This window comes from Micromonospora sp. CB01531 (genome assembly GCF_001905095.1).
Taxonomy (GTDB): domain Bacteria; phylum Actinomycetota; class Actinomycetes; order Mycobacteriales; family Micromonosporaceae; genus Micromonospora.
Genome location: NZ_LWLS01000116.1, coordinates 97,100 through 261,184, shown reverse-complemented (window position 1 = coordinate 261,184; position 164,085 = coordinate 97,100). Strand labels below are relative to the sequence as shown.

Sequence of the window (164,085 nt, the reverse complement as noted above, 5' to 3'; positions counted from 1 at the left end):
GTACAGGTAGGTGTTGTACATCCGCAGCTCGGCGCCGACGACCTTGGCGTCGGTGGGGATGCCGGTCAGGGTGGGGAACTTGACCAGGCCGCGGGTGTCGCCGTAGTAGGACGAGTTGTTGCCTGGGCTGACGTAGGGGTCACCGTCGTAGACGTTGACGTTCTCCGTCGGCCGCCCGGCGGCGAGGGTGGTGTCGATGACCCCGTTCGAGCCCGTCGCGTCGGTCGCCGCGGTGCGGTAGATCCGGGTGATCTGGCCCGCCTTTGGCAGCATCGCCGGCTGCGTCGGGCCGGCGATGAGCTGCCCGTCGCGGGTTTTCACCGCGACCATGTAGTAGTAGAACTTGCGGTCCATCGGGTTGGTGTTGTCCGCCGCCGTCGGTACCGCCGTGGTGTCCTGGTAGCTGCGGGTCGCCGTGGACACCGGCGCGATCAGCGTCGTCGCCGACGGGGTGAAGTTCTGGAAGATGCTGCGGTGGACCTGGTATTCGACGATGTCCGAGCCCGAGTACGCCGGCCAGTCGAGCACGGCACCGGTGGAGGTGATCGTGGTCGGCGGGTTCACCGCCACACCCGGCCGGCCGTAGGTGACGACCAGCTTCGGCAGGTTGAAGTCGCGGCGGTCGTTGTTGTACGCGTACTCGGACGCCTCGTAGATCGGGCCGCCCCGGCTCCTGGTCGCCTCGTCCAGGGCCTTGACCATGAGTCCGTGGTTCGGGTAGGTGCGGTTCACCCAGTCCTGCACCAGATTGCGCACCGGGAACGAGTTCCACACGCTCGACTTGGCGTACTTCTTCACCGCACCGGCCTTGGTGAACCGGACCGCGTCGGCGATCGCCGTCGTGCCCGGCACACCGTTGAGGACGACCTTGCCGGTGGTGCCCGCCGCGAACGGATGCGTTCCCAACGTCACCCACGCACCCGCGGCCGTCGGGGTGGTCTGGTTGACGGGGTAGGTCTTCGACCCGCCGTTGTAGTAGACGGTGTACGGGGCGTTGGTGGGCCGGTCCGACTCGCCCACGTAGTGCACCTCGACCTGGTAGTCACCCGCCTCGGTGATCGTCGGCACCCAGGTGTGGGTGTCCGAAGCGCTGGCACTGCCGTGGTAGCGGTAGTCCGCGTTGATCGCCTTCGGCGTCAACGTCGCGTTCCCCGAATACGGCCAGGACCCGACCACCGACGTCCCGGAGTCCCCGTCGTCCTTGGTCACCACGTTGCCCGCCGGCGCGCCGGCGATCTTGCCGCTGATGGTGCCCCACGTCGCCGTGTCCTCGTCCCAGGCCTCCAGGACCCGACGCACCTCCATCGGCACGTCGTACTCCCAGGCGGTGTGCGTCTGTGAGTAGTACAGCTGCAACTGAGCGTCGTCGATCGGCGTGTTCTGCGGGATCGAGTTCAGGTTGAACTTCAGCAACGACCGCCACGCGCCGCTCGACGTGGTGCCCACGTGCAACGGCCACCTGACCTGGTCCTGCCCATAGGCGTGGTTCGGATCGGCCGAGTAGATCTGCGTGTCCTGCGCGTCGTCAGGCACCGGCTGGATCTTGATGGTCGGGTCGATGACCACCGGGTACACCCGCGCCGGATCCGTCAGCCACGCCGCGTCCGCCGACACGGTGACGGTGGTCTGCCCGTACACCTGCTGCACCCGCTGGGTGACCTTGTCCGACCACACCTTGCCCAGTGGCGAGGCCTTGTCGTCCTTCGAGTCGAACATGAACGGCGCCGGCATCACGAACACCGGCTCGCCGCCGCTCGCACGGACGAACGCGATCGACCCGTCCGCGCGCTGCTGCGCGGTCAGACCGGCGGTGTCCAGGGTGAACGTGTACGACACCGGCCCAGCCGGCCGCTTCCGCAGGACGATCTCTTCCTTCAGCGCGGTGCTGGTCACGTCGTACACCACGTCCGCGCCACCAGCGATGCCCGGATAGGTCACCGTCGAACCGGACACCTTCGGCGTCACGCTCTTCGCCGCGCCCGCCAAACCCAGCTCGAGACTCCTGCCCTCGGCCTCGAACCGGACCAGATCCTTCGAGCTGTCACCGAACAGGCTGCTGAAGGTGTTCGTGCGATTGCCCTGCACGTACCCCTTCTCGGAGGTGGGCCGGACCGTGGTGTCAATGGCCTGCCACCGGCCCTGCGCGTCCCGGTAATGCACCGGCACCGCCGAAATCTCCGCCTGCGTCCGACCATCCGACAACTGATACGTCTTGGTGTTCGCCGTCCGCTCACCCGGCAACTCCCGCACCCGCTTCTGCGGCGGCCACTCCCTACCCGCCACAGGCTTCTCGGCCTGGAACAGCCCGGCACTGACCACCTCCGGCCGCACCCGGCCCGAGCCACCGTCGACCAGCCCACGCGCGGCGTCGCCGAGCCGCGACAGCAGCCCGCCCTCGTCGTCCTTGCCACTGCCCGCAGCCTGGTCAACACGGTCGGAATCACGGCCCGGTAAGGCCTCCATCCCGCCCAACGTGGCCACCAGGGCCACCACCAGCCCCCCGATCAGGAAGCCCCGTGATCGTCTCTTCACCATCACCCTCCGGTCCCTCAGAGACACGACGAGTGAAGGCTAAAGATGATCGATATACCCACCGATATAGATGGACGACATTCCCCGCTTGACCTGCGCTTGCGCCTGAGGGACCGGCCGAAAGATGGTCACAGCACGGCGTTGACCGGCACCATCGCGACAAAGGAGGCAATCCCCTGCCAACCGAGGTCCCGCCAGGCGGACCGTGGCCGGGTCGATTCGCCGGCGCGCAGGACATGCGCCGGCGCGAGCGACACGGCGGCCAGCTCGGCGAGGTATTCACGAACCAGCGCCGGCAGGTGGTAGCCAGCGGGGCCGTCCGGGTGGAGCAGGTGGGCGTCGACGAGGCTGTCCAAGGCCCGTAGGATTCGCTGGGTGCTGACCCCGAGCTGGGCGGCAGCCCGATCCGCCAGTTCTGGCGCATCGGAGTGGGCACCGAGCAGTTCCAGGAGCTGCCCGGCCACCTCGTCCTCGGCACGGACAGCGGCGACGATGCTGGCCAGGCTGGCCCGCACCGACAGGTCCCCGTCAGCGAGCAGGTCCAGCCGGTGGCGGTCGTCTCCGAGTTGGGCGGCCAGAGTGGCCACCGGCATGGTGGGCCAGCGCGCCAGGCGGGCGCCAGCGATCCGCAACGCCAGCACCGAGCCAGCGCACAGTCGGACCAGTTCCGCCGTGGCCGCTCCATCGGCCGCCAACCGTTGCCGCCCCACAATGCCGGCCAGCAGGTCCCGTGCCTGCCCAGCACCCAGCGGCCGCAGCGCTACCCGCCGGATGCCGTCCAGGTTGCCGAGCTGCCGCGAACTGACGGCGATCAGGGCGGGCCCCGGACCGGCGGGAATCAACGGTCGCACCTGGGCCGCCCTCGTGACGCCGTCAACGACCATCAGCAGCCGGCGCCCGGCGACCAGGGAACGGAACCAGCCAGCCCGCTCGTCGCCGTCCTCGGGCACGTCGGCGGGGGCGACTCCCAACGCCCGCAGCACCCGGGCCAGTACCTCACCCGGAGTCACTGCGCTGCGGTGGCCGAGGTCGACGAAGACCTGCCCGTCCGGGAAGTTGGCGGCCACCTGGTGCGCGGCGCGGATCGCCAGCGTGGTCTTGCCGCTGCCCGCCGCACCGGTGACGATCACCGCGGTCGGTGTCGGACCGCGCAGCGCCGCGACCACGTCGGCGGCCTCCCGGACCCGGGCGACGACGGTGACCAGGTCCGCCGGGAGCTCCCGCGGCACTGCCCAGCCGGCAGCGGACCGCGTCTCGACGGCCGGCATGACCAGGGGCCCAGAGGGTGTCGCCGGCGACAGCTCGGGTGCCCGATCGAGCATCGCTCGATGCAGGCTCGTCAGCGCCTCACCGGGCTCGATACCGAGCTGTTCGTTGAGGACGGCCCGCGCATCCCGATAGACAACGAGCGCCGCCGGCACCTCGCCACAACGGTAGAGGGCGAGCATGAGCTGCCCCCAGGCCCGCTCCCGCAGCGGGTGCGCGGCGAGGTGACGACGCAGTTCGGCAAGCAGTAGCGCATGCTGACCGGCGGCAAGTCGGGCCTCCGCCAGCTCCTCGAACACCTGCAACCGCTGCTCATCGAGGCTGGCCCAGCGGTTGTCCAACGCGGTGCCACGCGGCACCCCGTCACCGGAGGCGCCACGCCATTGCGCCAGTGCGCTGGCCAGCATCCTGATGGCGCCGAGCGGGTCGGGCGTAGCCAGCATGCTGCATCCCTCCCCCGCCAGGCGCTGGAACTCGGTCACATCCAGCTCATGCGCCGCCAGCCGCAGCTCATACGCATTTCGGTGCGCGACGAGGCGGGCACCCAACATGCCCCGCAACACGGCGACGTGCGACCGCAGGTTAGCCACGGCGGAAGCCGGCGGGGCGTCGGACCAGACCATGCCGGCCAGCCGATTGAGCGCGACGGGCCGGTTCGCCTCAAGGGCCAGCCCGGCCAGAACCGCCCGCCGATTGGCCCCGCTAGGGGTGACCTCCTCGCCGTTTATGAGAACTTCCACCGGACCTAGAAGCCGAATCCGTAGTTCCATGCCGCGCTCCCCCGTTAAACCCATGAGCGCGCTCAGGCTAGGGAAGCGATTCATCGGTCGGCAAGGCGCAAACCGGACGGCCTGTCGTGACAAACGTCAATATCTTCCAGCGGCGTGTCCGCGTAATACAAATGCCGATGAAAACGCTCAGTCCTTGACCCGTCACGAAGAGCCACCGGGATCGGGCTCGACCGAACGTGCCGCCGGCACCCTACACCGTGCCTGCCCCAACCGATCTGGCAGCGCCGCCCATCAGCTGACAGCACGAAGGCAATCGCTGAGGCGAATCACCAGCCGCCGAGACTCCCTCGTCTGTCGCTCGCATGACGGTCGCCATGGCCGCTTGCTGCGCTCGGAATCAGGGGTGTTCACTCAGGACGGCGCAGTCGTGGTCGGCGGCGGCAAGCAGCGCGCTCGCTGTGTCGAGCTGGCCGGTCCTGCGACAGATGACGGCGAATGCCCTCCATTTGAGCGGATCAACGGTGAGCACCGCCGCAGCTGGATGGTTTACCAGGAGGTCCAGCCGGATGGGGTCAGCCCCTGATCTCGATGCCTCAGCCAGGCACATCACAGGTAGCCCGAAGAGGCCACCCTCATCGGCAACCGCCGCGATCGCTTCGCCCACGGCGATCGAGCCCTTGGCGAACGCGATTATCGCGGATGTGTCGAGGATGATCCGGATGGAAAGGTCGTTCAGCGGGTGGGTGCGGGCGGGCTGGTCCGGGCGCCTGGTTCGGGTGGATGAGTGGTGGCCGGGCCGCCGCTGTCCCGGGTAGCGCCACATGGGATAGGCGATGGTGCCGTCGGGCAGGCTGAATGGCTCGTGGGGAACGTAGCCGTGCCGGGCGTACAGGTCTCGCTCGGCGGTGGTTGTCGCCTCGGCGTATGTGGGGAGCAGGCCTTGGCCCATGCGGGCGTTGCTGGTGGCGAGCAGGGTGGCGGCGCGCCGGTTGCGGTGGGGAACGGGTGCCACGCTGAAGAACGCCAGGTGGTTGTGGGGATCGACAGGTCGGTGGGCGCGCAGGACGTCGTCGAGGTGAAGGAAGCGGTCCAGGTAGTCGCCGCAGGCGACCGCGAGCCGCTCCCCATAGTCATTCGGCGGTGGGACGGGACCGTACCGGTGCAGCCACACAGCGGCGGCGGAATGATCCTTCAGGAGGTAGGCCTCGCCGAAGAGCAGAGCGTGTTCGGCCCAGACCCGGATGACGGCGGCGAGCACGTCACGCCGGCGGTGCCCTTCGGGTACGAGCCATGCGCCGACGGCGCTCTCGGCGAAGGGGCCGGCGACAAGATCGACGATCTCGGGGATGTCTCCCCATCGGGCACGGCAAACGGGCGGGGTGTTGCTCACGGACCTCTCCTGTTGGTGGGTGTGACTGGTCGGCGGACGACGGCCGGGGCGGGAGGGACGGCGCCGGCCAGAATCAGGCGTGGAGCAGCGCATTCGGCCAGGTCACCGCGTCGCCATGCGGGCGGGTGTCGGGCTCAGGCGGCAGCGGCGGTGGCGGCTCCTGCCAGCGGCGTGAGTCATCGCGGCGCTCCTGCACGCGATGGGGACACCGCCGCCGGACCTGCCGGGGCAGGCCGCATCGTTCACACCAGCCGTGGCTGTTCCGGCTCTCGCCCAGGCGGCCGGGGCTCTCAGGCGGGTCTGGTGTCCGGTTGGCTCGACCGGTACGCCAGCTTGCCGCACCGGTAGAGGCGGCAGCCGACAAGTTGTAGGTCCGACGACCAGCAACGAGGTGACGCGTCGGCGAGGATGCCCGTCCCGGCGGTGGCGGAGCCGGTCCCGGCCGTGCTGACGGGGGCGGCAGGCGTCACTCCGGGGGTTCCCTCCGGATCGCCCGGCCAGGACACCTGAACCATCTCGCCATCGCCCGCTGGCACCTCATCCCGACTTGTCGGCTTGGCCGGAACCTCCGGTGGCGGAACTTCCGGGTGAGTCGCAACGACCGGCAGCACAGGGCGGGCGATCGTGGCGCGGGCGCCAGCGGTCGACGCGTGCCGGGCCGGTGTCGGCGCCCCCTCGGCCGGAGCGCCGGAAGAAGGCGGAGGCACGGCGGGTGCACCGATGATCGGCTGGGTCAGCCCGAGCACCGGGGCCAGGGCGGGAGGCAGAACGTCAACGATCGGCTCGGCTACCGGCCTGACGGCATCCCGGACCGGCTCCAGCAGCCGGGTGTCGGAGACCCCCGCGACCACCGGCGACGCCAGGTCCACGACCGGACGCGTCACCCCGATGACCGCCTCGACGCCCCTCTCCATGCCCGGCACTGCCGTAGCACCCTCCGCTCGGTCGGGTTTGCCCGCAGGTACTCGTGCCGGTGTCACCACGGCTGTCAGCGGCTGGCCCAGGTTCGCAACTGTCACATCAGCGCCGGCGCGGACTGGCTGACCAGGCATGGCCGAACCAGCGGGCGAGGAGCCGACGGAGCCGCCGAGAATCGCTCCGCCGGCACCAAGCAGGTGACCATGCGGGCAAGCCTGGGCGGACTCGACAGCATGAGCCACGTCATCCGCGATCGCATCGTGAACAGCCCACACGCCGAGCGCACCACCGACCAGGAGTGCCCCGCGCAGCGTCCACCGAGCCAGTCGGCCGCGACACCACAACAACGGACACCTCCGAACGGAACGCCTCATCCTTGTGCCAAGGCCCCCAATTCTGCTCTTCATTGCCACACCGCCACCCACCGACACACCGGGCAAATCGACGTCCATTGAAGTATGCGAAGGGAATTCGGCGCCGCTCGACAAGCCGCTGCCAACGGTGGCTCATTGCCCCGCCCGCACCCACCTGACTCGGCGCTCGGTCATCAACCAGCGCAGCGGGCTGGTCAACCTGGGCGGCTCCCTGGCATCCCGGGTCGACGCGCAGGTCGCTAGACTGAGCGCTCGCGCCCTCGTAGCTCAGGGGATAGAGCAACGGTTTCCTAAACCGTGTGTCGCAGGTTCGAATCCTGCCGGGGGCACCAGCATCGCCTTGGTCAACGATCGCCTTCTCCGCCGTCCGGCACGTCCGGGACCGATCCAGGTTGTCCGGCCGGGGCGGCACCTCCGTCTCGCGTCGGTGGCCTGAAGAGGCCGCAGACTGAGCTCGACATCAATTCCAGTCTCACCGATGGCCCCACCAATGTCGGATCCACACCGGCTCCGGCGATCGGATCGCGCAGGCCGACGAAAGGCATCGGAGGGCGCTCCGTCCCTGGGCTAGGCGAACACACCGGGTGGCGGCGAGACCCGCAACACTGGCTCGTGGCTTGTGGCAATCTCCCTGCAATTGCCAACTATTTGCAACAACTCCGCCACAGCTCTGGACAACCCGCCGCGCCGGTAACTAGCGTCGGCACTATGAGTCCTTACGAGTTTGACCCGCGCGCCTGGCAGGAAAGCTGGGACCGGCAGCAGGAGGCGTACCTGCCGGACCGGGAACACCGGATCACCGCGATGCTCGACGCGGTCGACGCCGTGGTGGACGGTGACCGCCCACGGCTGCTCGACCTGGCCGGCGGCACCGGCTCGATCAGCCTGCGGGCGCTGGCCCGCTTCCCCCGGGCCGAGGTCACCCTCGTCGACCTCGACCCCGTGCTGCTGGCCATCGCCGAGGCGTCCCTGGCCGGGCGGGCCACGGTCGTCACGGCCGACCTCAACACCCCCGACTGGGTAGCGGCCCTGCCGCACCGCGAGTTCGACGCGGTCCTCACGGCCACCGCCCTGCACTGGCTCGACGCCCCGCGCCTGGCCACCCTGTACGGCGAGCTCCACGGGCTGCTCCGGCCCGGCGGCGTGTTCGTCAACGCCGACCACATGCCCGACGACGCCCTGCCCGCGCTCAGCACCCGCCTGACCGCACGCGCCCACGCCCACCGCGAGGCGCGGCACGCGGCCGGGGCGGCCCTCTCCTGGTCGGCCTGGTGGGACCAGGTCGGTGCCGACCCCGGTCTCGCCCCGCTCGCCGAGAAGCGCCGGCAGATCTACCCGACCGGCCACAGTCCCGAGTGGACACCGCCGGCCGCCTGGCACCTCGACGCCCTCCGGGCGGCGGGGTTCACCGAGGCCGGCGTGCACTGGCGCAACGGCGGCGACGCCGCCGTCGCGGCCCTCCGGTGAGCGGCGGCGACGGACCGCAAGGAGAGCCGGATCAGGGGCGGTAGCGGTAGCCCATGCCCGGCTCTGTGATCAGGTGCCGGGGCCGAGCCGGGTCGTCCTCCAGCTTGCGGCGCAGCTGTGCCATGAACTGCCGCAGGTAGTTGGTCTCATGGTGGTACTCCGGGCCCCAGACGTCGTGCAGCAGCTGCCGCTGGCTGATCAGCTTGCCCGGGTTGCGGAGCAGCTTCTCCAGCATGGCCCACTGGGTGGGGGTGAGCTTGACCTCGACGCCATCGTCCCGGGTGACCGTCCGGTCGGCCAGGTCGACGGTGTGCTGGCCGATCCGGAGAGCGGGGGCGGCCGGGGTGGCGCCGCCGAGCCGACGGGTGACGGCCCGGATGCGGGCGAGCAACTCGTCCACGCCGAACGGCTTGGTGACGTAGTCGTCCGCGCCGGCGTCGAGGGCGGAGACCTTGTCCTCGCTGCCGGCCCGGCCGGAGAGCACGATGATCGGCACGGCGGTCCAGCCGCGCAGACCGCGGATCACGTCGACGCCGTCCAGATCGGGCAACCCGAGATCGAGCACCACCAGGTCCGGCGGGTGGCTGGCGGCGGCCTTGAGCGCGGCGGCACCGGTCTCGGCGACCTGGACGTCGTAGCCGCGGGCGCGCAGGTTGATCCGCAGGGCGCGCAGGATCTGCGGTTCGTCGTCCACGACCAGGATGCGGGTCACCGGACCCCCCTCTCCTCGGCGGCGGGCAGCCGCAGCACCATGGTCAGCCCCCCACCCGGGGTGGTCTCGGGGGTGATGCTGCCACCCATCGCCTCGGCGAGTCCGCGGGACAGTGCGAGCCCGAGGCCCACCCCGGTCTGGTTGTCCCGGTCGCCGAGGCGCTGGAACGGCAGGAAGACGTGCTCCCACTGGTCCTCGGGGATGCCCGGGCCGGTGTCGATGACCCGCAGCTCCACCTGCCCGGCGTGGACGCTGGCGGTGATGGTGGGCGGCTGCCCGGGCGGGCTGTGCCGCAGGGCGTTGGCCACGATGTTGACCAGCACCCGTTCCAGCAGGCCCGGGTCGGCGGTGGCCGCCGGCAGGTCGGCGGGGATGTCGGTGGTGACGTCGGCAGCCGCCGGTCCGAGTTCGTCCAGGGCCCGGGGTACGACGTCCTCCAGCCCGACCGCGGTGGCGGTCACGCCGAGTACGCCGGCCTGGAGCCGGCTCATGTCGAGCAGGTTCGCCACCAACCGGCCGAGCCGGTCCAGGGACTCGTCGGCGGTGGCCACCAGCTCCTCCCGGTCGTCCGCGCCGAACTCCACGTCGTGACTGCGCAGGCTGCTCACCGCCGCCTTCGCCGAGGCCAGCGGCGTACGCAGGTCGTGGCTGACCGCGGCGAGCAGCGCGGTGCGCATCCGGTCGGCTTCGGCGAGCGGCCGGGCGGTGGCGGCCTCCTCGGCGAGGCGTTCCTGGCGCAGCGCGACGGCGGCCTGGGCGGCGAACGCCTCGACCACCCGCCGGTCGGCGGCCTCGAGCCGCCGTCCGGCGAGGACCACGGTGAGCCGCTCGTCCACCGGCACGGCGGTCTCCCCGGCGCCCGGGCTGCCCGGCGGCCGGTCGCCGACGGCGGCCACCACCCGCCAGGCCGCCTCCTCCTGGGCCCGGCCGGGGCGTCCCTCGGCCTCGGCCACCAGTTCCAGCACGCTCACCGCGCGCAGCGCGAAGGTTTCCCGCAGCCGGTCCAGGAGCGCCCGCAGCGGCCGCTCGCCGCGCAGCACCCCGCCGGCGACGGTGGCCAGGGTCTGCGCGTCGGCGGAGGCCCGCGCCGCCTCCCGGGTACGCCGGGCGGCCACGTCGACCACCCAGCTCACCGCGACCGCGACGCCGACGAAGACGCCGAGCGCGAGGAGGTTGTCCGCCTCGGCGATCGTCAGCGTGTAGTAGGGCGGGGTGAAGAACCAGTTCAGCAGCAGGGAACCACCCAGCGCGGCGACCAGCGCCGGCCACAGTCCACCCACCAGCGCGACGCCGACCACGCCGGCGAGGAATAGCAGGATGTCGTTGGTCAGCATGAGGTCGGGCAGCACCCACAGCAGCCCGGTCAGGGCGGGCATGCCGAGCACGGCGAGCGCGAACCCCAGCAGCCGGCGCCGCCGGGACAGCGCGGCGGGCACCGCGGCACCGCGCCGCCCCCGCCCGACCTCGGCGTGCGTGACCAGGTGCACGTCGATCGCCCCGGACAGCGCGGTGGTGGTGACGCCGACCCCCCGGGACAGCAGCTGGGCGAAGCGTCCCCGCCGGCTGGCGCCGAGCACGAGCTGGGTGGCGTTGACCCCGCGAGCGAAGTCCAGCAGCGCCGCCGGGACGTCGGTGCCGAGCACCTGGTGGTACGTCCCGCCCAGGCTCTCCACCAGCACCCGCTGCCGGGCCAGCTGGGCCGGGTCCGCGCCGGCCAGGCCGTCGCTGCGGGCCACATGCACGGCGAGCAGGTCGGCGCCCTTGCTGCGGGCGGCGATCCGGGCCGCGCGGCGGATCAGCGTGTCCCCCTCCGGGCCGCCGGTGAGCGCCACCACCACCCGCTCCCGGGCCTCCCAGGTGGCCGAGATGCCCTGCTGGGCGCGGTACGCGTCGAGCTGCTCGTCGACCTTGTCGGCGAGCCAGAGCAGCGCCAGTTCGCGCAGCGCGGTCAGGTTGCCGACCCGGAAGTAGTTGCCCAGCGCAGCGTCGATCTTGTCGGGGCGGTAGATGTTGCCGTGGGCCATCCGGCGACGCAGCGCCTCCGGGGTCATGTCGACCAGCTCGACCTGCTCGGCGGCCCGCACCACCTGGTCCGGCAGCGTCTCCCGCTGGGTGACACCGGTGATCTGCGCGACCACGTCGTTGAGCGACTCGAGGTGCTGGATGTTGACGGTCGACAGCACGCTGATCCCGGCGTCGAGCAGCTCCTGGACGTCCTGCCAGCGCTTCTCGTGCCGGGAGCCGGGCACGTTGGTGTGCGCCAGCTCGTCGACCACGGCGACCTCGGGCCGGCGGGCCAGCACCGCGTCGAGGTCCATCTCGGTGAACTCGACGCCCCGGTGGGTCACCGTGTGTCGGGGCACCACCTCGAGGTCCCCGATCATCGCTGCGGTGTGCGGCCGGCCGTGGGTCTCGACCAGGCCGATCACCACGTCGGTGCCCCGCTCGGCCCGCCGCTGGGCCTCCTCCAGCATCGCGTACGTCTTGCCGACGCCGGGGGCGGCCCCGAGGTAGATGCGGAGCTCTCCCCTTGCCACGGAAACGATCCTCCCTGATTGCTGGAAGGCGGTGCCCCTCCTTAGCGCCCGGCGCGGTGAAGGGGATCCTTCTCTACCTGTCAGCGGGTGGGGAACTCTCGGTCGAGCGCGAGGTTGAGCTCGAGCACGTTGACCGCGGGTTCGCCCATGAAGCCGAGCGCCCGGCCGGTGGTGTGCGCAGACACCAGGCGGCGGACGGCGGCCGGGTCCGCGTCCCGCTCGCGCGCCACGCGGGCCACCTGGATCTCCGCGTACGCCGGGCTGATGTGCGGGTCGAGGCCACTGGCGCTGGCGGTGACCGCGTCGGCCGGCACCGCCGGCTCGGCGGGAGCGTCACCCCGGATCGGGGTGACCACCCCGCCCTCGGCGACGTAGTCGTGGCCGGGCTGGGCCAGCTCCACCGGCACCCCCTGGTAGCTACCGAGGAAAGGGGTGGCCGGGGCGACCTGGTTGACGCTGACCACTCGGGTGATCCGGCCGGTCAGCCCGTCGGTGCGGAACACGGCCAGCACCGCGCCCACTCCGTCCGTGGTGCAGTAGGGCCGCCGCCCGTCGACGCCGTCGAACTCACCGATGGCCCTGCTCCGGGCGCAGACCTGGGTGAGCAGGCTCTGCTTCGAGTCGTCGGGTGTGCTGGCGATGGTGTCGACCACGCTCTCCGGGCCCAGGTTGCTGGCAGCGGTGGCGGTGGGATCGTAGCCGGCCGCCGACGGCCGGGACTGGAAGTACCGCGGGACAGGGTTGCCGTCCCCGTCGGTGAACGACTGCCCGATGAGCGAGCTGCCGACGTTCCGGCCGGCAACGCTCACCAGCGAGCCGTCGGCCTTGCCGTCGAGTCCGGGGATCCGGCCGACGGCGACCATGGCCAGCGGGTACGCGAGGCCGAGCAGGACGGTGAACACGAGCAGCGCGCGCAGCGCGGCCAGGTGTTGAGCGAGCCAGGTAGGGAGGCGCATCACGAGATCCCCGGTACGAACTGGATGAGCAGGTCGATGAGCTTGATGCCAAAGAACGGCACGAGGATGCCGCCCAGGCCGTACACCAGCAGGTTGCGGCTCAGTAGCTTCGACGCGCTGGCCGGCCGGTAGCGCACGCCGCGCAGGGCCAGCGGGATCAGCGCGACGATGACGATCGCGTTGAAGATGACCGCGGACAGGATCGCCGACTCCGGGCTGGCCAGCCGCATGATGTTCAGCGCGGCCAGGCTCGGGTAGATGCCGGCGAAGATGGCCGGGATGATCGCGAAGTACTTCGCCACGTCGTTGGCGAGGCTGAAGGTGGTCAGTGACCCTCGGGTGATCAGCAACTGCTTGCCGATCTCCACGATCTCGATCAGCTTGGTCGGGTCGGAGTCAAGGTCGACCATGTTGCCGGCCTCCTTGGCGGCCGACGTGCCGGTGTTCATGGCCACTCCGACGTCGGCCTGGGCGAGGGCGGGCGCGTCGTTGGTGCCGTCGCCGGTCATCGCGACCAGCCGGCCGCCCTCCTGCTCCTTCTTGATCAGGGCCAGCTTGTCCTCCGGGGTGGCCTCCGCGAGAAAGTCGTCCACCCCGGCCTCGTCCGCGATGGCCTTGGCGGTACGCGGGTTGTCGCCGGTGATCATGACGGTGCGGATGCCCATCCGGCGCATCTCGTCGAAGCGCTCGCGCATCCCCGTCTTGACGATGTCCTTCAGGTGGATGACGCCGAGCGCCCGGGCCGGTTCGCCCTCGACGTGCTCGGCGACGACGAGCGGCGTGCCACCGATCCCGCTGATCTCGTCGACGAGCTGCCCCACCTGCTCGGTGGGGTGGCCGCCGTTCTCCCGGACCCACTTCATCACGGCTGCGGCGGCGCCCTTGCGGATCCGCCGGGCCGGCGCGCTGGCACCGCCGACGGCGGTGCTGTCGGGGGTAAGGTCGACGCCGCTCATCCGGGTCTGCGCCGTGAACGGCACGAAGGTGGCGTGCGGCATCAGGCCCGGCTCACGCTCACGCAGCCCGAACTCGTTCTTCGCGAGCACCACGATCGAGCGGCCCTCCGGCGTCTCGTCGGCGAGGCTGGACAGCTGCGCCGCGTCGGCCACCTCGCCCACGGTCACGCCCGTGACCGGGAGGAACTCGTCCGCCTGCCGGTTGCCGAGGGTGATGGTGCCGGTCTTGTCGAGCAGCAGGGTGTTCACGTCGCCGGCCGCCTCGACGGCCCGGCCGCTCATGGCCAGGACGTTGCGCTGGACTAGGCGGTCCATGCCGGCGATGCCGATGGCCGAGAGCAGCGCCCCGATGGTGGTCGGGATCAGGCAGACCAGCAGGGACACCAGGACCACCCCGGTGACACCGGCGTCGGTGATCGCACCGGTGTCGGGGGCGGCCGCCTGGAAGCCCTTGGCGAAGATCGCCAGCGGCTGGAGGGTCACCACGGCCAGCAGGAAGATGATCGTGAGCGCGGCGAGCAGGATGTTCAGCGCGATCTCGTTCGGGGTCTTCTGCCGGCTGGCACCCTCGACCAGGGCGATCATCCGGTCGATGAAGCTCTCGCCCGGCTTTTGGGTGATCTTGACGATGATCCGGTCGGAGAGCACCCGGGTGCCGCCGGTGACCGCGCTGCGGTCGCCGCCGGACTCGCGGATGACGGGCGCCGACTCGCCGGTGATGGCGGACTCGTCGACGCTGGCGATGCCCTCGACCACGTCGCCGTCGCCCGGGATGATCTGGCCCGCCTCGACCAGGACGATGTCGCCCTGCTTCAACTCCGGCGCGGGCACCGCCTCGTCCCGGTACCGGTTGGCCGGGGCGCCCGGGGTCCAGCCGATCAGCCGGGTGGCCATGGTGTCCTTCTTCGCCTGCCGCAGCGTCGCGGCCTGGGCCTTACCGCGGCCCTCGGCCACCGCCTCGGCCAGGTTGGCGAAGATCACGGTGAGCCACAGCCAGGCCGTGATGGCCCAGGCGAACACCGATGGGTCGGCGACGGCCAGCACGGTGGTGAAGACCGCGCCGATCTCGACGATCAGCATCACCGGGTTGCGCCACAGGGTGCGCGGGTCCAGCTTGCGCAGCGCGTCCGGCAGGGACCGGATCAGCTGCTTCGGGTCCAGCAGGCCCCCGCCGGCCCGGTTGCCCTGGGCGGCCGGGGTGCCGGCGACCGGCTGCTCGCCGGCGCCGTGTGTCACGGGTGTGACGGACATGTCCTCGTTCCTCATGATGGTCACAGCCCCTCTGCGAGGGGGCCGAGCGCGAGCGCGGGCAGAAAGGTCAGCGCCACGAGGATCACCGTGACGCCGACGACCATCCCGACGAAGAGCGGTCGGTGGGTCGGCAGGGTGCCCTCGGAGGCGGGGGCGGGTTTCTGGCGCGCCAGCGAACCGGCCAGCGCGAGCACGAAGATGATCGGCAGGAACCGGCCGAGCAGCATGCACAGCCCGAGCGCGGTGTTCCACCAGGGCGTGTTCACCGTGATGCCGGCGAACGCGGAGCCGTTGTTGTTGCTCGCCGAGGTGAACGCGTAGAGCACCTCGGAGAGGCCGTGCGGGCCGACGTTCAACGCGGTCGAGTTGTTGCCGGTGGCGAAGGCGGCCGCGGTACCGATCAGCACCAGGGCCGGAGTGATCAGGAAGTACAGCGAGGCGAGCTTGATCTCGCGGGAGCCGATCTTCTTGCCCAGGTACTCCGGGGTGCGGCCCACCATCAGTCCGGCCACGAACACGGTGACCACGGCGAGGATCAGCAGGCCGTAGAGGCCCGAGCCGACCCCGCCCGGGGCCACCTCGCCGAGCATCATGTTGATCATCGGCATCATCCCGCCGAGGGCGGTGTACGAGTCGTGGAACGAGTTCACCGCGCCGGTCGAGGTGAGCGTGGTGGCGGCGGCGAAGGTCGCCGAGTCCGACACGCCGAACCGGACGTCTTTGCCCTCCATGGCGGCGGCGACCGCCTGCGGCACGGTGCCGTGCCCGGCCAACTCGAAGACGTTGGTCAGGGTGACGCTGGCCAGCGCCAGGATCGCCATGACCGCGGCGATCGCGTAGCCCTGGCGGTGCTGCCCGACCATCCGGCCGAAGACCCGGGGCAGGCTGAACGGGATGACCAGGATCAGGAAGATCTCCAGCCAGTTCGTCCAGGTCGTCGGGTTCTCGAACGGGTGGGCACTGTTCGTGTTGTAATAGCCGCCACCGTTGGTGCCCAGCTGCTTGATCACTTCCTGGCTGGCCACCGGCCCGCCGGTGATCGTCTGGCTGCCGCCGGTCAGCGTGGTGACGTCGGTGCCGCCGGACAGGTTCTGCACCACCCCGCCGATCATCAGCGCCAGCGCGCCGAACACGGCGATCGGCAGCAGGATCCGCAGCGTGATCCGGGTCAGGTCGACCCAGAAGTTGCCCAGTTCGCCGGCCCGGCTGCGGGCGAACCCGCGGACCAGGGCGACCGCCACGGCGATGCCGACCGAGGCGGAGACGAAGTTCTGCACGGCCAGGCCGGCCATCTGCACCAGGTGGCCCATGGTCGACTCACCCGAGTACCACTGCCAGTTCGTGTTGGTCACGAACGAGACCGCGGTGTTCCAGGCGCCGTGCGGGACCACCGGATCGAAGCCCAGCGAGAGCCACAGGTGGTTCTGCAGGCGCTGGAACCCGTACAGGAACAGGATCGACACGGCCGAGAAGGCCAGCACGCTGCGGGCGTACACGGCCCAGGTCTGCTCGGCGGCGGGGTTCACCCCGACCAGGCGGTAGACCACCCGCTCGACACGCGACTGCCGTGTGCCGGAGACCACCCGGTACAGGTAGTCGCCGAACGGCTTGTGGACCGCGACGAGCGCCGCCACCAGGGACAGCAGGAAGACGATGCCGGCTGTTGTCATGGTCATCAGAAGCGTTCCGGGAACAGCAGGGCGACGACCATGAACACGCCCAGGCCGATCGCCAGCACTAGACCGACGGCGTTCACCGCGCTCACAGCTTCTCCACCCCTCGTACGACGAGGGCGAGCGCTGCGAACAGCCCCACCGTGATCAGCACGAACACCAGGTCAGACACGGCTGACTCCTCTTACGGACGTCCCCCGCGGCCGACTCCCGGCCGCGCCGGGCAATCACAACGCCCCTGCCCGCAGACGGACAGGGACCATAACGGGACCGTGACGGCGACCCGCGGTTTCTTGACGCGCTTTTCACGGCGCCCGTCCCTGAGGTGAACTCGGTCACTCGGCCATGCCGGGCAGCACGAACATCCGCAGCGGCGGGGATCAGCGCGGTTTCACGCCCCGGGCGCGGCCCGGAAACCGGCCGGCGCGCCGCCAGCGGACGGTCGCCACCACGGCGGCGACCGCGAGCAGGACCAGCGCGCCGAGTGGCGAGGTACGCAGGACGACCAGGTTGGTGACCACCGCACCGGCCAGCAGGACGACAAGACCGAGCACGGCGTACCGGGCGAGCCGGGGGACGAGCAGACCGAGCGCGCCGGCCACCTCGAGCCCGCCGACCACCGGGCGGAACCACTGCCCCGCGCCGATGTCGTCGAACATCCGCACCATCGCCGGCTCGGCGGCCAACTTCGCCGCGCCGGCGCCGAACATCGCCAGCGCCAGCGCCACCTGCGGCAGCCACCACAGGTGGCGGAGGCGGTGGGTGGTACGGGTGGACGGGTTGACGGTCATCGGACTTCCCCTTCGCCGAGGTTGGCACTTTCCCGGAACGTCGGAGCCGGGGCGGGGATCCGGACCGTGAATCCGTCAGCCGTCGAGGCGGCGGACCATGTTCATGATCGTTTCGACCTGGTAGCCGCCCTTGATCGGGTAGTTGGTGGCACCGAGGTAGCCCCACCAGTCCCAGCAGCCGTTCGGATTGGCTCCGGTCGCGATGGCCTGCGGGTAGAGCACGATCAGCCGGTTGGTGTCGGCGTACTGGTTGAGGTTCGCCCGGTCGACGAAGGCGGTGCCGATCTTGGCGTACCCCTGGGCACAGCCGTGCAGGGCGACCAGCAGCCGGCAGGTCTGGCCGGCGGCGCAGGCGCTCGGCACGTACGCGAAGCCGTTGGCGTCCATGCTCAGCCCGTTGGCCCAGCCGTTGGTCGCGAAGGTGTCCTGGCCGAACCGGATGAGCGTGCCGCCCAGCGGCCCGGTGTTCGGGGCGGACACCGAGCCGAGCAGCTTGCCGAGGAAGCTGCCCTCCGGGTCGGTGCCGCAGTCGTTGAGGAACGGCGAGGCGGTCGCCGTGCAGCCGACCGTGCCGTACGGGGTGACCCAGGCGTGGCCCGCGGCGCTGCCGCTGTCGTAGCGGACGCTGGCGCCGAAGTCCTGGTAGTAGCGAACCAGGTCGTCGGTGACGGACTTCTTCACGGTGTTGTCGTTGCCGCCGTGGTAGACGTACACCGGCTGGCCGGAGAGGTTGCCGGTCCCGTCGATCCAGCCGTACGACGCCCAGGTGCGTGTGTAGCCCTCCAGGGTCGACACGTACGTCGGGTAGATGTTGTCGCCGCAGCCGTAGAGCGCCTGGGCCACGTTGTTCTGGGCGCAGTAGTACGGGCCGGCGGCGAAGACGGCCGCGCCCCGGATCCGCGCCGAGTACGCGACCTGGAGCTGGGTGGCCAGGTACCCGCCGGAGGAGACCCCGGCGACGTACACGGCGGAGACCGGATAGCTGCGGAGCGAGCCGGCGACCGGGGTCTTGGTGTACGGGGTGCCCGCGGCCCGGGCGGCGGTGCCCCCGGGCAGGATCAGGAGCAGGGCCGCGGCGAGGGTGGTGACGACTTTCCACGGTGTCTTCATGGCGTTCTCCCGTCGGAGCGCCGGCGGGACGGCCGGCGTGCCGGAACGCTAACGTGACATTGACCACAGCAGATATCCGTGTGGTCGACACCTCGGCAAGGCAGCCGGTGTGGGTCGTCCACCAGGGGCGGAAATCCGATCCCCGGCAGGCGACCCCCGCATCAGCGGGCGGGCAACAGGCTCGTGGGGCGGTGCTGCCTCGGCACTGCGCAGGTCACGTGGGTCAGACACGGCCGACATCATGCCCGCCGGCGAGCCGGACGGAAGCCCGGACTCGTCCCGCTGCGCGGAGCCGGGGACTCGACCTACCGTGGTCGAATGCGCCACGCCCTGCCTGCCGCCAGCCTGGCGCTCGTCCTCGCCGCCGCCGTTCTCGGCGGTTGCGGCGGCGCGGAGTACGTGCCTCTGAACCATCCGTTCCGGGACGCGTCGCTGCTGGTGGACGCCGATAGCCCGGCCGCGCACTGGCGCACCGACCGCCATGCCGCCTGGCTCGACCCGATCGCCGACACCCCGCAGGCCCGCTGGGTGACCGAGCCGGCCGACCTAGCCGACCTGGACTCGTATCTGGACGCCGCCCGGGACCGACGGGCCCTGCCCGTCATCGTCGTCTACCACGTGCCGAACCAGGACTGCGGAGGTCCCGCCGCGGGCGGCGCCGCCGACGCCGGAGCGTACGCCCAGTTCATCGACAGGACCGTCGCTGCGCTCAGCGACAGCCGGGCAGCCGTGATCCTTGAGCCGGACGCGGTGGCCGACGAGTGCTTCGACGACACCCGGGCCGTGCTGCTCGCCGGCGCCACCCGTCGGCTCGGCGAGGCCGGGCAGCACGTCTACCTCGACGCGGGGAATTCGCGGTGGCGTACGCCGGAGGAGATGGCCGAGCGGCTGCGTCGGGCTGGCATCGCCCGGGCGGAGGGGTTCGCGGTGAACGTGGCCAACCGGCAGTCGACCACCGACAGCCACCGCTGGCGGCTGCGCCTGTCGCATCTGGGCGGCGACCGGGAGATGGTCATCGACACCTCCCGCAACGGCCTGGCCGCCCCGCCCGACGACCAGTGGTGCAACGCCGCCCCGCAGGCCCTCGGCCAGCCACCGACCACGGAGCCGAAGCTGGACCGGGTGGCCGCGCTGCTCAGGATCAAGAACCCGGGTGAATCGGACGGGCCGTGCGGTCGAGGTGAACCCGCGCCAGGGGTGTTCTCGCCCGCTCAGGCCCGCACCCTCATTGTCGCCGCGCCCTGGCTGCCGGCCACCGCCCGACGCGCGGCAGCCGACGCCGATGCACCGGTCAACTGACCGACTGCGGCTGCGCCGCCGCGACCTCACCGGTACGCCGGATCTTCTGCCACTTGAGGCGGCACCGCTCAACGCGGTGATCACGGAGTGGACCAGCACCAGGTACATGACCTGCCGGTAGACGAACTGCTGCAACGGCAGCGTCCACAGGGGGCGCGGGCGCTCCCGGTCCAGCCGGAAGGCCAGGATCGCGGTGAGGGTCTGGCACCACCAGGACGGCCAGCCAGGCGAGAACGGTCTCGTAGCGGTCGAGGAATAACAGTCCGTACGCGGCGAAGATGTCCACCATCGGGGCGAGCAGCGGGAGCAGGACCGAGAAGAGGGCGATGAACGGGAGCCCCGTCGACCGAACCGACCGGACGGGCCATCTTCGACCAGGGCACGGCGATGCCGCCACAGCGCCTGGATGGTGCCGTAGCTCCAGCGGTAGCGCTGCCGCCACAGCCCGGGCAGGGTGCTCGGCGCCTCGGTACGGGCGACCGCCCGCTCCTCGTACACCACCTGCCAGCCGGCGCGGTGGACGCCCATGGTGACGTCGGTGTCCTCGGCCAGGGTGGCCCGGCTGAGCCCGCCGGCCGCGAGAACCGCCTCCTGGCGGAACGCGCCGAGCGCGCCGGGAATGGTGGGGCCCCGCGCAGCCGGCGGCCCCGCCGTCCCGAACCGTCCACAAAGATCGCCCCGGTGACGTCCGGCGGCTGCAACATCTCCGTGGCCGGGTCCACCGATGCCTCGTGCGCCACGGGTGGACCCGGGCTGCTCGGGTCGCGCGAGCCGTCCACCGCCAGGGTCCGGCGACCCACCTGAGCCCGCGCCACGACACGGCCCATGACGGACCCGGACGACAACGAGACCCGGCCGACGTAGCGATCGCTCACCTCACCCACGCAGGGCCTGTACCCAGATACGACCCGTGGCGCACCTCCGGTCGCACCATCAGCCACACCACACCTCCCGGGCAACGGGCGCACCGGCCCGTCGGGGTATCTCGGTTGAGGACGGCTGGACCGTCCTCTAGCCTCGCCAGGTCACTCCGAGGATGCGAAGAGGGTGTTTTGGTGCCGGTGCCGAGCGTGCTGATCCGAGCCGACAAGCGTGACCTCATCCCAACATCCGCACCCGATCCCTGGAGTGACCGCATTGGATCTGCCACGTAGTTTCGTCATCCGGGAGGGTGACCTCCGGATTCTCAACCCGTTCGACGCCGGCAAACTCGCCACCCTGGGTCGGGCGATCAAGCTCGCGCCCGGCACGTCGATCCTGGATCTGTGCAGCGGCAAGGGCGAGCTGCTCTGCACCTGGGCCCGCGACCACGCGGTGACCGGCACCGGCGTGGACATCAGCACCGCCTTCACCGCAGCCGCCCGGGAGCGCGCCGTCGAGCTGGGCGTCGCCGACCGGGTTCGGTTCTTGCACGGCGATGCCGCGACCTTCGTCCCCGAGGCGCCCGTCGACGTGGCCGCCTGTGTCGGCGCCACCTGGATCGGCGGGGGTGTCCCCGGCACCCTGGAGATCCTCCGGCGCAGCCTGCGCCCCGGCGGGATGGCGCTGGTCGGGGAGCCGTACTGGCGACGCGACCCGCCCGACGCGGAGACCGTGGCGGGGTGCCACGCCCGGTCGCGGGACGAGTTCCGGGATCTGCCCGGGCTGGTCCGGCTCTTCGGGGAGTGCGGCTGGGACCTGGTGGAGATGGTCCTCGCCGACCAGGACAGCTGGGACCGGTACGCGGCGGCGCACTGGCTCAACCTGCGCCGCTGGCTGGACGCCCACCCGGACGACGAGCTGGCCGGGCAGCTGCGCCAGGAGCTGACCGAGGACCCGCTCCGGCACGTCCGCTACCAGCGGGAGTACCTGGGTTGGGGCGTCTTCGCCCTGCTCCTGCGGTGATCGCGCCCGGGTCGGTTCCCCCGCGGGGAGCCGGCCCGGGACGACGTTCCGCCGCCGTTCGGCGGATGGACCGGCTCGGGCGGCTTAGCGGACGGCCACCAGGGTAAGGCAGGATCATGGGACAGCTGCGCACGTCTCCGCCGCCGCCACGGGCCATCGAACTGGAGCGGTGGAGCCTTGGCACCCCGACCGAGCTGCGCGACCTGCGGGCCTCGCTGCGCGACGCGCTGACCCGGCACGGCCTCACCCAGGGTGAGGATCTCGACGAGATCCCGCACCTCGTGGTGCTGGTCGCCACCGAGCTGGCAACCAACGCTCTGCGGCACGGCATACCGCCGACGATCGTCACCCTGCTCGCCGCCGACGACTGCTTCATCCTCGACGTGGCCGACCACGACCTCAGCACGAGCCCCGACCTGAGCGACACCAGCCCGCTCGACTCGGGCGGTCGCGGGCTGTTGCTGGCCCAGTCGGTCTCCCTCGCCGTCGGGTGGTACGCGACCGGGGACACCAAGAACATCTGGGCCTCGTTTCCCCGCTGAGCACCCGCGTCGACCTCCGTCCGTCGCATCGCTCCGGTCGGGCGGGACCACGGACGCCGGGGCCGGACGGTTCACGGCCCGAGGTGAGCGCACTCACGGGCGGCGACACCGGGTCCGCCGGTACCGTTCCTCCTCGGGCGCGCGACCCGCCGCACCGCGCCACCGGCGAGTTGCGGCATGCCGTGCTGTCCCAGCTGCGGTGACGGCCCGAACTGCCGCACTGCGAGTGGATCACGGCGCGCCCGCCGGACGACCCCGAGAAGAGGAGGGCCCAGCGTGCCGGACGCCGAGCAGCTGCTCGCCGACGCCCTCGCGGCGGCGCGCGGCACCGACGTACGAGCGGCCGAACGCGCCCTCGACCGGCTGGTGGTCGGCGACGGCCCGGCGGTGGACGCGGTGCTGCTCGCCCGGCTGGCCCGGGGCGTCGGGCGGCTCTGGCCGCGGGGCTGGCAGCCGGTCGACCTGGACCGCATCGCGGCCCGGCGGCTGGCACCCCGGGGCGCGGAACTACTCCGGGGCGTGCTGGCCGCCCAACGGCGGGAGCAGCCAGGCCCGGTCCCGCAGTGGTTCGACGACCAGCTCGCCGAGCTGGACGCGGGCTGGGACGGCGACGCGGGCTGGCTGGACCGCCGGGCCGGCGGCGACCGGATCACCGCGCTGCGGGACGCGGTCGACGCGGTCGGGCTGGTCGAGGCGCTGCCGCCGGTCGCGGTGCTCCGCCCGCCACCGGGCGGTCCGGCCGCCACCTCGCGGACCGCCACACCGGCCACCGGCTCGCGGATGCTGGACCGGGTGCGCGCCCTGCTGGCCAAGGCCGAGTCGACCACCTTCCCGGCCGAGGCGGAAGCGCTCACCGGGAAGGCGCAGGAGCTGATGGCCCGGCACAGCATCGACGCCGCCCTGCTCGACGCGACCGCCGAGCGGCCGGACCAGCCCAGCGGCGTCCGGCTCGGCACCGACGCCCCGTACGCGGCGGCGAAGGCGCTGCTGATCCAGGAGGTGGCGGCGGCGAACCGGTGCGAGTCGGTGTGGTCCGACGACCTCGGCTTCGCCACCGTGCTCGGCTTCCCGGCCGACCTGGCGGCGGTCGAGCTGCTGCACACCTCGCTGCTGGTGCAGGCCACTGCGGCGATGCTGCGCGGCCGGGGCGAGCGCCGCGCGGGCCGCGGCCGGCGCACCAAGGGCTACGACGAGTCCTTCCTCAACGCGTTCGCGCTGCGGATCGGGGAGCGGCTGCGGGCGGTCACCGCGGCGGCGGGCCGGGAGGCGGCCGCGGAGCGCGGCGGTGACCGGCTGCTCCCGGTGCTCGCCGCCCGCTCGGACGCCGTCCGGGAGCGCGTCGACCAGCTCTTTCCCGGCGTCACCCGGCACCGGCTCCAGGTACGCGACGCCGAGGGCTGGACCTCGGGCACCTCGGCCGCCGACCGGGCCTCGCTGGAGGTCGGCACCCCGGCACGCCGGCCGGTACGGCGGGGCCGCTGATTTTTCGGGGAAGATGTCGGATCGGACGTCCCGGCTCCGACCCGTCTGCGAGAGGCGCCACCGCCGGTGGCCCGTACCCGAGGAGTGGACCGTGAAGTACATGCTGCTGATCTGGAACCGGCCCGGCTTCGTCGAGGAGCTGTCCGAGGCGGATCGGAACGCGATCTTCGGCGAGGTCGACGACATCATGAAGCGGCTGACCGAGTCCGGTGAGCTGGTCGGCGGGGAGGCCCTGGCCCACCCGTCGCAGACCCGTACGGCCCGGACCGGCGCCGCCGGCGTCGAGATCACCGACGGGCCGTTCGTGGAGAGCAAGGAACAGTTCGCCGGTTACCTGATGGTCGACTGCGAGACCCCGGAGCGGGCCGCCGAGATCGCCGCGAACTGGCCGGACGTGCGGCGCGGATTCGGGGTGCTGGAGGTACGCCCGGTGATGGACCAGGCCGGGACGGAGATGTGACGTCCCCTGTCGTCGAGGACCTGCTGCGCACCCTCGCGCCGCAGGTCCTCGGCGTGCTCGTGCGCCGGCACGGCCAGTTCTACGCCTGCGAGGACGCCGTGCAGGAGGCGCTGCTCGCCGCCGCCACGCAGTGGCCGGAGCAGGGCGTGCCGGACCACCCCCGCTCATGGCTGGTCACCGTGGCGACCCGTCGGCTCACCGACGAGTGGCGCAGCGAGCGGGCCCGCCGGGACCGCGAGGTCGCGGTGGCGGTCCGCGAGCCGGCGTACGCGGCGGTCGCGCCGGCCGCCGACGAGGAGCCGCCGAGTGCGGACGACACGCTGAAGCTGCTCTTCCTCTGCTGCCATCCGGCGCTCACCGGCTCCGCCCAGGTGGCACTCACGCTACGTGCGGTGGGCGGGCTGAGCACGGCCGAGATCGCCCGGGCGTACCTGATGCCGGAGGCCACGATGAGCCAACGGATCCGCCGGGCCAAACAGCGGATCGAGGCGGCCGGCGCCCGCTTCGCGCTGCCCTCGGCCGCCGACCGCGACGAGCGGCTGCGGGCCGTACTGCACGTGCTCTACCTGGTCTTCAACGAGGGGTACACCGCCTCCAGCGGCGGCGAACTGCACCGGACGGAGCTGACCGGCGAGGCGATCCGGCTGGCCCGGGAACTGCACCGGCTGCTCCCGGACGACGGCGAGGTCACCGGGCTGCTCGCGCTGATGCTGCTCACCGACGCACACCGGGCCGCCCGGACCGGCCCGGGCGGGGAACTGGTGCGGCTGGCCGAGCAGGACCGCACCCGCTGGGACCGGAGCGAGATCGAGGAGGGCATCGCCCTGGTGACCGAGGCGCTGACCTGGTCGCCACCGGGCCCGTACCAGGTGCAGGCGGCGATCGCGGCGGTGCACGCCGAGGCGCCGTCGGCGACGGAGACGGACTGGCCGCAGATCGTCGCGCTCTACCGGGTACTCGCCCGGATCGCGCCGAACCCGATGGTCACCCTCAACCAGGCCGCCGCGGTGGCCATGGTGGACGGTCCCCGGGCCGGCCTCGCCCTGCTGGCCCCGCTGGCCTCGGACGACCGCACGGCCGGGCACCACCGGCTCGCCGCGGTCCGCGCCCACCTGCTAGAAATCGCCGGCGACCGGGACGAGGCGCGGGAGGCGTACCTGGCCGCCGCGCGCGCGACGACCAGCCTGCCCGAGCAGCGCTACCTGGAGGTACGCGCCGCGCGCCTGGCCGCCGAGCGCTGATTCGGAACAGCCGCCCCCGGCCCAGCGCACCGGTCAGGCTCGGCATTCCCGGGCCAGCCGCTGCGGGATCTCGACGAAGCTGGCGCTCAGCCATGTGACCGGCGCAGACGACTTCGCCCCGACGTCGATCCGCCGCGCGGCGTCGGTCACGAGCGCCTTGATCTCCGGGTCCTGCGCCCGGACGGCCTGCCGGCGTACGTCGTCTGCCAGGTCGGCGAGATTCGCCTTGACCTGGTCGTTGATCTGTTCCGCGGTGAGGTCCCGGCGGGTGGCCGCGGCGGAGTCGGCGGTGATCTGCTTGCTCTTGCCGATGATGAGCTTGTCGACCTCAGCGCAGACCGCGGCGGTGTTCGCCGCGGTCACCGGCGACGGCGAGGCGGTGGGGGTGGGTGCGGCGGAGACGGTCGGGGCGGCGGTCGGCGCGGCACTCCAGTTGCCGCCCGGCGCGGCGGTGTCCCTCCCGGCGGATTGGCAGGCCGCGACGAGCGCGGTCATCGTCACCAGGGCGGCGGCACGGATCGCGGTGGTACCGGACATCGTTCTCCCCGTACGGTCGGCGGCCGTCCGTGACGACTCGTGGTCATTCTGTGCTCCGGTCGTGGCACCGCCGCCCGGGCCGGATCGGGCGGCGCCCGATCCAGTCTGGCAACTGCACCGGCACGACGGCGGACACGCGGTCCACCCACAGCACGCCGGGCCGGCGAGGTGCCGGCCCGGCGGGACGCACGACGTACGTCAGCTCTTGAAGGCGTCCTTGATCTTCTCACCGGCCTGCTTGAGCTTGGCGCCGGCCTGCTCGTTGCGGCCCTCGGCCTCGAGGCGTTCGTCGTCGGTGGCCCGGCCGACTCCCTCCTTGACCTTGCCGGCGGTGTTCTCGGCCGCATTGTCGATCTTGTCGTCGATGCCCATGGGAACCTCCACTCAGCAGTTTCCGTGACACCGCCGAGGTACCCCGCCCTCCGATCCCTCAACCCTCCGACCAGCAGGGACGCTCACCCGCGGTGAGCGAGACGCCGGCCGCCGGCCCCGGGCGGACCGGGACCGGCGGCGGGTGCGGAGGTCAGCCGACCGGCCGGAAGCGCCGCAGCCGGAGGCTGTTCGCCACCACGAAGACCGACGAGAACGCCATCGCGGCACCGGCGATCATCGGGTTGAGCAGGCCGGCGGCGGCCAGCGGCAGAGCCGCCACGTTGTAGGCGAAGGCCCAGAACAGGTTGCCCTTGATGATGCCGAGGGTCCGCCGGGAGAGCCGGATGGCGTCCACGGCCGCCATCAGGTCACCCCGGACCAGGGTCAGGTCGGACGCCTCGATCGCCACGTCGGTGCCGGTGCCCATGGCCAGCCCGAGGTCGGCCTGGGCCAGGGCGGCGGCATCGTTGATGCCGTCCCCCACCATCGCGACCGTCCGCCCCTCGGCCTGGAGGCGCTGCACCACCTCGACCTTGTCGGCCGGCAGCACCTCGGCGATCACCTGGTCGATGCCGACCTCGGCGGCCACCGCCTTCGCGACGGTGGTGTTGTCGCCGGTGAGCAGCACCGGGGTGAGCCCGAGTTCGCGCAGCCGGGCGATGGCCGCCGCGCTGGTCGGCTTCACCACGTCGGCCACCGCCAGCACGCCACGGGCCCGGCCCTCCCAGCCGGCCAGGACCGCCGTCCGGCCGGCGGCCTCCGCGCCGGTCGCCGCCCGCACGACCTCCTCGGGTACGTCCAGACCCCGCTCCCGCAGCAGCCGGAGCCGCCCGACGACCACGTCCCGGCCGTCGACCGAGCCGGCAACGCCGAGCCCTTCCGCGTTGGCGAAGCCGGTGACCGGGGGCACCGGGCCGGCCCCCGCGGCACCGTCGGCGATCGCCCGGGCGATCGGGTGCTCGGAGGCGGCCTCCAGCGCGCCGGCCCACCGGAGCAGCTCGTCGGCGTCCTGACCGGCGGCCGGGAGCACGTCGACCAGGGTCATCCTGCCGGTGGTTACCGTGCCGGTCTTGTCCAGGACCACCGTGTCGACCTGGCGGGTCGACTCCAGCACCTCGGGGCCCTTGATCAGGATGCCGAGCTGGGCACCCCGCCCGGTGCCGACCAGCAGCGCGGTCGGGGTGGCCAGGCCGAGGGCGCACGGGCAGGCGATGATCAGGACGGCCACCGCGGCGGTGAACGCCGCCGTCGTCCCCGCCCCGGTGCCGAACCACCAGCCCAGCGTGCCGGCGGCCAGGGCGATCACGATCGGCACGAAGACCCCGGAGATCCGGTCGGCGAGCCGCTGCACGGCCGCCTTGCCGGTCTGCGCCGCCTCGACCAGCTTGGCCATCTGGGCGAGCTGGGTGTCTCCACCGATCCTGGTGGCCCGCACGACCAGCCGGCCGCCGGCGTTGACGGTGGCGCCGACGACGGTGGCGCCGGGCCCGACCTCGACCGGGACCGACTCGCCGGTGAGCATGCTGGCGTCGACGGCCGAGGTGCCCTCCTCGACCACGCCGTCGGTGGCGATCTTCTCGCCGGGCCGGACCACGAACCGGTCCCCGACCACGAGCTGGTCCACCGGGATCCGGGTCTCCCGGTCGCCGCGAAGCACCGCGACGTCCTTGGCGCCCAGCTCGAGCAGGGCGCGCAGGGCCGCGCCGGCGGTCCGCTTGGACCGGGCCTCGAAGTAACGGCCGGCGAGGATGAAGGCGGTGACCCCGGCCGCCGCCTCCAGGTAGATGTTGCCGGCGCCGTCGCCGCGGGTGATGTCGAAGCGGAACGGGTGCACCATCCCGGGCATCCCGGCGTCACCCAGGAAGAGCGCCCAGAGCGACCAGCCGAACGCGGCGAGGGTGCCGAGCGACACCAGGGTGTCCATGGTCGCCGCGCCGTGCCGCAGGTTGATCCAGGCGGCCCGGTGGAACGGCAGCCCGCCATAGACCACGACCGGGGCGGCCAGGGTCAACGACAGCCACTGCCAGTAGGTGAACTGCCAGGCGGGCACCATGGCGAGCAGGATCACCGGCACGGCCAGCGCGACCGAGACCCGCAGCCGGGTACGCAGCCCACGCAGCTCGTCCACCGGCTCGGCGGTCGCCTCGGCCCGGGCCTGGGCCGGCGGGGGCGGTACGGCTGCTGTGTAGCCGGTCTTCTCCACCGTGGCGATCAGGTCGTCCGGCGTCACGTCGTCGGCGTACCGGACGGTGGCCTTCTCCGTGGCGTAGTTGACCGTGGCCTCGACGCCGTCCATCCGGTTGAGCTTCTTCTCGATACGGGCTGCGCAGGAGGCGCAGGTCATGCCACCGATCGCGAGTTCGATCTGGTTCGGCGCGACCGGCAGGGACGAAGAGCCCGCGCTCTTGGCGGTCGATGTCATCGCGGCACCTCCGGTCAATTGTGCCCGTGACCCGGGGTGCCGTGGTCGGCCTCCGGGGTCGGTGTGGTGGTCGGGGCCGGCGCGCCCGTCGCCGGCGTGCCCGGGTCGCCGGCCACGACGGTGAACTCCGCGGTGTGCACCGCGTCGTCGTGCCGGAAGTCCAGGTAGAGGCGGTACGTCCCGGCCGAGGGAACCTCGGCGGAGAAGGTGACCGCCGGCCCGGCCGCGGTCCGCCCGTCACCGGGCGCGCCCTCCGGGTGCACGTGCAGGTAGGCCAGGTCGCCCTGCCGCAGCGCCACCAGGTGCCCGTACGCCCCGAGGTAGGGCTGGAGGTCGGTGACCGGCCGGCCGTCCCGGCTCACGGTCAGGGTGAGCTGGCTGGTGCGGCCCGGCTGCGGGGTGCCGCCGAGGGTGACGGTGTAGCCGTCGACGGTGGTGCTGGTGGCGGGCGCCGGCAGCGGCCGGTCGGCCAGCGTGCCGGGGACCGTGACGTCGACCCCGAGCGTCAGCGGCACGCCGCCGGTCGGGGTGAAGTCGGCGAACGCCCGCCAGGTGCCGGCGCCGACGAGCGGCGAGGCGACCCGCCAGGTGCCGTCGGCGGCCAACTCGGGGTGGACGTGCCGGAACCCGGAGAGGTCACGCCGGGCGACGATCAGATGCATGCGCTTGTCGTGCGCCACGTCGTAGCGGGTGACCGGCCGGCCGTCGGGGCCGGTGATCCGGAAGGCGAACTCGCCGACCGGGGCGCTCACCGGCTGCAGCGTGTAGCCGCGGTCGGAGACGAGCAGCCCGCCGGGCAGGTGGTCGGTGGCGGCCGCCGTGTGGCCGGCGTCGCCGTGACCTCCGTCACCGTGGTCGCCATCGGTGGGGTCGTGCGGGGTCGCGGCGGGCGGGGCGACGGGGCCGGCCAGGTGCCCGACCCCGTACGCCGTGCCGAACACCGCCGCGAGGCCGAGGGCGAAGCCGCTCAGCTTCGTCGTCGTGTTCATGGGGTACCTCGGTTCCTTCGGATCCGCGGACCCGTCACGCCCCGACGAGGTCGTAGCCGGCCTCGTCCACGGCGGCGCGGACGGCGTCCGTGGCCAACGGGCTCTCACTGGTGACGGTGACCTGGCCGGAGGCCAGGTCAACCTGGACGTCCGTGACGCCCGGGATGGCGCTCACCTCGGTGCTGACCGAGTTGACGCAGTGCCCGCAGGTCATGCCCTGCACCTGGTACGTGGTGGTGACCATCGCAACTCCCCTCTCGCCGCTCCCACCCTATACCCCCTGGGGGTAATAGGTGGAGAGACCGCTGCCACTCTCCCGCTACCGTTACCCCGTGGGGGTATCTGCCAACGAAGAGGACCGTACCATACCCCCGAGGGGTACGCTATCCTGGACGCCATGACCGCACCGACGACCCCGACCCGGGGCTACACCGCCAGCAAGGACCAGCTGCTCGCGCGGCTCCGCCGTATCGAGGGCCAGGTCCGCGGCATCGAGAAGATGGTCGAGGACGACCGCTACTGCATCGACGTGCTGACCCAGATCTCCGCCATCCAGGCCGCCCTGGACAAGGTCGGCCTCGGCCTGCTCGACGGGCACGCGCGGCACTGCATGCACGAGGGTGCCGCCGAGGGCCGCGCCGACGAGATGGCCACCGAGATGATGGCCGCCGTCGGCCGGCTGATGAAGCGCGGCTGACCAGGCCCGTTGGGGGCCGAACGGCGCGTCCGGCCCCCAACGGCTGCGCGTCAGCGCCCGTCGAGCAGCTTCCTCATGCTGTCGATCTCGGCCCGCTGGGCGTCGACGATCCGCTGGGCGAGCGCCCTGGCCTCGGGGTTGGCGCCCCCGGTCAGCTCCGCCTGCGCCATCGTGAGCGCGCCCTCGTGGTGGGCGATCATCATGGTCAGGAACTGTCGGTCGAAGTCGGTCCCGGACGACGCCTTCAGCGTCGCCAGGTCGGCGTCGGACATCATCCCGGGCATGCCGTGGTCCATCCCCGGCATGCCGTGGCCGGCACTGGCCGGAGGCACCGGCCGGCCCCACGCGGTGAGCCAGTCGGTCATGCGGGCGATCTCCGGCGCCTGGGCCGCCTTGATCTGCCCGGCCAACCTCCGCACCTCGGGGTCGGCGGCCCGGTCGTCGGCCAGCTCGGCCATCGCCACGGCCTGCCGGTGATGCGGGATCATCAGATGGGCGAACGTCACGTCCGCGTCGCCGAAGGTGGCCCCGGGGGAGGGCGATCCCGTGGCGGGCGTGTCGTGGCCGGTGCCGGCGGTCGGGTGGTCGCCACCGCCACAGCCGGTGAGGGCGAGCGCGGCGGCTACGGTCGCGCCGGCCAGGGCGGCCCGGCGCGCGAGGGTACGAGTGGACATGGAACAGCCTTTCGGTGTCGGAACGTACGCAGCGGACGGCGGACGCGGGTGACCGGTCTTCCGGTCCACCCGCGCCGGGGCGTCCTATCTGCGCAGCACCGACACCGTCGCCAGGCGCAGCCCGTACGGTCGGGGCGGCGGGGCGCGCGGTCCTGGGGCGGCCCGGAGGGCCACCCTGGCGGCCGGCCCGTAGGTCCGGGACCCGGCCCGCAGCAGCAGGGCGACCAGCAGCGTGACGGCGAACGCGCCGAGCACGGCCAGGCAGATGCTCCAGCCGGACCGGTCGCCGCTGGGATCACCCAGCGGGAGCACCCGGGCCTGGGCGTCCGTCGGCGGGAGCACCCGGGCCGGGCCGCAGCCGTCACCCGGGCAGTCGCCGGCCATGCCGGCCACCGCGACCGGCAGGGCGGCTGGACCGGCCACCGCGACCGGCGGGGCGGCGTGGTTGGCCGCCGGGTGGTCCCCCGGGCCGCCGGAGGCGTGCGTGCCGTGGCCGAGAGTGTGCATGGCGGTCAGCCCGACCAGGGTGCAGAGCAGCAGCAGGAGCCGGACCCACGGTCCGGTCGTCACCGCTGGCGCCGTACGCACGAGAACCACGCTAGTGGGTGCGGCGGGCCGGGCCGGCAGGAACCACCGGAGATCACTCATCGCCTGCGTCGCGTCCCGGGCCTGGCTACCATTCCCGGCGGCGACCGGCCTGCGCTCCCCCGTCGGCGCCAGCGCCGGCCCGGTGAACCGACCAGCCCGGTGACACGTATCGCGCTGTGACTCGTTGGGAGACACGCCATGGGCGCCGACCACACCCGTCCCGCTCCGCCCGCCCCGCCCGGGGTGCGACGGATCCTCGTCGCGGCGGTGGTGCCGCTGTTCCTGGTGACCGTGGTCGCCGCGCTGGTGCTGTGGCCGCGGGACGGCCGGGAGCCGGCGGGTGGCGCCGACCTGCCGCGTTACCACGGCACGGTGACCCGGGTGGTGACCGAGCCGTGCCCGCCGACGCCGGAGGGCGGCACCGGCCAGGCCACGGGGCCGTGCGGAACCGTGACGGTCGCCGCCGAGCAGGGCCCGGACGCCGGTCGACAGGTCGAGGCACCCCTCCCGTCCGGTCCCGGGGCGCCCCGGGTCGAGGTCGGTGACAAGATCATCCTCGTCGAGCTGATGGACCCGGCCGATCCGACGATCAAGACCTACAACATCGCCGAGCACCAGCGCGGCACGCCGCTGGTCTGGCTGGCCGTGCTGTTCGCCGTCGCCATCGTGGCGTTCGGGCGCTGGCGCGGACTGGCCGCGCTGGGCGGCCTGGTGGCGAGCTTCGCCGTGCTGCTCGGCTTCGTGCTGCCCGGGATCGGCGCCGGCCAGCCGCCGCTGCTGGTGGCGATCGTCGGGGCCGCGCTGATCATGTTCGTGGTGCTCTACCTGACCCACGGGATCACCGCCGAAACCTCGGTAGCGGTGCTCGGCACCCTGGGCAGCCTGGTGCTGACCGGCGTCCTCGGCACCCTGGCCACCGCGGCCACCCACCTGACCGGCTACGGCAGCGAGGACGCCACCACGCTGTCGATGTTCCAGCAGAACGTCGACCTGCACGGGTTGCTCCTGGCCGGCATCATCATCGGCTCGCTCGGCGTGCTGGACGACGTCACCGTCACCCAGGCGGCCACGGTCACCGAGTTGGCGAACGCGAACCCGGGGCTGTCCCGGATGCAGCTCTACCGGGCGGCCACCCGGGTGGGCCGGGCGCACATCGCCTCCACCGTCAACACCATCGTGCTGGCGTACGCGGGCGCGTCTCTGCCGCTGCTGCTCCTGCTGGTCGCCGACTCGCGACCGGTGGGCGAGATCCTCACCAGCGAGTTCATGGCCCAGGAGATCGTCCGGAGCGCGGTGGCCACGCTCGGCCTGATCGCCGCCGTACCGCTGACCACCGGTCTGGCGGCGGTGGTCCGGACTGCCGGACGGTCCGGCGCCGCGACCGACGCCGGACCGCGCCCGCCGTCGTCCCGGCCGCCGGCCGAACGGCACGACGCGCTGGAGGCACTCGGCGGAGCGGCCGCCGGACGATCCGGACCGGAGAGGAGCACGGAAGCCGCATGGTGACACTCCGCAGCGTGATCGGCCGGCGCGAACGCGACGCTGGTCACGCAGGGCGACGACGAAAACGTGCGATTGGTCGGCTTCCGGACGTAGATCGCCGACCGGGCTCTCGGGTAACCTCGCTGCCGGTAACCGCCGAAGGCGCGCACCGGCGCCAGCGGTACCACCGCCCAATCGCCCTGTGGCGAACCGGGGAACCAGGTACCTGGGGTGAATCCGCGCGAGCGGTAGGGGCCACTTCCGTCCCGAACCCGACAGCTAACCCGGTCGGCGGTCGACGGAAGGGAACACTGTTGACGGCACCCCTGCGCCGCTGGTTGACACCCGTGGTGGCCGTGCTCACCGCGTTCGCCATCGTCGCCGGGCCCACCCCGGCGCTGGCCGCACCCAACACCCCCACCCCATCGGGCCACGAGGAGGACAACGACCCTCCGCTCATCACCGAGGTCATCGATGCCGCCAATCGCGGCTTCCTGCAGGCCAAGGCGAAGCTGGACAAGTCGAAGCAGCGTCAACTCCAGTTGGCCCTGGAGATCCGGGCGGCGCAGGCCGACCTGGACGCGCTGCGGCCGCAGGTGAGCCAGATCGCCACGCAGTCCTATCGGACCGGCCGGATCGGCGCGATGGCCCTGCTGCTGGAGAGCAACGCGCCCGACTCGTTCGTCCAGCGGGCCTCCGCCCTCGACGAACTGAACCTGATGAACGCGCAGAAGCTCGCCGAGGTCAACGCCGCGAAGAACCGCGCGGAGCAGGCCAAGATCGCGCTCGACGCGGAGATCCGCGAGCAGCAGAAGCAGACCAACGCGATGCAGCGCGAGAGGGCCGAGGCGGAGAAGGCCCTGCGGCTGGTCGGCGGGCGCGGTTTCACCGGCGGCCTGGTCGCGGCCACTTCCCCGGTCGCCCGGATCGCTCCCGGGCGGACGGCTGACGGGGGGTGGAAGCCCGAGTCGCGCAGCGTGAAGGACCCGACCACCTCGGGCTACATCACCCCGCGCACGCTGCACATGTACAAGGAGGTCAAGCGGGCCGGCTTCGACCGCTTCGTGGGCTGTTACCGCCCGGGCGGTCCCTGGGAGCATCCCAAGGGCCGGGCCTGCGACTGGTCGCTACAGCGCAGTGGCTTCTCTCCCTGGCACAACAACGACATGCGGATGTACGGCAACAACCTCGCCGCGTTCCTGATCCGCAACGCCGATCGGCTGGGCGTCTACTACGTGATCTGGAACCGGCAGATCTGGTTCCCGGCGACCGGTTGGAAGTCCTACAGCGGGCCCTCCAACCACACCGACCACGTGCACGTGTCGCTGCTGTAGCTAGCCGGAGTACCACGCCGAGGAGCCGTGCCGCGACCGCGCGGGGCGGCCCTTCGGCGTCAGGAAGGGCTCAACCGGCGACGGCGCTGGGCGCCGGGTCCGCGGGCGCGGCCGGCAGCGTCGCGCTCGGCTTGCCGGCCGGCACCTCGGCCACCGTCCGCACCTCGCCCGCGCTGAGCCGGTACGACATGCCGACCACCCCGCACCGCCCGGCCGCCACCCGCTCGGCGAGCACGGCGGACCGGGCCAGCAGCGCCTCCACGGTCCGCGCGATGTGGATGTCGACGATCTCGTCGAGGTCCTCGACACCCTCCCGGGCGGCCCGGGCCAGGCTGGGCACGACGGCGTCCACCAACGCGCCGAGGTGGCCGGCGGGGGGCGTGCCGGTGGCGACCACCTCGCGGGCGGCCTGCACGGCGCCGCACGAGTCGTGGCCGAGCACCACCACCAGCGGGGTGCCCAGCACGGTGACCGCGTACTCGACGCTGCCGAGCACCTCGGGGCCGACGGTGTGGCCGGCGGTCCGCACCACGAACAGGTCACCGAGGCCACGGTCGAAGATGATCTCGGCGGCGAGCCGGGAGTCGGCGCAGCCCACGATCACCGCGAATGGGTGCTGGCCGTCGGCGACGGCGGCGCGGTGCTCGGCGTCCTGGTTGGGATGACGGGGTACACCGGTGACGAACCGCCGATTGCCGGCGAACAGCTCGGCGAGCGCCTGTTCGGGATTGGTCGGCAGCACTGCACTCACCTCGTCCTCGCGCGAAACGACCTGGTCAGCCCGGCCGGCGACAGAGGCGGCCTCGACCACCACGGTCACACCCGAGCCAAGACACGTCAAGATTTACGTGATACGGATTTCATACGTCACCGGTCACTTGACGGGCGGCCGCCCACGGCCCGCCGCCCGGGGCCGGTCGGCACCGGCGCGGAGCCATACCATGACCACCATGGCGACGACAGCGGGCGAGAACGGGAGCGGCCGGAACTGGACCTTCCTCACCAACCACGGGCACGTGCTGCTGGCCATCGCGCGCAACCCCACCGCGCGGCTGCGTGACGTGGCCGACGAGGTGGGGGTGACCGAGCGGGCCGCCCAGGCGATCGTCGCCGACCTGGAGGCCGGCGGCTACCTGCGGCGCACCCGGGTGGGCCGGCGCAACGAGTACACGATCAACCCGAGCGGCCACTTCCGGCACCCGGCGGAGGCCGACCAGCAGGTCGGTGCCCTGCTCGCCCTCTTCACCGCCGAACCGGCCGACGGGCGCGCCGCCGAGGCGTGACCGACCCCGGCGGCTCCCGTCACCGCACGACCGGCGCGCCGACGGTAATCTCAGCGCGTGCGCGACAGCTTGCGGCCGGACGGGACGACGGTGCGCGTCCCTACCGGGCACCGGATCCGGTCCATCCTCTGTGGAGCGGGAGCGGCCGCCCTGCTCGGCGCCGTCCTGGTGGCGCCCGGGCCCGCCTCGGCTGCCCCGAAGTGCGGCCCGCCCGGCGGCCCCGCCCCGACCGAGGCGTCCTGGGCGCTGGATCGGCTCGACCCGGCGGCGGCCTGGCGGGTCACCCGGGGCCAGGGCGTCACCGTTGCGGTCATCGACTCCGGCGTCTCCCCCAGCCACCCCCTGCTGCGCGGCCGGGTGCTGCCCGGCGAGGACTTCAACAACCTGGTCCACCTCAAGGGACAGTGCGACCTCGTCGGCCACGGCACCCTGGTGGCCGGCATCATCGCCGGCAAGGAGGGCACCGGCGTGCCGTACAGCGGGATCGCGCCCGAGGCCAAGATCCTGCCGATCCGGGTGCTGGCCGACAACCAACGCACCTTCGACGAATCGATCCCGGCCGAGATCGGCCGGGCGATCAAGTGGGCGGTCGACCACAAGGCCGACGTGATCAACCTGTCCCTGGTGACGCTGGACGACGCCCGGCTGAAGGACGCCGTGGACTACGCCCTCGACAAGGGGGTCATCGTGGTGGCCGCCGCCGGCAACCGGCAGGAGAACCAGCAGGACCAGCCGGGGTACCCGGCCGCGTACCCGGGGGTCATCGCCGTCGCCGGGATCGACGACGCGGGCGAGCACGTTGGCAGCTCGGTCACCGGCGACTACGTGGACATCGCCGGCCCCGGGCTGAAGATCGTCGGCCCGGCGCCACAGGGGTCGGGATACCGAGCGGAGCCGCAGGGCGGCACCAGCTTCGCGACCGCGTACGTCTCGGGGGTGGCCGCGCTGGTCCGCGCCGCGCACCCGGACCTTTCCCCGAAGGAGATCGCCTTCCGGCTGACCCAGACGGCCGACAACCCGCCGGACGGGCACAACGCCGAGATCGGATACGGGATGGTCAACCCGTACCGGGCGGTGACCAGCCTGCTGGGGAGCCGGACCGACCCGCCGCTCGGCGCGCTGCCGAAGCCGGCGCCGCCGGCCGACCCGCTCGCGTGGCAGCGGACCGTGGCGATCTGGGTGGCCGCGGTCGGCGGGCTGCTGGCCGTCGCCCTGCTGACGCTCCGGCCGATCCTGATTCACGGTCGCCGGCGCGGCTGGCGCCCTGGACGCCGCCCCGCGGCCCTGGACGCCTGAACCCACCCACCCCGGCCCCGGGCACCGCCCCGCGCGCCAACGGGGGTCAGCGCGCCGCTGGTGGCGCGGGAAAAGCACTGCGGCCCCGACCCCGGACAGAGCCGGAGCGGAGCCGCAGCGGGGCCGGTCGGGTCAGTTGCCCCAGACCTTGGAGTTGCTCATCTCGGTGGTCATGTAGTTCTCGCGGGCGATGCCGACCGCCTGGCCGATGTCGTTCAGGACCTTGTTGATGTCCCGCACGGCGGCGTCCCACTGGGCCTGGTGCTGCTGGTAGGCGACGCGGTCCTGGCCCTCCCACTCGAGCCTGGTCAGCATCGAGCGCAGCGTGTCCAGCTTCTCGTCGATGGTCCGCGAGATGGCCTGCATCTGCTGGTTGCTGCTCTCGAGGACGGCGTAGTCGACCTTGATGCTCATCGTTCCTCCTCTACCTGGCTACTACGCGGATCACGGGTTGAGAGCAGCGTGGAACTTGTCCAGCATCTGCTGCTGCTCTTCGTCGTTGACCTGGTGCGTCGTACCCGACTTGTCGAGCAGGTCGGCGATGTTGTCCATCGCGGTCAAGAGCTTGTTCGTGTCCTCGTTCCAGCGCGTCATCAGGCTCTGGAAACCCGTGGACGCCTGGCCCTTCCAGGCCATCGCCAGGTCGTCGACGACATTCCACAGCTTCTTGAGCTCGCCGTCGACGTCGCTGCGCGTGGACCGCACGTCACTCGCGGCGGTGTGCAGAGTCGCTGCACTGACCTCGAACGCCATGCTTCACACCCTTCCGTCATCTTCGTGGCGGCGGATCCGCCGCGCCCCTCCCCCGCGGCAAGGCGTACACACCCCACCGACGGACACTTCAACCGAACCGTAGCGGACGACGTCCAACCCGCGCAGCCCTGTCCCCGTATCGTCGTCTCCCGGCAAGCCAGGATCCACAACACATTCCCGGGCGGACCGTACGATATGGACGGACGACCACCTCGATCCGCACCGGCCTCAGGACGGCTGGCGGTACGACCTGACGTGCATCATCACCCCGAACGCCAGCAGCAGCGCCAGCAGCACCACCACGGCCCACAGCACCGGCCGCTCGAAGGCGCGCTGGAGCACCACCGGAAGCAGCGCCACGCCGCCGGTGAGCATCACCACTTCAGCGGCTCGCCGGACCCCCGCCGAGCCCGTGAGCCGGGCCGCCAGGGCGAGGCCGAGGAAGACCGGGATGGTCAGCAGGAAGTACATGAACAGCCAATAGAGCACCGTGAACACCCCGACCCCCCTCGTCACTGGTAGAACTTGGAGTCCTTGACCCAGTCGATCTTGATGTCCTTGATGTCCGGGTCCGAGCCGGTGGGCGCCCAGCCGGGGCGGGAGTCCGACACGAACGCGAACCGGCTGTTGGTGTTGAAGCCAGCCATCACGGCGTGCAGGAGCGCGCCGATGTCCCCGAAGACCATCACCAGGATGGCGGAGGCGGCCGCCAGGCCGGCGATGCCGATCGCCTGGGCGAGCGCCGTGGTGCCGGGGAAGAACTGGAACGCGATCGAGGCGATCACCGCGACCAGGATCGGCATGAGCGCCTGGGCCAACCCGGAGACCGCGTCGTTGTAGGCGTCCCGCGCCGAGGTGAGGGTGTCCTTGTTGGCGTTGAACGCCTCGGCCAACGAGTTGATCTCCGCTCCCAGCTTGCGCATGAAGAGGTCGAACGCGTCCCGGTCGTCGAAGTCCCACTCCTTCGGGTCCGGCGGGACCGCCGCGACCGCCGCGCCGAACTGGTCCGAGCCGAGCAGACGCGCGGCATCCCCCCACTTCTTGATGGCCTCGTTGACCTCCTGATTGTCGAACGTCTCCAGGTAGAGGATCGAGCCGATCAGGATCCCCGAGAAGACGATCCACATCCAGTTGCCTCGTGCGATGGCCGCCGCCGTACGCACCGGCGCCGTCGTCTCGGCAACCGAGACGGTGCCGGTCACCGCGCCCGAGGCGTTGGCGATGAAGATCTCCGGTGGCATCAGCTGCTCCCCCCGTGGCTGGCCCGGCCGGTCACTTGACCACCCAGGGCTGGTCCGACTTCTCCCAGTTCTTCGCGCTCTGCTCGAGCTGCTCAGCGGCTTTGTGCAGGTGGTCGATACCGGTCTTGACGTTGTCGAGGTGCCCGTCGACCGAGGCGTTGTGCTGGGCCACCGTCCCGTGGCCGAAGAGGCTCAGCGCGCCGCCCGGCAGCTTCACCTCCTCCAACAACGTCTGCACGTTGCGCAGGTACTGGATCGGGCCGTCCGGAGCGTCGAGCATCTTGCTCGCCTTCCGGATCGCGTCGACGTCGACCTTGTTGGCCATCGCGCCTCCTCCCAGCTCAGCGACGCAGGCCGCGGGTCGGGTCGGACAGGTCCACACCGAACTGGCGGAACCAGTCCTCCGGGGTCAGGGAACCCTCCTGGGCCCGGCGGACCAGCTCGGAGCCGCCGAGCATCTCGGTCAGCAACTCCTGCTGGCGTTCGTTGAAGGCCGCGTACGCCACGTCGATGGCGGCCTGGAGCGACTCCGCCAGCGTGTAGCTGTCCAGCCGCATCGCCCGCGCGTTGAGCTCGATGTCGCCGACCTTCATCTCGCCGTCCACGGTCACCCGGACCAGGCCGTCCGGGCTCTCCCCGGTCACCCGCAGGTCCGCTCGCTGCTGCTGGAACTCGGCCAGCCGGCGCTGCTGCTCCTGCGCCTGGCGCAACATGTTCTCCACGGCGCCACCGGCGCCACCGTAACCCCACGGGCTGCTCACGACGGGTCCCTCTCTGCACGCGCGACGGTCGGGCTGACGCTATCGGAACGCTTACCTGGCGTCCGCCCCTAAGCCGGCTCCGTCCAGGCGGTCTGGATCAGCTGCTGGCCGTCCCGGCGGCGGACCAGGGTGCCCCGACCCGGCGGCTGCGGGCTCGGCCGCAGGTTGCCGAAGACCGCACCCTCCTCCCGGCTGCCGGACATCAGCAGGCCCGGCGAGTCCAGCTCGCGCAGGCGCTGCAGCACCGGCTCGTACAGGGCTCGCGCCACGCCGCCCACCCGGCGGGTGATGATCAGGTGGAGGCCGATGTCCCGGGCCTGCGGCAACAGCTCCTGCAGCGCGCTGAGCGGGTTGCTGCCGCCCGAGGCGACCAGGTCGTAGTCGTCCACCAGGACGTAGAGGTCGGGGCCCTTCCACCAGCTCCGGTCGCGCAGCTGGGCGGTGGTCACGTCCGGGCCGGGCAGGCGGTTCTGCAGCGCGCTGCGGATCGAGCCCAGCCCCTGGCTGAACACCTGGTTGGACGGCGCGTAGTCGAGCAGGTGGTCGCCCTCCACCGCGCCCAGCAGGCCACGGCGGTAGTCGGCGATGACCAGCCGGGCCTGGGCCGGGGTGTACCGCTCGGCGATGCCCCGGGCGATCAGCCGCAGCAGGTTCGTCTTGCCACACTCGGCGTCGCCGAACACGGTCAGGTGCGGCTCGCTGGCCAGGTCCAGGTAGACCGGGGCCAGCGCCGACTCGTTGACGCCGATCGGGATGCCCGGCACCGACCGGTCGATGACCTTCGCCAGCTCGCCGACCGGCAGCTTGCGCGGCAGCAGCCGCACCTTGGGCGCTGGGCGGCCCGACCAGTTGGCCGCGACGTGCCCGGCCAGGGCGACCGACGCCTCGGTCAGGTCCTCGATGTCGCGCTTGCCGTCGATCCGCGAGATCCCGCTGAGGAAGTGCAGCTTGTCGTGGGTCAGACCGCGGCCCGGCGTGCCTACCGGCACGTTCTGCGCGGCCCGCCGGTCGATCTCCGACTCGGCCGCGTCGCCGAGCCGCAGCTCCAGCTTCGTGCCGAGCAGGTCCCGCATGTTGATCCGGATCTCCGCCCACCGCACGGCCGTGACAACCACGTGTACGCCGAAACCCAGCCCCCGGTTGGCCAGGTTGGTGATGGTCTGCTCCAGCTCTTCGTACTCCTGGCGCAGCGTGTTCCAGCCGTCGACCACCAGGAAGATGTCGCCGAACGGGTCGTCAGCGAACTCCCCGGCCGCCCGGCGGCGACGGTAGCTGGCCATCGAGTCGATGCCGTGCTGGGTGAAGCGCAGCTCCCGGTCGTCGATGATCGCGACCACCTCGGCCACGGTCCGCCGGACCGCCTCGGTGTCCCGCCGTCCGGCCACCCCGGACATGTGCGGCAGCCGCTCCAGGCTGCGCAGCGCGCCGCCGCCGAAGTCGAGACAGAAGAGCTGCACCTCGCGCGGCGTGTGGGTGAGCGCCAGCGAGGCGAGCATGGACCGCAGCATGGTGCTCTTGCCGCTCAGCGAGGCACCGACGATCACCACGTTGCCGCCCGCGCCGGACAGATCGATCATCATCGGGTCGCGCCGCTGCTCGTACGGCCGGTCGACGATGCCGACCGGCACGGTGAGCCGCCCACGCCCCGGCCAGTTCGCCGTGGTGAGGCCGAACGTCGGGTGCACGCTCAACGGCGGCAGCAGCTCGGCCAGACCCGGCGGCTCGGCCAGCGGCGGCAGCCAGACCTGGTGCGCCGGGCGCCCCCGCCCCTTGAGCCGGTCGATCAGCACGTCCAGCATGGCCACCGCCTTGCCGTCGGCCGCCTGCTCCGGCTCCGGCGCGGTCTCCGTCGGGCTCGGCACGGCCGGCACCGGCACGTAGTCGATGCCGTACGGCACGATCCGGCGCTGCACCTGCGCCCGGGTGGACCGCTGCACCTGCCCCGGCGCCCGGTACGGCCCGGAGACGTACGCCGCCCGGAACCGGAGCATGGTGCTGGTGTCGGTCTTGAGGTAACCGTGACCGGGCGCGCTCGGCAGCTCGTACGCGTCAGGCACGCCGAGCACGATGCGGCTCTCGACCGCCGAGAAGGTGCGCAGACCGATCCGGTACGACAGGTGGGTATCCAGGCCGCGCAGCTTCCCCTCCTCCAGCCGCTGGGAGGCCAGCAGGAGGTGCACGCCGAGCGACCGGCCGAGCCGGCCGATCATGACGAACAGGTCGATGAAGTCCGGCTTGGCGGCGAGCAGCTCGCTGAACTCGTCACAGATGATCAGCAGGCTGGGCATCGGCTCCAGCGGCTCGCCGGCCGCCCGGGCCTTCTCGTAGTCGTACCGGGAGACGTAGTTGCCGGCCGCCCGGAGCACCTCCTGGCGCCGGTTCATCTCGCCGGCCAGGGCGTCCCGCATGCGGTCGACCAGCGGCAGCTCGTCGGAGAGGTTGGTGATCACCGCGCTGGTGTGCGGCAACGCGTCCAGCGAGGCGAAGGTGGCGCCACCCTTGAAGTCGACCAGGACGAAGTTGAGCTCCTCGGACGAGTGCGTCACGGCCAGCGCCCCCACCACCGTCCGCAGCAGCTCGCTCTTGCCGGAGCCGGTTGCGCCGATGACCAGGCCGTGCGGGCCCATACCCTCGTGCGCCGACTCCTTGAAGTCAAGCTCCACCACATTGCCGTCCGGCCCGAGGCCGAGCGGGATCCGCAGCCGGTCGCGGTGACTGCGCGGCCGCCAGGTCTGTTGCACGTCCACCGCCGCCGCATCGCCGACGCCGAGCAGGTCCGGCAGCTCCATGCTGCGGGCCAGCGGCTCCTCGGTGCTGGCGCCCTGCTGCTGGGAGAGCCGGTAGGGGGCGACCTGCCGGGCCAGCCCCTCGGCACCCGCCATGCTGAGCCCGTCCGGCCGGCCGAGCCGCGACGTCGTGGCGCCGCGGACCAGGTCCAGGCCGCTGCCGTCACCGGTGTCGAGGCAGAGCAGCCAGCGGCCGGCGTCCCGGGGCACCGTGCCGGACAGGTCGATGACCGTGGCACCGAGCAGGCCGGGACCCATCAACGCGCAGGTCGGCGAGACCTCGCCGCCGTCGAGCACCACCACCAGGTGCGGGGCGGTGGTGAGCGGCTTCGCCTCCGGGGCGAAGCGGGGCCGGCCGCCCAGCTCGTTGGCGAGCGCAGCCTCCGCCTCGGCGAGGCTGGCGAACACCATCCGGCGCGCGCCCGCCGCGTCCGTACGCCCCGGGTGCTGGGCGTGCGGCAGCCACTTCACCCAGTCCCACACCGGCTGCCGGTCGGGCGCGGCCACCACCGCCACGATGAGGTCGTCCGGGGCGTGGAAGGTGACCAGCTGGCCCAGGGCGGCCCGGGCCAGGTCGAGCACCGGCTCCCGGTCGCCGCGCAGCACGATCCGGCTGAACGCGCGCAGCGAGAGCGCGGTGGGCAGGTCCGGCACGGTGGAGTGGGCCCGGACGAACCGGCGCAGCGCGATCGCGCTCATCGGCTCCAGGTCCTCCACCGGCTTGGTCTCCGGCGGCACGATCTCCACCGCCAGCCGCTGCGGGCCGAGCGCGATCCGGGCCTCACCGAAGTCGTCCTCGGTGATCCGCCGCTCCCACAGCCGGCGCGAGGCGGCGATCGACCAGAGCGAGTCCGGCTCCGGATGCCGCCAGGTCATCGCCGAGCGCTGCTGCTCGGCGGCCCGCCGGGTGCGCTTGCGCATCTGGGCCAGGTACCGCATGTAGTCGCGGCGCTGGGCATTCAGCTCGGCCTTGTTGTTGCCGCCGTTGCCCAGCGTGCCGATCGCCATGCCCAGCATGGACACCCCGAAGAGGCCGCCCGCGACGTACGTCATCATGCCGCCGCCGCGTCCGGCGTACAGGAAGGCCATCGCGCCGACGCCGCAGAGCATCGGCAGGATCATCAGCACCTGCCCCATGCCCCGCGACTGCTGCTCAGGCAGCTCGGGCGGAGACTCCAGCAGCACCTCGCCGCGCGGCAGCGCGGGCCCCGGTTGACGCGGAAGTCGGCGGAACACCACCGTGCTCACGGCGTCTCCTCCCCAGAATCGGCCCTGATCGTGGTCTGCCAACGGCCCGAGTCGTCGGGTGGGCAACCTGTGCGACCGCCATCGTAGGTAATCTCCCGGAGGCGTCGTGGACCCGTGTCGGGGCGACGCCGCCGGCCGAGGTGGATCGTAGGCGAGTACGAGGAGGCCACAGTGGCGACGAAGACCGCGACCGGCGGGCTGAGCCGGATCACCATCGTGGCGCCGCGCACCAGGATGGATCTGGCGTTGCCGTCGGACGTCCCGTTGGCCGACCTGCTGCCCACGCTGCTCCGGTACGCCGGTGAGGACCTCGCCGACGAGGGCGTGCGGCACGGCGGATGGAGCCTGTCCCGGCTCGGCGGGCAGCCGCTGGACGGTGGGCGTACCGCCGCGCAGCTCGGCGTCCGGGACGGCGAGGTGCTCTACTTCAACCCTCGGGCCGCCGCCGCGCCGGAGATCGTCTTCGACGACGTGGTGGATGCCGTCGCCACGGCCACCAACCAGCGCCCCGGCACCTGGCAGGTCGGCACCACCCGCTCGTTCGCGGTGCTCTTCGCCGGGGCCGCGCTGACGGCCGGTGCCGCGGCGGCGCTGTTCGCCGGGCCGCCGCAGCTGCCCGGCGCGCTGGCCGCCCTGGTGGTCGCGGTCGCCCTGCTGGTGAGCGCCGCGGTGCTGTCCCGGGCGGCCGGTGACAGCCGTACCGGCGCGATACTGGCCATGGGCGGCCTCGGCTACGCGGCGATCGGCGGTCTGCTGGTGCTCGCCGGGGACCGGGCGCTGGCCGACCTGGCCAGCCCGCACGTGCTGCTGGCCGCGACCGCCGCGGTGCTGTTCGGCGCAATGGCCGCGCTGGCCGTCGGCGACCGGCTGCCGCTGTTCCTCGGCTCGGTCGCGGTGGGGGTGGCCGTCGGCATCGGCGCGGCGCTCTGCCTGGCCTTCGGCATCGGCGCGGCGGCCGCCGCGGCGGTGGTGGCGACCGTCGCGTTCGCCGCCCTGCCGGCGCTGCCGATGATCGCCTACCGGCTGGCCCGGCTGCCGGTGCCGTCGATCCCGACCGGGCCGGACGACCTGAAGACCGACAGCGAGTCCGTCGACGGCCCGCAGGTGCTGAGCAACAGCGAGCGCGCCGACGCGTTCCTCACCGGCCTGCTCTGGACGGTCTCGGTGCTGGTGCTCGGCGGCCAGGTGGTGCTCGCCGACAACGGCCGGCTGCCGGCGGTGCTGCTCTGCCTGGTGCTGGCCCTGCTGTCGCTGCTGCGGGCCCGCCCGTTCATCGGCCGCGCGCAGCGCACCCCGGTGCTGCTCGCGGGCACCCTCGGTCTCGGACTGGCCGCGGCGGCCACCTTCGGCGCCGGGTCGCTGCCGGTCCGGCTGGGGTTGATCCTGGGCGGGCTCCTGCTGGCCACGGTGATCGGCCTGATCTACGGCCTCACCGTGGCGGGCAAGCGGATCTCGCCGGTCTGGGGTCGCCTCCTCGACATCGTCGAGATCCTGCTGATCATCGCCGTGGTGCCGCTCGCCGTCTGGGTCTGCGGCCTCTACGGCTGGATCGTCAACCTTCGACCGTGACCGTGCCCATCGCGGTGGCGACCGGGGCGGTGGCGTAGACGCCGGGACCGTGCTGCCCGTCCAGCGGCCGGGCCGGCACGCCGCTGCGCTTCGCCACGTCCCGGACCACCTTCACCAGCGCCTCGGCATGCCCGTCCATCGCCGCCACCCGCAGCAGCGGAGGCACCCGGCGGCCACCCGGCAGCACCACCGCCGCGACCGTGTGCGACGGCGCGGAGGTGGCGGTGACCGCGTCCACCAGCGCGCCGAGCGATCCGTTGGGGCGGACCCGCAGCGCCAGGCAGCGCTGGGTCCAGCCGCCGCCGCGCAGGCTGGTCCAGCTCTCCACCGGCGCCTCCGGGGCCAGGTCCAGCCCGGCGCCGGAGACCACCGCGGTGTGCAACTCGTCCCGGCCCAGCACCCGGTGGCCGAGGCCGGCGGCGTTCAGCGTCTTGCCGAGCCGGCCGATCCCGGCCGCCACGGTCCGGTGCACACCGCGAATGCCGCCGCCCCGGCTCACCGCTTCCGCGCGGGCGTCGGACACTGACAGGCGGAGCGCCACCCAGATCGTGCGGTGCGCCGCCGGCGGGGCCCCCGGCGCGGGGTACCAGACCAGGGTGTGCGAGACGACCTGGGCCTGCGTGACCGGCCCGGTGAAGTCGGCGAGCACCGCGAGGGCGCGGTCCATCGTCGCCGCCTCCATCGACCCGGCGGGCGCGCCGGGCCGGCCGGTCAGCGCGACCGCGGCGAACCAGCCCCGGTCGTCCTGGCCGATGCCGAGCCGGGTGCCACGCTCGGTGAGCTCGACGACGGCCAACTCCGGGGCGAGCGCGGCCAGTCGCGGGTCACCGGACGGCGTGGCGCTCCGGGCCCGCCCGCGGCGGCGGCGCAGCCGGCGGCGGAGCATCAGGTCCTCGTACCACCAGCGGCCGCCCCGGCGGGCGAACGCGGCGACGACGGCCAGCACGGCCAGCACGCCGACGGACGCGAGCAGCCAGGCGGGGCCACCGGTGGCGAACCAGACGGCCAGCGCGGCGCACTCCAGCACCACGAGCTGGCCGACGACGAGCGGGCCGAGCCGACCACGCCGACGCTGGTCGGCCGGGATGATCGGGCGGTCCGCCGGGGCGGCGGGGGCGGTGGCCGTACGACCGGGTGGCGCCTGGACCTGCGTCATCGGTGAGCGTCCCTTCTGGACATTCTGGGCTTCCGCCCCGGCGTTGCGTCGCCGGAGGACGGGCGGGGTCCCGGTGAACCGCCGACGGCCCCTTATCGTAGGGAAGCCCGCGGCGACGTTCGGACCTGATCGTCGCGGACCCACCCCTGCCGGAGGTTAGCCATGCGGACCCGCCGCGATCAGGTGCAGGCGTACCGCTTCGTCACCCGCCGCATCGTCTCCGCGCTGCTCTCCGGCGACCCGGAGACCAATGACCTGCCGATGCGCCGGCTCGGCATGGCGGTGTTCGGCAGCGTCATCGCCGCCGCTGTCGTGCTCGGCGGTGCGGGCGCGTACGGCCAGCTCACCGGCAACGCCGCGCCGCTGGAGTCGAACACGCTGGTGATCGAGCGGGAGACCGGAGCCACCTACGTCTTCACCGACGGGGTGCTGCACCCGACGCTGAACTACGCCTCCGCCCGGCTCATCCTCGACGAGGCCGATCCGGCGGTCCGCACCATGTCGCAGGCGTCGATCAAGGAGCGTCCGCGGGGGCGGGCGGTCGGCATCGTGGGTGCCCCGGACGACGTGCCGGACCGCAAGTCGCTCGTCGGCCTCCCCTGGTCGGTCTGCGACGTGCCCGACCCGGCCGATCCACAGCGCTCCACCACCCGCCTGGTGATCGACCGGGCGCTGCCGGGCGGCACCTCCCTCACCGACCGGGCGGTCCTGGTCCGGGTGAATGAGGCGCGGTACCTGCTCACGGGTGGTTCCCGGCTGCGGGTGGTCGGTGACGAGCAGGCGCTGGTCGCGTTGAAGATGGCCGGCGCGGCCACCCTCACCGTGGGGCAGCAGTTGCTCAACGCGGTGCCGGTGGGGCCGGCGCTGCGCAAGCCGACCATCGACGGGGACGGCAGCTCCAGCGGCCTGACGGTGGGTGACCGCCCGGCGAAGGTCGGCCAGGTCTACCGGGCCGCCGGCAACCACTACGTGCTGACCCGGCAGGGACTGGTGGCGATCAAGGAGATGACCGCGCTGCTGCTGCTCGGCGGCGGTGGTCAGATCACCGACATCACGCCGGACCAGGCCGGCCAGCTCCTCACCGACCAGCGACTGGAGCCCGAGGGCCTGCCGGACAAGCTGCCCGCCCTGCACGAGGTCCGCGCCGGCCGGACGGTACTGTGCGCCACCTACCGGGCCGGGGCGTCCGGCCAGCCGCCGGTCACCACGCTGGAGGTCTTCGACCAGCCGCCGGCCGAGCTGACGGCGGCGACCGGAGTGGCCGCCCGGCAGACCTCCCGGGACGCCGTGCGGACCGCCGAGAGCGTGCTGCTGCCGGGCGGCAAGGGCGTGCTGGTGCAGGCCACGGCCGGGGAGAGCGGGAAGGCGGCGGCCGGCGCCACGGTCTACCTGATCACCGCGCAGGGGGTCCGCTATCCGCTCGGGCCCAACGCGAAGGTCGCGCTCGGGTACGGCGACGCGACGCCGACGGCGGTGCCGGCATCCCTGCTGGCGCTGGTGCCGACCGGGCCGACACTGGCGCGGCAGGACGCACTGGCCTTCTTCGATCCGGGCGCCGTGCCGGGTGGCTCCGTGACGACCGGCCCGGGCGGCAACAAGCAGTCGGGGGCGGGCCCGGCCCAGGGTGGCTGACGTCGGGCCGGCGTCCGATGTGGAATAGGGCGGCCACGGGTCGCCCGGGCTGGGCCGGGTCGACTAACCTGAGCGTGACCAACGGTTATCGACGATGACTACGGGGATGCAGCCATGACCGGGCGCACGACAGTGGACGTACTGTCCCTGGAGGACTTTCACCAGCGACTGGGGCGGCGACTCAGCGAGGCCGAGTCGGTGCTGAAGAAGCTCAACACGGAGATGCAGTGCCGGCCACCCGCGCTGGGCACCTTCACCGACGCGACCGGCAACGCCCGTCGCTACTCCGAGACGCACACGAGCTTCGCCAACCACGTCGAGCGGCTGCGCAAGGCGATCGAGGCCGCCCAGAAGGCGACCAAGACGATCATGACCAACTACAAGACCGCCGAGGCACGCAACGCGGCCGCCGCGGCCGACATCGTCGCCGCCCTCTCCGGCCTGGATGCGGCGATGAGGCCGGCGAAGGGAGAGGATCCGCGTGTCTGAGTACGTTCAGCGCTACGAGCACGTCAGCCACAAGGAGCTCTACCAGGGCGTCACCTCGGGCGACCCGAAGCAGGTCGACGGGCTCAGCGCCCAGTGGAGCTCGCTGAAGGACACCCTGGAGGGCCTCGGCCGGGACCTGACCAGTGACCTGGACGCGCTGGCCAAGACCTGGACGGGCGACGCCGCCCAGGAGTTCCACCGGCGGCTGAACCTGGTCGTCGGCTACTCCGGCAACCTGGCCCAGGGCATGGCCGACATCCGGCAGGCGCTCGACATGATGGCCACCGAGCTGCGCACCGCCCAGTCGAAGGCGGAGAGCCCGGAGGAGACCGACGACAACGACAAGCTGCTCTCCGGCGCTGGCAAGGGCTTCCTGGTCGGCGGGCTGCCGGGCGCGGTGATCGGCGGCATCGTCGGTCACCAGCAGGACCAGGAGGAGCAGGAGAAGGCCCACCAGCGGATGGTGCAGGTCGTCGCCAACCTCGCCGAGGGTTACGACTTCTCCGCCTACGGCCGGATCGTCGTGCCGGAGCCGCCGGACCCGGGCCTGCCCGGCGACGGCGACCCGACGAACCCGACGCTGAAGAACGGCCCCTCCGTGGGCACCCCCTCCGCCGGCCCGACCTCCGGCACCTTCGGGTCCACCGCGAGAGCCACCGCGACCACGTCGGGCGTGCACCACACGGGCCCGAGCAGCGGCACGGTGGGCGACGGCCCGACCGGGCACCCGGGCGCGGGCAGTCCCGGCACGATCGGCTCGGTGGGCGTCGTCGACCCCGCCGGCACCTCACTCGCCGGCGCCGGCCCGATGGTCACCAGCCCGACGGCCCCCGGCCTCACCGGCACCGGCATCGCCAGCGCCCCCACCACCAACGTTCCGAGCGGCAGCGGGGGCCCGCTCTACGGGCTGCCGAACGGAGGCACGGGCGCACTGGCCAGCTCGGGTCCCGGCACGGCCAGGGTCGGGGGCATGCCCGGGGCCGAGAACCGGTCCGCAGCCGGTACCGGGCGGCTCGCCTCGGGGCGGGGCGTCACGATCAACGCGGAGGGCCGCTCCAACGGTAGCCGGGGCACCAACGCGCGGCCCGCGATGGCCGGGCGCAACGGTGTCCTGGGCGGGCGCGGCACCTCCGACGAGGACGAGTCGGAGGAGCGGCTGACCTGGCTGACCGAGGACGAGATGGTCTGGGGCGACGGCAAGTCGGCCCCGCCGCCGGTGCTCGGCACCAACTGATCGCACGCTGACGAACGGCGCGGCGACCCTCACGAGGGGCGCCGCGCCGTTCTCGTTGACCGCCTCTGTCCATGGTGGGCCGGGTCACGTCATCCGTACGCCCGTTGAGCTGCACGAGGCGAATCTGACAGATAGGTTGAACTGGTGCCGGTCGTAGCGTTCGCCCCGTCCCTCTGGGCGGCGACGCTGCGCACCCTGCGGGAGCTGACCCAGGTGGCGGTGACCGCACTGGCGCTCGTCGTCGGCCTCACCGGTCCGGCCGCCGCTGCCGCGGCCACCGGCCCCGTCGGTCCAGACGCGACGCACCGTCCGGCGGCCAGCCTCAGCATCGACCTGGAGCCGGTCGACGCGCCCACCCCGGGCATCCTCGTCGATGCCGGAGCGGCCGCGACCGGCGCATGGGCCATCGACACCAGGCCGGCCGCCGCGCCGCACTCCTCGGCCGGTCACCCACTCGCGGTTGCGGCCCCGCCGGCTCCCGACGTGGCGGCACGGCTCGTCGACGGCGATGCCGCGATGCCGCGCCCGCACGTCGCCGTGGCCGCCGTGGACCCCGACCGCGAGCCGTTCGCCCGGCGCGGCCCACCCCGCGCCTGAGCCCACCGGCCGCCCGCGCGGCCCTCGATGTGAGTCCCCACCACCCCCAACGGGTACGGCCGCAGCGCGCCCTTCCCCGCGCCAACGGCGTTCCTCCGCCCGGCCCCGGGCCCAGACCCTGAATTTCGAGTTCCACCACGAGGTGCTGGTGATGCAGACCGTCTTCTCCACCGTCCTGCCCGACGTTCCCCAGGCCGCCGGAATCTGGCTGGCCCTGCTCGCCGTGGCGGCGATCGTGGTCGCCGCCCTGATCGTCCGCCCGGACCGGTTCCGGTCGGCGCTCGGCGACCGGATCAGCGCGGCAGCCATGCCGAGCAGCCTGGAGCTGGCCGAGGAGGCCCGCGAGCGGGCCCGGTACGCGCAGGAGGTGAGGGTGGCGGCCGAACGGGCGGCGACCACCGCCGAGCGGCGGCGCGCCGAGTGGCTGGCCGCCCAGGAGGAGGTCGAGGAGGCGTGGCGGGCATACGAGGCGGCGGAGCGGGACGTCCGCCGGCTGGCCGCCGCTGCCACCCTGCCCCTGCCGCGGACCGACCGGACCCCGGCCGAGTACGCGGACCGGGAGCGCTGGCTGCACCGGGCGGCACTGGACGCGCAGTGGCGCAAGGAGATCACGGTGGAGCAGCTCAGTGACATCCTCGGGCACCACGGCTGGGACCCGCGCCGTCATCCGGTGGAGCAGGAGCTGCTGCTGCGCCGGCTGATCCGGGACAACCTCCGCGCCCGGCACCAGGCCGCCCGGGAGCGGGAGCAGGCCGCCTGGCGGGCCGCCGAGCTGGCGGCTGCCGCCGTGCGGAGCCTGCGCGACGAGGCGTACGCAGCGACCGGCCCCGCCCCGGAACCCCAGTCGCTGATCTCCACCGTGGACCTCACCGCGGTGGAGATCACCCGGGAGCTGCCCGCGGCACGGGGCGGGGAGCCGGCCCGCGGGGCCGGATCGGCCCGGGGGCGGGCGGCGGTCCCGGCGTACTGACGCCGGGCGGAGCTGGCTCGGCTCGGCTAGCGTGGCCTCGTGTCCCGTGAGAGCTGGGTGCTGGTCGTCCTCGCCGGCCTGGTGGCGCTGGCCACGCTGGTCGGTGCGATACTGCTCGCCGTCCGGGTGGTCCGCACCCGCCGGCTGCTCGGCGCGCTCGGGGTCGGCGGCAAGGTCGCCTTCTACGGCGCGCTGATCTACGCGATCCTGCCGGTGGACCTGCTACCCGACCCGATCTACCTGGACGACATGGGCGTGCTGGCGGGTGCCCTGTTCTATCTGGGCCGGCTGGCCGCCCGGCACCGCGCGGCACAGCGCGGGCTGCCCGAGCAGCCGCCGTCCCCGCCGGGACCGGGTCGCCTGCGCCGCCCCGTGTCATGATCGGGGCCGGGCCGGCGGTCGGCTCAGGTTCGGCGCACCGAGGACTGGGGCATGGCGGGTGAACACCGGTTGAACCCGGACGACGAGCGCGTGACGAGGTTCTTCCAGGACCGACACCTCGCCACGCTGACCACGCTGCGGGCGGATGGCACACCGCACGTCGTACCGGTGGGGGTCACCTTCGACCCGGTCGCCGGGCTGGCCCGCGTCATCACCTCGGGCACCTCGGCCAAGGCGCGGCACGTGGCGGCAGCCGGCACGGCGGGCGTACCGGTGGCGGTCTGCCAGGTGGCGGGCCGCTGGTGGCTGACCGTCGAGGGGCGGGCGGTGCTGCGCCGCGACCCCGAAGCCGTGGCCGAGGCCGAGCGCCGGTACGCCGAGCGCTACCGCCCGCCGCGGCCCAATCCGCAGCGGGTGGTCATCGAGATCGCCGTGACCCGCCTGCTCGGCAGCCTCCCCGCCACCACCTGACCCGGGCGGCCCGGCAGCCACCCGGGCACGGGCCGGCCCTCGCAACCTGGCCCCGCCACGTCGCCAGCGGCGCAGCAGCGACGGGGCACCGGCGTAGCCGCCGCAGCAGGCCGTCGAACTGACGGGCGGCGCATCGAGTCTCTCCTCCGGCGACTACCAACTTGATGACGTAGACGACTCGGGAAAGCCATTACGTACCGCCCCGAGGCATTTGGCCCAGCGGGGCCCAGGCGAATCGTTCACGTCATCAAGTTCGTAGCGGCCCCGCCATTCCGCGTCGCGCTGCCGGGTGCGCTGGCGGGGATCCGGCCCGACTGGGCGGCCTGTCCGGTTTTGTGGTGAGCAGGGCCACCTGGATGGCGGAATCGCCTGCCCCTGCTGCTCGTTGCATCTCCCGTACGACCGAGCAGGACGGCCCGACGGACGAGGGATCCGGGGCCGACGGTCGTGTGCGCCCCCGGTCAACGCCGCGGGCCGTGGGACCCCGGCACGCCGGCTTCCCCGAGAACAGCCGAGCGCCACTCCTGGTGCTGCGTCTCCCCGGAGACGTCAACCCCCCGAATGGAGCTTCGACATGAACTCGATCTTCCGTAACAGCATGCTGTCCGTCGCCGGTCTCGTCATGTCCGGCGGGATCGTGGCCGGTCCGGCCGTGGCCGCCCACGCCGCTCCGGCGCAGGCCACGCCCGTCAGGGCGGCGAGCGCGGACCAGGGCAAGGGCAAGGGCGAGCGGCGCGCCGGGTACGAGTACCAGGCGCAGCCCAACTTCTACTACTGCGGCCCGGCGTCGACCCGGATCGCGCTGTCGGCCGAGGGCAAGTCGATCAGCCAGGACGAGCTGGCCCAGAAGCTGGGTACAACCGTGAACGGCACCGACTCGGCGATCGACATCACCCGGGTGCTCAACGAGTACACCGACGGCAAGTACAAGACCACCGAGATCCGGGACAACTCGGCCACCAAGGACCAGGTCGAGCAGTTGCGGGCCGACGTCAAGGCCGCGGTGGACCAGGGCCGCCCGGTGGTCGCCAACATCATCGGCAGCGCCGTGGACGTCGACGGGGTCGCGCACAGCTACACCGGCCACTACCTGACGGTGGTGGAGTACAAGGACGACGGCAACACCGTGCTGATCGCCGACCCGGCGAGCCCGGGCGAGCCGGAGTACTGGATGAACGTGGCCGACCTGGCCAACTGGATCGCCAGCCGCGGCTACAGCTCCTGACCGAGCGGCATGAAGGGCCGGTCTCCCCGAGGGGGAGGCCGGCCCTTCGCCGTGCTCACGACCGGTGCACGAGACCGGCTCGGGGCCGGCCGGCACACGCCATTAGCATGTCGCCGTGCGGCCGGTGATCTTCGACCTCTTCCACACCCTCGTCGACGGGGCGAACTCCGAACGGGACCGGGTGGTCGGCGAGATGGGCCTGATGGTGGGGGTGCCGCCGGAGGCACTCGTGGCCGCGTACCACGCCACCTGGCGGGACCGGATGACCGAATGGGACGTCGCGGAGACGGTCCGGATCCTCGCCGGGCGGCTCGGCGGGACGCCGACCGAGGACCAGGTGGCCCGCGCCGCGGCGCATCGCCGGGAGCTGGCCACCCGGGTGCTGGCCCGGGTCGCGCCGGAGACCCTCGCCGTGCTGGACGCGTTGCGCGCCGACGGCCACCCGATCGGCCTGATCAGCAACGCCACCGCCGAGACCGCCGAGGCGTGGCCGTCGAGCGCGCTGGCCCGCCGCTTCGACGTCGCGGTCTTCTCGTGCGAGCTGGGCGTGGCCAAACCCGAACCGACGATCTACCGGACGACGGCCGAACGGCTGGGCGCCGGCCCGACCGACTGCGTCTTCGTCGGCGACGGGGCGGACGGCGAGTTGGCCGGCGCGGCGGCGGTCGGCATGACGGTGATCCGGACGACCGAGCACAACGACACCGACCCGACCTGGGACGGGCACGCCCTGGCCACCCTGGGCGAGCTGCCCGCCCTGCTGCGGGGCTGATCAGCCCTCCGGGGCGATCCGTCGGAAGTTCTCCACATCAGACACCACGATCGTCTCCATCGGGCAGGACTCGGGATGGTCGCCTCGGAAGTGTCGGTCACCGGCTGGCTCGCTCGTCCACGGCACCGCCGTGTGCTCCCGGACCATCCCGGGACGGCCCGGGAGCGATGACGCGGTCAGCGGTTGCGGTCGCCCTGGTTGATGCGCTGCTCCGCCGCCTGCTCGCCCTGCTGGACCTGCTTGTCGTACCGGTCGCCGGTGCGCTGGTCGGCCTCCTGGCCGGCCTTCTGGACAGCCTCGTCGGCTTGCTTCGGATGCTGCTTGGCCTCGTCCTTGGCCTTGTCCATGAAGTCACGCACGTCCGGATCTCCTCTCCTCCGTCCACGCCTTCCCGGCTACCGGAGGCGCAAACGGGTGCCCGCGCCGCCCGTCAGGCGGGGTGCGGGGTGCGGAGGTGAGTGGTGAACCAGGTACCGGCCTGGTCGGCCACCTGTTCCAGGGTGCCGGGCTCCTCGAACAGGTGGGTGGCGCCGGGGACGATGCGCAGTTCGCCCACCTCCCCCAGCTGGGCCTGCGCCTGCTCGTTGAGCACGATCACCTGCTCGTCCAGACCGCCGACCAGCAGCAGGGTCGGGGCGCGCACCGCCGACAGGGAGCTGCCGGCCAGGTCGGGCCGACCGCCGCGGGAGACCACCGCGCCCACCTGCTCGGGGCGCGCCGCAGCGGCGACCAGGGCGGCGGCCGCGCCGGTGCTGGCGCCGAAGAGCCCGATCGGCAGCCGGCCCAGCGTCGGCTCGGCGCCCATCCAGTCGACGATGGCGGCCAGCCGCCCGGCGAGCAGCCCGATGTCGAAGCGCAGCTCGGCGGTCCGCGCGTCCAGTACGTCCTCGTCGGGGGTGAGCAGGTCGACCAGTACGGTGGCGAGCGACCGGTCGTTGAGCGTGTGCGCCACGGCCGTGTTGCGCGGGCTGTGCCGGGAACTGCCGCTACCGTGCGCGAAGAGCACCACGCCGACCGCGCCGGACGGCACGATCACGTCCGCCGGCAGCCCGCCCTCCACCACCGGGATCGTCACCTCGCGCGTCTCCATGCCCCACCTCCGCCACCCGCATACCCCCACCCGCCCCGCCCTCACCTCCCACCCTGCCGCGCCACCCACCCGCCACCCACCGCGACGATCATGAGGTTGGCCGCCGAGAAAGCGCTCCCCGACACCGTCGACCTCATGATCGCGCCGTGGGGGGCGGGGGTGGCGGTGTTGCCTTGACGTCGGCGGCAAGGTTTAGCGTGGCGAACAGGGCGGGCGACGGAGGGAGGGAGGCCCGATGCGCATCGGTGAGCTGGCGGAACGCGCCGGTACGAGCACCCGGACCCTGCGGTACTACGAGACCCAGGGGCTGGTGCGGCCACGCCGCTCCGCCAACGGCTACCGGATCTACGACGAGGCGGAGCTGCGCGTCGTCCACGAGATCCGGACGCTGCTGGCGGTGGGCTTCGGCCTGGACGACATCCGACCCTTCGTGGCCTGCCTGCGAGCCGGCAACAGCTCCGGTGACGTCTGCCCGGATTCGGTGGCCGTGCTGCGGCGCAAGCTCGCCGAGGTGGACGACTATCTCGACCGGCTCGGCGCGGTCCGCCGACAGCTGCACGACCAGCTCGCCCATGCGATCGCCCAGCGGGAGGAAACATGCCTCAGGACACGGCCCAGGGCCGACTGACCACGGTCACCGACGAGACGTTCGCGGCCACGGTGCTGGCCGGCGACCGGCCGGTGGTGGTCGATTTCTGGGCCGAGTGGTGCCCACCGTGCCGGACGGTCTCCCGGCACCTCGCCGAGTTGGCCGAGGAGTTCGGCGACGCGCTGCGCTTCGTCACGCTCAACTCGGACGAGAACCCGGAGACCACGCGCGCATACCAGGTGATGTCGATGCCCACCATGCTGGTCTTCCGGGACGGGCAGGTGGTCGGCTCGATCGTCGGTGCCCGGCCCAAGAACCACCTGCGGCTGAGCTTCGGCCGGCACGTGGCGGGCTGGCAGCCGCCGGCCTGAGCCGCCGTTTGCCGCCGGGCCGATCGGGAAGGCGCGGAGTGACCACGGACCGGCGCAGCCGCGCCCCGACCGATCGCGAGGATCGTCATGGCACAGCAGGACAGGTCCCGGCAGCAGGCCGCCGAAGAGAAACGCCGCGAACAGGACGCCCAGCGCACCCGGGAGTGGGCGGACGAGGCGGCGCAGGCGCGTACCGCCGACGACCCGCGGGCGATGTCACCCCGGGACGCCGCCGGCCGGCCGTCCAACGGCCGCCAGTTCTGACGTACCCGACTTCGACTGCTCCAGGTCGCGGTGCGCCTGACGCCCGCCCGCGACCTGGAGCAGTGTCCCGGCCCCCGCGAGAGCGGGGGCCGGGACGTCTCAGGCGAATTGTTCCGGTAGGTGCAGCAGGGGCGCCCGGCCCGGCGGCTGCTCCGGCGGCGGACCGGACGGGTGGGCTGGCGGCACCGGCACGGTGACCGGCTGGTCGCCGGTGACCTGGATCGCCTCGCCGTGGTGGCGCAGCTCCAACACGGTGTCCGGGCCGGCGTGCCGCAGCGAGTACGTCGTCTGGTGCGGCCGGACGTCCACCCGCAACCGGATCGACCGCCACTGCATGGAGAACTCCAGGCGGCTGAGCCGGCTGGACAGCCGGGGCGAGAACGAGAGCGTCCCGTCGTGGTCGCGCAGCCCGCCGAAGCCCGCCACCAGGGCGATCCAGGCCCCGGCCAGTGAGGCCATGTGCACCCCGTCGCGGGTGTTCTCGTTGAGGTCGTGCAGATCCATCAACGCGGCCTCGCGCAGGTAGCGGTGGGCCAGCTCCGGGTGGCCCACCTCGGCCGCCATCACCGCCTGGGTGCAGGCGCTCAGTGAGGAGTCCCGGACCGTCCGCCGCTCGTAGTAGAGGAAGTTGCGCACCTTCTCCTCGCCGGTGAACGCGTCACCCCGCCAGTGCATGGCGAGCACGAGATCCGCCTGCTTGATGACCTGCTTGCGGTAGAGGTCGAAGTACGGGTAGTGCAGCAGCAGCGGGTACTTCTCCGGCGGGGTGTGCTCGAAGTCCCACTCCTGCAACCGGGTGAAGCCCTCCACCTGCTGGTGCACCTGGAGTTCGTCGTCGTACGGCAGCTGCATGGCGTTCGCGGCGTCCCGCCAGGCGGCCGCCTCCTCGTCGGTGACGCCGAGGTCGAACGCCTGGTCCCGGTGGCGTATCGCGCAGTCGGCGGCGGTGAGCAGGTTCCGCTGCGCCATCAGGTTGGTGTAGATGTTGTCGTTCTTGACGGCGGTGTACTCGTCGGGGCCGGTCACCCCGTCGATGTGGAACCGCCCGTACCGGTCGTGGTGGCCCAGCGAACGCCACAATCGGGCGGTCTCCACCAGCAGCTCCAGCCCGATCTCCCGTTCCGTGCCTTCGTCGCCCGTGGCGAGCACGTAGCGGCGCAGCGCGTCGGCGATGTCCGCGGCGATGTGGAACGCGGCCGTCCCGGCCGGCCAGTACGCCGACGACTCCGGTCCCTCGATGGTCCGCCAGGGGAACGCCGCCCCCTTGAGGTTCAACGTGCGGGCCCGCTCGTGGGCCTGCGGCAGCGTCGAGTGGCGCCAGTAGAGCGCGTCCCGCACCGCGTTCGGCTGGGTGTACGTGAGCACCGGCAGCACGAACATCTCGGTGTCCCAGAACGCGTGCCCGTCGTACCCGGGGCCGGTGAGCCCCTTCGCGGAGATCGGCCGGCGTTCGGCCCGGGCACCGGCCTGGAGCACGTGGAAGAGCCCGAACCGGACCGCCTGCTGCACCTCCGGGTCACCCTCCACCCGCACGTCGGCGGCGTCCCAGAACTCGTCCAGGTATTCCCGCTGCGCGCGGCGCAGCCCGTCCCAGCGGTCCAGCCGGGCGGCCGCCAGGGCCGCCCCGACCTGGTCGCGCAGCGCGGGCAACGACCGCTTGCTGGACCAGCCGTACGTCAGGTACTTGACCACCCGCAGCGTCTCGCCCGGCCTGAGCACACAGCCGATGGTGGTGCGGACCCAGTCCTCGTACCCCTCGGACTCGATCGTGGTGCGCTCCGGGCCGCTCACGTCGTGCGCCATCTGGGCGGCCACCCGCAGCCCACTGACCTTGGTGCGGTGGATCAGCAGGCCGCCGTCGTCGGTGGTGAGCTCCTCCTCGGCCAGCAACGGCGACTCCAGCACGGCGGCCACCCGCGGGTCGCGGCTCTGCGGCGGCAGGGTCTCGTTGGCCACCAGCTCGGACTGGAGGATCAGCCGCATCGGCTCGCCGACCGCCTCGACCTCGTAGTTGATCGCGGCGACCGAGCGCTGGGTGAAGGACACCAGCCGGGTGCTGCGGACCTTGACCTCCCGCCCGGCCGGCGACCGCCAGTGCAGCTCGCGGTGAAGGGTGCCGGCCCGCAGGTCGAGGACTCGCTCGTGGGAGAGGAGTTCGCCGTAGCGGACGTCGAGCGGTTCGTCGTCGACGAGCAGCCGGATCAGCTTGCCGTTGGTGACGTTGACGATGGTCTGACCGGACTCGGGAAAGCCGAAACCGGCCTCCGCGTACGGCAGCGGCCGCAGCTCGTAGAAGGAATTGAGGTAGGTGCCGGGAAGTCCGTGCGGCTCGCCCTCGTCCAGGTTGCCGCGCAGCCCCACGTGCCCGTTGGACAGGGCGAAGACCGACTCGGACTGGGCCAGCACGTCCATGTCGAGCCGCACCTCGCGGACGTGCCACGGCTCGACCGGATACGCGCGCTCCCGGATCATCGGGCCGGCTCCGTCATCAGCTCGGCCAGGTCGGTCACCACGACGTCGGCGCCGTGGGCGCGCAGTTCGTCGGCCTGGCCGACCCGGTCGACGCCGACCACGTATCCGAAGTCGCCGGCCCGGCCGGCGGCCACGCCGGCCAGCGCGTCCTCGAACACGGCCGCGTTCGCCGGTGGCACGCCGAGCAGTTCCGCCCCGGCCAGGAACGTGTCGGGGTACGGCTTGCCGCGCAGCCCCCGCTGGCGGGCGACCAGCCCGTCCACCCGCGCCTCCAGCAGCCGGTCCAGCCCGGCCGCCTCGACCACGGCCTGGCAGTTGGCGCTGGCCGAAACGACCGCCCGGCGGAGCCCGGCCCGGGCCGCCGCCTCCAGGTAGCGCACCGAGCCTTCGTACACCTCGACCCCGTCGGTGCGCAGCCGCTTGAGCAGGATGACGTTCTTGCGGTTGCCCACCCCGTTGACCGTGTCCGCCTCCGGCGGGTCGTCCGGCGTGCCCTCGGGCAGGCTGATCCCGCGGGAGGCCAGGAAGGAGCGCACCCCGTCGGCTCGCGGTTTGCCGTCGACGTACCGGTTGTAGTCCGGCCCGGGGTCGAAGGGGCGGAACGGCTCGCCGGTGGCTGCGGAGCGTTGCCGCAGGAACGCGTCGAAGGTCTCCGCCCAGGCTGCGTTGTGCACCTTGGCGGTCTGCGTGAGCACACCGTCCAGGTCGAAGAGACAGGCGGTCACGTTGGCGGGTAGGCCCAGCACGGTACGAATCTATCCACCGAACCGGCCAGGCAAACCCGATTCGGGCGTCAGCGGTTCGGACGGAGCGTCCAGGTCACGGTCAGCACCGAGGTGGTGGTGCCGTCCTCGGTGCCGATCTCCACCTCGACCGGGAACTCCGGCCGCTGTCCCGCGTCCAGCTCGGCGAGCACCTCCGCCGGGGTGCGTCCCAGTCGCGCGGTGGCCAGCACCGGACCCAGGGCGACCTTCTGGTACGCGATGGTCGCCGTCACGGCCAGCGGCACCGCCCGGTCGAGCACCTGCCCGAACGCGGCGAGCACCACCGCGCCGGAGGCGGTCTCCCCGAGGGTGAACATGGCCCCGGCGTGCGGGCCGCCGACGTGGTTGTGGTGCTCCGGGAGGTCGGGGAGCCGGACGACCGCGCGTACCCCGCCGGCCGCCTCCGGCGCCACCTCGACGAATTCGATACCGAGCGTGCGGGCGAACGGCACGGCCTCCAGCAGACCGGCCGCCACCTGGCGAGAGTCGATGGACATGCCCGCACGCTACTCGCCGGTAACTTCGCCGGCAAGAGCGGCCGAGCTCCTGGTCTATGCCGTGGGATGCCGCTCAGCCCCGCTGCGCAGCACACAGAACTCGTTCCCCTCGGGGTCGGCCAGCACGACCCAGCCGCTGCCGTCCGGCTCACGTCGATCGGCGACGACGGTGGCACCGAGCCCACGGACCCGCTCGACCTCCTGGTCGCGCAGGACGTCCGGTTGCAGGCAGATGTGCACGCGATTCTTCACGGTCTTCGGCTCCGGCACGCGCTGGAAATAGAGCCTCGTGCCATCGGGGGGCTCGATGACGAGCTCCTCGTCGTCAGGCTCGAACTGCGGGTCGACCGGGCAGCCGAAGACCTTGGCCCAGAACTGCGCCAGCTCGTACGGATCGGCACAGTCGAACGCGACGTTGCGGATGGCAATCCCCATCCCGACACCTTCGAGCCGCGCGGAGAAGCGGTCAACTCAATTCGGCCGCCCCGCTCAGCGCCAGCCGACGTCGATGCGGTCGCCGCGCTCGTCGAAGAAGTGCAGCGCGTCCATCCGTACCTGGACCGCCAGCGGGTGCCCGGCCGACACCGCCGGGTACGGGGCCAGCCGGACCGCCAGTTCCGCCGGGCGGCGGTGGTGCCGGCCGGGGTCGGTGAGCACGCTGGTCCGGTGCACGCCGCTCGGCGGCGCGGAGATCGGGGCGTCGCCGGCCCGTCCGGTGAGGCGCTGCATCACCTGGCCGAAGCGGCGCAGGCCCCGCTGGCCCGGCTCGCCGGTCTCCACCGGGGTGCCCATCTCGTCCACCACGATCGCGGTGGCACCGATGTCGAGGAAGGCCAGCGACTCGTGGCCGTGGTGCTCCAGGTAGCGGATCCGGCCCTGAAGCACGTGGCCGGCGGTGCCGGGGGCGATCGGGGTGAGCCCCTCGGCCCGCAGCCCGACGACGATGCGCTCGCCGTGGTAGTGCGCCACCGCTCGGGAGCGAATGTCGTCCCAGGGCAGGTAGAGCGACTGCTCGCCCAGGCTCAACGCCACGTACCGGTCGAGGTGGACGTAGACCGACGCCTCCAACAGGTTCATCCGGGGACTGCCGAGGAACGCGGCCACGTAGAGGGTGGCCGGCCGGCCGTACACCTGGGTGGGGGTGCCCACGTCCTGGAGCACCCCCTTGCGCATGATGGCGACCCGGTCGGCCATGGTCAGCGCCTCGGCCTGGTCGTGCGTGACGTAGATGGTGGTGACGCCCAGCTCGCGGGTCAGCCCGGAGATCTCGGCGCGCAGCTCGGCCCGCAGGCCGCTGTCCAGGTTGGAGAGTGGCTCGTCCATCAGGAACAGCCCGGGGCGGCGGACGATCGCTCGGCCCATCGCCACCCGCTGCCGCTGGCCGCCGGAGAGCTGGCTGGGCTTGCGGCCGAGCACGTCCGCGATGCCGAGCGCGCTCGCCACGTCCTGGATCCGCTCCCCACGTGGGGCCTGGTCGACGCCGGCCAGCCGCAGCGGGAAGCCGATGTTGTCGCCGACGGTCATGTGCGGGTAGAGCGCGAAGTCCTGGAAGACCATGGCGATCTTCCGGTCCCGGGGCGGCAGGTCGTTGGCGACCTCGCCGTCGAGCATCACTGCGCCCGAGGTCGGGTCCTCCAGGCCGGCCACCATCCGCAGGACGGTGGACTTGCCGCAGCCGGAGGGGCCGAGCAGCACCATGAACTCGCCGTCATTGACGTCCAGATTGATGGTGTCGACCGCGACTGTCCCGTCCTGGAACACCTTGGTGACATCCTTGAGCGCGACGGTGGTCACCGTCTCCTCCCCAGCTCGTCGGCCGAACCCGGGAATGACTGTGACCAAAATCATCGAATCCGCACATCGGGTAAACGTGTGATGTTCGGCTCGTGACCGTCCTATTAAGGCGTTCGGAAGCGGTTTCAGGCCGGCTCGTCGAGGAAGACCCGGCGGACCACCCGCTCGGCGGCGTGGCCGTCGTCCAGCGCGCAGAACCGGGCCCGGAACCGTTGCCGGGCCTGCTCGGCCTCCGCGCCGCGCACCGCGCCGGAGCGGAACACGTCGAGCAGGGCCGGGAAGTCGAGGGCCACCGCGCCCGGCGGCTCGACGAGCACGTCGAGATAGACCCCCCGGGCCACCCGGTACGCGTCCCAGTCGGGGGCGTAGACGACGATCGGCCGGTCCAGCACGGCGTAGTCGAACATCGCCGAGGAGTAGTCGGTGACCAGCACGTCCGCGGCGAGGTACAGGTCCTCCACCCGATCGTGGTCGCTCACGTCCAGCACCCCGCCGGCGAACCGGCCACGGGGACGCCGATCCCGGTCGTGGAAGTAGTGGCTGCGCATCAGCAACCGGCCGGACGGGCCGAGCACGGCGCGCATCCGGTCCGGGTCGAACGGCGGCCGCCAGCCGGGCAGATGCTCCCGGTGCGTCGGCGCGTAGAGCACCACCAACTCGTCGGGGCCGATGCCCAGCCCGGCCCGGGCCCGGCGGCACTCCGCCGGGGTGGCCGTGGCCAGCCGGTCGTTGCGCGGGTAGCCGACCTCCAGCGTGGTGTACCCGGCCGGGTACGCCCGCTCCCACATCTGCGTCGAGAAGCTGTTCGAGCTGACGCTGTAGTCCCAGCGGTCCACCCGGCGCAGCAGGTCGGCGAAGTCCATCTCCATCGCGCCCATCGGGTACCGCTGCTGGTCCAGCCCCATCACCTTGACCGGGGTGCCGTGGTGCGTCTGCAGGTGCACCGAGCCCGGTCGCTTCCGGACGAAGTCCGGGAAGTTCACGTTGTTGACCAGCCAGCGGGCCCGGGCCAGCACCCGGTAGTAGGCCCGGGTGCCGGCGACCACGTACTCCACCCCGGGCGGGAGGGTGTCGACCCGGTCCCGCCGGACGATCCACACGCCGCGTACCTGGGGGGCGAGGCGGCGCGCGGCGGCGTAGATCGCGGCCGGGTTGCAGGCGTACCCCCGGTACCAGTACGCGGCGTAGACGGCGAGGCTCGGGTCGAGCGGCCGGCGTAACTCGACCCGGTAGTACTCGCCCAACGCGGCGTCCCGGGTCCGGCCGGCGGTCCGCCGCGCCACCGGCAGCACCCGCCGCCGGGTCCGGCGCGCCGAGCGCCGCGCGGTCTCCTCGGCCTGGTGGGCGCCGCGCAGCGCGCTGAACGTACGCCATCGCCCGGCCGCCACCAGTCGGTGCTTGAGCCCGTCCACGCCGGGTGGCACCGGGTAGCCGCCGGGCGGCCGGAGGCGCACGTAATCGTCGTGGATCTGGGTGAAGAACGCGGGCCGCAGTTCGGGGGCGATCCGCGCGCCGTTGCCCAGCACGGTCAGGTAATGCCAGATCATCCGCTCGAAGACCGCGGGGCGCAGCGGTTCCGTCTCCGGCCCCCACCGGTCCATCAGCCGGAACACCCGGTGCCACTGGGCGAACACCTCGAAGTGCCGGTCGCCCCGGGTACGGGTGATCGCCCCGGTCCGGCGCTGCCGGTAGTTGAGACAGACCCGGTCCAGCACGCCGATCCGCTCGGCCGCCATCAGCACCGGGTAACTGAACGAGACGTCCTCGTACCAGCCGGGCGCGAAGCGCAGCCCCCGCTCGACCAGGAGCTCCCGCCGGACCAGCTTGTTCCAGGCGGTGTGCAGCAGGCCCAGCGTCTCCGGCCGGTCGCGCAGCCGGAACGTCGCCTCGCCGGGCGGCTCGGGGAACACCTCGCGCATCGCGCTGCGGGTGCCGAGGTTGTTCCAGTGCGCCCGGACGTGGTCGACGATCAGCACGTCCGGGCGGGTGGCCAGCAGCCGGTCGGCCACGTGCGGCAGGCAGCCGGGGACCAGCCAGTCGTCGCCGTCGACGAACCAGAGGTACGTGCCGGTGGCCCGGTCCAGCCCGGCGTTGCGGGCCGGACCGAGCCCGGCGTTCTCGGCGAGCCGGACCGGCCGGACCCGGGGGTCGCGCTCCGCGTACTCGGCCAGGATCTCGCCGGTGTGGTCCGGCGAGGCGTCGTCGACCCCGATCACCTCGAGGTCGTCGTACGGCTGGTCGAGGATCGAGTCGAGACACTCCCGCAGGTAGCCCTGCACCCGGAAGGCCGGTACGACGAAGCTGAGCAGAGTCATCCCGGCCGGCCCTCCGTCAGCCCGGCGAGCGGTCACCCCCACCCACCGGGACCGGCGTGCGTCGGGCGCGGGCCGGCAGGACCACCCAGGCGAGGACCACGCTCGCGACAAAAACCACGAGAAGGTACGTACCGAGTGTAACCAGACCGATACTCGCATATCCGACGAACGCCGCCACCGCCAGCAGCGCCGACCGCCCCTCCCAGCCGAACGTGGCGGGATGCAGCGGCGGCGCCACCTGCCGCTTCTCCAGCCGGGCGGTCAGGTCGTAGTGGTGCAGGGTGAGCACGAAGACGTACCCGAAGATCAGCCAGGCGGGCGCGCGGCCGGCCACGCCGGCGGCGATCGCGAACAGGTACTCCCCGGCCCGCAGCGCGGCCGGGACCAGCCAGTCCAGCGGCCTGTCGTGCGCCGCCCGGGCGCCGAACCCGGCGACCAGCAGCACCAGCAGCCCGACCGGCACCGCCCAACCCGGCAGCCGATGGCCGGCATGGACGGTCGACAGCGCCCAGAGCAGCAGCGCCGCCGCGCCGAGCGCGCCGAGCACCGCCACCACCAGCGGACCGCGCACCACCGGCAGCGTCCGGGCCAGCGGCCCGTCGTCGCGGTGCAGGGTGCGGTCGACCGTCGCCATCACCGGCACCCGCATCCAGCGGGCCCGCAGGGTCCGCAGCGCCCCGGTGTACGCGAACGCCAGCGTCCCCCAGGCCAGCACCGCGCAGAGCGCGACGAGCGGGCCGAAGAGCGCGGCGGTCACCGCCATTAGCGCCCACCGCTCGCCGATCGGGAAGACCACCGTCCGCTTCAGCCAGTACGACACCGACCCGGTGTCCGCCTGCACCTTCGTCGAGGCGGCGTTCAGCTTGCCGCCGATGCCGCCTGCCTCCCCGGTCGCCGGGCGGGGCCGCCGGGCCGCCTCGTCGTGCAGCACGCCGTACCAGGTGTCGGTCATGTGCCGCACGGTCTGCAGGGTCATCGCGGCGATGGCCAGCGCCCAGCCGTACCGGAAGCCGGCGTGGGTGGCGCCGTAGCCGAGGCCGGCGTAGACCACGTACTCCTTCGCCCGGTCGGCCATGGTGTCCAGCCAGCCGCCCCAGGCACTGAACTGCCGGGTGTAGCGGGCCAGCTGGCCGTCCACGCAGTCGAGCACGAAGCCCAGGTAGAGCAGAACCGCCCCGGCGACCAGCGCGGGCCGCCCGCCGAGGCCGAAGAGCACCGCGGCGGCCACCGCGAAGGCCACCGAGATCATGGTCACCGCGGTCGGGCTGAGCCGCAGCCGGGCGGCGGCCTTCGTCACGTACGGGGACCAGGTGCTGACGAAGAACGTGGTGAAGAAGTCGTCCCGCTCCTTCACCGACAGCCGCAGCTCGGCCCGGTCCTCGTCGACCGCCTGCACGGCCGCCTCGGCCGCGCCCAGCTCGGCGGCGGTGCCGACCCGGTGCGCCACGAGCAGGCGTACCCGGTGGGCGAAGATCAGCGGGCCGCACGCCGCGAGTTCGGCGAAGAGCCGGTCCACCGCGGACGCCGGTCCGCCCTCGGCGCCGGCGACCGCCTGCGCGGCGGCGGCGAGGGCCGGCAGGTCGTTCGGGCCGACCCGCAGCGCGCCGCCGAACACGCCGGTCGCGTCCGCCAGGTCGCCGGCCGCCACCACCTGGCCGCGCTCCTCCCGGACCGTCACCTGCCCGTCTCGCGGCGGGTCGGTGAGCACCAGCGCCACCGCGGGCCCCACCGGGCTGGTCGCCAGATGCCGGAGCACGGCCGTGTGCGCCACCAGGTCGGCCCCGCTGACCAGCACCGGGCCGCTAGCGCCGGCCACCAGCGAGGCCAGCTCGAGCAGATCGGCGGCCACCCGCACGTCGCTCGCGCCGGCCCGCCGCCACTGCCCGGCCAGCCGGTCGACGAGGCGCTCGCCGGCCTCGGTGGTCAGGCCCGCCGCCGGGTCGGCGGCGAGCACGATCGCGAGGGTCACCGCTGCGCGGCGCTGGCGTACGCGTGCAGCGCCTCGTCAATGGTCCCGTCGACGGTCAGCCGCCCCGCGTCGAGGTAAAGCCCCCGACGGCAGAACCGGGTGAGGTCCTTTTCGTTGTGTGACACCAGCACCAGCGTGCGCCCTTCCGCGAGAAGTCGCTCGATGGTCGCATAGCACTTCGCGCGGAACTCCGCGTCCCCGACCGCGGTCACCTCGTCCACCAACAGGATGGGGTGGGGCAGATGGGCGATGACCGCGAAGCCCAGCCGCACCTTCATCCCCGACGAGTAGTGCCGGACCGAGGTGTCGATGGACCGCTCGACCTGCTCCCCGGCGAACGACACGATCTCGTCGAAGTGCCGCCGCAGGTAGCCCGTCGACAGCCCGTGCAGCCCGCCCACCAGGTACAGGTTCTCCCGGCCGGTCAGGTCGTTGGAGAAGCCCGCGGACAGCTCCAGCAGCGGGGCCACCTCGCCGCGTACCCGGATCCGGCCCTCGTCCGGGATCAGCACCCCGGCGATCAGCCGCAGCAGGGTGCTCTTGCCGGTGCCGTTGCGACCGACCACGCCGACCGTCTCGCCCGGCTGGATCCGGAACGACACGTCGCGCAGCGGCCAGAACTGGCCGGCGTCCGAGTTCCGCCCGCCCCGGTGGATCAGCAGCTCCCGCAGCCGCAGCTGGCGGCGCCGGTTCCGGACGAACCGGATGCCCAGCCCCGCCGCCTCGATGATGGCCGTCATGTCGCCTCGATGCGGGCCGTCATTCAGAGTTCCTTGAGCACGGCCGGTTCCAGCCGGCGGAACGACCACCAGCCGACCGCCAGCACCAGCACGCTGCCCACCACGGTGATGGTGAGCAGCCGGGCGTCGGGGAACTGGTCCGGATACCAGATCGCGTGGTGCAACTGGAAGATGCCGACCAGCGGGTTCAACTCGTAGAGGAGCTTGACCCAGGCCGGCATGCCCGAGCCGCGGACCAGGCCGAGCGGGTAGATGATCGGGGTGGCGTAGAAGAGCACCCGGATGATCAGCCGCATGAAGCGCTCGATGTCGCGCATCAGCACGTTGAGCGCCGACAGCAGCAACGCGATCCCCGACAGCAGCACGAACTGCACCGACACGGCCAGCGGCAGGGCGAGCAGGTTCCACCCGACGTGGATCTTCCCGTGCATCGCGTAGACCGCCGCGATGCCGGCCAGGATGGGCAGGCCGGCGGCGTACTCGGCGAACCGGCCGGTGACCCGGCCGATCGGGAAGACCTGCCGGGGCACGTTCATCGTGGTGATCAGCCGAGCCTGTCCGGTCAGCGCGTTCGTCGCCTCGGTGAGCGCCGAACTGGCCCACATCCAGGCGAAGATCCCGGTGATCAGGAAGAGCGGGTACGACCCGGCCGCGGTGCCCAGGTGCCCCCGGGTGGCACCGGAATAGAGCACGCCGAAGACGAACCAGTAGATCAGGCCCATGCCGAGCGGCTCGATGAGCGACCAGAAGTAGCCCAGCACGGACTGCTGGTACTTCACCGCGAGATCCCGCTTGACCAGGATGCGCAGCGAGTTGCGGGCCGACCAGAGCGCGGCGACGCCTGTCGTCACCGTCCCATCCTCACCCTGACCGACGTCCGCCGGCAGGGCTACCGGTCGGGTCACCCCTTCGGGTTCAGCACTCGATCACGTTGACCGCGAGGCCGCCCCGCGCCGTCTCCTTGTACTTGACCTTCATGTCCGCGCCCGTCTCCCGCATGGTCTTGATGACCTTGTCCAGCGAGACGGCGTGCACCCCGTCACCGCGCAGCGCCAGCCGGGCGGCCGTGATCGCCTTGATGCTGGCCACCGCGTTCCGTTCGATGCACGGGATCTGCACCAAGCCGCCGACCGGGTCGCAGGTGAGCCCGAGGTTGTGCTCCATACCGATCTCGGCCGCGTTCTCCACCTGGGCGGGAGTGCCGCCCAGCGCCTCAGCCAGCCCGGCCGCGGCCATCGAGCAGGCCGAGCCGACCTCGCCCTGGCAGCCGACCTCGGCCCCGGAGATCGACGCGTTCTCCTTGAACAGCACCCCGATCGCGCCGGCCGCGAGCAGGAAGCGGACCACGCCGTCCTCGGAGGCGCCCGGCACGAACCGGGTGTAGTAGTGCAGCACGGCCGGGATGATCCCGGCGGCGCCGTTGGTCGGGGCGGTCACCACCCGCCCGCCGGCCGCGTTCTCCTCGTTCACCGCGAGCGCGAACAGGGTGACCCAGTCCATCGCGCGCAGCGGATCGGTGGCGTCGGCCTCCGCCTCCAGGCTCCGGCGCAGCTCGGCCGCCCGGCGGCGGACCTTCAGCCCGCCCGGCAGGACGCCGTCCCGCTCGCAGCCGCGGGTGACGCAGTCCCGCATCACCCGCCAGATCTCCAGCAACCCGGCCCGGACATCCGCCTCGCTGCGCCAGGACAGCTCGTTGGCGAGCATCACCTCGCTGATCGACAGGCCGTTGCCGGTGGTGACCGCCAGCAGCTCCGCGCCGGTCAGGAACGGGTACCGGACGCGGGTGCTGTCCGGCTTGATCCGGTCCGCCCCGGCGGCCGCCTCGTCGACCACGAACCCGCCGCCGACGGAGTAGTAGGTCCGTGCCCTGATCGCCGCGTCGGCCGCGTCGTACGCCACGAAGGTCATCCCGTTCGGGTGGTACGGGAGCGAGCGGCGGCGGTGCAGCACCAGGTCCCGGTCCGGGTCGAAGTCGATCTCGTGGGTGCCGAGCAGGCTGAGCCGGCGCTCGGCCCGGATCCGCTCGACCCGCGGCCCGACCGAGTCCGTGTCGACCGTCTCCGGCGCCTCGCCCTCCAGCCCGAGCAGCACCGCGCGGTCGCTGCCGTGGCCGTGTCCGGTGGCGCCCAGCGAGCCGAAGAGCTCGGCCTGCACCCGGGCGGTGTCGGTGAGCAGCCCGTCCGCCTTGAGCCCGGCCACGAACGTGCGGGCGGCGCGCATCGGCCCTACGGTGTGCGAGCTGGACGGCCCGATGCCGACGCTGAAGAGGTCGAAAACACTGATCATGGCTGCACTTTCCTCGCCGTCGTACCCGGTTGCGGGTCCGGCCCGGTGGTGCCGACCCCGGTCCGGGGACGGCGGGCGGCACCCGGGGTGTGGGCGCCCGACCGGCGAGCCTACCCGCCCAGGTCAGCCCCCGCCCGCGACCCCGCACACCGACCCTGCACCCCGGCCCGTCTCCCCCGCGTCACCGCGTCACCGCGTCCCCACGCCCCACGCCCCACGCCCCACGCCCCACGCCCCACGCCGAGATCGTGCTCGATCCAGGAAGTAGTGGCCTCGGCGCGACCGGGATGGCACTGAATCCAGGATCGAGCACGATCTTCAGCGATCCGCGCGCGGTGTGCGGTGCCGCGCCGCCAGCGAGCGCAGGCAGCGACCGCTGACCGTCGTCGCGGCGTCGCTGCACACCGCCGCGGCGCTGGCCGGTCATCCGGCGAAGCACGCTCGGCCGGACGTGAGTGGTGGACACGCCAGCGAGGTCGTTGCCCGGCGCGGGTCGGCGGAACCTGGCGGGGTAAGCACCTACGGGTGCCCAGGTCACCGATCCTCCTCGGGGCCGAGGGCGCGGCTCGCACCCGTCCCTAGCGTGGAATCAGCGCGGCGGATCCGCCGCAGAGTGGGAGTACGACGATGAGTCGCAAACTGGTCCGGCCCCGCCAGGGGCGCATGCTCGCCGGTGTCTGCGCCGGCCTGGCGCAGCGGTTCGGCATGTCGGCCGGGTTGGTCCGGCTGCTGTTCCTGCTGTCCCTGCTGCTGCCCGGCACCCAGGTGATCATCTACCTGATCCTCTGGATCCTGATGCCCAACGAGGACCGCTACCTCGCCCCCACCCGCCACTGACACCCACCCCACCACCGCCCGCCCGGGAGGGCGGACGGGCCGGCAACATCGGGGAAGTTGCTCGCTCCGCCACGCCTGAGGCAGCAACTTCCCCGAAACTGCCGCCGCTACGGGCGCGCCTGCGGCAGGGGACAGCGCGGCGCCCGCCCCGAACTCGGGGCGGGCGCCGACGCCGGGAGGGTCAGGGGGCCGTGTAGGTGACCGTGATCTTCTGGTAGCCGAGGGAGCGGAGCAGGCCCTCCAGCATCTTGCGGGTGTTCTCCTCGGCCCGGGCGGTGAGCCCGCTGTCCCGGGCGGCGGCGGTGATCCGGTCCTCGGCCAACTGGTAGACCTGCTGCTGCCGGTTGGGGTTGCCGGCCACCAGGTCGTTGAGCCGGTTGATCAGGCCGCGCTGCTCGGCGAAGACGTAGCTCTTCTCCAGGTCGAGGTTGGTCTCCCCGAGCTGCGGCGCGGGCAGCTTGATCTCCACCGACTTCTTGTCGGCGGACTCCACGATCGCCCCCTCGGCGATCTTCGAGAAGTCGACGTACGCCTCGACCCGGCCCGCCCCGACGAACAGGGTCCGCTCGTTGAGCAGGAAGTCTGGCACGTTCCTCCGGTCGTTCTGCAGGTCGACCACGACCTGGAAGTCGCCCTCGGCGGCGACGTACCGGCTGAGATCCCGGATCGACTTGAGCAGCGGCGGCTGGCTGCGGTCGGTCTGCTCCTTGGCGAACGGGTTGCGGAACTCCGGCAGGATCCCGGTGGCCTGCACGCCGAGCAACACCACCACGGCCAGCGCGGCCGCGCCGAGCACCCAGAGCAGGCCACGGACCGGGCCACCCGCCGACGGCGGGACGCCCGGCGCGGGATCGGCTGTGACGGCCGACCGGGCCCTGAGATCGTCACTGGTCGGGTAGCCGGGGAACTCCCTGGTGGGCTCGTTGATGTCACCGTCGCGGGCCATCGCCCTCACCGTCCTCGTCAGACACAGCGCCTGAGAATGACGGTAAGGCCCCGGTACGACACCCGCCCGCCGAGCGGCGGCGCAGTCGAAAACCGCAGGTCAGGCGAACGCGGAGAGCCCGGTCAGGCGCTGCCCGATGACCAGTTGGTGGATCTCCGAGGTGCCCTCGTAGGTCAGCACGCTCTCCAGGTTGTTGGCGTGCCGCATGACCGGGTACTCGCCGGAGATCCCGTTGGCGCCGAGGATGGTCCGGCACTGCCGGGCGATCGCCAGCGCCTCCCGCACGTTGTTCAGCTTGCCGACGCTGACCTGCTCGGGGCGGAGCTTCCCGGCGTCGGCGAGCCGGCCCAGGTGCAGCGCCAGCAGCAGGCCCTTGTTCCACTCGACGGCCATGTCGGCGAGCTTGGCCTGGGTGAGCTGGAAACCGGCCAGCGGCCGGCCGAACTGCGTCCGGGTGGTCGCGTACGACAGGGCGGTTTCCAGGCAATCCCGGGCCGCGCCGAGCGCCCCCCAGACGATGCCGTGCCGGGCCTCGGTGAGGCAGCTCAGCGGCGCCTTCAGCCCGATCGCCTCGGGCAGCCGGGCGTCCGCCGGGAGCCGGACGTCGTCGAGGACGACCTCCCCGGTCAGCGAAGCGCGCAGCGACATCTTGTGCCGGATCTCGCGCGCCGTCACCCCGGGCGTGTCCATCGGTACGGCGAAGCCGCGCACCCTGTCGTCGGTGCGCGCCCAGATCACCCCGACATCGGCGATCGGCGCGTTGGTGATCCACATCTTGGTGCCGTTGAGGATCCAGTCGTCGCCGTCCCGGCGGGCCCGGGTGGTCATCGAGGCCGGGTCGGAGCCGTGGTCCGGCTCGGTAAGCCCGAAGCAGCCGATCGCCTCGCCGGCCGCCATGGCCGGCAGCCAGCGCTGCTTCTGCTCCTCGCTGCCGTAGCGCCAGATCGCGTACATGGCCAGCGAGCCCTGCACCGAGACCAGCGAGCGGACCCCGGAGTCGCCGGCCTCCAACTCCAGGCAGGCCAGCCCGTACGCGACGGCCGACGCGCCGGCGCAGCCGTACCCGGTCAGGTGCATGCCGAGCAGGCCGAGCTTGCCGAACTCCCGGGCCAGCTCGCGGGCCGGCACCTGGCCGTCCTCGTACCAGCCGGCGACGTGCGGGCGTACCCAGTCGTCCACGACCTGGCGCACGACGGCGCGGATCTGCCGCTCCTCCTCGCCGAGGGACGCGTCAACGTACAGCAGGTCCAACGCGCTCATGGCCGCCACCTTAACGAATCCTCAGGAAACCGTCACTCGGGCTGACCGCTGAGCACCAGCACCCGGGCGTGGATCTGGTTGCGCTGCTGGAGCGCCGCGCGCAGCGCCCGGTGCAGGCCGTCCTCCAGGTAGAGGCCGCCGTTCCACTGCACCACGTGCGGGAAGAGGTCGCCGTAGAAGGTGGAGTCCTCGGCGAGGAGCTTGTCCAGCGCCAACTCCCGCTTGGTGGTGATGAGCTGGTCCAGCCGCAGCGGGCGCGGCGGGATCTCCGCCCACTGCTTGAGCGTGAGGTTGTGCTCCGGGTAGGGACGCCCGTCCCGGACCGCTCTGAAGATCACGGCGCGCTCCCCTCCCCCAAGGCCGGATCCGCCCCGACGCCCCGCCGATCGCGGCGGGCGCTCCGGGGCAGCTGATGATGTCCGTGCCAGCCTAGCGGCACCTGCCACACCGCGTTTTACTCCCTCATGTCGGTTTCTCCCCCGCCGACACCCCGCCGCCGGACCGGGGGAACCAGCTCAACTCCAGCGGCCGCGCCGGACCACCTCGTCCACCGGCCGCCGTCCCCGGCGCAGCGACGGTGACCGGTGGTCGGGCGCCTGGTAACCGATCGTGACCGCGCCGATCGGCTGGTAGTCGTCCGGCACCTTGAACGCCTCCCGGTACGCCCCGATCCGCTGCGGCGGGATGCCGAAGAAGCACCCGCCCAGGCCCTCGTCCACGGCGGTGAGCAGCATCAGCAACGCGGCGAAGCCGGTGTCCACGTACCAGTAGGGCACCGGCCAGCGGTCCTCGGCGCGATCCGCCCACCCCTTGTCCGGCTCGGCGTAGCGATCCAGGTAGGCGGAACGGTTGGCGTGCGGCACCACGATCAGCGGGGCCCGACGCATCCCGGCCAGCCAGCGTTCCCGGCCGCCACCGCCCGGGGTGGCCGCCGCCCAGAACCGCTCCCGGTCCGCCGGCTCCTCCAGCACCAGGAAGCCCCAGCCCTGGGCGAAGCCCGCCGAGGGCGCCCGGATCGCGTGCGCCAGCAGCCGGTCCACCACCTCCGGCGGGACCGGCCGGTCCGGGTCGTAGTTGCGGACCATCCGGCGGCGCCGGACGACGTCGGCGAACTCCATGCTCAGGCCTCGGGCCGGACGCCCCAGGCACCCCGCCAGGTCTGGCCGGGAGCCAGCACGATCAGGTCCCGCCCGGAGCGGAACGCGTCCGGCGGGCAGGTCATCGGCTCGATGGCGACCGAGCGGCGGTGCCGCTCCCCGCTGAGCGTGTCCCCGGTGAAGACCTGCCACCAGCCGAACTCGCGGTCCGCCCAGACGTGCAGCCGGGCCGAGCCGTCCGGCGTGGCGAGGGTCACCGCCGAGCCGCCGTCGGCGTCCCGCTCGACGTCGCCGAAGGCCACGTCGAGCACCGCGTCGCCGATCGGGCGGGGCGCGGTGAAGTCGTACTCACTGCCGCCCACCCCGGTCGCCCCGATCGGGAGCAGCCGGCTGTCCACCAGCACCCGGATCCGCCCCGGCACCCGCAGCAACGACTCCGCCACGCCGGTCTTCGGCAGCCGCAGGTAGGGGTGCACCGAGAAGCCGAACGGCGCCGGCTCGCCGGCCAGGTTCGTCACCTCGTGCTCGGCCCGCAGCCCGCCCGCCCCGACCCGCCACCGGGTACGTAGCCGCAGCGGCCACGGGTAGCCGGGCCTCGCCGGCAGTTCGTAGCCGACCGTGACGCTGTCCGCCGCCTGCTCGATCAGGTGCCAGGACGCCCAGTTGACCAGCCCGTGGAGGGCGTTGTTGCGGGACGGCTCGCTCAGGTCGAGCTGCAGCGACCGGTCGGCGAAGGTGTACGCGCCGTCCCGGATCCGGTTCGGCCACGGGGCCAGCACCTGGCCGGCCCCGCCGGGGCAGAGCTCGTCCGCCCCGTACCCGTCGAGGTAGTTCACCCCGTCGTGCCGGTACGCGCGCAGCCCGCCACCCACCTCGACGACGACCGCCTCGTGGCCGTCGGCGGCGATGGTCCACTGTGCCCCCGAGGGCGACCGGTTCACGGCGTTCTCCATGCCGGCGACCTTAGCCCGTCGGCCCCAACCCGCGCCGGACTCAGCCCGCCGGCCGGCACGGGAGGCGGCTCACTTCCGCTCGGCGTCCGCCGTGCTGGCGGCCCGGTAGCGGAGCAGGGCCGGGAAGGCCACCACCAGCAGCACGGCGAGGACGGCCGAGACGAGGCCGCCGCCCACCCAGGCGACGCCGGCGCCGAAGCCGGCGGCCATCGTGCCGGCCCGCAGGTCGCCCAGGCGTGGACCACCGGCGACCACCACGGTGTTCACGCCCTGGAGCCGGCCGCGCATCCGGTCCGGCGCGTAGATCAACAGCATCGACTGCCGCAGCACCGAGCTGACCAGGTCGGCGGCCCCAGCCAGGCCGAGCAGCAGCACCACCAGCCAGAGCTGGCGGGCCAGCCCAGCCAGGGCGATCGCGATGCCCCAGCCCACCACGGCCAGCACCAGCGCCAGCCCCTGCCGCCGCAGCCGGCCGATCCAGCCGGAGGTCAGCCCGCCCACCATCGCGCCGATGGCGATGGCGCTGTAGAGCCAGCCGACGGCTGCGGCACCACCGAGCCGCTCCTGCGCCACCTCGGGGAAGAGCGCCCGCGGCATGGCCAGGACCATCGCGATCAGGTCGATGGCGAACGACAGCAGCAGCACCGGCGTGGTGGCCAGGTAGCGGAACCCGTCCACGATGCTGGCGAGTCCCGCCTTCCGCGGCGTGCCGTCGCCGTCCGGGTCGGGCTCGGGCGGCATCGCCGGCAGGCGCAGGGTGGCCCAGAGCGAGACGGTGAACAGCAGCGCGTCCACCGCGTACGCGATCGGCAGCCCGACGTCGATCCGCCAGGTGGCGAAGATCAGGCCGGCGGTGAGCGGCCCGAAGACCGAGGTCGCGGTGAACGTGGTGAAGTTCAGCGTGCTGGCCGCCGGCACCAACTCGGGCGGCACCAGCCGCGGCAGGATCGCGCTGCGGGCCGGTGAGGTGATCGCGAAGGCGATCGACTGCGCCGCGACCAGGGCGAGCAGCAGCGTCGGGCTGCCCACCCGGAACACCGACTGGAGCAGCAGGGCCAGAGTCGACGCCCAGAGCAGCCCGCCGGCGGCGAGCAGCACCTGGCGCCGGTCCCGGGCGTCGGCGACCGCCCCTCCCCACAGCCCGAAGACCAGCAGCGGCAGGAACCCGGCCACGCCGAGCAGCCCGACCCAGAACGAGCCGCCGGTCAGGGCGAACATCTCGACCGGTACGGCGACCGCGGTGAACTGGAAGCCGAACATCGCCACGCCGTTGCCGAGCCAGACCCGCCGGTACGCGGGCACACTCAGCGGACGCAGGTCGATCGCCCAGCGGCGCGATCCGCGCGGCCGGGCCTCCTTCACTCCGGTCACGGCGCCAGCCGCTCGGTGATCCAGTCGCCGCCCTCGGTACGGCGGAACCGCAGCCGGTCGTGCAACCGGCTGACCCGGCCGTGCCAGAACTCCACCGTCTCCGGCCGGACCCGCAGCCCGCCCCAGTGCGGCGGGGCGGGGATCGGCTCCACGTCGGCGAACCGCTCCGCCGCCGCCCGGTACGCCGCGTCCAGCGCGGCCCGCTCGGGGACGACCCGGGACTGGCTGCTGGCCCAGGCGCCGAGCTGGGAGCCACGCGGCCGGCTGGCGAAGTACGCCTCGGTCTCGGCCCGGTCCACCCGCGCCACCCGCCCGGTGACCACCACCTGGCGCTGCATCGGGAACCAGGGGAAGACCAGGCTGGCCCACGGGTTGGCGGCCGCCTCGGCGCCCTTGCGGGACCCGTAGTTGGTGTAGAAGACGAAGCCGTCCGGGTCGTACCCCTTGAGCAGGACGGTGCGGGCGCTCGGGCGGCCCTCGGCGTCGGCGGTGGCGACCACCATCGCGTTCGGTTCGGGCAGCGGGTACGCCACCGCGTCGGCGAACCAGCGGCCGAACTGGGTGTGCCAGTCCGGCGCCAGGTCCGGTTCGGAAAGGCCCAGGTCGGCGGCGTACTCGTTACGCATGCCCGCCGGGGCCGGTGTGTCGCCCGTCACTCCGTCTCCCCCTCGTCGGGGCGACCGCGTCCCCCGACGCTGGCCAGACCCCACCGCCCAGTCTGGCCCAGACCGTGAGCTTGTCCACCCGCGGGGATGAGGTGTGCAGCACAGTCGCCGCGGGTCGCGCACTTGGTTACCGAGCAGGCAAGATGGCACGAACACATCCCTGAGGGTCGCCTAAGGAGCGGGGCCGGATCAGCCCGCGTGGGCGCACCGAGCCGGAAGCCAGGAGACGACATGTCCGACTTCAAACCGGGCCTGGAAGGCGTCGTAGCCTTCGAGACCGAGATCGCCGAACCGGACCGCGAGGGTGGCTCGCTGCGCTATCGCGGCGTGGACATCGAGGATCTGATCGGCCAGGTCTCCTTCGGCAACGTCTGGGCGCTGCTGGTCGACGGGCGCTTCGGCCCGGGCCTGCCGCCGGCCGAGCCGTTCCCGGTGCCGGTGCACTCCGGCGACATCCGCGTCGACGTGCAGTCCGCGGTCGCCATGCTCGCCCCGTACTGGGGCCTCGACCAGCTGCTCGACATCTCCGACGAGCAGGCCCGCGCGGACCTGGCCCGGGTGTCGGTCACCGCGCTCTCCTTCGTCGCCCAGTCCGCCCGCGGCCTCGGCCTGCCCGCCGTGCCGCAGAAGGAGATCGACAAGGCGGAGACGATCGTCGAGCGCTTCATGAAGCGCTGGCGGGGTGAGCCCGACCCGCGGCACGTCAAGGCCGTCGACGCCTACTTCATCTCGGCCGCCGAGCACGGCCTGAACGCCTCCACCTTCACCGCCCGGATCGTCGCCTCCACCGGTGCCGACGCCGCCGCCTGCATCTCCTCCGGCATCGGCGCGCTCTCCGGTCCGCTGCACGGCGGCGCACCGTCGCGGGTGCTCAGCATGCTGGAGTCGGTCGAGCGCAGCGGCGACGCCGAGGGGTACGTCAAGGGCGTCCTCGACCGGGGCGAGCGGCTGATGGGCTTCGGCCACCGGGTCTACCGGGCCGAGGACCCGCGCGCCCGGGTGCTCCGGCGCACCGCCAAGGAGCTGGGCGCACCCCGCTTCGAGGTCGCCGAGGCGCTGGAGAAGGCCGCGCTGGCCGAGCTGCAGGCCCGCCGCCCGGACCGGGTGCTCGCCACCAACGTCGAGTTCTGGTCGGCCGTGGTGCTGGACTTCGCCGAGGTGCCGGCGCACATGTTCACCTCGATGTTCACCTGTGCCCGGATGGGCGGTTGGTCCGCGCACATCCTGGAGCAGAAGAAGCTCCAGCGGCTGGTCCGCCCCTCGGCCCGGTACGTCGGCCACGGCCCGCGTAAGCCGCAGGAGGTCGAGGGCTGGGACGCCATCCCGCACGGCGTCTGATCCCGCGTACCCCCCTCGAAGGGCCCCGTCCGGCGCGGACGGGGCCCTTCGCGCATCGCTGTGGCGCATCCCTCACCGCGGGGTGTGGGACCAGCCGCCGGGCGGGCCGGCCCGGGTGGGAGGATGAAGGCCGGCAGTGCCGCCGGACCGGGCTCGGATCCCGGCTCCCCGCGCGCCCGCGCGCGGCCGACGTCGGTCCGCGCCCGCTGAAGGGCCCCTCCTCGCAGCCCACGCGGAAGGATCGAGACAACCGTGGCTGACGCACCGACCATCCGGATTCCCGACGACATCAAGCCCGCCGACGGGCGGTTCGGCTGCGGGCCGTCCAAGGTCCGTCCGGCGGCGGTCTCCGCCCTCGCCGACGTCGCCACCAGCTACCTGGGCACCTCCCACCGGCAGCAGACCGTGCGGGACCAGGTGGCCCGGCTGCGCCGGGGCATCGCCGAGTTCTTCTCCCTCCCCGAGGGCTACGAGGTGGTCATCGGCAACGGCGGCACCACCGCCTTCTGGGAGGTCGCCACCTTCGGCCTGGTCCGCGACCGGGCCCAGTTCGCCAGCTTCGGCGAGTTCGGGGCCAAGTTCGCCAAGTCGGTCAAGGACGCCCCGTTCCTGGGCGAGCCGACGATCCGCAAGTCCGAGCCGGGCAGCGCGCCGGCTCTGGCCGCCGAGGCGGGCGTGGACGTCTACGCCACCCCGCACAACGAGACCTCGACCGGTGTGGCCGTGCCGATCAGCCGGGTGCCGGGCGCCGACGAGGGCGCGCTGCTGCTGGTCGACGCCACCTCCGGCGCTGGCGGCCTGGAGGTCAACGTCGGCGAGACGGACGTCTACTACTTCGCCCCGCAGAAGTGCTTCGGCTCCGACGGCGGCCTCTGGCTAGCCCTGATGTCGCCGGCCGCCCTCGCCCGGGCCACCGAGATCAAGGAGTCGAGTCGCTACATCCCGGCCTTCCTCGACCTGGTCACCGCGATCGACAACTCGCGGCTGGAGCAGACGTACAACACTCCGGCGCTGGCCACCATCTTCCTGGCCGCCGAGCAGACCGACTGGATGAACGCCCAGGGCGGCCTGGCCTGGGCGGCCAAGCGCACCGCCGAGAGCGCCGGCATCGTGTACGGCTGGGCCGAGCGGTCCGAGTTCGCCACGCCGTTCGTGACCGACCCGGCGCTGCGCTCCAACGTGGTCGCCACGATCGACTTCGCCGACGGGGTGGACGCCCCGGCGATCGCGAAGGTGCTGCGCGCCAACGGGATCGTCGACACCGAGCCGTACCGGAAGCTGGGCCGCAACCAGCTCCGGATCGCGCTGTTCCCGGCCGTCGAGCCGGCCGATGTGGAAGCGCTCACCGCGTGCGTCGACCACGTGGTCGAGCGACTCTGATCACCTCGTGACGCTGGGTGGCCGTCGACGCCCCGACGGCCACCCACCGTGATCATCGCCGCAGGTCAGTCGCGACATGCCGGGGTGTCGCATCCCCCACCTTCGGGTAGATGCGCGTACGGTGGTGCGAGACGCCCGGGTGGCCCGCTCGTGGCGTGACGGCCAGCGAAGCGGGACGGAGGCAAGCCCATGCGCCCAGTACGCTTCGTCGCCCTCTCCGAGGACGGCCAGGCTCTGGTGCTCGCCGACGAGGTCGGGCGCCTGCTCGCCCTGCCGATCGACGAACGCGTCGCCTCGGTGCTGCATTCCGATCCCGGCGCGGCGCCCCTCGCGGTCGTGGCGGCCGCCGCCGACCCGACGCCGTCGCTCTCGCCGCGGGACATCCAGGCCCGGATCCGCTCCGGCGAGTCCGCCGAGGACGTCGCCCGGATCGCCGGCGTCCCGGTGGACCGCGTCCTGCGCTACGCCGGCCCGGTGCTCCAGGAGCGGGCCATGCTCGCCCAGCACGCCCGGCGGACCAGGCTCAAGGGCGCGGAGAAGCCGACCCCGCTGGCCGAAGTGGTCAACGGCCGGCTGGGCCAGCACGGGATCGACACCGAGAAGATCTCCTGGGACGCGTACCGGCGGGACGACGGCACCTGGCGGATCATCGCCACCTGGCCGTCGGGCAAGGCCACTGCGCAGGCGGTCTGGGATCTCGACAAGACCCGGCAGCACGTCACCCCGCACGACGACATGGCGCAATACCTCTGCGCCGAGCGGCCCACGCCGATCCTCGGCCAGGAGCCGGCACCGGAGCGGGGCGGCCACGCGCTGCCCGGCCCGTCGCGCGGCGAGCCGAGCCGGGGCGGGCACGGCCTGCCGGCGCCCGCCGAGCACGCCCGTCCGGGGCGGGACCCGATCCGCGCCGGCCGGGACGCCCTGCTCGCCTCGCTGGACCGGCCGCTCGGCGGTGCGTCCGGGCGGGGTCTCGACACCCGGTCCCCGGCCGCCCTGGCCGGGCCGGAGGCACCCCGCCAGCGGCCGGTCTCCGGTGGCGCCGCGGCGCTGCTCGGGGGCGGCCCGGGTTCGGCCTTCGACGACGACTCGGACGCGCCGAAGGAGGTCCCGGCCGTACCGTCGCTGGCCGTGCTCCGGCCGCGGCGCACCGGCCCGGCAGCGGCGGCCGGCGGCGGCGAGTCGGCGGAGGCCGGCGGCAAACCGCGCAAGCGGCTGCCGAGCTGGGACGACGTCCTCTTCGGCAGCGGCCCGGCGGCTCGCGAGTCATCCTGATCCACCCGGTCCACCCTGGCGAGAGGCACTCGAAGTGCCCGCGTGCCAGGGTGGACCCATGGAGTACACGAACCTGGGACGCACCGGTCTCTCGGTGAGCCGGCTCTGCCTCGGCACCATGAACTTCGGCCCGCAGACCGACGAGCCGGACAGCTTCGCCATCATGGACCGGGCTCTGGAACACGGAATCAACTTCTTCGACACCGCGAACGTCTATGGCTGGAAGCTCGGCGAGGGCGTCACCGAGCAGATCATCGGCCGCTGGTTCGCCCAGGGCGGCGGGCGCCGCGACAAGGTCGTCCTGGCCACCAAGGTGTACGGAAAGATGGGCGACTGGCCCAACGAGCAGGGCCTCAGCGCCCGGCACATCATCCGGGCCTGTGAGGAGTCGCTGCGCCGGCTGCAGACCGACACCATCGACCTGTACCAGATGCACCACATCTCCCGGACCACGCCCTGGGAGGAGATCTGGCAGGCCATGGAGACCCTGGTCGCCCAGGGCAAGGTGATCTACGTCGGGTCGTCCAACTTCGCCGGATGGCACATCGCCCGGGCGCAGGCGGCGGCGGGCCGGCGCAACTTCCTCGGCCTTGTCTCCGAGCAGAGTATCTACAACCTGCTCACCCGCCACGTCGAGCTGGAGGTGATCCCGGCCGCGCAGGAGTACGGGCTGGGCATCATCCCCTGGTCTCCACTGCACGGCGGGCTGCTCTCCGGAGTTATCCGCAAGATGGCCGAGGGCGGCGCGGCGCGCGGCACCACCGGCCGGTCGGCCGACGCGCTCGCCGCGCACTGGGCCACCATCGAGGCGTACGAGAAGCTCTGTGCCGACCTCGGCCACGACCCGGCCGACGTGGCGCTGGCCTGGCTGCTCTCCCGGCCCGGGGTGACCGCCCCGATCGTCGGTCCGCGCACGCTGGACCAGCTCGACCGGACCCTCGGCGCGTTGGACGTGGATCTCGACGAGACCACCCTGCAGCGGCTGGACGAGCTCTTCCCGCCGCTCGGCAACGGCGGCCCCGGCCCGGAGGCCTGGGCCTGGTGACCCGTCCCGGGGCCCGGCCGGACGCGCTCCGGCCGGCCCCGGGGCGCGCCCGATCCGGGGCGGTCGCCGGACTGGTCACATCGGCCAGGCGGCCAGGCGGTCGTAGGTGGGGCGGGGACCGGGATGGCTGCGGACCAGCACCAGCTCCTCCGCCGGCCATTCCGGGCCGAGGTAGTCATGTAGGGCCTCCCGGTCGGCCAGGATGTCGGCGCGGTCGATCCGGTCACCGGGTCGGGCGATCGTCAGGTGGGCCCGGAACGGCTTCTCGTCGTGCGGCAGCTCGGCGCGGCGCAGCCCGAACCGGATCAGCCGGGCCAGCACGGCGAGCCCCTCGACGTCGCCCCGGACGTCCACCCAGAGCACGGTGAACCGACCGCGCCCGAAGCTGCCCCCACCGCCCAGGCGAAGCCGGGGTGAGTTGTGTCGACCATCCCGGAACGTCTCGGTGGCCAGCCCGAGCGCGCTCTCCACGTCGACCAGTCGGTCGTCCGGCACGTCGCCGAGGAAGGCCAGGGTGAGGTGGGCGTTCGCCGGGTCGGCCAGTCGGACGTTGGTGCCGGCGGCGGTGGCGGCGCCGACCCGCAGCCGGGCCACCTGGGCGGTGAGGTCGTCGATCGCCGTCCGGGGCGGGTAGACCGCGACGAAGAGCCGCACCGGCGTCAGCGGTGCCGCTGATGGTGCCCGGGGCGGGCCGCGGGCAGGGTGAGCCCGGCCGCGTGCACCAGCCCCTCCACCCGGACCCGTTCGATCTCCCGGTCGACGCCCTCCAGGTCGGCCAGATGCTCGGTGATGTCGAGTGCCCGGCAGGCGGCGCGCAGCCGCTCGTCGTACGCGTCGATGACCGCGCCGTGCCACACCACGGAGCGGTCGGCGGCGGCAAGCCGGTGGCCGCCGAGCCGGCGCAGGTCGACGGCGAGCTGTTCCAGCGGGCGGCGGTCCCCCCGGTCGAACTCGGTGAGGTCGATGTCGCGGGTGAGCGAGTCCGCCTCGATGGCCCGGTCCAGCCGGGCGATTGTCCGGCGTTCGCGGCGCTGCTCCCGCCACTCGGCCCAGCCGCAGGCCACCCGGTCGATGATCTCGTCGGCGCAGAAGAGCAGCGCGAAGGCGGCGGGCAGGCAGCAGACGGCGAGGATCGCCAGCATCAACAGCAGTCCCCGCCCCACTCCCACATATCGACGCTAAGCCGCCTCGTGGCGGCCCGCTACCCGTTTGGCGAGATCGGGCCGGAATGCATAAACGGAAGGACCGGTCCCCGGGACGGGAACCGGTCCTTCCGGTGGTCAACGGGTCACTCGGCGCCGGGCGAGACCACGTAGAAGCGGGGCATCGGCAGCACCCGCATCCGCAACCGGGCGCCGGAGCGGCGCAGTTGCCAGGTGAGCGCGAGGAGCGCGGCGGCCAGCGAGATCAGCCCGCCGATCCAGATGCTCGCCCCGGCGCCGAAGGTCTCGGCCACCCAGCCGATGATCGGCGCGCCGACCGGGTTGGTGCCGAGGAAGACCAACACCCACAGCGCCATCACCCGGCCCCGGAAGGCGGCGTCGACGCTGAGCTGGACCCGCTGGTTCGCGGCCTGGGCGAAGAAGACCATGAAGAACCCGGTCGGCAGCAGCAGCGCCACGACGAGCCAGTACGTCCCTGCGAGCCCGACCAGGGTGCCGAAGGCGGCGCAGCCGACCGCCGCGCCGAGCACCAGCCAGACCGAGGGGCGGCTGCGCCGCCCGGTGCCGGCCAGCGCGCCGGTCAGCGCACCGACCGCGAGCGCGGTGCTGAACAGGCCGAACGAGGCGGCGCCGGTGTTGAACACGGTCTTGGCCAGCGCGGCGAGGGTGAGCTGGAAGTTGAACAGGCTCATCCCGATCACCGACATCAGCGCCATCGGCAGCAGGATGTCGGGCCGGCGCGCGACGTACCGCAGGCCGTCCACCACCCGGGCCTGGTCGCGCTGGGCGGCCGGCAGCAGGTCCTTGCGGTGCAGCTCGGAGGTACGCATCCGGACCACGTTGACCAGCGGGGCAATCGAGCTGAGCGCGCTGAAGAGGAACACCGGTCCGACGTCGAAGGCGGCGATGGCCAGGCCGGCGACGGCCGGGCCGATGATCCGGGCGGAGTTGAAGGTGGCCGCATTGAGCGAAAGCGCGTTCGGCAGCAGCGGTACGCCGACCAGCTCGGAGACGAACGCCTGCCGGACCGGGGTTTCCACCGCGTTGGCGACGCCGAGCAGGGCGGCGAACGTGAAGACGTGCCACAACTGCACCAGGCCGGTGATCACCAGCAGGCTCATCACCAGCGCCAGCGCGGTCCAGAAGGCGTTGGCGATGAAGAGCAGCAGCCGCTTGTCGTAGCGGTCGGCGAGGCGGCCGGAGAGCAGGGTCAGCAGCAGGACGGGGGTGAACTGCAACGCGGTGACCACGCCGAGCGCGGTGGCCGAGTTGTCGCTGAGCTCGAGGACGAGCCAGTCCTGGGCAATGAACATCATCCAGACGCCGATCAACTTGATCAGCTGTCCGGTGGCGAAGAGTCGGTAGTTACGGACTCGTAGGGACTGGAACATCGTGCTCAGCCTGGCCTGCACGCTAAGTGCGCCTCCTCGCGTCGGGTACGCCTCATCCACGGCGGACGGGGCGGACCGCACGACGCGGTCGGCTCAGGCGTGAGCGATCCCCTGAAGAATGTCGGCGGCCCACCGCAGCGTGTCGCGTTCCTCCTCAGTGAGTTCGGCCAGCCGGTCGGCCAGCCACTCGTTGCGGGCCCGCTCGAACTGCTCGAGCACGGCCCGTCCCCCCTCGGTCGCCGCGAGGATGACCTGCCGCCCGTCGGTCGGGTGGGGGGTGCGCTGCACGAGGCCGCGCTCCTCCAGCTTCGCGACGATCTTGGTCATCGTCGGCGGCTGCACCCGCTCGACGTCGGACAGCTCCCGGGGCGTCAGGGCACCCGCCAGGTTGAGGCTGGTGAGCGCCGAGAGTTGGCTGCCCGTCAGGTCGCCGACCGGGCGGGCCTGCCGGACCCGCCGGTTGAGTCGGGTGATCGCATTACGCAGCTGAGGGGCCAGCTGCGCCGGTGGCACGCGTTTCGCCGTCACCGTCCGCTCCGTCACACTAGTTAGCTTAACTAATGAGCCTGGCTAACGACATGCGATATGACCAGGCTCACCAGAAGATCGACTTTTCCCCGCGTCGGAACACCACGGACCCGATGGGCCCGCGCAGGAAGTACAGGATGAACAACAACGCCGCGGCGTACAACAGGGGGTGGATGTCCGCGGCCTCGCGTACGCTGTGCCGGTGCCTCAGGAGCAACCGCCGCGGCCCGAACCGCTCGACCCGCCGATGGTGCCGTTCGCCGTCGCCGGGCTGATCGTCTGGGCGGTGGTCGGGCTGGTACTGCTGATCTTCTTCCGCGGTTGGCTCACCGAGCACGGGCACCAGAACTGGCTCTGGACCTGCCTGGCCGGCTTCCTGTGGGGCTTTCCCGGTCTCGCGGTGATGATGCGGCACGACGCCAACCGGCGCCGCCGCCGGGAGGCCGCCGCCCGCCGGGCCTGACTCGGGCGGCGGTCAGGACAGCCGTCAGGGGTGCCCGTACGGCTCCGCCGGCTCGGCCGCCTCCACCGAGCCGGGGGCCCGGCTGACCGACACCGCCTCGACCGCGCTGTCGTCGTAGACCGTGGGCAGCTCGTCGACCGGCGTCTCGGCCGTCTCGGCCAGCGTCTCCGAGTGCGCCCCGCAGCCGTGGTCGGCGCTCACCACCCGGCCGTCGTCCGGGGCGTAGAAGTTGCCGCAGGCGCCGAAGGACTGCCGCAGGGCGCCGGCGAGGGGGAGGTAGAAGCCGCAGGTGCCGCAGCGGGCGGCGGCCGGCGCGGCCACCGAGATCGCGGCGTTCGGGCCGTGGTCGCCGTCGTACCAGCGCTGGGCGGCGTCCGAGCGGCCCTCCCGGGACAGCACCCGGGGCCGGCCGAGACCCAGCTCCCACGCGGTCTCCTCGACCGCCGGGTCGTCGGAGAGCAGGTAGCCCGGGGCGAGGCGCTCGTCGTCCGGCGGGGTGGGCAGCAGGTCGCCCGGGCCCAGATCGCCCGGCTTGAGCCGCTCCTGCCAGGGCACCCAGCCCGGGGCGAGCAGCGCGTCCGGGCCGGGCAGCAGGACCGTCTCGCAGATCGTGACGTGCCGGCTGCGCGGCGCCCGGGTCACCGTGACGGCCCAGCGCCAGCCGCGGTATCCGGCCAGCCGGCAGTCGAAGTAGTGGGTGACGAGCCGGTCGCCTTCGGCGACGGCCTGGAGGTGCTCGCCGACGTCGGCGGGGTCCACCTCGGTGATGGCGGCGCGGGCCACCTCGACGGCGGCGGCGCAGACCTGGTCGAGCCGGGGAGCGCGGGCGGAGGCGGGCCTGGTCACCCGCCCATTGTTCCCCATGCCCACGGTCGGCTGTCAGGCACTCCCCGGAGTCGTTCTCCACAGGTGGTGCGGCGCGGGCCGATCAGATGGGCCAGGATGGGAGACATGCCGCTGTCCTCCCGCTCCGGCCGGTCCCTCCTCGGGCGGACCGTCGGCACCGGCATCCGTGCCACCCGCCTGCTGCTCCGCGGCTCGCTGCACGGCGGACGGTGGATGACCCGGCGGGCGGGCTCGGCCCGGGCGCGCAGCGCGGGCAACGAGGTGGGCATGGTCCGCCTCTTCGACCTGCACGCCCTCTCCTGCGCGGGGGACACGCTGATCGCCATCGGCCTGGCCGGGACGATCTTCTTCGACGTGCCGCTCGGCGAGGCGCGGAACAAGGTCGCCCTCTACCTGCTGGTGACCATGGTGCCGTTCGCCATGCTCGCCCCGGTGGTCGGGCCGCTGCTGGACCACTTCCGACACGGCCGCCGGTACGCCCTGGCGACCACCATGCTCGGCCGGGCCTTCCTCGCCTGGCTGCTCTCCGACTACCTCGGCAGTTTCGGGCTCTACCCGGCGGCATTCGGCGTGCTCGCCCTCTCCCGGGCGTACGGGGTGGCCCGCTCGGCGGCCGTACCCCGGCTGCTGCCCGAGGGGCTGGGGCTGTCCCAGGTGGGTGCCCGGGCGAGCGTCTACGGGACGGTGGCGGGCGGTCTGGTCGCCCCGCTCGGGCTGGCCACGTTCTGGTTCGGCGCGCAGTGGCCGCTCCGGGTGGCCTCATTGATCTTCCTGGTCGGCATGGTGATCGCGCTGCGCCTGCCGCCGCGGGCGGACTCGGAGCCGCCGGAGCGGGTGCCGCAGCCGTTCCGGGCACTGCGCCGCCGGGACGGGGAACGGCCGCTGGGTCGGGGCCGCCCGGCCGGCCGCCTGGTGATCGCCACCCTGATCGGCGCCGCCGCGCTGCGCGGGGTGTACGGCTTCCTGCTGCTCTTCCTGGCGTTCGCCATCAAGGCCGGCGACCTGACCACCGACTTCTTCGGCCGGGACCTGGGTGCCCAGGGTGCGCTGGGCCTGGTCGGCGGGGCGCTGGCGGTGGGCAGCTTCCTGGCCACCGCGGTCGGCACCCGGCTGCGCATCCACCGGCCGGCCGCAATCCAGTCCAGCGGCACGATCGCCGTGGCCGGGGTGGCGGTGCTGGCCGCGCTGAAGTTCTCGCTGCCGCTGGTGGCGCTGCTCTGCCTGGTCGCCTCGCTGATGAGCGGGATCGCCAAGCTCGCGGTCGACGCGTCGATCCAGGAGCGGATCCCGGAGCGGCTGCGGGCCAGCTCCTTCGCCCACTCGGAGACCGCGCTCATGCTCGCCTTCGTGGCCGGCGGTGGGCTCGGGCTGGTCCCCTTCACCGGCCGGGTCGGGGTCGCGGTGGCCGCCGGCGTGGCGGCGCTGGTGGCCGCGCGCGGCGTGCTGGTGGCCAGCCGGCTGCGTAACGAACGCCTGGTCGGCCGGCCGCTCGGGGACGAGGAGCTGGCCGCCGAGCCGGCCGAGCCGGCGGAGGGGGTGGCCGACTCCACGCCCACCTCGCCGGCCCCCGCCCAGGCCGCCACGCCCACCCCGGCCGACGACGACGGTCTCGCACCGCCCGGGTTCCACATCTACCGCCCGTCCTCCTCCCCGGTCGGCGGGCCGGGCGGGGCCGAGGAGGAGAACCGACAGGGTCCGCGAGGGCCGGCGGCGTGAGCAGGTTGCTGGTGGTGACCGCCGTACCCGCCGAGGCGGAGGCGATCCGGGCCGGGCTGGCCGACCCGACGGTCACGGTCACCCCGGTCGGGGTGGGCCCGGCCGTCGCCGGGGCCGCCACCGCCCGGCTGCTGGCGCTCGCCGAGGCGGCCGGGCGGCCGTACCGGGCGGTGGTCAGCGCGGGCATCGCCGGCGGATTCGTTGACCGGGTGGAGATCGGCGGCGCCGTGCTGGCGACCCGCAGCGTCGCGGCGGACCTGGGTGCCGAGTCACCGGAGGGTTTCCTCCCGATCGAGGAGCTGGGCATGTCGGCGGAGCTGCTCGGCGTCGGGAGTGGCGTACCCGCCGACCCGGAGCTGCTGGGTGCCCTGCGTACGGCCCTGCCGCAGGCCACCGTCGGCGTGGTGCTCACGGTCAGCACGGTGACCGGCACGGCCGCCAGCACGGCCGCCCTCGCCGCCCGGCACCCCGATGCGGTGGCCGAGGCCATGGAGGGGTACGGCGTCGCCGTCGCCGCCGCCCAGGCCGGCCTGCCCTTCGCCGAGCTGCGCACGGTCTCCAACCCGATCGGGCCCCGGGACCGGGGCTCCTGGCGGATGCGGGAGGCGCTCGCCGCCCTCACCGCGGCGGCGGCCGCCCTGCGTTGACCGGCCGCTCCAGCCGCACCGCGGCCGGCCGGCTCGCCTCCAGCTCAAACCCGCACCTCAGCAGGAAGCTGCTGCTACCGCCGCCCTCGGCGAGGGCGTTCACGGAGCTGACTCCGGCGCGATCCTTCTCGGCCGACAGCGCGTCGACCAGCCGACGCCCGATGCCCAGCAGACGGTACGCCGGGGCGACGAGCACTCCGTCGAGCACGAGCTGACACTGGCCGGCCGGATAGTGCCCAATCAGGAGGTCGGCGCTGCGCTCGTGAGCCCGGAGCTCACCGACCAGTTCCCCGTCCGGCAACTCGGCGAGGAAACGCCAGGAGGTCGACGGGATCGTCGGATCGAGGTACCTACGGATGGTGCTGTCCCGCCGCACCCGATCCCGATGCCGCTGCCGATCCCGCTCGCTCCGGTCCAGCGCGTAGGTCACGGCCGGCAGCGGGGGCCAGCGTTCGGGCGGGACGTCGTACCACGGCGCCCACCAGGCGCCGGGCCAGTCTCGCGGCTGGCGCACCTCCCGGGCGTCGAGGTGGGCGGGAGGATGCCGTCCCGCCGCGTCCCGCAGCTCCTCCTGCGGAACCGGAGGAAGCTCGGCCCCCGCAGGGACCGAGATCGTGATCCGGCCGGCCACGGCGCCGACGAGGCGCTCGACGAGGCGGAAGCCCGGATCGGGCGACCTGCCCGACTCGATCCGCGCGATCGTCGCCTGCGGCACCCCGGACTTTCCGGCCAGCTCCCGCTGGCTGAGGTCGGCCATCCGGCGCAACGCCCGCAGGGTCGCGCCCAGGTCCGTCAGGGGCTCGGCATCGGTCACCTTCCCATGCTCGACCGCACCTCGAGAGCGTCACAACCCGCCGGTATCCACCTGTGGACAACGCTGTGGAAAACGTGTGTACCTGGGGATGAGTGCTTGTTCCGACTGCTACGAACTTGATGACGTGAACGATTCAGCGTGCCCTTCGGCCAAGAGGAGTGCGCCAGCCATACCGAAACCGGCTGCGCCTGCGCGGGGGCATTGCGGGAGCGCCAGCCGGCGACCCCACGGGGCAATGCCGGAGCGGCCAGCCGGCGACCACGCCGTGCAATGCCGGCGACCACGCGGGGCAATGCGGCGATTGCCGCTGCCGGCCACGGAGCCGCGGCCGCAGTGGTCCGCGCAACGGCGAACCGGCCTTCACAAACCTGCGCGCCCGCGATTCATCTACGTCATCAAGTTCGTAGCGTGTGGACCAGAGGTTTGTCCCCACCAGCCGCCTGTGGCCAGGGCCATGGACAGGGAGACGGCTCCAGCTCCGGAGCGAGCAGCGAGGCGTGTCCCGGCCGGCACCAGGGAGCGCCCGGTGGGATCAAGGCCATGGCCGGGATGGGCAGGTGCCCCGCGCGAAAGGGAGCGGCGGACCGCCGGCACGAGCAACGCCCGCCCGGCCACCGCGATCACCGGCACCGCCGCCGGATCCGGCCGCGACCGGTTGAGAAGGCGGGGTGCCGGGCGGGGCGGCGGCACGGTCGCGGGACCGGGGTGGCGGGTGGTCCGCGGCGCGGAGTTACGGTGGGGGCGTGACGCTCTCCCTGGCGATCTCCCCGTGCCCCAACGACACCTTCGTCTTCGACGCCCTGGTGCACGGCCGGGTGCCGGGCGCGCCGCCCGTCGAGGTGACCTACGCCGACGTGGACGTGACCAACACGGCCGCCGAACGCGGGGCGTTCGACCTGGTGAAGGTGAGCTACGCGGCGCTGCCCTGGCTGCTCGACGACTACCACCTGCTGCCCTGCGGCGGCGCGCTGGGCCGGGGCTGCGGCCCGCTGGTGCTCACGCGCGGCGACCGGACCGACCTCACCGGCGCGACGGTCGCGGTGCCGGGCGAGCGGACCACGGCGTACCTGCTGTTCCGGCTCTGGTCGGCGGAACGGCCGCCGGCGCGGATCGAGGTGGTGCCGTTCCACGAGATCATGCCGGGCGTCGCCGCCGGCCGGTACGACGCCGGCCTGGTGATCCACGAGGCCCGGTTCACGTACCCCCGGCACGGGCTGACCGCCCTGGTCGACCTCGGCGAGTGGTGGGAGGGCGACAGCGGCCTGCCGATCCCGCTCGGCGCGATCCTGGCCCGCAAGGGCGCGGTCGACCCGGTCGAGGCCGCCGCCTGGATCCGCGAGTCGGTCCGCCAGGCCTGGGCCGACCCGGAGGCCAGCCGGGCGTACGTCCTCTCCCACGCGCAGGAGATGGAGCCCGACGTGGTGGACCGACACATCGCCCTCTACGTCAACGAGTTCACCGCCGACCTGGGTGAGGCCGGCTTCGCCGCCGTCGAGGCGCTGCTGGGTCGGGCCGCCGACGCCGGGCTCGTCCCTCAGACCTCCAGCTCGCGCGCCACCGCGTGGACCAGCTGAGCGATCTTCTGCGCGGTCTTCCGGTCCGGGAAACGACCCCGGCGCAGGTCCGGCTGGACCTTCGCCTCCAGCACCTTGATCATGTCTTCGACCAGGCCGTGCAGCTCCTCGGCCGGCCGGCGGCGCAGCTCCGCCACGGACGGCGGCGCCTCCAGCAGCTTCACGCCCATGGCCTGCGCGCCCCGGCGGCTGTCGACCACGCTGAAATCGACCCGCTGGCCACCCTTGAGGTCGGCAACGCCGGCCGGTAGCGCGCCCTTGGGCAGGAACACGTCGCCACCCTCGTCACTGGTGACAAAGCCGTATCCCTTGGCCGCGTCATACCACTTCACTCGACCCGTCGGCACCTGACAACCCCTGCTTCGCTCGAGACAACTACCCCTTCAAGGCTAGCCCGATGATCCGGTCCAGCGCCGCCGGGAATCCGGTGAGATCATCCAGCACCACGTGGGCACCCGCGTCCCCCAGTTCGTCCCCCGAGCAGGGCCCGGTTGTCACTCCCACGCCCGGGATTCCCGCGGCCTGCGCGGCTGCCATGTCGGCGACGTGATCCCCGACGTAGAGGGTCGCACCGTGCTCCCGCAGCGCGGTCGCCTTCTGCTCGGCGAAGAGGTCCCCGGCCAGCTCGTCGACGGCCAGGCCGAGGTGGTCCAGGTGCAGCTTCGCCAGCCGACCGATCTTCGAGGTCACCACCATCACCCGGCCCCCGCGCGCGTGCACCGCATCGATCGCGGCCTCCGCGCCGGGCATCGGCAGCGTCGGCGTGATCGCATACGCCGGGTAGAGCTCGCGATACGCGACCACCGCCTCCTCCACCCGCTCCGGCGGGAACCAGTGGGCGATTTCGGTACGCAGCGGCGGGCCGAGCCGGGACACCGCCAGGTCCGCGTCCACGGGCACGCCGGTCAGCGCGGTCAACGCCCGGTAGGCGGCGGCGATCCCGGGGCGCGAGTCGACCAGGGTCATGTCGAGGTCGAAGCCGACCATCAGTGGAGGCATGCCGCGAACCTACCCGCCCGCCGAGCCGAGCCGGACGTCCGAGGGGCGGAAGGCCCCCCGGCCGGGCTAGCGTGGAACGACAATGACCACCTCACTCGCCGACCAGCTGCGGACGCTCTCCGACGAGTCCCTGGCCGCCCTCCTCCGGCTGCGGCCGGACCTCGTCGTACCGGTGCCGGCCGACGTCTCCGCCCTCGCCATCCGCGCCCAGTCGCGGGTCTCCGTGGCCCGGGCCCTCGACGGGCTGGACCAGTTCACCCTCCTGATCCTGGACGCCGCCCGGCTCACCCGGCACCCCGAGGAGGGCGGCACCAGCACCGAGGAGATCCTGGCGCTGGCCACCGCCGGCCCGCACCCGCCCGCCCCGACCGCCGTCCGGAGCGCGGTGGACCGGCTCCGCGCGCTCTTCCTGCTGTACGGCCCCGAGCACGACCTGCACGTGGTCGGCGGCGTCGACGAGGTGTCGCCGTACCCGGCGGGGCTGGGCCGGCCGGCGTCGGAGCTGGACCCACGCGCGGCGGCCGTGTGCACCGATCCGGCGAAGCTGCGGCGGACGCTGCTGGCCGCGCCGCCCTCGGCCCGGGCGATCCTGGACCGGCTGGCCGCCGGCCCGCCGGTCGGCACCGTGCCCCCGGGCGCGCTGGCGGCCCCCGCCACCGGCACCGAGGACGCGCTCCCGCCGGACCTGGTCAACGGCGGCGCGCCGACCGGCTCCCCGATCCGCTGGCTGGTCGAGCACCGGCTGCTGGTTCGGATGTCCGGCGGCAAGGGCGGCGCCGGCACGGTTGAGCTGCCCCGCGAGGTGGGGCTGCTGCTGCGCCGGGACAGCGGCCCGCTCGGCCCGCTACGGACCAGCCCGCCGGTGGTGGCCAGCCCGCCGCGGGAGGCGAAGGCCGTGGACTCCGCCGGGGCCGGGCAGACCATGGAGGTGGTACGCCAGACCGAGGCGCTGCTGGAGAGCCTGGCCGCCGAGCCGGCCCCGGTGCTGCGCTCCGGCGGCGTCGGCGTACGTGACCTGCGCCGGCTGGCCCGCGGGCTCGGGCTGGACGACCAGACCACGGCCCTGCTCTTCGAGGTGGCGTACGCGGCCGGGCTGGTCGGTGAGCTGGACCTGACCGGTGCCGCCACCACCCGGTACGGCGGCGACCAGCAGATCCTGCCGACCGGCGGGTACGAGGTGTGGCGGGCCAGCTCCCTGGCCCAGCGCTGGGAGCAGCTGGCCCGGGCCTGGCTGACGATGACCCGCCAGGTGGGCCTGGTCGGCCAGCGGGACGACCGGGACCGGCCGATCTCAGTGCTCTCCGCCGAGGCGGAGCGGGCCGGGGCGCCGGCCGCCCGGCACGCGGTGCTCGCCACCCTGGCCGACCTGGCCCCGGCGACCGCCCCGACCCCCGACGAGGTGCTGGAGCTGCTGGACTGGCGGGCGCCCCGGCGGGCCCGGGGCCGGGAGGCCGCGCACCGGGAGGTGCTGGCCGAGGCGGCCCAGCTCGGGGTGACCGGGCTCGGCGCGCTCACCGCGTACGGGCGGCTGTTACTGGCCGACGTGACCGAGGCCGACGAACGGGCGGACGACCCGCTCGGGCTGCTCTCCGAGGCCGAGTCGGGCGAACCGTCCACCGCCGTACGCGCGCTGGACGCACTGCTCCCCGCCCCGGTCGACCACTTCCTCGTGCAGGCCGACCTGACCGTGGTGGTGCCCGGCCCGCCCGACCCGACGCTCGCCGGCGAACTGGAGGCCGTGGCCGAGCACGAGTCGGCTGGCGGCGCGAGCGTGCACCGGGTCACCACGGCAAGTGTCCGGCGGGCCCTGGACGCTGGCTACTCCGCCGACGACCTGCACGCGCTCTTCCGCCGCCGGTCGCGCACTCCGGTGCCGCAGGGCCTGAGCTACCTGGTGGACGACGTCGCGCGCAAGCACGGCGGGCTGCGGGTCGGCTCGGCCGGTGGGTACGTGCGCAGCGACGACGAGGCACTGCTCACCGAGGTGCTGTCCGACAAGCGGCTGGAGGCGCTGGCGTTCCGGCGGCTGGCTCCGACGGTGCTCGCCACCCCGTACCAGGTGGGGCGGATGCTGACCGCGCTGCGCGACGCCGGTTACGCGCCGGTGCCGGAGGACGCCAGCGGTGCGACGGTGCTCGCCCGGCCGAAGACCCGCCGGGCGCCGGCCCGGATGCCGGCCGCCACCCGCAGCCTGGACCCGCTGGCGGCGCCCCGGCTGCCCATGCCCCGGCTGCTCGGGGTGGTGGAGCAGATCCGGCGGGGCGAGGCGGCGGCGCGGGCGGCCCGGCGGGCGCCGGCGGTGGTCCGGGGCGGCACGGCGCGTACGGGTCCGCTGCCGGCGCACAGCCACAGCGACGCGCTGGCCGTGCTCCAGCAGGCGGTACGCGACAAGGCGCTGGTCTGGGTGGGTTACGTCGACGCGCACGGGGCGACCGCGTCCCGCCTGGTCCGGCCGGTGTCGATCGGCGCGGGCTACCTGCGCGCCGAGGACGAGCGCACGGAGATGCTGCACACGTTCGCCCTGCACCGGATCACTGCGGCGGTGCGGGAGGACTGAGCGGGCCGGGGCTCGGCCCGAGCCCGCTCAGCGCCCGTTGCGGCGGATCGTGCCGATCACCGACACTGCGAGCAGCAGGCCGAACGCCGCGCCGGCCGACTCGCCGACCGAGTCGACGAAGCCCTGGCGCTGCACCAGCAGACCGAAGAAGAACCAGCCGACCACGCCGACGGCGGCGGCCGCGTACCCGAGCAGGGCCGCCGGGGAGACCTCGGCCCCCGTCGCCCGGTCGTCCTCGGGGAGCACCTCGTGATCGACCGTCATCGTCAGCCCCTCCCGCCCCGCCGGACCCGATTTCCAGAGTGGCACCGGAATCGGCCGCCGAACAGGGGAGAAAACCCTCATTCCACCCGGGGAGGGTCAGGGGTACGGGCGGTCGGGCCTGCTCAGGTGCCGGAACGGTGACCGAAGACGACCACCCGGGTGCCGATCGAGCCCAACTCCCAGAGCCGCACCGCGTCCTGGTGCAGTAGGTTCACGCAGCCGTGCGAACCGACCGACCCGTTGTGCAGGTACGTGGTGGTCTCGTGGAAGCCGATGCCGCCGTTGAACTGCTGCCAGTACGGCAGCCACACCTCGTACGGGTTGGACCACTCCTTCAGGTTCCGCCCGCCCACCCGGTAGGTGCCGGTCGGGGTGGCGTACCCGCTCATGCCGGTGCGGGTGACCGTCGGGCCCATCACCACCTTGCCGCCCCGCATCGCCCAGACCGTCTGCCGGGTCAGATCGACGCAGAAGGTGAGGCCGGAGCCGGCCCGGCAACGGTTTACGCCGGTGGTGGCCAGGCGGCGCGCCACGTCGTAGGTGGTGGCGCCGGCGCGACCGGCGGCGGGGCTGATCCCGTACCGGCGCTGGAACTTCTTGATCGCGGCGCAGTCGGCGGCCGACTGCTGCCCGTCCACGGTCACCGTCCCGAACCCACCCAGCTTGGCCAGGTACGTCTCCACTTCCCGCTGGCGCTCGCCCTGCGGGCAGACCGGTTTCGGCGTGGCGGTCGGTTTCGGTTTCGTCGACCGGCTGGGCTTCGGCGTGGCCGACCGGCTCGGTGACACCGACGGCGAAGGCCGGTCCGGTGTCGGTGCGTGCGCGCTCGCCCCCGATGCCTTCTCCGTCACTGCGACGGGTGCCGGAGCCGCGGCCCCGGATCCGTCGTCGCCCTGCGGATCGAGCGCGCACGCACCGACGCCGACCAGCACGACCGCCGCCAGGCTGACGACCCGGGCGGCGAACCGGACACGCTTCATGGGCCCTCCCCCTGGCGAGGCGTTCCCTTCCTAGACGTACGAGACGGATGTCCCGTTGCCTTCTCGGCGTGACTTTTTTCGGACACCTCCAGACGTGCAACACTGGATGGTCCGCCTTCGGCAGGTCAGCGTCGTGCGGGCGAGGAGATCCCGGCAAGCGAAAGGACACTGGCGTGAGCGGTGGACCACTGATCGTGCAGTCGGACAAGACCCTGCTGCTGGAGATCGACCACCCCGACGCGCAGGCGTGCCGGATGGCCATCGCGCCCTTCGCCGAGCTGGAGCGCTCTCCCGAGCACGTGCATACCTACCGGCTCACCCCGCTGGGCCTGTGGAACGCCCGGGCCGCCGGCCACGACGCCGAGGGCGTGGTGGACGCCCTGATCAAATACAGCCGCTACCCCGTGCCACACGCGCTGCTGGTCGACGTGGCCGAGACGATGGACCGGTACGGCCGGCTCCAGCTAACCAACGACCCGGTGCACGGCCTGGTGCTGCGCGCGCTGGACCGGGTGGTGCTGATCGAGGTCGCCAAGAGCAAGAAGCTGGCCGGGATGCTCGGTGCGAAGCTCGACGACGACACCATCGCGGTGCACCCGTCCGAGCGGGGCCGGCTCAAGCAGGCGCTGCTCAAGCTCGGCTGGCCGGCCGAGGACCTGGCCGGTTACGTCGACGGCGAGGCGCACCCGATCGACCTGGCCGAGGCCGGCAAGGACGGCGGGAAGCCGTGGACGCTGCGGTCGTACCAGCGGGAGGCCGTGGAGGCGTTCTGGGCCGGCGGGTCCGGCGTGGTGGTGCTCCCCTGCGGCGCCGGCAAGACGCTGGTCGGGGCGGCGGCGATGGCCGAGGCGCAGGCGACCACGCTGATCCTGGTCACCAACACGGTCGCCGGCCGGCAGTGGAAGCGGGAGCTGATCGCCCGCACCTCGCTCACCGAGGAGGAGATCGGCGAGTACTCGGGCGAGCGCAAGGAGATCCGCCCGGTCACCATCGCCACGTACCAGGTGCTCACCTCGCGCCGCAAGGGTGCCTTCACGCACCTGGACCTGTTCGGCGCCCGCGACTGGGGTCTGGTCATCTACGACGAGGTGCACCTGCTGCCCGCGCCGATCTTCCGATTCACCGCGGACCTTCAGGCCCGCCGCCGGCTCGGCCTGACGGCGACGCTGGTCCGCGAGGACGGCCGCGAGGGCGACGTGTTCAGCCTGATCGGACCCAAACGGTACGACGCGCCGTGGAAGGACATCGAGGCGCAGGGCTGGATCGCCCCGGCCGAGTGCACCGAGGTACGAGTGACGCTGACCGACGCGGAGCGGATGGCGTACGCGACGGCGGAGGCCGAGGAGCGCTACCGGATGGCGGCGACCGCCCGGACCAAGCTGCCGGTCGTTCGCGCGCTGGTCGACCGGCACCCGGACGAGCAGGTCCTGGTCATCGGCGGGTACATCGACCAGCTGCACCAGCTCGGCGAATACCTGGACGCGCCGATCGTGCAGGGCTCGACCACCAACAAGGAGCGGGAGCGGCTGTTCGACGCCTTCCGTTCGGGTGAGGTGCGCACCCTGGTCATCTCGAAGGTCGGCAACTTCTCCATCGACCTGCCCGAGGCGGCGGTGGCGATCCAGGTGTCCGGCACGTTCGGCTCCCGGCAGGAGGAGGCGCAGCGCCTCGGCCGGGTGCTGCGACCGAAGGCCGACGGCCGGCAGGCGCACTTCTACACCGTGGTCTCCCGGGACACCATCGACACCGAGTACGCCGCCCACCGCCAGCGCTTCCTCGCCGAGCAGGGGTACGCGTACACCATCGTGGACGCCGACGACGTCCTCGGCCCGTCGCTGCCTTCCTTCGACTGACCCTTTCCTGGTCGATCGACTCCGCTCGGCGCGGTGGCTGGTCATCCCGTTGTCAGGCCGACGATGAACGGGAGCGTGGCGATCGAGAGCAGCGTCTGCGCGCCGGTGATGGAGGCCATGAGGTGCGTGTCGCCGCCCATCCGCCTGGCGAGGACGTAGGCGGACGGTGCGGTCGGGACAGCGCAGATGATCGCGATGCTGGTGAGCGCCGCGCCGTTGACGCCGAGGGTGGTGGCGATGGCGACCGCGGCGAGGGGCAGGGCGACGAGTTTGAGGGCGGACGCCGAGAGGATGTCGACCACATCGCGCTGCCGCAGGCGGAAGGTGATTGCCGCACCTGCCGCCAGCGTTCCGCACACCAGTGCGGGAGCGGCGAGCATGTCGAGGGTGGTGGCCAGGAACGCCGGCAGTCTGAGGTGAAGCAGGTTCAGGGCGAGACCGGCCGCGCACCCCTGGATGAGTGGGTTGCCGAGGAGTTCGAGCCAGAGCCTGGGCCGGCTGCGGTCGTCCCGGTCGCCGTGTTTCGACAGGACGCTCACCGATATCACGTTGACCAGCGGCACCATGACGGCGGCGGCCAGGGCGAAGGTGGCGACGCCTTCCGCGCCGTAGGCGGCGGAGGCGAACACGAGCCCGATGTAGGTGTTGAGGCGGATGCTGCCCTGGACCAGCGAGGTCAGTTGCGGGCCGTTCGCGCGGAGCGGGCGGCGCAGCGCGATGACGAGCACGGAGACGACGACGACCGGGATGGCCAGGCTGGGCAGCAACGGCGCCGGCGAGGCTGCGGCCAGGTCGGTCGCGGCGATCGAGGTGACGAACAGCGCGGGCGTGAAGACGCGGTAGCTCATCCACTCGATGCCGCGCCAGAATCCCGGGTCGGTCACGAGCCGCCGGCGCAGCACCGTGCCGAGTCCGAGCAGCAGCACGATCGGGACGACCGCCATGACGACGAGATGCATGTCAAGGACTGTGTTGCAATGGGTCAGTGCAGTTCAACCATGACAACATGACCGGGGCTCACCTCGCCGCCGACCTCGCCAACCTCGTGGTCGAGGGCCGTACCGGTGGGGGCGGGGTCGGGGCGGGTGAGCTCGAGGCGGTCCTGCGTACGCACGAGATCCGCCGACCGGCGCTCACTACCCGGCAGGCACAGGTGCTGCGGGTGTGGGGTGCGCGGTTGCGAGCTGTGTTCGAGGCGTCCGGGACCGAGGAACGCTGCACGGCGATCAATGCGCTGCTGGTCGAGGGAACTGCCGGGGTGTTCCTGACCACACATGACGGACGCCGTCCGCACCTGCACTTCACGCCCGAGGACGACGACGTGGTCGGCCGGGTCCGGGCGGTCACGGCCGGCGGCCTGGCGATCTTCGCGGTTGAGGCGGAAGGTCGGCGGCTGGGCGTCTGCGCTCGGTCGACGTGCGTGACGGTGTTCGTCGACACCAGTCGCAACGGACGTCGCGAATACTGCTCGGCCCGGTGCGGCAATCACGACGCCGTACAGCGCCATCGGACTCAGCTCCGAGCCGGCAGGTGACCACCTGCCATGGTTGAAACGCGGTCATTTCGGTCGGGCAGGTCGTGAGGCGGCGCAGGCCGGCATTGACGAATGGCTGCTGTCACGCCGGGTACGCGGACTGGGACGGATCAGGGCGGTAGCCGCCCGCGCCACTGCCGCTTGTTCGGCGCGGCATCGCCATGGCCAATCTGACGTACGCGGAAAGAGAGGTGCGCGATGAGGGACCGAATCTTCAAAGGGTTGAAGCGGAAGGCCAATTCGATCATGGTGCGCCGACGGCGCAGGGACTCCATAATCACCAAGCGGGGCCGCTCCCGTAGGCCCGGCAGGCTCTTTCAGTGAGGGCGCACCCGGGGAGCCTGAGTCGCTTGCGTCATCAAGTTCGTAGGCGGAGTGGAGCTCAGGCCTTGGCCGGCTCCTGGAGTCCAGGGGCGGCGGCGGTCACAAGTGGCGGCGCAGGTAGCGGGCGCGGCGGCCGGCATCGGCGGAGCCCAGCCGCCGGTACAGTGCCGCGGCCGGGTTGTTGTCGTTGACGCAGAGCCACGCTTCCCGGGCACCGTCCTCGGCCAGCGACCGCAGCGCGGTCGCCACCAGGTACGCCCCGACCCGTCGCTGCCGCCAGCCGGGCACGACGCCCACCTGGTCGATCCAGTTGTCGATGACGTTGAGGAAGCCGACGGCCGTACCGTCGGGACCGCGCGCGATGAGCGACAGGTCCGGCCGGTACTCGTCGTCGTCCCGCAGGTCGCCCAGCCAGACCTCGGCGGTGGACGCGCCGAAGCCGGGTCGATCGGCGAAGGACACCCGGTAGGTCTCGAAGAGTTCGGGGCCGATATCCCAGGTCACCGGCTCGGTGGTCACGCCGTGGGGGCGCGCGACCGCCGGCAGGGTGGTGAGATCGTGCCGCAGCACCCACTCGGTGAAGGTCCGCTCGAAGCCGCGCGCCGTGAAGAGAGCGTCCGCATCCGGGCTCCAGGACTCGGTGGTGAGCAGCAGGTCCGCGTCGCCGGCCTGCTCGCCGGCCCAGCTCAGCAGCCGGCTGCCCAGGCCCCGCCCCCGCCACGCCGGATGCACCAGGCCGGTGCTGGTGGCCGGCTGCCCGCCGGTGCCGACGCCGACGGCCGCGACCAGGCCGCCGTCGTGCCAGGCGCCGAGGGTACGGGCCTGGAGCAGCCGGGCCCGCAGCAGCGGAGGGCGGGCGAACAGGGGTAGTCCGCCGTCGGTGGCCAGGCACCCCTCGGCCAGTCCGGCCAGCGCGTCGAGGTGTTGCTCGCCGAACTCTTTCCAGGTCAGCGCGTCCCCGCCCAGTTCCGCCATGATCCTCTGCCCTTTCGCCTGCCGCCGATCGCACGACGCCCGGTGGGCAAGTAGGCATCCCGGCCCGCGCCGCTGTCAACGAGTTTCCGTCGGGCCGGCGGGCTGCCCGCACGGCGACCGGGGCACGTGGCCAGACCGGTCAGGAATCGAGAAGCCCAGGTCACCGAGCCGCAACTAGCGTGGCCGCCATGGATGCCCCACCCCGGCAGGCGCTGGGGCGGGGCTGCTCGTCTTCTCAGGAGGTCCCGTTGAACTGGAACAAGTGGGTCCGGCAGATCCACCGCTGGCTGGCCATCGTCTTCACGGTGACGGTCATCGTCACCTTCGTCGCGCTGGCGCAGGAGGAGCCCGTCGTATGGGTGTCCTACGTGCCGCTGCTCCCGCTCTTCCTGCTCCTGTTCACCGGCCTGTACCTGTTCGTGCTGCCCTATGCCGCCAAATGGCGTACCGCTCGGCGCACCAGGGCCGAAAGGTAGTGCGCAGAGCACCCGGGTCACCTGCTCGGCGTCGATGCGGATGTCGAGCCTCGGCCGGTGCGGGTAACTCTGTCCGGGCAGATGTCGGCCGGGGGTTGATCAGAGCTACGTGGAGAGCACCCGGGTGACCCGCTCGGCCTCGATTCGGGCCTCCAGTCTGGACCGGTCGAGGTTGGCGCAGAGCACCACGGATGCGCCGGCGGCGAGCGGGGCGAGCAGCCACTTCACCGGCTGCTCGTGCTCGGCGGCGTCGACCAGCAGCCGGTCACCGGCCCGCAGGTCAAGCTGTTCGGCGACCGCCGACGCCAACTGCCGCCACTCCCCGTAGCTGGTGCCGTCGGGGCTGGCCGGATCCCACGGGCGGACGCCGGTGTAGTCGGGTGGGGTGTCGGTGTGCCGGAGCACCTCCGTGGACCAGTCGAGCCAGCCGGCGGGCACGTCGGCCAGCGGCCCCGGCCCGGTGCCGACGAGGTAGCGGTGCACCCCGTCGGGCACGTCCTCCAACCAGTCGTCGAGGCGCTCCGGGGTCACGAACACCGCGTCGTACGGCTGGTCGCCCCCCGGTTCGAGGACCCGCAGCCCGGCGGTGGCCCGCGGCCGGAACGACACCGCCATCCCGACCGACCAGGCGCCGATCAGCACCGCGGCGGTACGCCAGTGCGGCGGTAGCAGCACCGCCACCCGGCTGCCCGGGCCCAGCCCGCAGCCGTCCCGGAGCAGGCTCGCGCTTTGGGCCGCCCAGCTGCCGAGTTGCGGCGCGGTCAGCTCGACCCGCCCCCCGGTCGCGTCGTCGCAGTAGGTGAGCAGCGGGAGCCCGGCCTCCCGTGGCGCGTCGGCCGGAACGGGTGCGGGCGGGTGGACAGCCATCGGAAAACTCCTCCTGCCGGTCCGCCCACCCTAACCAGCCGACCGCCGACCCGACCGCTCCGACCGGCGGGACGGTTCAGCGGGTGAACCGGTCCACCAGGATCGCCAGCCGCCGCTCGTGGTCCGCGCGCCGGAGCCGGCCGTTGCGCATGAGCGTGACGAGGCCGTGCAGCCCGCTCCAGAAGGTCTCGGTGAACGCCTCGAGGTCGTCGCCGCCGGCGACTGGCCGCAGGGTCTCGGCCAGCTCGGCGAAGGCCCGGGCCAGCTCGACCGGTGCGTCCTTACTGGCGAAGGGCAGGTCGACGGGAAGGTTGAAGATCGCGTCGTAGAGCGCGGGCCGGCGCTCGGCGAACGCGACGTACGCCCTGGCCATGTCGGCCACCGCCTGCCGTGGGTCGGTTGCGGCGGCCCGGGCGGCGGCGAGTTCGGCGGCCAGATCACCGCAGCCTTCCACGGCGACCGCCGCCATGATGGCGCCTTTGCCCTTGAAGTGGCTGTAGAGGACGGGCTGGCTGTACTCGATCTCGGCGGCGAGCCGGCGGGTGGTGACGGCGTCCCAGCCCTCCGACTCGGCCAGCTCCCGGGCTGCGGCGACGATCGCCCGTTCCCGTTCCGCCCGCTCCCGCTCCCGGCGGGCCTGAATCGACATGCTCGCAGTCTAGCACCGCTAGCCAATCTGCCGCCGCTCTGCTAGCTTCGCTCTCGGACCTAGCAGCGCTAGAATTTGGAGTCGAACATGCTCAGCCCCGTCGCCTACGGGCTCGCCGTCGTCCTCAGCCTCTTCTGCGTCTTCATCGGTGCCCGGTTCCTGCTGGCGCCCCGCGCCTCGGCCGCCGGCTACGGCGTGCCGGCCGCACCGGACGGGGACCCGGCGTACCTCACGATCAAGGGCCTGCGCGACCTCAGCTACGGCCTGCTCGGCCTCGCCCTGATCGCCTTCACCAGCGCCGACGCGGTCGCCTGGTTCATGCTGATCGTCGCGCTCAACCCGTTGGGGGACACCCTGATCGTGCTGCGGCACGGCGGCGCGAAGGCGGTCGCCTTCGGCATCCACTTCGCCACCGCCGTGGTCGTCCTCCTCGACGCCGCCCTGCTGTTCGCCCTGTAGGCCAACCGCTGACCCGAACTGCTCGGGCCGCTCAGGGTCCGGGCAGTTCGGGGCCGCCGTCGAGCAGCGGGGCCAGCAGGTCGCCCTGCTGCTCCACCCGCTTGAGCACCTCGCCCGCCGTGTACGGCTTGGTCGACGGGCGCTTGCCCGCCGCGCCCGCCTCGACCTCGTCCCAGGTCAGCGGGGTGGACACCGCCGGCACCGCCTGGGCGCGCAGCGAGTACGGCGCCACCGTCGTCTTCGCCGCGTTGTTCTGGCTCCAGTCGATGAAGACCTTGCCGGGACGCAGGTTCTTGGCCATCTTCGACACGATCTGCTTCGGGTGCGCCCGCTCCAACTCCTGGGCGATTCGCCTGGCGTAACCCGAGACGAAATCGGAATCCTGCGTACCGGCGATCGGGCAGCAGAGCTGCATGCCCTTCTTGCCGGACGTCTTCGGGTACGCCTCGATGCCGTCGTCGGCGAGCCGGTCGCGCATCAGCAGCGCCACCTGGCAGCACTGCTTCAGCGCGGCCGGGGCGCCCGGGTCCAGGTCGACCACCATCATGTCCGGGTGCTCGCCGATCTTCCACTGCGGTGTGTGCAGCTCCAAGGCGGCGAGGTTGGCCAGCCAGACCAGTACGGGCAGGTCGTCGCAGACGACGTAGTCGATGGTCTCCCGCCCCTTGCTCGACCCGGGGGCGGGCAGCGTCTCGGTGCGTACCCAGCCGGGGGTGGCAGCCGGGGCGTTCTTCTCGAAGAACGAGCTGCCCTCGACCCCGTTCGGGTAGCGGATCCGGGTCAGCGCCCGGTCGCGCAGGTGCGGCAGCAGCAACGGGGCGATCCGGGTGTAGTAGTCGATCACCTCGCCCTTGGTGAAGCCGGCCTTCGGGTAGAGGATCTTGTCCAGGTTGGACAGCTCCAGCGCGCGTCCCTCGACGTCCACCTTCAACCGGTCAGCTGGCATCCTCGACCTCCTCGGGTGGCTTGTCCGGCCGCAGCCGCAGGATCCGGGGGAAGCGCAGCCGCCCGTCGGGGGTGCGCTGGCCGTACTTGACCTCGACCACCACCCGCGGGGTTACCCAGATCGCGCCGCGGGCATCCTCACGCGGCACGTCCCCGGCGAACGGTGACGCGGTGGTGCGCAGCGGTTCCAGCTCGCGCAGCAGGTCCCGCTCGAGGGCCGCGCCGATCCCCCCGCCGACCCGGCCCCGGAAGGTGAGCCGCCCGTCCGGCCGGGGCACCCCGACCAGCAGGCCGCCGATCTTGCGCGCGCCGGGCCGCCAGCCGCCGACCACGAAGTCGCCGGTCACCTCCAGCTTGACCTTCACCCAGTCGGGCGAGCGAACCCCGGGCCGGTAGACCGCGTCGATCCGCTTGGCCATCACCCCTTCGAGCCCGTGCTCGCCGGCCGCCGCGAAGGTGGCCGGGCCGTCGGCGAAGGCGGGCGGCACCGCCCACCGGGCCGCGCCGAGCCCGAGCGACTCCAGCGTCGCGCGCCGCTCCCGGTAGGGGCGGCCGGTCAGGTCGTCGCCGCGCAGCCGCAGCACGTCGAAGATCATGTACGTGACCGGCATGCTGGCCGCCAGCCGCGCCGCCTTGGTCGGGTTCCGCACGTGCATCCGCTCGGCCAACGCGGTGAACGACGGCTGCCCGAGCTCGTTGAAGAGGATCACCTCGCCGTCCAGCAGCGCGTCGTCGACCTGCTCCTTCAACATGATCAATTCGGGGTACGCCGTGGTGATCTCCACGCCCGAACGCGCGTACAGGTGCTGGTCGCCGTAGGAGATGTCGGCGAGCGCACGGACCCCGTCCCACTTGAACTCGTACGCCCAGCCGGCACCGGCCGGGAGATGCCCGGTCATCGCGAGCATCGGCTTCAACGGCGCGCCGGGCACCTGATCACTGTAGTTGCGCACGGAAGGGCGTGCGTGCCGTTCGATCGTTTGCGATTCTGGTCAGAACCAGGGAGAGGAGCGCGGGAATGCGGGCCATCTGGAAAGGAGCGGTGTCGTTCGGCCTGGTGTCGATCGGAGTGCGGGTCTACTCGGCCACCGAGGAGAAGGACATCCGCTTCCACCAGGTGCACCGGGACGACGGCGGCCGGATCCGCTACAAGCGCACCTGCCAGGTCTGCGGCGAGGAGGTCACCTACGACGACATCGCCAAGGGGTACGACATCGGCGGCGGCGAGATGGTCATCCTCACCGACGAGGACTTCGCCGACCTGCCGCTGACCACCTCGCACGCGATCGACGTGCTGGAGTTCGTCCCCGCCGAGCAGGTCGACCCGATCCTCTACAACAAGGCGTACTTCCTGGAGCCGGAGGGCTCGGCCACCAAGCCGTACGTGCTGCTGCGCGACGCGCTGACCGACTCGGAGCGGGTGGCGATCGTCAAGGTCGCCCTGCGCCAGCGGGAGCAGCTCGCCACCCTCCGGGTACGCGAGGGCGTCCTGCTGCTCAACACGATGCTCTGGCCGGACGAGGTGCGTACCCCCGACTTCGGGTTCCTGGACGAGGACCTGAAGGTCCGTCCCCCGGAGCTGGCCATGGCCAGCTCGCTGATCGACTCGATGGCCGGCGACTTCGAGCCGGACGCCTTCACCGACGACTACCGGGCGGCGTTGCAGGAGGTGATCGACGCCAAGATCGAGGGCCGTGAGGTGGTCCAGCCGGAGGAGGAAGAGGCCGCGCCGGCCGCCGCGGTGGACCTGATGGCCGCCCTGAAGGCGTCGGTCGAGCGGGCCCGGGCGGCCCGGGGCGAGGCGCCCGCCGGCGGCGCCGGCGAGCCGACCCCGATCACCTCGGCCCGGTCGGCGCAGCAGGCGGCCAAGGCGGCGAAGACCGCGAAGGCGCCGGCGAAGAAGGCGGCCGCGAAGAAGGCTCCGGCGAAGAAGGCGGCCGCCGCCAAGAAGGCCGAGCCGGCGAAGAAGGCGGCGGCCAAGAAGACCGCGGAGAAGAAGGCGGCGCCGGCCAAGAAGGCCGCCAAGAAGGCCGCCCCCCGCAAGACCGCCTGACGGCGAAGGGGTTGACGAGCCGCTTAACGCGGCCCGTCAACCCCTCACCAAGCCCTGCTTACTGCTTGCCGCCGCCGGCCCGGAATGCCACCCAGGCATCGCTCATCCGGTCCGCCTGGCCCGGGGTGAACATGTTCATGCAGGAGTCCTGCGTGTAGTCCATGAAGTTGTGGATCGGGTCCAGCCCGGGTGCGGTGCAGGTGTCCGCGCCCACCGGGCAGTTGAACTGCGGCGCCGCCTCGCGCGGGGTGTCCGCGACGTAGTCGCCGGAGGCGGAGCACCCGTGCGCGAAGGTGTGCTCCAGCATCAGCCAGTGCCCGACCTCGTGCGTCAGCGTGTCACCCAGGGCGTACTTGCCGGCCGTTCCGCCCGGCATCGACTCGTCGAGCATCACCACGCCGTCGATGTAGTCCCGGCCGTTGTTGTAGCCCTTCGGGAAGTACGCCCAGCCGAGGAGGCCGCCGCCGATGTTGGCCGCGTACACGTTCAAGGTGCGGGCGTCGCCGGTGTACAGGGCCTTCTTCATGTCGCGCTCGTTCTTGCCGGGCACGACCGTGTACCAGTTGCTGTTCACCGTCCACGTCGTGTCAACGAGCGAGAACCGGAACGGCGTGTCGGAGGCGTCGGGCGCCGTGAGGCCCGCGTACGAGTCGTTGAGCACCTTCATCTGCGCCGCGATCAGGGTGTTCCACCGGTCCGTCTCGGCCGCGCTGAGCGGGTGGTCGGAGATCATGTGGAAGACCGTGGGCACGGTGACGCTGCCGTTGGGCAGGCGCGGCGAATCCTTGATCACGCCGTAGGCGTTCGCCTCGTTCTTCGAGTACAGCTCCGGTTCCTGGGCGGTGGCGCCCTCCTTCACCCGCGCCGCGCTGTGCCCCTCGGCACCCGGCTCACACGCCGCTACCCCCGGGGAGGCGGTCGCGGGCGCTGCCGTGGCCACCGCCCCGGAGGCGCCTCCGGCCGCCAGGAACGTCGCCGCGGTAGCGGTCAGCACCGCCAGCTGGAAAGTTGATCTTCTGCGCATCGTTGCACCCTTCACGCCTGTGGATGGAGGCAGAGCGGAATGGACAAGGGCCGCCGCCACGAGGTCAGTGACGTCGTCGTCCCGTATAAGAACACGCCGATGCGGTGAACAACAGACCCAAGTACGCACTGAGCTGGTCCCCGGCCGAACCGTAGGGGTGGCCGTTGCGGTGTTGGTAGAGGGCCCCTGCTCTACGGCGGAGGCGTTGAGAAGGGGCCCTCCGTGGGCTCAGCCGCGGCCGAGCTTCTCGGTGGGGGTGACCCGGACGATCACCCGCTCCTCGCCGGGCTGGCGGAACGGGTACGTGTCCTGCCCGAGATACTTCTTCGCCATCCGGTCGATGTGCTCGTCGGCGCCCTCGGTGACGAACTCCGCGGTGCCCTTCACCCAGAGCGTGCGGAAGTCGTCGGCCTTGTCCACCACAGAGACCGCGACCGAAGGGTTGCGCTCGATGTTGCGGTACTTCTTCCGGCCGACGGCCGTGTTGAACACGATGTGCTCGCCGTCGGTGTCCACCCAGACCGGGGTGACGTGCGGGGTGCCGTCGGGCTCGATGGTCGCCACGTGCGCGAGCTGCGGCTCGGCGAGTAGGGCAAGGTCTATTTCGGTGAGGATCGCCATGGTCGTGAACGTACTCCGATGCGTCCGGTGTCGCTGTCGTTCGCCGTCGCCACGCCCGCTGACGGCTCAAACGCCCGGTCGCGTCGTTCGTCACCGACTTCACGATGGTGCCCCCGGGGGGCTGAGCTGTCGGAATCGGAGCCGGCCGCAGGAGCACCGCAGGCGTCCGGGCGGGTACCGTGTGCGCTGGTCTCGACAGCGGCCGACGAGCCGCACCACCCACCCAGCAGGGGAGTCGACGTGAGCGAGCGTGTGCAGAACCGGTCGGCGGGCCAGGGCCCGGGCACCAAGGCGGAGCGGCGACTGGCCGCCCAGCTGGCGGCGAAGAAGGCCGCCGAGGCGCGGCGCCGCCGACAGTCGATGCTGGGCGCCTTTGTCGGTGTCCTCGCGGTCGCCGCGCTGATCGGCGGCATCGTCTGGCTGAACAACGGGGACGACGCCACGAATTCCACCGCCGCCGCCCCCTCGGCCAGCGCCGACGCCCCGGTCGAGCCCACCGCCGCCGCCGCACCGCAGCTTCCCGCCGACGCCGACCCGGCCCTGAAGACCAAGCCGACGGTCGGCGCGGGCAAGGGCGAGCTGAAGAAGCTCACCGTCACCACCCTGATCAAGGGCAACGGCCCGGCGGTGAAGGCCGGCCAGCAGATCACCACCAACTACGTCGGGGTGTTCTACAAGGACGGTAAGGAGTTCGACTCCTCCTGGGGCCGGGGCGAGCCGGCCACCTTCGGGATCGGCGTCGGCCAGGTCATCCCGGGCTGGGACCAGGGCCTGGTCGGCGTGCCGGTGGGCAGCCGGGTGCAGCTCGACATCCCGGGCGAGCTGGCGTACGGCAACGACGCGTCGGGCGGTCGCCCGGCGGGCCCGCTGCGCTTCGTCGTTGACGTGATCGCCGCGCAGTAGGTCACAGCAGGCTTCCTTCCCGTCACCCAGCGGCAGTAGGTTCGTGGTCACCGTGGGCGGTCCACCCGCCCGCGGCGACCTGCCCACCGACGCGGAGGTGCACGTGGCGGCGCTGGACGACCCGGGGCTGGCCCGGCTGATGTGGACCCACTTCGAGCCGGTCCACGCGGTGACCTACTTCCACCCCCGGGCCCGCGCCGCGTACGAGGCGGTCGGGCTGCGCGGCTACTGGCGGGGTTACTTCGCCGGCCGGGCCGCCCCGCTCGGGCCGGTGGACGCGCCGGTGGTGGTTGCCGCCTTCTTCAGCTTCGCGCCGTCGATGGTGGCCCGGGCGCTCCCCTCGGTGTGGCGCCTGGCCACCCCGCAGGAGGCGCTGCGCGCCCGGCTCACCGGTGCCGTGCAGGCGCTGGCCGAGTTCACCTACGAGCTGCCCGAGTCGCACCTCGTCGAGGCGGCGGAGCTGCTGGAGGAGGCGGCCGGGGGGGTCGAGACGGCGGGCCGGGTGCTGGGCGCGGTCAACGCCGCGCTGCCCCGGGGGGAATACCCGCTGGCCCGGCTCTGGCAGGCCGCCACGACGCTGCGCGAGCACCGGGGCGACGGGCACGTGGCGGCGCTGGTCACCACGGGGCTGGATCCGGTCGAGGTGGTGGCCTGGCGGTGCCGGCTCGACCAGTCCCGCGAGTTCCACCAGATGGCCCGGGGCTGGACCGACGAGGAGTGGGCCGCCGCCGAGGAGCGCCTGGTGGAGAAGGGCTGGCTGACCGCCGACCGGGCGCCGACCGAGCACGGCACCGCGACGTTCCGGGCGGTCGAGGAGGCCACCGACCGGGCCGCGCTCGGCCCGTGGCGGGCGCTGGGCACGGAGCGTACGGCGCGGCTGCGCGAGCTGCTCGAACCGATCGCGAGCCGGTGCCACACGATCATTCCCAGGCAGAGCCCGATCGGCCTGCCCGCCCCGCGCACCCCCACCGGTGAGGCGACCGCCCCGGCCCGCTGACCGGCCCGCCGGGGTCCGGCAGGATGGGCTCATGGTGGACGCGGTGCTCTTCGACCTGGACGGCGTGATCGTGGACTCCGAGCCGGTCTGGGAGGAGGTCCGGCGGGCGTACGTGGGCGCGCACGGCGGCGCCTGGCAGCCGGACACCCAGCGCCGGCTGATGGGGATGAGCACCGGCGAGTGGGCCGCCTACCTCAGCGGTGAGCTGGGCGTGGACCGCACCGCCGAGCAGGTCGCCACCGAGGTGGTGGCCGAGATGACCCGGCGGTACGCGGCACAGGTACCGCTGATCGACGACGCCGACGCGGTGGTGCGCCGGCTGGCCGCGCGCTGGCCGCTGGGGCTGGCCAGTTCCTCCCCCACCCGACTGATCGCGGCGGCGCTGGCCGCCACGGGCCTGACCGACGCCTTCCGGGCGACCCTGTCGACCGAGGAGACCGCCCGGGGCAAGCCGGCGCCGGACGTCTGGCTGGGCGTGGCGGCGCGGCTCGGCGTGGATCCCGCGCGGTGCGTGGCGATCGAGGACTCCTCGAACGGGGTCCGGTCCGCGGCCGCCGCCGGGATGCGGGTGGTGGCGGTGCCGCACGGGTCGTACCCGCTGGACCCGGACGCCGAGGCGTCGGCGGCGGTGCTGCTGCCCTCGATCGACGCGCTCACCGCCGAGGTGGTCGAGCAGCTCGGCTGAACCTCCGCCCCGACCGTCCCGGCCCGCCTACGGTCGGTGACGTGAAGGCAGTGGTGTACCAGGGCCAGCGCGACGTCGCGGTGAACGAGGTCGAGGATGCGCGGATCGAGGATCCGAACGACGTTATCGTCAAGATCACGACGACCGCGATCTGCGGCTCGGACCTGCACATGTACGAGGGCCGGACGAATGCCGAGCCGGGCATCGTCTTCGGCCACGAGAACCTGGGTGTGATCGTCGAGACCGGGCCGGGCGTGGTGAGCCTGCGCAAGGGCGACCGGGTCTCCATGCCGTTCAACGTGGCGTGCGGGTTCTGCCGGAACTGCCGGGAGGGGAAGACTGCCTTCTGCCTGACCGTCAACCCGGGCTTCGCCGGCGGCGCGTACGGCTACGTGTCGATGGGCCCGTACCGGGGTGGGCAGGCGGAGTACCTGCGGGTGCCGTTCGCCGACTTCAACTGCCTGAAGCTGCCACCGGGCACCGAGTATGAGAACGACTTCGCCATGCTCGCGGACATCTTCCCCACCGGCTACCACGGGGTGGCGATGACCGGGCTGCGGCCTGGCGAGAACATCACCGTGATGGGTGGCGGCCCGGTGGGGCTGATGGCCGCGTACTCGGCGCTGCTGATGGGCGCGGCGGAGGCGTTCGTGGTGGATCGGGTGCCGGACCGGCTGCGGCTGGCCGAGTCCATCGGCGCGATCCCGATCGACTTCACCAAGGGCGACCCGGTCGAGCAGATCAAGGAGCAGACCGACGGGGTGGGCACGGACACGGGCGTCGACGCCGTCGGCTACCAGGCCACCGGGGCGAGCGGGGAGGAGCAGCCCGCGCAGGTGCTCAACAGCCTGGTGGACGTGGTCCGGCCGACCGGCGCGATCGGCGTGGTCGGGCTCTACCTGGCCGAGGACCCGGGCGCGCCAGACGAGCACTCGGCCCACGGCGAACTGCTGGTCAAGGTCGGCAAGTTCTTCGAGAAGGGCCTACGGATGGGGACGGGGCAGGCCAACGTCAAGGCGTACAACGAGTACCTATGCAACCTGATCATGGCGGGGCGGGCGAAGCCCAGTTTCGTGGTGAGCAAGGAACTGCCGCCGGAGGCGTACCAGCGTTTCGACCGGCGCGAGGAGGGCTACTCGAAGGTGGTGCTCAAGCCGGCCGCCTGAACGACGTGCTCCTGACGCGACGTGAGGTCCTGGCGTCGGCCACCGGCACGGCCGGGTGCCGGTATGTCCCCCATCACACCCCTCCTGCCGCCGACCGCCGCGTTGTACGTTTTCCCCGGCGCGTCCGATCGGAATGATCAGGGTGCGTCCGGGTAGCGCAGCCGGTGGCGCACGTGTCGGCGGTGAGGGGACGGCGATGAAGGCGATCGTGTACGAAGGCAACGGCGACGTCTCGGTGCTCCAGGTGGCTGAGCGCCCGATCCCGGAGCCGGGCCCCGGCGAGGTGCTGGTGCGGATGGCCGTGGCCGGGGTGAACCCGACGGACTGGAAGGCCCGCCGGCAGTGGCCGCTCCCGGCCGGCTGGCAGATCCCCGGGCAGGACGGTGCCGGGGTGATCGAGGCGGTCGGCCAGGGTGTCGACCAGATCCTGATCGGTGACCGGGTGTGGCTCTGGGAGGCCGCCTGGCAGCGGCCCTGGGGCACCGCCACCGAATACACGGTGGTCCCGGTCCGGCACGCGGTACGCCTCGGTTCCGCCTCCTTCGACCTCGGTGCTTGCCTCGGCATCCCGTTCCTGACCGCGCACCGGTGCCTCACCGCCGGCGAGTTCATGCCGGACAAGCTGCACGCGGGCGCGCTCAGCGACCATGTGGTGCTGGTGCAGGGCGGGGCGGGCGCGGTCGGCAACGCGGCCATCCAGCTCGCCCGCTGGGCCGACGCCTGCGTGATCACCACGGTGAGCACCCCGGAGAAGGCGCAGCTCGCGGCGGCGGCCGGGGCCGACTTCGTGATCAACTACCGCGAGCAGGACGTGGTCGAGGAGGTCCGCAAGATCGCGCCCGACGGGGTGCACACCATCGTCGAGGTCGCCGCGGCCGTCAACGCGGCGGCGGACGTGCAGATCCTGCGAACCGGGGGCGCGGTCTGCGTCTACGCGGACGACGGCGGGTCCGAGGTGACGCTGCCGATCCGGCCGCTGATGGTGCCGAACGCCCGCTGGCAGTTCGTGCTGATCTACACGGCGCCGAAGGCGGCCAAGGCGCAGGCGGTGACCGACGTGACGGCGGCGGTGGCGCAGGGGGCGATCCGGGTGGGCGAGGAGGCCGGACTGCCGCTGCACCACTACCCGATGTCGGCGGCCCAGGCGGCGCACAAGGCGGTGGAGGACGGTGCGGTCGGCAAGGTGCTGATCGCCACGGCCGAGGTGTAATAAACGCGAAACGGATTTCTCTGACATCGGGACAGAGGCGAACAAGTTTCGCGAGAATGGACGTGCGGGTCGCCCCGCATGGACGGGCGGCCCCGGCGCGGTGCGAACGCCGGGGCCGCCCTCTGGGAGAGATGTCCTTGAGGAGGAAGTCTCTACCCGTCCAGCGACGCTACGCCGGAAAGTGTTACGGCGCGGCCAGTTCGCGCACCTCGAGCCCGCCCTCCGCGTACCGGGAACGCACCACCTTCTTGTCGAACTTGCCGACGCTGGTCTTCGGGACCGCGTCGATGAACGCCCAGCGCTCCGGCAACTGCCAGCGGGCCACCGACTTCGCCAGGAAGTCCCGCAGCTCCTCGGCGGTGACCGAGGCGCCCTCCCGAACCACCACGGTGGCCAGTGGCCGCTCGTCCCACCGCTCGTCCGGTACGCCCACCACGCAGGCCTCCAGCACCGCCGGGTGCCCCATCAGGGCGTTCTCCAGCTCGACCGAGGAGATCCACTCGCCACCCGACTTGATCACGTCCTTGGCCCGGTCGGTGAGGGTGATGTAACCGTCCGACGAGAGCATGCCGACGTCCCCGGTCCGCAGCCAGCCGTCCCGGAACTTCTCCTCGTCCTGGGTCTCGTCCCCGACGTACCGGGCGGTCACCCACGGCCCGCGGACCTCCAGCTCACCCATCGAGGTCCCGTCGGCGGGCAGCGGCTCGCCCAGCGGGCCGACGATCCGCGCGGCGACCCCGGCCGGGACCCGGCCCTGGGTGTAGCGGTAGCGCCAGGCCGTCTCGCCGGTCGCGCCGGCCGGCGGCCGGGAGACCGAGCCCAGCGGCGACATCTCGGTCATCCCCCAGGCGTGGATGACCTCGATGCCGTGCCGGTCGTGGAAGGCGTGCATCAGCGCCGGCGGGCAGGCCGAGCCGCCCACGATCACCTCCTTGAGCGAGGAGGTGTCCACGTCGTGACTGTCCAGGTAGGTCAGCAGGTCGGTCCAGATGGTCGGCACCGCGCCGGCCAGCGTGGGGCGCTCGGCGGCGATCATCTCGGCGATCGGCTCGGCCTGGAGGAACCGGTCCGGCATGATCAGCGACGCGCCGGAGAGAAACGCCGCGTACGGCAGGCCCCAGGACATCGCGTGGAACATCGGCACGATGGCCAGCTCCCGGTCCGTCGGGCCGAGCCCGAAGCCCTCCGGCATGCAGATCTGCAGCGAGTGCAGGTAGATGGAGCGGTGCGAGTAGGCGACCCCCTTGGGGTTGCCGGTGGTCCCGGAGGTGTAGCAGAGCGCCGCCGCGTCCCGCTCGTCCACCTCGGGCCAGTCGTAGCTGTCCGGCCGGTCGGCCAGCAGGGCGTCCCAGTGGTGTACGGCGATCCGGTCGCCGGCCGCCGCCACCAGCGGTGCGGGGTCCCCGCCGCCGACCACCACCACGTGCCGCACCGTGGCCAACTGCCCGATCACCTGGGCGAGCAGCGGGATCAGCGTCGAGTCGACCAGCACCACCCGGTCCTCGGCGTGGTTGGCGATGTAGGCGACCTGGTCCGGGAAGAGCCGGAGGTTGAGGGTGTGCAGCACCGCGCCCATGCTCGGCACGGCGAAGTACGCCGCCAGGTGCTCGTTGTTGTTCCACATGAACGTGGCGACCCGCTCGTCGCCGGTCACCCCGCACTCGTCGCGCAGCGCGTGGGCCAGCCGGGCGGCGGTCCGCCCGACCTCGGCGTACGTCATCCGACGGGGCTCGGCGCCGGTCCAGGTGACCACCTCCGCCGTGCCGTGCACGGTGGAGCCGTGTTCGAGGATCCGGGCGACCTGGAGGGGGGCATCCATCATCGTGCTACGCATGGGTAGCAAACTAGTGTCGCCGGTCACACCACGGAAGCCCCGGATTGGCCGAGCCGGCAGCGGAAACTGCGTAGATTGTCCGGGTGAGCATCTCCTGGGCCGACTCGTACGTGGGGCAGCTGCGCGCCCTGGCCGGTGACCGCACCCTGATGTTCGTCGGGGCCCGCGCCGTGGTCCGGGACAACGCCGCCCGGGTGCTGCTGATCCAGCGCTCGGACAACGGCCAGTGGGCGTTGCCGGCCGGCGCCATGGAGCTGGGCGAGTCGATCGCCGACTGCGCGGTCCGGGAGGTCCGCGAGGAGACCGGGCTGCGCGCCCTGCGGGTCAGCGCCTTCGCCCTCTACACCGGCCCCGACCGCACCCACACCAACATGTACGGCCACACGTACCAGGTCTTCACTACGGCTTTTCGGGTGGACGAGTGGGACGGTGAGCTGGCGCGGGTGACCGACGAGACCGACGACGCCGGCTTCTTCCACCCGGAGGAGCTGCCCACCCCGCTCTCCGCCAGCGTCATCGAGACCCTCGCCGACCTGGACGTCTTCGAACAAACCAACCGCCTGATCCTCAAGTAGCCCCGCACGCCTCAGACGTTGATCAAGGAGGTTGCGTCGGGCCGAAGCCGGTAGCCGACGCCAACTCCTTGATCAACAGCGGCGGTCAGAGCATCGTCTGGGACTTGGCTTCCATTTCGGCGGCGGCTTCGTCCTTCGACTCCTTGGTCAGCGGCTTGCCGCCGGGGGCGGCGGCCTTGCCGCCGAGCGGATCCGCGCCGCCCGTGGCACCCTGCGGGCCGGTGCCGCGCAGCTGGTGGTTCGGCAGGGCCAGGGTGACCAGCACCGCGATGATGGCGATCAGTCCGGCGGTCAGGAAGACCAGATGCAGCGACTCGACGAAGGCGGCCTGGATCGCGGCCCGGACCGGTGCGGGCAGGGCGAGGATGGTCCCCGGTTCGTTGATCGAGATGTGCGCCCCGCCCCGGGCCGCCACGATGGCCCGTTCAGCGGGCGGCAGCTGCGCGATGGCGGGCGGCAGCCGGTCGCCGAGCTGGTGGGTGAGCTGCGACGAGAGCACCGCGCCGAGGATGGCGACGCCGAACGAGCCGCCCAGGGAGCGGAAGAAGGTCGCCGAGGAGGTGCCGGCGCCCAGGTCCCGCGGATGCACCGCGTTCTGCACGGCCAGGATCAGCGACTGCATGCACAGGCCCAGCCCGACGCCGATCACCACCATGTAGCCGAAGGCCGCCCAGAGCGAGCTGTTCACCTGGAGCCGGGTGAACAGCAGCATGCCGGCGAGCAGCACCGCGCTGCCGGCCACCGGGAACCACTTGTAGCGGCCGATCCGGCTCATCGCCCGGCCGGTGAGCACCGAGGTGACGATGATGCCGGCCATCATCGGCAGCATCAACAGACCGCTGCGGGTCGGCGAGGCACCCTTGACGATCTGGAGGTAGAGCGGGATGAAGATGATCGACCCGAACATCACCAGACCGAGCACGAAGCCCGCCGCATTGGCCAGCGTGAACGTTCGGGTACGGAACAGCCGCAGCGGCAGGATCGGCTCGCGTACCCGGGCCTCCTGGAGCACGAAGAGGGTGCCCAGCACCGCACCAGCCGCGAACAGCCCGATGATCACACCGGAGCCCCAGGCGTACTGACTACCGCCCCAGCTCAGCGCCAGCAGCAGGCTGCTCACCCCGGCGACCAGCAACGCCGCCCCGAGCCAGTCGATGGCGTGCTCCCGCCGCTCGAACGGAATCAGCCGCATCACGTGGTAGCAGACCACGATGGCCAGGATCGCCAGCGGCACATTGATGTAGAAGATCCAGCGCCAGTTGGTCTCCGCGAAGTAGCCACCGACCAGCGGCCCGGCCACCGAGGAGATGCCGAAAACCGCGCCGAACAGGCCCTGGTAGCGGCCACGTTCCCGGGGCGAGACCACGTCCGAGATGATGGTGAACGCCAGCGTCATCAGGCCGCCGGCGCCCAACCCCTGCACGCCCCGGGTGACGATCAACTGGGTCATGTTCTGGGACAGCCCGGCCAGCAGCGAGCCGAGCAGGAACGTGCCGATCGAGAAGAGGAAGACCGGGCGTCTGCCGTTGAGGTCGGCCATCTTCCCGTACAGCGGGGTGGAGGCGGTGGAGGCGAGCAGGTAGGCGGTGACCACCCACGAGTAGTGGTTGATCCCGCCCAACTGGCCGACGATGGTCGGCAGCGCCGTACCGACGATGGTCTGGTCGAGCGCCGCCAGCAGCATGCCGGTCATCAGACCGAACATCAGCAGACGGACCTGGCGGGCGTGCAGCACGGGACGACCGTTGGCCTGGGCAGTCATCCCGCGTTCTTTCCCACGTCCCGCAGAACATGCCCCCGAGACGGGCCGATCATGAGGTTGGCGGCGATGTCGATCTCCTCGACCGCCGCCAACCTCATGATCAACGAGGGCGGGCGGTCAGGCGAACATCTCGACGATCTTGGCGCAGAAGGCCGGGAGGTCGTCCGGCTTGCGGCTGCTGACCAGGCCGTGGTCGGTGACGACCGCCTCGTCGACCCAGGCCGCGCCGGCGTTGGTGAGGTCGGTGCGCAGGCTCGGCCACGAGGTGATCCGGCGGCCACGCACCACGTCCGCCTCGACCAGCGTCCACGGGCCGTGGCAGATCACCCCGACCGGCTTGCCGGCGCCGAAGAACGACCTCACGAACCGGACCGCGTCCGGATCGGTCCGCAGGAAGTCCGGGTTGGCCACGCCGCCGGGCAGCACCAGCGCGTCGTACGCCCCGGCGTCCGCCTCCTTCGTCGTCACATCCACCTCGTACGTCCGGCTCTGGTCCAGATGGTTGAACGACTGGATCGAGCCGGGGCGCACCGAGACGAGTTCGACCCGCGCGCCGGCCTGCTCCACCGCCTCGCGGGGCTTCGTGTACTCGACCTCCTCCACGCCGTCGGCGGCCAGGAACGCGATCCGCTTGCCCTGCAGTGTCGCTGCCATGGTGGTTTCTCCTCTCCAGGGATCCTCTCAATCCGTGCCCGGGCTCAAGCGGGCGAAACCGGACGCCCGGCGTGGCCCGGACCCCACAAGGGCAGGTTTGACGGCAGCGGCTCGGGGGACCCGAGGGAACATGGCAGGAGCAGCAGCCGAAGAGCGCCGGCTCGCCACCGTCGTGGAGAGCTGGCAGGGGCGTCCCGTGCTGATCGTCGGGGACGCCATGCTGGACGAGTGGCGGTTCGCGGAGTCCGAACGGCTCTGCCGGGAAGCCCCCGCCCCGGTCCTCACCCTGCGCCGCCGTACGTCCGCCGCGGGTGGCGCGGCGAACACGGCGGTCAACGTCTCCGCCCTCGGCGGCCGGGCCGTGCTGGTGTCGCCGGTCGGCGCCGACGCGGCCGGCGACGAACTGCACGACTGCCTCGACCGCGCGGGCGTCTGGGACCGTACGGTCAACCAGACCGGACGGCCGACGCCGGTGAAGCGGCGGATGCTGGCCGGCAACCAGATCCTGCTCCGCGAGGACTCCGGTGAGCCGGAGGACGCGCTCGACGACGACGGGGTGGCCCGGCTGCTCACCGCGCTGCACTGCGCCACGGAGGAACTGAAGGCCGTCGCCGCCGGCCGGCCGCTCACCCTGGTCGTCTGCGACTACGGCCTGGGCGCCCTGCCCCGGGCAGTCCGCGCCTGGCTGGTCGCCAACCGGGACCGCTACGCCACCGTGGCCCTCGACGCGCACGACCTCGCCGACTGGCGCGGCCTCAACCCGACCGTGGTGACCCCGAGCTTCGCCGAGGCCACCCGGCTGCTCGCCCGGGCCGCGGTCGGCTTCGGCGGCGGCAGCCGTACCGCCGCGCGCGGCGCCACCGCCGGTGACCTGCACCTGGACCACCCGGCCGACCCGGTCGACGGCCCGTCCGAGCTGGTCGTCGGCGCGGCACCGGGCGGGGCGGGCGAGCGGACCGCCGGCACCCCGCACCCCACCTCCGGCGCGCCGGCGGCCGGCCACCCCGGCGCGGCCGGCCCCGGACCGACCGGGGAGCCGACCCCGGGCGAGGAGCGCGTCGCGCTGACCGGGGACGGGCTCAGCGTGACCGGCACGGGCGTCACCGTGAACGCGGCGGCCGGCGAGGGCGTGGACCGGGCGATGCTGGCCGAGTCGCGCCTCGCCGAGCTGCGCGCGCACACCGGCGCGGACGTGGTGGCGGTAACCCTGGACACCGAGGGTGCGGTGGTCGGCGGGGCCGACGGCGAGCCCCGGCGCAGCCACAGCACCCCGGTCCCGGCCAGCCACGCCGTCGGCGCGGGAGACGCGTACCTGGCGGCGATGACCCTGGCGCTGGCGGCGGGGGCGAGCCTGCCCACCGCCGCCCAGCTCGCCCAGCTCGCCGCCACCATCACCGTCTCCGACACCGGCACCTGTGTGTGCCGGCGGGAGGACCTGCTCGACGCGTTGGGCAGCGGGCCGGAGCAGACCGGCCATCCGAGTCTGGTCGGCGCCGAGGAGCTGACCGCGATCGTCGAGGAGCACCGCCGGGTCGGACGCTCGATCGTCTTCACCAACGGCTGCTTCGACGTGCTGCACCCGGGGCACGTCCGCTACCTGACCCAGGCCCGGGCGCTCGGCGACCTGCTGGTCGTGGCGGTGAACTCGGACGAGAGCGTACGGCGGCTCAAGGGGCCGGACCGGCCGGTCAACCCGGTCGAGGACCGGACCGCCCTGCTGGCCGCGTTGGAGTGCGTCGACCACGTGGTGGTCTTCGAGGAGGACTCCCCGGCGGCGCTGATCGAGGCGGTCCGCCCGGACGTCTACGTCAAGGGTGGCGACTACCCGCCCGAGATGGTCCCGGAGGCTCCGCTGGTGCGCCGGCTGGGCGGGCAGGTGCGCACCCTCGGATACGTGCCGGACCGTTCCACCTCGGCGATCATCGACCGGATCCGGGCCCAGTCGGTCACGCCCACCGTCGGCCGAAGCACGGGCAGGCCGGCGTGAACCGACCGCTCGACCCCGGCACGCCGGACGGTTTCCGCCGGCCGCGACAGCTGGACGTGCTGATCCCCACCCGCAACCGGCCGGCCGAGCTGGCGGTCACTCTCTCCGGGCTGGCCGCCCAGGAGGGCGTACCCGACTTCGGGGTGGTGGTGAGCGACCAGTCCGACAACGCCCCGGCGTACGCGCACCCGGCGGCGGCCACCATGGTCCGGGCGCTGCGCCACCGCGGCCACCCGGTGCTGCTGACCCGGCGGCTGCCCCGGCGCGGGCTGGCGGAACACCGGGCGTACCTGCTGCGCCAGTCGACGGCCCGGTACGTGCTCTGCCTCGACGACGACGTCTGGCTGGAACCGGACACTCTCGCCCGGCTGCTCACCGCGATCCGCGAGCTGGGCTGCGGGTTCGTCGGCAACGCGGTGCACGGCCTCTCCTACGCCGACGACGTCCGCCCCGAGACCCACGCGCACTACGAGGAGTGGCCCGGCCGGCCGGTCCCCGAGCGGATCCGCCCGGGCACGCCGGAGTGGGATCGGGCGGCCATCCATCCGGCGGCGAACCTGCTGCACGTGACCGAGAAGCTGCGGCTGCCGGCGGGGGCCTGGCGCGCGTACAAGGTCTCCTGGATCGGCGGCTGCGTGCTCTACGACCGGGCGAAGCTGATCGACTCCGGCGGCTTCGAGTTCTGGCGCCGGCTGCACGAGAAGCACCAGGGCGAGGACGTCGCCGCGCAGCTCGCGGTGCTGGAGCGGCACGGCGGTGCCGGGGTGCTGCCCAGCGGGGCCTTCCACCTGGAGTCGCCGACCACCGTCACCGAGCGGGACGTGGAGGCGTGGGAGGTGGTCCTCACCGACCAGCCCTCGGACACCCCGCAGCCGGCCTGACCGCTCGCCCGCCCCGGCCCGCCGCTCGCCCGTCGGCGGACCCGGCGCGCCGCGCCGGTCACCCCGCCAGCAGTTCGCGGGCCGCCTCGACCACCTCGACGGCCGGCACGTCGGCGACGAACGAGTCCCGGTGCGGGCAGTCGCCGTCGCCCGGGCGGTGCGGGTAGATCCCCGGGGTGCAGTCGACGCCGCAGACCGGGCAGTGCGTGGTCCAGGAGGCGATCGGGCGGTGCCGGGTCCGTAGCGGCGTGGCGCCGTTGATCAGGTTGCCGACCCAGTAGACGCCCACGGTGGGCGCGCCGACCGCGGCGGCCAGGTGCAACGGCCCGGTGTCGTTGGACACCACCAGCGCGCAGCCGGCGTAGCAGGCGGCCAACCCGCCCAGGCTGAGCGTGCCGACCTGCGGGCGGACCGGGACGCCGGCCGCCACGACCACCGCGTCCACCGTCTCCCGCTCGGCGGGAGTGCCGGTGACCAGCACCTCGTACCCGTCGCCGATCAGCGCGCGGGCGACCTCCCCGAAGCGGTCCGCGGGCCAGCGCCGACGGGTGTCGGTCGCCCCCGGATGCAGCGCCACCCGGGGCCGCTCCGGCACGCCGAGCACCTGCCGGGCCTCGGCCCGGTCAGCGTCGGTGACCGCCAGCGCCGGGGTGATCGTGGTGGCCGACGCCCCGACCAGGGCCACCGCCTCCAGGTAGCGGATCACCTCGGGCTGGTAGTAGACGTACCGGATCCAGCGGTCCAGCGGCGGCGCACCCTCGGCACGCAGCCCGGCCGTGACCCGGGCGCCCAGCCCGGCGACCAGCGGGTTGGAGTTGGCCCCGCCCCCGTGCAGCTGCACCGCCAGGTCGAACCGCTCCGCGCGGGCCGCCGCCAGGAAGTCCGCCAGCTCCGCCGGCGGCTCGTCCGGCCCGGCGTCGCGGATGCCGGGCGCGGGCGGCACCACCAGCACCCGGTCCACCGGGCCGGGGCGGTCGCGCCAGAGCACCGCGTGCCAGGGCGCGCCGAGCAGCACGAGCTCCGCCCGGGGGTACGCGGCACGCAGCGCCTCCAGCGCCGGCAGGACGAAGATGAAGTCACCGAGCGCGTTCGCCCGCAGCACGGCGATCCGCTCGACGTCGGGTACGCGCTCGCCGACCGGGCCGAGCACCGACGGGGTGGTCACGCGACCCCTACGGCCGATCGATCTCGTCGACCGCGGTGTCCGGGTGGTGCAGTTCCCGGTCGGCGGCCGGGTCGGCCAGGGTCCGCGTACCCACGGTGGCGGGGCGGAGGCCGGTGCGGCCGACGGTGATGGTGCGCGGCGTGGGCCGGGCTGCCCGGGGCAGCCGCACCCGGAGCAGGCCGTGGTCCATCACCGCGTCGATCCGGTCGGGATCCACCCGGGACGGCAGGTCCACCCGGTACTCGAAGCCGCGCGTCTCGAACCCGCCCTGGATGCCGTGGTCGGCGTTGACCTCCGCCTCCGAGCGGGCCCGTACGCACAGCTCCCGGTCGTCCAGCTCGACCGCCACCTCCTCCGGTGCCACGCCCGGCAGCCGGACGACGACCTCCCAGCCGTCGGCGGTTTCGCCCAGCTCCACCTCCGGCGGGCCGGCCCGGCCACCGACCAGGCGGCGCAACTCGGCGCGCAGCGACTGGAGCTCACCCATCGGGTCCCAGCCCTGCTGGCGGCCGCGCCAGAACCCGCGTCCACCGGACTGTTCGGTCATCGCATGTCTCCGATCCGCTCAGGTGTCGAGGGGCGCAGCGAGCTCGGCGCGTTCAGGTCGGCCTCCGGGTCGACGCCCACGCCCAACCGGTCCACCAGCTCGCCGCCGAGCCAGGCGCTGATCCCGAGGAGCGCCACGGCGACCACCTCGATGGCCAGCAGGGCACCCCCGGCGGCCCGGTACTCGGCGTTCAGCCGGACCACCCAGACCGCGGCGAAGAGCAGGATCACCGCGACATTGGCGCCCGCGTGGGCGAGGCCGACCCGCTTGGCGCGGGTGCCGGTGGGCAGGGCCAGCAGGTCGAAGGAGCCGGCCACCGCGGCCAGCACGCCGCCGATCAGGCCGACCAGGATGTTCCAGTACGCGGCCTCACCGAACAAGCTGGGCCCGCCCACGGTGTCGACCACGTCGAAGATCAGCGCGGTGACCAGGAGCGCCACCGGGAACATCACCAGCATCGGGTGCACGGGGTGACCGAGCACCTTCAGTCGGCTCTCCATCGGGCCTCCATCGGTCGCATCCGAGCGGCTGCGGGTCAAGCCGTACCCGGCCGACCCGGGGGCAAACCTCGCGTTCGGCGCGCACGCCTAGGCTGACCATGGCGGAAACCGGCCGGTCGCGGGCCGAAAACGCCGCCGACGTCAACGGACGGGGGAGGAATACGTGACCGTAGAGATCACCTCACCGGAGGAACTGCGCGAGCTGCTGGGTATGCCGAACCAGCGGGCGCTGGCCAAGGAGCGCACCGTGCTGCACGCGCGGGACCGGGAGTGGCTGGCCGCCTCGCCGTTCTGCCTGGTCGCCACGGCCGGCGCGGACGGCAGCTGCGACGTCTCCCCCAAGGGCGACCCGCCGGGCTTCACGTTGATGCTGGACGAGGCGACCATCGCCATCCCCGAGCGGCCCGGCAACCGGCGCGCCGACGGCTACCGCAACATCCTGGCCAACCCGCACGTCGGGCTGATCTACCTGGTCCCCGGCCGCACCGACACGCTGCGGATCAACGGGCGGGCCCGGCTGGTCCGGGACGCGCCGTACTTCGCCGACATGGTGGTCAAGGGACACCGCCCGGTGCTGGCGGTCGAAGTGGCGATCGAGCAGATCTTCTACCACTGCGCGAAGGCGTTCCTCCGCTCCCAACTGTGGCAGCCGGAGACGTGGCAGCCCGACGTCCTGCCGTCCCGGGCCCGGCTGGTCAAGGAGGTGGAGGCCCCGGCCGAGAGCCTCGCCGACCTCGAACGCCACTACGGGCCGCACTACGTGCAGACCATCTACTCCTGATCCCGCCTCGCACCCCCAGGTATCGGCGGCTCACGTTTGGGCGGGCGGCTGGGGGTACTGATCGAGGGACGGCCCACCACGTCACGCGGCGCCGGAAACCCCTGGAACACGGGTCGAGAGAGGATGAGGTGCGATGCCCACGAAGAACAGCTCGGGCAGCGGCTCGACCGGCTGGAGAACCCAGACCGCGAGGACGGCTGAGCCGCCGGCGTGGCACCCGTCTCGGTTCAGCGCCTCCCCAATGGGTACGGATCTGAGTACGGACGTCAGAACGACGAGGAGGAATCCATGACCACCAAGGTCGAGAAGTCCATCGAAGTCGACGTGCCGGTCAGCACCGCGTACAACCAGTGGACGCAGTTCGAGGAGTTTCCCCGCTTCATGGGCGGCGTGCACGAGGTGCGGCAGCTCGACGACCAGCGGATGCACTGGATCGCCGAGATCGCCGGCGTGAAGCGCGAGTGGGACGCCAAGGTCCTCGAGCAGGTGCCGGACCGGAAGGTGGCCTGGGCGGCCACCAGCGGCGCCACCAACGCCGGCGCGGTTTACTTCCAGCCGATCGGCACCGGCCGCACCCAGGTCCGGCTCTGCATGGAGTACGAGCCGGAGGGGCTGGTCGAGCAGTCCGGTGACAAGCTGCGCATCGTGGAGAGGCGGGCCGAGGCCGACTTGGAGAAGTTCAAGTCGTACATCGAGAGTCGAGGCACCGCGACGGGCGCCTGGCGCGGCACCATCGACGAGGGCCGTACGCTCGGCACTCCCGGCGTGGAATACGCCGCGTCCTCACTGGGTGACGACGGCAGGTCCCGCGCCTCCGAGCGCTGACCGTCACCTTTGAGCCCGGCGGGTCGTGCCCGCCGGGCTCACGGACCGTAATGCCGGCCTCGGGACGGCAAGCAAAAGGCCCAGGTCATGATCGGCGATCAAGCCGGGTGACCTGGGCCTTTCTATGGAGCCGCCGGACGGAATCGAACCGTCGACCTACGCATTACGAGATCAGGTTGGCCGCCACGGACGACCTGCCGGCGCCCGCTTCTACCAGCGGAAACGGCTCTCAACATCTCACACTGCTCGCCCGTTGCCGATCGCCCTCTTGCGGACTGGATGCGGACTGCACGGCCTGGCCCCCCACCGCCCTGCGGCCATAGGCTCGTTTCGTGATGTCAGTGATCCAGACGGTGGGGCTTGTCTTCTTTGTCGCGGTCCTGCTGACCGTCCTGGTACTCATGGTGATCACTCTGTTGAAGCCCCGAGCCTCCCGCTCCGACGACGGCTCCGGGATTCACCCGCTCCACCCTCCGGCAGACGGGGGCGCCGGCGGCGATGCAGGTGGCGGGGCGGACTCGTTTTGAGCGGCCCCGCAAAGGCAGGTTGGCCCGTGGATGGCCCGGCTCGCCCTCCGCGAGGAACCTGTCCTTTAGTCGGCATGACCGTCATCAGGAATGGAAACGAAGCCGTCGTTCCAGTGGTCCTCGTCGAGGCTGTAGCGGTTGATGTAGAAGCAGTCGGGCTCGTCGCGGAAGCCAGGCAGCTTCCTGGCTCGCTGTATCCGCTCCTCCGCTCGTGCCTCCGACGAGTACACCCCCAGGATTTTGAGGTCGTCACCGTTTTCCTCGTCCCAGACCAGCTCGCCGGCTTCGTCTCGGTGCGTAGTTGGTCGCCCGTCGAGCCACCGGGCGTGGCGGACGTGCCAGAGCAGGAAGACCTCCATGCAGCCGAAAAGATCGCTGGTGAACATCTCGTCTGCCACGTACCGCTCCTCTGCCTCAAGCCCATCTCCGCCGTGAGTCCGCACATCGTGGAGCGGGCCTGCTCGCCGGTGTCAACACAACGATCGTCAACGATCTGGCCGCGCACGTCGCCGGGAAGCGCCGGGACGATCTGGTGTTCACCGCCCCGAACGGCGGCCCGCTGCGTAACACCAACTTCCGGTCGCGGGTCTTCGGGCCGGCGGCGGCGTCGGTCGGGCTGGCCGGGCTGACTCCGCACGACCTGCGGCACACGGCGGCGAGTCTGGCCGTGGCGGCGGGTGCCAACGTCAAGGCGGTGCAGCGGATGCTCGGGCACACCTCGGCGTCGATGACGCTGGATGTGTACGCGGGCCTGTTCGGTGACGACCTGGACGCGGTCGCCAACCGGCTGGACGAGGCGGTCGCTGCACAGGATGCGGACTATTTGCGGACTGGCGCGGCCGGCGGCAGCGTGGTCGACCTCGGGAAACGGCGAAGCCCAGGCCGTTGACCTGGGCTTCTGTACCGAGCCGCCTGACGGAATCGAACCGTCGACCTACGCATTACGAGTTCACGGTGAATTCCGGAAGGCATGCAAACACGTCTTCGCTACACCCTGGTTGACCTCGGTGAACTTCACTCGGGTAGGCGAGTTCCGCCGTGTTTCCTATCGGCGTGTGTCCTCAACATTGTCCTCAAACCGCCGCTGCTCCGAGGCGATCACCTTGCTCGCCAGCGACCGCGCCGCCCGCAGCAGTTCGGGCTCCGGCAGGCTGGTGATCGTCGGGTCGGCCTCGGCGGCTGTGCGCGGTCCCGCCTTGACCGCTGCCTCAACCCGGCTGGACTCGCGTCTCACCACCCAGCAAGCGGTAGCGGTGCCGGCGGCGATGGCGGCGAGGTACAGGTACGCGAGCGGGGAGGGGTTGTGATGCACGGGACACGCTCCTTGTCTTAACGGAGGCTTAAAGCGAACCCCGATGAAACACCCGTACGACTGCCCTACGAAAGGGGACGATTGGTTACCCTGCTAATCCGCTGGGTTATCCTGCTGATGTCTGAGTGGCAGTAGCGGATCATGCGTGATATGTGATCAACGCAGTGTGACAGGACGTGGGATTCCCGCGCTCCCATGGGCGGTTGTCATTGACGGACCGTGGCCGCAGCGTGAGCACCCGACCACACGGATTCACATTCATTAATTCGACGTTTGCCGAATAGCGCGGGAAGACGTGATTCGCATTTATCCACGCGGAATACGCACACCGTACTCATCGGCCGGATACACATCCATCAGCCCGTCCGGCTGCCGCACCACCAGCACCGGCACACCCTCCGGCATCTGCCACCGGGCACGTTCCTCGGGTGTCGGCATCCGCGCGGTGACGAGCTGGTCCGGCTCGCCAATCAGCTCCTCAAGCTCCGGCGCCCGCGACCGCACTCGGGTTCCGCGACCCGACGCCACGTCGACAAGCCCCTCGGCGCGGAGGATCCCCACCGCCCGCCGGACCGTACCGCGGCCAACCTCGTACTCCTGACTCAGCCGGGTTTCCGACGGAAGCAGTGTCCCGGGCGGGTGGTCCCCGGCGACGATCCGGGCGCGGAGCACGTCGGCGAGCTGCCGATGCCTCGGCACACCGGAGTGCAGGTCGATCACCAGGCGGACGGTAGGGATTGCCGGGGCGAACGTCCCCCGGGCGCAACGTTCGAACGTTCGCCCCGGGTTCAGGCTTCCGGGCGCTCCTCAGCGACGTACAGGCCGGCGCCTTGGACCCCGACAACGACGCCCTCGGCCTGCAACAGCAGTACAGCCTTCTGGATCGTCGACACGCCAGCCGAGTACATCTCGGCCAGCTCGCGGTAGGTGGGCAGGCGGGTGCCGGCCTGGTACTCCCCCGCGGCGATGCGGGTGCGAAGGTCCTCGGCGATACGCCGATACCCCATCGGGATAGGCATGATGTTGTTCTCCGTTCGGCACCCCAATTCGATCACGCCAGGTCACCCCCTTCAAGCTCTTCGTTGACTTTGGTGCCAATGACACCTAGCGTAATCGATGTGGCCCCCGGGTTCTCCGTTCGGCGACTGGGAATCTTCTCGGCCACCCGGGACGGGTCCCCCGGATCCGTCCCGGTCTCCCCAGTCCTCCCGGTCGAGGAGCCCGCCATGATCGAGCGGAGCAGCGCCACACCCCTGGAGATGACGCCCGGGTGCTACCGCATCCCGGACGGGCACGTCGTGCCGAACCCACCCCACCCAGCACCGCAGCCCGCCCCCACCGGCTACGACTGCCGGCTACGCCGCACCGTGTTGGCGTGCCTGGTCGTCGTCGCCCTGGGCGTGCTGATCGGAGTCCTCCGGTGAGCCGCATGGACGAGCCTGTCGACCCGGCCACCGTGTACGAGGTGGCCGGCAAGGTCCTCGACCATCACGCCGCGGGCGGCACCTGCCAGTCCTGCGGCCCCGACGACAGCCCGGAGACACAGTGGGCGTTGGAGCAGCGCGCCAAGCACCTCGCCCGGCGGCAGCCATGCCGACGCTGAGGTCCCACCCGCTCGTGACACCGCCCGCCGTGGGTCCGCCGGTCGTTCACCCGGGCCAGGTGGTGCGCTGCCTCGGCTGCGCGCTGGCGATCTCCGACAAGGACCACGCGTGCGGGCGGGAACTGTCGGTGACCGGCGAGTTGTGGGGGGCCTGCCAGTGCCCGCTGCCGACCTGCGGGCCGAACGGCAAACCCACCCCGAAGCGGGCACCCACCCGCTGAAATTTGGACGGCCCCGGACACGGCGATTGCAGCGCCAGCCCGGGGCCTGATCAGGAAGTGGAGTCCTGACCCATGCACAGATTTCACCGATACCGGACGACCGTCAAGACCTTGACCGCGGTCGCGCTGCTCGCCGCAATGATGGGCGCCGACGGCGGATGTGAGAGCAAGGAGGGCAGCAACCGGCCGCCGACAGACAAGCTGCCACCCGAGAAGCCGTGCGTAGTCACGGCGAAGGTAACGGACGCCAGCGGGCCGTACACGGTGCGAGTACGTGCGAGCCGGGTTGGCACGGGCCTTGGCGACTGGAGGACCGACAAGAGCATCGCCAAGGGCTGGAGCAAGAAGATCGTCTACGAGTGCGGGTCCAAGATCGAGGTCCGGATGCACGTCACCGGACACGCCGAGGACAGGTTCGGCTGCCTCATCGACGACGGCGTCCGGAACCGCGACAGGCGCTACGGCAAGAAGGAAGTGCTGTGCACGCTGGTCACCGCGCAGTAGCGCCGTGGTAACGCCTCCAGTGGACGACCCTCGTCCAGCCGTAGTAGCGGATGAAGGCGAGTAGCTGCCGCCACCACGGCGGGCGCTGCGTCGGAAGCCAGTAGAACGGCTCGGGCGGGTTCAGTCTCCAACCATCCACGCGGCCAGTATGCAGCACGAACACACAGCGTCAACCCAGCACCACGCGAAAACAGTCCGTTGACAACCGTTCGTACAGTGAGGACATGAAGATGATGACACGTCACCTACTCGCCGCCCTGGCCCTGACCGCCGCCCTCCTCGGCGCGGCCATTCCCGCCCAGGCCGCGACCCGGCCCGGCACCACCAACGACCAGCTCATCGCCATGCACGACTGCCACTCCATCGCCTCCAAGCCGGACCCCACCCGGGGCATCCGGGGCTGGCTGAAGGACAACGCCGCCACCCCCACCGTCGACCTCGTCTACCAGGCCAGCAAGGGCATGCAGCTCGGCGGCACCTACCTCACCACCCACTTCTGCTACCGCTGACCATGCTCGGGGTGATCCGCTGGGAAGATCCGCCACCGCAGCAGCGCGGCGGGCGCCGTCCCAGCGGGTTCCCCGCCGAGCTGGTCGCCCGCGACCTCCGCGAGCATCCCGGCCGGTGGGCGCTCGTCGACGAGTCCCCGAACCGGCTGAACCTTGCCTCGCACATCCGCGGCGGCATGTACCCGGCGTTCCGGCCGGCCGGCAGCTTCGAGGCCGTGACCCGCACCGACGGCACGTTGGTGCGGACGTACGCCCGGTTCGTGGGTACCGCGGATTGACGTCGGGCGCTACGGTGCGGGCATGAACTTCGGTGCCCGCCTTCCCGGCCCGTTCCGCGTCGGCGTCTCCAGCTCCGGCCGCGTCAACATGGGCGCCACCGTCGGCCCATTCTCCGTCTCCGGCGGCGGCGGCAGCCGTCCGGGCAGGGCGGACGCGGTCCACGCCCCGGTGCACATCCTCGACGCTCTCGCCGAACTCCAAGCCGCCGGCTGGAAGATCACAGGCCGGGGCGACGACTGGGCGATCGCCGTCAAGGGGTTCACCACCCTCCGCTTGGACGCTGAGGGCGACGGCACCACCGCGCGGCGGGTCACCTCCAACCGGAAGCTGCTGCTGTGGCTGACGGTCGGCGTGGCGATCGCCGCGCTGTGCCTCGGCAAACTGTAGACACGACAAAGCGCCCCCCGCTCGCCCAACGTCGGCCCATTTCCGACGTGAGCTAGAGCGAGGGGCGCTTGGCGTAGCGCGGTTTGCGGGGTCGAATCCGCTTCCAGCCGTATCCCCGCACCACCGGGGCCCCACGGCACGGAGCCGATTCTACTCCGCCGGCTGGTTGGGTACGGCGTAGACGATGCCGAGGGCGGCGAGCGTGGCCACGGCCACCCCGACCCACTCGACCGTGGTCACCTGGTTGTCGGCCAGGGCGGTGCCGAGCGCGGTCAGACCCGCGACCAGCCCGCCGACGATCGCTTTCGCGTACGGCTTGAACTTCATGGTGAGCCTCCTCAGACTCGGGGCGGCCAGATCCAGCAGCCCTGCTGCTCGGGCTCGCCCTCGGTCCGGGAGGTGGCCCAGTAGTCGTCGTTGCCGTCGAGCAGCACCTTCAGGTTGGCGGCGCTGCCGCCGAAGGTGCGGACCACGACGGCCGGGTAGGTGTGCCCGGCCTCGGCGGCGTTGCCGACGTGGCCCTGGAAGCCGGTGTTGCCGGGCGTGGTCTGGTCAGCGAAGTCCTTGCGACGCCGGTTGATCGACTCGGCGTCGAACTCGTTGAGGGTGTAGTGGACGACGCGGCCGATGGTGGGCTGCATGGTGTACCTCCCGGGTACGGTCTGCTGGTGGTGTCCGGTGAATGGGTGACCCGCAAGGGTCAGCGGGTGTGGCAGGAGTGGCGGCCCACCCCCTGCCTGGAAGGGCACGACGAGTGGTCGCCGGGCACGACGGGCTGCCCGGACTGCCGGTGGACGGTGCGGTATTGGCGGTGCCGGGAGTGCGGTGAGGTGGTGTACGACCCGGACCACCAGCACGGCACGTGATTCCTCGCCTCGGGTGTAGACAGACCTACAGTCTGCCTGTAGACTCATCTACATGAGCGAGCGGCAGATCATCCGGGACATGGCCCGATACGACGAGCACGACGACCTGGCTCACCGGTGGTCGCTCGTGATCGACGGCGAGACCGTCTCCAAGCTGTGGGTGGACCCCGAGACCGGCGAGATCGCGCAGGTCGAGACCCCGGCCGCGCATCAGGGCAACGGCTACGCCAGCACCCTCTACCGCCAGGCCGCCAGCGAGATCGCCATCTTCCACGCGCCCGAGGCGCACCGCACCTACGAAGGCGACCGCTTCGCCCGCAGCGTCGGCGGCGAGACCCTGCCCTGCCTGCACGGCTGCTGCACCGACGGCCCCGACTTCGACGAGGAGTGACCACCATGCAGATCACCGACGGAATGCTGACCTGGCTCGGCCCGGCCGCCGGCGAGATGACCCCCGAGCAAATCGAGATGTTCGCCGAGCAGTGGCAGCGCGTCGACGAGCGCTACCCCGACCCTGATGAGCAGCCCGAGCGGCACGCGGCCCTGTCCGCCGTCGTCCAGTACCTGCTCGGCGAGACCAGCGCCGAGGACGCCAACCGGGCGCTCATCGACGCCCGCCTCCGAGAGCGGGAGGCGTACGTGGTCGCCGAGACCATCGCCGTCATGATGGTCCGCCACGGCTACCCGAAGGCCGGCGCCGCGAGGGCGGTAGGCATCGACCGGATGAGCCTGCTCAAGGCCCTCGGCGAGCGGTGACGGGACGCGGTGGTCGACCGGGACCACCGTTGCCGTCAGACCCCGCTGTGATGGGTCCTGATGTGGTCGTCGAGGCGCGTCTCGACGCGGAGCAGGGTCGCGCCGACGTCCTCACGCAGCGCGGCGACCGCTTGCGCGAGCGCTCCGTCGCGGCCGGTCGCTTGCTGCTCGAGCCGCGCGAGCCGTTCCGGCACGCCGAGCACAGCCGGCCGGCCCGGCCGCGCCGCCGTGCCGTACCAGTCCTCACGGAACTCATCGTTCTGCTTCGCGAGCCTGCGCAGCGGCTTTCCGATCATCACCGCGAGGGTGACGGCGGTGAGGATGACGCCGAGGATGATGCTGGCCCCGGCCCACTGCTGAAGGCTCACGACGCGAGACGGCGGGCGAGCTCGTCGGCGAGCTGCTTGACCTGCGTGGCGGGCAGCAGTGAGGCGATCTGCGCCGCCAGCTTCGCCGGGTCCACCTGCGGCAGGCCGGCTAGGGCGGCGGCCAGCTCGGTCGGGTTCGTGCCCTCCCGGGCGATCGCCGGCTCCAGCGCCTGCAACAGCTCGCCGACTGTAGGGGACGACGAGCCGCCCACCTTCTGGTTGACCATCGCGCGCGCGATCTTCACGGCGTCGGCGTCGGTGATCGGCATGTCGTCCTCTCCAATCTGCCAGTCTCGCGGGTCGTCCGCCGCGGCGGTGGCCACGGTGCTGATGTGCCCGTGGGTGCGGTGCATGTCCTTGCCCGAGTAGGGCCGCCAGGTGTACGGCGCATACCCGTGGGCGGCGTACGAGCTGAACATCCGCCCGTCGAAGATCACGTACTTGATGCGTGGGTCCTTGCTGAGGCGTAGCGCCTCGGCGGCCTCGCCGAAGTCGAGCCCCAGCTCCGGCGCGTGGGGGAAATCCCCGGCGCACACCACGGCGACCTTGCCCAGCGCCGCGTAGTAGTGCGGGAAGTGGTCGCTGTCGCTGCTGTGCGCGTCGTCGGCGAGGCTGCCCCACGCTGTCGCCGGGGTAGCCGGCGGCACGGCCCGCGGGTACGCCGCCCGGATCTGCTCGTTGAGCCGATCCAGGCTGTGGACGCGCCGCCACGGCTGGCCCTTTCTCCAGGTCATCGGGATGCCTCCTGTGTCAGGCTGGCACCCTCGGCGGGCGTCAGCGATCCCCGCCGTTCCAGCAGTTCCGGCCACGGCATCGGCGGCAGGCACGTCCCGCACGTCGGGCACGCGTCCGGCGTCCACATGCCGGCCGCGTCGCGCCGCCATGTGATCCCCGACCGGTCAGTGACGATTCCGGTCGTCGGCGGGTCGGGCAGTTGCAGACTCACAGCACCCCCAGGATTCATCGGCGGCGGATCGGGACACGCTGGCGGACGAGGTCGGCGATCATCCGTGGTGTGGTGCGGGCGTACGAGTCCAGTTCCAGCGTCGCCGACCCGTCGGATGCCCGGTACTCGCTGGAGACGATGCGGAAGATCGTCACCCCGTCTCGGCTGACGCCGTTGAGGGCGTCCGGTCTCGGGAGGATCCCCCGCACCCGGATCAGTCCGGGCCGGACCTCCCACGGCATGACCATCCGCCCCGACAACAGGTCGAGGATCGGGCGGGCGATACGGAGTCGGCCGCCGTTCGCGGGGTACTGGCGTTCCGCCAGCCACCGGTCACCGGCCGCCTGCGCCGCCGACAGGGAACCCACCTCGTCGCCCAGGTCGAGCTGCCCCTGACGGATCAGGCTGACAGCGTCGAGGGCGGGCACCGTGGCCGTCCGCACGATCGTCCGGTACTTGCCGGAGGAGTCCCGCCAGCGCACCGTGACGCGGTTGTAGAGGCCGTCGCCGGACCCTTGCGAGTCGTAGCCGTCGACCACGTCCGCCTCGTACCGCACCTGCGACGGCACCGGAACGAACTCGAACCGGAACTTCCCGGTGCTGCCGCGTTCCCACACCCGCCACGTAAACCCGCCCTCCAACGCCAGGAGATCGGAGAGGATCCGGTCCGGCGTGACCCCATCCGGGTAGGCCAGCTGGTCGATCGCGAGGGAGGTTGGGGTGACGATTGCGTTGGCGCCGTCGAACTGGGTGAGGACCCGGCCGAGTAGGTCCTCCACCACATCCGAGGCGAGGACCGTCGAGGCGTAGCCGGACAGCTTCTCCGTCCCGCCCTTCAGATACCGCGACCCAATCACGTAGACGTTGGAGAACTCGGTCCAGTAGGTGTCGCCACTGGTGGCGGTTCCGCCGGGGTTGTAGAGCCTCAACTCCGGCGCGGCGTGCTTGTCCATCCCACCGACGCCGATCTGCTGCAAGATCGAGGCCGTGCTGGTGGTCCAGTTGTCGGACTCCAACGCCGCGTCCGTGCCCGGGAAACTCCCATGCCGGGACACGTACTGCACCTGAAGCTGGGTCGACGGAACACCCTCGCGGTGGTCGGCGCCCACCCTGGCAACCCACTGGCCGGTGTCCCGCAACCGCACGTACTGGGTGGCCACACGGTCGTTGGTCTTCACCGCCAGGCCGGAGTCCCAGTACAGGCGAAGCGCCGCCACCCGCGCGTCCGTCGCGTCCGGCGACCCCACCTGCGATCCGCCCTTGGCCTGGCCGGGCTGGATGTCCGCCGGTGCCCACGCCGAGGACTCGATGCTCCGGTCGGCGTAGATGATCGGAAACGACCGGTCGCGGGTGTGGGCCTGCCCGCCCACGCCGGCCAGCTCCCACACCTGCCCGTCGCGTGCGGACCGGCCCGGGTCTTCCTGCCGGCCGTCCCACACCACCGCGCCGGATTGGCGGTCGTAGATGGTCATCGGGCTGTAGTAGGCGATCTCGTCGGGTTGCATGGTGAGCGGCCGGTCCAGCGGCACGACACACGACGCGTACCCGCCGGGGTCGGTCCACCGGAACGTCAGGTCACGGGCGTCGGCGGTTACGTCGCGGTCGCGCAGCCGCACAGCCAGCGGAATCGGCAGACTCACGACCCCACCCCTCGCACATACAAGTACTTCGGCCAGTAGTACGGGGTGACGAGGGTGGTCGAGGTCAGCCGGTTCGCGACGCCGGACTGACGCTCGCCGGTGTCCTGGACGAAAACGATGCGGTTGCTGACATTCGGGCTCACGAGCGGCGGGCCGCCGACGAGCGGAACAGCTTGCGTCGCGCGTACCTCACCTGACGGGCCGACCGCGTACACGCTGGCGCGTGCCGAGTCGAGCACCAGAGCGGTCAGCGTCGCATCGACCGGCCAGTCCACAATGCACAGCCGGTCGTCGGCCGGGACCAGCAGGATGTTGTCGATGTCGAGGGTGCCGGTGCCTGACACCCGCTGCACGCCCACGCTCAGGTTTTGCGCTGCCCCGACGGCGAGGGGAACACCGGAGTATCCGTCGGTGACCGGGTCCGCGCCTATCGGCAGCTGGATCAGCCCCAGGTCGATGTAGCGGGGTGCCGTGGACAGTGGCGGGGTCACCTTGTCGCCCACAACCTGGTTGCCGCCGCCGGCGGGAGCCAGCTCGAACCACAGCGACATGACATCGGCCGGCACCGACACGCGTACCCGGGGGAACACCCGGTACGTTCCGCGCACGTCTGTCCCAGCCGGCGGCCAGTTCACCGCCGCCACCCGAACCGCGCCGGCCAGCGTCGCGAAGTTGACCCTCGCATAGTTCTGCCCAGTACCGGACATTGCGGCATCGGTCGACACCCCCAGGGTGGCGTCCGCGCCGAGGGTCATCGTCTCCGCCTGTACCGCCAGCGGCATGGCCGCGGGATTGCCTCGCCGGCGGACCCCGATGACGCTGCGCCGCTGGTCGGTGATCGACCCCTGCTCCAAGCGGAGGAACAGCGGGGTTTCCACGTCGCCGCGGATGCCGCTGACGTCGAAGTAGCAGGCGTTGCCGCCGCCGACCTGCCTGAGCCGCGCTTCGTCGATGAACACCGTGTTCGACGCGGGCGGGGTGCCGGTCATGTTGCCCGCCACCAGAGTCGCCGTCGCCGCATCAGCAGGCGCAGTAAACGCCGCCTCAATCAGCGTCCACGTGTTCGCGGCCACCCCCACCCCCACGCGAGGCGCCGAGATAAGCGAGTTGTTCGCCCGCCGCCAGTTGAGCCCCACGTTGACCGTGCGAGTCACCGCGCACCGCACCCACGCCGACGCCTGATACGCCACCCCAGCGGAAACCGCCAGAGGGGTAGCCTGCGCCTCCACAGTCGCGGTCACACCGTCCGGGGTGAGCAGCAGCGACGCCACACCCTCATGCGCCTGCGCCGTCGACCGGGCGATCGTGCCACCCACCGCCGACCAGTCCGCCGTGTCCGTCTCGAAGTACGGGTTGGCGTTGAGGTCCGGACCCGGGTTGGCCGGGTCTTGGTACACCGTCGTCTGCGGCAGGGTTTCCTTCAACCCGTAAGCGAACGGCTCCGCGAGCACGTCCACGTCGAACAGCTTGAACGTGCCCGTGCCGGGCACCTCCGTGACCCGGTTCGTGTCTGACCGCATCGTCCGGAAGAAAACCGGCTCGGTCGTGCCGGGCTGCCACTTCAGGATGTTCGTCGGCCGGTCCAGCTCCCGCATCAGCTCCTGCGTCCGCGACGCAACCGCATCCACGGTGGTGTCCTTCAACTCCAGGCGCAGCCGCAGCAGCCGGTTGTCGTACGCCGCCGCGGTCACCCTCCCACCGTCGGCGAGCAGGGTTTGCGCGACCGCCCGCCGCAACGGCGGCGGCGTGAAGTCGGTCCCCTCGTACTTCAGCGACCACACCTGATCGTCGTTGAGGTCCAGGCGGACCGTGGGTGTTGCGGAGATGCTGTCGACGAACTGGACGACGTCAGGCACCCTTTATCCTCCCCGTGCGTACAGGTCAGCCGTCCGGCCCGAGTCGATTCGGGTCACCGGGACGGTTTGCAGCGCCCGAACGAACGCCCGGTACAGGTCCTCGACGTTGAGCGCCGGCTGGCTCGGACCCTGGCTGGCGGAGGCAGCTGCCCCGCTGTAGCCCTGGCCGGTGCGGATCGCGGCCCGCAGCCGCGCGAACCCGGACGGACCGCCCAACGCGTCGATCTCGTCGTCCGACAGGACGCCCTCACCGGGGGCCAGCAGCCGCCATTCCGAGTCGACGCCCTTCGGCCCGGTGCCGGTGACCATGCCGCCGTCGGACATGCCGGTGGAGTAGCCGTCGCCGGTGTGCGCGGACCCGCCGTAGCTGGTTGTTCCCCGCGCGGACACGGAGATCCGGGCGTGCATGTTGTTGATCCGCGCCACGATCCCCTTCGCGGCCTCGAGCGCCGGTTGGGTGTTCGCGGTGACGGTGACCTTCCGGTCCTTGATGCGCAGCAGCTCGTCGGCGAGAGTGGCCGCCGCGGACTCCGACAGGCCCATCTTGCGGGCCAGCTCGATGAACTTCGCCCGACCACGATCAGCTGCGGCGTTGGCCAGATCCTGCGACCCGGTCTGCTCAAGGATCGCGTCGTAGGCGTTGTTCGCCTCCTTGGCGATCTTGTCGAGGGCGGCGGCGTTGGCCCGACCCTTCGCGGTGTTGATGTCCAACTCCGCGCCGTGGTTGATCGCCGTCTTGCCGTTCTCCTTGACCGCCGCCGTAGCGTCGTCGATCGCCGCCTCAAGGTCGCGTTGCGCCTGCCGGGCGGACAGGTTGGTGCCCGTCATCCGGTCGAGTTCCGCCCGCCACTCCCGCAGTGCGGCGAGGGAGTCGGTGGCCTTGTCGTCGGCCTTTTGCAGCCCGTCCCCGATCTTGTCTCCGGCGTCCTTGCCGGCGTCGCCGCCCTTGTCCAGGGCACCCTTCAGCTCGGCGATCTTCGCCCGGCCCTCGTCGATCGGGCCGGAGAAGATCGGATTCCAGCCCCACAGGATGTCCGCGACCGCCCCGCCGGCATCGCCGATATCCAGCAGGATCCGGTACATGTCGGAGAAGAAGCTGACGGCGCCGCCGACGAAGCCGATGCCTTCCTCGACGGCGATGAACACGGCCCGGAGTGCGGACGCGCCCGCGTCGGCGTCGTCAGCGAAGCCGGAGAACAGGTCCGACAGGGCGCGGCCGACGCGCGGTAGACCCTCGCTAATTTCCCGGATGACCGGGCCGGCTGCCTCGGCCGCGTCGCGGATGCCAGGCATGAGCTCGCGGATAAAGTCGCCGACGCCCTCGGCGAGGGGTTCCACATACCGGGCGGTCGACTCGAACAGGGCGTCCACGTCGCCCGCCACGTCGTCCCAGGCGGTGCGGATGATGCCGATACCCGCGATAGTCGGGGACACGAACCGGGAGGCGGACTCTTCGAGGTCGCCCATGACGGCCTCGCCGAGGTGCTTCCCGGCCTGCCGCACCCGGGCGTCCTTCGACGCAAGCACCACACCGCCGACGACACCGCCGATGCCGATACCGCCGACGACCGCGCCGCCGATAGCCGCAGCAACCGTGGGCACGACGGTGACGGCCAGGGCGCCACCGATCGCCGCCCCAGCCGGGCCCATCGGGGCGCTGGCGAGGACCGGCCCGATCCGGGTGACGAAACTTGCCCCGAACCCGCGGGCGGCCTCGTCGCCGGCCTTGTCCATGTCGGGCAGCAGATCCTGAATGCGGGTCAGCTTCCGCAGCTCACGCTTCTGCCGGTCAACGTCCTTGATCAGGTCCTTGTTGCCGGTCCGGTCGATCTCCTCGGCGAGCCGGCGGATGTTGCCCTCGACCTGCTCGATGTCGCGGGCGAGGCCGCGGTACTTCTCACCGGCGTCGGTGGCCTTGTCACCCGAGTCCTTGACCTTGCCCCCGGTCCCGCTCGCCTTGTCGCCGAGTCCGTCAACCTCGTCGCCGGCCTTTGCGGACGCCTTGCCGAGATCGTCGACCTTGTCGGCGGCCTTGTCCGCAGCGTCCCCAACGTCCTTGAACGCCTTCGACCCACCGCGGTCATTGCCGACGACGTCGTACTCGACCCGCTCCCTGGCCACCGGTCACCCCCGATCAGGTCTTGCCCCATTCGAGGGGGCCGCGGTTGGACTCCCACCACAACAGGTGGGCGCGGATCTGCCGCACCGTCAGCTCACGCAGCGCCGCCGGCGGGACGCCCGCCGCGAAGGTGAAGAACGGCTCTATCGACTGGAGGAACGCCTCGGTGTCGGGGCCTCGGAGGAACGCTCCGAGGCCCCAGCCAAAGGGGCGTCGCTCGCCTCACGCACGAGCTCGGCGCGACCGAGCCGCGGGTCGAAGTCGTCGAACTTCACCGGCGACCCGGCCTGATGCGCGGCGAGGAACGCGGCGACCTGGGCCACCTCGGCGACGTTCAGCGACCACGTCAGCAGCGGCTCGAAGAACAGCTTCACAGGCATGCCGAGCGCCCGGTCGAGCGCCACCAGCTCCCGCGCCCGCAGGTCGACCAGGCCCTCCACGTCGAGGGTCATCTCTTCGGGCAGCGGCTCCCCGTCGATGCCGTATTCCTTGCGGTCGGCCTCGCACAGCCGCACCCGGATGATGGTCATGCTCAACCTCTCGCGATCTTGTCTAGGACGCGGTCCACAGCGGCCTCAATTTCCCTGCGGACAGCCGGCTGCCCGGCATTCATCGACTTGGAGACGAATCCGGGCTTGACCTGCTGGCGAACCCACGGGTTGGCCTTGGACGTGGCCTTGTGGACGGCGTGCCGCTTAAGCGCCCGGCTGCGGCCGAACACGGGATGCCGCAGGTCGCCGTCCTCCAGCGCCCCGACATGGCGGGCGTTGCCGCCCTTCCCTACTGCTGTCACCGTGATCCGCACGGTCACCTGGTCTCCGTTAAAGCTGGACGAGGTGGTCATGCGCAACGCCGGCACCAGCTCCTCCGCGTACGCGTCAGGCAGGTATGCGGCGGCGTCTTCCCGGACGGCGTTCTTCAGATCCGGCACTGCCTTCAGGATCCCCTTGCGCAGTTCCCGCGTGAGTTCCTTGCGGTCGGCGGCCTGCTTCAGCCGGCGGGCAACCACCCGGAAGCGGTCCACGCCCTCGACGTGGACCGACATCAGAGCGCCAGGTCGCTGGAGATGTATTCGACGGTGACCGGCGGGGTGGTGCCGTCGTGCTGCCCCACCCACGGGAAGCTGGTGTTGACCACGTCCGGGCTGCCCGCGGTCGGGGTGTCACCGTTCAGGAACACCATCGGGACCTTGATGCGGAACGTCTCCGCGTACGTGGAGGCGATCGTCGGACCGACGAACTCCCACACCAGCGACGTCGGCGCGTCCGACGCGAACCGGTCCGCCAGGTCCGCCTTGTTGAGGAAGTCCGCAGAGATCGACCCCGAGACGACGGACCATCCGTTCAGGACACCCGCCGACCGCAGACCCTGGTTGCCCATGTACGGGCCGCCGTCATGCCGCGGACGTTCGATCCGCACCGACATCGACCGGATGCCGTCGACCTGCGCCTCCGCACCCACGGTGCCGAGCTTGACCGCGGACTGGGCGAAGTGGAACTCGTTGCAGGTCGGATACGAGGGGGCGGCGATGGTCTGGCTCTCGGACACGTCCCGCGCCTCGATCTCCCACGACGCGGTCAACGCACCGTTGATCTCGCAGGAGAACTCGACCGCCATGACCTGGCAGCCCAGGTACGTGTACGGGCGGACCGTCCCGCCGAGGTCGGGCACACCCGACTGCATGGTGAAGTACTTGCCCTGCGGGTCCGCGAGGGCGTGCGTCTGGAGGTAGGCGGCGGTCGCGCCCTGCTGCACCGGCGTGACGGTCCCGCCGAGCAAGCCGTTGAGCAGCAGCCCCATGCCCTTGCTGTAGACCGACGTGTTGAGGGTGCCGCCGGCGCCCTTGCTGGTGACGTAGCGGCGCCCGCCGGGCTGCACCATCCGGCCGGCGGCCATGCCGCCGCCCTGGTAGGTGTTCTTCCGCTTCGTCAGCTGCGCGGTTCCCTCGAGGAACCGCGTCGGCGCGACGTACGTGCCGTAGACCGTTTCCGCCGCCATGCCGAAGCTGGAGCCGAGCCCCGATCCGATCGCCATCAGCTCTGCCCCTCACTTGCGGCGGGCTTGCCGCCCTTGCCCTTGTCCGGCTGCCAGCCGGCTTCCACGTACGACGCCAGGTCCCGCTCGGGGACCTCGACGACCTCGCCCGGCGCGACGTTCCGGCCGAGCCACGGCACGAACCGCTCCTCGTCGTACGGCTGCTTTACCCTCGCCACAACGCCCCTCCTAGAAGCGGTTCTCGCAGCGGACCACGAACTTGATTGAGCAGACCCGGCCGCGGCCGGCTTCGTCCGGCGTTGCCGTCTGATCCATGCGCATCCCGGTGACGAGCGCGGCGCCGGACTGCAGCGCATCGCCGAGGGTCCGATCGGCGCGGATCTTCGTCACGAACGCGTCGTAGATGGCGAACGCTTGGTCCCGGGCCGTCTTCGCCGCTTCCTCGCCGCCGCCCGCGCTGGCCGCGATCTCGCACGGGATGTCGTAGTACTCCCGTTCCATCTGCGCGCCGAGCTGGGCATGCACCACGTCATTCGGGGTGTCGCCGTCGTCGTACGGCACGATGCCGATCGCGAACGCCGGATCGGCGACGCCGACCGGGAACCCGTCCGACACGGTGCCCTCGGGCAGTCCGGGCAGGGCACGCGCAGTAACTACGAGGTAGTCGATGGCGGCGGGGATGCTTGAGGTCGCCATCACGCCACCAACGGGCCGAGCGCCGACGGCTGTAGCCGCTGCATGACCGTGTTCGGGATGAAGAATCCGAGCCGGATCTCACCGCCGCCGCGGTCCTCGGCGCCCTGGTTGAACACTGATCCGCTGCCACCCGTCTGCGGGCGCCAGTTGAGTCGGATCAGCTCCTTCGTCCCATCGATCACGGCGGCACCCGCCGCGACCCGGCCAACGACGTACGTCACGGCGATGTTGTTGTCGCCCCACGGCCAGCCCCAGCCGCAGGTGAGCACGCCGGAGGGGCTCGCCGTGTACTCCGACGCGTCGAGGAGCACGCCGTCTACGGTCACGCTGGCCACCGACAGAATGGGCCGCTTCCGCAGCACCAGCACGACGTCACCACGGCCGCTGTGGGTTTCTTCGACGCTGCGGCGGGCGACGGGCCCAACGATCGACTCGACGACCTCGCTGGCGGAGAGGATGAACCCGCGCAGCTCCTCGTCGTGGGTGGTGTTCGCCAGGTCGATGTTGAGGTGTTTCTTGGTCTCGGTGAGGCCGACGATCGCCGGCCATGACGCGTCGGCGACGTTCACCACGTCCGGGTACGCCTGGTCGGGGACGCCGCCGGTGAAGGTCCACCGGACCAGATGCCGGCCGTACTGGGTGGGCACGTACGGGTGCTGGTAGAGGCCGGCAGACACCGGCGGGTTCGCCGGCGTCTGCGCCTCCACGGTGCCGTCGGGGCGGGTCACGCTCAGCGTCGCGTTCGTCGCGTTCGCCAGAACACCCGCCGCGTCGCGACACGTGGCGCTGAGAATGATCGTGTCCCCGACGTCGTACATGGGCTACTTGTCCTCGGGCTTGGTAGTCGCCTTGTCGGCCGGCTTCGCCGTGGCCTTCGTACCGGCCTGCCGGCGGCTCTTGCCGTCGACCAGATCCCGGTAGGCGTCCAGGTCACCGTCGGCGACCTGATCGCCGACGGCATACGCGAGGAACGCGCTGCGCGGGTCGTCTTCGCGCACCAGATGCCCGTCGGCCGTTCGGCAGACCCGCAGCTCTGCCTTCGTTGCGCCTGCCATCGGCGTACCCTCCTGATCCCTGAGTGTCTTGACTTCGAGAGCCATCAGGTCTGCGAGCCGACGGTCACCCACGTCGACGTGGTCGTGCCGTTCGTGGCCGTGCAGATGTAGAGCACGCCCGCCGAGGTGTTGATGGCCAGCGACCCGACGGCGCACTGGCCGGCGAAGTCGTTCGCGGCGAGCGCGCCGGCCTTCGTGAACGCCTGCACCGGAACGCCGTTGCCCGGCATGACCTGCCCGCCCGTGATGATCGGCATGATCAGTCCTCTCCTAAACCAAGGCGAGGGCCCCGAAGGGCCCTCGCCTCAGCCGTCTCAGATGCCGGTGACGGTGCAGACCGCGGCCGGCCGGTACACGATGAACGCGGCCCGCATGTCGGCGCGGACCGCCTGCTTGCCCTCGATGAAGTACGTGCCGTGCGAGTTGCTCACCTGCACGACCACACCCCGGCGCACCGACAGCTCCGTGAACGTGGTGTCGAGCGTCAGACCCGTGTTCTGGGTCTGCGCGTCGGACTGGGCGACCGGCAGGCCCCACAGCCGCTCCGGGCCCGCCTCCGACGGGTTACCCCAGATGTAGACGCCGTCGGCGGTGCGGAGCAGCCGGATGTCCATCCAGTCGTTCGGGTGCATGATGTGCAGGTCGGGGATCGCCCGACCGGTCACCCGCACCAGCGTCATCGCCTTGTAGAAGGCGTCCGGGGTCGGGTCGGTGCCCTTCGCCTGCGTCTGGATGCCGACGACGTTGTTGAGACCGCGCAGGTTCGGCGCGGTGCCGTTGCCGACCAGCAGCTGCCCGTCGAGGCGCTGCCGCACCATGAACCGCAGCCGGTTGTCGAGGTAGCCGCGGACCTGGTCCACGTCCTCCAGCTGCTCGTCGGTGACCGGGATGAACGTGGCGATCTTCCGGACCGGGCTGGACTGCTCGGTGAGCGCCAGCGCCGACTCGGCGTAGGTCCCCGCCTCGGCCGCCTCCGCCGCGGCGTTGGTGAACGTCGTCTCCTCCATGTAGACGACGGCCGCCTGGCCGGTGTTGGTGGTAGGGATGTAGTCGAGGATCTGGATCGGCCGGGTGGCGAAGTCGACGACCCGACCAGTGCGGGTGGTCTCCGGCAGCCAGCCCGCGCTGGTCTGCATGAGGGTCTTCAGATCCAGGTCGAGGGTCGCCTCCGGGCCGTTCTGTCCGGCCCGGGCGGTGAACGCCTTCGACTTGAGGAACAGCTCACCGAACGACTCCGGCACCTCGGAGTACCCGGGGTCGCCCGGCCGGCCCTTGCGGGCGTCCGGCTCCGAGCCCGCCTCCTGCCCGCCGGTGGTCTTGCGCCGGGCCGCGGCCTTCGCCACCTGGCGGAAGCCCTCGACCTCCTTGCCGATTTCGTCGATCTCGGCGTTCTTCGCCCGGATCCACTCGACCTTGGCCTGGGTGTCGCCGTCCAGCGACTTCACCAGCTTCATGTCGTAGGTCGGGCCGGCCTCGTCGAGGACGGCGAACAGCTCCTTGTTCTTCGCGTCGAGCCGCTCCTGCGCCTCCTTCAGCGCGGGGAACTCGACTTCCAGGGTGTCGCTCATGGCGTCACGCTCTCCTTGCTCGTGCGATGGCCCGCAGCAGTTCGCTGGCGGCCTGGTCGGCCAGGGCCTCGTCGGGGTTGGGGTCCGGGTCGTCGCTCTTGAGGGCTGCGTACGCCTCGCGTAGCCGCTCCAACTCGCCGCCGAGGCGGTCGAGCGCGTCGGCGTTGACCCGGGACAGGGACTTGCCCTTTTCAGCGCGGAGAGCGCCCACTCTGCTTGCGCTTGTGATCGCGCTGTCGACCACGCCCATGGCCTCCAGCGCCGTCTCTATTTCGTGCAGCAGCAGCCCGCCTTCGGACTTCGCCGCCAGGGTGCGGGTGCCGATCCCGGCGCCCGCAAGCACGGGGGACACCTCGCCGGAGCCCAGCTGCTCGAGGAACCGCACCTGCTGGCCCTCGAACTCGCCGAACGACTGCTTCAGCGGGTGCACCGAGTAGGACCACTCCTGAAGGTCGCCCATGGCCTTGACGGTGCGGAATGTGTCCGCGCCGTGCTGGGTGTCCATGAAGAACTGGCCTTGCAGGATGGCTTCGGTGTTGGTGGTGCGGACGGTGCCCTTGCCGACCGGCAGGGCACCCATCCAGGACCGGTGCCCGTACGCGGAGATCTTCCACGGGGCCCCGTCCTGAAACGCTCCGGGGAGGGTGACGTCCTTGTCGGAGTCGATGACGTTGAACGTGGAGAACACCGCCTCGACGGTGCCCTTGTCGGCGTCCTTGATCTCGACTCCGCGCAGCGCCTTGACCTGCATCACGCCACCCCTCCGGTGAGTGCGTCGAGCCGGGCCATCGCCGGCGCGAGCGCGTCGAGGATGGCAGCGCCGAGGGCGCACATCCATCCGCCGTTGCGCTTGACCATGGGTTCCTGGCAGCAGTGGCACTGCGGAACCCCGTCGACCACGTTGACCGGCACCGCGTAGCCGATCTTCTTTACCTCGATCGTCACGCCGTGCCTCCTCCGCTCGACGGGTTGCCGCCCTGACCGCTTCCGAGCGGTTGTAGTTGCACGCTGAACAGACCGCTGTGATGGCCGACCAGTCGGGCCAGGTCATCGGTGCGCAGATAGTCGACTGCCGCGTCCGGGTCCCATCCGGCGTCGATCAACGCCCGCAGCGCCGTCGCCCGGGTCTGCTGGATCTGCGCGATGTCCTTCGCGTCCTCGCGGACGAACGCCGTCTCCCGCGTGTCCACCAGCAGCTCGGCAGTCGGCCGGGGCCGCGGGAACAGAGTTTCCAGGCTCGCCCCGGCCTCGTTCCACAGGTGCCGCAGCGTTCCGTCCGCGACGTTGCGCCGGGCCGCCGAGTAGTTGCCCGCGTTCAGCGACGACCCGGACAGACCCTCGGACAGGCCCACCACGACCGGGTGCACGCCCGCCGCTGCTGCGATCCGCGTCTCACCGCCGCCTTGAACCTGCTTGAAGTCGAGGTTCTTCAGGTCGACGCCGCGCATCGTCACGTCCGCGCCGCCGCCGAAGAACAACGTCTTGTAGGCGTTGCGTGGGCCCTCGTGCTGCGCTTTGAACAGCTGGACGAACTCGGCGAACTGCTCGGGAGTGACGTCCTTGTCGAGGCTCACCACCGTCGACAGGGCGGCGCCGTTCTCGAAGAACTTCTGCTTGTGTTCGGTGGCCGCGAGGTCCGCGCCGATCTCCCGCAGCACCGGAGTCAGCCACGACATGCCGCGGAACCGGGCGGCCGGGTCCGGGATCGGCGAATAGTGGCACACCTCGTCGGGCATCAGCAGCACCGGCTTGGTGCGAACCCCGCCGACACCTGACGACGGCGGCTCGAAGATCAGCCCCACCACCCGGGCGTCGATCGCGTACGGGTCTCCGCTGGCCGAGTCGATGACCAGCGTCACCCAGTCGGGCCGCAGCCGCGTCAACCGTCGGCCCGGACCCCGCGCGTCCCGCCCGTACCGGCCTTCGTCGTCGCAGACCGTCCAGTACGAGTTACCCGCGTAGGTGGCGTCAACTTCCATCCACGCGAGCAGGTTCGCCAGCGTCCCGGTCGGCCACGGCCGGCGCAGCAGTGCGAGGTCCGGCGAGTCGTAGTGCGCGCCCAGCTGCCCGTCCACGCGGTCCCGCCACAGGAACTGGGCGTCGGCGAACACCCGCAGCCGGGCGTAGCAGCAGGAGAAGACGACCGCGTTGGCCTTGCCCGCCCGCTGGACGTAGCCCTCGAACTCGTGCTCGATGCCCTCACGGTCGGGCGCCGTCACACCCAGCAGGGCGCTGCGTAGCTGGTCGAGCCGCCAGAACGGCGGTTCGGACCACTGCTTGCGGTCCCCGCCCGGCCGGCTCATCGCCCGATGCCGGGCGGTCACCCGATCAAGCGTCGACATCGCCCTGCCTCATCGCCTCGCCAACCGCAGCCTGCCGGGCCTGCCGGGCGTCGTCCCACCCGACCTTGACCGCCGCCGCACACCACGTGACCGCCAGCCACAGGGCGGCGAACAGCGCGAACGCCAGCCGCCCCACGCCGACCAGGATCGCCGCGAGCAGCCCCAGCAGCACCCGGCCGGGCGTCCACTGCCGCGCCTTGGCGGTGATCCGGTCCACCCGTTCGGCCCTGGTCACGTCCGTGTACTCCAGCACCGTCACCGGGGCCTCCTTGTCTCAGGCGAATGCCGCCATCGGTGTTGGCCGGCTGGGCCGGTGCACACGCTTGGTCGAGTGGCCGAACAGCGCCAGGGACAGGGCGGGCAGCGTGGTGACGTCGACGGCCAGGTCCCGGCGTTGCCACGCCCACGAACCGCCCACGTCCCGCTTCACCGCGCCTTCAACGGCGTCGTCGACCTCTTTCTGGCCGATGTGCCACACGTCCCGCGCATCCTCGTCAGGGCCGGCAACCCCGTCGTAGAACAGCTGGCAGCCGGTCACCACATCGCTAGGAGTGGCGCGGTGCACCGTCAGGCCGGCGGCTTCCGCCTCGTCGGCCAGGGCCTTGTCGTCGATGACGAGCACGGACGGCTGATGCCGCTCAAGTTCCTTCAGCCGCGCCACGACCCACTTGACGCCGGGGCGGTAGTCGAGGACACCGTCACGTCCGGTCACCTCGATGTGCCTGCCGCCGAGCGTGGATACGCCGGCGGCGCCGATCGCCGTGTACGACCTGTCGGGCGGCACGTACACCCCGAACGCGGGTCGCCCGTCGCGCTTGGAATCCGGGTTGCACCGGGCCGTCCACGCGGCCTCGGAGATGACCTGCCACTTCGGCACGCCCTCGCCCGCCCACGGAAGCCACATGCCCAGCCGTTCAGGGGCGAAGCCTTCCTTCAGCCGGGACAGCTCGTTCTCGCAGAACTCCTCGCTGATCCGGATGCCCAGCCCCGGGTTGGCCCGGTACCAGAGGTCCCGATCGGCGTACTCCTTCAGCCGGTCCTTCAGCGGGACGGCCGGGTCAATCTCACCCAACCCCCAGTCGAAGTACGCCAGCCGGTCCTTCCCGGCTTCCCCGTCCTTGCGGATGCCGTACACCCATGCAGCCGGATCCTCAGGCGGGGTGCCGAAGTACCAGATCTGCGGGTTCCCGTGCATCGACTTGGCGCTCATCGTCGAGAACAGCGCCTTCATCTGAAGCAGGGTCAGTTCCTGCGCCTCGTCGAGAATGATGCAGTCACCGGAGAACCCTCGGCCGGAGCCGCGGCTGCGGGCGATGAACTTCAACCGCTGGCCGGTGGTCAGCTCAATGCCCTGCTCGCCGGAGCCTTCCCAGTACCGCTTCACCAGCCGGTTGAAGTCCGGGGCGGCCTGGATCAACTCCCGGATGCGCAGGAACCCTTCCTGCGCGGTCTTGTACTCGTGTGCGCTCCAGAGAATCTTCTTCTCGCCGAAGAGGAACAGGCCAGCCAACACGCGGGCCTCGATGACGGCGCCCTTGCCGTTCTGGCGTGGCACCCAGCAGGACACCTCGAGCGCCGACCACTTCCCGTCCGGCCGCTCGCCCAGGCCGTGCTCCAGCACGTACCGCTGCCACGGGTCCAGCACCAGCCCCGCCGCCTCCGCCAGGTCCGCCACATCGGGGCCAGAGCTGTAAGGGGCGGTCGGGTAGGTGCTAACCCGCGGGGTTTGCGAGCCTCTGCGCACGTCGAGCAGCGAGCTGGTCAAGGATGCTGCCTCCCGTCGCGGGCTTCGCGGCGCCGCCACCCGCTCGCAGTTCCCCGGCGAGCTGCTTCAGCGCCAACTGCTGCTGGCGGGACTCCGACAGGATCTTGTCGACGACCACGGTGATCTCGCCGGTCTCGTCGTCGAGCTCCAACGTCAGCCACGCCCGGTCCCGGCCGTTAAGGATCGCGTCGAGCCGATCCAGCCGGTCGACCAGCCGGCAAGCTTCCTCGAGGACGTTCCGGCGGACGCCGGTCAGACCGTCGCCGCCCTCTTCCTCCCACAGCCGCCGGCCGCGGGGACCAAGCCGACGGTCCGCCGGACGCGTTACGACCGGGGTAACGGCGTCATCGCACCGTCTCGGGTCACACAGCGAGTGGTCACCGGCCTTGTGCTTGCGGTGCCGGCGCTGCCGCTCGGCGTTCGTAGCGTCGGCCATGGTCACACCACCAACTGGAGCTGAACCGTGCCGCCCGTACGCCGGCGCACGTTGCAATCCCAGTGCGCCAGAGCCAGGTTCGCCGGGTCGTTAGTGCCGCCGTCGGCAACGGGGATCAGGTGGTCTCGGCTGGCCGACCGCGGGTGCGGGTAGCGCAACGTCCGGCTGACCCGCCGCCGACAGAGGTGGCACCGCCACCGGTCCCGCTCGGCGAGCTCCCGGATCGACATGATTCGAGTACCGCCCGCCCGGCGCTTCAGGTTCTTCCGCTGGTAGTGCTCCAACCGGCGGACGCCCGCGCAGTTCGGGCAGTAGATCCGCGGCCAGGTGACCGTCGTCGTCTTGCAGTCGCCGCAGGGGCGGCTGGGCCGCGCCATGGTGCCGAGCTTGGAGCGGCGGGACACCACGCCGCACTTACGGGAGCACGTGAGCTGCTGCCGATCGCGGTGGCTGTTCGGATGGAACTGCTCGCCGCAGACCTCACACGTTCGCGTGGTCCGTTGCCGCCGGCACGGCTGGCACATTCGCTCGCCGGCCGGGAGGGACGTCGTCCCGCTCCAAAGCAGGGTGCCGCAGCCGCCAGCGCACGGGGTATCGGGTTTCCTCGCCATGGTCATCTCCCGGATATGCGGGGGCCCCGAGCCGGGAGACTCGGGGCCGCCTTCCCTCGGGGATCAGCCGAGGGCGTCTATCGGTTGTGCGGGTGCCGTGCGCGTAACGGAGGGCCGGTCAAGATCCTCCGCACACAGAAAGCCTGACGGAAAGGCGATGGGTCAGGGCTCGCCACGTTGCGTGACGACCCTGCCCCCCTACCTCCACCCACCGTCACCACTGCTGCGAGTTGGTCGCGCGAGTTGGTTGGTGTGTGCGAGTGCGAAGGCGACGACGCTGGAGTCCAAGGCGTTGACCAGCACGACGGTTGCAGGTGGCATGGGCCAGGCGTCGGGTGCCACCACCGCCCAGGGCGAGGGGCGGGTAGTGGTCGTAGTCCAGTGCCATGCTGGCGTCCATGTCGTGTGTGCAGAACGGGCAGGGCGCGACGCCTGTGCGGCGTAGCTCGGCTAGTGCCTTGGCCCTGGCCTGCTGGTGTTCCCACCCGTAGCCGCGACCGGTGGTGGTGGGGCGGGCCATGTGATCCACCCCCTCGTTCGATCAGCCCCGGGGTTCGTCAGGGCCGGATGACTTCGCCGTCGGGTGAGCCTGCGATGTTGGGCATGACAGCCTGCATCGCCTCGTAGGTCGGGTTGGGGAAGTCGAAGACCACCACGTCCACGGTGATCCCGCGCAACCCGGCTGTCGAACGGACCGAGCGGAACTTCACGCAGCCCTGACCGTTCTCGACCCGGATCGCTTCCTCGCCGTTGGCGCGGCGGACCTTCTCGCCAGGAAGGGCGCCCGGCAGCCGTGTAGCGGTTCATCGACCCTCCTGTGCTGCGTGTGGGGCGGGCCGGCACCAGCCAGGTCGTCCCGCCCCGTGACGCGTCCCGGTCCCTGGACGCACAACAGCCCGGCGGGATCTGAGTGATCAACCGTCCGGGCTGTTTCAGGGCAGACTTCGCCTACCCCTCGCTTGGAGAATAGTGGATCAGGTGGCGGCAGCGCCAGCCAGGCGGGGTGCTCCGCGTGTCTCGTCCCGCTTGCCCCGGTCGATCGCAGCAGCTTCGGGCAGCGGCGAGTGGTCCACGCCGTCGATGCGGACGGTGGTGAGGGCGTCGGCGGGGTTCTTCCACTCCTTCGGGTCACGCCACTTGTAGACGGTCCAGATGGTGACGCCGAGTCGGTCGGCGAGTTCGGCGGCGGTCAGCCATTCCTCGTTGTCGCGCAGGTTCCAGATCACGGACGCCACCGACCTCGTAGGGCATCCCACAGCAGCCAGGCCAGAGCGCCGACGAGGGCTACCGCGACGGCGGTGAGCGTCCATCCGACGGCGGCGGTGCCGTACTCCACACCCCTAACCCAGATCACCCGGACTCCACGGTGTAGTGGTCCTCGCGTAGCGACACGTCGGCCCGCTCGGCGGCAAGCTGGCTGGTGCGGCACGGCCACTCCGGGTGCTCCCAGTCGCAGCCTTCGGCGTCGCAGCCCGCGCACCGCCAACGCCGGACGTCGTTTCCGTGAACGATGTCCGGCTCGGGTCGGTGAAGCTCCACCATCTCGCGGGCGAGCCCGTCCGTTGCGGCGAGCAAAGCGCGGTACGCGGGTGGCCGTCGGGCGTCTGTGGTTCCGTCGACGCTCCAGCCCGAGCCGTATGCGCCGGAGTGGAACCGTTGGATCAGGCCGGTGTCCTCTTCCAGCACCCGCGTGCCGTACGGCGGGTGGTGTGGCCGCGTCGTCGACGTGCAGCGGATCGGGTCGGGCTGGTCGGCTGGTGTGGTCACGGCTCAACGTCCATGAACACGGCACCGGCAGCGTGAGCGGAGTCGTGCAAACCCTCAGCCGCTTCCCGGGGAGCAAACATCTCACTGCTGGCCGGCCCCATGTCGCGGGCGACCTGCTCGGCCTGCTCAGCCGTGATCGCCCACATCTGGCTAGTGACGCCGCCCTCGGTCTGCTTCACCACGGACAGCACGTAGAACGCGTCGGCTGGTTCGTTGGCTGGTGTGTTCACGGGTCCATCCTCCCAGGTCGAACGGTCGCGGCTACCATCCTCGGGCGTCGAGGTAGTCGACGTGCTTCCCGATCTGCTCGGCGTAGGCGATCTCCCGCCGGGTGCTATCTCCGATGTAGCCGCCCGGGTTGACCACGATCACCTCGTCGGCCATGTCGATCTTCCGTAGGTGCAGCTCGTCCAGCGCCTCCTTGCTCGCCTCGGACAGCTCGATGCCGTCAGCGTGGCCGAACACGCCAGGGGCGAGCACGATGTGGCCGCCCAGGGTGAGGGATCGGTTGACGCGCTCGAAGTCGTCCTTGAAGCGGGTGGAGCCGCAGAGCACGACGACTCGCGTCCGGGACGGGGTGTCGAGCTGGTGGGTGTGTGGGTTCAGGTAGCCCATGGTGATCTCCTTCGGGTCGGGTCAGTTGGTGGTGCCGGTCGGCGCGTTCCCCGCAACCACACCGACGGCGGCGAACGCGGTGTGGTCCCAGATGTGCGCCACACCCGCCTCGCGCGTCGGCATTCCGCAGCGGCAGCCGTCGCCGACGCAGACGCAGCCGGCGCCGCAGACGACGGTGCGTTCCGCCTCCGGCCCGCAGGTCGCGACGTACAGCACCCCACGGGCGCGGCATCCCGGGCACTCCCCGGCGAGGGGCTGCTGGTCGGGTGGCATCTGCAACCGGCGGCGTGCCTGCCCGTCGAGGTGGGTGAGGGCTTGGGTGGTGCGGGCGGCGATGTGGGGGCGCATGTGCGGGATGTGTAGGCGGATGCGGGCGAGCGGATCCTGGCCGTTCGCGCCGGGCACATGTGCGGCCATCTCGTCGAGCTGGCGCATCAGATCACCGAGCAGCTGGGCGTCGGGGTTGGGGCCGCCGGGCGCCCACGCCCCGAGTGCGAGGGCTGCGGTGGGGTCGCCGTGCCCGCCGAGGGCGGTGCGGCGGCCGAACACCTGCGACGGGATCGCCACATCGTCGATGCGGGAGCCGTCGACCGCGCCGTCCGCTGCCGCCTTGGCGCTCGCCTCCAACGCGGTCAGAGCGCGGCGGAGGCTGTCGGCGGCGGCCAGGGCGTGAAGGATGTGCGGGTGCATCAGGCGGGCTCCTCGTTGTGCTCGACCCATTCGCTGCCGTCGTCGCCGCGATGCCATCCGGCGTGGCCTGCGGTGAGGCAGCAGACCTGCCGGATGTGGCTGGCGATCAGCGAGAGGTTGGGGGCGATGTCGCCGCACCGGCCGTTGGTGGTAAGCCGGCCGGCGTCAGCGAGGTGGGCCAGCACGGCACGCAGGCCCTCTCGGTCGCAGCAGTCCTCGGTGTTCAGCTCCGAGTTGCAACCGGCGAGCGCCGAGTGCTGACCCGAGTGCTGACCCAGGTGCAGAGTCCACGCCTTGGCGAACGTTTCGTGTAGCTGGTCGACGTCGGCGTCGGTGTAGGCGGGCTGGGTCACGGGTTCCTCCGGGTGAGTCGGGCGGGCTCCTCGGTGCGGATGGCGATCTGGCGGGCGCGGGCCAGCGCATCGAGCAGTTCCCGCGTCGACCAGCGGCGATGCGGGATCCCCTCGCCGAGCAGTGCACCGAGGCCGGCGCGAGCCCACTCGTTCGGCCAATGCCCGGCGACGTGCGGATTGGCGACGGCGCGGGTAGCGGCGATCCATTCGTCGAGGTCGGCGACGGTCAGCGGTGCGTCGGTCTGCTGCGGGGCGAAGAGGTCAAGCTGTTCGGTGGTCATCGGGCTCTCCGGGTGAGTCGGTGCCACCAACGGCGGCGCGGCGGGGCGATCGGCTCCATGTGGACCCAGATGTCCGGGTCGACCAGCACGCGCGGGCTCTCGGTTGCCACAGCGGCAAGGAAGCGATCCCGGGCCGCGCGCATGTCCGTGACCATCCGCTCCCTGATCGCTGCGAGCTGGTCGGGCGTCAACTGGTTGTGCGGGACCACGGTGCACCCGTTGCGGCAGGTGATCCCGTCGGTGATCCAGCAGTGCGGGTTGAAGCATCCGGGGCAGTCGGCAGGGGTGCAGATCCACGGCTGGCCTGATGTGCAGCCCGGGGCGCGCCACGCCTGCCCGTCGGCGTCCCGCTCAGCCTGAGTACGCAACCGGCGCGCAGTCGGGTGCTCGCTGTGCACCGGGCAGCCGACCTGGGCGACACGCACGGGGCCGTTGACGCCGGGCAGCAGGGTGCAGTGGCCGCAGTCGTCGGCGATGTTGCCGTGCTCGTCGGCCTGAGTACGCAACCGACGAGACTCAGCCACGGTCCACCCGCTCGTAGGTCGCCTCGAACACGTCGGGGCGGCACGGGTAGTGCTCGCCCTGGATACCCCGGATGATCCAGTCGCCGGTGTAGACCAGCACCCAGGTGGAATGCAGCACGTCGAAGATTTGGGCGGTCGCCTCCGGATCATCACAGTTGGCCCTGTCCTGCTCGTCCATCACGGCGAAGTGGCCCGCCGCGAAGCGGTAGAGGTCGCCAGAGTTGTCGCCGGTCCACTGCATAGCTTGGATCTCGACGGGCTTTTTACGGAACGTCAGCGCGGTCATCGGTCGGTCTCCTCGGTGGTGGTGAGCCGGGCGGCGATGTCAGCGGCGGTACGCAGCCCGTGAGCCACATCCCGCTCGGCTTCCGTCGCGGTCGGGTCGGTGTACTGGGCGATGCGGGCGCGAATGTCGGCAGCGGCGGCGGCGCGTCCGGCAAGGTAGCCCTCCTGCCAGCCGTATCCGGCGGCGGCGCGCTCGCCGACCATGGTGACGGCGGCGAGGAAATCGGCGGGCGGCATGGGCGGCCGGTCGGTGATCGGGTCAGGCTGGCTCATGACGTCTCCTCGGTGGTGTCGGTGGTGGTGAGCTTGTCCAGGGCGGAGTTGAGGGCCGGCACCTTGGTGTCGATCGCCCGGTACTTCGCGGCGGCCAGGCGGAGCGCGTCCAGCTCGTCGGCGGTGAGGTCGAGCAGCGGCAGCAGATGCGCGGCAGGCTCCACAGCGTCGAGAGCGGCATGGACAGCACGCCACACGCGGCCGTTCTCGACGGCCGGCATGATGTCGCCGCTGGTGATCGGCGGGTACTGGCGGATGACGGCGTACACGGCGTCGTAGGCGGGCTGGCGGCGCGGGGCGGGCGGGGTGTGGGACATCAGGCGGACCCCCCGGCCTCGATGGCCAGCACGCGGCGCGCCTCAACCTCGCGACCGAGGTCGCCGGCCAGCAACTCCTCCTCGTACCGCTGCGCCACGTCGGACCAGACCCGCGCCCACTGCGGCCGAATCACCGACATAGGGGCGTCGAACGCCGTCGGTCCGCCCATCGCCCGGTACGCGCGGTAGGTCACCGCGTCGAGCTTCGACGCCCCCGCGCCCCGGTTCCCCGCGACCTGGGCGGCGTCCGCCAACCCCTCGGCTTCGCTGCGCGGCAGCAGCCCGGCCGCTTCGGCGATGCGTCGGCGGATGTCGACCGGCTGCACGTACCCGCCACGACTGCGGGCGAGGTGCCGCACGGCCGCCAACGCGTCATCAAGGGACACGTCATCCAGCGCCATGTGCCAGGCGTCCGGAGTGAACTGGTCGATCTTCATCGACGGCCAGATCTGCCGGATCACCCCGACCAGCTTCACCGCCTCCGTGGGCGTCATGCCTCGATCCCCTCTCGCGCCATAGCGCGTTCCATTGCTGCGTTCCAGTCGATGTCCTGGCCAGTGGTGCGGTTGGTGCGGTTGCCGCGCTGGGCGGCGAGGCGAAGCTGGTCGTACTTCTCGCGGAGCTTTGGCATCGAGAGGATGTTGGAGCGCCAGAAGTCGTCGTCCTGGCACCAGTCGATGGCCCGCGTGATCTGCTCGACGGTGCGGCCGTCGCGGTCGATGAGCCGCCGGGCGGCGTCCCGCCACGTCTTGGTGATCGTGGGGCGCTTGGAGCCGTTGCCCTCGATGCGGTCGGCGAGGTGACGGCAGACCTGCTCGACGTCGGCGCGGTCTGGGATCGCCACGTCCTTCCCTCGGGAAGGACGATCAGTAGAGATCTGATCCTGATCTGAATGATCTGTCTCTAGGTGGCCATCTCCCGGCCTAGGTAGGGCCAACTCCTGGCCTACCCCTGGGTCATCTACCGGCCCACCCTGGGCCATCTCCTGGCCTACCTGGGCCACGTCATGGCCTACCCCCGCACCGTCCGGCAGCGCCAGCCGGTAGCGGGTCCGCTCCCCGTGCCACTGCGCCTTGGCGTCCGGCCGGGTACGCACCAGCCACCCCGCCTCATCGAGCGCGGCAAGGTGCGCCTTGACGGTGCTCTTCGCCAGCCCCGTCTCACGGGCCAGCACGGTCAGCGACGGAGTGAAGCGCGCGGGGATCTCGGCGGTGCCGACCTCGGCCACGTCGGCGAGCGTCAGCATGATCAGGCGGGACGCCGAGGGCAGGTCCGACGCGCGGACGGCCTTCGTCACGTCCCAGCGGGTCACCAACCCGCACCGCCGGTGTGATGCGCGGCGCGTGACGGTTCCCAGGCGTTGCGTGCATGGATACGATGCACGGCAGCCGCCTCCTTTCCACAGAAGGAGAGTCGGTCAGTCCGGGCGGGTGTTGGCGCACCCGTTCCGGACGCCTCATTCTCCCATGATTCCGACACGTGTACCAACACGACACGTGCTCTGTTTCCGCTGGTCACGCCGCCTTTTTCTCCGTCTCGGGGTGGTCCTTCTTGGCGGCCCGGATTGCTCGCCGGGCGTGCGCGTTCGTCAGCCGAAGCCGGTAGCGGGCCTGCCCCTCGGACAGCCCTTCGGCGAGGAGCCTGCGCATGGCCTCGACCAAGTCGATGTCGGCAAGTCGGGACGATGGCAGTCGCCCGGCCATGGCCTCGGTGACGGCCCACTCGTCGACCGGCGCCGCGTCGGGGCCGGCGTCGTCCGGAACGCACGCCGGGTCGTCGATGTCCGCCCACGCCAGAGGGCCGTGCCAGCCCTTCGCCGCAGCCCGCCGCGCCGTGATCCGCGACGGGCCCGGCCGCTCGCACAGCTCCCGGTAGACGGCCTTCACCCGGGCAACCGTGGGCAGCTCCACCAGCCCGGCCGATGCCGCCAGGATCGCCACCGCCGACCCGGTGACACCCAGCCGCTCGCCGATGTCCGGCCACCGCCACCCGAGGACTGCCAGGGCACGCAGCCGGCGGCGGGTGCCGGTGCCGTCGACACGGCGGGCGATCGAGCGGCCCTCACGCCACCGCTTCACCCGGATGCGCTTGTGCTCCCGGGCGTGAGGGCAGCGGCAGCCGTACCGGTAGGCGGAGTCGGTGCCGTGGAACGTTGCGGCGCAGTCCGGGCTGATGCGGCCCCGGTCGCGGGCGATGCGGCTCATGTCTCCACCCTCCGAACGCGGCCAACAACACCGGTGGAGACCGTTCGTCCACCGGTGTTGTTGACAGCGGCTGCTAGCCGGTTGCCGGTGTCCCAGTGCTCTGGTGGCTGACCCACACACAGGGCCCTCACGACGCCTCCCGCTGCGCGGCGGGGGTCTTGACGCGAACAGCAGTGCGGGGCAGCCCGCCGTGGTCGACCATGTGCGCGGCCAGCCAGTCGGCGTGCTCGCGGCTCTCACAGGCCACCTCGACGAGGCCGCCGACGATGCAGGCGGGCTTCGTCTCGCGGATTCGGCCGCTGGTCGCCTCGTAGCGGCGGAACATGTTCCACCAGCGGACGCCCTGCCGAGTCGCCTCCACGACGCCCTCGTTGACCTCCACGACGTAGGCGGTCACGGCGCCGGCTCCGGCTCGATGCAGTCGTCGTGCACCAGCCCGAGCACCTTCCCAGTGGAGAACCGGTGCGGCTGCCCCTTGTAGATCCCCAGCTCGCAGATCTTGCAGTCGGAGACGTAGAGGGATGCCAGTTCGGCCTTTCCGCGGCCGAGGTTGTGCAGCCCCATCGACGGGCGAACGCGGGGCATCACACGCCTCCCGCCTGCCGAGTGGTGTCCGCCGCCGTGAGCGGGAACCACCCCTTCCGCTCCCGGTACGCGTTGACCGCCGTGAGGGAGTCGTCGGCGAGCCGGGCCGACACGGGCAGGGTGTCCGGCAGCGCCCCACCACAGCCCTTGCAGATGCGTGGCATCAGGCCGAGTGCCTGCCCGGTGGTGCGCATCGACAGCTTGTTGATGCGCCGCTGCTTGACGGTGACGCCCTTGGCGGTGGTGCCGCAGGGGCAGGGCCATTCGAGGATGATGGAGACAAGCATCAGGGCTCCTCTCGGCAGCAGGGGACACCCACCGGGGCGGGGCATCCGTGGAGGCACACCCCGCAGGACTGCTCGTTGCAGTGCTCGCCGGTGTCGTCGGTGGCGCACAGCTTCGGGTCGCAGCGGCAGCAGGCCGGCGACGGCTCCGGCACCGGCGGCGGGGGCGGCTTGTAGACGCCGAGGATCTGCCTGCGGAACGGGTCCCGCTTGCGGCGGTGCGCGGGCGTGCGGCTCACCGGGCACGCTCCACGGACAGCACCGGCACCGGCTCGGCCAGCACCAGCCAGTGCATCGGCAGGGCGCCCGGCGACGCGGCCAGCAACCGGGCATGCCGACGATCCGGACGCGGCAGCTCCCGGACGTAGTCCGTCCACCGCTGCGCCTCCACGTCCACCGTCACCCGGTACGCAGTGCGGTCGCAGCCGAGGGTGTGCGAGGTGAGGCCGAGCGCCAGCCGGTTGGGCGCGTCGAGGTCGGTCAGCCAGATCAGCCGCCGTCCGAGCAGCGGCTGAGGGAAGGCACGCAGCTCGCCGCATTCGGCGATGCCCTGCGCACCGTCCTCGCAGGTGAAGTGATAGAGGATCATGCCTCCACCTCCGGCGGATCGTCGGAGTACCGCCCGTCGGCGGTGAGGTACGTCCACCGGTCCCGCTGCACAAGCACTGCGGTTTGTGCAGGGTCGGCGGCCTGGACGACCAGCCAGCCCATCGACTGCGCGACGGCCCGGTGCGACTCGATCTGCTGGTGGCATGGCGGGCAGAGCAGCAGCAGATTGGACGGCAGGTTCGTGTCCGGCCGCTTGCTGCCCCCGGCGGCGCGGGGCCGGCGGTGGTGGATGTGGTGATCCACCCCGCGCCGGTCCCCAACCGCCTCAGCCGTGGGGCCGGTCGCCTTGTACCGGCGGGGCAACATCACCCGCTTGATCGCCTTACGGCGCGACGGCGTCAGGTCGCGTCGGAGCATGACTGCGCTCCCTTCGTCTTGTCGTGGCAGAGGCATTCACAGCGGGATGCCTTGCACTGGTGGTGTCGTCGGCCGAAGCACTTCGGGGCGAGCACCCGGCGCCGCGCCCGGACCGCCCGGCGGATCTCCGCCCGGTCCGGCTTCGGCGAGATCGGCCGCTGCCGGTTCCCGCACCACCCGCACTCCTCGGCAGGGCCCCGGTCGCCCTCGGGGTCGAGGACGACCGGGCCGCCGCAGATCGCACAGTCCGGGAGCACGGTCACCCGGGGTCTCCCGGCCGTACGGGTTCCGGCCAGTCAGCACCCAACTCGGCCTGGTCGACGGCCGTCGTGCGGTCCCGCTCCAGCGCCCGGGCCAGTCGGTCCTCGTGCGCGCACTTGAAGGAGTCGCGGAGTTGTTCGATCTCGTCGCAGAGGGCGGGAACGACGGTGCGGGCGGCGGCGATGAACTCGGCGTCGGCGACGCGCTCCCCGACGGCGGTGTCACCGTGGTGGGCGGGGACGTGCGCCACGATGGGGTCGCGCTTGTAGTCCTCGGAGAACAGCAGGCATCCGCGCCGGTCCGGGCCGCATGCCTCGCAGTTGCCGTGACGCTCAAGCGAGTGCTCGCCGGTGGTGTCCAGCCATTCCTCGTGTGGCTGCACCTTCGGTCCCGCCAGGACGGCCGAGTACGAGTTGTAGAACCACGGGCCCTCGGTGGCGGCGGCGGCGAGCTTGCGGATGGCGTCGATGTCGTTGGTGGTCACGTGAAGCACGCTCCGTTGTCACAAAGTGCGTCGTCGTCGCTGGCCACGTCGAAGATCGGCAGCATGGCTCCGGCTACCGGGATCGCATCGGCTAGCGGGCGGGCGAAGCGGGTCAGGTACACGTGGTCTTTGCCCAGCTCGTCACGGCGGGCGTTCAGCGTGTCTTCGAGGTGGCATGCCTTGGCGAACAGGTCCGGTTCGTCGCGGCGCATCTCCGCCCACCGCTGCGGCGTGTGGAACGGGCAGAACCAGCACGACGACTTTGGCGGTACGGGCAGCCCCGCCGAGCGGATGATGCCCTCGCAGTCCTGCCGACGCAGGGGCGGATCGTGGTCCAGCAGCGGGTACACCGGGACCTCGTACGGCATCGCCCGCCGGGCGTTGACCCGGTGGATCTCATCGAGGCTGATCCCGATGCCGACGGTGGCCTTGTTGGTGTCGCTGGCCCCATTCGCCGTGAGCCATCGGCCGATGTTCTTGATCTTGAAATCGACCGTGCACGACCGGGTGCCCGGTGCGCCGTTGTCCATCCGCACCGGGATCGGCAGCGACCGCGACCCGTCCCGCATGAGCCGCGAGTACAGGGTTTCGACCTGTCCGGCTGACCGGCCCCGCGTCGGGCGGCGATGCAGCTCGACCAGTTCGATCCCGTGCCGCGCGGCGTACGGGGCCGCGTACCGCTCGATGTAGTCGAGCGTGCCCGGGTGCTCGCTGTCGTGGCCGACGTTGGAGAACAGGAACGTGCGGAAGTCGATGCGGCCGGTCGCGGCCAGCACCAGGGGCAGCCGTCGACTGGACGCCGCCGCCGTACGAGAAGGTGCGGAGCGGGGCGTCGATGTCGTTGGTGGTCACCGAGACACCCCCGACGCCTCGTAGGCCGCCCGGAAGTCATCCGCGTGCATGATCTCGCCGGCCGGCTCGTCCAGCCCGAGGTACACGACGATCCACATGCCCGGGTCGACCTCCTGGTCGCCGTTCCAGGCGTAGAACTGGACCATGTTGTAGGCGTACTTCTCGTGCGGCCAGCCCTCATCGGGCTCGTTGCGCGGGCCGCAGTCCTCGCCCACGTTGTCGATCAGGAACCGCTCGACCTCGGGGAAGTTGTCGCCGGTCCACTGGATCGCGGCGACCTTCCACGGCCGGTGGGTGTAGACGTCCTGAGCGGTCATGCGGCACGCACCACGGGGAACGCACCGACCAGGTCCCGGCCTGCGGTTGACGTCCAGATGATGTCGTCGTCCTGCTGCTCGGCGGCGATCTCCCGCAGGAACCCGCCAGCAATCGCAGCCCGGTTGGTGGTGCCGTACCGGGCGCGCATCACCTCGGCGACGACCTGCTCCGCGTACAGCGGCAGCGACACCCGGGTGCCGGCGGGCGCCGGCGGGAGGATCAGGTCGGCGATGGCGTGCGGGCGCAGCCGGCGCGGCCCCTGGCGGTCGAGCAGCGGCCAGTCCCGGCGGGACGGGTGCAGCGTCGGCCGGTAGTCGGCGACGTCGTGCTGGTCCGCGGTACGGTCCCGGCCACCGAGGGCAACCAGCCCGACCGCTCCGGCGATCACACCCAGCCCCAGCAGGCCGGTAGCGATGTCACTCGGGTTGATGTTCATCAGTAGGTCTCCCACCAGTCCTTGCTGTCGTCGCTGTTCCAGTCGTCGCCGTGGTGGTCCTCCGGCACGCCGCAGCCGCATTCGCGGCACTCGTCGCAGTCGCACATCAGGGCTGCTCCTGGGTGTGTTCGGTGGCGAGCCACGCCTCTACCTCGTCGGCGAACGGCGTGGACTCGGGCAGGTCGGGGTGGTCGGGTTGCAGCAGCGCCAGCGCGGTGGCGGCGTGCTCGTCGAACGTGGGCTTCGGGTCGGGCCGGCCGCAGCCGTTGACGCAGCCGACGACGACCGCGACGACGACGAGCAAGACCAGGACGGCGGTCAGCACGACGCCTCCCGACGTGCCCGCCGCATCCCGCGCCGCTCAGCCTCCGAGGTGCCACCCCACACGCCGAACCGCTCATCGCGGGCGATGGCGTCCTCACGGCACTCCGTCCGGACCTCGCAGCGGGCGCAGATTCGCCGCGCCTGCCGCAGCGAACTGAGACCGGAGCCCTTCTCCGGAAAGAACAGGTCCGGGTCGGTCTGCCGGCACAGCGCCCGCTCGTGCCACTCGGGGACCTGCAGGAGGGCGGTCACTGCCGGCCTCCCATCCACTGGCCGAAGCAGCGGTGACACCACACCGGCTGAACGAAGACCAGCGCCTGGGCGAGGGTCATCGACCTGCCGTTGGCGTCCTGTCCGCATTCGGGCCGGCCGTCGGTGTCGAGGTGGGCGTCACCGGCCACCAGCAGCCGCGTGTTGTTGGGCAGGTCAGGGAAGCGGGTCTTCACGACGCCACCTCCGCCGGGTACTCGTCCCAGGTGCGGCCGTCCAGCTCGCGGCCAGCGCGCTTCTTGCCCACGCGCTCGATGACCTCGCGGTGTCCCAGTTCGTCTACCGGGTCGCCGACGAGACGCTCCCGCTTGGGGTCGAGCCACCCGATGGCGCGCCAGCCGTTGGGAGCCCACTCGCCCCACTGCTTGAAGAAGAAGGGCACGCCGGCGGTGGTGCACTGGTCGCGGAGCGAGCGGGCCCAGCCGGGGTGCATGGGTCGGCTGCCAGGGCCGGACTCGCCGCCGACCACCACCCAGTCGATCCCGCCGTCGAGGTTGAGCCAGTGCCCGTGCGACATCTCGCCGGTGAACCCGTCAGCGGCGCAGTACCCGCACCACTCCCGGCCGTCCGCGTCAGTGACGACCTCTCGGCGGTCGTGGTCGTCGCAGCGCGGTTGGTCGAGATCGACCGGCCCGAGCAGCGGCTCCATCGACAGCCAGCGGACGGCGGCCGGGGTGTCGAGCAGCGCCGGGATGCGGATGTCAGCCCACTGCTGGTTCTCGACCGAGACACCCAGCCACAGGTTCGGCAGCGGCCACTCGATGTCGGCACCGACGATCGACGCCACCGAGTCACGGAAGGTCGGGCGACGGAGGATCGACGCCATACGGGCGTGTCGCTTGGTGAGCAACTGGTAGGTGTGCTGCGGCGTGCGCGCCATCACGGAGAAGACCCGCTCGATGAACGACAGCGGCACCTGGTCGTGGAACAGGTCGGACATCGAGTTGACGAAGATCCGCCGGGGTCGCTTCCACTTCAGCGGGGCGTACAGCTTGTCCTCGCTACGGGTGACGACGGCGAAGCTGCCCTTGCCGTGGAACCGCTCGACGATCCGCTCGGCGTAGCAGTGGTCGCAGCCGGGGCTCACCTTCGTGCATCCGGTAACCGGGTTCCAGGTGGCCTCGGTCCACTCGATTGCGGTGTTGTCGCTCATCTCGTTGCCTCCACTCCGGTCGGGGTGACCGTGGCGTGCTCGGCGGCGAGCTTCGCCGCGCTGCGCCGCGCCCGGTATCGGGCCTGACGGTCCCGCTTGCACTGGCGGCACTCGCGGTGTCCGGCGGAGGTCTGGATCAGGTTCTCGCCGGCGAACGGGTGTCCGTTGTCGCAGTGCGTCCGCTCGGCGTACCGAGCGGTCAGCGTCTCCCCGCGAAGCGTGTTCTCCTGCGGAGTTACCGGCTCCAGGTGGTCAGGCCGTACACACGCCCGGTTCCGGCACAGGTGGTCGAGCTGCATACCCTCCGGGATCGGGCCGACGAACAGCTCGTAGGAGAACCGGTGGGCCACTACGTCCAGCCCATAGACCTTGAGTCGGCCGTATCCGTTGTTGATGCGAGTCCCGGCCCACTCCAGGCAGTCGGTTCCCGGTGCGACGCGCACCTTGGCGAAGAAGCGAGTCTTGACGGTGCTCTTGCGGAATCCTTGGGTCCGCCGGATCGTCGAGTTGGCACTCACACCGCTACCGCCTTCCGCCAGATGGTGATCTCCGACTGCCGGTCGAACGTCTGGTGCTCGGGTGTGCACCACGCGCCGTCCACGTCGAACACCTCGGCGGTCTTCCCGCAGTACTGGCAGCGGCGGTCGGTGCGGGGCGGGTTGGGAAGCTGGGGAGGATTCGGCCACGTCATCGCGGCTCACCGCCCTCGGGCTTGCGGAGTTTCCCGCAGTAGCAGGCACCAACCCGGGCGGCGTCGCTACGGCACACGGCGTCCTGCGGCGACCATGGGTTGCGCTTGTACTTCAGCGCCCACATCACGAGTTCCGACCAGCACTGGCCGGGCAGCTTGTCCAGCAGGCCAGCGACGCGCCAGCGGGCACGTTCGGCGAGGTTCTTCACGCCGCACCTCCGGCGAGTTCGGCGAGGGACAGGTGACGGGCGTCCAGCTGGGCGTCGACGATGGCCCGGAACTCGGCGCACAGCGGGTGCCGGGAAGCGGCGGGCCGCTCGAGGGCGGCAGCGGCGGCCAACACTTCGGCGTCGGTGTCCGCTTCGCGGCGGGCGCGGTAGCCGGCGAGGATTCGGGCGGTGCCGTCGTCGTGGCGGACCGGCGGCAGCGGTGCGGTGCCGGTGGCGAACTCCCCGGCCATCACGACGCACCGCCCTCGGGCACGACCGCGTCGGCGTACGACATCAGGGCGTTGTGGGCGGCCATGCGCTCTGCGGTCACGGCGTGCACGGCGACCTCGATGGGCCCGAACATCCGCTTGGTCTTCGTGTGGCCGCCGCTCCGCGTGACCTCGGTGCCCAGCAGCCCGGCGGCGTGCTCGACCATCGCGGACGCTGCCGCGTCGTCGGCGGCGATGACGCTGCACGACACCAACCAGCGCGGGAAACCGTCGGCCGGCATGGTCGGGTTGTTCTTGTAGAAGTCGGCCAGGGCGAGCAGGCCGGCGATCAGCTCGTCGCGGGCGCTCACCGGGCACCGCCGGCCAGCTCGGTCCGGTACAGGTCGGCGAGGACGGCGAACACCGCGTCGTCGTCGTTCATCCGCGCGTACTCGTGGACCCGGTTGGCGTACTCGCGGCCCATCGACTCGACGTCGCCGTCGGCGTCGATGACGGCCAGGTGGTTGCCGAGCACGTCGTAGGCGACCTTGCCCAGCTCACCGGTGACGGACCAGCGGTCGGAGCCGTCGGCGGGGTGGGGCTGCTTGTCGAGCTTCACGTGCAGCGGCTGCGGTACGGTGCTGTCGGACATCTGGACTCCTTGCTTGACGGTGGGTGGGTCCGGGTGTTAGGGGCCCTCAGCCGATCTGCGGTCAGCTGAGGGCTTCGCTGCTGTCAGGGTTTGGCGGCCAGCTCGCGGCCGAATGCGTCGACCTCCCGCAGCACCCGGCAGCCCGGGGCCTTGGCCTTCGGCGTGCCGCCGTCGATCGGCCGCAACGTCGCCACGTCGACCTCCACCGCCAGCCAGCGGGTCGCGCTGGACGCGTACTGCGAGGCCATGTGCGGGGTCGGCGAGAAGTGCAGTCCGCCACCGCAGTCCGCGTTGTCAGCCCAGTCGTCGCAGGTGACGGTCTCGCCGATCGCGTAGACAGTGGGCTTGCCGTAGTCCTGGCCGGCGGTCAGGTCGTCACCGAGGGCCTTGTAGAGGACGGCCTTGCCGTCGGTGACGGGGATGCCGTGGTGGTCGCACCAGACGGCGGCTGTCGACAGGTCAAGCTGGGTGATGTCGATGACGACGCCGCCGGTGACGGTGGCCTGCCCGGAGTGGAGGTGGACGGCGACGTGACTGCCAGCGGTGACCGTGGCGTCGTGGTGGGCGTGCACGCTGCTGGTGCCGGACGCCCGGACGGTGGCCGAGCCGGACGCCCGGACGGTGGCCGAGCCGGACGCCTCGACGGTGGCCGAGCCGGACGCCTCGACGGTGGCCGAGCCG

197 protein-coding genes, 1 tRNA gene, 1 pseudogene and 1 riboswitch are annotated in these 164,085 nt (G+C 72.0%); of the genes and pseudogenes, 62 read left to right on the top strand and 137 right to left on the bottom strand.

Annotated elements, in window-relative coordinates; translation table 11 throughout:
• From A6A27_RS36340 to A6A27_RS36325, 4 genes are all read right to left on the bottom strand, one after another.
• On the bottom strand, positions 1 to 2,532 hold a 2,532-nt coding region (locus tag A6A27_RS36340; RefSeq protein ID WP_143194351.1), incomplete at its 3' end, for a DNRLRE domain-containing protein.
• Positions 2,533 to 2,660: 128 nt separating this feature from the next.
• A complete protein-coding gene (locus A6A27_RS36335) occupies positions 2,661 to 4,538 on the bottom strand; it encodes an AfsR/SARP family transcriptional regulator (RefSeq protein ID WP_073839174.1) in 1,878 nt (625 codons plus the stop codon).
• Positions 4,539 to 4,926: 388 nt separating this feature from the next.
• Complete coding sequence (locus A6A27_RS46545; protein WP_073839173.1) at positions 4,927 to 5,919, bottom strand: hypothetical protein; 993 nt, start codon at positions 5,917 to 5,919, stop codon at positions 4,927 to 4,929.
• A 290-nt stretch (positions 5,920 to 6,209) separates the two neighbouring features.
• On the bottom strand, positions 6,210 to 6,833 hold the full coding sequence (locus A6A27_RS36325) for a hypothetical protein (protein WP_073839172.1): 624 nt from the start codon (positions 6,831 to 6,833) through the stop codon (positions 6,210 to 6,212).
• A 634-nt stretch (positions 6,834 to 7,467) separates the two neighbouring features.
• Between A6A27_RS36325 and A6A27_RS36320 the strand changes: the two genes are divergently transcribed.
• Both A6A27_RS36320 and A6A27_RS36315 read left to right on the top strand, forming a co-directional pair.
• A tRNA-Arg gene (locus A6A27_RS36320) sits at positions 7,468 to 7,543 on the top strand.
• 376 nt (positions 7,544 to 7,919) lie between these two features.
• Complete coding sequence (locus A6A27_RS36315) at positions 7,920 to 8,678, top strand: class I SAM-dependent methyltransferase (protein ID WP_073839171.1); 759 nt, start codon at positions 7,920 to 7,922, stop codon at positions 8,676 to 8,678.
• A gap of 31 nt (positions 8,679 to 8,709) precedes the next feature.
• Here the strand turns inward: A6A27_RS36315 and A6A27_RS36310 are convergent, their stop codons facing one another.
• The 8 genes from A6A27_RS36310 to A6A27_RS36275 form a co-directional block, all read right to left on the bottom strand.
• Entirely contained in the window at positions 8,710 to 9,390 is a 681-nt protein-coding gene (locus tag A6A27_RS36310) for a response regulator (RefSeq protein WP_073839170.1), read from the bottom strand.
• The gene (locus A6A27_RS36305; RefSeq protein WP_073839169.1) at positions 9,387 to 11,927 is read right to left on the bottom strand and encodes a sensor histidine kinase; all 2,541 of its coding nucleotides are present in this window, start codon (positions 11,925 to 11,927) and stop codon (positions 9,387 to 9,389) included. Before A6A27_RS36305 ends, A6A27_RS36310 begins: the two co-directional genes overlap by 4 nt.
• Positions 11,928 to 12,007: 80 nt before the next feature.
• Complete coding sequence (locus A6A27_RS36300) at positions 12,008 to 12,883, bottom strand: potassium-transporting ATPase subunit C (RefSeq protein ID WP_073839168.1); 876 nt, start codon at positions 12,881 to 12,883, stop codon at positions 12,008 to 12,010.
• Positions 12,883 to 15,090 carry a potassium-transporting ATPase subunit KdpB gene (kdpB, locus tag A6A27_RS36295; RefSeq protein WP_073839167.1) on the bottom strand — a complete coding sequence of 736 codons (2,208 nt, stop codon included), beginning with the start codon at positions 15,088 to 15,090 and terminating at the stop codon, positions 12,883 to 12,885. The genes A6A27_RS36300 and kdpB overlap by 1 nt, the downstream gene beginning before the upstream one ends.
• A 20-nt stretch (positions 15,091 to 15,110) precedes the next feature.
• Positions 15,111 to 16,766, bottom strand: coding sequence for a potassium-transporting ATPase subunit KdpA (kdpA, locus tag A6A27_RS36290; protein ID WP_073839166.1), 1,656 nt, complete (start codon positions 16,764 to 16,766; stop codon positions 15,111 to 15,113).
• A complete protein-coding gene (kdpF, locus tag A6A27_RS36285) occupies positions 16,766 to 16,855 on the bottom strand; it encodes a K(+)-transporting ATPase subunit F (protein WP_073839165.1) in 90 nt (29 codons plus the stop codon). Before kdpF ends, kdpA begins: the two co-directional genes overlap by 1 nt.
• 288 nt (positions 16,856 to 17,143) lie before the next feature.
• Positions 17,144 to 17,554 carry a DoxX family protein gene (locus A6A27_RS36280; protein WP_073839164.1) on the bottom strand — a complete coding sequence of 137 codons (411 nt, stop codon included), beginning with the start codon at positions 17,552 to 17,554 and terminating at the stop codon, positions 17,144 to 17,146.
• Between the two features lie 75 nt (positions 17,555 to 17,629).
• Entirely contained in the window at positions 17,630 to 18,664 is a 1,035-nt protein-coding gene (locus A6A27_RS36275; RefSeq protein ID WP_073839163.1) for an extracellular catalytic domain type 2 short-chain-length polyhydroxyalkanoate depolymerase, read from the bottom strand.
• A 318-nt stretch (positions 18,665 to 18,982) separates the two neighbouring features.
• Between A6A27_RS36275 and A6A27_RS36270 the strand changes: the two genes are divergently transcribed.
• Positions 18,983 to 19,963, top strand: a complete 981-nt coding sequence (locus A6A27_RS36270; protein WP_073839162.1) for a glycoside hydrolase family 6 protein — start codon at positions 18,983 to 18,985, stop codon at positions 19,961 to 19,963.
• A gap of 255 nt (positions 19,964 to 20,218) precedes the next feature.
• Here the strand turns inward: A6A27_RS36270 and A6A27_RS47845 are convergent.
• Positions 20,219 to 20,584 (bottom strand): annotated as a pseudogene (locus A6A27_RS47845) (glycosyltransferase); the annotation flags it as partial.
• A 507-nt stretch (positions 20,585 to 21,091) separates the two neighbouring features.
• On the opposite strand from A6A27_RS47845, the gene A6A27_RS36260 reads away from it, so the two are divergent.
• From A6A27_RS36260 to A6A27_RS36240, 5 genes are all read left to right on the top strand, one after another.
• Positions 21,092 to 21,847 (top strand): SAM-dependent methyltransferase, encoded by a 756-nt coding sequence (locus A6A27_RS36260; RefSeq protein ID WP_198940596.1) that lies wholly within the window; start codon positions 21,092 to 21,094, stop codon positions 21,845 to 21,847.
• 116 nt (positions 21,848 to 21,963) lie between these two features.
• The gene (locus A6A27_RS36255; RefSeq protein WP_073839161.1) at positions 21,964 to 22,389 is read left to right on the top strand and encodes an ATP-binding protein; all 426 of its coding nucleotides are present in this window, start codon (positions 21,964 to 21,966) and stop codon (positions 22,387 to 22,389) included.
• 276 nt (positions 22,390 to 22,665) lie between these two features.
• Positions 22,666 to 23,871 carry a DUF2786 domain-containing protein gene (locus A6A27_RS36250; RefSeq protein ID WP_073839160.1) on the top strand — a complete coding sequence of 402 codons (1,206 nt, stop codon included), beginning with the start codon at positions 22,666 to 22,668 and terminating at the stop codon, positions 23,869 to 23,871.
• Between the two features lie 100 nt (positions 23,872 to 23,971).
• The gene (locus A6A27_RS36245) at positions 23,972 to 24,331 is read left to right on the top strand and encodes a YciI family protein (RefSeq protein ID WP_241825617.1); all 360 of its coding nucleotides are present in this window, start codon (positions 23,972 to 23,974) and stop codon (positions 24,329 to 24,331) included.
• Positions 24,328 to 25,572: an RNA polymerase sigma factor gene (locus A6A27_RS36240; protein WP_073839158.1), complete on the top strand. Its 1,245-nt coding sequence runs from the start codon at positions 24,328 to 24,330 to the stop codon at positions 25,570 to 25,572. The genes A6A27_RS36245 and A6A27_RS36240 overlap by 4 nt, the downstream gene beginning before the upstream one ends.
• A 33-nt stretch (positions 25,573 to 25,605) precedes the next feature.
• Here A6A27_RS36240 and A6A27_RS36235 read toward each other — a convergent pair whose 3' ends face one another.
• From A6A27_RS36235 to A6A27_RS36215, 5 genes are all read right to left on the bottom strand, one after another.
• Positions 25,606 to 26,109, bottom strand: a complete 504-nt coding sequence (locus tag A6A27_RS36235; protein WP_073839157.1) for a hypothetical protein — start codon at positions 26,107 to 26,109, stop codon at positions 25,606 to 25,608.
• Between the two features lie 198 nt (positions 26,110 to 26,307).
• A complete protein-coding gene (locus A6A27_RS36230; protein ID WP_073839156.1) occupies positions 26,308 to 26,481 on the bottom strand; it encodes a CsbD family protein in 174 nt (57 codons plus the stop codon).
• Between the two features lie 151 nt (positions 26,482 to 26,632).
• Positions 26,633 to 28,903, bottom strand: a complete 2,271-nt coding sequence (locus A6A27_RS36225; RefSeq protein WP_073839155.1) for a heavy metal translocating P-type ATPase — start codon at positions 28,901 to 28,903, stop codon at positions 26,633 to 26,635.
• A gap of 14 nt (positions 28,904 to 28,917) precedes the next feature.
• A complete protein-coding gene (locus A6A27_RS36220; RefSeq protein WP_073839154.1) occupies positions 28,918 to 29,892 on the bottom strand; it encodes a hypothetical protein in 975 nt (324 codons plus the stop codon).
• 34 nt (positions 29,893 to 29,926) lie between these two features.
• Complete coding sequence (locus tag A6A27_RS36215; RefSeq protein WP_073839153.1) at positions 29,927 to 30,136, bottom strand: heavy-metal-associated domain-containing protein; 210 nt, start codon at positions 30,134 to 30,136, stop codon at positions 29,927 to 29,929.
• Between the two features lie 153 nt (positions 30,137 to 30,289).
• On the opposite strand from A6A27_RS36215, the gene A6A27_RS36210 reads away from it, so the two are divergent.
• The gene (locus A6A27_RS36210) at positions 30,290 to 30,589 is read left to right on the top strand and encodes a metal-sensitive transcriptional regulator (RefSeq protein WP_046568942.1); all 300 of its coding nucleotides are present in this window, start codon (positions 30,290 to 30,292) and stop codon (positions 30,587 to 30,589) included.
• Positions 30,590 to 30,639: 50 nt separating this feature from the next.
• On the opposite strand, the gene A6A27_RS36205 is transcribed toward A6A27_RS36210, so the two are convergent.
• Complete coding sequence (locus A6A27_RS36205; RefSeq protein WP_073839152.1) at positions 30,640 to 31,263, bottom strand: DUF305 domain-containing protein; 624 nt, start codon at positions 31,261 to 31,263, stop codon at positions 30,640 to 30,642.
• Positions 31,264 to 31,347: 84 nt separating this feature from the next.
• The gene (locus A6A27_RS36200) at positions 31,348 to 31,851 is read right to left on the bottom strand and encodes a hypothetical protein (protein ID WP_143194350.1); all 504 of its coding nucleotides are present in this window, start codon (positions 31,849 to 31,851) and stop codon (positions 31,348 to 31,350) included.
• 198 nt (positions 31,852 to 32,049) lie between these two features.
• On the opposite strand from A6A27_RS36200, the gene A6A27_RS36195 reads away from it, so the two are divergent.
• Positions 32,050 to 33,357, top strand: coding sequence for a YibE/F family protein (locus tag A6A27_RS36195; protein WP_073839150.1), 1,308 nt, complete (start codon positions 32,050 to 32,052; stop codon positions 33,355 to 33,357).
• 154 nt (positions 33,358 to 33,511) lie between these two features.
• Positions 33,512 to 33,642, top strand: a riboswitch (cyclic di-AMP (ydaO/yuaA leader).
• 5 nt (positions 33,643 to 33,647) lie between these two features.
• On the top strand, positions 33,648 to 34,667 hold the full coding sequence (locus tag A6A27_RS36190) for a coiled-coil domain-containing protein (protein ID WP_073839149.1): 1,020 nt from the start codon (positions 33,648 to 33,650) through the stop codon (positions 34,665 to 34,667).
• A 70-nt stretch (positions 34,668 to 34,737) separates the two neighbouring features.
• Here the strand turns inward: A6A27_RS36190 and A6A27_RS36185 are convergent, their stop codons facing one another.
• On the bottom strand, positions 34,738 to 35,409 hold the full coding sequence (locus A6A27_RS36185; protein WP_073839203.1) for a carbonic anhydrase: 672 nt from the start codon (positions 35,407 to 35,409) through the stop codon (positions 34,738 to 34,740).
• A gap of 199 nt (positions 35,410 to 35,608) precedes the next feature.
• Here A6A27_RS36185 and A6A27_RS36180 point away from each other — a divergent pair, with 199 nt between their 5' ends.
• Both A6A27_RS36180 and mycP read left to right on the top strand, forming a co-directional pair.
• Entirely contained in the window at positions 35,609 to 35,950 is a 342-nt protein-coding gene (locus A6A27_RS36180) for a helix-turn-helix transcriptional regulator (RefSeq protein WP_073839148.1), read from the top strand.
• Positions 35,951 to 36,007: 57 nt separating this feature from the next.
• Complete coding sequence (mycP, locus tag A6A27_RS36175; protein WP_241825614.1) at positions 36,008 to 37,246, top strand: type VII secretion-associated serine protease mycosin; 1,239 nt, start codon at positions 36,008 to 36,010, stop codon at positions 37,244 to 37,246.
• A gap of 132 nt (positions 37,247 to 37,378) precedes the next feature.
• On the opposite strand, the gene A6A27_RS36170 is transcribed toward mycP, so the two are convergent.
• The 7 genes from A6A27_RS36170 to eccCa all read right to left on the bottom strand — a co-directional run bounded on the left by A6A27_RS36170 (position 37,379) and on the right by eccCa (position 44,035).
• Positions 37,379 to 37,660, bottom strand: a complete 282-nt coding sequence (locus A6A27_RS36170) for a WXG100 family type VII secretion target (RefSeq protein WP_073839147.1) — start codon at positions 37,658 to 37,660, stop codon at positions 37,379 to 37,381.
• 30 nt (positions 37,661 to 37,690) lie between these two features.
• A complete protein-coding gene (locus A6A27_RS36165) occupies positions 37,691 to 37,999 on the bottom strand; it encodes a WXG100 family type VII secretion target (RefSeq protein WP_073839146.1) in 309 nt (102 codons plus the stop codon).
• A 228-nt stretch (positions 38,000 to 38,227) separates the two neighbouring features.
• Positions 38,228 to 38,515, bottom strand: a complete 288-nt coding sequence (locus A6A27_RS36160; protein ID WP_241825613.1) for a hypothetical protein — start codon at positions 38,513 to 38,515, stop codon at positions 38,228 to 38,230.
• Positions 38,512 to 39,240 (bottom strand): hypothetical protein, encoded by a 729-nt coding sequence (locus A6A27_RS36155; protein ID WP_073839144.1) that lies wholly within the window; start codon positions 39,238 to 39,240, stop codon positions 38,512 to 38,514. The genes A6A27_RS36160 and A6A27_RS36155 overlap by 4 nt, the downstream gene beginning before the upstream one ends.
• A 31-nt stretch (positions 39,241 to 39,271) precedes the next feature.
• A complete protein-coding gene (locus tag A6A27_RS36150) occupies positions 39,272 to 39,565 on the bottom strand; it encodes a hypothetical protein (RefSeq protein ID WP_073839143.1) in 294 nt (97 codons plus the stop codon).
• Positions 39,566 to 39,581: 16 nt separating this feature from the next.
• Positions 39,582 to 40,001, bottom strand: a complete 420-nt coding sequence (locus A6A27_RS36145) for a YbaB/EbfC family nucleoid-associated protein (RefSeq protein ID WP_073839142.1) — start codon at positions 39,999 to 40,001, stop codon at positions 39,582 to 39,584.
• A gap of 68 nt (positions 40,002 to 40,069) precedes the next feature.
• Positions 40,070 to 44,035 (bottom strand): type VII secretion protein EccCa, encoded by a 3,966-nt coding sequence (gene eccCa / locus A6A27_RS36140; RefSeq protein WP_073839141.1) that lies wholly within the window; start codon positions 44,033 to 44,035, stop codon positions 40,070 to 40,072.
• A gap of 171 nt (positions 44,036 to 44,206) precedes the next feature.
• Here eccCa and eccD point away from each other — a divergent pair, with 171 nt between their 5' ends.
• A complete protein-coding gene (eccD, locus tag A6A27_RS36135; RefSeq protein ID WP_073839140.1) occupies positions 44,207 to 45,604 on the top strand; it encodes a type VII secretion integral membrane protein EccD in 1,398 nt (465 codons plus the stop codon).
• Here the strand turns inward: eccD and A6A27_RS36130 are convergent.
• Entirely contained in the window at positions 45,588 to 46,760 is a 1,173-nt protein-coding gene (locus tag A6A27_RS36130; RefSeq protein WP_073839139.1) for a type VII secretion protein EccE, read from the bottom strand. The two genes, eccD and A6A27_RS36130, sit on opposite strands and share 17 nt — an antisense overlap.
• A 162-nt stretch (positions 46,761 to 46,922) precedes the next feature.
• On the opposite strand from A6A27_RS36130, the gene eccB reads away from it, so the two are divergent.
• The 9 genes from eccB to A6A27_RS36085 all read left to right on the top strand — a co-directional run bounded on the left by eccB (position 46,923) and on the right by A6A27_RS36085 (position 54,531).
• Complete coding sequence (gene eccB / locus A6A27_RS36125; protein WP_073839138.1) at positions 46,923 to 48,392, top strand: type VII secretion protein EccB; 1,470 nt, start codon at positions 46,923 to 46,925, stop codon at positions 48,390 to 48,392.
• Positions 48,393 to 48,506: 114 nt separating this feature from the next.
• The gene (locus A6A27_RS36120) at positions 48,507 to 48,881 is read left to right on the top strand and encodes a hypothetical protein (protein WP_073839137.1); all 375 of its coding nucleotides are present in this window, start codon (positions 48,507 to 48,509) and stop codon (positions 48,879 to 48,881) included.
• Entirely contained in the window at positions 48,874 to 50,115 is a 1,242-nt protein-coding gene (locus A6A27_RS36115; RefSeq protein ID WP_073839136.1) for a WXG100 family type VII secretion target, read from the top strand. The genes A6A27_RS36120 and A6A27_RS36115 overlap by 8 nt, the downstream gene beginning before the upstream one ends.
• 144 nt (positions 50,116 to 50,259) lie before the next feature.
• Entirely contained in the window at positions 50,260 to 50,712 is a 453-nt protein-coding gene (locus A6A27_RS36110; RefSeq protein ID WP_073839135.1) for a hypothetical protein, read from the top strand.
• 151 nt (positions 50,713 to 50,863) lie between these two features.
• Positions 50,864 to 51,682 (top strand): hypothetical protein, encoded by an 819-nt coding sequence (locus A6A27_RS36105; protein WP_073839201.1) that lies wholly within the window; start codon positions 50,864 to 50,866, stop codon positions 51,680 to 51,682.
• 39 nt (positions 51,683 to 51,721) lie between these two features.
• On the top strand, positions 51,722 to 52,063 hold the full coding sequence (locus tag A6A27_RS36100) for a YkvA family protein (protein ID WP_073839134.1): 342 nt from the start codon (positions 51,722 to 51,724) through the stop codon (positions 52,061 to 52,063).
• A gap of 51 nt (positions 52,064 to 52,114) precedes the next feature.
• The gene (locus A6A27_RS36095) at positions 52,115 to 52,534 is read left to right on the top strand and encodes a pyridoxamine 5'-phosphate oxidase family protein (protein ID WP_073839133.1); all 420 of its coding nucleotides are present in this window, start codon (positions 52,115 to 52,117) and stop codon (positions 52,532 to 52,534) included.
• A gap of 574 nt (positions 52,535 to 53,108) precedes the next feature.
• Entirely contained in the window at positions 53,109 to 53,759 is a 651-nt protein-coding gene (locus A6A27_RS36090) for a C39 family peptidase (protein ID WP_073839132.1), read from the top strand.
• 115 nt (positions 53,760 to 53,874) lie between these two features.
• Positions 53,875 to 54,531, top strand: a complete 657-nt coding sequence (locus A6A27_RS36085) for an HAD family hydrolase (protein ID WP_073839131.1) — start codon at positions 53,875 to 53,877, stop codon at positions 54,529 to 54,531.
• Positions 54,532 to 54,707: 176 nt separating this feature from the next.
• Here the strand turns inward: A6A27_RS36085 and A6A27_RS36080 are convergent, their stop codons facing one another.
• Both A6A27_RS36080 and A6A27_RS36075 read right to left on the bottom strand, forming a co-directional pair.
• Entirely contained in the window at positions 54,708 to 54,890 is a 183-nt protein-coding gene (locus A6A27_RS36080) for an antitoxin (RefSeq protein ID WP_073839130.1), read from the bottom strand.
• 71 nt (positions 54,891 to 54,961) lie between these two features.
• On the bottom strand, positions 54,962 to 55,621 hold the full coding sequence (locus A6A27_RS36075; RefSeq protein ID WP_073839129.1) for a dienelactone hydrolase family protein: 660 nt from the start codon (positions 55,619 to 55,621) through the stop codon (positions 54,962 to 54,964).
• A 235-nt stretch (positions 55,622 to 55,856) separates the two neighbouring features.
• Between A6A27_RS36075 and A6A27_RS36070 the strand changes: the two genes are divergently transcribed.
• The 3 genes from A6A27_RS36070 to A6A27_RS45385 all read left to right on the top strand — a co-directional run bounded on the left by A6A27_RS36070 (position 55,857) and on the right by A6A27_RS45385 (position 56,845).
• Positions 55,857 to 56,249 (top strand): MerR family transcriptional regulator, encoded by a 393-nt coding sequence (locus A6A27_RS36070; RefSeq protein ID WP_073839128.1) that lies wholly within the window; start codon positions 55,857 to 55,859, stop codon positions 56,247 to 56,249.
• The gene (gene trxA / locus A6A27_RS36065) at positions 56,219 to 56,581 is read left to right on the top strand and encodes a thioredoxin (RefSeq protein WP_073839127.1); all 363 of its coding nucleotides are present in this window, start codon (positions 56,219 to 56,221) and stop codon (positions 56,579 to 56,581) included. Before A6A27_RS36070 ends, trxA begins: the two co-directional genes overlap by 31 nt.
• 87 nt (positions 56,582 to 56,668) lie before the next feature.
• The gene (locus A6A27_RS45385; protein ID WP_198940595.1) at positions 56,669 to 56,845 is read left to right on the top strand and encodes a hypothetical protein; all 177 of its coding nucleotides are present in this window, start codon (positions 56,669 to 56,671) and stop codon (positions 56,843 to 56,845) included.
• Between the two features lie 99 nt (positions 56,846 to 56,944).
• On the opposite strand, the gene A6A27_RS36060 is transcribed toward A6A27_RS45385, so the two are convergent.
• From A6A27_RS36060 to A6A27_RS36015, 10 genes are all read right to left on the bottom strand, one after another.
• Positions 56,945 to 59,317 carry a glycoside hydrolase family 65 protein gene (locus A6A27_RS36060; protein ID WP_073839126.1) on the bottom strand — a complete coding sequence of 791 codons (2,373 nt, stop codon included), beginning with the start codon at positions 59,315 to 59,317 and terminating at the stop codon, positions 56,945 to 56,947.
• Positions 59,314 to 60,063 carry an HAD family hydrolase gene (locus A6A27_RS36055; protein ID WP_073839125.1) on the bottom strand — a complete coding sequence of 250 codons (750 nt, stop codon included), beginning with the start codon at positions 60,061 to 60,063 and terminating at the stop codon, positions 59,314 to 59,316. The genes A6A27_RS36060 and A6A27_RS36055 overlap by 4 nt, the downstream gene beginning before the upstream one ends.
• A gap of 47 nt (positions 60,064 to 60,110) precedes the next feature.
• On the bottom strand, positions 60,111 to 60,578 hold the full coding sequence (locus tag A6A27_RS36050) for a DUF4442 domain-containing protein (protein ID WP_073839124.1): 468 nt from the start codon (positions 60,576 to 60,578) through the stop codon (positions 60,111 to 60,113).
• Positions 60,579 to 60,632: 54 nt separating this feature from the next.
• Positions 60,633 to 61,013: a VOC family protein gene (locus tag A6A27_RS36045; protein WP_073839123.1), complete on the bottom strand. Its 381-nt coding sequence runs from the start codon at positions 61,011 to 61,013 to the stop codon at positions 60,633 to 60,635.
• A gap of 54 nt (positions 61,014 to 61,067) precedes the next feature.
• Positions 61,068 to 62,372, bottom strand: a complete 1,305-nt coding sequence (locus A6A27_RS36040; protein ID WP_083673130.1) for an ABC transporter ATP-binding protein — start codon at positions 62,370 to 62,372, stop codon at positions 61,068 to 61,070.
• A gap of 125 nt (positions 62,373 to 62,497) precedes the next feature.
• A complete protein-coding gene (locus A6A27_RS36035) occupies positions 62,498 to 64,687 on the bottom strand; it encodes a bifunctional glycosyltransferase/CDP-glycerol:glycerophosphate glycerophosphotransferase (RefSeq protein WP_073839121.1) in 2,190 nt (729 codons plus the stop codon).
• 16 nt (positions 64,688 to 64,703) lie between these two features.
• Complete coding sequence (locus A6A27_RS36030; RefSeq protein ID WP_073839120.1) at positions 64,704 to 66,656, bottom strand: DUF5941 domain-containing protein; 1,953 nt, start codon at positions 66,654 to 66,656, stop codon at positions 64,704 to 64,706.
• The gene (locus A6A27_RS36025) at positions 66,653 to 67,396 is read right to left on the bottom strand and encodes an ABC transporter ATP-binding protein (RefSeq protein ID WP_073839119.1); all 744 of its coding nucleotides are present in this window, start codon (positions 67,394 to 67,396) and stop codon (positions 66,653 to 66,655) included. The genes A6A27_RS36030 and A6A27_RS36025 overlap by 4 nt, the downstream gene beginning before the upstream one ends.
• 23 nt (positions 67,397 to 67,419) lie before the next feature.
• Positions 67,420 to 68,247 (bottom strand): ABC transporter permease, encoded by an 828-nt coding sequence (locus A6A27_RS36020; protein WP_073839118.1) that lies wholly within the window; start codon positions 68,245 to 68,247, stop codon positions 67,420 to 67,422.
• Positions 68,248 to 68,311: 64 nt separating this feature from the next.
• Entirely contained in the window at positions 68,312 to 69,682 is a 1,371-nt protein-coding gene (locus tag A6A27_RS36015; RefSeq protein ID WP_073839117.1) for an L-serine ammonia-lyase, read from the bottom strand.
• A 627-nt stretch (positions 69,683 to 70,309) separates the two neighbouring features.
• Between A6A27_RS36015 and A6A27_RS36010 the strand changes: the two genes are divergently transcribed.
• Positions 70,310 to 70,519, top strand: a complete 210-nt coding sequence (locus A6A27_RS36010; protein WP_073839116.1) for a PspC domain-containing protein — start codon at positions 70,310 to 70,312, stop codon at positions 70,517 to 70,519.
• Between the two features lie 181 nt (positions 70,520 to 70,700).
• Here A6A27_RS36010 and A6A27_RS36005 read toward each other — a convergent pair whose 3' ends face one another.
• From A6A27_RS36005 to pdxH, 7 genes are all read right to left on the bottom strand, one after another.
• The gene (locus tag A6A27_RS36005) at positions 70,701 to 71,465 is read right to left on the bottom strand and encodes a DUF4230 domain-containing protein (RefSeq protein WP_073839115.1); all 765 of its coding nucleotides are present in this window, start codon (positions 71,463 to 71,465) and stop codon (positions 70,701 to 70,703) included.
• 99 nt (positions 71,466 to 71,564) lie between these two features.
• Positions 71,565 to 72,725: an acyl-CoA dehydrogenase family protein gene (locus A6A27_RS36000; RefSeq protein WP_073839114.1), complete on the bottom strand. Its 1,161-nt coding sequence runs from the start codon at positions 72,723 to 72,725 to the stop codon at positions 71,565 to 71,567.
• Positions 72,726 to 72,757: 32 nt separating this feature from the next.
• Positions 72,758 to 73,063: a type II toxin-antitoxin system VapB family antitoxin gene (locus A6A27_RS35995; RefSeq protein WP_073839113.1), complete on the bottom strand. Its 306-nt coding sequence runs from the start codon at positions 73,061 to 73,063 to the stop codon at positions 72,758 to 72,760.
• Between the two features lie 177 nt (positions 73,064 to 73,240).
• On the bottom strand, positions 73,241 to 73,843 hold the full coding sequence (locus tag A6A27_RS35990) for a nitroreductase family protein (RefSeq protein WP_073839112.1): 603 nt from the start codon (positions 73,841 to 73,843) through the stop codon (positions 73,241 to 73,243).
• A gap of 2 nt (positions 73,844 to 73,845) precedes the next feature.
• A complete protein-coding gene (locus A6A27_RS35985; protein WP_073839111.1) occupies positions 73,846 to 74,775 on the bottom strand; it encodes an aldose 1-epimerase family protein in 930 nt (309 codons plus the stop codon).
• 69 nt (positions 74,776 to 74,844) lie between these two features.
• Positions 74,845 to 76,146, bottom strand: coding sequence for an MFS transporter (locus A6A27_RS35980; protein ID WP_073839110.1), 1,302 nt, complete (start codon positions 76,144 to 76,146; stop codon positions 74,845 to 74,847).
• On the bottom strand, positions 76,143 to 76,772 hold the full coding sequence (pdxH, locus tag A6A27_RS35975; protein WP_073839200.1) for a pyridoxamine 5'-phosphate oxidase: 630 nt from the start codon (positions 76,770 to 76,772) through the stop codon (positions 76,143 to 76,145). Before pdxH ends, A6A27_RS35980 begins: the two co-directional genes overlap by 4 nt.
• A 270-nt stretch (positions 76,773 to 77,042) precedes the next feature.
• Between pdxH and A6A27_RS35970 the strand changes: the two genes are divergently transcribed.
• From A6A27_RS35970 to A6A27_RS35955, 4 genes are all read left to right on the top strand, one after another.
• Entirely contained in the window at positions 77,043 to 78,149 is a 1,107-nt protein-coding gene (locus A6A27_RS35970; protein ID WP_073839109.1) for a citrate synthase 2, read from the top strand.
• 252 nt (positions 78,150 to 78,401) lie between these two features.
• Entirely contained in the window at positions 78,402 to 79,529 is a 1,128-nt protein-coding gene (gene serC, locus A6A27_RS35965; protein WP_073839108.1) for a phosphoserine transaminase, read from the top strand.
• Positions 79,530 to 79,718: 189 nt separating this feature from the next.
• Positions 79,719 to 80,801: a septation protein SepH gene (gene sepH, locus A6A27_RS35960; RefSeq protein ID WP_073839107.1), complete on the top strand. Its 1,083-nt coding sequence runs from the start codon at positions 79,719 to 79,721 to the stop codon at positions 80,799 to 80,801.
• A gap of 58 nt (positions 80,802 to 80,859) precedes the next feature.
• A complete protein-coding gene (locus A6A27_RS35955; protein ID WP_073839106.1) occupies positions 80,860 to 81,846 on the top strand; it encodes an aldo/keto reductase in 987 nt (328 codons plus the stop codon).
• 75 nt (positions 81,847 to 81,921) lie between these two features.
• Here A6A27_RS35955 and thpR read toward each other — a convergent pair whose 3' ends face one another.
• The 4 genes from thpR to A6A27_RS35935 form a co-directional block, all read right to left on the bottom strand.
• A complete protein-coding gene (gene thpR / locus A6A27_RS35950) occupies positions 81,922 to 82,500 on the bottom strand; it encodes an RNA 2',3'-cyclic phosphodiesterase (protein WP_073839105.1) in 579 nt (192 codons plus the stop codon).
• Between the two features lie 5 nt (positions 82,501 to 82,505).
• Positions 82,506 to 83,015, bottom strand: coding sequence for a hypothetical protein (locus A6A27_RS35945; protein ID WP_073839104.1), 510 nt, complete (start codon positions 83,013 to 83,015; stop codon positions 82,506 to 82,508).
• Between the two features lie 119 nt (positions 83,016 to 83,134).
• The gene (locus A6A27_RS35940; protein ID WP_073839103.1) at positions 83,135 to 84,421 is read right to left on the bottom strand and encodes an MFS transporter; all 1,287 of its coding nucleotides are present in this window, start codon (positions 84,419 to 84,421) and stop codon (positions 83,135 to 83,137) included.
• 72 nt (positions 84,422 to 84,493) lie between these two features.
• Complete coding sequence (locus tag A6A27_RS35935; RefSeq protein WP_198940594.1) at positions 84,494 to 84,943, bottom strand: MarR family transcriptional regulator; 450 nt, start codon at positions 84,941 to 84,943, stop codon at positions 84,494 to 84,496.
• 187 nt (positions 84,944 to 85,130) lie between these two features.
• Between A6A27_RS35935 and A6A27_RS35930 the strand changes: the two genes are divergently transcribed.
• Positions 85,131 to 85,391 carry a DUF2530 domain-containing protein gene (locus A6A27_RS35930; protein WP_073839199.1) on the top strand — a complete coding sequence of 87 codons (261 nt, stop codon included), beginning with the start codon at positions 85,131 to 85,133 and terminating at the stop codon, positions 85,389 to 85,391.
• Positions 85,392 to 85,415: 24 nt separating this feature from the next.
• On the opposite strand, the gene A6A27_RS35925 is transcribed toward A6A27_RS35930, so the two are convergent.
• Positions 85,416 to 86,255 (bottom strand): DUF3027 domain-containing protein, encoded by an 840-nt coding sequence (locus A6A27_RS35925; protein WP_073839101.1) that lies wholly within the window; start codon positions 86,253 to 86,255, stop codon positions 85,416 to 85,418.
• Positions 86,256 to 86,342: 87 nt separating this feature from the next.
• Between A6A27_RS35925 and A6A27_RS35920 the strand changes: the two genes are divergently transcribed.
• Both A6A27_RS35920 and A6A27_RS35915 read left to right on the top strand, forming a co-directional pair.
• Complete coding sequence (locus A6A27_RS35920) at positions 86,343 to 87,953, top strand: MFS transporter (protein WP_073839100.1); 1,611 nt, start codon at positions 86,343 to 86,345, stop codon at positions 87,951 to 87,953.
• Positions 87,950 to 88,600, top strand: a complete 651-nt coding sequence (locus A6A27_RS35915) for a futalosine hydrolase (protein WP_073839099.1) — start codon at positions 87,950 to 87,952, stop codon at positions 88,598 to 88,600. Before A6A27_RS35920 ends, A6A27_RS35915 begins: the two co-directional genes overlap by 4 nt.
• On the opposite strand, the gene A6A27_RS35910 is transcribed toward A6A27_RS35915, so the two are convergent.
• Positions 88,572 to 89,414: a GNAT family N-acetyltransferase gene (locus A6A27_RS35910; protein ID WP_241825612.1), complete on the bottom strand. Its 843-nt coding sequence runs from the start codon at positions 89,412 to 89,414 to the stop codon at positions 88,572 to 88,574. The genes A6A27_RS35915 and A6A27_RS35910 overlap by 29 nt on opposite strands.
• 743 nt (positions 89,415 to 90,157) lie before the next feature.
• On the opposite strand from A6A27_RS35910, the gene A6A27_RS35905 reads away from it, so the two are divergent.
• Positions 90,158 to 90,988 (top strand): 1,4-dihydroxy-6-naphthoate synthase, encoded by an 831-nt coding sequence (locus tag A6A27_RS35905; RefSeq protein ID WP_073839098.1) that lies wholly within the window; start codon positions 90,158 to 90,160, stop codon positions 90,986 to 90,988.
• On the opposite strand, the gene A6A27_RS35900 is transcribed toward A6A27_RS35905, so the two are convergent.
• Complete coding sequence (locus A6A27_RS35900) at positions 90,949 to 91,335, bottom strand: cold-shock protein (protein ID WP_026267952.1); 387 nt, start codon at positions 91,333 to 91,335, stop codon at positions 90,949 to 90,951. The two genes, A6A27_RS35905 and A6A27_RS35900, sit on opposite strands and share 40 nt — an antisense overlap.
• Positions 91,336 to 91,363: 28 nt before the next feature.
• Complete coding sequence (locus tag A6A27_RS35895; RefSeq protein WP_073839097.1) at positions 91,364 to 91,987, bottom strand: HAD family hydrolase; 624 nt, start codon at positions 91,985 to 91,987, stop codon at positions 91,364 to 91,366.
• Positions 91,988 to 92,069: 82 nt separating this feature from the next.
• Between A6A27_RS35895 and A6A27_RS35890 the strand changes: the two genes are divergently transcribed.
• The gene (locus A6A27_RS35890) at positions 92,070 to 94,544 is read left to right on the top strand and encodes a helicase-associated domain-containing protein (RefSeq protein ID WP_073839096.1); all 2,475 of its coding nucleotides are present in this window, start codon (positions 92,070 to 92,072) and stop codon (positions 94,542 to 94,544) included.
• Positions 94,545 to 94,571: 27 nt separating this feature from the next.
• On the opposite strand, the gene A6A27_RS35885 is transcribed toward A6A27_RS35890, so the two are convergent.
• Positions 94,572 to 94,808, bottom strand: coding sequence for a hypothetical protein (locus A6A27_RS35885; protein WP_073839095.1), 237 nt, complete (start codon positions 94,806 to 94,808; stop codon positions 94,572 to 94,574).
• Between the two features lie 122 nt (positions 94,809 to 94,930).
• Positions 94,931 to 95,788 carry a L,D-transpeptidase family protein gene (locus tag A6A27_RS35880; RefSeq protein WP_073839094.1) on the bottom strand — a complete coding sequence of 286 codons (858 nt, stop codon included), beginning with the start codon at positions 95,786 to 95,788 and terminating at the stop codon, positions 94,931 to 94,933.
• 173 nt (positions 95,789 to 95,961) lie between these two features.
• On the opposite strand from A6A27_RS35880, the gene A6A27_RS35875 reads away from it, so the two are divergent.
• Positions 95,962 to 97,641, top strand: coding sequence for a DNA repair helicase XPB (locus A6A27_RS35875; RefSeq protein WP_073839093.1), 1,680 nt, complete (start codon positions 95,962 to 95,964; stop codon positions 97,639 to 97,641).
• A gap of 41 nt (positions 97,642 to 97,682) precedes the next feature.
• On the opposite strand, the gene A6A27_RS35870 is transcribed toward A6A27_RS35875, so the two are convergent.
• Positions 97,683 to 98,600 carry an AEC family transporter gene (locus A6A27_RS35870; protein WP_073839092.1) on the bottom strand — a complete coding sequence of 306 codons (918 nt, stop codon included), beginning with the start codon at positions 98,598 to 98,600 and terminating at the stop codon, positions 97,683 to 97,685.
• A 47-nt stretch (positions 98,601 to 98,647) separates the two neighbouring features.
• Between A6A27_RS35870 and A6A27_RS35865 the strand changes: the two genes are divergently transcribed.
• Positions 98,648 to 99,175, top strand: a complete 528-nt coding sequence (locus A6A27_RS35865) for a CGNR zinc finger domain-containing protein (protein WP_198940593.1) — start codon at positions 98,648 to 98,650, stop codon at positions 99,173 to 99,175.
• A gap of 423 nt (positions 99,176 to 99,598) precedes the next feature.
• Here the strand turns inward: A6A27_RS35865 and A6A27_RS35860 are convergent, their stop codons facing one another.
• Positions 99,599 to 100,474, bottom strand: coding sequence for a GNAT family N-acetyltransferase (locus A6A27_RS35860; protein ID WP_073839090.1), 876 nt, complete (start codon positions 100,472 to 100,474; stop codon positions 99,599 to 99,601).
• Positions 100,475 to 100,662: 188 nt separating this feature from the next.
• On the opposite strand from A6A27_RS35860, the gene A6A27_RS35855 reads away from it, so the two are divergent.
• A complete protein-coding gene (locus tag A6A27_RS35855; protein WP_143194349.1) occupies positions 100,663 to 100,950 on the top strand; it encodes a hypothetical protein in 288 nt (95 codons plus the stop codon).
• 105 nt (positions 100,951 to 101,055) lie between these two features.
• On the opposite strand, the gene A6A27_RS35850 is transcribed toward A6A27_RS35855, so the two are convergent.
• Together A6A27_RS35850 and A6A27_RS35845 are read right to left on the bottom strand one after the other, a co-directional pair.
• On the bottom strand, positions 101,056 to 101,817 hold the full coding sequence (locus A6A27_RS35850; RefSeq protein ID WP_073839088.1) for a TIGR03089 family protein: 762 nt from the start codon (positions 101,815 to 101,817) through the stop codon (positions 101,056 to 101,058).
• A gap of 76 nt (positions 101,818 to 101,893) precedes the next feature.
• Positions 101,894 to 102,466, bottom strand: coding sequence for a TetR/AcrR family transcriptional regulator (locus A6A27_RS35845; RefSeq protein ID WP_073839087.1), 573 nt, complete (start codon positions 102,464 to 102,466; stop codon positions 101,894 to 101,896).
• Positions 102,467 to 102,553: 87 nt separating this feature from the next.
• Between A6A27_RS35845 and A6A27_RS35840 the strand changes: the two genes are divergently transcribed.
• Entirely contained in the window at positions 102,554 to 102,925 is a 372-nt protein-coding gene (locus A6A27_RS35840; protein WP_073839086.1) for a DUF4267 domain-containing protein, read from the top strand.
• A gap of 31 nt (positions 102,926 to 102,956) precedes the next feature.
• Here A6A27_RS35840 and ligD (A6A27_RS35835) read toward each other — a convergent pair whose 3' ends face one another.
• Together ligD (A6A27_RS35835) and ligD (A6A27_RS35830) are read right to left on the bottom strand one after the other, a co-directional pair.
• Positions 102,957 to 103,871, bottom strand: a complete 915-nt coding sequence (ligD, locus tag A6A27_RS35835) for a non-homologous end-joining DNA ligase (protein WP_073839085.1) — start codon at positions 103,869 to 103,871, stop codon at positions 102,957 to 102,959.
• Positions 103,861 to 104,802 (bottom strand): non-homologous end-joining DNA ligase, encoded by a 942-nt coding sequence (gene ligD / locus A6A27_RS35830; protein WP_073839197.1) that lies wholly within the window; start codon positions 104,800 to 104,802, stop codon positions 103,861 to 103,863. The genes ligD (A6A27_RS35835) and ligD (A6A27_RS35830) overlap by 11 nt, the downstream gene beginning before the upstream one ends.
• An 86-nt stretch (positions 104,803 to 104,888) precedes the next feature.
• On the opposite strand from ligD (A6A27_RS35830), the gene ku reads away from it, so the two are divergent.
• Positions 104,889 to 105,923, top strand: coding sequence for a non-homologous end joining protein Ku (ku, locus tag A6A27_RS35825; protein WP_073839084.1), 1,035 nt, complete (start codon positions 104,889 to 104,891; stop codon positions 105,921 to 105,923).
• 58 nt (positions 105,924 to 105,981) lie between these two features.
• Here ku and A6A27_RS35820 read toward each other — a convergent pair whose 3' ends face one another.
• Together A6A27_RS35820 and A6A27_RS35815 are read right to left on the bottom strand one after the other, a co-directional pair.
• The gene (locus A6A27_RS35820; protein WP_073839083.1) at positions 105,982 to 106,947 is read right to left on the bottom strand and encodes a zinc metalloprotease; all 966 of its coding nucleotides are present in this window, start codon (positions 106,945 to 106,947) and stop codon (positions 105,982 to 105,984) included.
• A gap of 228 nt (positions 106,948 to 107,175) precedes the next feature.
• Positions 107,176 to 107,568 carry a PPOX class F420-dependent oxidoreductase gene (locus A6A27_RS35815; protein WP_073839082.1) on the bottom strand — a complete coding sequence of 131 codons (393 nt, stop codon included), beginning with the start codon at positions 107,566 to 107,568 and terminating at the stop codon, positions 107,176 to 107,178.
• A gap of 240 nt (positions 107,569 to 107,808) precedes the next feature.
• Between A6A27_RS35815 and A6A27_RS35810 the strand changes: the two genes are divergently transcribed.
• The 5 genes from A6A27_RS35810 (at position 107,809) to A6A27_RS35790 (ending at position 112,529) form a co-directional block, all read left to right on the top strand.
• Entirely contained in the window at positions 107,809 to 108,471 is a 663-nt protein-coding gene (locus A6A27_RS35810; RefSeq protein WP_083673128.1) for an FKBP-type peptidyl-prolyl cis-trans isomerase, read from the top strand.
• Positions 108,472 to 108,610: 139 nt separating this feature from the next.
• On the top strand, positions 108,611 to 109,468 hold the full coding sequence (locus A6A27_RS35805; protein WP_073839195.1) for an SCO6745 family protein: 858 nt from the start codon (positions 108,611 to 108,613) through the stop codon (positions 109,466 to 109,468).
• Between the two features lie 31 nt (positions 109,469 to 109,499).
• Complete coding sequence (locus tag A6A27_RS35800) at positions 109,500 to 110,153, top strand: HAD family hydrolase (RefSeq protein ID WP_073839081.1); 654 nt, start codon at positions 109,500 to 109,502, stop codon at positions 110,151 to 110,153.
• A gap of 41 nt (positions 110,154 to 110,194) precedes the next feature.
• On the top strand, positions 110,195 to 111,319 hold the full coding sequence (locus A6A27_RS35795; RefSeq protein ID WP_073839080.1) for a glutathione-independent formaldehyde dehydrogenase: 1,125 nt from the start codon (positions 110,195 to 110,197) through the stop codon (positions 111,317 to 111,319).
• Between the two features lie 196 nt (positions 111,320 to 111,515).
• A complete protein-coding gene (locus A6A27_RS35790) occupies positions 111,516 to 112,529 on the top strand; it encodes an NADPH:quinone reductase (protein WP_073839079.1) in 1,014 nt (337 codons plus the stop codon).
• A 184-nt stretch (positions 112,530 to 112,713) separates the two neighbouring features.
• Here A6A27_RS35790 and A6A27_RS35785 read toward each other — a convergent pair whose 3' ends face one another.
• Entirely contained in the window at positions 112,714 to 114,363 is a 1,650-nt protein-coding gene (locus A6A27_RS35785) for a fatty acid--CoA ligase (protein ID WP_073839078.1), read from the bottom strand.
• 83 nt (positions 114,364 to 114,446) lie between these two features.
• Here A6A27_RS35785 and A6A27_RS35780 point away from each other — a divergent pair, with 83 nt between their 5' ends.
• A complete protein-coding gene (locus tag A6A27_RS35780; protein ID WP_073839077.1) occupies positions 114,447 to 114,938 on the top strand; it encodes an NUDIX domain-containing protein in 492 nt (163 codons plus the stop codon).
• Positions 114,939 to 115,023: 85 nt separating this feature from the next.
• On the opposite strand, the gene A6A27_RS35775 is transcribed toward A6A27_RS35780, so the two are convergent.
• Positions 115,024 to 116,700, bottom strand: coding sequence for an MDR family MFS transporter (locus A6A27_RS35775; RefSeq protein WP_073839076.1), 1,677 nt, complete (start codon positions 116,698 to 116,700; stop codon positions 115,024 to 115,026).
• Between the two features lie 117 nt (positions 116,701 to 116,817).
• On the bottom strand, positions 116,818 to 117,354 hold the full coding sequence (locus A6A27_RS35770; protein WP_073839075.1) for a type 1 glutamine amidotransferase domain-containing protein: 537 nt from the start codon (positions 117,352 to 117,354) through the stop codon (positions 116,818 to 116,820).
• A 130-nt stretch (positions 117,355 to 117,484) separates the two neighbouring features.
• On the opposite strand from A6A27_RS35770, the gene rfaE2 reads away from it, so the two are divergent.
• Positions 117,485 to 119,341, top strand: a complete 1,857-nt coding sequence (gene rfaE2 / locus A6A27_RS35765; protein WP_073839074.1) for a D-glycero-beta-D-manno-heptose 1-phosphate adenylyltransferase — start codon at positions 117,485 to 117,487, stop codon at positions 119,339 to 119,341.
• Positions 119,338 to 120,222 carry a glycosyltransferase family 2 protein gene (locus A6A27_RS35760; RefSeq protein WP_073839073.1) on the top strand — a complete coding sequence of 295 codons (885 nt, stop codon included), beginning with the start codon at positions 119,338 to 119,340 and terminating at the stop codon, positions 120,220 to 120,222. Before rfaE2 ends, A6A27_RS35760 begins: the two co-directional genes overlap by 4 nt.
• Before the next feature lie 58 nt (positions 120,223 to 120,280).
• On the opposite strand, the gene A6A27_RS35755 is transcribed toward A6A27_RS35760, so the two are convergent.
• From A6A27_RS35755 to A6A27_RS35745, 3 genes are read right to left on the bottom strand one after another with little or no spacing between them, the layout of a single operon-like run.
• Entirely contained in the window at positions 120,281 to 121,387 is a 1,107-nt protein-coding gene (locus A6A27_RS35755; RefSeq protein WP_073839072.1) for a glycosyltransferase family 9 protein, read from the bottom strand.
• Positions 121,388 to 121,394: 7 nt separating this feature from the next.
• A complete protein-coding gene (locus A6A27_RS35750) occupies positions 121,395 to 121,934 on the bottom strand; it encodes an Hsp20/alpha crystallin family protein (RefSeq protein WP_073839071.1) in 540 nt (179 codons plus the stop codon).
• Positions 121,931 to 122,434, bottom strand: coding sequence for a DUF2231 domain-containing protein (locus A6A27_RS35745; RefSeq protein ID WP_073839070.1), 504 nt, complete (start codon positions 122,432 to 122,434; stop codon positions 121,931 to 121,933). Before A6A27_RS35745 ends, A6A27_RS35750 begins: the two co-directional genes overlap by 4 nt.
• Positions 122,435 to 122,597: 163 nt before the next feature.
• Here A6A27_RS35745 and A6A27_RS35740 point away from each other — a divergent pair, with 163 nt between their 5' ends.
• Together A6A27_RS35740 and A6A27_RS35735 are read left to right on the top strand one after the other, a co-directional pair.
• On the top strand, positions 122,598 to 123,215 hold the full coding sequence (locus A6A27_RS35740) for a pyridoxamine 5'-phosphate oxidase family protein (protein WP_073839069.1): 618 nt from the start codon (positions 122,598 to 122,600) through the stop codon (positions 123,213 to 123,215).
• Positions 123,216 to 123,503: 288 nt separating this feature from the next.
• Positions 123,504 to 124,040, top strand: a complete 537-nt coding sequence (locus tag A6A27_RS35735; RefSeq protein ID WP_083673126.1) for an SRPBCC family protein — start codon at positions 123,504 to 123,506, stop codon at positions 124,038 to 124,040.
• 592 nt (positions 124,041 to 124,632) lie between these two features.
• Here the strand turns inward: A6A27_RS35735 and A6A27_RS35725 are convergent.
• Entirely contained in the window at positions 124,633 to 124,965 is a 333-nt protein-coding gene (locus tag A6A27_RS35725) for a DUF7336 domain-containing protein (RefSeq protein ID WP_198940592.1), read from the bottom strand.
• Between A6A27_RS35725 and A6A27_RS42575 the strand changes: the two genes are divergently transcribed.
• Entirely contained in the window at positions 124,959 to 125,456 is a 498-nt protein-coding gene (locus tag A6A27_RS42575) for a tyrosine-type recombinase/integrase (protein ID WP_083673125.1), read from the top strand. The genes A6A27_RS35725 and A6A27_RS42575 overlap by 7 nt on opposite strands.
• 156 nt (positions 125,457 to 125,612) lie before the next feature.
• On the opposite strand, the gene A6A27_RS35715 is transcribed toward A6A27_RS42575, so the two are convergent.
• From A6A27_RS35715 to A6A27_RS35705, 3 genes are all read right to left on the bottom strand, one after another.
• Positions 125,613 to 125,879, bottom strand: a complete 267-nt coding sequence (locus tag A6A27_RS35715) for a hypothetical protein (RefSeq protein ID WP_073839067.1) — start codon at positions 125,877 to 125,879, stop codon at positions 125,613 to 125,615.
• A gap of 306 nt (positions 125,880 to 126,185) precedes the next feature.
• Positions 126,186 to 126,599, bottom strand: a complete 414-nt coding sequence (locus tag A6A27_RS35710) for a GntR family transcriptional regulator (RefSeq protein ID WP_073839066.1) — start codon at positions 126,597 to 126,599, stop codon at positions 126,186 to 126,188.
• 68 nt (positions 126,600 to 126,667) lie between these two features.
• Positions 126,668 to 126,898, bottom strand: a complete 231-nt coding sequence (locus A6A27_RS35705) for a GntR family transcriptional regulator (RefSeq protein WP_073839193.1) — start codon at positions 126,896 to 126,898, stop codon at positions 126,668 to 126,670.
• Between the two features lie 207 nt (positions 126,899 to 127,105).
• On the opposite strand from A6A27_RS35705, the gene A6A27_RS35700 reads away from it, so the two are divergent.
• The 7 genes from A6A27_RS35700 (at position 127,106) to A6A27_RS35675 (ending at position 129,382) form a co-directional block, all read left to right on the top strand.
• Complete coding sequence (locus A6A27_RS35700) at positions 127,106 to 127,303, top strand: hypothetical protein (protein ID WP_073839065.1); 198 nt, start codon at positions 127,106 to 127,108, stop codon at positions 127,301 to 127,303.
• 5 nt (positions 127,304 to 127,308) lie between these two features.
• Positions 127,309 to 127,482 (top strand): hypothetical protein, encoded by a 174-nt coding sequence (locus A6A27_RS44635; RefSeq protein ID WP_158074124.1) that lies wholly within the window; start codon positions 127,309 to 127,311, stop codon positions 127,480 to 127,482.
• Between the two features lie 14 nt (positions 127,483 to 127,496).
• Positions 127,497 to 127,703 (top strand): hypothetical protein, encoded by a 207-nt coding sequence (locus tag A6A27_RS35695; protein ID WP_143194348.1) that lies wholly within the window; start codon positions 127,497 to 127,499, stop codon positions 127,701 to 127,703.
• 111 nt (positions 127,704 to 127,814) lie between these two features.
• Positions 127,815 to 128,207, top strand: a complete 393-nt coding sequence (locus A6A27_RS35690) for a hypothetical protein (protein WP_143194347.1) — start codon at positions 127,815 to 127,817, stop codon at positions 128,205 to 128,207.
• Positions 128,208 to 128,431: 224 nt separating this feature from the next.
• On the top strand, positions 128,432 to 128,716 hold the full coding sequence (locus A6A27_RS35685) for a hypothetical protein (RefSeq protein WP_073839062.1): 285 nt from the start codon (positions 128,432 to 128,434) through the stop codon (positions 128,714 to 128,716).
• An 11-nt stretch (positions 128,717 to 128,727) separates the two neighbouring features.
• Positions 128,728 to 128,994: a hypothetical protein gene (locus A6A27_RS35680; protein WP_143194346.1), complete on the top strand. Its 267-nt coding sequence runs from the start codon at positions 128,728 to 128,730 to the stop codon at positions 128,992 to 128,994.
• Between the two features lie 22 nt (positions 128,995 to 129,016).
• The gene (locus A6A27_RS35675; protein WP_073839060.1) at positions 129,017 to 129,382 is read left to right on the top strand and encodes a hypothetical protein; all 366 of its coding nucleotides are present in this window, start codon (positions 129,017 to 129,019) and stop codon (positions 129,380 to 129,382) included.
• Positions 129,383 to 129,532: 150 nt separating this feature from the next.
• On the opposite strand, the gene A6A27_RS45380 is transcribed toward A6A27_RS35675, so the two are convergent.
• A complete protein-coding gene (locus A6A27_RS45380; RefSeq protein ID WP_198940591.1) occupies positions 129,533 to 129,709 on the bottom strand; it encodes a hypothetical protein in 177 nt (58 codons plus the stop codon).
• A gap of 11 nt (positions 129,710 to 129,720) precedes the next feature.
• Complete coding sequence (locus A6A27_RS35670) at positions 129,721 to 130,023, bottom strand: hypothetical protein (protein ID WP_073839059.1); 303 nt, start codon at positions 130,021 to 130,023, stop codon at positions 129,721 to 129,723.
• A 27-nt stretch (positions 130,024 to 130,050) separates the two neighbouring features.
• Here A6A27_RS35670 and A6A27_RS43785 point away from each other — a divergent pair, with 27 nt between their 5' ends.
• From A6A27_RS43785 to A6A27_RS35660, 3 genes are read left to right on the top strand one after another with little or no spacing between them, the layout of a single operon-like run.
• Positions 130,051 to 130,248 (top strand): hypothetical protein, encoded by a 198-nt coding sequence (locus tag A6A27_RS43785; protein ID WP_143194345.1) that lies wholly within the window; start codon positions 130,051 to 130,053, stop codon positions 130,246 to 130,248.
• A 52-nt stretch (positions 130,249 to 130,300) separates the two neighbouring features.
• A complete protein-coding gene (locus tag A6A27_RS35665; protein WP_073839058.1) occupies positions 130,301 to 130,639 on the top strand; it encodes a hypothetical protein in 339 nt (112 codons plus the stop codon).
• 5 nt (positions 130,640 to 130,644) lie between these two features.
• Positions 130,645 to 131,004, top strand: coding sequence for a hypothetical protein (locus tag A6A27_RS35660; RefSeq protein WP_143194344.1), 360 nt, complete (start codon positions 130,645 to 130,647; stop codon positions 131,002 to 131,004).
• A gap of 35 nt (positions 131,005 to 131,039) precedes the next feature.
• Here A6A27_RS35660 and A6A27_RS35655 read toward each other — a convergent pair whose 3' ends face one another.
• The 59 genes from A6A27_RS35655 to A6A27_RS35385 form a co-directional block, all read right to left on the bottom strand.
• Positions 131,040 to 131,372 carry a hypothetical protein gene (locus tag A6A27_RS35655; protein WP_073839056.1) on the bottom strand — a complete coding sequence of 111 codons (333 nt, stop codon included), beginning with the start codon at positions 131,370 to 131,372 and terminating at the stop codon, positions 131,040 to 131,042.
• Positions 131,369 to 132,106, bottom strand: a complete 738-nt coding sequence (locus tag A6A27_RS35650) for a hypothetical protein (protein ID WP_073839055.1) — start codon at positions 132,104 to 132,106, stop codon at positions 131,369 to 131,371. The genes A6A27_RS35655 and A6A27_RS35650 overlap by 4 nt, the downstream gene beginning before the upstream one ends.
• Before the next feature lie 226 nt (positions 132,107 to 132,332).
• The gene (locus A6A27_RS35645; protein WP_143194343.1) at positions 132,333 to 133,958 is read right to left on the bottom strand and encodes a hypothetical protein; all 1,626 of its coding nucleotides are present in this window, start codon (positions 133,956 to 133,958) and stop codon (positions 132,333 to 132,335) included.
• A complete protein-coding gene (locus tag A6A27_RS35640; RefSeq protein ID WP_073839053.1) occupies positions 133,955 to 135,814 on the bottom strand; it encodes a carbohydrate binding domain-containing protein in 1,860 nt (619 codons plus the stop codon). Before A6A27_RS35640 ends, A6A27_RS35645 begins: the two co-directional genes overlap by 4 nt.
• Positions 135,815 to 135,817: 3 nt before the next feature.
• Entirely contained in the window at positions 135,818 to 137,935 is a 2,118-nt protein-coding gene (locus A6A27_RS35635; RefSeq protein ID WP_073839052.1) for a hypothetical protein, read from the bottom strand.
• A 141-nt stretch (positions 137,936 to 138,076) separates the two neighbouring features.
• Positions 138,077 to 138,463, bottom strand: coding sequence for a hypothetical protein (locus A6A27_RS35630; protein WP_073839051.1), 387 nt, complete (start codon positions 138,461 to 138,463; stop codon positions 138,077 to 138,079).
• Positions 138,464 to 138,465: 2 nt separating this feature from the next.
• Positions 138,466 to 138,978, bottom strand: coding sequence for a hypothetical protein (locus A6A27_RS35625; protein ID WP_073839050.1), 513 nt, complete (start codon positions 138,976 to 138,978; stop codon positions 138,466 to 138,468).
• Positions 138,978 to 139,967, bottom strand: a complete 990-nt coding sequence (locus A6A27_RS35620) for a phage tail tube protein (protein WP_073839049.1) — start codon at positions 139,965 to 139,967, stop codon at positions 138,978 to 138,980. Before A6A27_RS35620 ends, A6A27_RS35625 begins: the two co-directional genes overlap by 1 nt.
• Entirely contained in the window at positions 139,967 to 140,146 is a 180-nt protein-coding gene (locus A6A27_RS35615) for a hypothetical protein (RefSeq protein ID WP_073839048.1), read from the bottom strand. Before A6A27_RS35615 ends, A6A27_RS35620 begins: the two co-directional genes overlap by 1 nt.
• Positions 140,147 to 140,156: 10 nt before the next feature.
• The gene (locus A6A27_RS35610) at positions 140,157 to 140,624 is read right to left on the bottom strand and encodes a hypothetical protein (RefSeq protein ID WP_073839047.1); all 468 of its coding nucleotides are present in this window, start codon (positions 140,622 to 140,624) and stop codon (positions 140,157 to 140,159) included.
• Complete coding sequence (locus A6A27_RS35605) at positions 140,624 to 141,442, bottom strand: hypothetical protein (RefSeq protein ID WP_073839046.1); 819 nt, start codon at positions 141,440 to 141,442, stop codon at positions 140,624 to 140,626. Before A6A27_RS35605 ends, A6A27_RS35610 begins: the two co-directional genes overlap by 1 nt.
• A gap of 3 nt (positions 141,443 to 141,445) precedes the next feature.
• Positions 141,446 to 141,679 carry a hypothetical protein gene (locus A6A27_RS35600; RefSeq protein WP_073839045.1) on the bottom strand — a complete coding sequence of 78 codons (234 nt, stop codon included), beginning with the start codon at positions 141,677 to 141,679 and terminating at the stop codon, positions 141,446 to 141,448.
• 44 nt (positions 141,680 to 141,723) lie between these two features.
• A complete protein-coding gene (locus A6A27_RS35595; protein ID WP_073839044.1) occupies positions 141,724 to 141,936 on the bottom strand; it encodes a hypothetical protein in 213 nt (70 codons plus the stop codon).
• 57 nt (positions 141,937 to 141,993) lie between these two features.
• Complete coding sequence (locus A6A27_RS35590) at positions 141,994 to 143,247, bottom strand: phage major capsid protein (protein ID WP_073839043.1); 1,254 nt, start codon at positions 143,245 to 143,247, stop codon at positions 141,994 to 141,996.
• Between the two features lie 4 nt (positions 143,248 to 143,251).
• Positions 143,252 to 143,998: an HK97 family phage prohead protease gene (locus A6A27_RS35585; RefSeq protein WP_198940590.1), complete on the bottom strand. Its 747-nt coding sequence runs from the start codon at positions 143,996 to 143,998 to the stop codon at positions 143,252 to 143,254.
• Entirely contained in the window at positions 143,998 to 144,192 is a 195-nt protein-coding gene (locus A6A27_RS35580) for a hypothetical protein (protein WP_073839041.1), read from the bottom strand. The genes A6A27_RS35585 and A6A27_RS35580 overlap by 1 nt, the downstream gene beginning before the upstream one ends.
• On the bottom strand, positions 144,189 to 145,571 hold the full coding sequence (locus A6A27_RS35575) for a phage portal protein (RefSeq protein WP_241825610.1): 1,383 nt from the start codon (positions 145,569 to 145,571) through the stop codon (positions 144,189 to 144,191). Before A6A27_RS35575 ends, A6A27_RS35580 begins: the two co-directional genes overlap by 4 nt.
• Positions 145,572 to 145,575: 4 nt before the next feature.
• On the bottom strand, positions 145,576 to 145,848 hold the full coding sequence (locus A6A27_RS35570; RefSeq protein ID WP_073839039.1) for a hypothetical protein: 273 nt from the start codon (positions 145,846 to 145,848) through the stop codon (positions 145,576 to 145,578).
• 15 nt (positions 145,849 to 145,863) lie between these two features.
• Entirely contained in the window at positions 145,864 to 147,354 is a 1,491-nt protein-coding gene (locus A6A27_RS35565) for a terminase (RefSeq protein ID WP_143194342.1), read from the bottom strand.
• Positions 147,302 to 147,790 (bottom strand): hypothetical protein, encoded by a 489-nt coding sequence (locus A6A27_RS35560; protein WP_241825609.1) that lies wholly within the window; start codon positions 147,788 to 147,790, stop codon positions 147,302 to 147,304. The genes A6A27_RS35565 and A6A27_RS35560 overlap by 53 nt, the downstream gene beginning before the upstream one ends.
• Before the next feature lie 2 nt (positions 147,791 to 147,792).
• Positions 147,793 to 148,167 carry an HNH endonuclease gene (locus A6A27_RS44630; RefSeq protein ID WP_158074123.1) on the bottom strand — a complete coding sequence of 125 codons (375 nt, stop codon included), beginning with the start codon at positions 148,165 to 148,167 and terminating at the stop codon, positions 147,793 to 147,795.
• Positions 148,168 to 148,958: 791 nt separating this feature from the next.
• Positions 148,959 to 149,111 carry a hypothetical protein gene (locus tag A6A27_RS44625; protein WP_158074122.1) on the bottom strand — a complete coding sequence of 51 codons (153 nt, stop codon included), beginning with the start codon at positions 149,109 to 149,111 and terminating at the stop codon, positions 148,959 to 148,961.
• A gap of 264 nt (positions 149,112 to 149,375) precedes the next feature.
• Positions 149,376 to 149,627 carry a hypothetical protein gene (locus A6A27_RS35550; protein ID WP_143194341.1) on the bottom strand — a complete coding sequence of 84 codons (252 nt, stop codon included), beginning with the start codon at positions 149,625 to 149,627 and terminating at the stop codon, positions 149,376 to 149,378.
• Positions 149,624 to 149,755, bottom strand: coding sequence for a hypothetical protein (locus A6A27_RS46975; protein WP_274534619.1), 132 nt, complete (start codon positions 149,753 to 149,755; stop codon positions 149,624 to 149,626). Before A6A27_RS46975 ends, A6A27_RS35550 begins: the two co-directional genes overlap by 4 nt.
• Complete coding sequence (locus A6A27_RS35545; protein ID WP_073839036.1) at positions 149,752 to 150,168, bottom strand: hypothetical protein; 417 nt, start codon at positions 150,166 to 150,168, stop codon at positions 149,752 to 149,754. The genes A6A27_RS46975 and A6A27_RS35545 overlap by 4 nt, the downstream gene beginning before the upstream one ends.
• The gene (locus A6A27_RS35540) at positions 150,165 to 150,398 is read right to left on the bottom strand and encodes a hypothetical protein (protein ID WP_073839035.1); all 234 of its coding nucleotides are present in this window, start codon (positions 150,396 to 150,398) and stop codon (positions 150,165 to 150,167) included. The genes A6A27_RS35545 and A6A27_RS35540 overlap by 4 nt, the downstream gene beginning before the upstream one ends.
• 31 nt (positions 150,399 to 150,429) lie before the next feature.
• Positions 150,430 to 150,783 (bottom strand): hypothetical protein, encoded by a 354-nt coding sequence (locus A6A27_RS35535; RefSeq protein ID WP_073839034.1) that lies wholly within the window; start codon positions 150,781 to 150,783, stop codon positions 150,430 to 150,432.
• A gap of 21 nt (positions 150,784 to 150,804) precedes the next feature.
• Positions 150,805 to 151,473 carry a hypothetical protein gene (locus A6A27_RS35530; protein WP_073839033.1) on the bottom strand — a complete coding sequence of 223 codons (669 nt, stop codon included), beginning with the start codon at positions 151,471 to 151,473 and terminating at the stop codon, positions 150,805 to 150,807.
• Positions 151,473 to 151,826, bottom strand: a complete 354-nt coding sequence (locus tag A6A27_RS35525) for a hypothetical protein (protein WP_073839032.1) — start codon at positions 151,824 to 151,826, stop codon at positions 151,473 to 151,475. Before A6A27_RS35525 ends, A6A27_RS35530 begins: the two co-directional genes overlap by 1 nt.
• Complete coding sequence (locus A6A27_RS35520) at positions 151,823 to 152,107, bottom strand: hypothetical protein (RefSeq protein WP_073839031.1); 285 nt, start codon at positions 152,105 to 152,107, stop codon at positions 151,823 to 151,825. Before A6A27_RS35520 ends, A6A27_RS35525 begins: the two co-directional genes overlap by 4 nt.
• The gene (locus A6A27_RS35515; protein ID WP_143194340.1) at positions 152,104 to 152,631 is read right to left on the bottom strand and encodes a hypothetical protein; all 528 of its coding nucleotides are present in this window, start codon (positions 152,629 to 152,631) and stop codon (positions 152,104 to 152,106) included. Before A6A27_RS35515 ends, A6A27_RS35520 begins: the two co-directional genes overlap by 4 nt.
• The gene (locus A6A27_RS35510; protein ID WP_073839029.1) at positions 152,624 to 152,917 is read right to left on the bottom strand and encodes a hypothetical protein; all 294 of its coding nucleotides are present in this window, start codon (positions 152,915 to 152,917) and stop codon (positions 152,624 to 152,626) included. Before A6A27_RS35510 ends, A6A27_RS35515 begins: the two co-directional genes overlap by 8 nt.
• Entirely contained in the window at positions 152,914 to 153,189 is a 276-nt protein-coding gene (locus A6A27_RS35505) for a hypothetical protein (protein ID WP_073839028.1), read from the bottom strand. The genes A6A27_RS35510 and A6A27_RS35505 overlap by 4 nt, the downstream gene beginning before the upstream one ends.
• Positions 153,186 to 153,506: a hypothetical protein gene (locus A6A27_RS35500; protein ID WP_073839027.1), complete on the bottom strand. Its 321-nt coding sequence runs from the start codon at positions 153,504 to 153,506 to the stop codon at positions 153,186 to 153,188. The genes A6A27_RS35505 and A6A27_RS35500 overlap by 4 nt, the downstream gene beginning before the upstream one ends.
• Complete coding sequence (locus A6A27_RS35495; protein ID WP_073839026.1) at positions 153,506 to 154,000, bottom strand: hypothetical protein; 495 nt, start codon at positions 153,998 to 154,000, stop codon at positions 153,506 to 153,508. The genes A6A27_RS35500 and A6A27_RS35495 overlap by 1 nt, the downstream gene beginning before the upstream one ends.
• Positions 153,997 to 154,818 (bottom strand): helix-turn-helix domain-containing protein, encoded by an 822-nt coding sequence (locus A6A27_RS35490; protein WP_143194339.1) that lies wholly within the window; start codon positions 154,816 to 154,818, stop codon positions 153,997 to 153,999. The genes A6A27_RS35495 and A6A27_RS35490 overlap by 4 nt, the downstream gene beginning before the upstream one ends.
• 202 nt (positions 154,819 to 155,020) lie before the next feature.
• Entirely contained in the window at positions 155,021 to 155,710 is a 690-nt protein-coding gene (locus A6A27_RS35485; protein ID WP_073839025.1) for a hypothetical protein, read from the bottom strand.
• Between the two features lie 127 nt (positions 155,711 to 155,837).
• On the bottom strand, positions 155,838 to 156,107 hold the full coding sequence (locus A6A27_RS35480) for a hypothetical protein (RefSeq protein ID WP_073839024.1): 270 nt from the start codon (positions 156,105 to 156,107) through the stop codon (positions 155,838 to 155,840).
• On the bottom strand, positions 156,104 to 156,295 hold the full coding sequence (locus A6A27_RS43780; protein WP_143194338.1) for a hypothetical protein: 192 nt from the start codon (positions 156,293 to 156,295) through the stop codon (positions 156,104 to 156,106). Before A6A27_RS43780 ends, A6A27_RS35480 begins: the two co-directional genes overlap by 4 nt.
• Complete coding sequence (locus tag A6A27_RS35475) at positions 156,295 to 156,582, bottom strand: hypothetical protein (protein WP_073839023.1); 288 nt, start codon at positions 156,580 to 156,582, stop codon at positions 156,295 to 156,297. The genes A6A27_RS43780 and A6A27_RS35475 overlap by 1 nt, the downstream gene beginning before the upstream one ends.
• Positions 156,582 to 156,818, bottom strand: a complete 237-nt coding sequence (locus tag A6A27_RS35470) for a hypothetical protein (protein WP_073839022.1) — start codon at positions 156,816 to 156,818, stop codon at positions 156,582 to 156,584. Before A6A27_RS35470 ends, A6A27_RS35475 begins: the two co-directional genes overlap by 1 nt.
• On the bottom strand, positions 156,815 to 157,168 hold the full coding sequence (locus A6A27_RS35465; protein ID WP_073839021.1) for a hypothetical protein: 354 nt from the start codon (positions 157,166 to 157,168) through the stop codon (positions 156,815 to 156,817). The genes A6A27_RS35470 and A6A27_RS35465 overlap by 4 nt, the downstream gene beginning before the upstream one ends.
• The gene (locus tag A6A27_RS35460) at positions 157,165 to 157,545 is read right to left on the bottom strand and encodes an HNH endonuclease (protein ID WP_073839020.1); all 381 of its coding nucleotides are present in this window, start codon (positions 157,543 to 157,545) and stop codon (positions 157,165 to 157,167) included. Before A6A27_RS35460 ends, A6A27_RS35465 begins: the two co-directional genes overlap by 4 nt.
• On the bottom strand, positions 157,527 to 157,808 hold the full coding sequence (locus A6A27_RS43775; protein ID WP_073839019.1) for a hypothetical protein: 282 nt from the start codon (positions 157,806 to 157,808) through the stop codon (positions 157,527 to 157,529). Before A6A27_RS43775 ends, A6A27_RS35460 begins: the two co-directional genes overlap by 19 nt.
• On the bottom strand, positions 157,805 to 158,290 hold the full coding sequence (locus A6A27_RS35450) for a hypothetical protein (protein ID WP_073839018.1): 486 nt from the start codon (positions 158,288 to 158,290) through the stop codon (positions 157,805 to 157,807). Before A6A27_RS35450 ends, A6A27_RS43775 begins: the two co-directional genes overlap by 4 nt.
• Positions 158,287 to 159,066: a phosphoadenosine phosphosulfate reductase gene (locus tag A6A27_RS35445; protein ID WP_241825608.1), complete on the bottom strand. Its 780-nt coding sequence runs from the start codon at positions 159,064 to 159,066 to the stop codon at positions 158,287 to 158,289. The genes A6A27_RS35450 and A6A27_RS35445 overlap by 4 nt, the downstream gene beginning before the upstream one ends.
• 72 nt (positions 159,067 to 159,138) lie before the next feature.
• Positions 159,139 to 159,459 (bottom strand): hypothetical protein, encoded by a 321-nt coding sequence (locus A6A27_RS35440; protein WP_073839017.1) that lies wholly within the window; start codon positions 159,457 to 159,459, stop codon positions 159,139 to 159,141.
• A complete protein-coding gene (locus tag A6A27_RS35435; protein WP_073839016.1) occupies positions 159,456 to 159,896 on the bottom strand; it encodes a hypothetical protein in 441 nt (146 codons plus the stop codon). Before A6A27_RS35435 ends, A6A27_RS35440 begins: the two co-directional genes overlap by 4 nt.
• A 106-nt stretch (positions 159,897 to 160,002) precedes the next feature.
• Positions 160,003 to 160,221 (bottom strand): hypothetical protein, encoded by a 219-nt coding sequence (locus A6A27_RS35430; RefSeq protein ID WP_073839015.1) that lies wholly within the window; start codon positions 160,219 to 160,221, stop codon positions 160,003 to 160,005.
• A complete protein-coding gene (locus tag A6A27_RS35425) occupies positions 160,215 to 160,490 on the bottom strand; it encodes a WhiB family transcriptional regulator (RefSeq protein ID WP_073839014.1) in 276 nt (91 codons plus the stop codon). Before A6A27_RS35425 ends, A6A27_RS35430 begins: the two co-directional genes overlap by 7 nt.
• A complete protein-coding gene (locus tag A6A27_RS46540; RefSeq protein WP_073839013.1) occupies positions 160,469 to 160,666 on the bottom strand; it encodes a hypothetical protein in 198 nt (65 codons plus the stop codon). Before A6A27_RS46540 ends, A6A27_RS35425 begins: the two co-directional genes overlap by 22 nt.
• Complete coding sequence (locus tag A6A27_RS35415; RefSeq protein WP_073839012.1) at positions 160,663 to 161,643, bottom strand: DUF5131 family protein; 981 nt, start codon at positions 161,641 to 161,643, stop codon at positions 160,663 to 160,665. Before A6A27_RS35415 ends, A6A27_RS46540 begins: the two co-directional genes overlap by 4 nt.
• Entirely contained in the window at positions 161,640 to 162,161 is a 522-nt protein-coding gene (locus A6A27_RS45375) for an HNH endonuclease signature motif containing protein (RefSeq protein WP_198940589.1), read from the bottom strand. Before A6A27_RS45375 ends, A6A27_RS35415 begins: the two co-directional genes overlap by 4 nt.
• A complete protein-coding gene (locus A6A27_RS44620) occupies positions 162,158 to 162,334 on the bottom strand; it encodes a hypothetical protein (RefSeq protein WP_158074121.1) in 177 nt (58 codons plus the stop codon). The genes A6A27_RS45375 and A6A27_RS44620 overlap by 4 nt, the downstream gene beginning before the upstream one ends.
• Positions 162,331 to 162,543 carry a hypothetical protein gene (locus A6A27_RS35405; RefSeq protein WP_073839011.1) on the bottom strand — a complete coding sequence of 71 codons (213 nt, stop codon included), beginning with the start codon at positions 162,541 to 162,543 and terminating at the stop codon, positions 162,331 to 162,333. Before A6A27_RS35405 ends, A6A27_RS44620 begins: the two co-directional genes overlap by 4 nt.
• Positions 162,540 to 162,794, bottom strand: a complete 255-nt coding sequence (locus tag A6A27_RS35400; protein ID WP_073839010.1) for a hypothetical protein — start codon at positions 162,792 to 162,794, stop codon at positions 162,540 to 162,542. Before A6A27_RS35400 ends, A6A27_RS35405 begins: the two co-directional genes overlap by 4 nt.
• Entirely contained in the window at positions 162,794 to 163,123 is a 330-nt protein-coding gene (locus A6A27_RS35395) for a hypothetical protein (protein ID WP_073839009.1), read from the bottom strand. Before A6A27_RS35395 ends, A6A27_RS35400 begins: the two co-directional genes overlap by 1 nt.
• The gene (locus tag A6A27_RS35390; RefSeq protein WP_073839008.1) at positions 163,120 to 163,404 is read right to left on the bottom strand and encodes a hypothetical protein; all 285 of its coding nucleotides are present in this window, start codon (positions 163,402 to 163,404) and stop codon (positions 163,120 to 163,122) included. Before A6A27_RS35390 ends, A6A27_RS35395 begins: the two co-directional genes overlap by 4 nt.
• Positions 163,405 to 163,487: 83 nt before the next feature.
• Positions 163,488 to 164,085 (bottom strand): DUF7666 domain-containing protein (locus tag A6A27_RS35385; RefSeq protein ID WP_073839007.1); only part of this gene is annotated, 598 nt, incomplete at its 5' end.

Coding starts and splice junctions, on each gene's coding strand:
- A6A27_RS36325 (WP_073839172.1), bottom strand. CDS start 6,833: ATGGAGAGGGGCGTCGAGGCGGTCATCGGGGTGACGCGTCCGGTCGTG.
- A6A27_RS36315 (WP_073839171.1), top strand. CDS start 7,920: ATGAGTCCTTACGAGTTTGACCCGCGCGCCTGGCAGGAAAGCTGGGAC.
- A6A27_RS36300 (WP_073839168.1), bottom strand. CDS start 12,883: ATGCGCCTCCCTACCTGGCTCGCTCAACACCTGGCCGCGCTGCGCGCG.
- kdpB (WP_073839167.1), bottom strand. CDS start 15,090: ATGTCCGTCACACCCGTGACACACGGCGCCGGCGAGCAGCCGGTCGCC.
- kdpA (WP_073839166.1), bottom strand. CDS start 16,766: ATGACCATGACAACAGCCGGCATCGTCTTCCTGCTGTCCCTGGTGGCG.
- A6A27_RS36280 (WP_073839164.1), bottom strand. CDS start 17,554: ATGACCGTCAACCCGTCCACCCGTACCACCCACCGCCTCCGCCACCTG.
- A6A27_RS36275 (WP_073839163.1), bottom strand. CDS start 18,664: ATGAAGACACCGTGGAAAGTCGTCACCACCCTCGCCGCGGCCCTGCTC.
- A6A27_RS36270 (WP_073839162.1), top strand. CDS start 18,983: ATGCGCCACGCCCTGCCTGCCGCCAGCCTGGCGCTCGTCCTCGCCGCC.
- A6A27_RS36255 (WP_073839161.1), top strand. CDS start 21,964: ATGGGACAGCTGCGCACGTCTCCGCCGCCGCCACGGGCCATCGAACTG.
- A6A27_RS36245 (WP_241825617.1), top strand. CDS start 23,972: ATGCTGCTGATCTGGAACCGGCCCGGCTTCGTCGAGGAGCTGTCCGAG.
- A6A27_RS36235 (WP_073839157.1), bottom strand. CDS start 26,109: ATGTCCGGTACCACCGCGATCCGTGCCGCCGCCCTGGTGACGATGACC.
- A6A27_RS36230 (WP_073839156.1), bottom strand. CDS start 26,481: ATGGGCATCGACGACAAGATCGACAATGCGGCCGAGAACACCGCCGGC.
- A6A27_RS36225 (WP_073839155.1), bottom strand. CDS start 28,903: ATGACATCGACCGCCAAGAGCGCGGGCTCTTCGTCCCTGCCGGTCGCG.
- A6A27_RS36220 (WP_073839154.1), bottom strand. CDS start 29,892: ATGAACACGACGACGAAGCTGAGCGGCTTCGCCCTCGGCCTCGCGGCG.
- A6A27_RS36215 (WP_073839153.1), bottom strand. CDS start 30,136: ATGGTCACCACCACGTACCAGGTGCAGGGCATGACCTGCGGGCACTGC.
- A6A27_RS36210 (WP_046568942.1), top strand. CDS start 30,290: ATGACCGCACCGACGACCCCGACCCGGGGCTACACCGCCAGCAAGGAC.
- A6A27_RS36205 (WP_073839152.1), bottom strand. CDS start 31,263: ATGTCCACTCGTACCCTCGCGCGCCGGGCCGCCCTGGCCGGCGCGACC.
- A6A27_RS36195 (WP_073839150.1), top strand. CDS start 32,050: ATGGGCGCCGACCACACCCGTCCCGCTCCGCCCGCCCCGCCCGGGGTG.
- A6A27_RS36180 (WP_073839148.1), top strand. CDS start 35,609: ATGACCACCATGGCGACGACAGCGGGCGAGAACGGGAGCGGCCGGAAC.
- A6A27_RS36170 (WP_073839147.1), bottom strand. CDS start 37,660: ATGAGCATCAAGGTCGACTACGCCGTCCTCGAGAGCAGCAACCAGCAG.
- A6A27_RS36165 (WP_073839146.1), bottom strand. CDS start 37,999: ATGGCGTTCGAGGTCAGTGCAGCGACTCTGCACACCGCCGCGAGTGAC.
- A6A27_RS36155 (WP_073839144.1), bottom strand. CDS start 39,240: ATGCCACCGGAGATCTTCATCGCCAACGCCTCGGGCGCGGTGACCGGC.
- A6A27_RS36150 (WP_073839143.1), bottom strand. CDS start 39,565: ATGGCCAACAAGGTCGACGTCGACGCGATCCGGAAGGCGAGCAAGATG.
- A6A27_RS36130 (WP_073839139.1), bottom strand. CDS start 46,760: ATGACGCAGGTCCAGGCGCCACCCGGTCGTACGGCCACCGCCCCCGCC.
- eccB (WP_073839138.1), top strand. CDS start 46,923: ATGCGGACCCGCCGCGATCAGGTGCAGGCGTACCGCTTCGTCACCCGC.
- A6A27_RS36120 (WP_073839137.1), top strand. CDS start 48,507: ATGACCGGGCGCACGACAGTGGACGTACTGTCCCTGGAGGACTTTCAC.
- A6A27_RS36105 (WP_073839201.1), top strand. CDS start 50,864: ATGCAGACCGTCTTCTCCACCGTCCTGCCCGACGTTCCCCAGGCCGCC.
- A6A27_RS36095 (WP_073839133.1), top strand. CDS start 52,115: ATGGCGGGTGAACACCGGTTGAACCCGGACGACGAGCGCGTGACGAGG.
- A6A27_RS36090 (WP_073839132.1), top strand. CDS start 53,109: ATGAACTCGATCTTCCGTAACAGCATGCTGTCCGTCGCCGGTCTCGTC.
- A6A27_RS36075 (WP_073839129.1), bottom strand. CDS start 55,621: ATGGAGACGCGCGAGGTGACGATCCCGGTGGTGGAGGGCGGGCTGCCG.
- A6A27_RS36070 (WP_073839128.1), top strand. CDS start 55,857: ATGCGCATCGGTGAGCTGGCGGAACGCGCCGGTACGAGCACCCGGACC.
- trxA (WP_073839127.1), top strand. CDS start 56,219: ATGCCTCAGGACACGGCCCAGGGCCGACTGACCACGGTCACCGACGAG.
- A6A27_RS45385 (WP_198940595.1), top strand. CDS start 56,669: ATGGCACAGCAGGACAGGTCCCGGCAGCAGGCCGCCGAAGAGAAACGC.
- A6A27_RS36060 (WP_073839126.1), bottom strand. CDS start 59,317: ATGATCCGGGAGCGCGCGTATCCGGTCGAGCCGTGGCACGTCCGCGAG.
- A6A27_RS36050 (WP_073839124.1), bottom strand. CDS start 60,578: ATGTCCATCGACTCTCGCCAGGTGGCGGCCGGTCTGCTGGAGGCCGTG.
- A6A27_RS36045 (WP_073839123.1), bottom strand. CDS start 61,013: ATGGGGATTGCCATCCGCAACGTCGCGTTCGACTGTGCCGATCCGTAC.
- A6A27_RS36035 (WP_073839121.1), bottom strand. CDS start 64,687: ATGACTCTGCTCAGCTTCGTCGTACCGGCCTTCCGGGTGCAGGGCTAC.
- A6A27_RS36025 (WP_073839119.1), bottom strand. CDS start 67,396: ATGACGGCCATCATCGAGGCGGCGGGGCTGGGCATCCGGTTCGTCCGG.
- A6A27_RS36015 (WP_073839117.1), bottom strand. CDS start 69,682: ATGATCAGTGTTTTCGACCTCTTCAGCGTCGGCATCGGGCCGTCCAGC.
- A6A27_RS36010 (WP_073839116.1), top strand. CDS start 70,310: ATGAGTCGCAAACTGGTCCGGCCCCGCCAGGGGCGCATGCTCGCCGGT.
- A6A27_RS36005 (WP_073839115.1), bottom strand. CDS start 71,465: ATGGCCCGCGACGGTGACATCAACGAGCCCACCAGGGAGTTCCCCGGC.
- A6A27_RS36000 (WP_073839114.1), bottom strand. CDS start 72,725: ATGAGCGCGTTGGACCTGCTGTACGTTGACGCGTCCCTCGGCGAGGAG.
- A6A27_RS35990 (WP_073839112.1), bottom strand. CDS start 73,843: ATGGAGTTCGCCGACGTCGTCCGGCGCCGCCGGATGGTCCGCAACTAC.
- A6A27_RS35985 (WP_073839111.1), bottom strand. CDS start 74,775: ATGGAGAACGCCGTGAACCGGTCGCCCTCGGGGGCACAGTGGACCATC.
- pdxH (WP_073839200.1), bottom strand. CDS start 76,772: ATGCGTAACGAGTACGCCGCCGACCTGGGCCTTTCCGAACCGGACCTG.
- A6A27_RS35970 (WP_073839109.1), top strand. CDS start 77,043: ATGTCCGACTTCAAACCGGGCCTGGAAGGCGTCGTAGCCTTCGAGACC.
- sepH (WP_073839107.1), top strand. CDS start 79,719: ATGCGCCCAGTACGCTTCGTCGCCCTCTCCGAGGACGGCCAGGCTCTG.
- A6A27_RS35955 (WP_073839106.1), top strand. CDS start 80,860: ATGGAGTACACGAACCTGGGACGCACCGGTCTCTCGGTGAGCCGGCTC.
- A6A27_RS35925 (WP_073839101.1), bottom strand. CDS start 86,255: ATGGGGAACAATGGGCGGGTGACCAGGCCCGCCTCCGCCCGCGCTCCC.
- A6A27_RS35920 (WP_073839100.1), top strand. CDS start 86,343: ATGCCGCTGTCCTCCCGCTCCGGCCGGTCCCTCCTCGGGCGGACCGTC.
- A6A27_RS35895 (WP_073839097.1), bottom strand. CDS start 91,987: ATGCCTCCACTGATGGTCGGCTTCGACCTCGACATGACCCTGGTCGAC.
- A6A27_RS35890 (WP_073839096.1), top strand. CDS start 92,070: ATGACCACCTCACTCGCCGACCAGCTGCGGACGCTCTCCGACGAGTCC.
- A6A27_RS35885 (WP_073839095.1), bottom strand. CDS start 94,808: ATGACGGTCGATCACGAGGTGCTCCCCGAGGACGACCGGGCGACGGGG.
- A6A27_RS35880 (WP_073839094.1), bottom strand. CDS start 95,788: ATGAAGCGTGTCCGGTTCGCCGCCCGGGTCGTCAGCCTGGCGGCGGTC.
- A6A27_RS35870 (WP_073839092.1), bottom strand. CDS start 98,600: ATGCATCTCGTCGTCATGGCGGTCGTCCCGATCGTGCTGCTGCTCGGA.
- A6A27_RS35865 (WP_198940593.1), top strand. CDS start 98,648: ATGACCGGGGCTCACCTCGCCGCCGACCTCGCCAACCTCGTGGTCGAG.
- A6A27_RS35860 (WP_073839090.1), bottom strand. CDS start 100,474: ATGGCGGAACTGGGCGGGGACGCGCTGACCTGGAAAGAGTTCGGCGAG.
- A6A27_RS35855 (WP_143194349.1), top strand. CDS start 100,663: ATGGATGCCCCACCCCGGCAGGCGCTGGGGCGGGGCTGCTCGTCTTCT.
- A6A27_RS35850 (WP_073839088.1), bottom strand. CDS start 101,817: ATGGCTGTCCACCCGCCCGCACCCGTTCCGGCCGACGCGCCACGGGAG.
- A6A27_RS35845 (WP_073839087.1), bottom strand. CDS start 102,466: ATGTCGATTCAGGCCCGCCGGGAGCGGGAGCGGGCGGAACGGGAACGG.
- A6A27_RS35840 (WP_073839086.1), top strand. CDS start 102,554: ATGCTCAGCCCCGTCGCCTACGGGCTCGCCGTCGTCCTCAGCCTCTTC.
- ligD (WP_073839085.1), bottom strand. CDS start 103,871: ATGCCAGCTGACCGGTTGAAGGTGGACGTCGAGGGACGCGCGCTGGAG.
- ku (WP_073839084.1), top strand. CDS start 104,889: ATGCGGGCCATCTGGAAAGGAGCGGTGTCGTTCGGCCTGGTGTCGATC.
- A6A27_RS35820 (WP_073839083.1), bottom strand. CDS start 106,947: ATGCGCAGAAGATCAACTTTCCAGCTGGCGGTGCTGACCGCTACCGCG.
- A6A27_RS35815 (WP_073839082.1), bottom strand. CDS start 107,568: ATGGCGATCCTCACCGAAATAGACCTTGCCCTACTCGCCGAGCCGCAG.
- A6A27_RS35805 (WP_073839195.1), top strand. CDS start 108,611: ATGTGGACCCACTTCGAGCCGGTCCACGCGGTGACCTACTTCCACCCC.
- A6A27_RS35800 (WP_073839081.1), top strand. CDS start 109,500: ATGGTGGACGCGGTGCTCTTCGACCTGGACGGCGTGATCGTGGACTCC.
- A6A27_RS35790 (WP_073839079.1), top strand. CDS start 111,516: ATGAAGGCGATCGTGTACGAAGGCAACGGCGACGTCTCGGTGCTCCAG.
- A6A27_RS35785 (WP_073839078.1), bottom strand. CDS start 114,363: ATGCGTAGCACGATGATGGATGCCCCCCTCCAGGTCGCCCGGATCCTC.
- A6A27_RS35775 (WP_073839076.1), bottom strand. CDS start 116,700: ATGACTGCCCAGGCCAACGGTCGTCCCGTGCTGCACGCCCGCCAGGTC.
- A6A27_RS35770 (WP_073839075.1), bottom strand. CDS start 117,354: ATGGCAGCGACACTGCAGGGCAAGCGGATCGCGTTCCTGGCCGCCGAC.
- rfaE2 (WP_073839074.1), top strand. CDS start 117,485: ATGGCAGGAGCAGCAGCCGAAGAGCGCCGGCTCGCCACCGTCGTGGAG.
- A6A27_RS35750 (WP_073839071.1), bottom strand. CDS start 121,934: ATGACCGAACAGTCCGGTGGACGCGGGTTCTGGCGCGGCCGCCAGCAG.
- A6A27_RS35745 (WP_073839070.1), bottom strand. CDS start 122,434: ATGGAGAGCCGACTGAAGGTGCTCGGTCACCCCGTGCACCCGATGCTG.
- A6A27_RS35735 (WP_083673126.1), top strand. CDS start 123,504: ATGACCACCAAGGTCGAGAAGTCCATCGAAGTCGACGTGCCGGTCAGC.
- A6A27_RS35705 (WP_073839193.1), bottom strand. CDS start 126,898: ATGCCTATCCCGATGGGGTATCGGCGTATCGCCGAGGACCTTCGCACC.
- A6A27_RS35700 (WP_073839065.1), top strand. CDS start 127,106: ATGATCGAGCGGAGCAGCGCCACACCCCTGGAGATGACGCCCGGGTGC.
- A6A27_RS44635 (WP_158074124.1), top strand. CDS start 127,309: ATGGACGAGCCTGTCGACCCGGCCACCGTGTACGAGGTGGCCGGCAAG.
- A6A27_RS35685 (WP_073839062.1), top strand. CDS start 128,432: ATGAAGATGATGACACGTCACCTACTCGCCGCCCTGGCCCTGACCGCC.
- A6A27_RS35675 (WP_073839060.1), top strand. CDS start 129,017: ATGAACTTCGGTGCCCGCCTTCCCGGCCCGTTCCGCGTCGGCGTCTCC.
- A6A27_RS45380 (WP_198940591.1), bottom strand. CDS start 129,709: ATGAAGTTCAAGCCGTACGCGAAAGCGATCGTCGGCGGGCTGGTCGCG.
- A6A27_RS35670 (WP_073839059.1), bottom strand. CDS start 130,023: ATGCAGCCCACCATCGGCCGCGTCGTCCACTACACCCTCAACGAGTTC.
- A6A27_RS35665 (WP_073839058.1), top strand. CDS start 130,301: ATGAGCGAGCGGCAGATCATCCGGGACATGGCCCGATACGACGAGCAC.
- A6A27_RS35660 (WP_143194344.1), top strand. CDS start 130,645: ATGCAGATCACCGACGGAATGCTGACCTGGCTCGGCCCGGCCGCCGGC.
- A6A27_RS35650 (WP_073839055.1), bottom strand. CDS start 132,106: ATGACCTGGAGAAAGGGCCAGCCGTGGCGGCGCGTCCACAGCCTGGAT.
- A6A27_RS35630 (WP_073839051.1), bottom strand. CDS start 138,463: ATGACCATCATCCGGGTGCGGCTGTGCGAGGCCGACCGCAAGGAATAC.
- A6A27_RS35625 (WP_073839050.1), bottom strand. CDS start 138,978: ATGTCGGTCCACGTCGAGGGCGTGGACCGCTTCCGGGTGGTTGCCCGC.
- A6A27_RS35620 (WP_073839049.1), bottom strand. CDS start 139,967: ATGGCGATCGGATCGGGGCTCGGCTCCAGCTTCGGCATGGCGGCGGAA.
- A6A27_RS35610 (WP_073839047.1), bottom strand. CDS start 140,624: ATGGCGACCTCAAGCATCCCCGCCGCCATCGACTACCTCGTAGTTACT.
- A6A27_RS35605 (WP_073839046.1), bottom strand. CDS start 141,442: ATGTACGACGTCGGGGACACGATCATTCTCAGCGCCACGTGTCGCGAC.
- A6A27_RS35600 (WP_073839045.1), bottom strand. CDS start 141,679: ATGGCAGGCGCAACGAAGGCAGAGCTGCGGGTCTGCCGAACGGCCGAC.
- A6A27_RS35595 (WP_073839044.1), bottom strand. CDS start 141,936: ATGCCGATCATCACGGGCGGGCAGGTCATGCCGGGCAACGGCGTTCCG.
- A6A27_RS35590 (WP_073839043.1), bottom strand. CDS start 143,247: ATGAGCGACACCCTGGAAGTCGAGTTCCCCGCGCTGAAGGAGGCGCAG.
- A6A27_RS35585 (WP_198940590.1), bottom strand. CDS start 143,998: ATGCAGGTCAAGGCGCTGCGCGGAGTCGAGATCAAGGACGCCGACAAG.
- A6A27_RS35560 (WP_241825609.1), bottom strand. CDS start 147,790: ATGGCCGACGCTACGAACGCCGAGCGGCAGCGCCGGCACCGCAAGCAC.
- A6A27_RS44630 (WP_158074123.1), bottom strand. CDS start 148,167: ATGGCGCGGCCCAGCCGCCCCTGCGGCGACTGCAAGACGACGACGGTC.
- A6A27_RS35535 (WP_073839034.1), bottom strand. CDS start 150,783: ATGGGCTACCTGAACCCACACACCCACCAGCTCGACACCCCGTCCCGG.
- A6A27_RS35530 (WP_073839033.1), bottom strand. CDS start 151,473: ATGCACCCGCACATCCTTCACGCCCTGGCCGCCGCCGACAGCCTCCGC.
- A6A27_RS35520 (WP_073839031.1), bottom strand. CDS start 152,107: ATGACCACCGAACAGCTTGACCTCTTCGCCCCGCAGCAGACCGACGCA.
- A6A27_RS35510 (WP_073839029.1), bottom strand. CDS start 152,917: ATGACCGCGCTGACGTTCCGTAAAAAGCCCGTCGAGATCCAAGCTATG.
- A6A27_RS35505 (WP_073839028.1), bottom strand. CDS start 153,189: ATGAGCCAGCCTGACCCGATCACCGACCGGCCGCCCATGCCGCCCGCC.
- A6A27_RS35500 (WP_073839027.1), bottom strand. CDS start 153,506: ATGTCCCACACCCCGCCCGCCCCGCGCCGCCAGCCCGCCTACGACGCC.
- A6A27_RS35495 (WP_073839026.1), bottom strand. CDS start 154,000: ATGACGCCCACGGAGGCGGTGAAGCTGGTCGGGGTGATCCGGCAGATC.
- A6A27_RS35485 (WP_073839025.1), bottom strand. CDS start 155,710: ATGAGCCGCATCGCCCGCGACCGGGGCCGCATCAGCCCGGACTGCGCC.
- A6A27_RS43780 (WP_143194338.1), bottom strand. CDS start 156,295: ATGCCCCGCGTTCGCCCGTCGATGGGGCTGCACAACCTCGGCCGCGGA.
- A6A27_RS35475 (WP_073839023.1), bottom strand. CDS start 156,582: ATGCTTGTCTCCATCATCCTCGAATGGCCCTGCCCCTGCGGCACCACC.
- A6A27_RS35465 (WP_073839021.1), bottom strand. CDS start 157,168: ATGATCCTCTATCACTTCACCTGCGAGGACGGTGCGCAGGGCATCGCC.
- A6A27_RS35460 (WP_073839020.1), bottom strand. CDS start 157,545: ATGCTCCGACGCGACCTGACGCCGTCGCGCCGTAAGGCGATCAAGCGG.
- A6A27_RS35440 (WP_073839017.1), bottom strand. CDS start 159,459: ATGACCGCTCAGGACGTCTACACCCACCGGCCGTGGAAGGTCGCCGCG.
- A6A27_RS35435 (WP_073839016.1), bottom strand. CDS start 159,896: ATGAACATCAACCCGAGTGACATCGCTACCGGCCTGCTGGGGCTGGGT.
- A6A27_RS35415 (WP_073839012.1), bottom strand. CDS start 161,643: ATGAGCGACAACACCGCAATCGAGTGGACCGAGGCCACCTGGAACCCG.
- A6A27_RS44620 (WP_158074121.1), bottom strand. CDS start 162,334: ATGACGTGGCCGAATCCTCCCCAGCTTCCCAACCCGCCCCGCACCGAC.
- A6A27_RS35400 (WP_073839010.1), bottom strand. CDS start 162,794: ATGGCCGGGGAGTTCGCCACCGGCACCGCACCGCTGCCGCCGGTCCGC.
- A6A27_RS35390 (WP_073839008.1), bottom strand. CDS start 163,404: ATGTCCGACAGCACCGTACCGCAGCCGCTGCACGTGAAGCTCGACAAG.